The 224,186-nt window shown below is 65.2% G+C and carries 217 protein-coding genes, 1 tRNA gene, 1 other RNA gene, 1 pseudogene and 1 riboswitch (2 of these 221 only partly in view); of the genes and pseudogenes, 94 read left to right on the top strand and 126 right to left on the bottom strand.

The features are described from left to right. Positions 1-1,081, bottom strand: partial view of a BtaA family protein gene (locus tag BIWAKO_RS18150; RefSeq protein WP_069879841.1) — the 5' portion only. 170 nt of this gene lie to the left of the window's left edge; only the first 1,081 of its 1,251 coding nucleotides appear in the window; its start codon is at positions 1,079-1,081; its stop codon lies beyond the left edge, outside the window. Between the two features lie 161 nt (positions 1,082-1,242). On the opposite strand from BIWAKO_RS18150, the gene msrB reads away from it, so the two are divergent. Next, positions 1,243-1,683 (top strand): peptide-methionine (R)-S-oxide reductase MsrB, encoded by a 441-nt coding sequence (gene msrB, locus BIWAKO_RS18145; protein ID WP_084652278.1) that lies wholly within the window; start codon positions 1,243-1,245, stop codon positions 1,681-1,683. Positions 1,684-1,741: 58 nt separating this feature from the next. On the opposite strand, the gene BIWAKO_RS18140 is transcribed toward msrB, so the two are convergent. Beyond that, positions 1,742-3,397, bottom strand: a complete 1,656-nt coding sequence (locus BIWAKO_RS18140) for an acyl-CoA dehydrogenase family protein (RefSeq protein ID WP_069879840.1) — start codon at positions 3,395-3,397, stop codon at positions 1,742-1,744. Positions 3,398-3,515: 118 nt separating this feature from the next. Here BIWAKO_RS18140 and BIWAKO_RS18135 point away from each other — a divergent pair, with 118 nt between their 5' ends. From BIWAKO_RS18135 to BIWAKO_RS18125, 3 genes are all read left to right on the top strand, one after another. Then, positions 3,516-5,891 (top strand): ATP-dependent helicase, encoded by a 2,376-nt coding sequence (locus tag BIWAKO_RS18135; RefSeq protein ID WP_069879839.1) that lies wholly within the window; start codon positions 3,516-3,518, stop codon positions 5,889-5,891. 122 nt (positions 5,892-6,013) lie between these two features. Next, a complete protein-coding gene (locus tag BIWAKO_RS18130) occupies positions 6,014-6,460 on the top strand; it encodes a GNAT family N-acetyltransferase (RefSeq protein WP_069879838.1) in 447 nt (148 codons plus the stop codon). A 31-nt stretch (positions 6,461-6,491) separates the two neighbouring features. Next, a complete protein-coding gene (locus tag BIWAKO_RS18125; RefSeq protein ID WP_069879837.1) occupies positions 6,492-7,439 on the top strand; it encodes a 50S ribosomal protein L11 methyltransferase in 948 nt (315 codons plus the stop codon). A 41-nt stretch (positions 7,440-7,480) separates the two neighbouring features. Here BIWAKO_RS18125 and BIWAKO_RS37120 read toward each other — a convergent pair whose 3' ends face one another. After that, positions 7,481-7,609 (bottom strand): hypothetical protein, encoded by a 129-nt coding sequence (locus BIWAKO_RS37120; protein ID WP_274533590.1) that lies wholly within the window; start codon positions 7,607-7,609, stop codon positions 7,481-7,483. A gap of 53 nt (positions 7,610-7,662) precedes the next feature. After that, positions 7,663-7,893: a hypothetical protein gene (locus BIWAKO_RS18120; protein WP_069879836.1), complete on the bottom strand. Its 231-nt coding sequence runs from the start codon at positions 7,891-7,893 to the stop codon at positions 7,663-7,665. A gap of 304 nt (positions 7,894-8,197) precedes the next feature. Between BIWAKO_RS18120 and BIWAKO_RS18115 the strand changes: the two genes are divergently transcribed. Continuing rightward, a complete protein-coding gene (locus BIWAKO_RS18115) occupies positions 8,198-10,042 on the top strand; it encodes an aminopeptidase P family protein (protein ID WP_069882598.1) in 1,845 nt (614 codons plus the stop codon). Positions 10,043-10,113: 71 nt separating this feature from the next. On the opposite strand, the gene BIWAKO_RS18110 is transcribed toward BIWAKO_RS18115, so the two are convergent. The 4 genes from BIWAKO_RS18110 to BIWAKO_RS18095 form a co-directional block, all read right to left on the bottom strand. Further along, positions 10,114-10,413, bottom strand: a complete 300-nt coding sequence (locus tag BIWAKO_RS18110) for an AzlD family protein (RefSeq protein WP_069879835.1) — start codon at positions 10,411-10,413, stop codon at positions 10,114-10,116. After that, on the bottom strand, positions 10,410-11,120 hold the full coding sequence (locus BIWAKO_RS18105; RefSeq protein WP_069879834.1) for an AzlC family ABC transporter permease: 711 nt from the start codon (positions 11,118-11,120) through the stop codon (positions 10,410-10,412). Before BIWAKO_RS18105 ends, BIWAKO_RS18110 begins: the two co-directional genes overlap by 4 nt. Before the next feature lie 12 nt (positions 11,121-11,132). Beyond that, the gene (locus BIWAKO_RS18100; protein WP_069879833.1) at positions 11,133-11,996 is read right to left on the bottom strand and encodes an AraC family transcriptional regulator; all 864 of its coding nucleotides are present in this window, start codon (positions 11,994-11,996) and stop codon (positions 11,133-11,135) included. A gap of 83 nt (positions 11,997-12,079) precedes the next feature. Beyond that, positions 12,080-13,321 (bottom strand): MFS transporter, encoded by a 1,242-nt coding sequence (locus BIWAKO_RS18095; protein ID WP_069879832.1) that lies wholly within the window; start codon positions 13,319-13,321, stop codon positions 12,080-12,082. Positions 13,322-13,418: 97 nt separating this feature from the next. On the opposite strand from BIWAKO_RS18095, the gene BIWAKO_RS18090 reads away from it, so the two are divergent. Then, on the top strand, positions 13,419-14,408 hold the full coding sequence (locus BIWAKO_RS18090; protein WP_069879831.1) for an AraC family transcriptional regulator: 990 nt from the start codon (positions 13,419-13,421) through the stop codon (positions 14,406-14,408). A gap of 75 nt (positions 14,409-14,483) precedes the next feature. Here the strand turns inward: BIWAKO_RS18090 and ligA are convergent, their stop codons facing one another. Then, entirely contained in the window at positions 14,484-16,631 is a 2,148-nt protein-coding gene (gene ligA / locus BIWAKO_RS18085; RefSeq protein WP_069882597.1) for an NAD-dependent DNA ligase LigA, read from the bottom strand. Between the two features lie 227 nt (positions 16,632-16,858). On the opposite strand from ligA, the gene BIWAKO_RS18080 reads away from it, so the two are divergent. From BIWAKO_RS18080 to BIWAKO_RS18070, 3 genes are all read left to right on the top strand, one after another. Beyond that, positions 16,859-17,659, top strand: coding sequence for a DUF2189 domain-containing protein (locus BIWAKO_RS18080; RefSeq protein WP_069882596.1), 801 nt, complete (start codon positions 16,859-16,861; stop codon positions 17,657-17,659). Positions 17,660-17,808: 149 nt separating this feature from the next. Next, complete coding sequence (locus tag BIWAKO_RS18075; protein WP_069879830.1) at positions 17,809-18,114, top strand: hypothetical protein; 306 nt, start codon at positions 17,809-17,811, stop codon at positions 18,112-18,114. Between the two features lie 25 nt (positions 18,115-18,139). Next, positions 18,140-18,427, top strand: coding sequence for a hypothetical protein (locus BIWAKO_RS18070; protein ID WP_069879829.1), 288 nt, complete (start codon positions 18,140-18,142; stop codon positions 18,425-18,427). Positions 18,428-18,755: 328 nt separating this feature from the next. Here the strand turns inward: BIWAKO_RS18070 and BIWAKO_RS18065 are convergent, their stop codons facing one another. The 9 genes from BIWAKO_RS18065 to BIWAKO_RS18025 form a co-directional block, all read right to left on the bottom strand. Then, on the bottom strand, positions 18,756-20,840 hold the full coding sequence (locus BIWAKO_RS18065; RefSeq protein ID WP_074471572.1) for a DEAD/DEAH box helicase: 2,085 nt from the start codon (positions 20,838-20,840) through the stop codon (positions 18,756-18,758). A 155-nt stretch (positions 20,841-20,995) separates the two neighbouring features. Then, the gene (recN, locus tag BIWAKO_RS18060; RefSeq protein WP_069879828.1) at positions 20,996-22,696 is read right to left on the bottom strand and encodes a DNA repair protein RecN; all 1,701 of its coding nucleotides are present in this window, start codon (positions 22,694-22,696) and stop codon (positions 20,996-20,998) included. Between the two features lie 66 nt (positions 22,697-22,762). Then, complete coding sequence (locus tag BIWAKO_RS18055; protein WP_084652273.1) at positions 22,763-23,665, bottom strand: outer membrane protein assembly factor BamD; 903 nt, start codon at positions 23,663-23,665, stop codon at positions 22,763-22,765. A gap of 175 nt (positions 23,666-23,840) precedes the next feature. Continuing rightward, on the bottom strand, positions 23,841-24,785 hold the full coding sequence (gene lpxC, locus BIWAKO_RS18050) for a UDP-3-O-acyl-N-acetylglucosamine deacetylase (protein WP_069879826.1): 945 nt from the start codon (positions 24,783-24,785) through the stop codon (positions 23,841-23,843). A gap of 310 nt (positions 24,786-25,095) precedes the next feature. Further along, positions 25,096-26,796 carry a cell division protein FtsZ gene (gene ftsZ / locus BIWAKO_RS18045; protein WP_069879825.1) on the bottom strand — a complete coding sequence of 567 codons (1,701 nt, stop codon included), beginning with the start codon at positions 26,794-26,796 and terminating at the stop codon, positions 25,096-25,098. A 105-nt stretch (positions 26,797-26,901) separates the two neighbouring features. Next, complete coding sequence (gene ftsA, locus BIWAKO_RS18040; protein ID WP_069879824.1) at positions 26,902-28,194, bottom strand: cell division protein FtsA; 1,293 nt, start codon at positions 28,192-28,194, stop codon at positions 26,902-26,904. Between the two features lie 29 nt (positions 28,195-28,223). After that, the gene (locus BIWAKO_RS18035; protein WP_244523477.1) at positions 28,224-28,976 is read right to left on the bottom strand and encodes a cell division protein FtsQ/DivIB; all 753 of its coding nucleotides are present in this window, start codon (positions 28,974-28,976) and stop codon (positions 28,224-28,226) included. Positions 28,977-29,152: 176 nt separating this feature from the next. Beyond that, positions 29,153-30,067, bottom strand: a complete 915-nt coding sequence (locus tag BIWAKO_RS18030; RefSeq protein WP_069879822.1) for a D-alanine--D-alanine ligase — start codon at positions 30,065-30,067, stop codon at positions 29,153-29,155. Positions 30,068-30,210: 143 nt separating this feature from the next. Continuing rightward, positions 30,211-30,792: a MarR family winged helix-turn-helix transcriptional regulator gene (locus BIWAKO_RS18025; protein ID WP_244523476.1), complete on the bottom strand. Its 582-nt coding sequence runs from the start codon at positions 30,790-30,792 to the stop codon at positions 30,211-30,213. A 4-nt stretch (positions 30,793-30,796) separates the two neighbouring features. Here BIWAKO_RS18025 and BIWAKO_RS18020 point away from each other — a divergent pair, with 4 nt between their 5' ends. Next, a complete protein-coding gene (locus BIWAKO_RS18020) occupies positions 30,797-31,456 on the top strand; it encodes a nitroreductase family protein (protein ID WP_084651535.1) in 660 nt (219 codons plus the stop codon). Between the two features lie 78 nt (positions 31,457-31,534). Here the strand turns inward: BIWAKO_RS18020 and murB are convergent, their stop codons facing one another. From murB to BIWAKO_RS17955, 13 genes are all read right to left on the bottom strand, one after another. Next, on the bottom strand, positions 31,535-32,461 hold the full coding sequence (gene murB / locus BIWAKO_RS18015) for a UDP-N-acetylmuramate dehydrogenase (protein ID WP_069879821.1): 927 nt from the start codon (positions 32,459-32,461) through the stop codon (positions 31,535-31,537). Next, positions 32,458-33,870 (bottom strand): UDP-N-acetylmuramate--L-alanine ligase, encoded by a 1,413-nt coding sequence (murC, locus tag BIWAKO_RS18010; protein WP_069879820.1) that lies wholly within the window; start codon positions 33,868-33,870, stop codon positions 32,458-32,460. The genes murB and murC overlap by 4 nt, the downstream gene beginning before the upstream one ends. Positions 33,871-33,941: 71 nt before the next feature. Further along, positions 33,942-35,042 carry an undecaprenyldiphospho-muramoylpentapeptide beta-N-acetylglucosaminyltransferase gene (gene murG, locus BIWAKO_RS18005; RefSeq protein ID WP_069879819.1) on the bottom strand — a complete coding sequence of 367 codons (1,101 nt, stop codon included), beginning with the start codon at positions 35,040-35,042 and terminating at the stop codon, positions 33,942-33,944. 5 nt (positions 35,043-35,047) lie between these two features. Continuing rightward, entirely contained in the window at positions 35,048-36,181 is a 1,134-nt protein-coding gene (locus tag BIWAKO_RS18000; protein WP_069879818.1) for an FtsW/RodA/SpoVE family cell cycle protein, read from the bottom strand. A gap of 109 nt (positions 36,182-36,290) precedes the next feature. Then, positions 36,291-37,712, bottom strand: coding sequence for a UDP-N-acetylmuramoyl-L-alanine--D-glutamate ligase (gene murD, locus BIWAKO_RS17995; RefSeq protein WP_069879817.1), 1,422 nt, complete (start codon positions 37,710-37,712; stop codon positions 36,291-36,293). Between the two features lie 2 nt (positions 37,713-37,714). Further along, positions 37,715-38,797 (bottom strand): phospho-N-acetylmuramoyl-pentapeptide-transferase, encoded by a 1,083-nt coding sequence (gene mraY, locus BIWAKO_RS17990; RefSeq protein ID WP_069879816.1) that lies wholly within the window; start codon positions 38,795-38,797, stop codon positions 37,715-37,717. Positions 38,798-38,816: 19 nt separating this feature from the next. Continuing rightward, a complete protein-coding gene (locus tag BIWAKO_RS17985) occupies positions 38,817-40,244 on the bottom strand; it encodes a UDP-N-acetylmuramoylalanyl-D-glutamyl-2,6-diaminopimelate--D-alanyl-D-alanine ligase (protein WP_069879815.1) in 1,428 nt (475 codons plus the stop codon). After that, positions 40,241-41,698, bottom strand: a complete 1,458-nt coding sequence (locus BIWAKO_RS17980) for a UDP-N-acetylmuramoyl-L-alanyl-D-glutamate--2,6-diaminopimelate ligase (protein ID WP_069879814.1) — start codon at positions 41,696-41,698, stop codon at positions 40,241-40,243. Before BIWAKO_RS17980 ends, BIWAKO_RS17985 begins: the two co-directional genes overlap by 4 nt. 25 nt (positions 41,699-41,723) lie before the next feature. Next, complete coding sequence (locus tag BIWAKO_RS17975) at positions 41,724-43,505, bottom strand: peptidoglycan D,D-transpeptidase FtsI family protein (RefSeq protein ID WP_084651532.1); 1,782 nt, start codon at positions 43,503-43,505, stop codon at positions 41,724-41,726. Continuing rightward, on the bottom strand, positions 43,502-43,891 hold the full coding sequence (gene ftsL, locus BIWAKO_RS17970) for a cell division protein FtsL (RefSeq protein WP_069879813.1): 390 nt from the start codon (positions 43,889-43,891) through the stop codon (positions 43,502-43,504). The genes BIWAKO_RS17975 and ftsL overlap by 4 nt, the downstream gene beginning before the upstream one ends. 2 nt (positions 43,892-43,893) lie before the next feature. Continuing rightward, complete coding sequence (rsmH, locus tag BIWAKO_RS17965; RefSeq protein WP_069879812.1) at positions 43,894-44,934, bottom strand: 16S rRNA (cytosine(1402)-N(4))-methyltransferase RsmH; 1,041 nt, start codon at positions 44,932-44,934, stop codon at positions 43,894-43,896. Next, on the bottom strand, positions 44,931-45,410 hold the full coding sequence (locus BIWAKO_RS17960; RefSeq protein ID WP_069879811.1) for a division/cell wall cluster transcriptional repressor MraZ: 480 nt from the start codon (positions 45,408-45,410) through the stop codon (positions 44,931-44,933). Before BIWAKO_RS17960 ends, rsmH begins: the two co-directional genes overlap by 4 nt. Before the next feature lie 353 nt (positions 45,411-45,763). After that, positions 45,764-46,246 (bottom strand): MarR family winged helix-turn-helix transcriptional regulator, encoded by a 483-nt coding sequence (locus BIWAKO_RS17955; protein WP_371331994.1) that lies wholly within the window; start codon positions 46,244-46,246, stop codon positions 45,764-45,766. A gap of 149 nt (positions 46,247-46,395) precedes the next feature. On the opposite strand from BIWAKO_RS17955, the gene BIWAKO_RS17950 reads away from it, so the two are divergent. After that, the gene (locus tag BIWAKO_RS17950) at positions 46,396-46,821 is read left to right on the top strand and encodes an organic hydroperoxide resistance protein (protein ID WP_069879810.1); all 426 of its coding nucleotides are present in this window, start codon (positions 46,396-46,398) and stop codon (positions 46,819-46,821) included. A gap of 129 nt (positions 46,822-46,950) precedes the next feature. Next, entirely contained in the window at positions 46,951-47,904 is a 954-nt protein-coding gene (locus BIWAKO_RS17945) for an MBL fold metallo-hydrolase (RefSeq protein WP_069879809.1), read from the top strand. Positions 47,905-47,950: 46 nt separating this feature from the next. On the opposite strand, the gene rnpB is transcribed toward BIWAKO_RS17945, so the two are convergent. Together rnpB and BIWAKO_RS17935 are read right to left on the bottom strand one after the other, a co-directional pair. After that, an RNA gene (gene rnpB, locus BIWAKO_RS17940) (RNase P RNA component class A) lies at positions 47,951-48,342 on the bottom strand. A gap of 59 nt (positions 48,343-48,401) precedes the next feature. Further along, positions 48,402-49,028 carry a lytic transglycosylase domain-containing protein gene (locus BIWAKO_RS17935; protein WP_069879808.1) on the bottom strand — a complete coding sequence of 209 codons (627 nt, stop codon included), beginning with the start codon at positions 49,026-49,028 and terminating at the stop codon, positions 48,402-48,404. A gap of 465 nt (positions 49,029-49,493) precedes the next feature. Between BIWAKO_RS17935 and BIWAKO_RS17930 the strand changes: the two genes are divergently transcribed. The 6 genes from BIWAKO_RS17930 (at position 49,494) to BIWAKO_RS17905 (ending at position 55,891) form a co-directional block, all read left to right on the top strand. Then, positions 49,494-50,243, top strand: coding sequence for a J domain-containing protein (locus BIWAKO_RS17930; protein WP_069879807.1), 750 nt, complete (start codon positions 49,494-49,496; stop codon positions 50,241-50,243). Then, the gene (locus BIWAKO_RS17925; protein WP_069879806.1) at positions 50,240-51,025 is read left to right on the top strand and encodes an N-acetylmuramoyl-L-alanine amidase; all 786 of its coding nucleotides are present in this window, start codon (positions 50,240-50,242) and stop codon (positions 51,023-51,025) included. Before BIWAKO_RS17930 ends, BIWAKO_RS17925 begins: the two co-directional genes overlap by 4 nt. A 125-nt stretch (positions 51,026-51,150) precedes the next feature. Next, on the top strand, positions 51,151-52,815 hold the full coding sequence (locus BIWAKO_RS17920; protein WP_176733348.1) for an efflux RND transporter periplasmic adaptor subunit: 1,665 nt from the start codon (positions 51,151-51,153) through the stop codon (positions 52,813-52,815). A gap of 10 nt (positions 52,816-52,825) precedes the next feature. Then, positions 52,826-53,575, top strand: coding sequence for an ABC transporter ATP-binding protein (locus tag BIWAKO_RS17915; RefSeq protein WP_069879804.1), 750 nt, complete (start codon positions 52,826-52,828; stop codon positions 53,573-53,575). Next, the gene (locus BIWAKO_RS17910; protein WP_069879803.1) at positions 53,572-54,804 is read left to right on the top strand and encodes an ABC transporter permease; all 1,233 of its coding nucleotides are present in this window, start codon (positions 53,572-53,574) and stop codon (positions 54,802-54,804) included. The genes BIWAKO_RS17915 and BIWAKO_RS17910 overlap by 4 nt, the downstream gene beginning before the upstream one ends. Before the next feature lie 118 nt (positions 54,805-54,922). Further along, entirely contained in the window at positions 54,923-55,891 is a 969-nt protein-coding gene (locus BIWAKO_RS17905) for a diguanylate cyclase domain-containing protein (protein ID WP_069879802.1), read from the top strand. 6 nt (positions 55,892-55,897) lie between these two features. Here the strand turns inward: BIWAKO_RS17905 and BIWAKO_RS17900 are convergent, their stop codons facing one another. After that, a complete protein-coding gene (locus tag BIWAKO_RS17900) occupies positions 55,898-56,197 on the bottom strand; it encodes a winged helix-turn-helix transcriptional regulator (protein ID WP_244523475.1) in 300 nt (99 codons plus the stop codon). Positions 56,198-56,385: 188 nt separating this feature from the next. Here BIWAKO_RS17900 and gstA point away from each other — a divergent pair, with 188 nt between their 5' ends. Then, complete coding sequence (gstA, locus tag BIWAKO_RS17895) at positions 56,386-56,994, top strand: glutathione transferase GstA (protein WP_069879800.1); 609 nt, start codon at positions 56,386-56,388, stop codon at positions 56,992-56,994. Positions 56,995-57,008: 14 nt separating this feature from the next. Beyond that, the gene (locus tag BIWAKO_RS17890) at positions 57,009-57,392 is read left to right on the top strand and encodes a nuclear transport factor 2 family protein (RefSeq protein ID WP_069879799.1); all 384 of its coding nucleotides are present in this window, start codon (positions 57,009-57,011) and stop codon (positions 57,390-57,392) included. A 121-nt stretch (positions 57,393-57,513) separates the two neighbouring features. On the opposite strand, the gene BIWAKO_RS17885 is transcribed toward BIWAKO_RS17890, so the two are convergent. The 5 genes from BIWAKO_RS17885 to BIWAKO_RS17865 all read right to left on the bottom strand — a co-directional run bounded on the left by BIWAKO_RS17885 (position 57,514) and on the right by BIWAKO_RS17865 (position 65,223). Then, positions 57,514-57,936, bottom strand: coding sequence for a GNAT family N-acetyltransferase (locus BIWAKO_RS17885; RefSeq protein ID WP_069879798.1), 423 nt, complete (start codon positions 57,934-57,936; stop codon positions 57,514-57,516). Then, a complete protein-coding gene (metH, locus tag BIWAKO_RS17880; RefSeq protein ID WP_069882591.1) occupies positions 57,936-61,691 on the bottom strand; it encodes a methionine synthase in 3,756 nt (1,251 codons plus the stop codon). The genes BIWAKO_RS17885 and metH overlap by 1 nt, the downstream gene beginning before the upstream one ends. A 129-nt stretch (positions 61,692-61,820) precedes the next feature. Beyond that, positions 61,821-62,732 carry a methylenetetrahydrofolate reductase [NAD(P)H] gene (metF, locus tag BIWAKO_RS17875; protein ID WP_141740143.1) on the bottom strand — a complete coding sequence of 304 codons (912 nt, stop codon included), beginning with the start codon at positions 62,730-62,732 and terminating at the stop codon, positions 61,821-61,823. Next, complete coding sequence (locus BIWAKO_RS17870; RefSeq protein WP_069879796.1) at positions 62,732-63,748, bottom strand: ArsR/SmtB family transcription factor; 1,017 nt, start codon at positions 63,746-63,748, stop codon at positions 62,732-62,734. The genes metF and BIWAKO_RS17870 overlap by 1 nt, the downstream gene beginning before the upstream one ends. Before the next feature lie 125 nt (positions 63,749-63,873). Continuing rightward, a complete protein-coding gene (locus tag BIWAKO_RS17865) occupies positions 63,874-65,223 on the bottom strand; it encodes an aminotransferase-like domain-containing protein (RefSeq protein ID WP_069882590.1) in 1,350 nt (449 codons plus the stop codon). Between the two features lie 159 nt (positions 65,224-65,382). On the opposite strand from BIWAKO_RS17865, the gene BIWAKO_RS17860 reads away from it, so the two are divergent. Continuing rightward, on the top strand, positions 65,383-66,246 hold the full coding sequence (locus tag BIWAKO_RS17860; RefSeq protein ID WP_069882589.1) for a DMT family transporter: 864 nt from the start codon (positions 65,383-65,385) through the stop codon (positions 66,244-66,246). 148 nt (positions 66,247-66,394) lie between these two features. Here BIWAKO_RS17860 and BIWAKO_RS17855 read toward each other — a convergent pair whose 3' ends face one another. Next, entirely contained in the window at positions 66,395-66,598 is a 204-nt protein-coding gene (locus BIWAKO_RS17855) for a cold-shock protein (RefSeq protein ID WP_043233603.1), read from the bottom strand. Between the two features lie 130 nt (positions 66,599-66,728). Beyond that, positions 66,729-68,927, bottom strand: a complete 2,199-nt coding sequence (locus BIWAKO_RS17850) for a glycoside hydrolase family 3 N-terminal domain-containing protein (RefSeq protein WP_069879795.1) — start codon at positions 68,925-68,927, stop codon at positions 66,729-66,731. A 122-nt stretch (positions 68,928-69,049) separates the two neighbouring features. Here BIWAKO_RS17850 and BIWAKO_RS17845 point away from each other — a divergent pair, with 122 nt between their 5' ends. Then, positions 69,050-69,676, top strand: coding sequence for a YitT family protein (locus tag BIWAKO_RS17845; protein WP_069879794.1), 627 nt, complete (start codon positions 69,050-69,052; stop codon positions 69,674-69,676). Between the two features lie 69 nt (positions 69,677-69,745). Then, on the top strand, positions 69,746-70,891 hold the full coding sequence (locus BIWAKO_RS17840; protein WP_069879793.1) for an alpha-hydroxy acid oxidase: 1,146 nt from the start codon (positions 69,746-69,748) through the stop codon (positions 70,889-70,891). A gap of 83 nt (positions 70,892-70,974) precedes the next feature. Here the strand turns inward: BIWAKO_RS17840 and ettA are convergent, their stop codons facing one another. Continuing rightward, positions 70,975-72,627 (bottom strand): energy-dependent translational throttle protein EttA, encoded by a 1,653-nt coding sequence (gene ettA, locus BIWAKO_RS17835; protein WP_069879792.1) that lies wholly within the window; start codon positions 72,625-72,627, stop codon positions 70,975-70,977. Between the two features lie 105 nt (positions 72,628-72,732). After that, a complete protein-coding gene (locus tag BIWAKO_RS17830; protein WP_141740142.1) occupies positions 72,733-73,656 on the bottom strand; it encodes an SDR family NAD(P)-dependent oxidoreductase in 924 nt (307 codons plus the stop codon). Positions 73,657-73,739: 83 nt separating this feature from the next. Here BIWAKO_RS17830 and BIWAKO_RS17825 point away from each other — a divergent pair, with 83 nt between their 5' ends. Beyond that, complete coding sequence (locus tag BIWAKO_RS17825; protein WP_069879790.1) at positions 73,740-74,363, top strand: TetR/AcrR family transcriptional regulator; 624 nt, start codon at positions 73,740-73,742, stop codon at positions 74,361-74,363. Positions 74,364-74,545: 182 nt separating this feature from the next. Here BIWAKO_RS17825 and BIWAKO_RS17820 read toward each other — a convergent pair whose 3' ends face one another. Further along, positions 74,546-75,457, bottom strand: coding sequence for a DMT family transporter (locus BIWAKO_RS17820; RefSeq protein WP_069879789.1), 912 nt, complete (start codon positions 75,455-75,457; stop codon positions 74,546-74,548). A 130-nt stretch (positions 75,458-75,587) separates the two neighbouring features. Here BIWAKO_RS17820 and BIWAKO_RS17815 point away from each other — a divergent pair, with 130 nt between their 5' ends. Next, on the top strand, positions 75,588-76,022 hold the full coding sequence (locus tag BIWAKO_RS17815; RefSeq protein WP_043233394.1) for an Lrp/AsnC family transcriptional regulator: 435 nt from the start codon (positions 75,588-75,590) through the stop codon (positions 76,020-76,022). 25 nt (positions 76,023-76,047) lie between these two features. On the opposite strand, the gene BIWAKO_RS17810 is transcribed toward BIWAKO_RS17815, so the two are convergent. After that, positions 76,048-76,695: a dihydrofolate reductase family protein gene (locus tag BIWAKO_RS17810; RefSeq protein WP_176733347.1), complete on the bottom strand. Its 648-nt coding sequence runs from the start codon at positions 76,693-76,695 to the stop codon at positions 76,048-76,050. Between the two features lie 171 nt (positions 76,696-76,866). On the opposite strand from BIWAKO_RS17810, the gene BIWAKO_RS17805 reads away from it, so the two are divergent. Further along, positions 76,867-77,673, top strand: coding sequence for an MBL fold metallo-hydrolase (locus tag BIWAKO_RS17805; RefSeq protein WP_069879788.1), 807 nt, complete (start codon positions 76,867-76,869; stop codon positions 77,671-77,673). Positions 77,674-78,132: 459 nt separating this feature from the next. On the opposite strand, the gene BIWAKO_RS17795 is transcribed toward BIWAKO_RS17805, so the two are convergent. Beyond that, positions 78,133-78,873, bottom strand: coding sequence for an SDR family NAD(P)-dependent oxidoreductase (locus tag BIWAKO_RS17795; RefSeq protein WP_069879786.1), 741 nt, complete (start codon positions 78,871-78,873; stop codon positions 78,133-78,135). Between the two features lie 103 nt (positions 78,874-78,976). Between BIWAKO_RS17795 and BIWAKO_RS17790 the strand changes: the two genes are divergently transcribed. Then, a complete protein-coding gene (locus tag BIWAKO_RS17790) occupies positions 78,977-79,582 on the top strand; it encodes a TetR/AcrR family transcriptional regulator (protein WP_069882587.1) in 606 nt (201 codons plus the stop codon). A 1-nt stretch (position 79,583) separates the two neighbouring features. Here BIWAKO_RS17790 and BIWAKO_RS17785 read toward each other — a convergent pair whose 3' ends face one another. Both BIWAKO_RS17785 and BIWAKO_RS17780 read right to left on the bottom strand, forming a co-directional pair. Next, entirely contained in the window at positions 79,584-81,401 is a 1,818-nt protein-coding gene (locus BIWAKO_RS17785) for a monovalent cation:proton antiporter-2 (CPA2) family protein (protein ID WP_069879785.1), read from the bottom strand. A 105-nt stretch (positions 81,402-81,506) separates the two neighbouring features. Then, positions 81,507-82,517, bottom strand: a complete 1,011-nt coding sequence (locus BIWAKO_RS17780) for an aldo/keto reductase (RefSeq protein WP_069879784.1) — start codon at positions 82,515-82,517, stop codon at positions 81,507-81,509. 148 nt (positions 82,518-82,665) lie between these two features. Between BIWAKO_RS17780 and fliK the strand changes: the two genes are divergently transcribed. From fliK to BIWAKO_RS17755, 5 genes are all read left to right on the top strand, one after another. Beyond that, positions 82,666-84,222: a flagellar hook-length control protein FliK gene (fliK, locus tag BIWAKO_RS17775; protein ID WP_069879783.1), complete on the top strand. Its 1,557-nt coding sequence runs from the start codon at positions 82,666-82,668 to the stop codon at positions 84,220-84,222. After that, positions 84,219-84,512: an EscU/YscU/HrcU family type III secretion system export apparatus switch protein gene (locus BIWAKO_RS17770; protein WP_069879782.1), complete on the top strand. Its 294-nt coding sequence runs from the start codon at positions 84,219-84,221 to the stop codon at positions 84,510-84,512. Before fliK ends, BIWAKO_RS17770 begins: the two co-directional genes overlap by 4 nt. Before the next feature lie 46 nt (positions 84,513-84,558). After that, on the top strand, positions 84,559-85,701 hold the full coding sequence (locus BIWAKO_RS17765) for a GNAT family N-acetyltransferase (protein WP_069879781.1): 1,143 nt from the start codon (positions 84,559-84,561) through the stop codon (positions 85,699-85,701). A 169-nt stretch (positions 85,702-85,870) separates the two neighbouring features. Continuing rightward, positions 85,871-86,416: a molybdopterin adenylyltransferase gene (gene mog, locus BIWAKO_RS17760; RefSeq protein WP_069879780.1), complete on the top strand. Its 546-nt coding sequence runs from the start codon at positions 85,871-85,873 to the stop codon at positions 86,414-86,416. 82 nt (positions 86,417-86,498) lie between these two features. Next, complete coding sequence (locus BIWAKO_RS17755) at positions 86,499-87,917, top strand: mannose-1-phosphate guanylyltransferase/mannose-6-phosphate isomerase (RefSeq protein WP_069879779.1); 1,419 nt, start codon at positions 86,499-86,501, stop codon at positions 87,915-87,917. An 8-nt stretch (positions 87,918-87,925) separates the two neighbouring features. On the opposite strand, the gene BIWAKO_RS17750 is transcribed toward BIWAKO_RS17755, so the two are convergent. The 19 genes from BIWAKO_RS17750 to BIWAKO_RS17660 all read right to left on the bottom strand — a co-directional run bounded on the left by BIWAKO_RS17750 (position 87,926) and on the right by BIWAKO_RS17660 (position 107,612). Further along, on the bottom strand, positions 87,926-88,495 hold the full coding sequence (locus tag BIWAKO_RS17750) for a glutathione peroxidase (RefSeq protein ID WP_069879778.1): 570 nt from the start codon (positions 88,493-88,495) through the stop codon (positions 87,926-87,928). A 124-nt stretch (positions 88,496-88,619) separates the two neighbouring features. Then, positions 88,620-89,003 carry a response regulator gene (locus BIWAKO_RS17745; RefSeq protein WP_043233413.1) on the bottom strand — a complete coding sequence of 128 codons (384 nt, stop codon included), beginning with the start codon at positions 89,001-89,003 and terminating at the stop codon, positions 88,620-88,622. Positions 89,004-89,013: 10 nt separating this feature from the next. Continuing rightward, positions 89,014-90,129 carry a chemotaxis-specific protein-glutamate methyltransferase CheB gene (gene cheB / locus BIWAKO_RS17740; RefSeq protein WP_069879777.1) on the bottom strand — a complete coding sequence of 372 codons (1,116 nt, stop codon included), beginning with the start codon at positions 90,127-90,129 and terminating at the stop codon, positions 89,014-89,016. After that, the gene (locus BIWAKO_RS17735; protein ID WP_069879776.1) at positions 90,126-90,722 is read right to left on the bottom strand and encodes a hypothetical protein; all 597 of its coding nucleotides are present in this window, start codon (positions 90,720-90,722) and stop codon (positions 90,126-90,128) included. Before BIWAKO_RS17735 ends, cheB begins: the two co-directional genes overlap by 4 nt. Further along, positions 90,719-91,567, bottom strand: a complete 849-nt coding sequence (locus BIWAKO_RS17730) for a CheR family methyltransferase (protein ID WP_069879775.1) — start codon at positions 91,565-91,567, stop codon at positions 90,719-90,721. Before BIWAKO_RS17730 ends, BIWAKO_RS17735 begins: the two co-directional genes overlap by 4 nt. 24 nt (positions 91,568-91,591) lie before the next feature. Then, positions 91,592-93,592: a methyl-accepting chemotaxis protein gene (locus tag BIWAKO_RS17725; RefSeq protein ID WP_084651527.1), complete on the bottom strand. Its 2,001-nt coding sequence runs from the start codon at positions 93,590-93,592 to the stop codon at positions 91,592-91,594. A 76-nt stretch (positions 93,593-93,668) separates the two neighbouring features. Next, positions 93,669-94,178, bottom strand: a complete 510-nt coding sequence (locus tag BIWAKO_RS17720) for a chemotaxis protein CheW (RefSeq protein ID WP_069882586.1) — start codon at positions 94,176-94,178, stop codon at positions 93,669-93,671. 2 nt (positions 94,179-94,180) lie between these two features. Further along, positions 94,181-96,493 carry a chemotaxis protein CheA gene (locus BIWAKO_RS17715; RefSeq protein WP_069879773.1) on the bottom strand — a complete coding sequence of 771 codons (2,313 nt, stop codon included), beginning with the start codon at positions 96,491-96,493 and terminating at the stop codon, positions 94,181-94,183. 9 nt (positions 96,494-96,502) lie between these two features. Next, positions 96,503-96,862: a response regulator gene (locus BIWAKO_RS17710; protein WP_069879772.1), complete on the bottom strand. Its 360-nt coding sequence runs from the start codon at positions 96,860-96,862 to the stop codon at positions 96,503-96,505. A gap of 5 nt (positions 96,863-96,867) precedes the next feature. Then, positions 96,868-97,164, bottom strand: a complete 297-nt coding sequence (locus BIWAKO_RS17705) for an STAS domain-containing protein (protein WP_069879771.1) — start codon at positions 97,162-97,164, stop codon at positions 96,868-96,870. 96 nt (positions 97,165-97,260) lie between these two features. Continuing rightward, on the bottom strand, positions 97,261-97,749 hold the full coding sequence (locus BIWAKO_RS17700) for a response regulator (RefSeq protein WP_141740141.1): 489 nt from the start codon (positions 97,747-97,749) through the stop codon (positions 97,261-97,263). A 76-nt stretch (positions 97,750-97,825) separates the two neighbouring features. Further along, the gene (locus BIWAKO_RS17695; RefSeq protein WP_084651523.1) at positions 97,826-99,280 is read right to left on the bottom strand and encodes a methyl-accepting chemotaxis protein; all 1,455 of its coding nucleotides are present in this window, start codon (positions 99,278-99,280) and stop codon (positions 97,826-97,828) included. 107 nt (positions 99,281-99,387) lie between these two features. Continuing rightward, the gene (locus tag BIWAKO_RS17690) at positions 99,388-100,356 is read right to left on the bottom strand and encodes an ABC transporter ATP-binding protein (RefSeq protein WP_069879770.1); all 969 of its coding nucleotides are present in this window, start codon (positions 100,354-100,356) and stop codon (positions 99,388-99,390) included. Next, a complete protein-coding gene (locus BIWAKO_RS17685) occupies positions 100,349-101,326 on the bottom strand; it encodes an ABC transporter ATP-binding protein (protein WP_201788703.1) in 978 nt (325 codons plus the stop codon). Before BIWAKO_RS17685 ends, BIWAKO_RS17690 begins: the two co-directional genes overlap by 8 nt. 11 nt (positions 101,327-101,337) lie before the next feature. Further along, a complete protein-coding gene (locus BIWAKO_RS17680; protein ID WP_069879768.1) occupies positions 101,338-102,840 on the bottom strand; it encodes an amidohydrolase family protein in 1,503 nt (500 codons plus the stop codon). Next, positions 102,840-104,039 (bottom strand): amidohydrolase family protein, encoded by a 1,200-nt coding sequence (locus BIWAKO_RS17675; protein WP_069879767.1) that lies wholly within the window; start codon positions 104,037-104,039, stop codon positions 102,840-102,842. The genes BIWAKO_RS17680 and BIWAKO_RS17675 overlap by 1 nt, the downstream gene beginning before the upstream one ends. Positions 104,040-104,060: 21 nt before the next feature. Beyond that, positions 104,061-104,996: an ABC transporter permease gene (locus tag BIWAKO_RS17670; RefSeq protein WP_141740140.1), complete on the bottom strand. Its 936-nt coding sequence runs from the start codon at positions 104,994-104,996 to the stop codon at positions 104,061-104,063. Next, entirely contained in the window at positions 104,986-105,978 is a 993-nt protein-coding gene (locus tag BIWAKO_RS17665) for an ABC transporter permease (RefSeq protein ID WP_069879765.1), read from the bottom strand. The genes BIWAKO_RS17670 and BIWAKO_RS17665 overlap by 11 nt, the downstream gene beginning before the upstream one ends. Positions 105,979-106,043: 65 nt before the next feature. After that, positions 106,044-107,612, bottom strand: coding sequence for an ABC transporter substrate-binding protein (locus BIWAKO_RS17660; protein ID WP_069879764.1), 1,569 nt, complete (start codon positions 107,610-107,612; stop codon positions 106,044-106,046). Positions 107,613-107,863: 251 nt separating this feature from the next. Between BIWAKO_RS17660 and BIWAKO_RS17655 the strand changes: the two genes are divergently transcribed. The 3 genes and pseudogenes from BIWAKO_RS17655 (at position 107,864) to BIWAKO_RS17645 (ending at position 111,131) form a co-directional block, all read left to right on the top strand. Then, the gene (locus BIWAKO_RS17655) at positions 107,864-108,574 is read left to right on the top strand and encodes a GntR family transcriptional regulator (RefSeq protein ID WP_052513480.1); all 711 of its coding nucleotides are present in this window, start codon (positions 107,864-107,866) and stop codon (positions 108,572-108,574) included. Then, positions 108,571-109,278: a flavin reductase family protein gene (locus BIWAKO_RS17650; protein WP_201788634.1), complete on the top strand. Its 708-nt coding sequence runs from the start codon at positions 108,571-108,573 to the stop codon at positions 109,276-109,278. The genes BIWAKO_RS17655 and BIWAKO_RS17650 overlap by 4 nt, the downstream gene beginning before the upstream one ends. Before the next feature lie 84 nt (positions 109,279-109,362). Then, positions 109,363-111,131, top strand: a pseudogene (locus BIWAKO_RS17645) (SLC13 family permease). Here the strand turns inward: BIWAKO_RS17645 and BIWAKO_RS17640 are convergent. From BIWAKO_RS17640 to BIWAKO_RS17615, 6 genes are all read right to left on the bottom strand, one after another. Beyond that, positions 111,123-112,022, bottom strand: coding sequence for a DMT family transporter (locus BIWAKO_RS17640; protein WP_069879763.1), 900 nt, complete (start codon positions 112,020-112,022; stop codon positions 111,123-111,125). The pseudogene BIWAKO_RS17645 and the gene BIWAKO_RS17640 sit on opposite strands and share 9 nt — an antisense overlap. A 90-nt stretch (positions 112,023-112,112) precedes the next feature. Then, a complete protein-coding gene (locus BIWAKO_RS17635; protein WP_069879762.1) occupies positions 112,113-113,402 on the bottom strand; it encodes an ArgE/DapE family deacylase in 1,290 nt (429 codons plus the stop codon). 158 nt (positions 113,403-113,560) lie between these two features. Beyond that, positions 113,561-115,168, bottom strand: a complete 1,608-nt coding sequence (locus tag BIWAKO_RS17630; protein WP_069879761.1) for an ABC transporter ATP-binding protein — start codon at positions 115,166-115,168, stop codon at positions 113,561-113,563. After that, positions 115,168-116,004, bottom strand: coding sequence for an ABC transporter permease (locus BIWAKO_RS17625; protein WP_069879760.1), 837 nt, complete (start codon positions 116,002-116,004; stop codon positions 115,168-115,170). Before BIWAKO_RS17625 ends, BIWAKO_RS17630 begins: the two co-directional genes overlap by 1 nt. Further along, positions 116,001-116,978: an ABC transporter permease gene (locus tag BIWAKO_RS17620; protein WP_069879759.1), complete on the bottom strand. Its 978-nt coding sequence runs from the start codon at positions 116,976-116,978 to the stop codon at positions 116,001-116,003. The genes BIWAKO_RS17625 and BIWAKO_RS17620 overlap by 4 nt, the downstream gene beginning before the upstream one ends. Positions 116,979-117,141: 163 nt before the next feature. Then, positions 117,142-118,698, bottom strand: a complete 1,557-nt coding sequence (locus tag BIWAKO_RS17615; protein WP_069879758.1) for an ABC transporter substrate-binding protein — start codon at positions 118,696-118,698, stop codon at positions 117,142-117,144. 229 nt (positions 118,699-118,927) lie between these two features. On the opposite strand from BIWAKO_RS17615, the gene BIWAKO_RS17610 reads away from it, so the two are divergent. Both BIWAKO_RS17610 and BIWAKO_RS17605 read left to right on the top strand, forming a co-directional pair. Further along, the gene (locus BIWAKO_RS17610; RefSeq protein ID WP_069879757.1) at positions 118,928-119,731 is read left to right on the top strand and encodes an IclR family transcriptional regulator; all 804 of its coding nucleotides are present in this window, start codon (positions 118,928-118,930) and stop codon (positions 119,729-119,731) included. Positions 119,732-120,007: 276 nt separating this feature from the next. Beyond that, positions 120,008-120,442 carry an NUDIX hydrolase gene (locus tag BIWAKO_RS17605; RefSeq protein ID WP_069879756.1) on the top strand — a complete coding sequence of 145 codons (435 nt, stop codon included), beginning with the start codon at positions 120,008-120,010 and terminating at the stop codon, positions 120,440-120,442. Between the two features lie 60 nt (positions 120,443-120,502). Here BIWAKO_RS17605 and BIWAKO_RS17600 read toward each other — a convergent pair whose 3' ends face one another. The 6 genes from BIWAKO_RS17600 to BIWAKO_RS17575 form a co-directional block, all read right to left on the bottom strand. Then, a complete protein-coding gene (locus BIWAKO_RS17600; RefSeq protein WP_069879755.1) occupies positions 120,503-121,516 on the bottom strand; it encodes an inorganic phosphate transporter in 1,014 nt (337 codons plus the stop codon). 12 nt (positions 121,517-121,528) lie between these two features. After that, positions 121,529-122,173: a DUF47 domain-containing protein gene (locus BIWAKO_RS17595; protein WP_069879754.1), complete on the bottom strand. Its 645-nt coding sequence runs from the start codon at positions 122,171-122,173 to the stop codon at positions 121,529-121,531. A gap of 129 nt (positions 122,174-122,302) precedes the next feature. Next, positions 122,303-122,378, bottom strand: a tRNA-Ile gene (locus tag BIWAKO_RS17590). Between the two features lie 121 nt (positions 122,379-122,499). Next, positions 122,500-124,905: a methyl-accepting chemotaxis protein gene (locus BIWAKO_RS17585; RefSeq protein ID WP_069879753.1), complete on the bottom strand. Its 2,406-nt coding sequence runs from the start codon at positions 124,903-124,905 to the stop codon at positions 122,500-122,502. Between the two features lie 278 nt (positions 124,906-125,183). Continuing rightward, on the bottom strand, positions 125,184-126,323 hold the full coding sequence (locus BIWAKO_RS17580) for a TadE/TadG family type IV pilus assembly protein (RefSeq protein WP_210185090.1): 1,140 nt from the start codon (positions 126,321-126,323) through the stop codon (positions 125,184-125,186). Between the two features lie 223 nt (positions 126,324-126,546). Next, on the bottom strand, positions 126,547-126,957 hold the full coding sequence (locus BIWAKO_RS17575; RefSeq protein ID WP_069879751.1) for an acyl-CoA thioesterase: 411 nt from the start codon (positions 126,955-126,957) through the stop codon (positions 126,547-126,549). Positions 126,958-127,231: 274 nt separating this feature from the next. On the opposite strand from BIWAKO_RS17575, the gene BIWAKO_RS17570 reads away from it, so the two are divergent. Then, positions 127,232-127,636, top strand: a complete 405-nt coding sequence (locus BIWAKO_RS17570; protein WP_244523473.1) for a VOC family protein — start codon at positions 127,232-127,234, stop codon at positions 127,634-127,636. Here BIWAKO_RS17570 and BIWAKO_RS17565 read toward each other — a convergent pair whose 3' ends face one another. The 3 genes from BIWAKO_RS17565 to BIWAKO_RS17555 all read right to left on the bottom strand — a co-directional run bounded on the left by BIWAKO_RS17565 (position 127,637) and on the right by BIWAKO_RS17555 (position 132,117). Continuing rightward, complete coding sequence (locus BIWAKO_RS17565) at positions 127,637-128,860, bottom strand: MFS transporter (RefSeq protein ID WP_069879749.1); 1,224 nt, start codon at positions 128,858-128,860, stop codon at positions 127,637-127,639. Between the two features lie 205 nt (positions 128,861-129,065). Next, positions 129,066-130,565, bottom strand: a complete 1,500-nt coding sequence (locus BIWAKO_RS17560) for an aldehyde dehydrogenase family protein (protein ID WP_371331991.1) — start codon at positions 130,563-130,565, stop codon at positions 129,066-129,068. Next, entirely contained in the window at positions 130,462-132,117 is a 1,656-nt protein-coding gene (locus BIWAKO_RS17555) for an acetolactate synthase large subunit (RefSeq protein ID WP_069879747.1), read from the bottom strand. The genes BIWAKO_RS17560 and BIWAKO_RS17555 overlap by 104 nt, the downstream gene beginning before the upstream one ends. A gap of 315 nt (positions 132,118-132,432) precedes the next feature. On the opposite strand from BIWAKO_RS17555, the gene BIWAKO_RS17550 reads away from it, so the two are divergent. Both BIWAKO_RS17550 and BIWAKO_RS17545 read left to right on the top strand, forming a co-directional pair. Continuing rightward, the gene (locus BIWAKO_RS17550) at positions 132,433-133,227 is read left to right on the top strand and encodes a hypothetical protein (RefSeq protein ID WP_069879746.1); all 795 of its coding nucleotides are present in this window, start codon (positions 132,433-132,435) and stop codon (positions 133,225-133,227) included. 59 nt (positions 133,228-133,286) lie between these two features. After that, entirely contained in the window at positions 133,287-134,306 is a 1,020-nt protein-coding gene (locus BIWAKO_RS17545; RefSeq protein WP_069879745.1) for a 2-dehydropantoate 2-reductase, read from the top strand. A gap of 51 nt (positions 134,307-134,357) precedes the next feature. On the opposite strand, the gene BIWAKO_RS17540 is transcribed toward BIWAKO_RS17545, so the two are convergent. Both BIWAKO_RS17540 and BIWAKO_RS17535 read right to left on the bottom strand, forming a co-directional pair. Beyond that, on the bottom strand, positions 134,358-136,067 hold the full coding sequence (locus BIWAKO_RS17540; protein ID WP_141740139.1) for a putative bifunctional diguanylate cyclase/phosphodiesterase: 1,710 nt from the start codon (positions 136,065-136,067) through the stop codon (positions 134,358-134,360). A 363-nt stretch (positions 136,068-136,430) separates the two neighbouring features. After that, positions 136,431-136,718: an HlyU family transcriptional regulator gene (locus BIWAKO_RS17535; protein WP_069879743.1), complete on the bottom strand. Its 288-nt coding sequence runs from the start codon at positions 136,716-136,718 to the stop codon at positions 136,431-136,433. A gap of 205 nt (positions 136,719-136,923) precedes the next feature. Here BIWAKO_RS17535 and BIWAKO_RS35995 point away from each other — a divergent pair, with 205 nt between their 5' ends. The 4 genes from BIWAKO_RS35995 to BIWAKO_RS17515 all read left to right on the top strand — a co-directional run bounded on the left by BIWAKO_RS35995 (position 136,924) and on the right by BIWAKO_RS17515 (position 138,778). Beyond that, positions 136,924-137,295, top strand: coding sequence for a hypothetical protein (locus tag BIWAKO_RS35995; RefSeq protein ID WP_069882583.1), 372 nt, complete (start codon positions 136,924-136,926; stop codon positions 137,293-137,295). After that, the gene (locus BIWAKO_RS35990; protein WP_176733346.1) at positions 137,289-137,843 is read left to right on the top strand and encodes a TetR/AcrR family transcriptional regulator; all 555 of its coding nucleotides are present in this window, start codon (positions 137,289-137,291) and stop codon (positions 137,841-137,843) included. Before BIWAKO_RS35995 ends, BIWAKO_RS35990 begins: the two co-directional genes overlap by 7 nt. A gap of 176 nt (positions 137,844-138,019) precedes the next feature. Then, the gene (locus tag BIWAKO_RS17520) at positions 138,020-138,337 is read left to right on the top strand and encodes a hypothetical protein (RefSeq protein WP_069879741.1); all 318 of its coding nucleotides are present in this window, start codon (positions 138,020-138,022) and stop codon (positions 138,335-138,337) included. A gap of 177 nt (positions 138,338-138,514) precedes the next feature. Beyond that, positions 138,515-138,778, top strand: a complete 264-nt coding sequence (locus BIWAKO_RS17515; protein WP_069879740.1) for a DUF2798 domain-containing protein — start codon at positions 138,515-138,517, stop codon at positions 138,776-138,778. A gap of 62 nt (positions 138,779-138,840) precedes the next feature. Here the strand turns inward: BIWAKO_RS17515 and rpoD are convergent, their stop codons facing one another. The 3 genes from rpoD to BIWAKO_RS17500 all read right to left on the bottom strand — a co-directional run bounded on the left by rpoD (position 138,841) and on the right by BIWAKO_RS17500 (position 143,562). Continuing rightward, positions 138,841-140,874, bottom strand: a complete 2,034-nt coding sequence (gene rpoD / locus BIWAKO_RS17510) for an RNA polymerase sigma factor RpoD (protein ID WP_069879739.1) — start codon at positions 140,872-140,874, stop codon at positions 138,841-138,843. Between the two features lie 199 nt (positions 140,875-141,073). After that, positions 141,074-142,984: a DNA primase gene (gene dnaG / locus BIWAKO_RS17505; RefSeq protein WP_069879738.1), complete on the bottom strand. Its 1,911-nt coding sequence runs from the start codon at positions 142,982-142,984 to the stop codon at positions 141,074-141,076. Between the two features lie 107 nt (positions 142,985-143,091). Beyond that, a complete protein-coding gene (locus BIWAKO_RS17500; RefSeq protein ID WP_244523472.1) occupies positions 143,092-143,562 on the bottom strand; it encodes a GatB/YqeY domain-containing protein in 471 nt (156 codons plus the stop codon). Positions 143,563-143,709: 147 nt separating this feature from the next. On the opposite strand from BIWAKO_RS17500, the gene carA reads away from it, so the two are divergent. The 5 genes from carA (at position 143,710) to BIWAKO_RS17475 (ending at position 147,293) form a co-directional block, all read left to right on the top strand. After that, complete coding sequence (gene carA, locus BIWAKO_RS17495) at positions 143,710-144,918, top strand: glutamine-hydrolyzing carbamoyl-phosphate synthase small subunit (protein WP_069879737.1); 1,209 nt, start codon at positions 143,710-143,712, stop codon at positions 144,916-144,918. Between the two features lie 9 nt (positions 144,919-144,927). Then, positions 144,928-145,254: an NIPSNAP family protein gene (locus BIWAKO_RS17490; protein WP_069879736.1), complete on the top strand. Its 327-nt coding sequence runs from the start codon at positions 144,928-144,930 to the stop codon at positions 145,252-145,254. A 175-nt stretch (positions 145,255-145,429) separates the two neighbouring features. After that, on the top strand, positions 145,430-146,242 hold the full coding sequence (locus BIWAKO_RS17485; protein ID WP_069879735.1) for a prephenate dehydrogenase: 813 nt from the start codon (positions 145,430-145,432) through the stop codon (positions 146,240-146,242). Between the two features lie 93 nt (positions 146,243-146,335). After that, positions 146,336-146,761, top strand: a complete 426-nt coding sequence (locus BIWAKO_RS17480) for a group III truncated hemoglobin (RefSeq protein WP_069879734.1) — start codon at positions 146,336-146,338, stop codon at positions 146,759-146,761. Positions 146,762-146,975: 214 nt separating this feature from the next. Further along, positions 146,976-147,293 carry a hypothetical protein gene (locus tag BIWAKO_RS17475; RefSeq protein ID WP_141740137.1) on the top strand — a complete coding sequence of 106 codons (318 nt, stop codon included), beginning with the start codon at positions 146,976-146,978 and terminating at the stop codon, positions 147,291-147,293. Between the two features lie 147 nt (positions 147,294-147,440). Here BIWAKO_RS17475 and BIWAKO_RS17470 read toward each other — a convergent pair whose 3' ends face one another. Next, positions 147,441-148,373, bottom strand: coding sequence for a LysR substrate-binding domain-containing protein (locus BIWAKO_RS17470; protein WP_069879732.1), 933 nt, complete (start codon positions 148,371-148,373; stop codon positions 147,441-147,443). 88 nt (positions 148,374-148,461) lie between these two features. Between BIWAKO_RS17470 and BIWAKO_RS17465 the strand changes: the two genes are divergently transcribed. Together BIWAKO_RS17465 and BIWAKO_RS17460 are read left to right on the top strand one after the other, a co-directional pair. Further along, positions 148,462-149,355 (top strand): DMT family transporter, encoded by an 894-nt coding sequence (locus BIWAKO_RS17465; protein ID WP_069879731.1) that lies wholly within the window; start codon positions 148,462-148,464, stop codon positions 149,353-149,355. Positions 149,356-149,488: 133 nt separating this feature from the next. After that, positions 149,489-149,989 carry a GNAT family N-acetyltransferase gene (locus BIWAKO_RS17460; protein ID WP_176733345.1) on the top strand — a complete coding sequence of 167 codons (501 nt, stop codon included), beginning with the start codon at positions 149,489-149,491 and terminating at the stop codon, positions 149,987-149,989. Between the two features lie 145 nt (positions 149,990-150,134). Here BIWAKO_RS17460 and BIWAKO_RS17455 read toward each other — a convergent pair whose 3' ends face one another. Continuing rightward, positions 150,135-151,391: an SAM-dependent methyltransferase gene (locus BIWAKO_RS17455; RefSeq protein WP_069879729.1), complete on the bottom strand. Its 1,257-nt coding sequence runs from the start codon at positions 151,389-151,391 to the stop codon at positions 150,135-150,137. A gap of 197 nt (positions 151,392-151,588) precedes the next feature. Between BIWAKO_RS17455 and BIWAKO_RS17450 the strand changes: the two genes are divergently transcribed. Continuing rightward, complete coding sequence (locus BIWAKO_RS17450) at positions 151,589-152,281, top strand: methyltransferase domain-containing protein (RefSeq protein WP_069879728.1); 693 nt, start codon at positions 151,589-151,591, stop codon at positions 152,279-152,281. 9 nt (positions 152,282-152,290) lie between these two features. On the opposite strand, the gene BIWAKO_RS17445 is transcribed toward BIWAKO_RS17450, so the two are convergent. The 4 genes from BIWAKO_RS17445 to BIWAKO_RS17430 all read right to left on the bottom strand — a co-directional run bounded on the left by BIWAKO_RS17445 (position 152,291) and on the right by BIWAKO_RS17430 (position 155,879). Beyond that, positions 152,291-152,698: a GtrA family protein gene (locus tag BIWAKO_RS17445; protein ID WP_069879727.1), complete on the bottom strand. Its 408-nt coding sequence runs from the start codon at positions 152,696-152,698 to the stop codon at positions 152,291-152,293. A 187-nt stretch (positions 152,699-152,885) separates the two neighbouring features. Beyond that, on the bottom strand, positions 152,886-154,187 hold the full coding sequence (locus BIWAKO_RS17440) for a hypothetical protein (RefSeq protein WP_069879726.1): 1,302 nt from the start codon (positions 154,185-154,187) through the stop codon (positions 152,886-152,888). A 54-nt stretch (positions 154,188-154,241) separates the two neighbouring features. Continuing rightward, positions 154,242-155,456: a zinc metallochaperone GTPase ZigA gene (gene zigA, locus BIWAKO_RS17435; protein ID WP_069879725.1), complete on the bottom strand. Its 1,215-nt coding sequence runs from the start codon at positions 155,454-155,456 to the stop codon at positions 154,242-154,244. A 90-nt stretch (positions 155,457-155,546) separates the two neighbouring features. Then, positions 155,547-155,879, bottom strand: coding sequence for an ArsR/SmtB family transcription factor (locus BIWAKO_RS17430; RefSeq protein ID WP_141740136.1), 333 nt, complete (start codon positions 155,877-155,879; stop codon positions 155,547-155,549). Positions 155,880-156,025: 146 nt separating this feature from the next. Here BIWAKO_RS17430 and BIWAKO_RS17425 point away from each other — a divergent pair, with 146 nt between their 5' ends. From BIWAKO_RS17425 to BIWAKO_RS17405, 5 genes are all read left to right on the top strand, one after another. Then, on the top strand, positions 156,026-157,237 hold the full coding sequence (locus tag BIWAKO_RS17425) for an MFS transporter (RefSeq protein ID WP_069879723.1): 1,212 nt from the start codon (positions 156,026-156,028) through the stop codon (positions 157,235-157,237). A 147-nt stretch (positions 157,238-157,384) separates the two neighbouring features. Beyond that, positions 157,385-160,717, top strand: a complete 3,333-nt coding sequence (gene carB / locus BIWAKO_RS17420) for a carbamoyl-phosphate synthase large subunit (RefSeq protein ID WP_069879722.1) — start codon at positions 157,385-157,387, stop codon at positions 160,715-160,717. Positions 160,718-160,819: 102 nt separating this feature from the next. After that, complete coding sequence (greA, locus tag BIWAKO_RS17415; protein WP_069879721.1) at positions 160,820-161,293, top strand: transcription elongation factor GreA; 474 nt, start codon at positions 160,820-160,822, stop codon at positions 161,291-161,293. 76 nt (positions 161,294-161,369) lie between these two features. Next, entirely contained in the window at positions 161,370-161,885 is a 516-nt protein-coding gene (locus tag BIWAKO_RS17410) for a hypothetical protein (protein WP_141740135.1), read from the top strand. Between the two features lie 126 nt (positions 161,886-162,011). Further along, positions 162,012-162,473: a hypothetical protein gene (locus BIWAKO_RS17405; protein ID WP_141740134.1), complete on the top strand. Its 462-nt coding sequence runs from the start codon at positions 162,012-162,014 to the stop codon at positions 162,471-162,473. Here BIWAKO_RS17405 and BIWAKO_RS17400 read toward each other — a convergent pair. Beyond that, on the bottom strand, positions 162,458-162,919 hold the full coding sequence (locus BIWAKO_RS17400; protein ID WP_069879718.1) for a GNAT family N-acetyltransferase: 462 nt from the start codon (positions 162,917-162,919) through the stop codon (positions 162,458-162,460). The genes BIWAKO_RS17405 and BIWAKO_RS17400 overlap by 16 nt on opposite strands. 11 nt (positions 162,920-162,930) lie before the next feature. After that, positions 162,931-163,395: an Lrp/AsnC family transcriptional regulator gene (locus tag BIWAKO_RS17395; RefSeq protein ID WP_069879717.1), complete on the bottom strand. Its 465-nt coding sequence runs from the start codon at positions 163,393-163,395 to the stop codon at positions 162,931-162,933. A gap of 86 nt (positions 163,396-163,481) precedes the next feature. Between BIWAKO_RS17395 and BIWAKO_RS17390 the strand changes: the two genes are divergently transcribed. The 3 genes from BIWAKO_RS17390 to BIWAKO_RS17380 all read left to right on the top strand — a co-directional run bounded on the left by BIWAKO_RS17390 (position 163,482) and on the right by BIWAKO_RS17380 (position 166,557). Then, positions 163,482-164,465 carry a mitochondrial fission ELM1 family protein gene (locus tag BIWAKO_RS17390; RefSeq protein WP_069879716.1) on the top strand — a complete coding sequence of 328 codons (984 nt, stop codon included), beginning with the start codon at positions 163,482-163,484 and terminating at the stop codon, positions 164,463-164,465. A 92-nt stretch (positions 164,466-164,557) separates the two neighbouring features. Next, positions 164,558-165,523, top strand: coding sequence for a thioredoxin-disulfide reductase (gene trxB / locus BIWAKO_RS17385; RefSeq protein WP_069879715.1), 966 nt, complete (start codon positions 164,558-164,560; stop codon positions 165,521-165,523). Between the two features lie 143 nt (positions 165,524-165,666). Then, a complete protein-coding gene (locus BIWAKO_RS17380) occupies positions 165,667-166,557 on the top strand; it encodes a LysR family transcriptional regulator (RefSeq protein WP_043233503.1) in 891 nt (296 codons plus the stop codon). 481 nt (positions 166,558-167,038) lie between these two features. On the opposite strand, the gene BIWAKO_RS17375 is transcribed toward BIWAKO_RS17380, so the two are convergent. The 4 genes from BIWAKO_RS17375 to BIWAKO_RS17360 all read right to left on the bottom strand — a co-directional run bounded on the left by BIWAKO_RS17375 (position 167,039) and on the right by BIWAKO_RS17360 (position 171,747). Next, positions 167,039-167,605, bottom strand: a complete 567-nt coding sequence (locus BIWAKO_RS17375; protein WP_069879714.1) for a methylated-DNA--[protein]-cysteine S-methyltransferase — start codon at positions 167,603-167,605, stop codon at positions 167,039-167,041. Positions 167,606-167,631: 26 nt separating this feature from the next. Beyond that, positions 167,632-168,588 (bottom strand): protein-methionine-sulfoxide reductase catalytic subunit MsrP, encoded by a 957-nt coding sequence (gene msrP / locus BIWAKO_RS17370; protein WP_069879713.1) that lies wholly within the window; start codon positions 168,586-168,588, stop codon positions 167,632-167,634. A gap of 170 nt (positions 168,589-168,758) precedes the next feature. After that, positions 168,759-169,868, bottom strand: a complete 1,110-nt coding sequence (gene leuB / locus BIWAKO_RS17365; protein WP_069879712.1) for a 3-isopropylmalate dehydrogenase — start codon at positions 169,866-169,868, stop codon at positions 168,759-168,761. A gap of 289 nt (positions 169,869-170,157) precedes the next feature. Continuing rightward, positions 170,158-171,747: an ABC transporter substrate-binding protein gene (locus BIWAKO_RS17360; RefSeq protein WP_069879711.1), complete on the bottom strand. Its 1,590-nt coding sequence runs from the start codon at positions 171,745-171,747 to the stop codon at positions 170,158-170,160. 156 nt (positions 171,748-171,903) lie between these two features. Continuing rightward, positions 171,904-172,015, top strand: a riboswitch (TPP riboswitch). Positions 172,016-172,081: 66 nt separating this feature from the next. On the opposite strand from BIWAKO_RS17360, the gene thiB reads away from it, so the two are divergent. Genes thiB through BIWAKO_RS17345 form a run of 3 tightly spaced genes read left to right on the top strand, consistent with a single transcriptional unit; the run spans position 172,082 to position 175,338 of the window. Beyond that, entirely contained in the window at positions 172,082-173,101 is a 1,020-nt protein-coding gene (gene thiB, locus BIWAKO_RS17355) for a thiamine ABC transporter substrate binding subunit (RefSeq protein ID WP_069879710.1), read from the top strand. 4 nt (positions 173,102-173,105) lie between these two features. After that, positions 173,106-174,647 carry an ABC transporter permease subunit gene (locus tag BIWAKO_RS17350; protein ID WP_069879709.1) on the top strand — a complete coding sequence of 514 codons (1,542 nt, stop codon included), beginning with the start codon at positions 173,106-173,108 and terminating at the stop codon, positions 174,645-174,647. Further along, complete coding sequence (locus BIWAKO_RS17345; RefSeq protein ID WP_069879708.1) at positions 174,640-175,338, top strand: thiamine ABC transporter ATP-binding protein; 699 nt, start codon at positions 174,640-174,642, stop codon at positions 175,336-175,338. Before BIWAKO_RS17350 ends, BIWAKO_RS17345 begins: the two co-directional genes overlap by 8 nt. An 83-nt stretch (positions 175,339-175,421) precedes the next feature. On the opposite strand, the gene BIWAKO_RS17340 is transcribed toward BIWAKO_RS17345, so the two are convergent. Together BIWAKO_RS17340 and BIWAKO_RS17335 are read right to left on the bottom strand one after the other, a co-directional pair. After that, positions 175,422-175,817 (bottom strand): RidA family protein, encoded by a 396-nt coding sequence (locus tag BIWAKO_RS17340; protein ID WP_069879707.1) that lies wholly within the window; start codon positions 175,815-175,817, stop codon positions 175,422-175,424. A 2-nt stretch (positions 175,818-175,819) separates the two neighbouring features. Beyond that, positions 175,820-176,998, bottom strand: coding sequence for a lytic murein transglycosylase (locus BIWAKO_RS17335; protein WP_069879706.1), 1,179 nt, complete (start codon positions 176,996-176,998; stop codon positions 175,820-175,822). Between the two features lie 137 nt (positions 176,999-177,135). Between BIWAKO_RS17335 and BIWAKO_RS17330 the strand changes: the two genes are divergently transcribed. The 4 genes from BIWAKO_RS17330 to BIWAKO_RS17315 all read left to right on the top strand — a co-directional run bounded on the left by BIWAKO_RS17330 (position 177,136) and on the right by BIWAKO_RS17315 (position 178,891). Then, positions 177,136-177,396 carry a SemiSWEET family sugar transporter gene (locus tag BIWAKO_RS17330; RefSeq protein WP_069879705.1) on the top strand — a complete coding sequence of 87 codons (261 nt, stop codon included), beginning with the start codon at positions 177,136-177,138 and terminating at the stop codon, positions 177,394-177,396. 70 nt (positions 177,397-177,466) lie between these two features. Continuing rightward, positions 177,467-177,667, top strand: a complete 201-nt coding sequence (locus tag BIWAKO_RS17325; RefSeq protein ID WP_069879704.1) for a DMT family protein — start codon at positions 177,467-177,469, stop codon at positions 177,665-177,667. Positions 177,668-177,672: 5 nt separating this feature from the next. Beyond that, on the top strand, positions 177,673-178,434 hold the full coding sequence (locus tag BIWAKO_RS17320) for a class I SAM-dependent methyltransferase (RefSeq protein ID WP_069879703.1): 762 nt from the start codon (positions 177,673-177,675) through the stop codon (positions 178,432-178,434). Positions 178,435-178,588: 154 nt separating this feature from the next. Then, positions 178,589-178,891: a hypothetical protein gene (locus BIWAKO_RS17315; protein ID WP_069879702.1), complete on the top strand. Its 303-nt coding sequence runs from the start codon at positions 178,589-178,591 to the stop codon at positions 178,889-178,891. Positions 178,892-178,908: 17 nt separating this feature from the next. On the opposite strand, the gene BIWAKO_RS17310 is transcribed toward BIWAKO_RS17315, so the two are convergent. The 3 genes from BIWAKO_RS17310 to BIWAKO_RS17300 form a co-directional block, all read right to left on the bottom strand. Beyond that, on the bottom strand, positions 178,909-180,042 hold the full coding sequence (locus BIWAKO_RS17310; RefSeq protein WP_069879701.1) for a PQQ-dependent sugar dehydrogenase: 1,134 nt from the start codon (positions 180,040-180,042) through the stop codon (positions 178,909-178,911). A 49-nt stretch (positions 180,043-180,091) separates the two neighbouring features. Then, complete coding sequence (locus BIWAKO_RS17305) at positions 180,092-181,396, bottom strand: NAD(P)H-dependent oxidoreductase (protein ID WP_069882581.1); 1,305 nt, start codon at positions 181,394-181,396, stop codon at positions 180,092-180,094. Positions 181,397-181,562: 166 nt separating this feature from the next. Then, positions 181,563-182,537 carry a Bug family tripartite tricarboxylate transporter substrate binding protein gene (locus BIWAKO_RS17300; RefSeq protein ID WP_069879700.1) on the bottom strand — a complete coding sequence of 325 codons (975 nt, stop codon included), beginning with the start codon at positions 182,535-182,537 and terminating at the stop codon, positions 181,563-181,565. Between the two features lie 141 nt (positions 182,538-182,678). On the opposite strand from BIWAKO_RS17300, the gene BIWAKO_RS17295 reads away from it, so the two are divergent. Then, a complete protein-coding gene (locus BIWAKO_RS17295; protein ID WP_069879699.1) occupies positions 182,679-183,491 on the top strand; it encodes a crotonase/enoyl-CoA hydratase family protein in 813 nt (270 codons plus the stop codon). Between the two features lie 36 nt (positions 183,492-183,527). On the opposite strand, the gene BIWAKO_RS17290 is transcribed toward BIWAKO_RS17295, so the two are convergent. Further along, positions 183,528-184,007: a YaiI/YqxD family protein gene (locus tag BIWAKO_RS17290; protein ID WP_069879698.1), complete on the bottom strand. Its 480-nt coding sequence runs from the start codon at positions 184,005-184,007 to the stop codon at positions 183,528-183,530. A 133-nt stretch (positions 184,008-184,140) separates the two neighbouring features. Between BIWAKO_RS17290 and BIWAKO_RS17285 the strand changes: the two genes are divergently transcribed. The 4 genes from BIWAKO_RS17285 (at position 184,141) to BIWAKO_RS17270 (ending at position 185,621) form a co-directional block, all read left to right on the top strand. After that, positions 184,141-184,326: a hypothetical protein gene (locus BIWAKO_RS17285; RefSeq protein ID WP_141740132.1), complete on the top strand. Its 186-nt coding sequence runs from the start codon at positions 184,141-184,143 to the stop codon at positions 184,324-184,326. Between the two features lie 10 nt (positions 184,327-184,336). After that, complete coding sequence (locus tag BIWAKO_RS17280) at positions 184,337-184,567, top strand: hypothetical protein (protein ID WP_069879696.1); 231 nt, start codon at positions 184,337-184,339, stop codon at positions 184,565-184,567. A 648-nt stretch (positions 184,568-185,215) separates the two neighbouring features. Beyond that, complete coding sequence (locus tag BIWAKO_RS37115; protein WP_274533589.1) at positions 185,216-185,347, top strand: hypothetical protein; 132 nt, start codon at positions 185,216-185,218, stop codon at positions 185,345-185,347. A 73-nt stretch (positions 185,348-185,420) separates the two neighbouring features. Continuing rightward, complete coding sequence (locus tag BIWAKO_RS17270) at positions 185,421-185,621, top strand: hypothetical protein (RefSeq protein WP_069879694.1); 201 nt, start codon at positions 185,421-185,423, stop codon at positions 185,619-185,621. A gap of 17 nt (positions 185,622-185,638) precedes the next feature. Here the strand turns inward: BIWAKO_RS17270 and BIWAKO_RS17265 are convergent, their stop codons facing one another. Beyond that, positions 185,639-186,451 (bottom strand): transglutaminase-like domain-containing protein, encoded by an 813-nt coding sequence (locus tag BIWAKO_RS17265; RefSeq protein ID WP_069879693.1) that lies wholly within the window; start codon positions 186,449-186,451, stop codon positions 185,639-185,641. Positions 186,452-186,698: 247 nt separating this feature from the next. On the opposite strand from BIWAKO_RS17265, the gene BIWAKO_RS17260 reads away from it, so the two are divergent. Together BIWAKO_RS17260 and BIWAKO_RS17255 are read left to right on the top strand one after the other, a co-directional pair. Next, positions 186,699-187,901 carry a pyridoxal phosphate-dependent aminotransferase gene (locus tag BIWAKO_RS17260; RefSeq protein ID WP_069879692.1) on the top strand — a complete coding sequence of 401 codons (1,203 nt, stop codon included), beginning with the start codon at positions 186,699-186,701 and terminating at the stop codon, positions 187,899-187,901. Positions 187,902-187,952: 51 nt separating this feature from the next. Then, positions 187,953-188,375 (top strand): rhodanese-like domain-containing protein, encoded by a 423-nt coding sequence (locus BIWAKO_RS17255; protein ID WP_069879691.1) that lies wholly within the window; start codon positions 187,953-187,955, stop codon positions 188,373-188,375. On the opposite strand, the gene trmD is transcribed toward BIWAKO_RS17255, so the two are convergent. From trmD to ffh, 6 genes are all read right to left on the bottom strand, one after another. Then, a complete protein-coding gene (gene trmD, locus BIWAKO_RS17250; protein WP_069879690.1) occupies positions 188,372-189,064 on the bottom strand; it encodes a tRNA (guanosine(37)-N1)-methyltransferase TrmD in 693 nt (230 codons plus the stop codon). The genes BIWAKO_RS17255 and trmD overlap by 4 nt on opposite strands. Beyond that, positions 189,061-189,744 carry an HAD family hydrolase gene (locus BIWAKO_RS17245; protein ID WP_201788633.1) on the bottom strand — a complete coding sequence of 228 codons (684 nt, stop codon included), beginning with the start codon at positions 189,742-189,744 and terminating at the stop codon, positions 189,061-189,063. The genes trmD and BIWAKO_RS17245 overlap by 4 nt, the downstream gene beginning before the upstream one ends. Beyond that, on the bottom strand, positions 189,728-190,252 hold the full coding sequence (rimM, locus tag BIWAKO_RS17240; RefSeq protein WP_069879689.1) for a ribosome maturation factor RimM: 525 nt from the start codon (positions 190,250-190,252) through the stop codon (positions 189,728-189,730). Before rimM ends, BIWAKO_RS17245 begins: the two co-directional genes overlap by 17 nt. Before the next feature lie 112 nt (positions 190,253-190,364). Next, the gene (gene rpsP / locus BIWAKO_RS17235) at positions 190,365-190,721 is read right to left on the bottom strand and encodes a 30S ribosomal protein S16 (RefSeq protein ID WP_069879688.1); all 357 of its coding nucleotides are present in this window, start codon (positions 190,719-190,721) and stop codon (positions 190,365-190,367) included. 12 nt (positions 190,722-190,733) lie between these two features. Then, positions 190,734-191,267, bottom strand: coding sequence for a GNAT family N-acetyltransferase (locus tag BIWAKO_RS17230; protein ID WP_201788632.1), 534 nt, complete (start codon positions 191,265-191,267; stop codon positions 190,734-190,736). After that, positions 191,264-192,838 (bottom strand): signal recognition particle protein, encoded by a 1,575-nt coding sequence (gene ffh, locus BIWAKO_RS17225; protein WP_069879687.1) that lies wholly within the window; start codon positions 192,836-192,838, stop codon positions 191,264-191,266. The genes BIWAKO_RS17230 and ffh overlap by 4 nt, the downstream gene beginning before the upstream one ends. A gap of 295 nt (positions 192,839-193,133) precedes the next feature. Between ffh and BIWAKO_RS17220 the strand changes: the two genes are divergently transcribed. The 5 genes from BIWAKO_RS17220 to BIWAKO_RS17200 all read left to right on the top strand — a co-directional run bounded on the left by BIWAKO_RS17220 (position 193,134) and on the right by BIWAKO_RS17200 (position 196,702). Beyond that, positions 193,134-193,733: a CAP domain-containing protein gene (locus tag BIWAKO_RS17220; protein WP_069879686.1), complete on the top strand. Its 600-nt coding sequence runs from the start codon at positions 193,134-193,136 to the stop codon at positions 193,731-193,733. A gap of 33 nt (positions 193,734-193,766) precedes the next feature. Beyond that, positions 193,767-194,201, top strand: a complete 435-nt coding sequence (locus tag BIWAKO_RS17215; protein ID WP_244523471.1) for a hypothetical protein — start codon at positions 193,767-193,769, stop codon at positions 194,199-194,201. 108 nt (positions 194,202-194,309) lie between these two features. Next, positions 194,310-194,936 (top strand): LysE family translocator, encoded by a 627-nt coding sequence (locus tag BIWAKO_RS17210; RefSeq protein ID WP_069879685.1) that lies wholly within the window; start codon positions 194,310-194,312, stop codon positions 194,934-194,936. Between the two features lie 17 nt (positions 194,937-194,953). Then, positions 194,954-195,556 carry a class I SAM-dependent methyltransferase gene (locus tag BIWAKO_RS17205; RefSeq protein ID WP_069882577.1) on the top strand — a complete coding sequence of 201 codons (603 nt, stop codon included), beginning with the start codon at positions 194,954-194,956 and terminating at the stop codon, positions 195,554-195,556. Between the two features lie 87 nt (positions 195,557-195,643). Beyond that, on the top strand, positions 195,644-196,702 hold the full coding sequence (locus BIWAKO_RS17200) for an MBL fold metallo-hydrolase (protein ID WP_069879684.1): 1,059 nt from the start codon (positions 195,644-195,646) through the stop codon (positions 196,700-196,702). 74 nt (positions 196,703-196,776) lie between these two features. Here the strand turns inward: BIWAKO_RS17200 and BIWAKO_RS35985 are convergent, their stop codons facing one another. Further along, on the bottom strand, positions 196,777-197,286 hold the full coding sequence (locus BIWAKO_RS35985; protein WP_176733344.1) for a GyrI-like domain-containing protein: 510 nt from the start codon (positions 197,284-197,286) through the stop codon (positions 196,777-196,779). Between the two features lie 559 nt (positions 197,287-197,845). On the opposite strand from BIWAKO_RS35985, the gene dapF reads away from it, so the two are divergent. Both dapF and mtaB read left to right on the top strand, forming a co-directional pair. Beyond that, complete coding sequence (gene dapF, locus BIWAKO_RS17190; RefSeq protein WP_069879683.1) at positions 197,846-198,730, top strand: diaminopimelate epimerase; 885 nt, start codon at positions 197,846-197,848, stop codon at positions 198,728-198,730. Beyond that, complete coding sequence (gene mtaB / locus BIWAKO_RS17185; protein WP_069879682.1) at positions 198,730-200,004, top strand: tRNA (N(6)-L-threonylcarbamoyladenosine(37)-C(2))-methylthiotransferase MtaB; 1,275 nt, start codon at positions 198,730-198,732, stop codon at positions 200,002-200,004. The genes dapF and mtaB overlap by 1 nt, the downstream gene beginning before the upstream one ends. Before the next feature lie 24 nt (positions 200,005-200,028). Here mtaB and BIWAKO_RS17180 read toward each other — a convergent pair whose 3' ends face one another. The 3 genes from BIWAKO_RS17180 to BIWAKO_RS17170 all read right to left on the bottom strand — a co-directional run bounded on the left by BIWAKO_RS17180 (position 200,029) and on the right by BIWAKO_RS17170 (position 205,195). Beyond that, positions 200,029-201,135, bottom strand: coding sequence for a sulfite oxidase (locus BIWAKO_RS17180; protein ID WP_069879681.1), 1,107 nt, complete (start codon positions 201,133-201,135; stop codon positions 200,029-200,031). Positions 201,136-201,242: 107 nt separating this feature from the next. Continuing rightward, positions 201,243-202,958, bottom strand: a complete 1,716-nt coding sequence (locus BIWAKO_RS17175) for an AMP-binding protein (protein ID WP_069879680.1) — start codon at positions 202,956-202,958, stop codon at positions 201,243-201,245. Positions 202,959-203,116: 158 nt separating this feature from the next. After that, positions 203,117-205,195, bottom strand: a complete 2,079-nt coding sequence (locus tag BIWAKO_RS17170) for an elongation factor G (protein ID WP_069879679.1) — start codon at positions 205,193-205,195, stop codon at positions 203,117-203,119. A 399-nt stretch (positions 205,196-205,594) separates the two neighbouring features. On the opposite strand from BIWAKO_RS17170, the gene BIWAKO_RS17165 reads away from it, so the two are divergent. Beyond that, complete coding sequence (locus BIWAKO_RS17165; protein WP_244523470.1) at positions 205,595-205,897, top strand: putative quinol monooxygenase; 303 nt, start codon at positions 205,595-205,597, stop codon at positions 205,895-205,897. A 164-nt stretch (positions 205,898-206,061) separates the two neighbouring features. Here the strand turns inward: BIWAKO_RS17165 and BIWAKO_RS17160 are convergent, their stop codons facing one another. Then, entirely contained in the window at positions 206,062-206,850 is a 789-nt protein-coding gene (locus tag BIWAKO_RS17160) for an SDR family NAD(P)-dependent oxidoreductase (RefSeq protein ID WP_069879678.1), read from the bottom strand. A 468-nt stretch (positions 206,851-207,318) separates the two neighbouring features. On the opposite strand from BIWAKO_RS17160, the gene BIWAKO_RS17155 reads away from it, so the two are divergent. The 8 genes from BIWAKO_RS17155 (at position 207,319) to leuD (ending at position 212,071) form a co-directional block, all read left to right on the top strand. After that, positions 207,319-207,705 (top strand): hypothetical protein, encoded by a 387-nt coding sequence (locus BIWAKO_RS17155; protein WP_069879677.1) that lies wholly within the window; start codon positions 207,319-207,321, stop codon positions 207,703-207,705. A gap of 127 nt (positions 207,706-207,832) precedes the next feature. Further along, positions 207,833-208,228, top strand: coding sequence for a 50S ribosomal protein L19 (gene rplS / locus BIWAKO_RS17150; RefSeq protein WP_043233560.1), 396 nt, complete (start codon positions 207,833-207,835; stop codon positions 208,226-208,228). 115 nt (positions 208,229-208,343) lie between these two features. After that, complete coding sequence (locus BIWAKO_RS35980; RefSeq protein ID WP_162531536.1) at positions 208,344-208,520, top strand: hypothetical protein; 177 nt, start codon at positions 208,344-208,346, stop codon at positions 208,518-208,520. 93 nt (positions 208,521-208,613) lie between these two features. Beyond that, a complete protein-coding gene (gene leuC / locus BIWAKO_RS17145; protein WP_069879676.1) occupies positions 208,614-210,032 on the top strand; it encodes a 3-isopropylmalate dehydratase large subunit in 1,419 nt (472 codons plus the stop codon). Positions 210,033-210,054: 22 nt separating this feature from the next. Further along, positions 210,055-210,300, top strand: coding sequence for a hypothetical protein (locus BIWAKO_RS17140; RefSeq protein WP_069879675.1), 246 nt, complete (start codon positions 210,055-210,057; stop codon positions 210,298-210,300). Positions 210,301-210,353: 53 nt separating this feature from the next. Next, positions 210,354-210,773 (top strand): metallopeptidase family protein, encoded by a 420-nt coding sequence (locus tag BIWAKO_RS17135; RefSeq protein ID WP_069882574.1) that lies wholly within the window; start codon positions 210,354-210,356, stop codon positions 210,771-210,773. A 3-nt stretch (positions 210,774-210,776) separates the two neighbouring features. Next, complete coding sequence (locus tag BIWAKO_RS17130) at positions 210,777-211,409, top strand: LysE family translocator (protein ID WP_244523469.1); 633 nt, start codon at positions 210,777-210,779, stop codon at positions 211,407-211,409. A 59-nt stretch (positions 211,410-211,468) separates the two neighbouring features. Continuing rightward, on the top strand, positions 211,469-212,071 hold the full coding sequence (leuD, locus tag BIWAKO_RS17125; RefSeq protein WP_043233564.1) for a 3-isopropylmalate dehydratase small subunit: 603 nt from the start codon (positions 211,469-211,471) through the stop codon (positions 212,069-212,071). A 6-nt stretch (positions 212,072-212,077) separates the two neighbouring features. Here leuD and BIWAKO_RS17120 read toward each other — a convergent pair whose 3' ends face one another. The 3 genes from BIWAKO_RS17120 to BIWAKO_RS17110 all read right to left on the bottom strand — a co-directional run bounded on the left by BIWAKO_RS17120 (position 212,078) and on the right by BIWAKO_RS17110 (position 215,730). Then, entirely contained in the window at positions 212,078-213,340 is a 1,263-nt protein-coding gene (locus BIWAKO_RS17120) for a DUF1501 domain-containing protein (protein WP_069879674.1), read from the bottom strand. 5 nt (positions 213,341-213,345) lie between these two features. Beyond that, complete coding sequence (locus tag BIWAKO_RS17115; protein WP_069879673.1) at positions 213,346-214,770, bottom strand: DUF1800 domain-containing protein; 1,425 nt, start codon at positions 214,768-214,770, stop codon at positions 213,346-213,348. Positions 214,771-214,926: 156 nt separating this feature from the next. Further along, entirely contained in the window at positions 214,927-215,730 is an 804-nt protein-coding gene (locus BIWAKO_RS17110) for a DUF4394 domain-containing protein (protein ID WP_069879672.1), read from the bottom strand. 201 nt (positions 215,731-215,931) lie between these two features. Here BIWAKO_RS17110 and BIWAKO_RS17105 point away from each other — a divergent pair, with 201 nt between their 5' ends. Then, positions 215,932-216,495: a sigma-70 family RNA polymerase sigma factor gene (locus BIWAKO_RS17105; protein ID WP_074471571.1), complete on the top strand. Its 564-nt coding sequence runs from the start codon at positions 215,932-215,934 to the stop codon at positions 216,493-216,495. After that, entirely contained in the window at positions 216,492-217,268 is a 777-nt protein-coding gene (locus tag BIWAKO_RS17100) for an anti-sigma factor (protein ID WP_069879671.1), read from the top strand. The genes BIWAKO_RS17105 and BIWAKO_RS17100 overlap by 4 nt, the downstream gene beginning before the upstream one ends. Before the next feature lie 18 nt (positions 217,269-217,286). Here the strand turns inward: BIWAKO_RS17100 and BIWAKO_RS17095 are convergent, their stop codons facing one another. The 3 genes from BIWAKO_RS17095 to BIWAKO_RS17085 form a co-directional block, all read right to left on the bottom strand. Continuing rightward, positions 217,287-218,378 carry an ATP-dependent DNA helicase gene (locus BIWAKO_RS17095; RefSeq protein WP_069879670.1) on the bottom strand — a complete coding sequence of 364 codons (1,092 nt, stop codon included), beginning with the start codon at positions 218,376-218,378 and terminating at the stop codon, positions 217,287-217,289. An 80-nt stretch (positions 218,379-218,458) separates the two neighbouring features. Further along, a complete protein-coding gene (locus tag BIWAKO_RS17090; protein WP_176733343.1) occupies positions 218,459-220,102 on the bottom strand; it encodes a methyl-accepting chemotaxis protein in 1,644 nt (547 codons plus the stop codon). Positions 220,103-220,413: 311 nt separating this feature from the next. Continuing rightward, positions 220,414-221,100: a 4-hydroxy-tetrahydrodipicolinate reductase gene (locus BIWAKO_RS17085; RefSeq protein WP_371331988.1), complete on the bottom strand. Its 687-nt coding sequence runs from the start codon at positions 221,098-221,100 to the stop codon at positions 220,414-220,416. Between the two features lie 93 nt (positions 221,101-221,193). On the opposite strand from BIWAKO_RS17085, the gene BIWAKO_RS17080 reads away from it, so the two are divergent. Further along, positions 221,194-222,054, top strand: coding sequence for an alpha/beta fold hydrolase (locus BIWAKO_RS17080; RefSeq protein ID WP_069882571.1), 861 nt, complete (start codon positions 221,194-221,196; stop codon positions 222,052-222,054). Positions 222,055-222,060: 6 nt separating this feature from the next. On the opposite strand, the gene BIWAKO_RS17075 is transcribed toward BIWAKO_RS17080, so the two are convergent. Continuing rightward, complete coding sequence (locus tag BIWAKO_RS17075; RefSeq protein WP_069879668.1) at positions 222,061-222,645, bottom strand: GNAT family N-acetyltransferase; 585 nt, start codon at positions 222,643-222,645, stop codon at positions 222,061-222,063. A 91-nt stretch (positions 222,646-222,736) separates the two neighbouring features. On the opposite strand from BIWAKO_RS17075, the gene BIWAKO_RS17070 reads away from it, so the two are divergent. Next, positions 222,737-223,351, top strand: a complete 615-nt coding sequence (locus BIWAKO_RS17070) for a LysE family translocator (protein WP_069882570.1) — start codon at positions 222,737-222,739, stop codon at positions 223,349-223,351. Positions 223,352-223,367: 16 nt separating this feature from the next. Here BIWAKO_RS17070 and BIWAKO_RS17065 read toward each other — a convergent pair whose 3' ends face one another. Continuing rightward, on the bottom strand, positions 223,368-224,063 hold the full coding sequence (locus tag BIWAKO_RS17065) for an SDR family oxidoreductase (RefSeq protein WP_069882569.1): 696 nt from the start codon (positions 224,061-224,063) through the stop codon (positions 223,368-223,370). Positions 224,064-224,095: 32 nt separating this feature from the next. Then, on the bottom strand, positions 224,096-224,186 hold the 3' portion of the coding sequence (locus tag BIWAKO_RS17060; protein WP_069879667.1) for a hydantoinase B/oxoprolinase family protein. Its footprint extends 3,509 nt past the window's final position; the window shows 91 of its 3,600 coding nt (coding positions 3,510-3,600); its start codon lies off the right edge, out of view; it ends in the stop codon at positions 224,096-224,098.

Here is a 224,186-nt window from a genome sequence, read left to right as displayed (position 1 = left end):
CGCGGGCGCCGGGTCGCGCCGTGCGCGTGATCTGCGTCCAGAGCGCCGTGAGATCCGCATCATTCATCCAGTCCTGGGCATCGAGCAGCACATAGGCATCGCAGCTCTTGGCAGGCTGGCTCTCGAGGTAGGCCGTGATCGCGCTCTGGTGATAGGCGACGCGGCCCGCCCGCTCTCGAACGGCCGCGAAATTCCGCCTTTCAAGATAGGGCGGCAACGATGCGTCCTCGTCCGTCGCATAGCCTCGTCCAAAGGCTTGCCGGGCAAAATAGTTCGACTTCAGGTCGAAGCCGCAGGCCAGCCTTTCGAGCCGGTGCCGGAGCACGCCGCGTATCCCGGCGTCGCCATCAGCCGCGAGAGCCTTGTACTGGGCCGGCGGGATGCCGAGACCATAGAGCGAGGCCGGCTGGCGCACCAGCCAACGCACCAGGGGCTTGTCGAAGACGGGAGCGATATGCCTGTCGAACAGGGCGCGCTGCTCGGCCATGTCGCGAGCCTGAAGCATCACGCGCGGATCGCAGCCGAGCGTGCGACCAAGGAGATGTCCAGCCCCGATGAAACGGCCGAGCAGGCCGTACCGGTAGAAATTGCGGGCAAAGACCTGGATGCGCCGGCGCCCGCTCAGACTGCGGCCTTCCCAATAGCTGCGAGAGACGCCATCGAGGCGTGGCGCGATCTCCGCGTCATAGAGCGCGACATTCGCCTGCGATTGCGCCTCGCCGAAAAAGCGCAGGAACTCCTCATGGCCTGCCAGGCTGTCGAGTGCGGCGAGCTTGAGCTTGCCGAGCGCGATATGGGCGCCATTCAGATCGACAGCGCTGATCTTCGCCGGGTTGGCCGTGAGATAGGACAGGATGTTGCAGGAGCCGGACGCGATCGCCACGACATGATCATCAGGGCGCAGGTCCAGCGCCTCCATGTCGACGACCGGGTCTTCCCAGATCTGCGGATAGACGAGCCCGGAAAAGGCCAGAGTGAACAGGCGTTCCAACATCCCCGCCCGCGACAGCGGCTTGCTGCGATGCACCGCCGTGGTCAGGCCCAATGTAGTTTCCCGCCGAACCGTACGCGCCGTCTGCATTCTTCGTTCCTCGCGCGGTCCGTTGCGATGGCGAGCCGACTAGAGGAGTCGCGTGACGGTTGGGTGACGCGCTTTGCGGATCAGCTATCCGTGAGGGCGGGCTGACGTGGAGCGCAATCATCCCCATATTCCGCCCGAAGCCTTTGAACGGGAGAATGACGATGGGACTGTCCGAACTGTTCGGCGGCAAGGCCAGGGAAGCCGGTGAGTTCGAATTCCAGCTGACCGACGAGGAGTGGCGCCGCCGCCTGACGCCGGAGCAGTACCACGTGCTGCGCGGGCATGGCACCGAGCGCGCCGGCTCATGCGCCTTGAATTTCGAGAAGCGCGCCGGGCGCTTCACCTGCGCCGGTTGCGGCAACCCGTTGTTCCAGTCCGGCAAGAAATTCGAGAGCGGCACGGGTTGGCCGAGCTTCGACCAGCCACTGGAGGGCGCGGTCGGGATCAGCGAGGACAATAGCTACATGATGCGGCGCACCGAGGTGCATTGCGCCCGCTGCGGCGGCCATCTCGGCCATGTCTTCCCTGACGGCCCGCCACCGACCGGACTGCGCTACTGCATCAACGGCGTCGCGATGGATTTCGCTCCGGCCGAGGCCTGAGCCAGTTGGCCGGCCGCGCTCCCGCTTCGGGAGGACGGCCGCTCTAAACTCGCGAGTGTTATTCCACGGCCGGGGCTGCCCGATGCGCCAGCGCGGCAGCGTCCACGGACGCCGGCAGATCGCCGAAATGGCCCGACCAGCGTCCCTCGAGCCGCGTCGCAATGAAGGCGTCGGCGACCATGTGGGGTGCGTGGCGCAGCAGCAGCGAGGCCTGCAGCGCCAGCGCCAGCCGCTCGACCAGCCGCCGCGCCTGTCCTTCGCTTCGCACCAGAATGGGTATCTCCGACTCCAGCGCGCTCAAATGCGCATCGAAGCGATTATCGGCGCCGGCCGCGCTTCGCATCTCCTCGATCAGCGCCACGAGAGAGCCCGGCTCTCGCTCCAGCGAGCGCAGCACATCGAGACAGATGACGTTGCCCGAGCCCTCCCAGACGCTGTTGAGCGGCGCCTCCCGATAGAGCCGGGCCATGGGGTTTTCCTCGATGAAGCCGTTGCCGCCATGGCATTCCAGGGCCTCGACCACCACCGCCGGCGCGCGCTTCGAGACCCAGTATTTCGCAATCGGCGCGCCGACCCGCGCCAGCAACCGCTCGCTCTCGCTCGCTTCCTGACGGTCGAGCGCCGCAAACAGCCGAAAGGCGAGCCAGGCTGCGGCCTCGGCCTCGATCGCAAGATCGGCCAGCACGTTCTGCATGATCGGCTGATCGATCAGCCCTCTCTGGAAGGCGCGCCGATGGGCCGCGTGATGCGCCGCCAGTGAAACGGCGAGCCGCATCTGCCCGGCCGACGCCGCCGCGATGTCCAGCCGGGAGCCTTGGTTCATGGCCAGGCCGGTGCGCAGGCCCCGGCCTGGCTCTCCGATCATCTGGCCGATTGCACCGCGGAATTCGACCTCGGACGAGGCATTCGAGCGATTGCCACATTTGTCCTTGAGCCGCTGGATCGCCACGCCGTTGCGCGAGCCATCGGGCAGCCAGCCCGGCACGACGAAGCAGGAAATGCCCTCGGCAGTTCGGGCCAAGGTCAGGAACAGGTCGGAATGCGGCACCGAGAAGAACCACTTGTGCCCGGTCAGGGACCATGTCCCGTCGCCATTGTCCTCGGCCACGGTCTGGGTCTGGCGCAGGTCCGAGCCTCCCTGCTTCTCGGTCATGGCCGTGCCGACGGTCGCCCCCGTCTTGGTCGAGGCTGCCGTCTGGCGGCGGTCATAGCGGTTGGAGCTGACCAGGGCGCCCCACTTGCTCCAGAGGTCGGGTTCCTGCCTCAGAACCGGGATCGCGGCATAGGTCATGCTGATCGGGCAGCAGATACCGCTTTCTCCCTGACTCCAGAGATAGGAGAGCGCAGCACGCGCCACCTGTGCGCCCGGGCCCGGCCAGTTCGATGCGAGCGAATGGGTTTCCTGCCCGATCGCGAGCCCCATCAGTTCGTGCCAGGCCGGATGGAACTCGATCTGGTCGATCCGGTTGCCGAACCGGTCATGCGTCCTGAGTTCGGGCGTGAACCTGTTCGCCAGTCGCGCCAGGTCCTGCACCTGCGCCGAACCGACAATGCGTCCTGCTGCATGCAGGCGCTCCGAGGCCCAGCCTGCATCGAAGGCGGTGGCCGCCGCCTGCAACACGGGATCAGCCGCGAAGGCGTCGTAATCGCACAGTATGGGAACCTGGTTCGTCACCTCATGGGTGGAATGGCGGGAGGCGATATCCACATTCATCGGGGCGCGTCCTGACGATCGGGCGAGCATTCAACGCCCAACAGCCTTATCCAGCAATCTGCGGCGCAACAGCCTATATTGCCCCTGGAACGAATCACGATCAAAGCGACCTGAAGCCTTGTCCGATCACACCACGTCCGCCCCTCTGCCCCGCCCCGGCGGCCTCGCCGCCCGCGCCGCCGCACAGCCGGCCGCCGGCTATCTGGCAGGCCTCAACCCGGAGCAGCGGCAAGCGGTCGAGGCCACTGACGGCCCGGTTCTGGTTCTGGCAGGCGCCGGCACCGGCAAGACGCGTGTGCTGACCACCCGTATCGCCCATCTGATCGCCACGAACCGCGCCTACCCGTCCCAGATCCTCTCGGTGACCTTCACCAATAAGGCAGCGCGCGAGATGAAGGAGCGCATCGCAAGCCTCGTTGGCCCCGTGGCCGAAGGCATGCCCTGGCTCGGCACCTTCCACTCGATCTCGGCCAAGATCCTGCGCCGCCATGCCGAGCTCCTCGATCTGCGCTCGGACTTCACCATTCTCGATACCGACGACCAGATCCGCCTGATGAAGCAAGTCATCACGGCGGCCGGGATCGACGAGAAGCGCTGGCCCGGCCGCATGCTGGCGGGCTTCATCGACAGCTGGAAGAACCGCGGGCTTGCCCCCAAGGACGTGCCGCCGGGTGAAGCCGGCGTCTTCGCCGGAGGCAAGGGCGGCGCCCTTTACGCCGCTTATCAGGAGCGGCTGAAGACGCTTAACGCAGTCGATTTCGGCGATCTGCTGCTGCACTGCCTGACGCTGTTCCGGGAGCATGCCGATGTGCTCGCGACCTATCATGAGCGCTTCCGCTACATCCTGGTCGACGAATATCAGGACACCAACACTGCCCAGTATCTCTGGCTGCGCCTGCTGGCGCAGGGCCGGCGCAACATCGCCTGCGTCGGCGACGACGACCAGTCGATCTATGGCTGGCGCGGCGCCGAGGTCGACAACATCCTGCGCTTCGAGCACGATTTTCCCGGCGCGGTCGTGGTCAGACTGGAACGGAACTATCGCTCGACCGGGCACATCCTCGCCACCGCCTCGAAGCTGATTGCCCGCAACGAAGGCCGGCTCGGCAAGACGCTGCGCACCGAGGATGAGGCCGGGGAGAAGGTCACCATTACCGGCGCCTGGGACAGCCAGGAGGAAGCCCGCCTGATCAGCGACGAGATCGAGGCGATGCAGAGCAAGGGCGAGAACCTTGCCGAGGTTGCCATCCTCGTCCGCATCTCCGCCCAGATGCGCGAGATCGAAGAGCGCTTCGTCCATGTCGGCGTGCCCTATCGCGTCATCGGCGGCCCGCGCTTCTATGAGCGGGCCGAAATCCGCGACGCCATGGCCTATCTGCGCTGCGTGGTGAGCCAGACTGACGACCTCGCCTTCGAGCGCATCGTCAATGTGCCGAAGCGCGGGCTCGGCGACGCAACGGTCCAGCTTCTGCACAACCACGCCCGGGCAACCGGCCTGTCGCTGCTGCAATCGGCCCGTGCCGTGGTCGAGACCGAGGAACTGAAGCCGAAGGCCCGCACCGCGCTGCGCGAACTGGTCGAGGCCTTTGCCCGCTGGTCGACCAAGGCCGAACACATGAAGCAGGGCGAGCTTGCCGAGCAGGTGCTGGAGGAATCCGGCTATACCGAGATGTGGCAGAAGGATCGCTCGGCCGACGCCGCCGGCCGCCTCGAGAACCTCAAGGAACTGGTGCGCTCTCTGGACGAGTTCCCCGACCTGCCGGCCTTCCTCGAGCACGTCTCGCTGGTGATGGATGCCGATGGCGGCGAGGCCGGGGCGCGCGTCAGCATCATGACGCTGCATGCAGCCAAGGGGCTCGAATTCGATACCGTCTTCCTGCCCGGCTGGGAGGAAGGCCTGTTCCCGAATCAGCGCGCGCTCGACGAAAGCGGCCGCGCCGGGTTGGAAGAAGAGCGCCGCCTTGCCCATGTCGGTCTGACCCGGGCCCGCAAGCGCCTGAAGCTCCTCTTCGCCTCGAACCGCCGAATTCACGGCCTCTGGCAGTCGAGCCTGCCGAGCCGCTTCATCGACGAGTTGCCGGAAGAGCATGTCGAGGTCGTGCAGGCGCCGTCGACCTACAGCCAGGGCGGCTACGGAGCCTCGCGCTTCGACCGGATGGAAAGCTTCGGCTCCTCCTACCAGACACCTGGCTGGCAGCGCGCTCAGGAGAATCGTGCGCGGAACGGTGGCGGCTCAGGCTTCTCGGACACCAGCGGCCGTGGGTTCGGCCAGGGTGGCTCGGGCTCGGGCCGGCAGCGCGGCCCGCTGCTGATCGAGGGCGAGTTGACCGCGAAATCAACCGGCAGCTCCGCTTTCGATGCCGGCGCCCGTGTCTTCCATATCAAATTCGGCCCGGGCTCCGTCGCGAGCGTCGACGGTAACAAGCTGACCGTCGATTTCGACAAGGCCGGCCGGAAGATGGTGCTGGACTCGTTCGTGCAGAAGGCGGGCTGAGCAAGCGCAGCCGTCATGTCCGGCGCGCCGATGCAGAGCATCGCCGAAGCGGTTATGCAGGCCCGGATTGCCCCGGTCCGGTTCCGCAGGAATGCCGGCTCCAAGCCAGCAGGATCAGCACGATGCCCGACGTCGCGGTCAATCTGACCGACACCGCCAATCCCGATCTCCACTCGGTGATCTCGCAGGGGCTGCGGGACTACAATGTCGAGATGGGCGGCGTCAGCGACCACACGCCACTGACGATCACCATCAAGGACGGCAGGAGTGATGAACTGATTGGCGGGCTGCTCGGTCGCACCTCGCTCGGCCTGCTGTTCATCGACCTGTTCTATGTGCCCAAGACCCAGCGCGGGTCGGGCCTCGGCACGCGCATTCTGCAGATGGCAGAGGCCGAGGGTTTTCGCCGAGGCTGCCGCAAGGCGGTGCTCTACACGCTCAGCTTCCAGGCGCCGGAGTTCTACAAGCGCTTCGGCTGGAGCGTCTTCGGTGAGATCGCGCTCGAACCGCCCGGAGCGACCCGCTATTTCATGACCAAGGACCTCGCCGCCCCTGCCGACGGCGCATGACATCCGCCCCCTGCCCTGCTATCCCGCCCGCATGCGTGAAGGTCTTCTCCCAGCCACGGTCGCGACCGTGCTCGAACTCTCAACCAGCGGCGACAAGGCGCGCGCGCTGACGGAACTGCTCGGCGAGATATTCGATCCGACTGAGACGGCCATTTCCTCCTTCGAGATCGAGGACGGCGTCACCACGCTCTCGCTGAGTGCGCCGTGGAAGGTCGAGATTTATTTCGCGACCCATCCCGATGAAGATGCGGTGCGTGACATGCTGCGCCCGATCGTCGGCGACAGCATCGATTCAACCCCCTTCACTACTGTCAACCAGAAGGATTGGGTCGCCACCAGCCTCGACGGGCTCAAGCCCGTGCGGGCCGGGCGCGTGCTCGTCCATGGCGCGCACGACCGCGGTACGGTGCGGGTGAATGATATTGCGATCGAGATCGAGGCGGCGCTTGCCTTTGGCACCGGCCACCACGGAACCACGGCCGGCTGCCTGCTGGCGCTTGATGCCGAACTCAAGAAGCGCCGCCCGCTGCGCGGCCTGGATGTCGGCACCGGCACCGGGATTCTGGGGCTGGCGCTGGCGATGCAAACGAAGCGCCGCGTCGTTGCCGGCGATATCGATGCCGTCGCAGTCGAGGTCGCAGCGCTCAATGCCCGCGTCAACCACGCGCCAGGGGCGCTCGATCTCTATGTCGCGCCCGGGCTGCTCCACGCCAAGGCAAACCGGCCGGGCCATTTCGATCTGGTCTTCGCCAATATTCTGGCCGGCCCGCTGAAGCGTCTCGCCCCCTCGCTCGCGCGCGTGCTGGCAAGGGACGGAACCCTGATCCTCTCCGGGCTTCTGGCGATGGATGTCGCCGGGATCGTCTCGACCTACCGGCATCAGGGCCTGTTCCTGGCGCGCCAGTCCCTGCGCGAGGGTTGGGCCACCCTGGTCATGAAAAAGGGCGGCGCGGCCCCAAGACCGCGCCGCCCCTACTAGGCCAGCCACCCAAGAAGGGTGTTGTCGCTTCGAGCTCAGGCTCAGAAGGCGATGTGGCCGTACTTCTGTTCCGCCTCGGCCTGCAGGGCGCGAGCGTCATGCCAGACGGCGGCGGTGAACTTGGCCGTATCGACGACCCATTCGAAAGCGTGCTTGATGATGGCGATCATGGTCTTGGTCCTTTTCTGAGCGCGGGCGGCCTCTTCGGGCGCGGCGCTAAAGATCAGCGGTTGAACGGAAGCGCGGCGTCGTTCTTCAGCGCCGTTTGCGGAAAGCCGCCGAGCACGATCTCCGCCTCGTTGACGAGGTAGGAGCGCGCACGCAGTTCGCGGATGGCGGAGCGGCGACGGCTTTCGATCAACGCGACGTAGAGGCGCTGCCAGAAGCTCAGCCCCGCCGTGTTCACGGCTTTGGCGGCGGGCAGGGTGTCGGTCGCATTCAGTACATAGGTCACAGGTCCATCTCCTCATTCCAAACGAAGGACAGTCCCGGTCGCTTCCTCGTTCTCTTATGCAACCAAAGTGGTACTTCTTCGCACTTGCGAGAAGATGATTTCGCAGATGCGAGATATGCATCAAACGCATGCACGCCACTAAATTCCATTAACGATTGACGCTCATCGCATAGCGAAGAGGCAGAACGCCCAAAACAGCGGCCATGAGGGCCTACGGACAAAGCAGGGCAGGATACCGCTTTTGCGCTGGCCTTCCGCCAGTTCTGACGCGACGATGGCGGTTATCGCCATGCTTGGACCCGTCATGACCGAATCGCCCGCGCACCGCCTGCCGACCTGCCGCTTCCAGTCCTTTTCCGAACCGAGCAATCCGGCCGAGGTCGCGCCCCGCGTCGCGGCCCTGCGCAAGGCGCTCGCTGCTCAAGGCCTGGACGGCTTCATCGTGCCCCGCGCCGACGAGCATCAGGGCGAATATGTTCCCGCCCATATGGCACGGCTCGCCTGGCTCACCGGCTTCACCGGCTCGGCCGGCAATGCCGTCGTGCTGGCCGACAAGGCCGTCCTGATCGTCGACGGCCGTTACACCATCCAATCGGCCGAGCAGACCGACACGAAGGTCGTTGCGCCAGTGAAGATGGAAGAGACCCCGCTCGAACGCTGGATCGAAGCAAACCTACCTGCAGGGGCGAGGCTGGGCTACGATCCCTGGCTGCACACCGTCGATGGCGTCGCCAAGCTCGAGAAGGCGGTCGCGGCTGCCGGCGGCACACTGACCGCCGTTGCACGGAACCCGATCGACGCCCTTTGGAGTGATCGCCCGGCCGCCCCAACCGCCGCGGTCAAGGCCCATCGCGGCGACTATGCCGGTGAGACCACCGCCAGCAAACTTGCACGCATCCAGGAAGCGCTGATCAAGGCCAAGGTGGACGCATTGGTCATTTCCGACCCGCATGCCCTCGCCTGGACCTTCAATATCCGCGGCGGTGACGTCGAGCACACGCCCCTGCCGCTGGGCTACGGCATCGTGCCCCGCGAGGGGCGCCCGACCGTCTTCCTTGCACCCGAGAAGATCACGAACGAGGCTGGCGACGCCATCGGCGCGGTCGGTGAGATCGCGGCGCCTGCAGCCCTCGAAAGGCAACTCGTGGCGCTAGGCAAGGCCAGGGCCAAGGTCCGGCTCGATCAGGCGACGGCCGCCTCCGCGCTCGCCGTCCTGATCCGCGATGCCGGTGGCACGCCCGATGCCGGCGCCGACCCGATCGCATTGATGAAGGCAAGGAAGAACGAAGCCGAGCTCAACGGGACACGCGCCGCGCATCTGCGCGATGGCGCAGCCGTGGTGCGCTATCTGTCATGGCTCGCGCGCGAGGCGCCGAAGGGCAACCTCACCGAGATCGACGCGGTTGCCGCACTGGAATCCGAACGCCTGAGAACAGGCCTGCTCAAGGACGTCTCCTTCACCACCATCGCCGGCGCCGGCCCCAACGCCGCCCTGCCCCATTATCGCGTCACGGAATCCAGCAATCGCCGGCTCGAACCCGGCATCTTCCTGGTCGATTCCGGAGCGCAGTACGAGGACGGGACCACCGACATCACCCGCACCATTGCGATCGGCCCCCCCACCGCCGAGATGCGCGATCGCTATACACGCGTGCTCAAGGGCCATCTGGCGATCTCGCGCGTGGTCTTCGTCAAGGGAACGTCGGGTGCGCAGCTCGACGCACTGGCCCGCCTGCCGCTCTGGCAGGCCGGTCTCGACTTCGATCACGGCACCGGCCACGGCGTCGGCAGCTATCTCTCGGTGCATGAAGGGCCGCAGCGGCTCTCCAAGCTCGGCACGACGCCATTAGAGCCGGGCATGATCCTCTCCAACGAACCCGGCTACTACAAGCAGGGCGAGTACGGCATCCGCATCGAGAACCTGATCGTGGTCGAGGAACGGAAGATCCCCGGCGGCGACCGCACGATCTATGGTTTCGAGACCATCACCTGGTGCCCCTATGAGCGGGCGCTGATCGAGCGTTCCCTGCTCGATGCCGGTGAGATCGCCTGGATCGACGCCTATCACGCGCAAGTCTGGGCCAAGCTCGGCCCGCAATTGGAGGGCGAAGCGAGGGCCTGGCTGGAAGCCGCCTGCAGGCAGCTCTAGACGCCGACCACTGCAGTGACGCTGCCGTCATCGCCGGGCCCGTCCCGCCATGACGGCGGCTTCAGGTCATTTCAGATCACCATCCTCAACCCGACCACGGCCAGCACTCCAACGGCAACGACGGCCAGCAGCGGCAGCCGCGTTGCAGCGAGTGCGGCGAGGAGTGCGGCGCCGGTCTCCGGCCAGCCGGTCGCCAGAGCACTCGGCGCGATGACGGCCACCAGCACGGCCGGTGGAATGGCGTCGAAGGCTGCCTGCGCGCGTAGCGACAGATCGAGCCGCCCCGCCAGCGCCAGTCCGGCGATCCGCGTCAGATAGGTGACGGCCGCCATGCCCAGGATGGCGATGAGATTCAGCGTGTCGAGTGTCACGACTTCACGCCCTCCGCAACCACGTCTGGCTCCGTCCCCGCAGCCAGCCAGGCGGCCAGCAGACCGCTCAGTGCCCCCGCTGCGACATGCCAGGGTGGCCCGACGAACTTGTAGGTCAGCGCCGATGCGATACCGGCAGCCGCCACCGTCCAGAACGTCACCCTGCCCTTCCAGAACGAGGCGACCAGCGCGATGAACAGCGCTGTGAAGGCAAAGTCGGCCCCGAGCCTGCGCGGGTCGCCCATTGCCGCACCGACCGTCGCCCCCACAGTCGTCGTCGTCAGCCAGCATGAGACGAAGGGCACGATCATGCCGAACCAGTAGGCCGGCGTGAGCTGCCGCAGCCGGGCCCGCTTCTCCGCCAGGGCCCAGTTCTCGTCGGCCATGTAGTAGAGGCCCGTCAGCTTCTGGGCCGTGCTGAAACGCCCGAGCTTTGGTGCAATCGACGCACTCATCAGCACATGGCGGGCATTGATCAGCAGGGTCGAGAAGATGATGGCGAAGACAGGCGCCGGGCTCGCCCAGAGTTCGACCGCAGCGAACTGGGCCCCGCCGGCGAAGACCAGCGCCCCCATGACGAAGACCTCCAGCGGCGAGAGGCCCTTGCCGGCCGCGAGCGCGCCAAAGAGCAGGCCGATCGGAACCGCAGCCAAGGCAGCCGGCCAGATATCGCTGAAGCCCAGTCGGGCATCGTCGAGGATGGACATGAAAATAGCCCTTCAGGCCAGATGGGCAGCGCGGAAGGCGCCCGGAGTGACGCCCAGCCGCGCCTTGAAGGCGCGGGTCAGATGGGCCTGGTCGCAAAAGCCGGTCGCCGCTGCAACGTCGCCAGGCATTTCCCCCCGGCGCAGGCGATCGCGCGCCCGACGGACGCGGATGTCGACGAGATAGGCATGCGGCGTCAGGCCGGTCTCGCGACGGAAGGCTCGGATCAGATGATGTCGTGGCAACCCGCAACGCCGCGCCATTTCGGCCAGCGAAAGGTCCTCGTCATAGCGTTGCTCGAGCAGCGCACGGGCCTCGGAGATCGGTCCACGCTCGCGTCCGACCGGACGCACAGAAAGATCGGCATGACGCCCCAGGCAGAAGGCGTAAGCGCGCAAAAGCCCTTCTTCACCCGCCAGGGCATCGCCGCTTTCCTCCAGCATCCGATGCGCGTTGCTGAACAGCGCGGCAGCCTCCGGATCGTGAACGCAGGGCTCGGCGAAGAACGGCGTGCCAAACACCTCGTGGCCGGTCAGCGAGGCCGCAACCTCCTGCATCAGCTCGACGGTCGGATAGGTCATGCGATAGCGATAGCCGCCGGCATGCGGCAGGCCGTCATGGACATCGAGCGGATGGTTGAAAACCATGTCGCCGGCATGGGCATAAAGCCGCTGGCCCCGTGCATGCCAGATCTCGCAGCCCGCTTCGATCGTGCCGATTGCATAGGTTTCGTGCGCGTGTGGGGCGTAGGAATGCGTCTGGAACTTCGCCGACAGGCATTCCAACCCCGCGAAACGTGAGGCCGTGAAGATGCGAGCATGCTCCCCCGCCAGCAGCGGAGTCTCCAGCAGTGCTTCGCCTTGGCTGATCAATTCCATGCCGGCAGGATACAGCGAATACCGGCCCTGATGTCTTGAAGAAAAGTGATGGCGACGATCACGCGGACCATCGCCATCCGATCTCAGCCAGCCATGGCTGGCGCCGCGCCGCTGGCGGCCGGTGGCTCGCGGCCCAGACCGAGGACGAGGGCAGCACCGAGCAGCGTCGCGGTGGCGAGATAGCCGACGGCGCCCAACGCCCCGAGATGGTCGACCAGCAATCCGCCGAAGATCGCCCCGCCCGCAATCGCGACCTGGAAGGCAGCGACGAGAAGGCCGCCTGCGGCTTCAGCCTGATCGGCAGCGACGCGCACCGTCCAGGTCTGGATGCCGACCGGCAGGAAGCCGAAGGCGAAGCCCCAGAGCGCAATGGCGAGCCCGGACACAAGGCTCGAAGCGCCGAAGAAGAGTAGCGCGAGCGCCGCCAGGCCAATCGCGAGCGAGCCCAGCACGACGGCGGCCTTGACGCTGCGTGCGACCACGGCACCGCCGGCGAAATTGCCGAAGAAACCGCCGACGCCGTAGGCCAGCAGGACCAGCGAGATTGCCTCGACCTTCAGCAGCGGCACCTGCTCCAGGAAGGGACGGACATAGGTAAATCCGGCGAAGTGGCCGGAGATGATCACCAGCACGGCGAACAGGACGAGCCGGATGCTCGGCCGCGCCAGCAACTCGAAGAGAGTACCGATGCTTGGCGCCGCCAGCGGCGGCAGCTTCGGCAGCGTCAGCACCTGGGCGAGCAGCGTCACCGCGCCGATGCCGGCCGAAATGACAAAGACGGCGCGCCAGCCGATCGCCTCGCCGAGATAGGCGCCGATCGGCGCGGCGCTGACTGTCGCGACCGAGACGCCGGTGAAGATGATCGACATCGCCCGCGGCAACAGCCTTGCCGGGACCAGCCGCATCGCGGTTGCCGCCGCCATCGACCAGAAGCCGCCGAGGCCGATGCCGAGCAGCAGGCGCGCGAAGAGAAGCGTCGTCAGCCCTGTGGCGACCGCAGCCAGCAGGCTCGACACCACCAGCAGCGACGTCAGCGCCCACATCACGATGCGCCTGTCGATACCTCTCGTCATGATCGCAGTCGCGACACCGGCGACCGCGCCGATGACGGCGGTCGCCGTGACAGCCTGCCCGGCCGCCCCGTCGCTGATGCCCAGGTCGGCAGCGATCGGCGTCAGCAGGCTTGCCGGCAGGAACTCGGCCGTGACCAGCCCGAACACGCCCATGGTGAGCGAGAAGATCGCCGGCCACGCCGCTTCGGCGCGTTCCTCGATCTCGGCAGGGATGAATTGCGGATCCGCGGTAGCGGAAAGGGAATCGGACATGGCGGTCTCCAGGACGTCGGACCCGACAAGTAGAGATGACGCTCTGGAGCTTCCATGTTAGGAAATCCGAAATGCTTGACCATTCGTCCAGGATTCCATGACCGATCCGCTGACAGAAATGCTCCGTGGCCTGCGGCTGGAGGGCGTCGACTACGCTCGCTTCCAGATGACCGCCCCTTGGGGCCTGCTCTTTCCGGCGCAGCAGGCGGCGCGCTTCCACTTCGCCGCCGAACGCGGCTGCTGGCTACGGACGCCGGAGAACGAGTGGATCCGCCTCGAGCAAGGCGATGCCGTGCTGTTGCCGCGCGGCGCCGAGCACGCCTTGGCGAGCGCGCCCGGCGCCTGCGCCAAGCCGCTCGGACAATGCCAGCTCCAGACCGTCTGCGGCGACATCGCCGAGGCGCGCGGCGGTGGCGACGGCGAACAGACCATGTTCTTCAGCGGCAGCATGAGCTTCAACGTCGATGGCCAGCACCCGCTGTTGCGGATGATGCCGGAACTGATGCGGCTGCATGAGCTCGCGGCCAACGAACCGGGCATCCCGCCCCTGCTCACGACCATGGCCTGCGAGCTCGCGCTGGACCGGGTCGGTGCCGGCAGCATCCTCACCCGCCTGGCCGACGTCGTCGCCGCTGCGTTGATCCGCTCCTGGGTCGAGCGGGGTTGCGGTGATTCGACCGGCTGGGTCGCCGCGGCGCGCGATCCCGATATCGGGCGGGTCCTGGCCGCGATCCATCTCAATCCTAGTGAGGACTGGACCGTCGAGGCGCTTGCCGGGGTCATGCACGCGTCGCGCTCCGCTTTCGCCGAGCGCTTCGCCAGCGTCGTTGGCGAAACTCCCGCCCGTTATGTCGTGCAGGTCAGGATGCATCAGGCCCGGCAATGGCTCGTCCGCGACCGGATGAAGATCGCCATCGTCGCGCGCCGGCTCGGCTATGAATCGGAGGCTGCCTTCAGCCGTGCCTTCAAGCGCGTCATAGGCGCGCCGCCCAGCCACTTCCGGGTGACGGACGCGGAAGGGGGGCCGGCGTTCAATAGCGATCCGCGGCCAGGCTCTGCACCGCCGCAGCAATTCGGAGGCCCCTGAGCAAGCCACCCGCCAGTCCGAACCCGCACCTGCCGCTCACCCCAATCGGATGGCGCAGCTCCGCTCCCGCTGGCGTTACCTGCCGACCAGCTCGAACCAGCCGGCCTCGTCAATCACCTGGACCCCGTGCTTCGCAGCGTCCTTGAGCTTCGAGCCGGCGCCAGGCCCGGCGACCAGCAGGTCGGTCTTCGACGAGACCGAACCCGCGACCTTGGCGCCGAGCCGTTCCGCCATGGCCTTGGCCTCGTCACGGGTCATCTGCTCCAGCGCGCCGGTAAAGACGACGATCTTGCCGGCGACCGGGCTGGTCGAGGCAACCGCCTCGAGCGGCTGCGGCGTCACCTGCGCCAGTAGGCGGTCGAGCGTTTCCTGATTGTGGGCCTCGGCAAAGAACTCGACCAGTGCCTCGACGACGGTCGGGCCAATGCCGTCGATGGCATCGAGCGCTTGCCGCTCGGGAGATTGCGGGTCAGCGGCGGTCGCCGCTTCGCGCAGGCCCTCGAATGATCCGTAATGCCGCGCCAGCAACCGTGCCGTGGTTTCACCGACATGGCGGATGCCAAGTCCGAAGATGAAGCGGTTGAGCGGTGGCGCGCGCCGGTCCGCGATTGCATCGAAGAGCTTCTTCACGCTTTGCGCGCCGAAGCCTTCCTTGTCCTTCAGCTTCTTGAGGTTGGCAGCATCGCGGACCGCCAATGTATAGATGTCGGCGGGTTCCCGTACCGGCAGGTCGGGATCGGCGTGGAAGAACTCGATCTGCTTGTCGCCGAGCCCGTCGATGTCGAGTGCGTCGCGCGAGACGAAATGCTTCAAACGCTCGACAGCCTGCGCCGAGCAGATGAGCCCTCCGGTGCAGCGGCGGACGGCATCTTCCTTGCCCGTGCGCGGGTTGACTTCGCGCGTCGCATGGCTGCCGCAGACCGGACACAGCGTCGGGAAGACATAGGGCTGCGAATCCGCGGGCCGCTTGCCGAGATCAACGGATTCGACGCGCGGAATCACGTCGCCGGCCCGCTTCACCGTCACCGTGTCGCCGACACGGATATCGGCGCCGTCACGGATCGGCTGGCCCTTGGAATCGAAGCCCCGGATGTAATCCTCGTTGTGCAGGGTCGCGTTGGTGACGACGACACCACCCACTGTGACCGGGCGCAGCCGCGCAACCGGGCTGAGCGCGCCGGTGCGCCCGACCTGGATGTCGATTGCCTCGAGAAGGGTGGTCGCCAGTTCCGCCGGGAATTTATGCGCGATCGCCCAACGCGGCGCACGCGCGACGAAGCCGAGCCGGGTCTGGAGCGCGAGGTCATCGACCTTGTAGACCACGCCATCGATATCGTAACCCAACGTCGCGCGCTGGGCCTCGATTGCGCGGTAATGCGCCAGGAGCTCGCTGACACGCTCGCAGCGGCGCATCAGCGGGTTGGTCTTGAAGCCCCAGCGGCGGAAGGCTTCGACCACGCCGAACTGTGTCGCGGCTGGCAGGTCCGACATCTCGCCCCAGGCATAGGCAAAGAAACGAAGCGGCCGCGCGGCGGTTATCGAGACGTCGAGCTGGCGTAGCGATCCGGCTGCAGCATTGCGCGGATTGGCGAATTCGCGCTCGCCCTTCTCGCGCTGGCGATCATTGATGGCCGCAAAATCAGCATGGCCGAGATAGACCTCGCCGCGGACTTCCGCGACCTCCGGCACCTCGTCCCCGACGAGTACGTGCGGGATCTCCGAGATGGTGCGGGCATTGAGCGTGACATCCTCACCCTCCTCTCCGTCACCGCGCGTGGCCGCGGAGACGAGCTCGCCCTTCTCGTATCGCAGCGACAGCGAGAGCCCGTCGATCTTGGGTTCGGCCGTAATGGCGAGCCCGGCATCGTCCTTGCGCCCGAGGAAGCTTCGGATGCGCACGGCGAAATCCGCGACGTCCTCATCCGAGAACGCATTGGCGAGCGAGAGCATCGGCACGCGGTGACGGATCTTGGCGAATTTCGAGGACGGCCTGGCGCCAACCTTGTCGCTGAGCGCCTCGTTGCCCTTCAGCTCAGCGAACACCTCTTCCAGCGCAACCAGCCGCCGACGCTTCGCGTCATAGACGGCATCGTCGAGGATGGGCGCATCCTCCTGGAAATAGGCGCGGTCGGCCTCGGCGATCTCGGCGGCCAGCAGCTTATGCTCGGCGCGCGCCTGGCGGGGCGTGAGGTCTTCGACGGGTAGGGGTTCGGCTTCGCTCATGTCCGTTGTCTTAGGCGAGTTGCTGGAGTCGAGAAAGACCATCGCCTGCGCGCGTCTCACCATCGTGTTCGCAAGGGCTTGCGACAAATTCCGTCATCAGGCGTATAGTGGTGGTGCTGGAATTGGATGCTCGACGCCTTCGGCGACTTGACCCAAGGATCGCGTCAGGACCGCCATTGCGCACCGGGCCAGAACCGGGAGGACTGCCAATGGCCAATCTCGACAGCATGATCTCCAATGCTGACCGCAAGACGAATGCACCTGCCAAGCCCGTCATTGAGCCGCGCGTGCGCACCATCACCACAGCTGATCTGCGCGACGCGCTCTGGCGCGGTTACGAGGACTTCATGGCCCAGCCGAGCCATCTCGTCTTCATCGCGCTGATCTATCCGATCGCAGGCGTCGTCATCGCTCAGCTCACAGTGAGCTACAACATCTTCCCATTGCTGTTCCCGCTGCTGTCCGGCTTTGCCTTGCTCGGCCCCTTCGCTGCCATCGGCCTCTACGAGATCAGCCGACGCCGGGAACGCGGTATGAACTCCTCATGGGCGCACGCCTTCGCGATCCTGAAATCCCGCTCGATCGGGACGATCCTTGCACTCGGAGGCTTGCTGACCGGGCTCTTCATCGCCTGGCTGCTTTCCGCCTGGCTGATCTATCGCTGGCTTCTTGGCGGCATGCCGGTGACCTCGATCAGCGACTTCCTCGGCGAAGTGCTGACGACACCGAACGGCTGGACCATGATTATCGTCGGTAACGCACTCGGCGCGCTCTTCGCGATTGCCGCCTTTTCAATGACCGTGATCTCCTTCCCGCTGGTGCTCGACAAGCATGTCGATGTGGCAACGGCGATCCGCACCTCAGTTGCCGCGGTCGAAGCCAATCCACGCGTCATGATGATCTGGGGTCTCATGGTCACCGGCCTGCTCATCCTCGGCTGCCTGCCGGTGCTGGTCGGTCTCGTCCTGGTTATGCCGATCCTCGGCCACGCCACCTGGCATCTCTATCGCAAGGTCGTGGAGAGATAGCCCGTCTTCAGCAACCGGGCCGGTTCGGCCCGGTTGCGCCGGGCTCCTCAGAAAATCTCCTGCAACTTTGAACCTGTCTCGCGTCTCGCGCGACCAAAGGTCATGAGGCTGCGTCCCGCGGCCTCGCACAAAGCCAAGGGAGAGATTTCATGACCGCCCGCACGATCCTCACCGGCCTTGCCACCGCCTTCGTTCTCGGTGCCGGTGCCCTCATCGGCAGCTCGCTGGCCATCGCCACCTCCGCGCAGGCCGCGCCTGGCTGGCACGGCCATGGCCATCACGGCCATTTCGGCCACGGTTTTCATCATCCCCGCCCCTGGGGCTGGGGCCGCCCGGGCTGGGGATACCGCCCGGTCTACACCAGCGCCCATTACGGCGGCTGCTACAAGGTGTTCCGTCGTGGTTTCGTTCCGGGCGTCGGCCCGGTGGTCCGCCCGGTCACCATCTGCCGCTGAACGCAGATGAATTCGCCTGAGGAGGGTGTCGGAGCAATCCGGCTCCCTCTCAACGCGGCCCGGCGGCAATATCGCTCGGCAGCCCGGCCAATACGACCTTCGGGATTCCATCGCTCCTGCAGCCGCCAACGCCGTTTGGGAACCTTTGCGCGCCGCACCGGTTCAGTTCTCGTCACAACAGAATGGTGACGCTGAATCATGCGGGCGCCAGCAGCCCGATCAAAGCCGGGGGCTTCTCATGAACAACATCATTTACATCGTCGGCCTCGTGGTCGTGGTCCTCGCTATCCTGTCCTTCCTGGGCCTGCGCTGACCGGCAAGTTGGCGAACATTACGGACGTCATCGGCGCTCGTCTGCGGATGCGCCCTCAGCGTTTGATCGCCACCGGCTCGCCACCATCCTGACTTGCCCTCGCCGGACGCAACCACGTCCTGGCGTCAGCCGCATCCCTTGCCTTCGCATCTCCGCTCGCGAGCGCTGCTTCCGTGCGGTCTCGGCCGCGGAAATGACACGGAGCTCCCTGCCCGCCACTCAGGATGGATTGGTCGCCGAAACGCGAAACGCCCCCTCCCGGCCTGGGAGGGGGCGTTTCTGAATGATCTCGAGCCCTGCTGCCACGGCTGACGAACCACGTTGCGGATCAGCGATCGTCTCGACGCGGCTTCTTGCTCTTGAACGGCTTGCCGGCAGGCTTGCCGCGCTCACCGCCTGCAAATCCAGCGTCCGGCTTGCCATGACCAAAGCTCTTCCCACCATGGCTGGGCTTACCGGAAAACGGCTTGGCGCCGGCAAAGGGCTTGCCCTTGGCAAAGGGCTTGTCCGAGGGACCGGACTTCTTGTCGAAGGGCCGCTCGCTGGGGCGCAGCACAGCGTTCTCGTCATAGACGGGCTCGCGATCGCGCCGGGCAGGATCATAAGGCTTGCCGCCATGCGCCTTGGCGCCGAAGGGCTTGCCCTTGCCTTCGTAAGGCTTCTTCTTGCCGGGGAATGGCGCGCTCGCCCGCTCATCCTCGGCCCGCGGCGCACGCGTATGGGATGCTTTTTCCGCGAAGGGCTTGGCCGGGCGCCGCTCGCCTTCGCCGGTCACGGGCTCGATCACGATCTTGTCCCGGTCGGTCGCGCTCGCCAGCGACGCGAAGCGTTCCGCGACATCGGCATCGATCTCGACCTTGGTTTCCGTGTCGAAGATGCGGATGGCGCCGACCTCGTCACGGGTGATCTTGCCACGACGGCAGAGCATCGGCAGCAGCTGCCGGGGATCGGCGCCGTCGCGGCGACCGATATTCAGGCGGAACCAGACCGTATCGCCACGCGGCCCCGCCTTGTGCGGCCTCTCGCCCTGCTCGCGGTCCCGCTCGCGCGGACGAGCGTAATCCTCGGTGCTGCGCACCGGCCTGCGCTCGTCGCGCCCGAAACCGGGATCACCGACCTCCTCCGCCGCCGGCAGGCGCGAACGATAGACCCTGACCAGGGCGGCCGCGATCTCCTGCGTCGAACGACCGGCAAGCAGGGCCTCGACCATTCCGGCATCATCCTCGCTCGCCTCGCCGGTCAGCAGCGGATCCTGCAGCAGCCGCTCCTGGTCGAGCGCGCGGATTTCCTCCTGCGTCGGAGCACCGGCCCAGACGGCCTCGACCTTGGCTTCGGAGAGCAGCATGTCGGCCTTGCGGCGCCGAGAGGGCGGCACCAGCAGGACGCTGGTCCCCTTCTTGCCCGCGCGGCCCGTCCGGCCGCTGCGGTGCTGCATGACCTCTGGATCGTTCGGCAGCTCGGCATGGATGACCAGTGTCAGGCCCGGCAGGTCGATGCCGCGCGCAGCCACGTCGGTCGCGACGCAGACGCGGGCGCGACCGTCGCGCAGAGCCTGCAGCGCCGAGTTGCGCTCGCTCTGGCTGAGCTCGCCGGAGAGCGCCACCGCCGAAAAGCCGCGCTCCAGCAGGATCGCCTCGAGATGGCGGACCGCATTGCGGGTGTTGCAGAAGACGAGCGCACAGGGCGAATCGTGGAAGCGCAGCAGGTTGACGACCGCGAGCTCGGCTTCCTTCGGGAAGACACGGATCGCGCGATACTCGATATCGGCATGCCCGGTTGCCGAGCCGGCCACCTCGATGCGCAGGGCATCGCGTTGATAGCTCCTCGCCAGCGCGATGATCGCCTTGGGCAAGGTCGCGGAGAAGAGCAGGCTGCGGCGTTCCGCTGGGGTCGTCTTCAGAATGAATTCGAGATCGTCGCGGAAACCGAGATCGAGCATCTCGTCGGCCTCGTCGAGGACGACGGCTCGGAGCGCCGAGACATCGAGCCTGTGCCGCTCGATGTGGTCACGCAGGCGGCCGGGTGTGCCGACGACGATATGCGCGCCCTCGTCCAGCAAGGCGGCCTCTCGGCGCGGATCCATGCCGCCGACACAGGAGATCACCCGGGCGCCGGCATGCTTGTAGAGCCACGCGAGCTCGCGCTGGACCTGCAATGCCAGCTCGCGGGTCGGCGCGATGATCAGCGCCAGAGGTTTCCCGGCGCGGCCCAGGACCTCGGCACCCTCCAGCAGGGTTTCGCCGATGGCGAGCCCATAAGCGACGGTCTTGCCGGAGCCCGTCTGTGACGAGACCAGAAGGTCGCGTCCGGCCGCCGCCTCTTCCAGAACGGCGTTCTGGACGGGCGTCGGATCATTGTAGTTGCGTTCGGCGAGCGCACGCGCGAGCGGCGGGCTCGTGGGAAGGAATGCCATCGTTAATCGGCCTTGAGTTCATGCGCGCGGCGTGATGCGGCGCGGGAGATCGTGAGGCAGGCATCGCGGCGCGTGAAACGCAGCCATAACACCATAAGCCAGTCTCTGCCGCTCTTAGAGCAGAATTCGCAGAAAGGGAATGCAGATCGCTGTGGTCAGGCGCGCGCCGCCGCGCCATGCAGGCCAGCAGCCTCGAGCAGACGGGCGGCGGCAGCCCTCGCCTCCTCGGTGATGCTGGCACCGGCAAGCATGCGAGCGATCTCCTCGCGCCGTGTCCGGTCCTCGAGCGGCGTCACGCGCGTCACCGTGCGAGAGGCCGCATCATTGTCCAGCGCCGATTTGGCGATCAGGAAATGACGTCCAGCCTTGGCCGCGACCTGCGGCGCATGCGTCACCGAGATGACCTGCACCTGTCGCGCCAGACGCGCCAGACGCTCTCCGATCGCATCTGCAACCGCGCCGCCCACTCCGCTATCGATTTCGTCGAAGACAAGCGTCGGCGCCGACCCGCGCTCGGCAAGCACGACCTTCAGGGCGAGCATGAAGCGCGAGAGCTCGCCCCCGGACGCAACCTTCATCATCGGGCCGGGCCGCGTGCCGGGATTGGTTTCGACCCAGAATTCGACGCGGTCGAACCCTTCCGGCCCACGCGCATCCTCGTCGCGATCGATATGGGTGATAAATCGCGCACGCTCGAGCTTCAGCGGCGGCAATTCTGCCTTGACCGCAGTGTCGAGACGCAACGCGGCCTCGCCGCGGGCAGCAGAGAGCGCCCGCGCCCTGGCGAGATAATCGGCTTCCGCCCGAGCGAGCTCCGCTTCGAGCCGGGCCAAGGAGCTCTCGCTCTCGTCGAGCTCGGCAAGGTCGGCACTCATCCTGGCCGCAAGATCGGCAAGCGCCTCGACGGGAACGTCGAACTTTCGGCCCGCTGCCCGCAAGGCGAACAGCCGTTCCTCGACCCGTTCCTGCTCGCGCGGATCATACTCCGCTGCACGCATGGCCGCCGCGAGCGCTTCGCCCGCTTCTTCCAGCGCCATGATCGCGGTGTTGAGCGCAGCCATCGAGGGATCGACGAGTTCTGGTGCCTGCGCAGCACGCCGCTCCAGCCGGCGGAGCACCGCGGCAAGAGAGGGGACAGGGGAAGCCTGGCCACCGACGGCCTCATAGGCATCGGAAAGATCCCGCGCCACCTTTTCCGCCTGCATCATGCCCTGGCGCCGGCTGGCCAGCGCATCTTCCTCGCCCGGTTCCGGCGCAAGCTTGCCAAGTTCGGCCACGGCGTGGCGCAGAAAATCAGCCTCCTTGCGTGCGGCCTCGACACGGATGCGCTGCGTCTGCAGCGCCTGCCGCGCGCGCTTCAGCACATCGCTGGCCGTCGCAGTGATCTCGGCCTGCCCTTCAAGGCCGGCAAAACCGTCAAGTATGGCGCGGTGCTGCGCCGCATCGGTCAGGGCCCGGTCATCATGCTGACCATGGATCTCGACGATGGCGCTGCCGATCAGCCGCAGGATCTGGACGCTGACCGGCTGGTCATTGACGAAGGCGCGTGTCCGCCCGTCCGCATACTGCACGCGTCGCAGGATCAGATCGCCGTCTGTGTCGATCTCCTGGGCCTGCGCCAGCTTGCGAGCCGGATGGGCGAGCGGCAGGTCGAAGACGGCACTGACCTGGCCTTGCGCCTCGCCATGGCGCACGAGCCCGCCGTCGCCGCGACCACCGAGCGCCAGCGCAAAGCCGTCGAGCAGGATCGACTTGCCGGCGCCGGTCTCACCGGTCAACACGCTCAGCCCGGCGCCGAACGCCAGATCGAGCCGGTCGATCAGGACGATGTCACGGATCGAAAGCTGCGCCAGCATGATGCTCAGCGCGTGATTGAAGGGAGTGGCATGCGGTCCGTCACCCGGCCATGCACCTGCCCGGCCTCAGCGGACGAGGCCGACGACCGAACGGGTGAAGCCGTTGAACAACCGGCTGATATAGGAGCCGCGATCCTCGCGGGGCTCGAGGCCGCCACTCTGGAGCAGGGTATAGGCGTCCTTGTACCAGGGGCTGTCGGGGAAGTTATGCCCGAGCACGGCAGCGGCAGTCTGCGCCTCATTGGTGATGCCCATTGCCATATAGGCCTCGGTCAGGCGCATCAGCGCCTCCTCGACATGGCGCGTGGTCTGGTACTTGGTGATGACGTCGCGGAAGCGGTTCACGGCACCGGTATAGTTGCGCTTCTCGAGATAGTAGCGCCCGACATTCATCTCCTTGCCCGCAAGCTGATCGCGCGCAACCAGCATCTTCTCGCGGGTGTCGATCACATATTCGGACTTCGGATAGCGATCGAGCAACTCCTGCATCGCGGCAAGCGCGCGCTCGGTGCGCTCCTGGTCGCGCGTCGCGTCCGGGATCTGGTTATAATAGGACATCGCCATGATGTACTGCGCATAGGCAGCATCAGGGCTGGCGGGGTTCTGCGCCAGAAAGCGCTTGGACGCCGTGATCGCGTCCTCGTACTTGGCTGCCTGGAAATTCGTATAGGCAACCATGATCAAGCCCTTTTTCGCGTAGGGCGAGAACGGCGCCTGCTTGTCGATCTCTTCGAACTTCTTGACCGCGCCTTCGCTGTCGCCGTTCTGAGAGCGAGCCAGCCCCTCGTTATAGAGCTTGTCGGCCGGCACATCCGCGACGATTTCCGGCTTGTAGACCTCAGGCTTGTCGAATGGATTAAGCGACGACATCGTGTCGCAGCCGCCGAGCAGCAAGGCGGCGCCGAGCGTCAGGGCAACGCCCATCCGCATCGGTCGGGCGCTTTGGGAAGTCGGGTTGTTCAGCCGCATGACGCTCACGTCGTCCGTCCTCTTTCGCTCGTCACCGCAAGATGGCGAAGGATGCCTTTACCTCAGACGCAGCGCTCACGCTACCGGGGAAAGGCAGGTTACGAACATGCGGGGCCCATGCTGCATTCGACAAAAAACAGGCGAATGCAAGGCGCGCGCGAAACTGTTCGACTGCTCAGTGCAGATCGGGCGCGAAGGCCGCGGGGGCCGCAACGGCCATCTGCACAGCACGGTGCGCATAGACCGGCTCGGCCTCGACGATCGCGTAATTCGCGCGATCTGCGAACAAGGCTTCCAGAACGGTCACATTCATGCGGTGACCGCCGCAATAGGAGCGAAACTCGCCGAGAATCGGATAGCCGGCCAGCGCGAGATCGCCAACTGCGTCCAGCACCTTGTGGCGCACGAACTCGTCCGCGTAGCGCAGGCCTTCCGGGTTGACCACCTTGTCGTCGCCGATCGCGACCGTGTTGTCGAGCGAGGCGCCGAGCGCGAAACCCGCCTTCCAGAGCTGCTCGACTTCGCGCATGAAACCGAAGGTACGGGCACGCGAAATCTCGCGGGCATAAGCGACCGGCTCGAGGTCGAAGATCTTGCGCTGACGGCCGATCGCCGGGGTGTCGAAATCGATCTCGACATCGAGGCGGAAGCCGCTGTCGAACGGCGCGAGCTCGGCGAAGCCGCGCCCCTTCTCGACGCGGACCGGCTGCAGGACCTTGAGATAACGACGGTTCGCACCAAGCGTGACGATGCCAGCATCTTCGATCGCCGTGACGAATTCAGCCGCGCTGCCGTCCATGATCGGCATTTCGGGGCCGTCGATCTCGATCAGGACATTGTCGAGCCCGAGGCCGGCGCAGGCCGACATCAGGTGTTCGATGGTCGCGACGGAGGCGGCACCGCGATCGCCGATCACGGTGCAGAGCTCAGCGGCGCTCACCTTGTTGTAGCGGGCATGGATCAGGTGCGAGGGGCCGCCCTCGGACTCCTTGCGGAGGAAGACGATGCCGGAGTTCGCGTTGGACGGCTTGAGGCAGATTCCGGCGGGAGCTCCGGAATGAACACCGATTCCCTTCAAGGACACGGGAGCGCGGAGTGTGGTCTGCCGATCAAAATTCATTCCGGTATCCAATCTCGAACGCTAACGATCTCGGCTGCACAACGCTACGGGCTGCCTGACGGTCGTTTGCGGTCCTTCAGTTGGGCGGCGCCTGGCGGTTGCCGGTGCCGTCATCCCCCTTTGGGGCAAGCGCAACATACGCCTTAGGTGGATGCCGACAAAATCACGCTTTCTTTCGCTCTGTAACAAGCGAACTCAAACAGAGAAAAATAACCATCCCATTGAAGTATATGGTTTTTCAAACGTAAACAGAGCCCGGAGCGAGGGTTCGCTCCGGGCTCTGTTACAACTGTCGCAGGCGCTGTGGCGCTCAGTTCGCCTGGCGGCGCAGGAACGCGGGAATCTCCAGCTGATCCTCTTCGCTGCTGCGATTCGGCGCAGCACGGCCCATCTGGTCGAGCTGCCCTTGCGCTGGGCGCGAGGCCGGCAGAGCCGGACGGCGCATATATTCTGCATGGGCCGCGCTGGGCGCCTGAGCGGCAGGCTGCATCGGCGGAGGCGCGTGGCGCACCGGGGCCTGCGGCTGGACCTCGTCCTCGTCCTTGCGACCGAAGCCAACCGAGGCGAGGCGCTGCATCAGCGACATGCGCTTCTGGTCGGCCTGGGCCGGAGGCTGCGGAACGGACTGCGCACCACGGCTCGCCGCGATCTGGTTCTGTGCCGGCATCGGCAGGTCCTCGATCCGCGGCATCCGCGTCGGGCGGACGACCGCACGCTCCGGCGCCGGGGCGATGAAGCTGTCCTCGTGACGCATCATCGGCTCTTCATGCATCATCGGCTGGCTCACCGGGGCGGTCGCGATCACCGGACGCGGCTGCACCGGCTCGATGCGGATGTCTTCCGCAACGCTCGGCTGCACCGGAGCCACCTGGCGCACGGTCTCGACATTCACGGGCGCACGCATCTCCAGCATCGGCTCGGCGTGAACCGGAGCCGCGGCGCGCGGTGCGGCGGCGGTGTTGCGCAGACGCGCTTCGGCCTTCAGACGCTCGGCAACCTGGGCGATACGGGCTTCGGTATCGTCCATTTCAGCCTGGGTGCTGATCGGCTTGTCGATGCCGGTGGCCACGACGGAGACGCGCACGACGCCCTCGAGCGATTCGTCGAATGTCGCGCCGACGATGATGTTGGCCTCGGAATCAACCTCCTCGCGGATGCGGGTGGCGGCTTCGTCGACCTCATAGAGCTTCATGTCGCGCCCGCCGGTGATCGAGATCAGCAGGCCACGCGCGCCCTTCATCGAGACATCATCGAGCAGCGGATTGTTGATCGCAGCCTGGGCCGCGGTCAGCGCACGCTTCTCGCCCTGCGCCTCGCCGGTTCCCATCATCGCCTTGCCCATGCCGCGCATCACGGCGCGAACGTCGGCGAAGTCGAGATTGATCAGGCCGGGGCGGACCATCAGGTCAGTGATGCAGGCGACGCCGGAATAGAGCACCTGGTCGGCCATGCCGAAGGCATCGGCGAAGCCGGTGGTCTCGTTGGCGACGCGGAACAGGTTCTGGTTCGGGATGACGATCAGCGTATCGACCGCCTCGTTCAGCTCAGAGATGCCAGCCTCCGCCATGCGCATGCGGCGATGGCCCTCGAACTGGAACGGCTTCGTGACGACGCCGACGGTCAGTATACCCATGTCGCGGGCGACGCGGGCGATCGCAGGGGCCGCACCCGTGCCGGTGCCGCCGCCCATGCCGGCGGTGATGAAGACCATGTGCGCGCCGGCAAGGTGATCACGGATCTCGTCGATCACCTCTTCCGCCGCCGCACGCCCGACTTCCGGCTGCGAACCGGCGCCGAGGCCTTCAGTGACCTGCAGGCCCATCTGCACGATGCGCGAAGCACGCGAGAGCGCCAGAGCCTGGGCATCGGTATTGGCAACGACGAAATCGACCCCATCGAGGCCGGCTTCGATCATGTTGTTGACCGCGTTGCCGCCGGCTCCGCCGACACCGAACACGGTGATCCGGGGCTTTAGCTCCCGGATGTCAGGGGCTTGCAGATTCATCGCCATGGTTGCCTCTTTCGATTTCTTGTCCGGCGCCTGGCGGGAGCCGTCCCGATTGCTACGATTTTACTCTTGGGTCGGAACGGCGCCGCGCCGCCCGGCCCGATACCCTTAGAAACTGTCTTTCAGCCAACGCCCGACACGCGAGAAATACCCGTCCGTCCCCGTCGCGAAGTAAGCGCCGCTCGCGCGAGGCTCGAAATGTTCGACATGGGCGACCTGCGGGTAGACCAGCAGGCCGACCGCGGTCGCAAAGGCTGGACCCTTGCCAGCCTCCGGCAAGCCCTTGATCCCGAGCGGCCGGCCGGTGCGGACCTGGCCGCCGAGCAGGCGGCGCGCCGTTTCCGGCAGGCCGGTCAACTGGCAGGCGCCGCCTGTCAGCACGACGCGGCGGCCGGCCTGGGCCGAAAAGCCGGCAGCGTTGAGCCGGTCGCGCACGAGCTCGAGGATTTCCTCGACCCGCGGCTTGATGATGCGGATCAGATGCGATTTCGCCAGATGGTTCGGGGTGTCGCGCTCGTCATCGTCGACCTGCGGCACCGAGATCATGTCGCGTTCGTCCGAAGCGCTGGAGATCGCCGATCCGTGCAGCGTCTTCAGCCGCTCGGCAGCCGAGACGCGGGTCGACAATCCACGCGCCACGTCCATGGTGATGTGATTGCCACCGACCGCAATGGCGTCGGCATGGACCAGATGGCCGCCGGAGAAAACACCGAGACTGGTGGTGCCGCCGCCCAGGTCGACGACGACGACGCCCATTTCGGCCTCGTCGTCGACGAGAACCGAGAGACCGGAAGCATAGGGAGACGCGACGACCGCCTCGACCTCGAGATGGCACCGCTCCACCGCCAGCATGACGTTGCGGGCAGCCGCCGCCTCGCTGGCGACGACATGCATGTCGACGGAGAGCTTGCCGCCGACGAGGCCACGCGGATCAAGCACGCCCGGCACGCCGTCGAGCGCGTATCCGGTGGGCAATGCGTGCATCACCGCCTTGCCGGGCTTGATTGCATGCGTCGCGGCGACCGCGAGAACCCGCTTCACGTCGGAATCGCTGACCGAGCCGCTGCGCAGGTCGACGCTGGCGGCATAATGCTGCGAGCCGATGCGCCCACCGGTCAGGTTGACGATGACGGACTGGACCTCGACCTTCGCCATGCGCTCGGCCGCGTCGACCGCGGCCCGGATCGCGCGCTCCGCGTTCTCGAGATCGATGATGGCGCCACCCTTTACGCCAAGCGAACGCTGATGGCCGATGCCGATGATGCGCGCGACATGGGTGCGCCCGCGCAACCGCTCGTTCGCCTCGGCGGGGTTCAGCTCGGCGATCAGGCAGACCACCTTGCTCGTGCCGACGTCCAGAATCGACAAGGTCGCGCTCTTGCGCGACGAAAGCGGACGCATCCGCGGTGTCAGGCCCTGAGAGGTGAAGTTCACGCCTCGCCTCCCTTCTTCTTGGTCTTGCTCTTGAGCTGCTCGGCGCGGGTCGCCGCCCCCTCTTCCGTCAACCGCATCACCACCCGGTCGGGCTGGCGCAGGTCGATGGCGAGCACGTCCTTGTCCAGCAGCCTGAAATCCGTTTCGAGGCCGGCGAGACGCTTGACGGCCTCCCCCGGCGCGATCTCCGGAAGGCGGATATCCATGCCGTTGTCGAGCTTGAGGTTCCAGCGCCGGCCGGCAATCAGGCTGGCCGCGCGGATGCGCGGCGCCAACGGTCCAGCGTCGGCGAGCAGCGCGACGTACTCGCGGGCGCGGGTATTGGCGTCGGGACCGACGACAAGCGGCAGATGGGCGAAGCGGCCATCATCCATCTTGTCGATGACCGTGCCATCGGCTGCGATCAGGAAAAGGTCGCCCTTCACCTGCCAGAGGGCGAAGGGTTCTCGCTCCGTCAGCGTGATCGCGATCTCGCTGGGATAGAGCTTACGAACGGTTGCCTGGCGAATCAGCGGTGTCGCCTCGAGGCGACGGCGCGCCTCGTCGGCATCGAAGAAGGCGACCGAGGTCTTCGAATCGATCCCTGCAGCGATCAGGACCTCGATCTCGGACAGCTCCGAGATTCCAGAGATCGTCACTCTGTCGACGCCGAGCCCGACCAGGCGCGCCAGCATATGGCGCGGCTCGCCGTAGTTCTCCCGCATCGTTTCGACATGTCCGCCCTGCACGAAGCCTGTCCCGATACTCAATCCAAGAAACCCAAGAGCCAGCCAGGTCCCGATCCGCTGCGGCAGGCGCTGCCACAGCGGGAGGGCCACCGCACTACGCCGCGACGACCGGAACCAGCGGCGCGAACGCTCGCCGACCAGAAGTTGCGGCCCTGCGGCCGGCATCGATGAACGTCGGGCGGGCACCGCCGCCGCTTTCATCGATCGAGGGAGGCGTCCTCCACCATCCATTTGACGAGCTCACCGAAGTTCAGGCCCGCGTGGGCAGCCAACTCGGGCACCAGGCTGGTTTCGGTCATCCCGGGCTGCGTATTGACCTCCAGCCAGACGAGAGTGTCGGTCTCGTCGTCGTAGCGGAAGTCAGAACGGCTGACGCCCCGGCACCCGATTGCTTGATGCGCCGTTAACGCACACTCTTCGATCTGCTGGTAAATTTTTGGTAAAATTTGAGCCGGGCAGATGTGGATCGAACCACCTTTCGTGTATTTCGCATCGTAGTCGTAGAACTCACCGGTCGCGGCCCGGATCTCGGTCACACCGAGGGATTTGTCGCCCATGATCGCGCAGGTCAGCTCCCGCCCGGCGACGAAGCTCTCGGCGAGCAACATGTCTCCGCACGGCCAGTCCTCCCGCGCCACTTCCTGCGGAGGATGTTCGCGCCCCTTTTTCACGATGATGACCCCGACAGACGACCCCTCATTGACGGGTTTGAGCACATAGGGCGGCGGCAAGGGGTGCTTCTTGGCGGCCTCGAAGCGCGACAGGGTAACGCCGCGCGCGACCGGAACCCCGGCAGCCGCAACAACCGTCTTCGCCCTGTCCTTGCGCAGTGCGAGCGCTGAAGCGAGCACCCCGGAATGGGTGTAGGGAATGCGCAAAATCTCGAGCAGGCCCTGGATTGTGCCGTCCTCGCCAAAACGGCCATGAAGCGCATTGAAGGCGACGTCCGGGCGCAGCCGATCCAGCACATCGGCGATATCGTGCTGCACATCGATTCGCGTCACGCGGTAGCCGACGCTCTCCAAGGCCCTCGCGCAGCCGTCGCCGGTATTGAGGCTGACCTCCCGCTCGACGGACCATCCGCCCATCAAGACTGCGACGTGTTTGGTCATTGAATCGCTACTCCGCTTCCCCGAGACCCTCGGGGGAGCATGGTTAACGACGCGTTAACGCGACGGCGGCGAGGTGATCGAAACGCCGTATCGCTTCCGACGGCACACCTCGCAGAGCCCCGCCCGGACGAAGGCTGCTCGCGTCAGGCGCTCCGCCCGACCGCAACCCGATTCAGCAGAAGGCGCAGCTGCGCGCATTCCTCGGGGGTGAGAGCAGCCAGCATTCGCGCCTCGGCGGCGACATGGGAGGCCACCAGATCCTCCGCCAGCGCGAACCCCTCCGATGTCAGTCGGATCCTGAGCGCACGCCGGTCCTCCGGATTGGCATGTCGTTCAATCAACCCGCGCCGCTCCAGCCGATCCAGGCGATTGGTCATCGCCGATGTCGACAGCATCATCTCGCCCGCAAGGACCGAGGGCGACAGCGATCCCTCGCGCCCTTGGCGCCGCAAAGTCAGGATGACGTCGAAGCCCGGCATATCGAGATCGCGGCCCGACAGATTGTCCACGACACCCTGTCGCAAGCGCTCGGCCGCCCGCCAGACATCCCCGCACACCGCCATGGGGCTCGGATCGAGATCGGGGCGTTCCCGCCGCCATTGCGTCAGAATGGCGTCCATGGCCGCGCCCTGGAAATCGCCTTCGTGCCGATCGCCCTCGACATCTTGACTCATCGCAAGTCCTGCATCATATAATTTGACATCAAACAATTCGATGTAGAGCAATCAGATGATCAATTATCCGACGCAGACATTCCTGCCTGATCGCCTCGCCCCTGTCCAGCAGGAGCCGATACGGCAGGGCAGCGAACGGCACTCCGAACACCCGGTCGAGCGGTTCTTTCTTGAGCGCTGGTCGCCACGCGCCTTCCGTGACGAGGCGATCCCAAAGGCCGATCTGCTCACAATGGTCGAAGCGGCACGCTGGGCTCCCTCGGCCTATAATCATCAGCCCTGGCGGTTCTTCTATGCCCGGCGCGGCGACGTGCATTGGCAGGGTTTCGTGGACCTGCTCGACACGTTCAACGCGGAGTGGGCCCAGAATGCCTCCGCGTTGATCCTCGTCGCGTCCGACACGCTGATCGGCGCGCCCGACGACGAGGCTCCGGCGCCGTCCCGCAGCCACAGCTTCGACACCGGAGCGGCCTGCTCGCAGCTTGCGATCCAGGCGACGCATCTCGGCTACCACGTCCACGTCATGGCCGGCGTCGATTTCGAGCGCGCGCACCAGCATCTGAAGCTTCCAGCGCGCTTCCGTGTGGAGGTTGCGATTGCGGTCGGGAGGCATGGCGATCCCCGCCAATTGCCGGAGGCGCTCGCCAGCCGGGAGTTGCCGAGCCAGCGCCTTCCGCTCGACCAGATCGCGTTCGCCGGCTCGTTCCCCGGCTGACGCGTCGGCCCGAGCCCGGCCCAGCCGGGGGCGACTGTCGCAACCGCGCCAGGTCGCCAGATAAGTTCGGCATCCGGCCTACGCCGCGACGCCCAGGCGCTTGATCTCCCAGTGCAGGTCGAAGCCCGAGGTCTGCTTGACCCGGCGGCGAACCTCCTCGCCCAGACCTTCGATATCGGCGGCCGTCGCGCCGCCGGCATTGATCAGGAAGTTGCAATGCATCTCGGAGACCTGGGCACCGCCGACCCGCAATCCGCGGCACCCGGCGGCGTCGATCAGTTGCCAGGCCTTGCCGCCGGGCGGGTTCTTGAAGGTCGAGCCGCCGGTGCGCTCCTTGATCGGCTGAGCGGCCTCGCGAGCCGCCGTCACCCGGTCCATCTCCGCAAAGATCGCGGCCTGGTCGCCTGGCCGCCCCTGGAACAGGGCCGACGTGAAGATGGTGTCCATCGTCGCTGCCGCGCTATTGCGATAGGTGAAGCCCATCTCCGCATGGGAGAGCGTGACGATCTCGCCCTCGCGGGTCACGCCACGCGCCGAGACGAGCACATCGGTGGTCTCGCCGCCGTGAGCACCGGCATTCATTCGCAGAGCGCCGCCGATGCAACCGGGGATGCCGCGATAGAAGGCGAGGCCGTCGAGCGAGGCATCGGCGGCCGCCCGCGCCACCTTGACGTCGGGCACCGCCGTGCCACTGCGCAACCGGTTGCCGTCTTCGAGCGAGATCTCGCCGAACGCCTTGCCGCCGAGTCGAATGACGACGCCAGGAATGCCACCGTCGCGCACGATCAGGTTCGAGCCGAGCCCGACGACCGTGACAGGAATCTCGGCCGGGAGCCTGGACAACAGATAGGCCAGGTCCTGCTCGTCAGCCGGCGCGAACAGCACCTGCGCCGGGCCACCGACGCGGAACCAGGTCAGCCCTGCCATCTCCTGGTTGGCCAGGAGCCGGCCGCGCAATTCTGGCGCGGCCGCGCGAAGGTCGGGGGTGATATCGGGGAAGCTCACTGCTTGCCACCCAGCCCGGCGAGTTCGCCCGGCAGCGCATAGGCCCATTGCGTGATGTTGCCGGCTCCCAGCAGCACGACATAGTCGCCCGGCCCCGCGAACTCCGCCACCATGCCCGCGAGCTTCTCGGGAGCCTCCAGGGCCAGCGTATGGCGGTGGCCGCGCGCCTTGATGCCCGAGACGAGGCTATCCCGATCGGCACCGGGAATCGGCGCCTCGCCGGCGGCGTAGGTGTCGGCGACGATCACCGTATCGGCATCGTTGAAGCAGGCCGCAAAATCGTCGAACAGGCTGGAGAGCCGCGTGTAGCGATGCGGCTGCACCACGGCGATGACCTTGCTCTTGGTCGAGGCGCGCGCCGCCTTGAGCACGGCGGCGATCTCCACGGGATGGTGGCCGTAATCGTCGAAAATCAGTGCGCCGTTCCATTCGCCGGTCTTGGTGAAGCGACGCTTGACGCCGCCGAAACCGGCCAGGGCCTCGCGGATCTTCTCGACCGGAATGCCAAGGTCATAGGCGACCGCGATCGCGGCGGTGGCATTGAGCGCATTGTGGTGCCCGGGCATCGGCATCACGAGATCGCGCACAACCTCGTCGCGCCCACGCTTGCGGTCGCGGATCAGCAGCGTGAACCGGGCCTGCCCACCAGAGAGATCGATGTCGATCAACCGGAAATCCGCCTGCGGGTTCTCGCCGTAGGTCACGACGCGCCGGTCTTCGATCTGCCCGACGAGGCCCTGCACCGTGGGATGATCGATGCACATCACCGCGAAGCCGTAGAAGGGCAGGTTCTCGACGAAGGAGCGGAAGGCTTCCTTGATCGCATCGAAGGTCTTGAAGTGGTCGAGATGCTCGGGATCGATATTGGTGACGATCGCCACATCGGCAGGGAGCTTCAGGAAGGTGCCGTCCGACTCGTCGGCCTCGACCACCATCCAGTCGCTTTCGCCCATGCGCGCATTGGTGCCATAGGCGTTGATGATGCCGCCATTGATCACGGTCGGGTCGAGCCCGCCCTTCTCGAGCAGGGTCGCAACCAGCGAAGTCGTCGTCGTCTTGCCATGCGTGCCGGCGACGGCGACGCAGGATTTCAGCCGCATCAATTCGGCCAGCATTTCGGCGCGGCGCACGACCGGCAGACGCTGCTCGCGCGCGGCCGTGAGCTCGGGATTGTCGCGCTTGATCGCCGTGGAGACGACGACGACCTCCGCCCCCTCGATGTTCTCGGCGGCATGGCCGACAAAGGTCCTGATGCCCTTGTCGGCGAGCCGACGGACATTGGCATTGTCGGACGCGTCCGAACCCTGGACCTTGTAGCCGAGATTATGCAGCACCTCAGCGATACCGGACATGCCGATGCCGCCGATGCCGACGAAATGAATGGAGCCGAGCTTGGGCGGCAGCTTCATGGGTCAGGTGTCTCCTGCGGATTACGGCATGTCGCGAAAAGGTGGGAACCAGCTTTCCGTCAAGACATGCCTCAGAACGTGATCCCTGCGACCTGCAGAACCAGGCGGGCAAGCCGGTCGGCCGCATCGGGAATTCCCGCGCTCTTGGCGCTGTCGGCCATGGCAGTCAAGCGCGACGGGTCTGAGATCAGGGCCGAGAGCTCGCTCGCCAAGCGGCGCGGCGTGAATTCAGGCTGCAGGATGCGGATGGTGCCGCCCGCCCGCTCGAGCACCGCGGCATTGGCGGCCTGGTCCTGATCGAGCGAGCCTGGCAGGGGCACCAGCAGCGACGGCCGCCCGATCACGGTGAGCTCGGCGACGGTCGAGGCGCCCGCCCGGCCGATCACGAGATGCGCCGCACCCATGCGCGTCGGCAGGTCCTTGAAGAAGGGCGCGATCTCGGCCGCGACCCCGAGTTCGGAATAGATCCGCCTGACGCGCTCGCCATCCTCCGCGCGGGCCTGCTGCACGATGTGGAGACGCCCTCGTTCCGCGGGCGTCAGCAGTTGAATCGCCGGCGGCACGATATCGGCCATGATCCGGGCGCCCTGGCTGCCCCCGAAAACGAGCAGCCGCAACGGCCCTGTCGACGGATCGGCATAGGGAGAGACGGCGGCAATGACCGCGGGGCGAACGGGATTGCCGACCTGCCTGCATTTTGCGGCGCGAGCGGCATCGAGACCACCGACCTCGGCAAAGCCCGTCGCAATGATGTCGACCCGACCGGACAGGAAGCGATTGGCGCGGCCGATGACGGCGTTCTGCTCATGCACCATCGTTTTCACGCCGGCGAAGGAGGCGGCGAGCACCGGCGGAACGGTCGGATAACCGCCGAAGCCGACAACGACCGCAGGCTGCAATGTCTTGATGACGCGACGTGCGACAAGGACGCCCTTCATCAGCTCGAGCGCCGCGCCCGCCATCTTGAGCGGCGAGCGACCGGACGGCGTCGCCGCCGGGACCGGGTGAACGGACTCGGCCGGGAAGCCACCCGCATATTCGACCGCGCGCGCGTCGGTGACGAGCGCGACACGCACGTCATGGCGGTGCAGCGCGTGGCTCAACGCCTCGGCGGGAAAGAGGTGGCCGCCGGTGCCACCTGCGGCGAGAACAACGAGCGGACGCTGTGTCATATCCGTCAACGCCCGAATTCACCAAAGCCCTCGGCGCGCGGGCGTTTGCGGGTCAGGGCCAGCAGGAAGCCTGTACCCAGCGCCAGCGAGAGCAGCGAGGAGCCACCATAGGAAATGAACGGCAAGGTCATGCCCTTGGCCGGCATCATGTGCAGGTTGACCATCATGTTGATCGCAGCCTGGATGCCGAACAGCAGCGCCAGCCCCGTCACCGCGAGACGGATGAAGGGATCCTCTGCCTTCTGGGCCACGAAGAGTGCGCGCAGCACGATCAGGGCGAACAGCGCCACCAGCAGGATACAGACGACGATGCCGAACTCCTCCGCTGTGACGGCGAAGATGAAATCGGTATGGGCGTCGGGCAGGATACGCTTCACGGTGCCCTCGCCCGGCCCTTTCCCAAGCCAGCCGCCCTGAGCAAAGCTCTCGAGCGCAGTATCGACCTGGAAGGTGTCGCCCGAGCCCTTGTCCATGAAGCGCTCGATGCGGGCGCGCACATGTGGAACGAGCTGATAGGCGATGAGCAGGCCGAACATGCCGGCGCCGCCGAGCCCCGCCACCCAGAACCAGTGCAGGCCGGCAACGAAGAACAACCCGCCCCAGACGAGGCTGACCAGCACCGTCTGGCCGAAATCCGGCTGCAGGACGAGAGGCGTGATCGTCAGCGGCAACAGCGCGAACGCCATCAGCGTACCCGGCAGGTCCGGCCGGCGCATGCCCTCCGAGAAAGCCCAGGCAGCAAGCACGACGAATGCGGGTTTCAGGAATTCAGACGGCTGGACGGAGCCGAGCGGGCCGAGCGTCAGCCAGCGACGCGCGCCCTTCACCTCGACGCCGAAATACAGCGTCGCCACCACCATCGCGAGCGCGACCACATAGATCAGCAGCGCCGAGCGCCGGACCTGTCGGGGCGTCAGGAACGAAGCCGCAAGGAAGATGGCAAAGGCGGCCAGCAGGTAGAACACCTGCCGGTTGACGAAGTGGAAGGTCGAAAGGCCGAGCCGCTCGGCCACCGGCGGTCCGCCCGCCATCAGCAGCACGACACCGGAGACCATCAGCGTCACCAGGGTCGACAGGATGATGCGGTCGATCGACCACCACCAGCGCCCGCTGAGACTGGGTTCCGCGCGTGAGACCATGCTCTGGCTCCATCAACCAGACGGGCGAAATTCAGCCGCCCGTTTCAGCGAATCACATTGGCAACGATTGGTTAACCGATTGATTCCGACTTGATGTGAACGCCCGTTTTCAACCTGCCTTGAAGCCAGGCAGTGCCTTCACGAGTGCGCGGAACGCATCGCCCCGCACCTCGAAATTCGGGTACTGATCGTAGGAAGCGCAGGCCGGCGAGAGCAGAACGGCAATCTCGGCCTCCCCCGGATGCGCCGCCGCGTCACTGGCGGCCGCGGCGACCGCAGCATCGAGCGTGCCGCTGCGGAGATAATCCACTCGACCATCGTCATCGAAGGTCGCGGCGAAGGCATCCGTTGCCGCGCCGATCAGATAGGCCCTAGCGATGTTCGGGAAGTAGCGCCTCAGGCTCTCGATACCGCCCTCCTTGGCCTTGCCGCCAAGGATCCAGAAGATGTCGCGAAACGAGGTCAGCGCCTTCTCGGTGGAATCCGCATTGGTCGCCTTGGAATCGTTGATGAAGACGACGCGACCGACACGGCCGATCTCCTCCATGCGGTGTGCGAGCCCGGGATAGGACTTGAAGCCGGCAGCGACCTCCTCGGCGGAGAGGCCGATCGCCGCGCAGGCGGCAAAGGCAGCCGCCGCGTTCTGCGCATTGTGCGAGCCACGCAACGAGCCGATGCCGGCGAGATTGGCGACAACGCGCGGCTTGCCGTCGCGGACCTCGACGATGCGGGTGTCGAGCTTGCCGGCATTGGCCGTGACGCCGGCGAAGACCCCCTCGTCAAGCGGCTGCTCTCCACTGATCTTCACCAGCGGGCGCCCGGAAGCGGCGCGCCGGCGCGCCATCTGCTTGGAGGCCTCGTCGTCGACGCCAACGATGGCAATATCGGCAGCTTCGACCATGCGTTCCTTGATCGCGGCGTAGGCCTCCAGCGTGCCATGCCGGTCGAGATGGTCCGGCGTCAGGTTCATCTGGATTCCGACGCTTGGCGCCAGCGACGGGGTCAGGTCGATCTGGAAGGTCGAGCACTCGATGACATGGACACGCCCCGCGGCCGGCGGCTCGAGGGCGAGAACCGCAGTGCCGATATTGCCGCCCATCTGCACGTCCCGGCCGGCCTGGTGCAGCACATGGCTGATCAGTGCGGTCGTGGTCGACTTGCCGTTGGTGCCGGTGATGCAGATCACGGGCGCATCGGGAGCGATCGTCGCCCGCTCGCGGAAGAAGAGTTCGATATCGCCGATGATCTCGACGCCAGCGCCTTGCGCCTTTCCGACCGTCCAATGCGGCTGCGGATGGGTGAGAGGCACGCCCGGCGAGAGGATGAAGCTCTCGAAATCCGCCCAGTCGGCGGTTGCGAGATCGACGATGCCGATGCCCTCGCCCGCCGCTTTGTCACGGCTTTCGGTCTTGTCGTCCCAGGCCGCGACCTCGGCACCGCCCGCGATCAAGGCGCGCGCCGTCGCCAGCCCCGAGCCACCAAGGCCGAACAACGCGACCTTGCGGCCAGCAAATACTGTCACCGGCGTCATGATCAGCGGAGCTTCAGCGTAGCGAGGCCGACCAGAGCCAGCACGACGGAAATGATCCAGAAACGGATCACGACCTGCGGCTCGGTCCAGCCGAGTTTCTCGAAATGGTGATGGATCGGCGCCATCAGGAAGACCCGCTTACCCGTGCGCTTGAAGACGAAGACCTGGATGATGACCGAGAGCGCCTCGACCACGAAGAGGCCGCCGACGATCGCCAGCACGATCTCGTGCTTGGTCGCAACCGCGATCACGCCAAGCAGGCCACCGAGGCCGAGCGAGCCGGTATCACCCATGAAGATCTGGGCCGGCGGCGCGTTGAACCAGAGGAAACCCAAGCCGGCGCCGATCACGGCGCCGCAGATCACGGCAAGTTCGCCGGCGCCCGGCACATGGTGAATCTGCAGGTAATTGGCGAAGATCGCGTTGCCGGCGAGATAGGAGATGAAGCCGAACGTCGCCGCTGCGATCATCACCGGCACGATCGCGAGCCCGTCGAGGCCGTCGGTGAGATTCACCGCATTGCCGGCTCCGACCACGACGAAGGCGGTCACGAAGGGGAAGAGCAGGCCGAGCGGAATGACCAGTTCCTTCAGGAACGGCATCGCAAAGCCGGACGAAATCGCCGGCGGACCGAGCCGCATGATGAAGTAGCAGGCGATGAGTGCGATCACGACCTCGATCGAGAGCCGCGCCTTGCCGGAAAAGCCCTTATGCGACTGCTTCGTGACCTTGAGATAGTCGTCATAGAAGCCGATGGCGCCATAGGCGGCGGTCACGGCAAGCACGATCCAGACATAGGAGTTGCGCAGATTGCCCCAGAGCAGGACCGCGGCGAACAGTCCCGAGAGGATCATCAGGCCGCCCATGGTCGGCGTGCCGCGCTTGGCAAGATGCGTCTCCGGACCGTCGGTCCGGATCGGCTGGCCCTTGCCCTGCTTGATCCGCAACCAGGAAATCGCAGCAGGCCCGAAGAAGAAGACGAAAAGCAGCGCCGTCGCGGTGGCGCCACCGGCGCGGAACGTGATGTATCGGAACACGTTCAGAATCGGGAAGGCGCCGGCGAAATCGGCAAGCCAGACGAGCATCGGCTATGTTCCTCTTGTCTCAGTCGTCGGCAGGCACGGCAGGGAACCGGGCGGCAATGGCCTTGACGACCAAGCCCATCTTGGAACCGAGCGACCCCTTGACGGTGACGACGTCGCCGGCCCGGATCGCGTCCAGGACAAGCGGCGCAAGCTCGCTCGACTGCGCCGCATAAGCACCGCGCATGCCCGATGGCAAGATGTCGTAAAGTCCGCGCATCAGCGGCCCACAGGCAAAAACCCGGTCGATCGCATTTCCGGTGATGGGGTCCGCAAGCCCCGCGTGCAACTCCGGAGCGCTCGGGCCGAGTTCCCGCATGTCGCCCAGGACCGCGACGCGGCGGCCTCGTCCCGACACCGGAATGCGCCCCAGGTTCTCGATTGCGGCCCGGACCGAGGCCGGGTTGCCGTTATAGCTCTCGTCGATCAGCGTGAACGGGCCCGATGGCGTGCTCAGCATCTGGCGAGCGCCACGACCGGCAGGCGGCGTAAGGTCGCCGAGTGCGAGGACCGCCAGTGCCAGATCAGCGCCGACAGCCTCGACCGCAGCGAGAACCGCGAGCGAATTCAGCACGATATGCTTGCCGGGGCTGCCGAGCCGGTAGGTCACAGGCTTGCCGAGCACCACCGCATCCACCGTCGAGACATCCGGCTTGAGCGAGCAGGATAGGAGCCTGACATCGGCATCGGCACTCTCGCCGAAGCTGATGATCCGCCCGGCGGGGCTCTCCTCGGCCAGGCGCCTCAACAGCGCGGCCTGAGCGATGTCCGCATTGACGATGGCGGTGCCGCCCGGCTTCAGCCCTGTGAAGATCGCAGCCTTCTCCTCCGCAATCCCCTCGACCGACTCGAAGGCGGCGAGATGGACGGGCTGGACCGTCGTGACGATCGCGACGTCCGGCGAAACCATCCTGGCGAGTGGCAGGATCTCGCCCGGATTGCTCATGCCGATCTCATAGACGCCATAGCGCACCGAAGCCGGCGTGCGGGTCAGCGTCAGCGGCACACCCCAGTGATTGTTGTAGGAGGCGACCGGAGCATGGGTCTCGCCCTGACGGGACAGGACAAGTCTCAATGCCTCCTTGGTGCCGGTCTTGCCGACCGAGCCGGTCACCGCGATGACCGCGGCCGTGAGCTCGGCCCGGCGAGCCATGCCGGCCAGTTCCATCGCGTGCAGCACATCGGAGACAACGGCGTAGGGCCCTGCCCCGGTAAAGCTCGCGTCATGGGCTTCATCGATGACGGCAAGCGCCGCCCCCTTTGCCAGGGCGGCCCCGACGAACTCATGTCCGTCGCGTTCCCCGCCCTTGATCGCGAAGAAGACGTCGCCGGCCTGCAGCGTCCGGGTATCGATCGAAGCGCCGGTCACAGCGGCCGGCATCTCGCCGCGCAGCCTGGCTCCCATGGCGCCGATCAGGCGCTCTCCCGACCACAAAGGCATGCCGCTCATGCTTCGATCTCCGCGATGGCCGTCCGCACCACGTCGTGATCGGAGAAAGGCAGGGTCCGATCGCCTATGATCTGGCCGGTTTCATGGCCTTTTCCCGCCACCACGAGGAGATCCCCGGGAGCGATCAGGCCGACGGCGGTACGAATGGCCTCGGCCCTGTCGCCGATCTCGCGCAGCCCCGGAGCAGCCGCGAGGATCTCGGCGCGGATAGCAGCGGGGCTCTCGCTGCGTGGGTTGTCGTCGGTGACGATCGCGATATCGGATCCCTCGGCCGCGATGCGGCCCATGATCGGACGCTTGCCGCGATCACGATCGCCGCCGCAGCCGAAGACGCAGATCAGCCGGCCCGGTGCATAGGGCCGCAAGGTCGCGAGCACCGCCGCCAGCGCATCCGGCTTATGGGCATAATCGACGACGACGAGACCGCCATTGATCTCGCCGACGCGCTCGAGCCGTCCGGCCACGCCATGCAGCCCAGCGATCGCCTGGAGCGAAGCGTCTTCGTCTTCGCCGGTTGCGATGGCCAGGCCCGCGGCGACCAGCGCATTGCCCGCCATGAAGTCGCCGACCAGGGGCAGCACGACCTCGAGCTCCCGCTGCTTGACCCGAATCCTGAGCCGTTGCGAAAACCCTTCGCGCGCTGCGCCGAGCAGGGTCAGTGATTCACCCGCCTTGCCGATGCCGATTATCGGATGCCCCTTGGCGAGCGCAGCCTGGGCTGCCTCGTCGGCGTAAGGCTCGTCGCGATTGATCACGACCGGCGCTCCGTCGGGCAGAAGCTCCCAGAGCCTGAGCTTGGCTGCGAGGTAGTCCGCCAGGCTCGGATGATAATCGAGATGGTCATGCCCGAGATTGAGGAAGGCGCCAGCCTTCAATCTCACTCCGTCCAGGCGGCGCTGGTCGAGACCATGGGACGACGCTTCCATCGCGAGATGGCTGATGCCCTCCCCGACGAGCTTGTCCAGCGAGGCATGCAGCGAAATCGGGTCCGGCGTGGTGAGTGAGCCGTAATCAGCGCCGCGCGAGGTCACGACGCCGATCGTGCCGAGGCTGGCTGCCTCACGACCCAAGGTCGAGAAGATCTGTCGGGTGAAGTCGGCAACCGAGGATTTGCCGCTGGTCCCGGTCACGGCCACGATCGTACCGGGCTGGCGCGGATGCACCCGTGCAGCCGCCAGCGCCAGAGCCCGACGCGGGTCGTCGACACGCGCGAAGGCCACCGACGGGTCGAGCTCTGCGGGACGCGCATGATCCGTGACGATGGCGGCAGCACCGCGCGCAACGGCATCTGCAATGAAGCGCGCGCCGTCTGTCCTGGCGCCGGCATAGGCGACGAAGACGTCCTCCGGCTTAACCTTGCGGCTGTCCATCGCGACCCCGCCGACACGGCGGGACGCATCGTCGGCGAATGCCCCGGGGAAGAGTTCACCGAGACTGAATTCGCTGCTGCCCATGATCTCGCCTGTCAGTTTCGTTGCTTCAGCGCGTTCCCCAGGCGCCGAGCTTCGCCATCAGCGGGAACGGGGCGACCGGCGGTTCGAAACGCGGCGGCAAGCCGAGGATCGGCGCGGCGCGTTCGATGACCTTGCCGGTCGTGATACCGGCATTCCAGGCGGCGGTCGAATAGCCCCCGCTCTCGGCATAGCCCTTGGGCTCGTCATAGATCGAGAGGAAGAGATAGCGCGGCTTGTCTGCCGGCACGATCGCCATGAAGGTGGTGAAGTTGCGGTTCTTGGCGTAGCGCCCACCGATGACTTTTTCGGCCGTTCCCGTCTTGCCGCCGACGAAATAGCCCGGGACGTCCGCCTTGCGGGCCGAGCCACGCTCGCCATTGATGCGCATGATGTAGCGCATCGCCTCCGAGGTTTCCGGCTTGATAACGCGAACCCCGAGGCGCTTGGCGTCCTCCTCCGAGCGCTTGATGAACGTCGGAACGATCAGGTTGCCGCCATTGACCAGCGCCCCGACAGCAGCCAGGGCCTGGATCGGCGCAACCGCGAGGCCGTGACCGAAGGCGATGGTCGCGGTGTTAAGCTCGCCCCAGCGCGGCGGGATGAGCGGCTCGGCGCTCTCCGGCAATTCGGTCCGCATGCGATCGAGCTGGGCCATCTTGCGCAGGAAGGCCTTGTGGCCCTCCACACCGACGGACAGCGCCATCTTGACCGAGCCCATGTTCGACGAATGCACGAACACCTCCGGCACGGTCAGTGTCCGGCCCGTGCCATGGTACTCGCGAATGACATGGCGGCCGAAGCGCATCATGCCGCCTGCAGTCGAATAAGTGGAGTTGATGTTGGCCTTGCCGGAGTCCAGCGCCATCGCGACCGTCAGCGCCTTGAAGGTCGAGCCCATCTCGTAGACGCCGACATTGATCCGGTTGATACGGTCCTTCTCCTGCGCATCGACCGGGTTGCTCGGGTCATAGTCGGGCAGCGACACCGAGGCGATCATCTCGCCTGTCGTCACATCCATGATCGCACCGGCCGCCGCAATGGCCCGGTACTTCTCCATCCCCTTGACCAGCTCGTCGCGCAGCAGGTGCTGCACGCGCAGGTCGATCGACAGGGCCACGGGCTTGAGATCCGACGCCTGGGTTGCGAGACCGGCACCGTTCAGATCCTGCAGCCCCTGCGAGTCGATATATTTCTCCATCCCCGCAATGCCGACATTGTCGACATTGGCAAAGCCGAGCACATGCGCCGCCGCCGGCCCATTCGGGTAGACGCGCTTGTTCTCGGGCACGAAGCCGACGCCGGGAATGCCGAGGCGATGAACCTCGGCCTGCTGGCGCGGCGTGATCTCGCGCTTGACCCAGATGAAACCGCGCTTGGTGCCGAGCCGGTCGCGCAGATCCTTTGCATCGAGATCAGGCAGGACGGCGGTCAGCAGCTCGGTTGCCTCGTCCTTGTCGAGGATCTTGCGCGGCTCGGCGAAAACGGAGACCGTCCTGATGTCAGTCGCGAGAACGGTTCCGTTGCGGTCGACGATATCGGGCCGTGCGGCCGAGATCGCATTGGAGGTCGCGCGGCGCAGACCGACCTGCTCGTTCGGCAAGGTGGCGAGCATCACCAGACGGCCGGTAATGGCCAGGAACAGGGCCGAGAAACCCAGGATCACGAGACCGACGCGCGGCTGGCTCTTCTCGCCGCTCATCCGGAAGACATCGCGCAGGAAGTGCAGCCGCCCGCGCGGCACCGGCTGCCCTTCCTCGATATCGTCCGGACGCTGGTGGTCGGTCGCAGAGAGCTTCGGCTCGGTCATGGACGGGCTCCCGGCGTGGTGACGCCACTCGTCTTGCGATCCTTCGGCGTTTCGGTCGGCAGACCGAGGCCGAGATCCTCAAGCTTGCGGCCGATGGAATCCACCTTCGGACCGCGGTTCGGGATATCCGCGGCGCGCACGACCTGCGTCACCGAGAATGGCTGGAGGTCGAGATGGCGCTCGCTCAGTGTCTGCAACCGATCGGGCCGGTTCAGGAATTGCCATTCGGCCTTGAGCACGGCGATCGCATCGCGCTCGCGCTGCGCCTTGGCCTTGAGCTTTTGCAACTGCTCGGATTCGAGCGTCGTCTCGTATTTGATCGTGTAGGCATAGAGCGCCGAGGAGACCAGAGCGCAGATCGCAACCACATGCAGGAGCTTGATCATCCCTAGGATCTCCGGCGAGGCTGCGGTGACGGCACGCCTGCAAGCGCAGTGAGCTCGGGTTCCGGCGCGCGAGCCGGAGCGGCGGTGCGCTGCGCTGCACGCAACTTGGCGGAACGAGCCCGCGGGTTGCTCCGCATCTCCTCCTCGGAAGGCGCAACCGCTCCCCTGGTCACCAGCGAGAAGGTTGCCACAGGCGCTGTCGTGGCCGGCGCATGGCGCGACGCCGCCGGTGCGCGCCCGGAGCGGGTCGCCAGGAACTGCTTGACGATGCGGTCCTCGAGCGAATGAAAGGTCACGACGGCCAGGCGTCCGCCCTCGCCCAGCGCCTCTTCGGCGGCGTGCAGGGCCCGCACCAATTCTCCGAGCTCGTCATTGACCGCGATGCGCAAGGCCTGAAATACGCGTGTCGCCGGATGCGCACCGCCGGGCTCGGCCCAGACTATGCTGGCCACGAGCTCGGCCAGTTGCTTCGTCGTCGTCAGCGGCGCCTTGCGCCGAGCCTCGACGATCGCGCGTGCGACGCCTCGCGAACGACGCTCCTCGCCGTAATGATAGAAAATATTGGCGAGCAGTCCCTCCTCCGCCTCATTGACGAGGTCGGCGGCGCTCTGCCCATCCCGGCCCATGCGCATGTCGAGCGGGCCATCGAAGCGAAAGGAGAAACCGCGCTCCGCCTCGTCGATCTGCATCGAGGAAACGCCGATATCGAGCACGACACCGTCCAGCGGGATCATCTTGAACAGCCGCGCTTCCTTGGCGAGATCTCCAAAGCAGGCCTGCGACAAGGTCAGCCGCCCGTTCGCTTCGGCAACCAGCCCTGCCCCACCGGTGATTGCCGTCGGGTCGCGGTCAAGCGCGAGCAGGGTCACATTCGGCTCTCGCGCCAACAACTCGCGAGAATAACCGCCGGCCCCGAAGGTGCCGTCGAGATAGCGTCCGCCCGGCCTGATCGCGAGCGCGTCGAGGGCTTCCGCCATGAGGACCGGAACATGTCGCGTCGACCCGCCAGCGGCCCCGTGATCCCGGCTGCCGTGCCCCCTCATGCCCCTGTCGCTCCCGGTGTCATCGTCATGTGCGAACCCAGGGTGCGCTTGACGTCGCGCAAGCGGCTGCGCGCCGCCTCCAGATGCGCCTGGAAGCGAGCCGGCTCCCAGAGCTGAAACTTGTGGCCGTGGCCCACGAAGGTCACCGCATCGGCGATGCCGGCATGCGCCCTCAGGGTCTCGCTGAGCATGATACGCCCTTCCGGATCGACCTTCAGCACCTCCGAGGTGCCGTTCAGCGCTGTCGAGAGAGATTCCCACTCGTCCGAGAAGGGGGAAAAGCGGGAGAGAATGTCGTCGATCGTCGCTCGCAGCGCGTGTCCGCCGGCATCGAGCGCTTCCAGATCGAGCGAGGGATGGACGTAGAGCCCTTCGTAGCCGTCCTTTGCCAGGACGGCGCGAAAGCTCGCAGGGATCGAAACGCGCCCCTTGGCATCCAGCCGATTGGTGAAATTCGAGACGAAGCGGTCCGTCAATGCCGCCTCCCGGCTCGCTCCCCACCGGCGCGTAGCAGCGCCTCGGCGGCGGGTTCGAGGCCTCCCATCGAAGCAGGCACAGCAGGATCGAGACGCAAGATCCGCGCGGCACACGGACCTTGTTCTGCGTTCTGCCTGCCGGCTTCGACGGGATGATTTGGGATAGCATGGGCATATATGGGCGTCAATGGAATCGCGTTCGCCGACGCAGTGACGCCGGCCCTGGTTCGCATCACAGCCTGTTAAGGTTAAGCATCCGTAAGCGCGGGCGTTTTCTCGGAAATCCGGCACGCACAAGCGCCCGCCTGCGGCATCTCGACCGGGCGATCTCGATGAAAAAATGTCGGACGGCTTTACGCGGGTCCGCCAGCAGCCTTGAGCAGCGCCTGGCGCAGCGCGTGCAGGTCTTCGGTCAGCGCAGCGCCCCTCTCCGCCGCCCCCCCGATCGCGCAGGCCATCCTTTCAGGCACGAGACGAGCCTTCTCGCTGAGCGCCCGGCCTGCTTCGGTCAGGTTCAGCCGGACCTGCCGCTCATCCGCACGGCCGCGCTCGCGGCGGACCAGACCAGCAGCCTCCAGTCGCTTGAGCAGCGGCGTCAGCGTGCCGGAATCGAGCATCAATCGCTCCCCGATCTCCTTCACCGTCACGCCGTCATGATCCCATAGGACAAGCATGACGAGATATTGCGGGTAGGTCAGACCGAGCTCTGCGAGCACCGCACGATAGAGGCGGGTGAAGGCATGCCCCGCGGAATAGATCGCGAAACAGAGCTGCTCCTCCGCCTTCGGAAGGGGCGTGGCCGGAACCTTCGGCGTCGTCATCTCTTCGTTTGGCATGGAGCAACGGGCCCTTCAAACTCCGGGCTTCGCCCGATCACCGATCCGTGATGCACTTATCATCTTGTTGACAATTAAATTGTGCACAATCTAAATCAACACGCAAGTTCCCCGAAATCCCAAATTCCCCGAAGCCAAGGAGTTCGACCATGAAGATCCTCTACACTGCTCATGGCTCCGCCACCGGCGGACGCGAAGGCCAGGCCGCCACCGACACGGGCAACGTCAAGCTGGTGCTGAACACGCCGAAGGAACTGGGCGGCGGCGGCGGCGACGGCACCAATCCCGAGCAGCTCTTCTCGATGGGCTATTCCGCTTGCTTCCTCGGTGCGCTGAAGTTCGTCGCCGGCAAGGAGCAGGTAAGGATCCCACCGGAGGCGCGCGTCAGCGCCGATGTCGGCATCGGCCCGCGGGACGACGGCACCGGCTTCGGCATCGCCGTGAAACTGACCATCTCGGTCCCGGGCGTCGACAAGGCCGTGGTCGAGGACCTCGTCAAGAAGGCCCATATCGTCTGCCCGTATTCCCACGCGACACGCGGAAATATCGATGTCGATCTCCAGGTTGCGGCCTGAGGTCGCGCTGCCCATCTCAACTCTCGTGGTCGGGCACCACCCCGACCACGAGACGATCAAGCCCGGCGCAAGACAGGCGCAGGCATCGTTTCCGGAAGCCCTCGATCCCTCTCGCCTCTGGAACAGACCATGTTCAACCGCCGCAACTTCCTCGCCGGCGCGGCTGCAACCAGCATGCTGCCCGCACTCCCCGCTTTTGCCCGCGCCCCGCAAACGGCGGCGCAGGTTGCAGGCATCTATCGCCGCAAGATCGGCGATATCGAAGTCACTGCCATTCTCGACGGCTATATTCCGTTGAATGCCCAGGCCTTCCTTGGCGCGGATCCTACCCAGCTCAAACAGATCCTGGCCAATGCGGGCCTGGCCGAGAGCCTCCCGACCTCGGTCAACGCCTTTGTCGTCAACACCCGCGAGCGGACCTATCTTGTCGACACCGGTACGGGCTTCAACACGGCCTTCGGGCCGACGATGGGACGCGCCGAAAGCAATCTGCGCGCGGCGGGCATCGATCCGGCTCAGGTCGATGCGGTGATCCTGACCCATGCCCATCCGGATCATGCCGAGGGCCTGCTGACGGCAGAGAAGGCCGCACGCTTCCCCAATGCCGAAGTGATCATCAACGAGACCGAACATGCTTTCTGGCATGACGAGGGGGTGCTCGCCCAGGCGCCGGCCGAAGCCAGGCCCTTCTTCGCCTCGGCCCGCAATGCGCTCGCCCCCTATGCGAGCCGCACCCGCAAGGTGCAGCCCGGCGAGGTCGCGCCCGGCCTCAGCCTCGAGCTTGTGCCGGGCCATACGCCTGGTCACAGCCTGCTCCGGATCAGCTCAGGCCCCGAGCAGCTCATGCTTGTCGGCGATACCATCCACAATGCCGTGCTTCAGACGGCACGTCCCGACATTGCCTTCGTGTTCGATCTCGATGGCAAGCAGGCAGCGGCCTCGCGTAAACGCGTGCTCGACATGGTGGCGAGCGACAGCGTCCTGATCGCCGGCTCGCATATCGCCTTCCCCGGCTTCGGCAAGGTGCTGAAGGACGGCGCGGCCTTCAAGTTCGTGCCGGCCGAGTGGACCTACGCACTGTAGAGACGCAAAGAGCGGCTTAAGCCGCTCTTTGCCCCGCGGGGCTGAAGGTGCCAGCCGGCCTGTAAGCCGGGTTCTGGATGGCCGGCGCATTGCTGCACCGACGTGACGGCCATTCCTCTGGGACGCACATTACTGCGCGCCTCGAGCAACCAACCCGGACGACCAGGCCTGGAAACCGGCCCCCTCCCCCTTGCGGGAGAAGCATCGTCCCTATTCGGTTTTGCTCCCGGTGGGGCTTGCCATGCCGTCCCCGTTGCCGGGTCCGCGGTGCGCTCTTACCGCACCTTTTCACCCTTACCCCGCGCCGAGGCGCGAGGCGGTTCGATCTCTGTGGCGCTTTCCCTGGGGTCGCCCCCGCCGGACGTTATCCGGCACCGTATTTCCGTGGAGCCCGGACTTTCCTCCCCCGCGAACGGGAGCGGCCGTCCGGCCGACTGGCAGCGGCGCTAGTGCGCCCTCCCCCGGCCCGCGTCAAGCGAGGCGGGGGCCGTTGCCCGTCAATTCTGTGCGCTGATCGTGCGGACCTTGGCGCAATAGGTGCGGTTGGCCCCGCTCATGCGCTGGGCCATGTGCCCGCTCTGGTATTTCATCACCGTGCGGCAGGTATCGCCACCAGCCAGGCGGTAGGCTTCCGCCAGATATTTCACCGCGTAGCGGGCATTGGTCTCGGCATCGAGCAGACCGCTGGCGCTGCCGGTATAGCCCATGCCGCGCGCCGTCTGGTGGCGGATCTGCATCAGCCCCAGATTGCCCGCATTCGAGGCGCGGGGGTTGTAGCGACTCTCGATGCGCACGACCGCGTCGGCCAGCGCAAACGGAACACCATTGGCGGCAGCATGGCGCGCAACGATCGCCTTGAGCCCATCGGCTCCAGCCGGAGCAGCCAGTGCCGCTCGACGGTGGGTGCCCGCCTTGGCGCCGTTTCCACGTTCCGCCGGAGCGGAGGTCGCGGTCTTCGACGTCGCCGAACCGGCCTCCTGTGCAGACGCCTCACGCTTGATTTCCGCATCCCGGACGATGAACGCGAGAGCATCGCTCTCGCTATTCGTAGCAGCCTTGGCAGACTGCAAAGAGGCGAGGCAAATCACGAGCGCGGCAGCTGCACCGCTGGAGGTATATTTCATCTTTTGTGGACCCCATCCATCAGAAAGGCGTTTGATGGGGAGACCGAACTGATCGGAGAATGTGTTGATAATCTGACGTTAGGCAGTGCGAATCTAAGCTATACTCGCCTCCGATTTTTATTAATGCCTTTACTACGATAGAGGTATACTCCGTGTATTATCCGATGCCGCGAACACGCCACCAAAGCGTTCGCAACCGGGGCGAGCCGAATCAAACCATTGCCCCATTGCTGACGTATTCCGGGCCGGAAGCCGCATTTATCCTCATTTTCCACCACCCGGAGGATCGCGCGCGCCGGAAGAGCGCGCCCGAGCGGGTGCTGGCACACCCGTCTGCGCGACATCCGCCATGCCCTGGGTCGCTTCGTCTGGCGCATCCCGGTGGTTTTCGTCGGACTGGGCTTGGATGCCCCGGCTGGACGGGGCAAACTGCGCGTGAGGGCTGAATCGGGAGTTGCCTGAACGATGGTTTCGTCTTTTTGGGGCGCGCTCGGTGGCGGCGGTCTTGGACTGGCGCTGGGCGGCCCGCTCGGCGCGCTGGTTGGTGCGCTTGCCGGCCATGTCCTGGTCGATCGCGAGGGAGCGCCCTTCGGCCCCGCACCGCGGGAGTTGATTTTCACGACCGGACTGGTTGCCCTCTCCGCGAAGATGGCCCGCTCCGACGGCGTCGTCACCCGCGACGAGATCGCGGCATTCCGGCGTATCGTGATCGTGCCTCCTGAGCAGGAGGCACGGATCGAGAGCCTGTTCGATCTCGCCAAGCAGACAAGCGCCGGCTTCGAGGCCTACGCTACGCAGATTGCCGAGAGCTTCAAGGATGAGCCCGCGCTGCTGGAAGACGTGCTCGACGGGCTCTTTCTGATTGCGGCCGCCGATGGCGCGATCCACGAGGCCGAGCATGCCTATCTGCGCCATGTGGCCGAGATCTTCTCGATCAGCGCTGCCGGCTTTGCCCGCATCGAAGCGCGCCACATGCGTCGGCCCGACGATCCTTATCTCGTGCTCGGCGCCAGCCGGGAGATGAGCGATGCCCAGCTGAAACAGCATTACCGCCGCCTCGTCGCCGAAAACCACCCCGACCGCGAGATCGCACGCGGGCTGCCCGAGGAAGCGATCGCAATCGCCACGCGCCGCCTCGCTGCCATCAACGCCGCCTGGGATCTGATCGAAAGGGAGCGAGGCCTCGGCACCGCCAGACTTCCGGAGCCCGCATGAGCCTCGTCGTCACTCCTGACAGCCGCTTTGCCGCGAAGGTCTTTCCGTCGCCGAACCACGGCGAGCGCATGGACGCGCACGGTGCCGTCCGACGCCCCGACATGCTGATCCTGCACTATACCGGCATGAGCGACGCAGGCGCAGCGCTGCAATGGCTCTGCAACCCGGTTTCGCAGGTTTCCTCGCATTATTTTGTCTTCGAAAACGGCCATGTGCTGCAGCTCGTCCCCGAAGGCCGCCGTGCCTGGCATGCCGGCGCTTCGCATTGGGCCGGCGAGACCGATATCAATTCCTGTTCGATCGGCATCGAGATCGCCAATCCCGGCCATCCCGGCGGCCTGCCCGATTTCCCGTCGGAACAGGTGATCGCCACACTCAATCTGAGCCGCGACATCTGCAAGCGCTGGAGCATTCCACCCGAGCGAGTCCTTGCCCATTCCGATATCGCACCGGGCCGGAAGATCGACCCCGGTGAGAAATTCCCATGGCGGGAATTCTCGGAGGGCGGCGTCGGCATCTGGTCCGAGCCAGCCCCCATCCGTGGCGGTCGCTTCTTTGCCCGCGGCGAGAGCGGCCAACCGGTCGAGGCGCTGCAGGCGATGTTCGCCATGCTCGGCTATGGCGTCACGGTCGACGGCATCTACGACGAGAAATTCGAAGCCGTCGTCGCAGCCTTTCAACGCCATTGGCGGCCGGAAAAGGTCGACGGGGTCGCCGATGCCTCGACGATCACGACACTGCGCGACCTGGTGGCGATGACGCGGGGCGCGCGGATGGCGTAAGCCCGAGAGCTGGGCGCAGGCATACGCTAACATTGCAGTAAGTTAACTCGCCTGCCTGTTCGCTTTCTGGCATCGTCGCCCCTTGCGAAATGTGTCCGGCTGCGCCGGATGACGGGGACAACGCCTTGCGCAAACTGGTGATCGCTGCCGGCCTTGGTCTGACCGCCGCAGCAGCAGGCTATTGGGCAATCCACCCCACGGGGGGCGCGGCCAGTGACGTCGCCTATCGGACGGCGTCGGTTGATCGGGGCCAGATCACCGCAGCCGTTCGCGCCACCGGCACATTGACCCCGATGACCACCGTCCTGGTCGGCTCGATGCTGTCGGGCCAGATCGTCGAGATCCTTGCGGACTACAATTCGCAGGTGAAGGCCGGCCAGGTGGTCGCCCGGCTCAACAGCGACCAGATCCGGACGCGGCGCGATGCCGCCGCCGCCGATCTCGCCCAAGGCAAGGCCGACCTTATCGTCAAGCGCGCCCAGCTCGACCGCGCCAAGTCGAGCCGTCTCAAGGCCAATTCAACCGTCAAGGATCTTGAAGCACAGCGCGATCGCGTCGCCGCCCAATTGGCCGATGCAAAACGCACGTTCGACCGGCAGAACGAACTCTTCAACCGGAACACCGGCTCGCAGCAGAACCTGGACAGCGCCCGAACCCAGGTCGAGATCCAGACCGCCACGCTCGCCTCGACCGAGGCTCAGATCTCCTCGGCCAAGGCCGAACTCAACGGGCTCGACGCCGACATCCTGCTGGCGGAAGGGCAGCTTCAGTCCGGCGAGGCCCTGATCGCCAGTCGCGAAGCCAAGCTCAAGGACATCCTGATCGATCTCGAGCGAACCGATATCCGTTCGCCGGTCGACGGTGTCGTGGTGCAGCGCCAGGTCGATCTGGGCCAGACCGTCGCCGCCTCGCTCTCCGCACCCGTCCTGTTCCAGATCGCGCAGGACCTGCGCGAGATCGACATCTACGCCAATATCGACGAGGCCGATGTGGGCCGCCTCCAGCCTGGCCAGCCCGTCTCCTTCACGGTCAACGCCTATCCGAACCGCACCTTCGAAGGTCGCGTCAACATGGTGCGACTGGGTGCGCAGACCATCCAGAACGTCGTCACCTATACCGGGGTTGTGCGCGTCGAGAACCGCGACATGGCACTGCTACCCGGAATGACGGCCAATATTCAGGTGGTTACGGAAGACCGTAGTAACGCATTGCGCGTCCCCAACGCAGCCTTGCGCTTCCGCCCGCCCGGTCAGGCGGCGGGGCCTGCAGGAGCCGCAGTGTCCCCATCGGGAAGCCCGCAGGCCGGACGCGGTGGCACCCGCGCCGTCACCGCGCTGCGCGAGCGTCTCGAAACAGAGCTGCAGCCGACGGTCGAACAGAAGCAGGCGATTACCGCCATCCTCGAAGAGCGCCGCGGTCCCGGTCGTGCCGCGATGGCCGGCCTCTCCGAGGACGAGCGTCGCGCCGCCTTCCGCGCCGCTCGCAGCGAAATGCGTACGAAGATCGCGGCCGCCCTCGATCCGGAGCGCCGCGCCAAGTTCGAGGCCATGATGGAGGAAGGCCGCGCGTCCTCGCAAAGGGGAGTTCCCGGACGCGTCTATGTGCTCGATGGCGAGGGCCAGCCCAAAGTGATCCAGCTCATGCTCGGCCCGACCGACGGCGCCTATACCGAGATCGTCTCCAGCGACCTCAAGGAAGGCATGCAGGTCCTCGTCGGCGGCGGCCCGCGCAGCGCTGCTGCAGCTGAACCTGCCAGCCGCCCACCGGTACGCGGACCGCGTCTGTTCTGAAGGCAGCCTCATGGCCCTGATCGAAGTGCATGAACTCAGCCGGATCTACAGCCTCGATTCCGGCAGCGTGATCGCGCTCGACCGGGTGTCGCTTGAGATCGAGGCCGGCGATCTTGTCGCAGTGATGGGCCCCTCGGGCTCGGGAAAATCCACGTTCATGAACCTGATCGGCTGCCTGGACCGGCCGACGGGCGGCCATTACCGGCTCGATGGGGCCGCGGTCGAAACCTTGTCGAGCGATGGCCTGGCCGAGCTGCGCAATCGCAAGCTCGGCTTCGTCTTCCAGCAGTTCAACCTGCTGCCTCGCGTCGACGCCTGTGCCAATGTCGAACTCCCCATGGTCTATGCCGGTCGCGACCGCAAGATACGCCGCGAGAAGGCACTTGCCGCGCTTGGACGCGTCGGGCTGGCGGAGCGCGCTCATCATCGGCCGATGCAGCTGTCCGGCGGCCAGCAGCAGCGCGTCGCCATCGCCCGCGCGCTGGTGAACGAACCGCGCCTTCTGCTCGCCGACGAACCGACGGGCGCGCTCGACAGCCGGACAGCGCTCGAAATCCTGGCCCTGTTCCAGGACCTGAACCACGATGGCGTGACCGTGGTCATTGTCACCCACGACGCCGAGGTCGCGCGCCATGCGCGGCGCGTCATTCGCTTCCGTGACGGGCACATCCTCTCCGATCAGCGGCAGGAGCCCGCCGACGCACGTGCCGCGCTGGCAGCGCTCGACCGCGCGCCGCCGACAGCCGAGGTCGCGGCATGAGCCTTTGGGAAGCCATCCGCTCGGCTCTCTCCGCCATCGGCGCCAACGCACTCCGCTCGGCCCTGACGATGCTCGGCATCATCATTGGCGTAGCCGCCGTCATCGCCATGGTCGCGATCGGCTCCGGCGCGCGTGAACGCGTCACCGGGCAGATCAAGTCGCTCGGCGCCAACCTTGCCATCATCCAGTCCGGCAACGTCACGCAAGGGGGCGTCAGGCTGGGCGCAGGGGCCTCTTCGACCCTGACCGACGAGGATGCCCGTGCCGTCCTTGCCGAGGTCGAGAACGTCACTGCTGCAGCGCCCGTCATCGTCACGCGTGCCCAGGCCGTCTACGCCGGCACCAACTGGTCGACACAGATCACGGCGACCGATCTCGACTTCTTCACCGCGCGCGAATGGAGCGTGGCCGAGGGCCGGCTCTTCGAGCCGGAGGAGCTGCGGCGCGGTGAGATCGTCGCCGTCATCGGCCAGACCGTGGCCAAGAACCTCTTCGGCGAGCAGGATCCACTCGACCAGATGTTCCGCATCCGCAATGTGCCGTTCAAGGTCATCGGCGTGATGGCGCCCAAGGGCCAGTCGGCCCTCGGACAGGATCAGGACGACGTCATCTTTGTACCGCTGGACACCGGTCGGCGGCGGATCATCGGCCGCAACTACGCCCGCGATCGTTCAGTCCAGACCATCATGGTGAAGTTTGCCAGCGAGGACGCCATCGCGCCCGGTATCGCGGACACGACTGCCCTGCTGCGCCAGCGCCACAGGCTTCCCGAAGATCAGGACGACGATTTCATCGTCCGCAACCTGACCGAGATTGCCAACACCGCGACGGCCGCCGCCACCACCCTGTCCTGGCTGCTCGCCGCCGTCGCCGCCGTTTCGCTGCTGGTGGGCGGCATCGGCATCATGAACATCATGCTGGTCTCGGTAACCGAGCGCACCCGCGAGATCGGCTTGCGGCTTGCAGTCGGGGCGCGTCAGCGCGACGTGCTCGCCCAGTTCCTGATCGAGGCCACGACGCTCGCGACCATCGGCGGCGCCGTCGGCATCGCACTTGGCGTCGGCGCGGCTCTCACCATCGCCCGCATCGCCAATTGGCCCTCGGTCATCTCGATCGAGACGATCCTGATCGCGGTCGGCGTCTCCGGGATGATCGGCGTCTTCTTCGGCTTCTACCCGGCGCGGCAGGCGGCACGGCTCGACCCGATCGAAGCTCTGCGACGGGAATAGCGCGAACGCGAATCTCTGCGGCTGCAAGACCCCGTTAATCATCATCGCCTAGCGTCGATCGTATCGCAGCCGAGCGCGCCAAGCGGGCTGCTTGCGCGTAAGCCGAGACCTGAATCCCATGTCGCTGCAAGACGCCGAAGCCAGACGCCTCTACGATCAGGCCATGCAATTGGCCGGGATCGGCGCCTGGGAATGCGAACTCGCCACCCAACAGCTCAGCTGGACACCGGGAGTCTACGATCTCTTCGGCCTGCCGCGCGGCTCGACCTTGCACCGCCCATCCACCGTCGACCTCTACACGCACGACTCGCGCATCGAGATGGAGCGTCTTCGCGCTGCGATGATCCGCTCCGGCAAGGGCTTTGTCCTCGACGCTCGAATCCTGACCGCCGGAGGCATAAGCCGCTGGATGCGCCTGAGCGCCGACATCACGCACAGGCAGGGCCGACCCTGGCGCATTTACGGCGCCAAGCAGGACATCACCGGCGAGAAGCAGATGTGGCAGGGCTTGCGTCAACTCGCCTATAGCGATCCGCTCACCGGCCTCGCCAACCGCCGGGCGTTCGAGGCGCAACTATCCGAGCTGCGGCGCATCCCGGCTGACGGCAGCGCCCTCGGCACGCTCGCCCTCATCGATCTCGACATGTTCAAGCCGATCAATGACCATCTCGGCCACGCCGCTGGCGATGAATGCCTGCGGCAAGTGGCCCTGCGGTTGGAAGCCACACTGAGCGACGCGATGACGATCGCCCGCATCGGCGGAGACGAGTTCGCGCTGCTGATCTGCTCGACTGCCGGCTGGTCCCATATCGTGCACCGACTGAACCAGGCCCTCGCGGCGCTCTCGCTCCCGGTCACCTGGAACGGGCGGTTGATCGAGATGAGTGCCTCGATCGGTGCGACAATGCTGCTCCCGGGCCGACATCATGATCCTGACCGGAGCTTCGCTGAAGCCGATTCTGCGCTCTATGTCGCCAAGGCGTCGGGCCGCAATCGGCTGCATCTTTTCGGCGAGCCATTGCAGGGACAGCCCGGCGACGCGATGCAGGGCGCGCTCGCGGATATGAGAGTGCTTCGCGCCGGCTGAAGCGTTTCAGGCGGCTTCAGCCGCCTGCCCCATGCGCTCCTTGAGACGCTGCCCGACCGCGACGATCGCCTCGATCGCCGGCATCAGTTCCAGCCCGAGACCCGTCAGCCCATATTCGGCCGATGGCGGCGAGCTCGGCAGCACTCGCCGCTCGACGATGCCGCGGCTTTCGAGATCCCGCAGGCGCTCGCTCAGCATCTTGGCGGAGATCAGCGGCATGTCGTGACGCAGCTCTCCGAAGCGACGCGGACCGGCGCTCAGATACCAGATCACATTCGGCGTCCAGGCTTTGCCCAGAACCTGCATGCAAGTGCCGACGGCGCAGGTCGGCGGCGGAGTTTTCGCCCGATTCTTCCGTATCTTCAACGCCATGCGAGGCTGTCTCCGGTTACCGGAATGATACCGGAAAATGCAGTAACGACAAGTTACTGGGTATACAGAAGTTATCGCCGTGCCTACCCCTGTGGCCACCGGCCAACACGGAGACGCACACCATGAAGCTCTACTACGCCCCCGGAGCCTGCTCGCTCTCGCCCCACATCGCGCTGCGCGAAGCCGGCCTGCCATTCACCCTGGAAAAGGTCGACACCAAGACCAGGACGACCGAGACCGGCGCCGATTTCACAACGGTCAATCCGCGCGGTTACGTACCGGCGTTGCAGCTCGACAGCGGCGAGGTGCTGACGGAAGGTGCGGCGATCGTCCAGTATATCGCGGACCTTAAGCCCGAGGCGGAACTCGCGCCAAAGGCCGGAACGCTGGCGCGCGCACGGCTGCAGGAGGAGCTCAATTTCATCGCCTCCGAATTGCACAAGGCCTTCGGCCCGCTGTTCAGCACCACGATTGGCGACGATGCCAGGCGCGAAGCGAAGGAGAAGGTCGCCCGGCGTTTCGGCGACGTCGAGCAGAAGCTCTCGGATGGGCGTCCCTATCTTCTCGGTGAGACCTTCAGCGTCGCCGACGCCTATCTCTTCGTCGTCACGAACTGGGCGAACCATACTGGCGTTGCGCTCGATGCCTGGCCAAAGCTCCAGGCCTTCATGCAGCGTCTGACCGGCCGCAACACCGTGCGCCAGGCGATGCAGGCCGAAGGCCTGATCTGAAGGAGGCGCCTGCGATGGATGCCCGCTTTGCCGAAATCATCGAGGTCCTGACGCGCTATTTCGATGGCCTCTATCACAGCGATGCCGGCAAGCTCGCCGGGATCTTCCATCCGCAGGCGATCTATGCCTGCGCCAGCGAGGGCAGCCTCATCCATCTGACCATGGACGCCTATCTGCCCATGGTCGCAAAGCGCCCCTCCCCGGCCAGCCGGGGCGAGGCGCGGCAGGACCACATCCTCTCCATAGAATTCGCCGGGCCAGTAACCGCGCTCGCCCGCGTCGCATGTGCCATCGGGCCGAAATCCTTCACCGATCTGCTCAGCATCGTCCGGCTCGACGGGCGTTGGCAGATCATCGCCAAGGTTTTTCACGTCGATCTGGCCGCGTCGTCTCCCTGACCGTGCGGTCCGCGAGGGCGCGCCTGCGGGCTCGCGATCGCCAGCGTCCCCGCAACCGAGTTCGGGCGCCTTCAGGCTGAACGGCCCGACGCAATCACGTCAGCGCCGGGGCGACGCGAATCTAGACCGGTCCTAGCGGCTTGACGAAGACGGTCTGGCCGTCGAGCGCAAGGCCCATGTCGCGCCAGCCATGCTGGCGGTAGAAGCGCGCAGCGCGGGTCGTCGCGCCTGTCGTCAGGTATGCTTGCCGGTGCCCCTTCTCCGCAAGCCGCTCCAGCGCCGCATCCAGGAGTGCGCGACCATGGCCGTGCCCTTCGTGATCGGGAGCGATGAAGAGCGCCCAGACGAGAGCCGTCTGGTGGTTGGCGCAGGTGAAGCCGACAACCTCGCCGCCCTCCTCGCTGACGAGGAAGATGGCCTGCTCCATATACCAGGCGACCTCCTCGTCGCTGACCTTGGAAGGGTCGCTGAGCACGTTCTCCTTCACGGCCTGCCGGATCACGCCGATGCGCCGCAGGTCGGCCGGGATAGCAGCCCGCAGCATCACTCGGCGGCCTCGAGCCGATAGGCGCTGGGCTCGTAGTTGAGGATCGGCGCAAGCCAGCGCTCGACCTCGTGGATCGCCATGCCTTTGCGTGCCGCGTAATCCTCGACCTGATCACGCTCGACCTTGGCGACACCGAAGTAATAGGCGTCCGGATGCGACAGATAGAGCCCCGAGACAGAGGAGCCCGGCCACATCGCAAAGCTCTCGGTCAGCTTCACGCCGACCCGCCGCTCGGCCTGCAGCAACTCGAACAGCGTTTCCTTCTCGGTGTGGTCGGGCTGGGCCGGATAGCCTGGCGCCGGCCGAATGCCGCGATATTCCTCGCGGATCAAATCCTCATTGGCGAGGTTCTCGTCGGGGGCATAGCCCCAGAACTGCGTGCGAACGAGCTGGTGCATGCGTTCGGCCATCGCCTCGGCGAAGCGGTCGGCCAGCGCCTTGACCATGATCGAGCGGTAATCGTCGTTGTCGCGGGCGAATTTCTCGGAGATGCGCTCCTCCTCCGCTCCCGCCGTCACCACAAAGGCGCCGATATAGTCAGGCCGCTCGATGCCCTCGGGCGCGACGAAGTCCGAGATGCACATGTTCGGCTTGCCGTCGCGCTTCGAAAGCTGCTGACGCAAGCCGTGGAAGGTCGCGAGCGTGTCCTGGCGGCTCTCCCCGGTATAGAGCCGGATATCATCCCCGACGGCATTGGCCGGCCAGAAGCCGATCACCGCCTTGGGATTAAACCAGCGCTCCTCGACGATGCGCTTCAGCATCGCCTGCGCATCGTCCCAGAGCGCGCGTGCCGCCTCGCCCTGCTTCTCGTCCTGCAAGATCGCAGGGAAGCGTCCCTTCATCTCCCAGGTCTGGAAGAACGGCGTCCAGTCGATCACCGGCACGAGATCGGCGATGTCATAGGTCCGGAACACGCGCGTACCGAGGAAGCTCGGCTTTGGTGGGGTGTAGTTCGCCCAATCCGCCTTGAAGGCATTCGTCCGCGCCTTCGCCAGCGGCAGGCGCTGCTTGTCGGCCTCGGAGCGGCGATGGGCGGCGGCGACCTTGGCATACTCGCCCCTGACGCCCTCGATATAGGCCGGCTTCTGGTCCTGCGAGAGCAGGCTCGAGACGACGCCGACGGCGCGCGACGCGTCGGTGACATAGACCGTCTGCCCCTGGCTATAGACTGGGTGGATCTTCACCGCCGTATGCACGCGGCTGGTCGTTGCGCCGCCGATCAGGAGCGGAATGTCGAAACCCTCGCGCTCCATCTCGGACGCGACGGTGACCATCTCGTCGAGCGAAGGCGTGATCAGGCCCGAGAGGCCGATGATGTCGACCTTCTCCTTGCGCGCGACATCGAGGATCTTCTGCGTCGGCACCATCACACCGAGGTCGATGACCTCGTAGTTATTGCACTGGAGGACGACGCCGACGATGTTCTTACCGATGTCATGGACATCGCCCTTCACCGTCGCCATCAGCACCTTGCCGGCGGCCGAACGCTCGGAACCACCGTTCAGGCGCTTCTCCTCCTCCATATAGGGCATGAGATAGGCCACCGCCTGCTTCATCACGCGGGCTGATTTCACCACCTGCGGCAGGAACATCTTGCCGGCGCCGAACAGGTCACCGACCACGTTCATGCCGGCCATCAGCGGCCCTTCGATGACATGGAGCGGCTTCTCGGCTGCGGCGCGAGCCTCCTCGACATCGATGTCGATGAAGGCGGTGATGCCGTTGACCAGCGCGTATTCCAGCCGCTTCTCGACCGGGTTGTCGCGCCAGGCCATGTCCTTGCCGGAAATCGCAACCGAACCATCGCCCTTGAAGCGCGGGGCGGCATCGAGCAGTCGCTCGGTCGAATCCTTGCGACGGTTGAGGACGACATCCTCGCAGAGCTCGCGCAGTTCGGGATTGAGGTCGTCATAGGAGCCGAGCTGGCCCGCATTGACGATGCCCATGTCCATGCCGGCCTTGATGCAGTGGTACAGGAATACCGAATGCATCGCTTCGCGGACCTTCTCGTTGCCGCGGAACGAGAAGGACAGGTTCGAGACGCCGCCCGAGATATGGGCATGCGGCAGAGTCTCGCGGATCGCCCTGGTCGCCTCGATGAAATCGTTGCCGTAGTTGTCGTGCTCCTCGATGCCGGTCGCGACGGCAAAGATGTTGGGATCGAAGATGATGTCCTCGGGCGGGAAACCGATCTGCTCGGTCAAGAGTTTGTAGGCCCGCGTACAGATCTCGATCTTGCGCTCGAAGGTGTCGGCCTGGCCGGTCTCGTCGAAGGCCATCACCACCACCGCCGCACCGTAGTTGCGGCAGATGCGGGCGTGCTCGAGGAACGCCTCCTCGCCTTCCTTCATCGAGATCGAATTGACGATCGGCTTGCCCTGGATCGTCTTCAGGCCGGCTTCGATAACGTGGAACTTCGACGAGTCGACCATGATCGGCACGCGGGAGATATCCGGCTCCGAGGCGATCAGATTGCAGAACTCGGTCATGGCCTTCTCGGAATCGAGCAGGCCTTCGTCCATGTTGATGTCGATGACCTGCGCGCCATTGGCGACCTGGTCGCGCGCCACATCCAGCGCTGCGGCGAAGTCGCCTTCCTTGACCAGCTTGCGGAAGCGGGCCGAGCCGGTGACGTTGGTGCGCTCGCCGACATTGACGAAGGGAATGGTCTCGTCGAGCGTGAAGGGCTCGAGCCCAGCCAGCCGCAAATAGCGCTTGATCTCCGGCACGGCGCGCGGCGGCTTGCCCGCGACGGCTTCCGCGATCGCACGGATATGGCCGGGCGTCGTGCCGCAGCAGCCGCCGACGACATTGACGAGTCCGGCATCGGCGAATTCGGCCAGCATGCCGGCCGTCGCCTCGGGGCTTTCGTCATACATGCCGAATTCATTGGGCAGGCCGGCATTCGGATAGGCGCAGATCAGCGTATCGGCAACGCGCGACAGATCCTTGATATGCGCCCGCATCTCACGCGCGCCGAGCGCACAGTTGAGGCCAACCGTCAGCGGCGCGGCATGGCGGATCGCATTCCAGAACGCCTCCGTGGTCTGGCCCGAGAGCGTGCGCCCCGAAAGGTCGGTGATCGTGCCGGAGATCATCACCGGCAGGCGCAGGCCCTTCTCGCGATAGACCTCCTCGATCGCAACGATCGCAGCCTTGGCGTTGAGCGTGTCGAAGATGGTTTCGACCAGGATCAGCTCCGAGCCGCCATCGATCAGTCCGCGCACCTGTTCGGCATAGGATTCGCGCACCTGATCGAAGGTCACGGCGCGGAAGCCGGGATTGTTCACATCCGGCGAGATCGAAAGCGTGCGGTTCGTCGGCCCGATCGCGCCGGCAACGAAGCGACGGCGCCCATCGGCTTTCTCAGCGAGAGCCGCCGCTTCGCGCGCGAGCTTCGCCGAGGCGACGTTCAGCTCATAGGCCAGCGCCTCCATGCCGTAATCAGCCTGGGCGATCTGCGTCGACGAGAACGTGTTGGTTTCGACGATATCGGCTCCCGCCTGAAAATAGGCGAGGTGGATTTCGCGAATGGCGTCCGGCTGGGTCAGAACCAGCAGGTCGTTATTGCCCTTGAGATCGTGGTTCCAGCCCTTGAAGCGCTCGCCGCGAAACTCTGCTTCCGAGAGCTTCAGGTTCTGGATCTGCGTTCCCATCGCACCGTCGAGCACGAGGATGCGCTCGGACGCGGACTGGCGAAGCGCGCGCTCGATCTCGATGCCATCGACCTGGCTGGGATTGTAGTCTGACATCGCGAACGCCTTCGTCATGAAACTCTGCTCGTATGGTCTTCCCGTCATTGCGAGGAGCAAAGCGACGAAGCAATCCAGAGGCCACTGAAGACAGGCTGGATCGCTTTGCTCCCGATGACGGCTGGCACGCTACTCCGCGGCCGCCTGCTGCTGCGCGGTCCTGTCGGGCTTCAAGCCGACCAAATGGCAGATCGCATAGACCAGGTCGGCCTTGTTCATCGTATAGAAATGCAGGTCGGAGACGCCACGGTCGATCAGGTCGAGCACCTGCTCGGCGCAAACGGCGGCCGCCACAAGCCGGCGCGTCGCGGCGTCGTCTTCCAGGCCCTCGAACCGATCGGCCAGCCATTGCGGCACGCTCGCGCCGGTCTTGGTGGCGAAGCTCGCCGTCTGCTTGAAATTCAGGACGGGAACGATTCCGGGCAGGATCGGGATGTCGATCCCCCGAGCCCTGACCTTGTCGAGATAGCGGAAATAGACGTCGTTATCGAAGAAGAACTGCGTGATCGCCCGGGTCGCACCGGCATCGACCTTCTTCTTCAAGGCATCGATATCGGCATCGAGCGAGGCCGCTTCCGGATGTTTTTCGGGGTAGGCCGAGACCGTCACCTCGAAATCGGCGACGCGCCGGATCCCGGCGACCAGATCAGAGGTCTGGTGATAGCCCTGCGGGTGCGGCTCGTAGACCGCTCCGAGCCCACCCGCCGGGTCACCGCGCAACGCCACGATATGACGCACGCCGGCCGCCCAATAGGAACGGATGACGTCGTCGACCTCGGCGCAGGTGGCGGAAACGCAGGTCAGGTGCGCCGCCGGCTTCAGCCCGGTCTCGTCCACCATGCGCTTGACGGTGTTGTGGGTGCGTTCGCGCGTCGAACCGCCGGCACCATAGGTCACCGACACGAAGGTCGGTCCAAGCGGCTCGAGACGGCGCACGCTCTCCCAGAGTGTCGTCTCCATCTCCGGAGTCTTGGGAGGAAAGAACTCGAAAGAGACGCTGGGCCGGCGGGTGCCGTGCCGGCTGGGGCGAAACGCATTCATCAAGCCACCTCGAAACTGGAATTCTGGCGCAGCGGGAAATCCCCCTGCACGCGCCGGTCACGTCCACGCCAGAGCATCACGGAGAGTTGGCCGGACGCCCCCTCGGCCGAGGTCACCTCTTCGGAGAGATCACAGCTCAATCCCGCCTCCGCAAACCAGCCGGCGATCTGAGCCCGCGAGAAACCGAGCCGGCGATGCGCGTGCTCGGTCCGCAGGAACTCCATCTCGTGCGGCGCGAAATCGACCACGATCAGCCGGCCGCCGGGGGCGAGCATCGCGGCCGCCTCGCGCAGTGCGCGGCCGGGGTCATCGAGGAAATGCAGAACCTGATGGATGATGACGAGATCGAAGGACCCGCGCGCGAAAGGCAGGGCGTGAATATCGCCCTGTCGCAGCTCAACCCGGGACAGCCCAGCCTTCTCGAGATTGGCGCGCGCCACGGCGAGCATGGCATGACTGGCATCGACGCCGATGGCACGCCCGAATTTTGGGGCGATCCGCTCCAGCATCCGGCCCGTCCCCGTGCCGAGGTCGAGCATCGCGCCGGAAGAGCCCTCCCCGGCAGCCGCCTCGACGGCCGCCTCGACGGCGTCGTCGGGGACATGCAGCGAGCGTAGCCGGTCCCAGTCCCGAGCCACGCTGGCGAAATAGGACTGCGCCGCCTCGGCGCGCGTCGAGCGAACCGCAGCGAGCCTCTCCCGGTCCGCAGCGAGTTCAGGATCCGCCCGGTCGAGCCACGCAGCCAGGGAGGCCGCAAAGGCGCCGCCTGCTCCCGCCTCGTCGAGCCGGAAGAAGGCCCATGCCCCCTCGCGATAGCGACGAACCAGCCCGGCCTCGGCCAGGAGCTTGAGATGGCGGGAAATGCGGGGCTGAGACTGCCCGAGAATATCGGTCAGATCCGAAACGGAGAGCTCGCCCTCCGCCAACAGAGCCAGGATGCGCAGCCGTGTCTCCTCGCCGGCCGCGCGCAGGCCCGCAAGCAAGGATGACGAGGACAACGTCGTGGGTTGGCGCAAAGGGTCAGCCTTCGAAACTCAAAAAAACATATAAAGATATCTTTATGTCAAAAACAGATAAAGAGCAAGCACCTTCCTCTCGCCAGCGAGATCCTGCCCCCCCGCTCAATCAACGTCGGCATCACTCAGCGCCGCATCGCCGCTTCGAGCGCTGTGTAGATGCGCGGGTCAGACGATTGCGCGACGTTGAAGCGCAGGAATCGTCCCGCCGTTAGCGACACGCTGAAGACATTTCCGGGAGCCAGGACGATATTCTGTGCAAGGACACGCTGCGCGATCTCGGCTGCATCCAGCCCGTCCGGCAGGCGACACCAGAGGAACATGCCGGCACGCGGCTCCACCCACGGCTCGATTCCGATGGCCCGCAACCGCGCGCAGGTCTCCGTCATGGCGCGACCCAGCCGCCCGCGCAGGCCGTCCATATGCTTGCGATAGGCTCCATCCTTCAAGGCGCCCAGCACGAATTCCGCCGAGACCCGGCTGGCTCCGAAGGAGGTCGCGATCTTGAGATCGGCCAACCCCTCGATCCAGTCGCGCCGCGCTGCGATGAAGCCACACCGCAATGAGGCTGACAGCGTCTTGGAGAAGCTGCCGATATGCACGACCCGATCGAGGCCATCGAAGGCGGCAAGCCGCGGCGCCGGCTCCAACTCGAAATCGGCGAAGATGTCGTCCTCGATGATCGTCAGCCCGGACTGTTCGGCCAATTTGAGCACCCGATGCGCGATCACGGGAGACAGCACGGCTCCCGTTGGATTGTGCAATGCCGAATTGGTGACATAGAGCCGGGGCCGATGCTCGGCGAGCACCTGCTCGAACTGCGCGATGTCCGGGCCGTTCGGTGTATAGGGGACACTGACGACCCTGGCTCGATGAGCCCGCAGCAGGGCCTGGAAGTTGAAGTAGCAGGGGTCGTCGACCACCACCGTATCCCCTGGCTCGATCAGGAAGCGGCAGAGCAGGTCGATGGCCTGGGTTCCGGACTCGGTCAGCACGATCTGGTCCGGCCCGGCCTCGATGCCATGCTCCGCCATGCGCCGGGCGAGAAGATGGCGCAACGGCAAAAGTCCGAGAGGCGTGCCATAATCGGCCAATGTGGAGGCATCGGCGCGCGAAAGCGATCGCAGCGCTCTGCGCAGGATCTCCTCCGGCAACCATGATGCGGGAAGCCAGCCGCAGCCGGGCTTCAGGAAATCCTCACCCGTCTCCAGCGATTGTCGCGATACCCAGAGTGGATCGACCGCACGGTCGAGCCGCGGGCCGATCTCCGCCAGCGACAAGGGTGGCAGATGGCCCGCGACATAGAAGCCCGAGCCGGGGCGCGAACGGATCGCACCCTCCGCGGCAAGCCGGTCATAGGCCTCGACCACCGTCGACTTCGAGACGCCCATCGTTTCGGCGAAGCCGCGGATCGAAGGCAGCCTGGCCCCCGGAGCCAGCACCCGCCCCGCCATGCGCTGGCGAACAGCCTGCATGACCCGTCCGACAAGCGTGGCGTCATCGTCCAGGAGCGTCACTCAATCACCCAATTGTATTGCCCATAACAGCATGACAGTTTGCACCAACTGTCATGCACCGTCTCTGGCTAAAAACGCATATCCCGGCGAATGCAGGCCGCGAACGGAGTCTTTCTGATGGACAAGAGCATGAGCGGTTGGATCAACGGCTTTCTCGGGGTGCTGATCTTCAGCGCTTCACTGCCTGCCACGCGTGTTGCCGTGGTCGATCTCGACCCTGTCTTCCTGACCGCCGCACGCGCTGCGATCGCCGGCCTGCTGGGCCTGTGCCTGCTCCTCGCCTTCCGGCAGACGCGGCCGCAACGGAGCGACCTTCTCCCGCTCATCGTGGTCGCGCTGAGCGTTGTCGTCGGCTTTCCGTTGCTGACGGCGCTGGCGCTGAAACATGTCAGCTCCGCCCATTCGATCGTCTTCATCGGCCTTCTGCCACTGGCAACGGCGAGCTTCGGCGTCCTGCGCGGCGGCGAACGTCCCCGCCCGGTCTTCTGGCTGTTCTCCTGCCTGGGCAGCTCTCTTGTCGCCGGATTTGCGATGACCCAGGGCTTTGTCGCCTCCCCCGTCGGAGACCTGTTGATGCTCGCCGCGGTCATTATCTGCGGCCTCGGCTACGCCGAGGGAGCGCGATTGTCGCGAAAGCTCGGAGGCTGGCAGGTGATTTCCTGGGCGCTGGTGCTCTCCCTGCCCGTCATGGTCACACTCAGCGCATTGACCTTTCCGGGCTCGCTTGCCGATGTCGGCCGGCCGGCCTGGATCGGCCTGGCCTATGTCTCGGTGTTCAGCATGTTGGTGGGGTTCGTGTTCTGGTATCGTGGCCTGGCACAAGGCGGCATCGCCGCCGTCGGACAGCTGCAATTGCTGCAGCCCTTCTTCGGGCTGATGCTCGCCGCGCTGCTGCTGCATGAGGCCGTGAGCTGGCCCATGGTCGCCGTTAGCGCCGGCGTGGGTCTCTGTGTGGCAGGCGCCAAGCACTTCGCACGGTAGCAAGCGCACGGTCATCCGTGCCGTGAAACCACCCCGGCACCTGCGGGATCTGGAGCCAGCCGACATCCCGTCAGTGAATGGGCCGCGCGCGACCGCCCATCATAGCGGCCGTTTCAAGGGTCGCTATGAGCGCGCGAGGCCCGAGAGGTCAGAGCAGCTGGAGCGAGCCTGCCGCCGTTTTGCCGCGTTCGGTTTTCAGATCGAACGAGACTTTCTGTCCTTCCGTCAGAGTCATCAGGCCCGCTTCTTTCACGGCTGTGATGTGTACGAACACATCCTTGCCGCCATCCGAAGGCTGAATGAATCCGAAGCCCTTCTCAGTATTGAACCATTTCACGGTTCCGGTCGCCATAGCCGCATCCCCTGAAGCCAGCGTCTTGCGGATCTTCGGATGCATGCATCCGAATGCCCGACCAGAGGAGGATTGACCGAAAACACAAAGATGTCGAGGCCAATCGTCAAGCAGGACTGTCTGGCGATGACTATGGCTTAATCACCTCAAACTGTGCCTTCGCCTCCGCCAACGCGGAACCGCCAAGATAAACCTCGAACAAACCCGGCTCGACAACATAGCGTCCCGTGTCGTCGTGATATCCCAGCTTCTGGGCCTCCAGCTTGAAACTGACGGTCCTGGTCTCGCCCGCCTTGATCGCGAGCTTGTTGAAGCCCTTGAGTTCACGGACCGGTCGGGACCGGGTCGCGACCGGCTGGCGGATATAAAGCTGCGTCACTTCCTGGCCGTCGCGCAAGCCGGTATTGGTCACGTCGACCGAGATTTCTGCGATGCCATTCATCGCTATGCGCGAGCGGTCGACGCGCGGATTGGCATAGGTGAAGCGAGAGTAGGAAAGACCGAAGCCGAAGGGATAAAGCGGCTCGTTCTTCTCATCCATGTAGATCGACTCGTAGCGCTGCCGGATCTTCTGCGGCCGCCCCGTCGGGAGATGGTTGTAGTAGATCGGGATCTGTCCGACCGAGCGCGGATAGCTCATCGGCGTGCGGCCTGCCGGATTCGCCGCTCCAGTCAGGACTTCGGCGATCGCGGTCCGCCCCTCGGTGCCACCGTGGAAGGTCTGCACGATCGCAGCGACATGGGTGTCGGCCCAGGTGAGGACCAGCGGGCGGCCAGTGGCCAGCACCAGCACGACCGGCTTGCCCGTCGCGACGAGTGCCTCGAGCAGTTCCTGCTGCACGCCGGGCAGGCCGAGATTCGCGCGCGAGGCGCCCTCCCCGATGAACTCGCAATCCTCGCCGAGCATGGCGATGACGAGATCGCTCGCCGCAGCCGCGCGCAGCGCTGCCTCCTTGTCCGCGAACTCCGTGCCGCAGTTCTTTGTGAAGGCCGGCTCGTAGACGACCTCGACCCCGGCCTGGACACGCTCCTTCAACGCGTCGGGCAAGGACTGGATGGCGCGCCGTCCGAGCCCGGCCGGATCGGTCCAGACCCGTTCGGCCTCCGGCACGGCCATGGCGCCGATCACGGCGAGCCGCTTGACGGAGGACGCGATAGGCAGGGCTTCGTTGGCGTTCTTGAGCAGGATGATGCCTTCGCGCGCGGCGCGCAGCGCGACCTCGCGCGCCTCCTGCGTCTGCATCAGAGCCGGAGCAGCGGCCGGGTCGACATCGGGCCGCTCGAACAGACCCAGGTGGAACTTGACGCGCAACACCCGGCGCACCGCCTCGTCGAGCATCCTCACCGAGACGCGACCAGCCTTCACCTCGGCTGCCAGGTGCTTGTCATAGACGTCACCCATCATGTCCATATCGATGCCGGCCAGCAGCGCCTTGCGCGCAGCCTCGGCATCGTCCTTGGCAATGCCGTGCAGTCTGAGTTCGGTGATTGAGCCGAAATCCGAGACAACGAAACCCTTGAATCCCCAGGTCTGGCGCAGCAGCCCGGTCAGCAGCCCGCCATGGGCGGTGGTCGGGACGCCGTTCAGCGCATTGAACGCCGCCATTGCGGTCATCGAACCAGCCTCGAACGAGGCCTTGAACGGCGGCAGGTAGAGATCGAAGAGCTGGCTGGTCGGGATCCAGGTCGAGTTGTAGTCACGCCCGGCTTCGCCCGCACCATAACCGACGAAATGCTTGACGGTCGTCGCCACCCCGCCGCGCTGATAGCCATGCGTGCGCGCGGCAGCGACGATGGATCCGAAATAGGCGTCCTCCCCCGCCCCTTCGAGGACGCGGCCCCAACGCGGATCACGCGAGATGTCGACCATCGGCGCAAAGGTCCATTGGATGCCGGCGGCGCGCGCTTCACGCCCCGTCCAATAGGCCGCCTCCTCGATCAGCTCCGGATTCCAGGTCGAAGCCTGGCCAAGCGGTAGCGGAAAATAGGTCGAAAAGCCGTGGACGGCATCGAGACCGATGATCAGCGGGATCTTCAGCCGGGATTCGCGCGCCGCCTTCTGGACATCCGCAACCTCCTGCGGCACGACGAAGTTCATCACCCCGCCCATCCGGCCTTCGCGGATGCGGGCGGCGTTGAACCCCTCGCCACGTCCCGAGAGATGCAGCTGACCGACCTTCTCGTCGAGCGTCATCGTCTTGAGCAGCGCCTCGATGCGCGTCTCGATGAGCTTCGCCTCGCGCCCGGTTTTCCAGGCAACGGTGTCCTGTGCCGGCGCGGCATGGGCAAGGAGCGTCAGGCAGAGCGCAGCGGCGAGCCGCAGAATCATGAGGAAATCTCGCAGGGTGGCGGTAGGGATGATCCGGCCCTACAGGATCAACCGGCGTGGCTCAACCGTTGCATCGTCGCGCACGACGACCAAAGCCCCTTCAACCCAGCCGGACATCCATCATGAGCGACGCGGCGACCTCAGCCCCACCGACCGAGCGCCATCGCTTTTACGAAGACGTCTTCGCCATGCTGCTCGGCACATTGCTCGTCAGCATCGGCATCAGCCTCTACACCAAGGCGACCCTGCTCACGAGCGGAGCGGCAGGACTGGCATTGCTGTTCCAGCTTGCCACCGGGATCAATTTCGGCCTGCTCTTCTTCGCCATCAACCTCCCATTCTATTGGCTCGCGGTCCGCCGCATGGGCTGGCGCTTCGCGTTACGGACCTTCATCGCGGTCGGGCTCGTCTCGCTCTTCACCTGGTTCACGCCCGGCTGGATGGTGATCGCAACCGTGGACCCGATCTATGCCGCGGTGGCCGGCGGCAGCCTGATGGGTCTTGGCGTCCTTGCGCTGTTTCGCCATCGCACCGGGCTGGGCGGCGTCAACATCCTCGCACTCTACCTGCAGGAGAAGCACGATATCCGCGCAGGCTGGTTTCAGCTGGGCATCGACGCGCTGATCCTTGTCTGCGCGCTCTTCATGCTGCCACTGGAGAAAGTGCTGATTTCGCTACTGGGAGCTGCGGTGCTCAACCTGATCCTGGCGGTCAATCATAAGCCCGGCCGGTATAGCGGGGTCACGTAGCGGGCGGTTGCCTGCGGCAGGGTTCCATGCGACCGAGCGGTCAGGAGCGAAAATGCGGAGCCGGCCGACATGTCCCAGCCCTTGACCATCGAAGACCTGCGCATCCTGGCCCAGCGCCGGGTGCCGCGCATGTTCTACGACTACGCCGATTCCGGCGCCTGGACCGAGGGCACCTATCGCGCCAACGAGGCCGACTTCGCCGCCATCAAGCTGCGCCAGCGCGTCGCCGTCAACATGACCAACCGCACGCTGGCGACCACGCTGGCAGGCCAGGCCGCGACGATGCCGGTTGCGCTCGCCCCCACCGGTCTCACCGGCATGCAGCACGCCGACGGCGAAATCCTCGCCGCCCGCGCCGCAGCCAAGGCCGGCGTCCCTTTCACGCTCTCGACCATGAGCATCTGCTCGATCGAGGATGTCGCCGAGAACACCGACGCGCCGTTCTGGTTCCAGCTTTACGTGATGAAGGATCGCGACTTCATCAACCGCCTGATCGACCGCGCCAAGGCAGCACGCTGCTCGGCGCTGGTCCTGACGCTCGATCTCCAGATCCTCGGCCAGCGCCACAAGGATATCCGCAACGGGCTCTCCGCCCCGCCGAAGCCGACGATCGCCAATCTGATCAACCTCGCGACCAAGCCGCGCTGGTGCCTTGGCATGCTCGGCACCAAGCGCCGCACCTTTGGAAACATCGTCGGCCACGCCAAGGGTGTCGGCGACCTCTCATCGCTCTCCTCCTGGACGGCCGAACAGTTCGATCCGGCGCTGAGCTGGGACGATGTGAGGTGGATCAAGGATCGCTGGGGCGGCAAACTGATCCTGAAGGGTATTCTCGATCCGGAGGATGCAGAACTCGCCGCCAGGAGCGGTGCGGACGCGCTGATCGTCTCGAACCATGGCGGCCGCCAGCTCGACGGCGCCGTCTCCTCGATCGCGGCGCTGCCGGGCATCGTCGAGCAGGTCGGCGGGCGCATGGAAGTCCTGATGGATGGCGGCATCCGCTCCGGGCAGGATGTGATCAAGGCGGTGGCGCTCGGCGCCCGGGGCGTGATGATCGGCCGCGCCTTCCTTTACGGCCTCGGCGCCATGGGCGAGGAAGGCGTGACGCGCTGCCTCGACATCATCCGCAAGGAGCTCGACGTCACCATGGCGCTCTGCGGCCTGCGCGACATCCAGCAGGTCGACGGGAACATCCTGGTGAAGGGCAAGGCCTGAGCCTCGTCCAGATCGGCAGCCCCGATGGAAAGGCCCGCGCCCCTTTCAGGAGCGCGGGCCTTTTGTCCTCGAGGCTCAGAAGATCAGCGCGAGAACTTCTTGTACTGAATCCGCTTCGGGATCGTGGAATCGATCCCCAGCCGGCGCTTCTTGTCTTCCTCGTAATCGGCAAAATTGCCCTCGAACCATTCGACATGGCTGTCGCCTTCGAAGGCGAGGATATGGGTCGCGATACGGTCGAGGAACCAGCGATCGTGGCTGATGATCACGGCGCAGCCGGCGTAATCCTCCAGCGCCTCTTCGAGCGCGCGCAGCGTGTCGACGTCGAGATCGTTGGTCGGCTCGTCGAGCAGCAGGACGTTGGCGCCCGATTTCAGCATCTTGGCAAGATGGACGCGGTTGCGCTCACCACCCGAGAGCGATCCGACCTTCTTCTGCTGGTCGCCGCCCTTGAAGTTGAAAGTCGAGCAATAGGCGCGCGAATTCACCTCACGCTTGCCGAGATAGAGGATGTCGTTGCCGCCTGAGATTTCCTCCCAGACGTTCTTCTTGTCGTCCAGCGAGTCGCGGCTCTGGTCGACATAGCCGAGCTTGACGCTCTCGCCGATGGTGATCGAGCCGGAATCCGGCTTCTCCTGTCCCGTGATCATCCGGAACAGCGTGGTCTTGCCGGCGCCGTTCGGTCCGATGATGCCGACGATGCCGCCCGGCGGCAGCTTGAAGGACAGCCCGTCGATCAGCAGCTTGTCTTGGAAGCCCTTCGACAGGTTGTCGAAATCGACGACATTGTTGCCGAGGCGCTCGGCGATCGGGATGACGATCTGCGCGGTATCCGGCCCCTTGTTCGAGGCCTTCTGCACCAGTTCGTCATAGCGCTGGATGCGGGCCTTGCTCTTGGCCTGGCGCGCCTTGGGCGAAGCCGAAATCCATTCCTGCTCGCGTTCCAGCGTCTTCTGGCGCGAGACGTCCTCCCGGCCCTCCTGGGCGAGGCGCTTCTGCTTCTGCACCGACCAGGCGGAGTAGTTCCCCTCGTAGGGAATGCCCTGGCCACGATCGAGCTCGAGAATCCAGCTCGTGACATTGTCGAGGAAGTAGCGATCGTGGGTGACGATCAGGATCGCGCCCGGATAGGTCCGCAAATGGCCTTCGAGCCAGGCGGTGGTTTCGGCGTCGAGATGGTTGGTCGGTTCGTCGAGCAGCAGCAGTTCCGGCTGCTCGAGCAGGAGCTTGCAGAGCGCGACACGGCGGCGTTCGCCGCCCGAGAGCTTGGAGACCTCCCAGTCGTCGGGCGGGCAGCGCAACGCATCCATCGCCTGGTCGACCTTGGAATCGAGATCCCACAGGCCCTTGGCCTCGATCTCGTCCTGGAGCTTGGTCATCTCGTCCGCAGTCTCGTCCGAGTAGTTCATCGCGAGCTCGTTGTAGCGGTCGAGGATCGCCTTCTGCGGCGCGACGCCGAGCATCACGTTGTCGCGCACGTTCAGGCTCTCATCGAGCTTGGGCTCCTGCGGCAGGTAGCCGACGCGGGCGCCCTCGGCCACCCAGGCCTCGCCGGTCCATTCCTTGTCGTAGCCTGCCATGATCTTGAGCAAGGTCGACTTACCGGCGCCGTTGACGCCGAGCACACCGATCTTCGCGTCCGGATAGAACGACAGATGGATGTCCTTCAGCACCTGCTTGCCGCCCGGATAGGTCTTCGACAGGCCGCGCATATGGTAGATGAACTGACGGGACATGGATGTGCGGCTCCGCTTCGGACTGATCGCGCCGGGGCTTTCGGGAAGAGTGCCGCGTATGTAGCGAGGCTGGCCGCTTGCTGCAACCGCCCGTCGTCAACTCCCTCATGCCCGCAGCGTCATCGCTCCGTCGACGACGATCGAAGCGCCCGTCAGATAAGGGTGGGTCGCGGCCGCCAGGTCGAGCGCGACAGCGGCCATTTCCCGCGCCGTCGCCATCCGACCAATGGTCGGGATATTGTCCTTGGCCCATTGCGCTCCGCCGATCTGCCAGACGGCGTCGGGCGCAGCCATCATGCCGGCGACGCCGCGGACCAGTTCGGTATCGGTCGTCCCCGGCAGAAGGGCGTTCACTCTGATGCCGTGCTTGACATAGTCGAGCGCCGCAGCGCGCACGAGCCCCGTCAACGCCGCCTTGCTGGCGACATAGGCGGATTGGCTCTCGCGGCATGTCGTGGCCACCGTCGATGAGGTCACGACGATCTGTCCGCCCGCCGACATCATGTGCGGGATCTGGTACTTCATCGCCAGGAACACGCCGCGCAGGTTGGTGCTCAGAATGTCGTCGAACTCCGCCACCTCGTAGCTATGCAGGGGCTTCTGAAGCGTGATCCCGGCATTGTTGAAGGCAACGTGCAAACCGCCGTATCGGGTAACGGCGCTCTCGACGAACCGTCGGACATCGTCCTCCCTGCGGATGTCGGCGCGGATGTAGAACGCCTCTCCGCCGGCCGCCCTGATGCCACGCTCGACCTCTTGGCCAAGCGCCTCGCGCCGACCACAGAAGGCGACCTTTCCGCCTTCGGCAGCGAAGGCCTCCGCGGCCGCGCGGCCAATGCCGGAGGTCCCTCCCGTGACGAGCACGACCTTGTTTTCAAAGCGACGACGACCATCCAGAACGACCGGCGCCGGCGCCGCCGCCGCGGCCCCGAGCATTGCGCCACCCGCAAGGCCGGCCGCCGCCCCGACGGCCATTCCCAATCCGGAGCCAGCAATTGCAAGCCGACGCGTGATGTGTCTGGTTTCCATGGCCTAATCTCCTTCATTCCGCTAATCTGAACAGCGATCAGATGGGTAGGCAATAATTTGAACACCGTCAAGATAGAGGCGATATGAATCCGGCATCGAAGAGCGGCTACCATCATGGCGACCTGCGCGATGCGCTTGTGTCAGCCACCGACCGGATCCTGATCGAGCGCGGCCTTGACGGGTTCAGCCTGCGCGAGGCGGCACGGCGTGCAGGCGTCTCGGCAGGCGCCCCCGCGCATCATTTCGGCAGTGTCTCCGGCCTCCTCACGGAAGTCGCCATTCGCGGTTTCGAGGAGCTGATCGCCTTCCTGAGAGCAGGCGAAGCGGAAGGAGGCATTGATCCGCTCGCCCGGTTGCACGGGCAGGGAACCGGCTATGTCCGGTTCGCCGTCGCTTTCCCAGGTCGGTTTGCTCTGATGTTCCGCAAGGACCGTCTCGACGATGGCAATGAGCATCTGAAGCAGGTTGGTGAGACGGCACGCCATGAACTGGAGCGCGCCATGGCCGTCTGCCTCGGCCGGGATGTCTCCTCGCCGCACGTAGCGCTTGCGGCCATGGGAGCCTGGTCGCTCGTGCACGGCTTCGCCCATCTCGCCCTGGACGGGAAGCTCGGCGGCCCCGCTGCAGTGGCGGCCGCCATCGAGGATATGCTGCCGCAACTGCTGGCTATGTACCGGCCTGATCGGGAACAGCCAGTGGACGCTTAAAGCATCGGCCCGAAAAGTGGATTGCGGTTTCCGGGAAAGCCGATGCCATCACAGATGGTTAGATCATCGCACCGGATACGATATCCGGTCCGATGATCTAGCCTTTCCCGCTCCGTTTTGGTCACCGGACAGACGCTCCATGCGGCTGCCATACTCGCGCTGCGCAGATGCGGTTGCTGCGTCTATTCGGCCGGAAGCCGTACGATCGGGGTCGCATCAGACCGCCGCCACGGCACCCAGCCGAGCGTCATGCCCGCCGCGGCGATCAGGATCGCAGCGGCTCCGATGATCTGGAGAATCTGCGGCTGGTGGCCGAAGGCCGTCAGATCGACGATGATCGCGACGATCGGATAGATGAAGGATAGCGCGCCGGTCAGCGTCGTCGGCAACCGCTGGATCGCCATATAGAGCAGCACGAACATCAGCCCGGTATGGACGACGCCGAGCGTGCCAAGCAGCGCCCAGGTCTCCGCGCCGGCGGGCAACTGCGCCAGGCTGGCGAAGGGAGTGAGCATCGCGATCCCGACCAGGACCTGGACCAGCACGATCAGATAGGGCGCAACGCCCTTCAGCGCCTTCGCCACGATAGCGGCCAGCGCGTAGAAGAAGGCCGCGCCGAGTGCCATGGCGATGCCCGTGAGATAATCGGAACCAACCGCCCCCGCGCCCGGCTTCGCCTGCACGATCAGCACCATGCCGGTAAAGGAGATCGCGAGCCAGAACAGCTTCGTGACGGTCAGTCGTTCGGCAAACAGTAGTGCGCCGAGTCCCACGAGCATGAAGGGCTGGGTGTTGTAGACCACCGTCGCAACCGAGATCGAAGCGCGCGAATAGGCCGAGAACAGCAGCAGCCAGTTCAGGACGACGGCAACGCCGCCTATCACGGCGAGTGCGAGCTGGCGACCGGTCATCGCGCCGCGCCGAAGCAGCCCCAGAGCTCCGCAGACGATCAACAGGGTCGCGGCACCGAAAACGCAGCGCCAGAACACCACATCCATCACCGGCTGGCCGGAGCGAACCACGAACCAGCCGATCGTGCCCGAGATCGTCATGGCGGCCGTCATCTCGGCCACGCCGCGCCTATGGTCCGTCATTATGGCCTCCACCCGGGAATGAAGCCGAATGATAGGATGACGGAATCTCGCGTTCTATGGATTGAATGAGACAAATCAGAGAGAATGCCTCACATTGTAAGGAACCAACCTCAGGAGACCTGATAACCATATGATCGACGAGCTGGACCGGAACATTATCGACATTCTGGCCGGGGATGCCCGCATCTCCCTGAAGGAGCTGGCTCAGCGGGTCAACTTGTCTTCGCCGAGCGTCTCCGAGCGGCTTCGACGGCTGGAAGAGCGCGGCGTGATCCGCGCCTTCACCGTTGACATCGATCCCCATGCGATCGGCTACCAATTGCAGGCGATCGTCCGGATCCGCCCCCTCCCCGGCAAATTGCACGCGGTCCAGCAGCTGATCGAGGAGATCCCGGAATTCTCGGAATGCGACAAGGTCACCGGCGATGACTGCTTCATCGGCCGGCTGCATCTGCGTTCCATCGAACAGCTCGACCAGATCCTCGACCGGATCGCCGACAAGGCCGAGACCAGTTCGGCCATTGTAAAGAGCCAGCCGGTGAAGCGGCGGCTGCCGCCGCTATGAGGTGCAGGCTCCGCGCCGCGATTGATCAGGGTCGCCTGGTCACGACAACATGTGTGGCGGCGGGCGTCGCACTGTGCTGCGTACTGGTATAGCCCAATGCCGGCAGGTCGAGATCAATGAAGAGGTTCTCGCCGGTGCCGAGCAGGATCGGCGAGACCGCGAGATGCATCTCGTCGATGGCCCCCGCGCGCAGATAGTGCCGGATCGTCGCAACGCCACCGCCGAGCCTGATGTCCTTGCCACCCGCGGCTTCCCTGGCGCGTTCGAGTGCCGCCTCCGGCCCATCGGTGACGAAGTGAAACGTCGTGCCGCCCGCCATCTCGATCGGGGCGCGCGCATGATGGGTCAGTACGAAGACCGGAACGTGATAGGGCGGATTGTCCCCCCACCAGCCTTTCCAGGTCTCGTCCGGCCATTGTCCCCGGATCGGCCCGAACATGTTCCGGCCCATGATCCAGGCGCCGATATTGGCAAAGCCGCGCGCGGCAAAATCGTCATCGACGCCGGTTTCGCCACCTTCCTGCCCGAACATCTCCCGGAAAGTGCGCGTGCCGAACGCCCAGCGATGCAGTTTCGCACCGTTCACGCCGAGCGGATTGTCGATATCCTGGCTGGGTCCGGCACCGTAGCCGTCCAGCGAGATCGAAAACCCGCGAACCACCAGCCTCGTCATGGCGATCACTCCAAACCAGTTGCAAAACGATATCGGATTCTTGCCATAACCGATCCTGATATACAACCGGTCGTCCCGGTCGAACGATTGTCACGAAACTGACAGCCTGGCTTTCGCAGCCGGAAATTTTGCCTAAACCTTGGCTGCGGGAACGCAGCGGGAGCGAAGTTCATGAGACTGTCGACGACGCTAGGCCGAGCCGTCTTCGGATTGCTCGCGACGCTGGCGTGCCTGGCGCCGGCGCAAGCCCAATCCGACGAGCCCGGCTGCCGCCCGGAGATGGCAAGCCTCCGCCTGCCGATCCAGCGCGCGGCACTCGCCAAGGACGAGGTCCGGCTGACCTTCGTCGGCCACGCCACCTTCCTGATCGAGACGCCCGGCGGCGTAAAGGCCGCCACCGACTACAACGACTACATCCGGCCGCGCGAAACGCCGGATATCGCGACGATGAACAAGGCGCATTCGACCCACAATTCGCGCAATCCTGATCCCGCCATCAAGCAGGTCCTGCCCGGCTGGGACCCTGCCGGCAAGGGCGCCGCGAAGCACGACGTCACGCTCGGCGACATCCGCGTACGCAACGTGCCGACCAATATCCGCTCCTATTCCGGCTCGACCGATTTCGACGGCAACTCGATGTTCGTGTTCGAGATCGGGGATCTCTGCATCGCCCATCTCGGGCATCTGCACCACCCGCTCGAACCTGGCCATCTGCGCGCGCTCGGCCGCGTCGACGTTGTGCTCTTCCCGGTCGATGGCAGCTATACGCTCGATCAGGAAGGGATGATCGAGGTGCTGAAATCGGTGCAGGCCAAGGTGATGATCCCGATGCATTTCTTCGGCGGCTCGAGCCTCAGTCGTTTTCTCGCGCGCTCCCAGGATCTCTGGCCCGTCGAACGCCGGGCCGAGGCCGAGATCACGATTAGCAAGGCTACGCTGCCGCCCAAGCCGACGATCATCGTCCTGCCCGGAAACTGATTGCCCTCTCCGATTTTCAGCTGCGTCTTAACCCCTCGCTCAGACTGGCGAGAGGCTTTGCTTGCGCTCCCGTTCCGCCGCGGCAATCTGTCCCCGTCTCATGGGAGTGCAGCATGATCCGGGTTCTCGCGATTGCCGTCATGGCCGCCGTGTTGCTGCCAGCGGGGGCCGAAGCCGCGAAATTCCGCGGCGGAAGCCGTTCGTCGCACGGAAGCTCCCAGACCAGCTCCAGCGGAGGAAGCGGAACCTCCATCGGAGTCGCGCCGCGGGTCGGCCGATCCTCCCAGCAGGATGCGGCCAAGGGTGACGCGCCGTCGCGCCCTCCCTTCCCGACAGCCAGCGCGACGGCCCCAGCGATGCTGCGGCTCAGCACCGCCGAGGAACCAAGGACCTGGTGCCGCAGCGAAGTGGTGGTCGGCGGCTTCTGTATGCTGAACTGAGCCGCCGCCAGGCCAGTCTTCAGGTGTTGGCGCCGCCATCGATTGCAAAGCCCGCCCCGGTGACGAAACGCGCTTCTTCGCTCGCCAGATAGGCCACCAGCCCCGCGATATCCTCTGGTTTGCCGTAGCGCGGGATCGCCATGCGGGCGCGCTGCTCATCGGCCTGCGGGCCGATCGCTGGATTCATGTCGGTGTCGGTCGAGCCGGGATGCACGATATTGACCGTGATGCCGCGCGGGCCGAGATCGCGGGCGAGCCCCTTGGTGAAGCCGATCAGCGCCGCCTTGCTCATTGCGTAGAGCGTCGCCCCCTCTTCGACCACGCGATCTGCAAGGCAGGACCCGGTCGAAATAATGCGTCCGCCGGCACAGAGATGTGCCGCGGCCGCCTGGGAGGCGAGCACGACAGCGCGAACATTGACGGCAAGTGTCGCATCGATATCGGCGAGACTCCACTCGGCAACCGCTCCTCCACGCCAGATGCCGGCATTGTTGACCAGAATGTCGAGCCCACCCAGCGAGGCTGCGGCCTTGTCGACCGCCCCCTTGACCGCTTCCGGATCGGCGCTGTCGGCGGCCAGTGCAAATCCCTTGTGGCCAAGCGCCTCGATGGCGCGGACCACCTCGCCTGCCTTGTCGGCAGAGTGCTCATAGGTGATCGCCACATCGGCGCCCTCACGAGCCAATCGCAGGGCGATGGCGGCACCGATGCCGCGGCTGCCGCCCGTGACCAGGGCCTTCTTTCCAGTGAAGCGTGACATCAGGCAGTTCCATTTCTATGATGATTGATACAGAAACAAATGGAGCGCTTGCGTCCCACCGTCAAGGCAATTATCTATCGATCGACACAGAAAAGGAATGACGATGACGGAACGCGGCCGCCCCCGCGCCTTCGATCGGTCTGACGCCCTGAAGAAGGCGATGCTGGTTTTCTGGGCAAAGGGCTATCACGCCACCTCCCTCAGCGATCTGACGGGGGCGATGGGCATTGGCTCGCCGAGCCTCTATGCCGCCTTCGGCAGCAAGGAGGAACTCTATTGCGAAGCCATCGACTTCTTCGAAGCGAGTGAAAGCGATGAGATCGCCGGCCCGTTGGCAGCCGCGCCAACCGCCCGAGAGGCGGTCTCCGCGTTCCTGGCGGCAAGCGCTGCGGTGTTCACGCGGCCCGGGCGCCCGCCCGGCTGCATGATCGTGCTCTCGGCGGTGAATGCCGTTGGCGTCAGCGACGAGACCGCGACCAAACTGCGTGATATGCGCGCCGGAAGCGTCGCGACCATCGCCCGGCGGTTGCGCACCGCGATCAACGCCGGCGAGATTCCATCTGGTATCGATGCCGAAGCCCTCGCGAGCTACTACGTCACCGTTCAACAGGGTATGTCGATCCAGGCGCGCGACGGTGCGTCCCGCCAGCAGCTGGACGCGGTTGTCCGCGGCGCCATGGCGGGCTGGGAACAGCTGACGGCCGGCTGATCTAGGGGCCGCCGACATCGCCATAATCGTCCGGGGCGGAGCCCAGAATCTTACCGGGCGCCTTGGGTGCGGTCAGCGGGGTCGGTATCGGTGTATTGCCGTGGAGCAGATCGTTACCCGCATAGATATCGCTCGCGACCTGGAGATCCAGCCGTTCATCGTCGCGACGGCGCACATCCTCGGCAATCTCCGCGACCTCCTCCTCCGACACGCCCATGCTGCGCAGTGCGGCAGCGCCGAAAAGCATGGCGGATTCGAAGGTCTCACGAATTTGGTATTCGACATCGCTGCGGATCAGGTCCATCGCGTGGCCGCGATCATAGGCTCGCACGAACAGCTTCGCGTGCGGGAATTCAGCCTGCGCCATGGCGACGATCCTGTCGGCGGTCACGCGATTATCGACACAGACCAGGATCACCTGCGCCCGCTCGGCACCGGCCGCATGCAGGATCTCGCGCCGCGTGCCGTCCCCGTAATAGACTTTGAAGCCGAAATTCGACGCGGCGCGGATCAGTTCGACATCCACTTCGATGATCGAGACGCTGCAGCCCCGCGCCAGCAATGTCTGGCTGGCAACCTGTCCGAAACGCCCAAAGCCGATCATCAGCGCGCGGCCATGCAGGCCGGAGGCAATCTCGACGCCGTCCAGCGAGGTCTGCTCCGGTGGCAGCAGGCGATCGAGAGCCAATACGAGCAGGGGGGTAAGCGCCATAGACAGGATGACCGTGGCGCTGGCCACCGCGTTAGCCTGAGCGTCGAAGATGCCCGCCGCTGCCGCAGCAGCATAGAGCACGAAGGCGAACTCACCGCCCTGTGAGAACAGTGCCACCCGCGTGATGGCGTCGCGGGTCCTGGAGCCGAACAGCTTGGCGACGATGAAGATACCACTGGCCTTCACCGCCATGAACGCCACCACGGCCAATGCGACCAGGCGCCATTCGCGGGCGATCAGGTCGAGTTCGAGCGACATGCCGACGGCAAGGAAGAACAGGCCGAGCAGGATCCCGCGGAACGGCTCGATATCGGCTTCGAGCTGGTGCCGGAAACTCGACTCCGACAACAACACGCCGGCGAGAAAGGCCCCCATCGCCATGGAGAGCCCACTCAACTGCATGGCGAGCGCTGCTCCCAGCACGACCAGCAAGGCAGCCGCGGTCATGACTTCGCGGGCTTGCGCAGCCGCAAGCAGTCGGAACATCGGGTTGAGCAACCAGCGCCCCGCCACCACAAGACCAATAACGGAGCCGATGGCAATCACGAGCGGGAGCCAGTCGCCGGTATCCCCCGGCTTCGCCGGCGCAAGGAGCGCAACGATCGCCAGCAGCGGCACGATCGCGAGGTCCTCGAGCAAGAGGATCGACACCGCCTGCTGCCCATGCAGTGTCGAGGTCTCGCCACGCTCGTTCAGCATCTGCATGACGACGGCGGTCGAGGACAGGACGAAGCCCATTCCGGCCACGAAGGCAGCGGGAAGGCTCAGGCCCGCGAGCAGGCCGACACCGGTCAGCAGCGCGCCGCACAAGCAGACCTGCGCGGCACCCAGCCCAAAGATCTCACCCTTCAGCTTCCAGAGCCGGGAGGGCTGCATCTCCAGGCCGATGATGAACAGGAACATGACGACGCCGAACTCGGCGACGTGGAGCACGGCCTCCGGGTTGGCGAAGAGACCCAGCCCCGATGGCCCGATGGCGACACCGGCGGTGAAGTAACCGAGCACGGAACCAAGGCCGAGACGGCGAAAGATCGGCACCGCGACGACACCAGCACCCAGCAGCGCCACGACCTTGACGAGATCACCGGTAAGGCCTTCGACCGCCATGCGCCCTCCTGCTCCTGCCAGGCACCGGCCCGGTTGCGGCACTCGCAAGCGCCTATTGGCGCAGCCCATCGGGAAAGAGCAAGCTCCACTCCGGCGAGGCCGGCCTCAGGCCTTGCGCGTGATCCGTCCCTCCAGCGGGTAGGCTGGATCGCTGTATCCCGGCGTCGACGGATGGCCGGCAGGCACGAGCCGATTGACCAGGGCCTCATCCTCCGCGTCGAAACGGGCATCGAGCGCCGCGAGATAGGCCTGCCATTGTTCGAGGGTGCGCGGACCGGCGATCGCCGCCGTCACCAGCGCATTGTTCAGCACCCACTGCACCGCGAACTGGATCGGGGTCAGCCCCTTCGCGGCCGCATGGTCGCGGATCGTGCGGGCGATGATCAGCGATTCCTCGCGCCATTCGGTCTGCATGATCCGCTTGTCGGCGCGGCCGGCCCGCGTGCCCTCCGGCGGTGCCTGACCCGGTTCGTATTTCGCCGTCAGAATGCCGCGGGCGAGTGGCGAATAGGACGCGACACCCAGGCCATAGAAATCGCAGGCCGGCAAATGCTCGACCTCTGGCATGCGGTTCATCGCGTTGTAATAGGGCTGGCTGGCCACGGGCCGGTCGATGCCGAGTTCATCGCAGAGACGGCAGATTTCGGCGACGCGCCACGAGCGGTAGTTCGAAACGCCGAAATGCCGGATCTTGCCCTGGCGCACGAGATCAGCGAGGGCACGCACCGTCTCGCTAAGCGGCACGGTGTGATCTTCCTTGTGGAGATAGTAGACATCGATGAAATCCGTCCCGAGCCGCCGAAGGCTGTCCTCGCAGGCCTGCATCACCCATTTCCGGGAGAGGCCACTCTGATAGGGCCCCGGCCCCATGACGCTCGCGACCTTGGTGGCCAGAACCCAGTCATGCCGGTTCGCGGCAATGGCCCGTCCGGTCACTTCTTCGGAGCGGCCCTCGTTATAGACGTCGGCCGTGTCGATGAAATTGATCCCGGCCGCGCGCGCGTGATCGACGATGACTCGTGCGTCGCCTTCCTCCGTCGCACCTCCGAACATCATCGTCCCCAGGCATAGAGGCGATACCTTCAGGCCGGAACGGCCGAGCCGACGATAGTTCATCTGCGTTGTCCCTGATGCATTGGCGCGCAAACCTGCCTCATCACAGGGGCCCGCACCAGAGCGAGGCATGCAGAGATGCCTTGCAAGGGCAAGAGATTCCTTAAGATTTCATGGGAAGCTGCGACAGTCAGTCAATGGTCGCTCCCCCATGAATCTCGCCGCTCTCGTCCAGAGCCAGACCCTCGCCACCTTGCTTGCAGCCTTGGCTCCCGGAGCCGGCCTCGAGCCCGGCAAGACGGTCGAAGCGCGCTTGCTCTCCCTGGGCAAGGACGGTACCGCGACAGCATTGATCGATGGCGTGAAGATCGACCTTGTTCTCGCCGGCCCGGAAGTCCGACAGGCTGCGCTGCAGCCCGGCACAATGCTCACACTCAAGATCGAGGCCCCGGAAGACGGTGGAACGGGGGTGCGGGCGACGCTGCTTGCGGCTCGTCAGCCTGGCGAAGCTCTCGCTCCTCCGGCTCAGTTGGTGCCCATCGACGGTCCGCGGCGCGAGCCGGCGCTCGCACCGCTTGCGCCGGAGACGGGCCGCAGCGCCAAGCCGCCGGTTCCGCAAGCCGCCCCCCCCGGCCTGCCCGCTTCGTCGCCGCGTCTTATCGGCGCAAGCTCTTCAGCACTTTTGCCAATCCCCGCTACCATTGCGGCGGCCCCTGCGTCGGCCCAACTGCTGCAATCGGAAGCGGCGCCCTCGCCGCGCGCACTTGCGGGCCCGCTGATGGGCGAGGCTCTCGCTCGGCAGGACAGTCTCGCGCCGCTCTTCGCCAATCTGCAGGTGCTTGCCAACGGTACGATCTCCCTCGTCCTGCCCAAGCCCCTGATGGGCCTGATCGACCAGATCCTGGCTCAGGCCATGCCGGCTGAGCGTAGACCCGTAACCGGCAAGAGCTTGAAGCAGGCCGTCGCACGCTCCGGACTTTTCCTGGATGCGCAGGAGGCAAGACTGCCTTCGCGAGCAAGCGACCGCGCGGAAGCAGCCGCACCCGGCGTCTCTCCTCACAGCGATCTGAAGGCTGGGTTACGCGCGCTCGGCGACATGCTGCGGCCGCTTGTCGCCCCGGACGCCACCGCTCCAGGGCTCAAACCGGCGCGAGCAGAACCAAGGACGGCAGAGCAGGCCGCGAGCGAGCCGGAAGCGCATATCCGCCCGTCCCCGCCACGGCGCGACGGCGCGCTCGCCCCTCAATCGATTGCCGAACCCAGCCTGTCGGCCGGAGAGAAGCCGCTCGTCATCGCACGCACCCTGCTCGACCAGACTGAAGCCGCGCTCGACCGCGTCAAGCTCGCCCAGTTCGCATCTCTGCCGCCAGAGCCTAACCGTCCCGAGGTCGCGCAAGGCCAACGCTGGGTGACGGAGATCCCTCTCGCCTTCCAAGCGGGCGCCGCGATCCTGCCGTTGCATATAGAGAAGGACCCGCCGCGCCGCGGCCCCTCCGGTGTCGAAGCGCCCCTCTGGCGCGTGCGCTTTGCCCTCGACGCCGAGCCGATGGGTCCGCTGCAAGGTGTCGTAACGCTCCAGGGACGCGCAGTGAGCGTCTCGCTTTGGGCCGAACGCGAGGGAACGAGCCAGTTCCTGCGCGGCGCTGCGCCTGATCTCCAGGCAGCGCTGGCCAATGCACAATTTGAGGACGGAACCGTCGACATTCATACCGGCCAGCCGCAAGCTAGGCGAGCGACCGCCGGCCAGTTCCTGGATCGTCTGTCATGACCCCTCCCTCTCCCGATCCGCTCGCAGTCGCGCTCGAGTATGACGGCCATGGCGCTCCGCGCGTCACGGCAAAGGGCCGCGGAGAGCTTGCTCAACGCATCATCGAGACGGCCCGCGAACATGATGTCGACATCGAGCGGAACGCCGTGCTCGCGCAGGCTCTCTCCACGGTCGAGCTGGACGATCAGATTCCCGAGGAACTCTACCGGGCCGCGGCGCAGGTCATCGCCTTTGTGCTATCGTTGCGTGGCGAGATGCGCCTCGGCAGGCAGGGCGGCGGCCAGTCTTGATCCAGTCCTGCTCAGAGCCGGCTTGCCGCCTCCGCATGAGGGTCGGATGAGCGCCGAGATCGTCATCAGGCGCACGCGGCTTGGCGACTATGTCGGCTATGGCGCAGCCTTCGCCGAACTCGCGGAACGAGCGGTCGAGCCCAACCCCGCCATGTCGCCAGCCACTGTCGCGGCTGCGCGGGTCCTGGTTCCAGATGACCGCATCGTCATCCTGACGGCCTGGCGCAGTGAAGCGCTCGGGTCCGAGAGCCTCGTCGGGATCTGGGCGTTGCGTCGGCAGCGCGACTGGCGCAGCGGCTTTACCCCCATCCTCGCCGCTCCGCTCGTGCCGGTCTACGAGGTTTCATCGGCCCCCGTGCTGGATCGCGACAATGCCGAGGATATCGCGCTCGCTCTGCTGCGCCACCTCGCCGCATCGCGCGACCTGCCGAAAACCCTGGCTCTGCCGCTCCTGTCCGTGGAGGGGCCAGGTTTTCGTGCGCTCCAGGAGGCTTGCCGCGTCACCGGCAGCGGGCTGACGACATTCGAAACCTGGCAGCGTCCCGTGATGATCGCTCAGCCCGGCGACGGTGCCGAGCGCTATCTCCGTCGCGCGCTTGGCTCAAGCTACAAGAAGCGCATGCAGCAGTTCCGGGCGATCGCACGGAACGGCGTGGTCTCCTTCCAGCGCAAGCGTCGCCAGGCCGCAGGCGAGGCATTCGAGACCTTCCTTGCGCTCGAAGCGGCTGGCTGGAAGGGGGAAGGCGCAACCGCAATCGCCTGCCTGCCTGATGACGCAGCCTATTTCCACCGGCTCGTCGAACTCTTCGCCGAACAGGACGCGCTCCAGCTCGACACGCTGCTCCTCGATGGCAAACCCATGGCGATGGGACTGCTCGTCGAGAGCGGAAATACCCGCCAGTTTCTGAAGATCGCCTATGACGAGACCCAGGCGCGCCATTCGCCAGGGCGAGCGCTGACCATTGCGATGCTCCAAGCCGATTTCATGGAGACGCCGCCGGCCTTCTTCGACAGCGGCGCGGGCGACGGCGTCGATCCCGGTACCTATGTCTGGGGCGAACGCAGGACCATGGCGAATGTGATCATCGCGATCGGCAGCGCGATACCGGGACCGGCACAGGTCGCCGCCCTTGCCCGCATGTGGCTGCGGCGCCTGCGCAATCGGCATCAATCGGCAAAGCGCCGATAGAGATCTCGCGGCTCGGCTGGCGACCTCGTACGCATCAGCTGAGAACAGCTCCGCGACGCCGCTCTGTCGAGCCGACGTCCGGCTTGGAAGGCGACGGCTCGTGACGAGATTGACCGGGCCCTCCGCCTGCCCGATACCGGCCAGGATCATCCTGCAACGGTGCGACGGCATGACCAGCGATATCAAGATCGGAATCGTCACGGTATCCGACCGGGCCTCAGCCGGCATCTACGCCGATGAGGGCGGCCCCGCCATTCGCGACTACCTGAAGAATGCGCTCGCCTCGCCCTGGACGGCCGTTGCACGGGTTATCCCGGATGACCGCAAGGCGATTGCCGACACCCTGATCGAACTTGCCGACCGCGAGGGCTGCTGTCTCATCGTCACGACGGGAGGCACCGGTCCCGCTCCTCGCGACGTCACGCCCGAGGCCACAGACGACGTTGTCGAGAAACCGATGCCCGGCTTCGGCGAACTGATGCGCCAGGTCAGCCTCACCAAGGTGCCGACCGCGATACTCTCGCGCCAGACCGCCGGCATCCGTGGTCGCTCCCTCATCGTGAACCTGCCGGGGCGACCCCGCGCGATCGCCGAATGCCTCGACGCCGTGATGCCCGCCATACCCTACTGCATCGACCTGATCGGGGGGCCCTATCTGGACACCGATCCGGCCATCATCGTCGCCTTCCGTCCCGCCCAGAAAACCAAGCCCTGAACCGTCCCCCCCGAGTTTAACCAATGGTAGTGACGTTGCTGTAAGGAAGGCGGTCACGACCTGCCCGAAAAGAGCGCGCCCGATGTCAGCCCCCAAAATCGTTCCGCTCGTCATGGCCGGAGGAGCCGGCACCCGGCTCTGGCCGTTGTCGCGCGATACCTTGCCCAAGCAGTTCATTCCACTGCTCGGAGACGGAATATCGACCTTCCAGGCGACCCTGCAGCGGCTCCACGACCCACGTTTCGATGCGCCGATCGTCATCACCAACAATGACTTTCGCTTTATCGTCGCCGAACAAATGCTCGCGATGGGCATCAAGGGCGACATCGTCCTTGAACCGGAACGACGCGATTCCGCCGCCGCGGTCGCGATCGGCGCTCTGTTGGCGGAGCAACGCGGAGCCGGCGCGATCTGCGCGGCCTTTGCAGCTGATCACGTCGTCCACGCCACTGCTGCATTCCGCGAGGATTGTGCGATCGCCGCCGAACTCGCTGCGTCCGGCCTGATCATGACGCTCGGCATTCCCCCGACGCATCCCTCGACGGCCTATGGCTATCTCGCCCTCGGCGAGCCCCTGCCCGGCGAGCGCGCAAATCGTTTGCAGCGTTTCGTCGAGAAGCCCGATCTCGATCGCGCCACGCGCTATCTGGAAGAAGGCTATCTCTGGAACAGCGGCAATTTCGTCTTTGCCGCCGCGACGATGTGCGACGAGATGGAACGCCACGTTCCGGACGTGCTGAATGCGGCGCGTGACGCGATTGCCAAGGCGACCCGCGACCTCGACTTCCTGCGCCTCGATCCGCAAGCCTTCGCCCAGGCAACCAAGATTTCGATCGACTATGCCGTAATGGAGCGGACCCAGGCAGCGGGCGTCGTGCAGGCAAGCTTCGACTGGTCTGATATCGGTGCCTGGGACTCGATCCACGAGGTCAAGCCGAAGGACGCCGATCGCAACGTCCTCGAAGGCGAGGTCGTCGCGCTCGACAGCCACGGCATCTATGTCCGCAGCGACGATATGCTGACGACGGTGCTTGGCCTCGACGACGTCATCGTCGTTGCGACGCGCGATGCCGTGCTCGTTTCATCGATGGCCGCCGCCGGCAAGGTCAAGAACCTGGTCGAGCTGATGAAGGCCGATGGCCGGCCGCAGGCGAGCGAGCACCTGAGGGTCTACCGGCCATGGGGGTGGTATCAGCGTATCGATATCGGCCAGCGCTTCCAGGTTAAGCGTATCAACGTCAAACCAGGCGGACTGCTCAGCCTGCAGAAGCATTTTCATCGCGCCGAGCATTGGGTCGTGGTTTCGGGAACGGCCGAGGTCACGGTCGATGCCAAGATCACGCACGTGCATGAGAATGAATCAGTGTACTTGCCCATCGGCTGCGTCCACCGCTTGCACAATCCCGGCCGTATCGACCTCGAACTGATCGAAGTTCAGGTCGGCTCATATACCGGAGAGGACGACATCATTCGTATCGAGGACGTCTACGCGCGCAGCTGAAAGCGGGCTCAGGCCGAGTGCAGTTCCTGACCGATAGCCCGGATCAGCTGTGAGCCGACAGGATCCGAACTCGCGGGAAAGCCTCCAACGAGGCTGCCATCGCGTCCGACCAGATATTTATGGAAGTTCCAGGTCGGAACCTCGGCCGGCCGCCGGCTGGCCGCCCAGCGATAGAATGGATGGGCGTCGGGGCCGCGCACGCTCGATTTCGCAGCGAACGGGTAAGTCGCGCCATAGGTCTGGCGCGCTGCCTCCGCGATCGCCATGCCTTCGAGCGGCTCCTGCCCACCGAAGTCATTGCTCGGAACCGCCAGCAACATCAGGCCACGGCCGGAATAGCGTTGCCACAGCTGCTCAAGTGTTGCGAACTGCCCTGCGTAGCCGCAATTGGTAGCCGTGTTGACGATCAGGATCGGCTTGCCGCGATAGGCCGCCAGCGGAATATGCCCGCCCTCGAGCCGGACGAACGCAAACTGGTAGGCGTCGGGTGCGCTCTGCGTATCGGGCGATATGGCAAATGATGGGCTCGCAGCGAGCCCGCCGATCAGGCCCAACACGTCACGACGAAGCAGCGGCATGGCCTGCCCTCCCGCGAAATCTCATGATCCGGCACAGATACTGGCGCAAACGAGAGCGCCCCGCAGCCATGAAGGCCCGGGGCGCTGGATCACAATGGTGAGATTGGCCTCGAACCGCCTGCGCTCAGCAGGCGAGAACCTTCTTCACCCGTACTTCGAGATCGCGGAGCTCATAGGGTTTCACGACATAGTGGTCGGCGCCGTTGCTGGTCGCCTCATCCATCTTGTCCACCGAGCGCTCGGAGGTCGCCATGATGATCTTGATCTGGTTGAGCTCCGGCACGGAACGAATCGCCCGCAGCAGATCGATGCCGCTCATTCCGTCCATGTTCCAGTCGAGCAGAAGCAGGTCATAGCGCTTGGTCTGCATCTTCATCAGCGCTTCGCGTGCATTCTCCGCCTCATCGATGTCCTGGAACTCGATCTGCTTCAGGAAATAGGTGGCAAGACCGCGCATGCTCTTCTGGTCGTCGACCACGAGGATCCGGTAGTCACTTCTGGCTTTCATCACGCTCTCCTCACGCGGTGCGCTGATGCGGACGTTCTGCGATCAGGTGGCCGATAGCGGCGCCAATCTGGTCGAGTGCCACAACGCGATCAGCGGCCCCGATCTCGAATGCTGCTTTCGGCATCCCGTTTACCACACAGGTTTCGCCACTTTGAATTAACGTCTCGGCGCCGGCTTTGCGCATGGCTAACAAACCGTCTGCCCCGTCCCGGCCCATCCCGGTCAGCAGGACGCCTACCGCATGGGCACCCAGGCTACGCGCCACCGAGTGGAACATGACATCGACCGATGGCGAATGACCGCTGACCAGCGGCCCTTCCTTCAGGACGCAGACCAGTTCCCCGCGGCGCTCCTCGATCTCGAGATGGCGCAGGCCACCTGGCGCGACGACCGCCATGCCAGGCTTCAACTTGTCCCCGTCGGCCGCCTCACGGACGTCAAGCCCGGTGGCCGCCGCCAGGCGTGCCGCGAACTTTGCCGTGTAGCCTGCGGGCATGTGCTGGACCACGACCATGGGGATGCGCAGATTGGCGAGGTCCCGCATCACCACCTGCACGGCCGGCACCCCGCCGGTCGAGGCGCCGATCGCGATCAACGACGTACGCCCGCCGGGCGAGGCGGAAGCGCGCGCCGGCTCACGAACGGGAGTTGGCCTTGCCGGCGCGGCTTCGCGCGCCAGAGCGCGCGCGGCTGCAAGCATCTTTCGACTCGCCGAGGCGCGGTGAAGCGCAGCCACCAGATGCTTCATGAAGCCTTCGAGCGTATGCGTCGTGCCGTCCGGCTTCTCGATGAAGTCGATCGCGCCCAGTTCGAGCGCCTGGATGGTGTTGTCGGCGCCTGGGCCGCCGAAGGCTGAGACGATCAGCACCGGCAACGGGTCCTGCTTGAGCACGCGCGCCAGCAACTTCAGGCCGTGCCGTCCCGGCAGTTCAAGATCGAGCGTCAGCAGGTCTGGCCGCAGCTCCTGGATCGCGTCCCAACCCTCCTCCGCGCTGCCGGCGACGCCGATCACCTTGAAGCCGGGGGCAGAGTCGATGATCTGCGTCATGAGCTTCTGCATCAGGACGGAATCGTCGACGACGAGGACAGTGACGGGTTTGGCCGATGGTGTTTGGTTCAGGGTCATGTGAAGATCTCGACATCACCTGCGACAGGCTGGGTCTTAAGTCGGTTGAGATAGGCCACTTCCTGCTCGTGCTCGCTGCTGCGGACGCTCGGCTGCACATGCTGCACCCAGGCCCGTCCTGTGGAAGGCTGGTAGTGGATTCGCCGCGAGCGTGTGCCGCCGACATCCTTGGAGACGATGGGAATGCCTTCCCGGTTGAGGAAGTCGAGCACGAAGGCAATGTTGCCGTCGCCTATGGCGAGCATGGTTGCTCCCGACAGGACCCGTGCCCCGCCAAAAACCTTGGCTTCAAGATGATTTCGTTTGCCACCGCGCTTGAGCAGGCCGTTGATGAGAACTTCCATCGCGGTGTCGCCATAACGCTCGCCGGCGCTGGCATCGTTGCCACCGTTGTTCTTCGGCAACAGGAAATGATTCAGCCCGCCGACCCCTGCCTGCGGATCGCGCATGCAGACCGAGATGCAGGACCCCAGCACAGTCGCGACGATCTCGTCCTTCGCCGAGGTGATCTCGTGCTCGCCTGGCGCGACGGTGATGATCGTCGCCTCGAAACGGGGGTCGAAATAGCGCCGAGAGGACCGCGTGATACTCATGGAGTTCTCTCGTAGATCGTGCGGCCGATCAGCCTGAGCTGCGGGTGAGGTTGCGGTAGCGACTCGGAGTGACCGAGATAGAGGAAGCCTCCCGGCGCGAGCAGATCGACGAAGCGGTCGAGGATCGTGGCCTTGGTCCGGGTATCGAAATAGATGAAGACGTTTCGGCAGAAGATCGCGTCGAATGGGCCACGCATCGGCCAGTTTTCGATGAGATTGAGCCGCTTGAAGGCGATCAGCCGGCGCAGGTCATCGCTGATCCGCGCCTCTCCTCGCGCTGCCTGCCCGTCCAGGCGCAGCAGCGGCCTGACATCAGCCGGCAGACGCTCGAACAGCTCCGCTGGATAGATGCCGGCTTCCGCCCGGTTGAGGATGTCGGTGTCGATATCAGTCGCCAGAATGCGGAAATCGAGATCGCTGCGTGAGCCGATGACATCGCGCGAGACAGCCGCGATGCTGTAGGGCTCCTCGCCGGAGGAGCAGGCAGAGGACCAGATCCGGATACGTCCGCGCCGGCCACCGCGTTCCTGAACCAGCCGCGGCAGCACATCGCGGCGCAGATGGTCGAAATGATGCCGCTCACGGAAGAAGGCGGTGTGATTGGTGGTAACCGCGTTGATCAGCTCGGGGATCTCGTCCTGCGCGCCGGGCGTCTTCAGGAAGGAGCAGTACTCCGCAACCGAGCCCATTCCCAGCGCCTTGACGCGCCGGGAGAGGCGGCCACGCGTCATCGCTTCCTTGTGTTCGCGGATGACGATGCCGGCATGCTCGTAGACGAGCTTCGAGATGAAGCCCATGTCCTCACGTGTCAGTGTGGCTTCGGGAAGACCTTGAGGCGCGAGCATTACTGTGAACCTGACAACATCGAACTAGAACTCGGCCCAATCATCGACGCGACCATTGGCGATGCGGCGCGGCGCGGGACGGACCGCCGGGGCTTTCGTCGGATCCGGCCGACGCGGCTCCGGGCGGCGGACCGCCGGCGCGACACGCGCCTGCTCGACGAGCGCGGCAGCCGCAAGTCGCTGCAATCGGGCTGGCTCGGTCTGCGCAGCATGAACCGACGGCGCAGCAAACCCTTCCTCGATGCGGAAGACGGCAACAAGCTGTTTCAGCCTGTCGATTTCCGCCATCAGTTCATGTGCAGATGACGCACTCTGCTCCGCCAGAGCCGAGTTCTGCTGGGTCATCTCGTCCATATGGGCGACGGTCTGGCTCATTTCCTCGATGCCATGCGCCTGCTCGGCGGTCGCGGAAGAGATCTCCGCGACGGTCGCAGAGACCTTGCTCGCAGCCGCCACGATCCGCTCCAGGGCTTCACCGGTGCTGCGCACGAAGCGCACGCCCTCGCCGACCTGCTCGTTGGAGGTCGCGATGAGACCCTTGATATCCCGCGCAGCCTGAGCCGAACGCTGTGCCAGGGCGCGCACTTCGGAGGCCACGACGGCAAACCCCTTGCCGGCATCACCGGCCCGCGCAGCCTCGACCGCCGCGTTGAGCGCCAGCAGATTGGTCTGGAACGCAATACCGTCGATCACGGAGACGATCTCCGAGATGCGAACGGAGGACGTCTCGATCCGTTCGATGGCGCCAACAGCCTGCGACACGACAACCCTGCCGTCATTGGCCACATTCATGGCCTCTCCGGCCAGTTGGGTCGCCTCGCGGGAGCGGGCCGCGCTCTGCTTGACGGAGGCTGCCAGTTCCTCGGTTGTCGCAGCCGTCTCCTCGAGATTGCCGGCTGTCGCTTCAGTCCGCCTGGCAAGGTCGCCTGCGCCGGAATTGATCTCGATCGCGGCTCGCGAAACATTGCCCGCCGTCAGTTGGATGGTCGAGACGGTCTGGCCGAGATGGGTTAGTGCTCCGTTCAGGCTGCGCTTCAGCTCTGCGAGGCCGCCGCGATAGTCCCCCTCCATGCGGTGGCTCAGGTCGCCCTCAGCCAGTCCACCGAGCACGCTCGAAAATTCGCCGACCGCTCCTTCCACCAGCGTATTGATCTGATTCAGGCCCTCGGCAATGCGAGCCATCGCCTCCGGCTTGCCCGCGAGTGGAATACGGCGGGAGAAGTCACCCTCGACAGCCGCCGAGACGACATCCGCAACCTCGTTGGCGGCGGCAAGTTCGTCGGTCAGTTCCAGCCATTCGACGGCGGTGCCGAGACGCTCGCCATTGGCATGCAGGACAGGGCTCAGCGACAGCGAAATGGTCCGCCGGCCGAGCGCGTAGCGGACCGCGCGGACCCCGCCGACATCATGCCGCCCGAACACCGGATCGCCGTATACGGCATCCATGACCCGGCCAAGCATGTCCTTGGCCGAGCAGCCGGGGAAGGCCGTGCGAAAATCCTCCTGGGCCTCGGCAAAGAACTTCAGCAGCGACTTGTTGACGTAGACGACGCGGTTCTGCCGATCGCAAACCATGACATTGGTGCGGCAGTCATCGAGCGCGGCACGGATACGCGCGGCTTCGACCCCGGTCTCGTGAATACTCTTCAGGGCGCGGGCGAGGTCGCCGATCTCGTCGCCACGGGCGAGGCCCGGAATCGCGGCGTTCTCGCCCTGGGCCAACAGGCCAACCGCGTCGCGCATCTCGACGATGGGACGGTAGATCGAGCGCGCCGCAAACCAGCCGACGGCCGCGATCGCGGCCAGCGAAACGGCGCTGATCCCCAGCATCTGCGGAATGGCCGATCGCACGGCACCGTCGATATCGGCGGCGCTCAGCCCGAGCTGCGCAAGGTCATTCAGCCGCCCCCAGGCGACATGGTAGGCGGCAGCGCCGATGGCGCCGCCCGAAACGAAGGCCGCGCCGAGAAACATCAGCGGCAACCGTACCGAGAGTCTCGAAAGGGAACCGGCGAAGCTGCCCATGTTCTTGTCGTGTCTTTCTTGGCACGTTGGCCTTCCCCGGCTCAGTCATCTGGCGCGTTGCCGCGTCAGATGATGATCAAGCCGCCCGGGTCGTCCGAGCGAGAGGGGTTTCGGCCCCGCCTTCGCGGATCACGGCCGCGAGGTCGAGCAGGGCGACGATCTCGGTGTCGAGCAGCACGAGGCCTTCGATCAGACCATGCTCGTCACGCTCCAGATCCGGCGCCGGGCGAACCGCGCTGACCGGAACATCGACGATGTCGGAGACCGAGTCGACCAGCAGGCCGGCGGTCTTGTCCTCGACATCGACGACGACGATGACATGGGTTGCCGTGGCATCGGTGACACCGAGACCGATCGAGGTGCGCAGGTCGTAGACCGCGAGAATGACGCCGCGCAGATTGAGTACGCCGCGCACATGCGGAGCCGCATGCGGCAGGGGCGTGGTCACCTGCCAGCCCTTGATTTCGCGAACCATGCCGACATCGATGCCGAAGGTCCGATCACCGACGCGGAAGGTAACGATACGGCGCACGGCTGATTCAGGCTGCGCCGACGAGAAGTGCTTTTCGCCGAGTTGAAGGGTCATGATCATCCAGCCATTTTCAGTTCGGGAACGGGTTGCCGGCCGCCGGTCGCGGCCAGTCTCAGCATCGAATCGACATCGAGGATCAGGGCGACGAGGCCGTCGCCAAGGATGGTCGCGGCGGATGCGCCGTTGACCGCGCCGTAATTCGCCTCGAGGCTCTTCACGACGACCTGCTGCTGGCCGACGATCTCGTCGACCGCAATTCCGACGTTACCGCCGCGCTCGGTTTCGGCGATGATGATGATGTTCTCGTCGCGCTGCCCGGACGAGCCCATCACGGCGCCGAGCCGGTAGAGCGGCGTGACCTCACCGCGCCAGCGCAGGACTTCCTGGCCGAAGGTGAGATGCTCGATCGGCGTATTGGCGAGATGCTGGGTCTCGATCACGCTCGCGATCGGGATGACGTAGCGATCGTCGCCGCAGCGGATCACCATGCCCTCGAGCACCGCGAGCGTCAGCGGCAATGCCAGGGTGAACTTGCAACCGCGGCCGGGCTCGGAATCGACGCTGATGCGCCCGCCGAGCGACTCGACATTGCGCCGCACCACATCCATGCCGACGCCTCGGCCCGAGATGTCGCTGACGGCCTCCGCGGTCGAAAGCCCAGCGGCGAAGATCAACTGGTCGATCTCCTCGGGCGCGAGTTTTTCATCGGGGCCGACGAGGCCACGCGAACGGGCCTTGCCGAGCAGCTTCTCGCGATTGATGCCGCGCCCATCATCGGTGACGGAAATCACGATGCGCCCGGCCCGATGCTCAGCGGTGAGCTGGATCGTCCCCTCCGGCCCCTTGCCCGCTGCCCCGCGTTCTTCCGGCGTCTCCAGGCCATGATCCATCGAATTGCGGATCATATGGGTCAGCGGATCGGCGAGCTCTTCGATGATCGTCTTGTCGACCTCGGTGTTCTCGCCTTCGAGCACCAGGCGCACTTCCTTGCCGAGCGTCTGTGCAAGCTCGCGGACGAGGCGCGGCATGCGCTGGAACACGGCCTTCACCGGCTGCGCGCGCACCGCCATGACATGATCCTGCAGCTCGCGCGTCTGGCGCGACAGCGTCAGGATGCCCTCGGCGGTCTTGGCATAGACGTCGTAGGGCAGCGAGCGTACGCATTCGACCAGCATGGACTGGGTAATGACGATCTCGCCGACGAGATTCATCAGTTTGTCGATGCGGTCGAGGTCGACACGAACGCTGACGGCCTGGCGTTGGCGGGCCGCAGGAGCATCATTGGCAGGCGCACGCAGCGCAGGACGCGGCGCGGGCGGAGCCACGGCGTCGACTGGGGTGGGGGTCGGTGCAGGAGCCTGGACCGGAGCAGGTTCCGGCGCAGCGACCGGAGCAGGCCCGAGCTTCGCCAGGATTGCCGAGAGATCGGCAGCAACCGACTGCGGCACCTCCGCATCGACGGCAGCGACTGGCGCGAACGAAGCCACATCGTCATTGGCCGGCTCGGGCATTGCCTCGATCTCGAACTCCTCGGTCGCGAGGGTGAAATCGAACTTGCCGTGCAGCTCTTCGACCGACATCTGCGTGCGCAGGTTCACGGCAAAGCGCATCCAGCAATCGGTGACGTCGAGTTCCTCCAGCGACGGCACGTGGCTCAGGTCGCAGGAGACGGAAACGATGTCCTCTGACGGCAGGGCCGCCAGCACGACGCGAGGTTCGATCACGCGGCGGAAGAGGTCGCGGTCCGGCGTGATCCGCAGGCAGATCTCGCTACCGGCCTTCACCGGCTCGGCCGGAGCAAGCGCAGCGACCGGCTCGTCGTCCCAGCCGTCATCGACCGGCTTCACTGGCGCGGCGGACTTCGCCTCGACCATCGCAAGCAGGTTGCCGAGCGCGGCGATGCCGGGCGGGGCGTCATCGCTCGCAGGCGCCGGAACCGAGGGCACTGGAGGTGCGGATACGGCAGCGGCTGGAGCTGCCGCGACGGGTTCAGCCTGTCCGACACGTTCCAGTGCTTCGAGCAGATCCGGACGCGGGCGGGCCGGCTCGTCATTGCGCGCGGCCGAGACCAGATCGGCAACGGCATCCGAGCAGCGCAGAAACAGTCCGAAAGGAGCGTCCTCGATCGCGACACGCCCCGAACGCAAATGATCGAGCGACGCCTCGAAGACATGGGCGAAGGCGACGAGCTCCGTGCAACCGAAGGCCCCTGCCCCGCCCTTGATCGAATGGATCGCGCGAAATGCGGCGTTGACGTCCTCGGGCTCGCGTGAGCCCTCATCAAGCGCCTGAAGCTTTTGCTCCAGAGCGCCGAGAAGCTCTTCGCATTCCTGGAAGAACGTTTGTTTGAGTTCCGCTAACGGATCCATCAGCCAGCCTTAGTTCTGATAGCGAGCAACGAGGCCGAGCAGCGTGTTGGGCTCGAACGGCTTGACCATCCAGGCGCTGGCGCCGGCACGCCGGCCCTCCGCCTTGATCTCGGCGCCGTTTTCCGTCGTCAGCACGATGATCGGCGTATTCTGGCCGGCCGGCCGGGCACGGCAGGCGCGCGTAAACTCGATTCCGTCCATCAACGGCATGTTGAGGTCGGTGATCACCAGATCGGGCTGGAACTGCTCGAACTTGACGAGGCCGTCCTCGCCGTTCTCCGCTTCCGCCACCTCATGTCCGGCATTGCGAAGCGTCAGGCTGAGCAGACTGAGCAGGGTCTTTGTATCGTCGATGGCCAGGATTCGCATCGATATCACTCCAGGACGAGAGCGCTTTGGGCAGGATCGAAGCCGATCGCCTGCAGGGACTTGCGGCACTCTTCCGAGGCCGCCTTGAGAGTGACGCTGAGCCCCTTTGCCTGCGCGCTGGTCGCGGCGGCATGGAGCAGCTGAATCCAGAGGCTGGGCAGGGGGCCAGCTCCAGCGCATTCGACGGCGATGCTCTCCTTCTGCTCCAGCGCGACGAGCAGCTGATTGCGGAAGGCTGCCGCCTCGGAACGACCGAGAAAGGCTGGAAGCGAGACGGTGATGACCACGGCGGCGGGACCCATTATTGGCGGATGGAAGATCACGCCAGATTGGTAAAAATTTCGCTAATCGGCGGCACCCCGGCGTCAACGCTTTGGGCGTTTCCGAGGCAGATGCGTTCAGAACATGGCATTGCTGATGGCGCGAGGAACGAGCGAGATGCTGCCGTTCTGCTCCTTGTACTTGCGCGGGATGTTGATGATCCCGGACAGGTGCAGCCAGAGCGCGTTGGGCGAAATCGGCTTGGTGATGATCTCGTGCGCCCCGAGCTTGGCCGCCTGCACGACCGAGCGGCGGTCGGGGCGTTCCATCATCACCAGAACCGGAGCCTTGGCGAAGGGCGAAGTCTTGAACGAACGGATCGATGCCAGGCATTTGACGCTGCCGGAATCGGGCAGGTCCCAGTCCAGGACCACGATGTTCGGCTGCTTTTGAATGAACATCGTTGCGGCCGAGGACAAATCCGCTGCCTCGAAGATGCGGTGGAGCGACGCCTGATAGAGCATGGTCCGGACGATGCGCCGGTAATGCGCGCTGCTATCGATCAGCAGGACCGAGAGATTGGGAAAAGACGGCGCGATATGCATGACGCTGGACCGGACACTCACTCAACCCGACGCGCCATCCTGGCGCTACGCGTAGTCTTGCCTGCAGGAACGCTCACAGGCCGTTAATGCGGTCGCCTCAAACGCTGAGACCGAAACGGAATCCGCCCCAATGGCGCCCCTTGACCCAGATCGGCGCGGAGAGGTCCTCCATGACGAGAAACTGGCCGCCGCCCATGTCGCGCCGATAGGTCTGCAGCAGGAAAGGTTTCTGGTTGCGGGCAGCCGCCAACCCGGTGCGATCCGCGAAGAGGCGGCGGTTCCGGCAATTCGCATTGTTCCAGATCGGATCCCGTCCCTGCGCCTGCGAGTATTTGCGGTTATGGGTCGGCAGAAAGCCGTTCCGATCGACGGCCGCGCAGAAAACGACGCGCCTGTTTGCGGCCAGCAGCCTTTCCTGGAGCGGCGGCAGCAGACGATCGGTCAACGCGACGAAACGCGTCATATGCTGCAGAGGATCCGAGCCGCCGATCGGACGATAGGTCTCGTCGAAGAGATCGACCATCGTGACTTCGCCTTGTGCCACGGCGTCCTCGAAGAGCCCGGAAATGGCTTGCGCCGCCTCCATGGCGGTGGCGATCAGTTCCGACTGCGCGGTGCGCACGCCGGAAGCCGCAATCGAGCCGAGGATCGCCTCGCTGATCGAGACGAGCGAAGCCGCCCGGCCCGACGCGAGATCGAGGTTGCCGCTCGACTGGTCGACACCGGCGACGAGTGCCTTGAGATCCTCGCCTACCTTGGCGAAGGCGATGGCATTCTCACGCGTCGGATTCGAGATCGCATCGATATCGCCGATCAGCCCGACGACCGAGCGACCGAAAATGTCGAGTTCGCCGACTTGCCGGGATATTCCCCTGCTCTCCTCGCTCGCGCGGCGGGCTACCGCTGCATTCTCGACGCTGCGGCGGGCAAGCTGATTGACCGTTTCCACAAGCGCGTCGAGCTGTCGGGTGCTGAGCGCGGTCGCCTCACGCGTCTGCTCGGAGAGTTGCTTCACCGCCGCAGCGATGACGGCAAACCCGCGCCCCGCCGAACCACTCCGCGCCGCCTCGACACCGGCATTGATCGAGAGCAGTTGGATCTCGCGCGTGATCGTCTGGATGGCGTCACTCGCCTCACGAACCTTGTGGGCATTGGCGACCGCCTCGGCAAGCGCAGCCGAAATCGATTCGGCCCCCTGGCTCAGCGTCTCGATATCGCTCTGGGCAGCCTTCAGCCCATGCCGAACCGCTCCAGTGACACGTTCCAGGCCACTCTTGACGACAGAAGCCGCCTTCTGAGCGTCTTCCGCCGAACTCTGGATCGAGCGATTGGAACGCGAAACCTGCTCGACGGACGCAACGACGCGGTGCAGCCCTTCGGCCTGGCCTTCGAGCTGGCGTGTGACATCGCCGATGCGGCCGGAAATATCCGTGATCTCGATCCCGAGCTTGCCGAAGCGCTCCGCGATCTCGCCAATGGCGCGGGCGGCCGCAGTCCCATTGAGCACATCCTCATTGGCCGTCTCCGGCAGCTTGAGCGCCTGTGCTTGCATGGCGAGATGTATCCGCGACCAGAGGAAGCCTCGCTTACCCTAGGCAAAACACGGTAAATCGCGCGTTAACGGCCAGTTCGGCCGTTAACCTTCCCTCCGCGTACCGATCACGCCCTGTCACAGGCGAGGCGGACATCGCCGAAATCGCGCAGCGGAGGGCGTTGCTGCGAACAGCGCTCCACGGCACTTGCACAGCGCGGGTGAAACGCGCAGCCGCTCGGCGGTGCAATCGGGCTCGGCACCTCGCCCGACATCGGCTTGCGCTCCCGGTTCGGCCTCTCGACATCGGGAATCGTGTCGAGCAGCAGCCGCGTATAGGGATGGCGCGGCAGGTTGAAGACCTCATCGGCGGGGCCGGCCTCGACGAAGCGGCCGAGATACATGATCGCCAGATGGTCGGACATGTGCCGAACCACCGAGAGATTATGGCTGATGAAGAGATAGGTCAGGCCGAACTCGGCCTGCAGCCTCACCATGAGATTGAGGATCTGTGCCTGCACGGAGACGTCGAGTGCCGAGGTCGGCTCGTCGCAGACCAGGAAGTCGGCCTCGGTCGCCAGTGCACGGGCGATCGAGATGCGCTGCCGCTGGCCGCCGGAGAATTCATGCGGGAAACGCCGGGCGTCGGCGCGAGACAGCCCGACGATCTCGAGCAGATCGCCGACGCGTTCCGTCACCTGGGCGTCATCGCTCCGCAGCTTCAGCTCGCGGATCGGCTCGGCAATGATGTCGCCGACGCGCCAGCGCGGATTCAGGCTGGCATAGGGATCCTGGAAAATCATCTGAACGCGTGGCGGACCGAAGCTGCCATCGAGGCGGCGGATATCGGCAAAGCGCAAGCTGCCCTCGGTCGGGCGCTGCAGCCCGACGATCATGCGTGCCAGCGTCGATTTCCCGCAACCGGACTCGCCGACGATGCTGAAAGTGGTGCCACGCTGGACCGTGAACGAGATATCCTCGACCGCCCTCAACACACGGCGCGGCTCATGCGAAGCCAGACGGGACAGCCAGGGCGCCGAGACGTCGAAGCGGCAGGACGCCGCCTTCACCTCGAGAATGGTTTCGGTTTCAGCCATGAACCAGCTCACGCAAGGGGAAGTGGCAGGCGGCGATATGGAGCCCCGCGCCCAGCGAAGGCCGCTCGTCGCGGCAGCGGTCGCGGCAAGAACCGCACCGCGGATTGAAGGCGCAGCCCTTCGGAATGGCGTTCAGCCGCGGCATCGCGCCGTCGATCTGGTTGAGATGGCGATGGCGCTCATGCACGCTCGGGATCGAAGCCATCAGCCCGGCCGTATAGGGATGGCTGGGGTGGCGTGTCACATCCTTCACAGGACCGACCTCGACGACCCGTCCGGCATACATCACCGCGACCCTGTCTGCAGTCTCGGCGATCACGCCCATGTCGTGTGTCACCAGCATGATCGCTGTGCCATGCTCGCGGCAGAGCCGCTTGAGCAGGCTCATGATCTGCGCCTGGATCGAAACGTCGAGCGCCGTCGTTGGCTCGTCCGCGATGATCAGCTTGGGTTCGGCGCAGAGAGCCAGCGCGATCACCACGCGCTGGCGCATGCCGCCTGAGAACTGATGCGGATAATGGTCGATCCGCGTTTCGGCGGCGGGAATGCCGACCTCCTTGAGAAGATGGAGCGCCCGTGCCCGCGCTTCGCCACGGCTGACCGGCAGATGCGCCAGGATCGTCTCGACAATCTGATCCCCGACCCGGAGCAGTGGATGGAGCGAGGTCAGCGGATCCTGGAAGATCGCGCCGATCTCCTTGCCCCGCACCAGGCGCATCGCCTCGGCTGGGAGATTGTCGATGCGCCGGCCGTTGAGATGGATGCTGCCACCTGCAACCCGGCCGGGCGGATCGAGCAGGCCGATCACCGCCGTGCCGGTCAGGGATTTGCCCGCCCCCGACTCGCCGACAACGCCAAGGATCTCGCCTGGCGCGATCTCGAGCGAGACGCCGTCGAGCGCCGTCAGCGGGCCATGTCGGCCGTCGAAGACGACCTTGAGGTCCCGCACCGAGAGTAGCGACTGGGGCACGGCCATGGCGGTCATGTTCTCTCCTCCCCACGTTCGACCGGATAGCTTGACGAGAAGATCTCTGAAGCTGGAGGATGGCCATGTGTCCGGCGCGGGTACTGCGCCATCACGCCCTCGAACTGTTCCTGCGCGCGCCGCTTGTCGGCGGCTTCATCGACGCCCGGGATCTCGCGGTCCTCCATGACGAAACGGCCGTCGATGATCACCGTCGCGAAATCGCGACCGTGTCCGGCGAGCAGCATGGTCTGGATCGGATCGATGACCTGGCCGAGATGTGGCCGGTCGAGATCGAAGACCGTGATATCGGCCCGCGCGCCAGATTGGAGCCTGCCGAGATCGGGACGGCCAAGCGCATCGGCACCGCCAATCGTCGCCGCATCGTAATAGTCTTCACTGCGCACGCCGGCCGCACTGCCGGCCATGGTGCGGGCGAGGATCATGCCGACCTGCATGTTCATGATCATGTCCGGCGGGCTTGTATCGGTGCCAAGACCGAGGTTCAGGCCCATCTCGCGATAGCGCCCGAAATGATCGATGGCATTGCCATGGCGTCCGGAAACCAGAGGACAATGCACGATCGTCGAGCCGGCATCGCGGATGATCTCGAGATCGCGGCCGGGCCGGGAGATGAACCTGCTGCCGGAGACATAGGTTCCGTGAGGCAACAGCGTCCGCTCGGTCAGAAAGCCGAGCTTCTCCAGCCATTCCGGCGGGCTCATGCCGTGCTGCGCCAGCACGAGATCGTATTCGATCTTCGACTGGCAGCAATGCAGCCGCACCGGCACGCCGAGCGCCCGGCCGGCTTCCGCCGTGCGCCAGAGCAGTTCGGCGGTCGAGGTCTCGATCCGATCCGGTGCGAGCATGGTGCGGATGAGTCCGCCGGCAGCGCCTTCGAAGCGCTCGCAAAAGGCGATTGCCGCGGCAAGTTCGGCCAGGCCGCGCGGCTCGTCATAGGCCGTCGTGATCCTGCCATCGGCCTCGACCACCTGGTTCCCGGTGCGGTAGGCCGGGCCGAGATAGGCGCGCAGGCCGAGTTTCGCCGCAGCTTCGGCCGCGTCGGAGAACTCTTCCGGCGTCTCGCCCCATTGACGGTAGAACAGCGAGGCGATCGGCAGCGCCGTGGTGATGCCGTTGCGGATCAACGTCGCGAAGGCATGGTGCTTCTGGAAGGCAAGCTCTTCGCGCGAATACATCTCGACCGGGCCGGCCTCGATGTAGGAACGCGGCCAGACACGCCCCTTCTTCCAGGCCGGTTGGTTGTCATAGGCCAGGATGGTGGTGTCGAGATCGGAAAGCGCGTCGAGATCGACGAACCCGGGTCCAATCAGTGCGTTGCCGTAATCGATCCGGCGCACGACCTCGCCGGGGAAGCGGTGGCCAATGAAGACCACCTCGCCATTCTCGAAGACGATCTCGCCATTCTCGATCAGCCGGTGCCGCCCGTCGCGGTGGCCGACGAGCCAGCGCGCGGTCAGCAGGATCCTGCCCTTGGGGTGCGGCGCGGTTTGCAGCATCAGGGTGCGCTCTTGATCGAGACGCCGTCGCGCGCGACGATCTTGCCGCTCTTGACGACACGACGCTTCGGCGAGCGGGTCACGATCGCCTCGGCCAGCGTCGCGCCGGGCACGAGCACGAGATCGGCCCGGCAGCCCTGGTTCAGCCCGTAACCGTCGAGCTCCATCACCTTCGCCCCCTCGATGGTGCAGACATCGAGCGCGATCCGGAGTTCATCGTCCCGCCGGAAGTTGTTGCGCAGGCCGACGAACATGGCGCGCTCCAGCATGTCGGCATTGCCGTACGGGCCCCAGGTGTCGCGGATGCCGTCGGAGCCGGAGCAGACCCGGATGCCGGCATCGATCAGCCGCTTCACCGGAGGGGCCGGCCGGCTCGCCGGCGCCGTCGTCATGATGGCAATATCGAGCTCGGCGAGCTGGGCGATCAGCGGATCGATGAGCGCCGGGTCCGGCGTGCCGAGGCAGAAGGCATGGCTGATCGTGACCTTGCCCTTCATGCCGAGCGCCCGCGTACGCTCTATGATCATGTCCATCGAGAAGGCGCCGACCTCACCCGGCTCGTGCAGGTGGATGTCGAGCGGCTTGCCATAGCGCTCGCAGAGCGCAAACACGGCGTCGAGATGGCCCTTGGGATCACGGTCGATGGTACAGGGGTCGAGGCCGCCGACCACTTCCGCACCGAGCTTCATGGCCTCGTCCATCAGCTCCAGCGTGCCCGGCCGGCGCAGCATGCCGGACTGCGGGAAGGCGACGATCTCGACGTCGATGATGTCGCGATAATCGTCGCGCATCTTCATCACGCCCTCGACGCCCCACATGCCGTGGTCGGTATCGATGTCGATATGGCTGCGGATATGGGTCGAACCCATCAGCGAGGACTGGATGCTCTGGCGGGCCGATTGCTGATAGGGATCGATGCCGAGCCGACGCTTGTTCAGGCGCTCATTGTCGATCTTGTCGAGAAGCCTCGGACCAACCTCGTTCTTGTACCAGGGCAGGCCCCAGAGGCTCTTGTCGAGATGAGTGTGAGCCTCGACCAGACCCGGCAGCAGGATCTCGTTGCGGCCATCCTCGACCGCGACGCCGGCCGGAGCGGCAAGCTCGGGCCCGAGGCGGACAATCCGCCCCTTCTCGATCAGGATATCGGTCGCCTCGCCGCCAAACGGGCGGACATTGCGCAGCAGGAGATCGGTAGCCATCGTTTCCTCGTCTGTTTCTTGTCAGCGGAGTTTCGGATTCAGCGCATCGCGCAGCCAGTCGCCGAGCAGGTTGACCGAGAGCACGATCAGCCCGAGCTGCAGTGACGGGAAGACGACCAGCCACCAGGAGCCGGAGAAGAGGTACTGGTTGCCGATGCGGATCAGCGTGCCGAGCGAAGGCTGGGTGATCGGCATCCCGACGCCCAGGAAGGACAGGGTCGCTTCCGACAGGATTGCCAGACCGAGATTGAGCGTCGCGGCGACCATCACCGGCGTCAGGGTGTTCGGCAGGATGTGGCGGCGCATGATACGCGCCGGCGCGACCTTGATGATGCGCGCGGCGAGCACGTATTCCTTGCGCCGTTCGACCATGGTGGAGGCGCGCACGGTGCGCGCGTACTGCACCCAGTTGGTCAGCGAGATCGAGACCACCAGCACCACCGCAGCGAAAGGCTCACGCAGGCCGGGTGGCAGCAACTCGCGGAAGATAGCGCTGACGAGGATCGCCATCAGCAGCGTCGGGATCGAGAGAACGGTATCGCCGAGGCGCATCAGGAGGTTGTCGATGCGACCGCCATAGAAGCCCGAGACCAGCCCGACCGTGACGCCGAGCCCCATCGAGACGATCACCGCTGCGATGCCGATCAGCAGCGAGACCCGCGTACCGTAAAGAATGGCCGACAGCACATCGCGTCCCTGCGGGTCCGTGCCGAGCAGGAACGGCCACTCCCCGCCGGCCTGCCAGATCGGTGGGATCTCGGCCTTGTCGATGAAGACCTGAGCGAGATCATGCGGGTTCTGCGGCGCGATCAGGGGCGCGAGAAACGCGGTCGCGATCAGCAGCACCAGCACCAGCGTCGAAAGCCAGGCGGCGGGAGTGCGGCAGAAGCTCCAGCCGATATCGCTGTCGAGGAAGCGGCGCAGGCGGCTGGGCTTGGCAGTGGCATCAGCGGGCATTGGCGGCTCCCGAAATCGCATCTTCGCGCAGCCTTGGATCGACATAGGCATAGAGCAGGTCGACCAGCGCGTTCAGTGACACGAAGATGAAGGAGACGACGATCAGATAGGCCGCCATCACCGGGATATCGACGAAGGTCACGGCCTGGACGAAGAGCATGCCCATGCCCGGCCATTGGAAGACAGTTTCGGTCACCAGCGCGAAGGCGATCAGGTTGCCGATCTGCAGGCCGGTCACCGTGATCACCGGCATCAGGCAGTTGCGCAGCGCATGGCGGAAATTCACCGCGCGAGCCGGCAGGCCCCTCGCCCGGGCGAAGCGGATGAAGTCGGTGCGCATCGTCTCCAGCATCTCGGCCCGCACCAGCCGCATCACCAGCGTGATCTGGAAGAGCGAGAGCGTGATGCCCGGCAGGATCAGCGCGCGCCTGCCGGACGGCGTCAGGAAACCTGTGCTCCACCAGCCGATCTGCACCACCTCGCCGCGGCCGAAGGCCGGCAGCCATTGCAGCGTCACCGAGAAGAGCAGGATGAACAGGATGCCGAGCGCAAAGCTTGGCAGGGAGACGCCGAGCACAGAGACGAATTGCAGCGACTTGGCGAGCAGGCTGTCACGCCTGATCGCCGTGTAGACGCCGAGCGGAATCCCGACTGCGAGCGACAGGAAGGTCGCCACCAGCACCAGTTCGAAAGTGGCCGGGAAGCGCTCCGTGATCAGCGTGAAGACATCCTGCTGATTGCGATAGGAGATGCCGAAATCGCCGCGCGCGGCGTTGCCGACAAAGGTCGCAAATTGCAAGACGAAGCCCCGGTCGAGACCGAGCCGCACGCGCAACTCGTCACGCTGCGCCTGGCTCGCCTGTTCATTCAGCATCAACTCCACGGGGTCGCCGACGAAGCGGAAGATCAGGAAGGCGAGGAAGGCGACGGCGAGCATCACGCCAGCCGCGTTCAGCAGTCGTTTCAGCAGGAAAGCCGGCATCGTCCCCTCCGGTCACAATGGGCCGGGCGCGCCTGAACGCTCCCGGCCGGTCGATGCGGTTCAGCTCACTTCAGCGTGGTCAGCCACAGGCGCGGCTTGTTGTCGGAGGCCTGCACGGTCGAGGCCACTGTGTTGCGCATCGCCCAGGCCATCGGCTGCTGATGCAGCGGGATGAAGAGATGTTCGGCCTTGGCGATCTTGAGCGCCTCCATCATCATCGGGATGCGCTTGCTGTTGTCGAGTTCGACGCCGGCCTTGTCGATCAGCGCATCGATGCGCGGATCGCCCCAGTTGCCCCAGTTGAACACGCCGCCCGTGCCGCTCTTCGAGCGCAGCACCTGCACCAGCAACGAGTAGGCGTCGATCATCGGCTCATTGGCCCAGCCGAAGGAGATCACGTCGAAATCGCCCTTGACGCGTTTCGGTGTCTGCTGGCTGCGCGGGGCGAGGCTGAGATTGGGCTTCAGGCCAGCGCGCGACCACATCGAAGCGACCGCCTGGCAGAACTCCTCCTCGTTGACCAGGCTGTCGGACTGGCAATTGAACTGGAAGGAGAAGCCGTTGGGATAACCGGCGGCCGCCAGCAGCTTCTTGGCCCCCTCGAGATCGAAGGGCAGGCGCACATCCTGGGACGACTCGTAGCCGGGGATCGCCGGAGCGACCAGCGCGCCGGTATTGCGCGAGAGGCCGCGCATGGCCCGCTTCTGGACGGCATCGATGTCGATCGCGCGATAGAGCGCCTCACGGACCCGGATATCCTTGAGGGGGTTCTTGTCCTTCACATCGCTCTCGAACAGCGCATCCTTGAGATTAAGGGCGAAGAAGACCGAGCGCAGTTCGTTGGTCTGCAGAACCTTGACGTCGGGCGAAGCCGCGAGCCGCGGCAGATCCTGCAGGGGCGCGACATTGGTGAAGTCGATCTCGCCGGAGAGCAGCGCGGCGACACGGGTCGAGGCCGAGGTGATCGGCGTGAACTCGATGACGTCGATATTGTGCTGCGGCTTGTCCCACCAGGTCGGGTTCTTGACGAAGATCGTCTTGGCGTCGGCGCGGCGACTCTCGACCTTGAACGGGCCGGTGCCGTTGGTGTTATCGGTTGCGTAGCCCTTGATGCCCTTGCCGGAATCGGTCGGGAGCGAGGTGTTGTTCGCCTCCATCCACTCCTTGTCGAAGATGAAGATGTTGGTGAGATCGTTCAGCAGCAGCGGGTACGGGCCATTGACCTCGATCTCGACGGTATAGTCGTCGATCTTCTTGGCGCTCTTGTAGGCCGGCAGATTGCCCTTGAGCGGCGAGGTGTCATGCGTGACGCGGTCGAGCGAGGCGATCACGTCATCGGCGGTGAAGGGATTGCCATTGTGGAACTTCACACCCTGACGCAGCTTGAAGCGCCAGACCGTGGGGGAGACCGTCTCCCATGTTTCCGCCAGGGCCGGCTCGATCTTGAGGTCGCCGGTGTAGCGCACCAGCCCCTCATAGACATGATTGAGCACGGAGAGCGTGAACGTCTCGCCGTAGGAATAGGGGTCGAGCGAGGCGATCTCGCGCGACGCGCCCCATTTCAGGGTCTTCGCCTCGGCGGCGCCATTCAGCGCCAGAGCCGCGACGGCCGCCAACAACCAGTGCTTCTTCATCGATCTCTCCTCTCGATGAACCTGCGGCGCATCTTTGGCGCTCGGTCAGGCTCGCTGCCCCTCGTGAATGCCCAATCCCGCGCCACCCTGGCACTTTGTGCGGCATCTCGTGCGCAATCAACAATCAATATTGCATACGATAGAGATATCGTATTGTATACGATTATCGCAGACAAGGGGAAACTGGAGTGGAGCGAGAACCCGTGACATGGAGTGAGGCTGAGACGGCCGAGCCAGAGCGGAGACGCACCATGCCGACGGAACCCCGCCCTCATGGATTGCGTGCGCAATCCGTGTACAAGGCGCTGCGACGCGCGATCATCGAGCAGGCCCTGCGGCCTGGCATGAAGCTTCCCGAAGACTCGATCGGCGAACAGCTCGGCGTCAGCCGCACCCTGGTGCGCGAGGCCTTCGGGCGGCTCGCCGTCGAAGGCCTGGTCGAGCTCAAGCCCAATCGCGGCGCCTCGGTCGCCTATCCGACCCTGGAAGAAGCCCGCGACGTCTTCGACGTCCGCCGCAGCCTCGAACGGTTGGTCGCCGAGACCCTTGCCGGCCGGCTGACCCCGGCACAGATCACCGAACTGGAGCACCACGTCCGGCAGGAGGAAGCCGCGCACGGCCAGGACGGTCCGGAATCGATCCGGCTCTCCGGCGATTTCCACATCCGGCTCGCCGAGATGACGGGCAACGTCCTGCTGCTGCGCTATATTCAGGAGCTGAGCTCGCGCTGCTCGCTGGTTCTGGCGATCTATGGTCGTCCGCATTCATCGGAATGCGCCGTCTCCGAGCACCGGCAGTTGATCGAGGCGCTGAAGCGCGGCGATGCGAAGCAGGCCGCCGAACTGATGGATCATCACCTGCAGGCCGTCGTCACGCGCGCCCTGCTCACTCCCCGGGCGGAGCGCGACATCCGCGACCTGCTCGCCCCCTACGCATTGAGCGAAGGACTGACTCCCCCATGACCGCTCAGCCGCGCGTCCAGCCCAAGTCCGACACCCAACCCTCGATCGTCACCTTCGATTTCGCGTCGCTCACGCCGCGCGAGCGCTACAAACTCCTGATCGGCGCGGTCGTGCCACGCCCGATCGCGCTGGTGACGACGGTCGATGCGCAGGGCGTCGTCAACGCCGCTCCGTTCAGCTTCTTCAACTGCCTCTCGGCCGATCCTGCGATCCTGGCCCTTGGCGTCGAGTATCGCCCGACAGGCGGCCAGAAGGATACCGGTCGCAATGTCCGCGATACCCTCGCCTTCACCGTGAACATCGTCTCTGACGCGCTCATTGCCGGCATGAATGTCTGCGCGGTGCCTTTCGCGCCCGGCATCGACGAATTGCGCGAAGCGGGGCTCGACGCCCTTCCGGGCGTCAAGGTGCCCTGCCCCTGGATCGGCCAGGCGCCCGCCGCCTTCGAATGTCGCCACCACACCACGCTTGGCATCGGCAACTCCCGCGAGATCATCCTGGGCGAAGTCGTTTACGCCCATTTCCGGGCCGACATCGTCGACGAACGGCTCCATGTCGACCCGGTCGGGCTCGACGCCATCGGCCGCATGGGCGGTCACGGCTACGCCACCACACGCGACTATTTCGACCTGCCCACGATGTCGGTCGACACCTGGACCCAGCGCCCGGAAGAGGCGAATCGGCGCACGTCGCTGAAGGACTGAACATCCGATTGCAGGCTTGCGGAACGATCCGCTGACGTGGAGGTTGAACAAGGCGCCGGCCCGGGCGCGGCCTCCAGGCGTTGCATGACTCTCGATCAATCGCTCTCCATCGCCGTCATCACCATGATGATGGCGCTCTTCGTCTGGGGCCGCCTCCGTTATGATGTCGTCGCAGCGCTGGCACTACTCGCCGCGCTGGCCGTCGGCCTCGTACCGGCCAAGGATGCCTTCAAGGGCTTTTCCGACGATATCGTCATCATTGTCGGCAGCGCGCTCGTGGTCAGCGCGGCGGTCGCGCGCTCCGGCATCATCGAGCGCGCGCTCAGCCATGTCGCGCCCTATGTCCGCTCGACACAGATGCAGATCTCGCTGCTCGTGTTCTCCGTCGCGGTGATGTCGGCGATCATCAAGAATATCGGTGCACTCGCGATGATGTTGCCGATCGCCTACCAGCTCGCCCGGAAGGGTGGAAAATCGCCATCCATCTTCCTGATGCCGATGGCCTTCGCCTCGCTGCTCGGCGGCATTGTCACGCTGGTCGGCACCTCGCCGAACATCATCGTCGCCCGCGTCCGCGAGGAACTGACCGGCCGCCCCTTCGAGATGTTCGACTTTGCGCCGGTCGGCCTCGGCCTGGCGCTCGCCGGCTGCCTGTTTCTCTGCGTGGGCTACCGCCTGCTGCCGCGCGACCGGCAAGGCGCAGCCTCGCTCGAACAGGCGCTCGACATCTCCGACTATGTCACCGAGGTTCAAGTCCCCCAGCGGCCGGCAAGACCATCTCCGAGCTCAAGGCCATTGCGGAGGGCGAGGTCGATGTCGTCGCCATCCTGCGCTCCAAGACGCGGCTGTCCGCCCCCTTCCCGGATGCAGGCCTGCGTCCCGGCGATATCCTGTTGCTACGCGGCGAGCCCAAGGCGCTCGAGCGCGTGGTCGCGCAGGGCGGCCTCCAACTCGATGCCGACCAGCGCCCGACCCATAGCACGGGCGCGCTCGATCAGATCACGGTGAGCGAGGCGATCGTCGGCCCCGTCTCGTTGCTGACGGGACGCTCCGTTGGCGAAATCGAGCTTCACGAGCGCTATCGCGTCAATCTGCTCGCGGTGAGCCGATCCGGCGAGCGCTTCCGGGAACGCCTGCGCAACATCACCCTGCGCACCGGCGATGTCGTCGTCCTCCAGGGAGACGAGAAAATCCTGCCGGAGCGAATGCGCGAACTGGGACTGATGCCGCTCGCAGAACGCGCGCTGACGCTCGGCAGCGCCCGCAGGGGCTGGGTTACCGGCGCGATCCTGCTTGCGACCGTGATCGCGATCGCCTTCAGCCTCGTCCCGGTTTCGGTCGCGTTCTTCGCGGCAGCCGCGCTGCTCGTCACCTTCCGGGCGATCTCACCGCGCGACGCTTATGATTCGATCGAGTGGCCCATCCTCGTCATGCTGGCGGCCCTGATCCCGGTAAGCGACACCTTGCGCTCGACCGGAACCACGGATCTGCTCGCCGGCTGGCTCGCGAGTGTCGGCATACATCTTCCCGGCTGGGGTGCGGTGGCGCTGATTCTCGTCTCCGCTATGGCGGTCACGCCCTTCCTGAACAACGCTGCGACAGTGCTGGTCATGGCCCCGATCGGCGCGAGCTTTGCGAAGAGCCTCGGTTACAGCCCCGATGCCTTCCTGATGGCGGTGGCGATCGGTGCGGCCTGCGACTTCCTCACGCCGATCGGCCACCAGTGCAACACGCTGGTGATGGGGCCGGGAGGGTATCGTTTCGGCGACTACGCCCGGCTTGGCGCGCCGCTGTCGCTGCTGGTGATCCTGCTCGGCGTGCCGCTGATCATGCTGGTCTGGCCGCTACGATAGGGCCTTGGCCTCGCGCCGCCGCTGCGGCAGCATGATCGTCCCGGATGCGGCGACCACCAGCACGAGGCCGAGCCAGTCGCTCGGCGTCGGTCGCTCGCCGAGCAGCAGCACGGAACCCAGCACGCCGACGGCCGGCACCATCAGCGTGCCAAGGCTGGCAATGCCCGCGGGCAGCCGCGCGATCACCGTGAACCACAGGAAATAGGCCAGCGCCTGTGCTCCCAGGATATGGAAGGTCAGCGCGGCGAAGGTCCGCGCCTCCAGCATCTTGGGAACGGGCAAGCCCTCGAAGACCAGCATGCCGATGCCGGCGACGACACCGCCGATCAGCAGTTGCCAGGCGGCGATGGTCAGTGCCGGTGCCGAAACCGGCCAGCGCTTGGTGACGATCGTGCCCAGGGCCCAGCTCACGCTGGCGATCAGCGCGTAAAGCAGGCCGATGGAGAACGAGCCGCTGGCGAGCAATGGCAGGCCGAGGCACAGCAATCCCGCGGCGCCGAGGCCGAGGCCGAGCAGGCGCCTTTCGTCAAAGGGCTCGGCAAGGACGAACCGTGCGAGCAAAGTCGCCCAGATCGGCATGGTGAAGGTCAGGATCGCCGCCCGCGAAGTCGGCGCGGCGAGCTGTGCGAAGGCAAGCAATACGTTGAAGGCGGCAATCGAAAGGAAACCGGCAATCGCCAGCCTCAACCATTGGCCTCTGGGCACTGACAGAGAGTGCCCGCGTGCGAGTCCGATGGCGACCAGAGCCAGCCCCGCAAAGCTCATGCCGCCGGCCCGGAGCGTCCAGGGCGCGATCTCGGTCAGCGAGATGCGGACAGCCGGCCAGTTGAAGCCCCAGAGCAGGCCGAGCAGCGGAACGAGCAGAAGCGAACGACCAGGGCTTTGCGACATGGTGTGACTATGGCCGAACCGGCGGCGCCATCGTCATGCCAAATCGCGCAGGAGCGGATGCACGTTTATCGCCCCGGCCGCCGCGCGGCGTCACTCCGGGACGCTCTCGACGCCGCACCATTCGGCCACGAACAGGGCCATGGTTCCGGTGATGCGCTTCAGCGAGGCTAGGCTGACGCGCTCGTCAAAAGCGTGGATGTTCTCCGAAATCGGGCCGTAGCACAGCGCCGGAATCTTGTCGTAGAGCGCATAGACGCGGGTATCGAGATAGCCCGCCGTCATGAAGCTCTTCAGTGGTTTGCCGGTCGCGCCCTGATGCGCCCGGCCGAGCACCGCCTCCGCCTCGCTGCCGGGCTCGAGCACATAGCCTTCCGAATAGAAGCCGTTGAAGGTCACGCTCGGCGGATTGTTGGCGAGGAACGAATCGCCCCGCGCATGCGTCAGCACGCAAGCCTCGATCCGCTTCGCCAACTCCTCGGCGCTGACACCGGGATAGAGGCCTATGCGGCAGTCGATCCTGCACCAGCACGGTACGGAGGAGGCCCAGTCGCCACCCTCGATCTTGCCGATATTCAGGTTGATCGGATGGGCGACGTCCTCGAAATGCTCGCGTCCGGCCTTCTCCGCGTTCAGCTCTTCCTCCAGCTTCCGCAACGCCCCGATCACGCGATAGGCCCCGTCGATCGCGTTCGCGCCTGCGCCCATTTCGCGCACATGCATCGGCACGCCGCGCACCTCGATCTGGAACCAGAGCACACCGGTATTGGCGCGCACCAGCATCTCCTCCTCAGGCTCCGGGATCAGCACCGCGTCGGCCTTGTAGCCGCGCAGATGCGTCATCAACGCGCCGTTACCGGTCGATTCCTCCTCGACCACCGACTGCACATAGACAGTCGCTGCCGGCTGCAGGCCGATGCGCCGGAGCGCGTCGAGGCAGAACAGGTTCGCGGCATGCCCAGCCTTCATGTCCGCGCCACCGCGGCCATAGAGCCAGTCGCCCTCGATCACCGGGTCGAAGGGCCGATGCGTCCAGAGCGTGCCCGGCCCGGTCGGCACGACATCGACATGCGCCTGCAGAATCAGGGAGCGCCCCTTTTCCTCGCGCGGGTGATGGATGCCGACGACGATCGGCGCATCCGAATGCTCATCGGAGAACGGCGCGCCACCGGGATGGGCCGCAATCGCCTCCCGGTCCATTCCGAAGCGGTCCATCGTGAAGCCGCGCCCCTTGAGCGCCCGGAAGACGAAATCCTGCACCGCGTGTTCCTGCCCGCGCAGCGAGCCGAAGCGGATCATCTCCTGCGTGAAGGCGATTTGCTCGGCAAAGCCGGCCTCCACTGAAGCAAGGATGCGGTCGCGAAGCGCGGGATCGAGAGGCATGGGCAGATCTCCGGTCGGTTAGGCGGTAAGCAGGTGCTCGCCGTCATGCTCGGCCGTGTGCCGAGCATCCGCGTCTCGCGACGCGGATGGCAGGTGAGGACATGGATGGCCGGGACAGGCCCGGCCATGACGACGAGGCGATGGCAGGCAAGGCGGTTTCACAGCGCGAAGCGGCGGCCGCCGGGCACGGCGGCGAGCAGTTGGCGCGTGTACTCATGCTGCGGATTGGCGAAGAGCGCAGCCGTCGGGCCGGTTTCGACGATACGCCCACGCTGCATCACGGCGATGCGGTCGCAGATCTGAGCAGCCACACGCAGGTCATGCGTGACGAACAGGATCGCGAGGCCGAGTCGCTGCTGGATATCCTTGATCAGCGTCAGGATCTGCGCCTGGACCGAGACGTCGAGCGCCGAGACAGCCTCGTCCGCAACCAGCACGTCGGGCTCGAGTGCGAGCGCACGGGCGATGCCGATGCGCTGGCGCTGCCCGCCCGAGAATTCGTGCGGATAGCGGTCGATCGCATTGGCCGAGAGCCCGACGAGCTCGAGCAGTTCCTTTGCCCGCCCGAGCGCCTGCGCGCGCGGCGTGCCATGGGCGACCGGCCCGTCCGAGATGATCCGCCCAACCGTCTGGCGCGGATTGAGCGAGGCGAACGGATCCTGGAAGACCATCTGGATGCGCTTGCGATGCTCGCGCAGCGCAGCCGGACCGAGATCACTCAGGACGAGGTCTCCCAGTGCGATTCGCCCGCCATCGGGCTCGATCAGCCTGAGGCAGCAGCGCCCGACCGTCGACTTGCCCGACCCGGATTCGCCAACCAGCCCGAGCGTTTCGCCGCGAGCCAGGGTGAAGCTGATATCGTCGGCAGCCTTCACCTCGCGCCCGGGCCGGAAGAAGCTGCGCTTGCGATAGACCTTGCCGAGTTTCTCGACACTCAGCACAGGCACAGTCTCGGCGATCGGCGGGCGCTCCGGTGGCGTCATCGACGGCACGGCCGCGAGCAGCCGCTTCGTGTAGTCGTGCCTCGGGTGCGACAGCACGGCGTCGGCCGTGCCCTCTTCGACGAGTTTGCCCTGCTTTAGCACGGCGATGCGATCGGCGATCTCGGCAACGACGCCGAAATCATGGGTGATGAAGAGCACCGCCGTTCCATGCTTGCGGCGCAGATTGTCGATCAGCTTCAGGATCTGCGCCTGCGTGGTCACATCGAGCGCCGTGGTGGGTTCATCGGCGATCAGCAGCTTGGGTTCGAGTGCCAGCGCCATCGCGATCATCACGCGCTGGCGCTGGCCACCGGAGAGCTCATGCGGATAGGCCTTGGCCAGGCGCTCGGGGTCGGGCAGGCCGACCTCCGTCAGCAACGCCAGCGCACGGGCATGGCGCTCGGCATTGCTGTGCAGGCCATGCGCCTCGAACGTCTCGATGATCTGGTCGGCCACCCGCATCACGGGGTTGAGCGAGGTCATCGGCTCCTGGAAGATCATGCCGACCTCACGGCCGCGCACGTCCTGCATCGCAGCCTCGTCGAGCGCCAGCAAATCACGCCCCGCAAGGCGGATCGCGCCCGCAGCGGGCTTCACGGCCTTCGGCAGCAGCCCCATCACCGCATGCGCGATCATTGACTTGCCGGAGCCGGATTCGCCGACGACGCAGAGCGTTTCACCGGGAGCGATGGTCAAGGAGACATCCTCGACCGCGAAGGCGCGGTCGGCGAGTGCCGGGAGAGCTAGCTTCAATCCCTCGATGGCGAGAACGGGCGTCGTCATCACTCCCTCCCCCGCGCCAGGCGCGGGTTCAGCGCGTCGTTCAGCCCCTCGCCCGCAAGATTGAGCGCAAGAACCGTGAGGAAGATCGCAAGGCCGGGGAAGAAGCTGATCCACCACGCGTCGATCAGGCGTGTGCGCCCGGCACCGACCATGTAGCCCCAGCTCATCAGGTTCGGGTCGCCCAGCCCGAGGAAGGAGAGCGAGGATTCCAGCAGGATCGCCGAGCCGATCATCAGCGAGCCCATCACGATGATCGGCGCGATGGTGTTGGGCAGCACCTGGCTGAAGATGATGCGGGGCGTCGACTGGCCGATCGTCACGGCAGCCTGCACATATTCGCGCGTCTTCAGCGACAGGACCTCCCCACGCACCAGCCGCGCCACGGGCGGCCAGCTGACCACCCCGATCGCGAGCACGATCGAACCGAGCTGCGGCTGCAGGATCGCGACCATGACGATGGCGAGTGCGAAGCTCGGGATCGTCTGGAAGAACTCGGTGAAGCGCATCAGAGCATCATCGACGAAACCGCCCGCATACCCTGCGACTGCGCCGAGCGGCACACCGATCAGCAACGCGACCAGCGTCGAGACCACGCCGATCATCAACGAGACCCGCGCCCCATGCACCAGCCCTGAAGCGATGTTGCGCCCTAGCGTATCTGTGCCGAGCGGGAAGCGCTCCATGACGAAGGGAGCAAGGAACGGCCGGCCGACTGTGCGCCACGGCGATTGCGGAAAGAGCGACGGCGCCAGCAATGCGAAGACGATGACGACAAGCAGGATGATCAACCCGACCACCGCGCCGCGATTGCGCGCGAAACGCTTGAGGAAGCTCATGATGTCGCCTCGATGCGCGGATCGGCCAGCCGGTAGACCAGGTCCGTAAGGATATTGAAGCCGACGACCATGGCCGACGAGACGAAGAAGACACCAAGAAGCACCGAGTAATCGCGCTGCACCAGGGCGTCGAACATCAAGCGGCCGATGCCGGGCCAGGCGAAGACCGTCTCGGTCAGTACCGCGCCGCCGACGAGCTGACCGGCCTGCAGGCCAGCCAGCGTCACGACCGGCAGGATCGCGTTCCTCGCCACATGCCGGCGCGAGACGACCCCCGGTGAAAGCCCCTTCGCGCGGGCCGTCTTGACGAAATCGGCGCCGGCAATCTCGAGCATCGAGGCCCGCATCATCCGCGCGTAGAGCGCCGTGAAGAACAATCCGAGCGTCAGCGCCGGCAGGAAGAGATGCTGCGCGATATCGAGCGCCCGAGCGAGGCCGGTATAGTTCGCGCCGATCGTCTCGAAGCCGACATTCGGCACGAGGCCGAGCTTCAGCGAGAAGACGATCTGGCTCATCAGCGCGATCCAGAAGAGCGGCGTCGCGTAGAAGACGAGTGCAAGCGTGGTGATGACGCTGTCCTGCCAGCGCCCGGCCCGTCGCGCCGCAAGCGCGCCCATCAGAACACCCAGACCCAGCGACACGAGAAATGCCGCGCCGGTCAGCAGCAGAGTCGCGGGCAGCCGGTCCAGGATCAGCTCGAGCACGGGCCTCTGCTGGCGATAGCTGAAACCGAGATCGAGCGAGGCATAGCCTTTGAGATAGATCCAGAGCTGTTGGATCAGCGGCTGATCGAGGCCAAAGCGCGCCCGCAACTGCTCGAGCAACACTGCATCGGCCGCACCGGCCTCTCCCGCCAGAACCTGCGCGGGATCGCCCGGGGCGGCGCGGATCAGGAAGAAATTCAGGATCGCGATGGCGAAGAGGACGACGATCCCCTTCACCAGCCGGCCCGCGAGAAATTGAGCGAGGTTCATCACATGCCTTCGGCGCTACGGACAGGCAATATGGCCCGCCTGCGTCATCCCGAACGGAGCGTGGCTCGAACTCGGGATCGTCTTCAGGAAGAGGCGCGTTGCGAAGTGCAGGCGTCATGCCGTCCCGGATCGCCGCTGCGCGACGTCCGGGACGGCAATGGCCTCACTCCTTCCAGGCGTCGCGGAAGCCGTCATCCACGCCAATGCCGGTGGTGACGAGGTTCTTGACGTTGCAGCGATAGATCGTCGGGAAATCCATCTCTAGCAGCCAGAGTACCGGCAACTCGTCTGCCAGCAGCTTCTGCACCTTGGTGTACAGCTCCTGGCGCTGCGCATCCGTCGGCGCGATGGCCGCCTCGGCGAAGAGCTTGTCGACTTCCGGGTTCGAATAGCCGCCGACATTGGCGAAGGGATTGCCCTTGGCGATGTTGCTCGAGATGTAGCTGCGCGCCACACCCATCGCCGGATCGCCGAGCTGGTAGAGGAAGTTGAAATTCAGGTCGAAGTCCCAGTTGCTGGCCTTCTGGGTCCAGCCGGGCACGTCGGTGTTCTCGATCTGAATCTTGACCCCGACATCCTCGAGATTCTGCTTGATCGCCTCGGACCAGCGGCTCCAGGTCTCGCCGTAGGGCAGGTTGAGCAGCTTGATCGTCTCGCCCTTGTAGCCGGACGCCTTGATCAGCTCCTTCGCCTTCGCCGGATCGAAAGCATATGTCGGCACGTCAGACGAGTAGAAGCGCGTCTTCGACGAAATCGGCCCTGTCGGCAGCTTGCCGAGCCCGCCCCAGACCACATCCTTCCCGAATTCGCGATCGATCGCGTACATCAGGCCCTGGCGGAATTGCTTGTTGCCGAGGATGCCGTTGCGCACGTTCGGCGTCAGCCAGGCATGCGGGGCGAACATCTCCCAGCCCTTGGTCGTCACGCAGGTATTAGGCAGCTTCGAGAGCCGCGCCACGTCGTAGACATCGACGGAGCCCCCGGTCAGCACGTCGACCTTGCCGGTCTCATAGGCGACCGCGCGCGCCGCCGCATCCGGGATGATCTGCCAGTAGATCTCGTCGAGGTTCGGCTTGCCCTTCAGCCAATAGTTCTCGTTCTTGACCAGGTGGATATAGGAGCCCTTCTTCCACTCCTTCAGCTTGAACGGGCCAGTGCCGATTGGCGTGTTGTTCGCCGGATTCGCCCGATAATCGGTGCCGTCATAGATGTGCTTCGGGATCATCGGCGCCGAGGCGACTTCCTGGGTCATGATCAACGGGCCGAAGGGCTGCTTCAGCGTGATCTTGACCGTGAGATCGTCAACCTTCTCGATCTTCTCAACCTGAGCGTTCACGATCGGCCGCCAGCGCGGATGGACCTCGCGCAGGAACTTGTCGAGCGTGAACACGACGTCGTCCGCCGTGAAGGGCTTGCCGTCATGCCAGGTCACGCCCTCCTGAAGCTTGAAGGTGTAGACCTTCGCGTCAGGAGAAATCTCCCAGCTTTTGGCGAGCGATGGCTGCGGATTGAGCTTCTCATCGTAACGAAGCAGCGACTCGTAGATATTGCCGGCGACCATGTTGGTCGGGCCGTTCTGGTTCAGCCCCTGCATCAGCATTGGAGGCTCGGGCTGCACCACGACATGCACGGTGCCCCCCTTCTTCGGCTCCTGCGCGGTGGCTGCGCCGAGCGCGAGCACTGAGGCGGCAAGCGCCAGGCCAAGTCTCAATCCGGTCATTGTTGTTCTCCCGTTCCCCTGTGCCGGTTCCGGCAGCTGCATGAGCACACCGGGTACGGCCTCTCTTTTCGACTGGCATCGCGGCCTGGCGGGATCGCACCCGAACATGTGCCGATTAGCAAGCTCCACGCCATTGAAAGCCAGAGTCAAAATTCGTGTCAATGGCTGACATGACGTGTTATTAGACGACACGATGAAAGTTCAGGCGATTGGCGCTGCGAGAGGGCCGATGGACAGCGCAGGCGACAGCCGGACCGCGAAACTTCCGCCGGGCGTCCCGATCGTCAGGGCGCTCGACCGTGCCATTGCCCTGCTCCGTGCCTTCCGCCCCGAGCAACCGCGCCTTGGGCTGAGCGAGCTCGCGCGCCAGGTCGGACTCGACAAGGGCACCACGCGGCGGCTGCTGCAGACCTTGCAGCTCAACGAACTGGTCGAGCATGACGATCGCTCGCAGACCTACGCATTGGCGGTCGGGCTGATCGAACTCGGCAGCGCCGTCACGACCGGGCGCGAGCTTCGGGACGTGGCCGGCCCCTATCTGACCGAGATCGCCGAGAAGACCGGTGCGACCTCGTTCCTATGGGTCCATATCTCGGGCAGGGCTTTGTGCGTGGATCGGGTCCGCGCCTCGCTGCCGCATGTCGACGCGACATGGTTCGCGGTCGGCGCTCAGGCGCCGCTGAACTGCGGCGGCGGCCCGCGGGTGATCCTGGCCTATCTCGACGAGGCGCAGCGGCGACAGGCACTGGCCCTGGAACTGCCAAAGCGCGCACCGGCAAGTCAGACGGACCCTGAGCTGCTCTGGCGCGAGGCGGATCGTATTCGCACGCAAGGCTGGGAGCTGGCCGCCGACGACTTCTTCATCGGCTTGACGGGTGTCGGCGTGCCGATCTTCGATCGCGGCGGCGCGCTCGCCGGCGCACTCAGCATCTCGTCGCTGACCTCGATCGTCGCACCAGAAGGGCGCCCGGCCCATCTCGATGCCTTGCAGGATGCTGCCATGCGCATCGGGGCACGCCTTCTCCCCGCCTGATCGACGCCTGCCGAAGCAGCAGGCTAGGGAAAGGCAGCGGATTCCTGTATTGGACGCTGGCGCGCGAAGCACCCGCCAATCGGGGAGAGCGCTTGCCGACTGGAGCCGACGCTCGGGCTCTCAAGGGCTTCGAGCGTTCATTTCGCTGCACTGAAGCGCATCGCCATCGCCGCTGAGGCGGTCAATCCACGGCCTTGTAGGCATTGGACGGCTATTCGATATTGATTTGCCGGCTTTCTAACATAGGTTCTGTTTTTGGGGAGGACTCAGGTTTCGATGAAGAAGGCGAAGTCAGGATTGGGAAAGCCGCGATCGCAGATCGCCGCGCTCCCCATCCGCCGATCGCCGACAGGGGAGCCGGAGCTCCTCCTTGTCACGACACGCACGACACGACGATGGATCGTTCCCAAGGGCTGGCCCATCAAGGGCAAGAAGAACCATGAGGCTGCGGCGATCGAAGCGCGCGAAGAGGCCGGCGTGATCGGCAAGGCCCACAAGAAACCCGCCGGGCGCTATATCTACTGGAAGCGGATGAACGACCACTTCGTGCTCTGCAAGGTGGCGCTCTATATTCTTGACGTCGAGCGTCGGCTTGAAAAATGGGCCGAGCACAATCAACGGCTTTCGCATTGGTTCACGCTTGAAGATGCCGCCGATATTGTCGAGGAGCCCGGCCTGAAGGCCGCAATCCGTTCGCTGGAGCTGAACTGATCAGCGCGGCGGAGTGCGCAGGCGCGGCGCCGTACCCTCAGCCGCGCCTCCTGATCCCCGTCACCGCCCGGTCAGGAACAGACCAGAGACAAGATAGGCGATAGCCGAGATCAGCCCCGCCATCGGCATCGTCACGATCCAGGCGAAGACGATGCCACGAGCGACCCCCCATCGCACGGCCGTCACGCGCCGCGCCGCACCGACACCGATGATCGCGCCCGTGATCGTATGCGTCGTCGAGACCGGGATGCCGAGATAGGTCGCCATGAACAGCGTGATCGCGCCGCCCGTCTCCGCGCAGAAACCCTGCTGAGGTGAAAGCCGGGTGATCTTCGAGCCCATGGTGTGAACGATCCGCCAGCCACCACAGAGCGTGCCGAATGCCATGGCCGCCTGGCAGGAGATGACGACCCAGAACGGCACCGAGAACGTCTCGCCCATCATGCCATGCGAGAACAGCAGCACTGCAATGATGCCCATCGTCTTCTGCGCGTCATTCGCCCCGTGTCCGAGCGAGTAGAGCGAAGCCGAAACGAACTGCAGCACCCGGAAGGTACTGTCGACCTTGATCGGGGCCACGCGCAGGAACACCCAGGAGACGATCAGGACGAGGAGCAGCGCCAGGGCGAAGCCGATGGCCGGAGACATGAAAATCGCGACGAAGGTCTTGCCGAGCCCCCACCAGACGATCGACGAGAAGCCGGCCTTGCTCAGCCCGGCCCCGACCAGTCCACCGATCAGTGCATGCGACGAACTCGACGGAATGCCTGCGATCCAGGTGACGACATTCCAGACGATGGCGCCCGTCAGGGCACCGAAGATGACACGGTCATCGACGATCGCGGTCTGGACGATGCCGGACCCGACGGTCTCGGCGACATGCAGGCCGAAGAACAGGAACGCGATGAAATTGAAGAAGGCAGCCCAGAACACCGCCCAACGCGGCGCCAGAACCCTGGTCGAGACGATGGTCGCGATCGAATTGGCCGCATCGTGAAGTCCGTTCAGGAAATCGAACAGAAGCGCGACCGCGATCAGGAAGACCAGGGCAAAGGCGACGCTTGAGAAATCCACCGGGCCAACCGCCTAGAGATGTTCGAGGACGATACGGCTGACGCGCTTGGCGACATCCTCGAAACGGTCCACCACCTTCTCGAGATGATCGTAGATCTCTGCGCCGACGATGAAACCCATCGTGTCCGAGGTCTGGTGCGCCTTGAACAACGCCTTCAGGCCCTGGTCGTACAGTTCGTCGGATCGCTCCTCGATGGCCCGGATGTCCTTGGCCAGTGCGCCGATCGAAATCGCATGTTTCTTGATATCGCGCAGCATCGGCAGCAGCACGACGACGCGCTCGGACGCCTGGACGATGACCGCCCCGAGTTCCTTCATGCAGGGCTCGAAGCTCGTAACCTCGAACAGCGTGATCGCCTTTGCAGTCTTCTGCATCTGGTCGATGGCATCGTCCATCGAACCGATCAGTTCCTCGATATCGCCCCGGTCGAAGGGCGTGATGAAGGTGCGGCCGACTTCCAGCATCACCTCCGCGGCGATCTCGTCGGCACGATTTTCCTGGAACAGCACCTCGGCGCAACCTGCCTCCACCGGGGTTTCGCCCTTGAGCAGGCTGTTCAGGGCCGCGGCACCTGCCACCAATGTCCTGGAATGGCTCTCGAACAGGTCGAAGAACTTGGGCTCCTTGGGCAGGAGCTTCTGAAACCAGCCGAGCATCGGCGCCTCGTCATGTCATCGATCCGTCACAATCGCGATAAGCGGTTGGTATATCGCTGTAAAGCGGCATGCGCGATCGCACGGGGCGTAATCCCGAGGGCGGCCGTCGCCAGGCGATTGAGAGGGAAATGGTGGGCCGGGCCGGATTCGAACCGGCACCGGCGCTGTTATGAGCAGCGAGCTCTAACCGTTGAGCTACCGGCCCACTCTTCGCCTAACACCCTCGCCTTCTGTCCCGCAAGACCCCAGCACGGCCCGCAAACTGAAACGGCCCCACTGCGTCTCGCAAGCGGGGCCGTTGTCACGATGGATGAAGGGGGAAGCGCTCAGGCGGCCCGGGCGACCGACATCCCGCCGTGCCCGGCGACGTGCCCCTCACGGAACTGGAAGCGCCCGATATGCTCGGTCAGCGCGCGGGTCTGCTCATCCGTCAGCGCGAGCGCGGCATTCGTCTCCTCGACCAGCGCAGCATTCTGGTGCGCCATCGTACCGATGCCATCGATCTCGTTGTTGATGGCAGATACGTCGCTCGCCTGGCTCCGCGCCGTTTGCGAGATGCCGTTCATCAGTCCGGAGAGATCATTGACCGAGGACACGATGCTTTCGAACATCGCCGACGTCTCCTCGACGAGGCCGACTCCGACCGCGACATCGCCATGCGCGGCCTCGACCAGGCGCTTGACGTCGTTCGAGGCATCCGCCGAGCGCTTCGCGAGACTGCGCACCTCGGCCGCGACGACCGCGAAACCGCGGCCGCTATCGCCGGCGCGCGCCGCCTCAACCGCCGCATTGAGCGCCAGCAGGTTGGTCTGGAAGGCGATCTCGTCGATCATCGAGATGACTTCCGAGATCTTGTCGGACGAGGCGCGGATGCGACGCATCGCGTCCAGCGCCGAGGCGACGACCTTTTCGCCCTGCTGGGCACGCTGCTCGGCACTCTCGGCCATGCCCATGGCCTGCGAGGCTTCGTCAGCCGTCTTCTTCACGGTGCCCGCGAAGGCGCCGAGCTGATTGGTCGCCATCGAGACAGCGTTGCTTTCCTCCGTCGTACGCTCGGCGAGGTCTGTGACACCATCGAGGATCTCGCTGGTCGCACTGCGCACGGCCGAAACCGTATCCGAAAGACGCGCCAGCGTGCTTTCGAATTCGTCGGCGAGGCCGTTGGCACCGTCCTTGAGCTCGGCGAAAGCGCCGTGATAGCTGCCCTCGACCCGGGTCGAGAGCTGGCCGGCCGACAGTTCGGCCAGCACTTCGCAGGTCTCCGAGAGCCCGGCCTGGACGGTTTCGAGCAGGGCATTGACGGAACCCGCAAGCGCATTGAGTTCGGCATCGGCGAAGCTTGCCGAGACGCGGCGGCTGAAGTCGCCGGCGGCCGCGGCCTCGACCACCTGGCCGAAGGCTTCGCCCAGCTCCTGCATCATCTCACGACGGCGCTGCTGCGCCAGGGCCTCGTCCTCGATCTTCGCCGCTTCGGCGGCTCGCAGCGCCAAGGCATTGTCGCGGAACAGCAGCACGCTGCGCGCAATGTCCGAGATCTCGTCATTGCCCTTGGTCTCTACGGTTGCGTCCAGCTGCCCATCGGCAATGGCCCGTGTCGCCGTCCACAGCTTGTTGAGACGGCCGACGATCATCGGGCGGACATAGAAGAGCGAGAGCGCCAGCGCGACGAGCAGCGAGCCGAGCCCGATTGCGCCGAGCCACCACTTGCTGTCCTCGATCAGGTTGCCGGTCGACGTGCCCGCGGAATGCGCCTCGTCGCGGGCCGCCTTGACCAGCGTCTCGACCTCGCGGCGCACAACTTCAGCCGCACGATTGAGGTCCGACAGGCCGGCGCGAATAGCCCCCTGAGTCACGATGTCGCGGTCGCGCACGTCGAACAGGCCGCTGCTGCCTTCGGCGACGTTGAGGATCGCATTGACCGAGCGCACACGGCCCTGGTTCGGCACGATCTTCTCGGCATCGGCAAGGCCGGTGCGGACGAGCTTGGCAATCGCCTGGAAGCGTTCGCGCGCGGTTCCGAGCTGCGAGCTGTCGCTGATCTGGGCGATTTCGCGCAGGATGCCGCTGAGCTCGCTAACATCGGCTTGCAGGCTCCTGGCCAGGTCGAAGGCCGTGAAGTCGCGGCCGGCAAGGGATTTCAGCGCTGAGGTCAGTTCGTCGCCCGACAGATTGGCCGCATTCTCGATGCCATAGGCGAGATTGAATTTCGCCTCCTCAGCTTCGGTGCCGACGGCCTTGACGAAGTCCTCCCGAGCCTTGCCAAGAGTCTCGACCGCGATCTGCGCCTCGCTGGCGTTACGGAGCCTCTGCCCCGTCAGGTCGTTGAGATCGTTGATCTGCCGCGAGAGTTCATCGATCGCCTTCTGGGCCTTTGCCTTGTCCTGCCCGCGATCGGAGACCTTGCGCAGCAGCTCGAACTGCTTGGCTTCAATGAGATCGAGCTCCCCCGTCAGTTCGGACCGCTCCTTGGCATTCTGGACTTCGCTGAAGCGTGCGGCGAGTGCCGTGGATTTCGTTGCTGCCTGCGAGAGCTCGAGCGCCAGCTCGACCACCGGCATCTTGTTCTCGATCATGTCGTTGACCGTCTGGTTCACCCGGCCATAGGAAAACCAGGCGACCGCGGATGCGACGATCGTCAATACGGTCAGAATGCCGAGCGCGGCATAGATGCGCGCGGCAATGCCGACGCGCAGCGGCGTGCGCTGCCGCGTGGGCTTCTTGACCTTCTTCATAGTCGTTCTCCGGGATGCATGCAGCGCGCGACGGCGGGGCCTCAGGAAGGAAACCGCGACGCAGACAGCGGGGCTCGGCAGGAGCCTCGTTGATCAGGCATGAACAGTTCCCCAGCTCTCTTTAGGTCAGCCCTTAGAGTTAGGCTTCTTGAACCCTAAGATCGGGGACATGCGCTTAAAAAACGCTTAAGTGAGCGCCCTGTTCTGAATCGCCCGATGGAGCGGCCGATTCAGCTTCCGTTAACCTCTTCGAAAGGCTGGCTCGCACCGGTGCCGGCTCAGTGCGTCAGCGTCGGTATCTTTGTCTTGGTTGCGATGGCTTCCGCGAGCTTCTTGACGAGCTGCGTATTGCCTTCGGTCAGCGTTCCCCCCTGAAAGAAACCGGCCCATTTCCTCACTGGCAACCAGTTTGTCGTGCCTGAATCGCCGAAGAAGACCAGCATCCTGTTTTCCTGATCCATCTTGACGCTGGAACTCCATTTGTAATTGAGGCCGGGGGCAGCTGGCGGCGTACCGGTCCAGGTCCGTGGCATGATGTCAGCGGCAGGATAATCGGGATTCTTCAGGGATTGGCTGTGGGATGGCTGATGCGCATCAGCGTCGGTCCAGACGGCAATGACGTTGAACGACGCCGTGATCAGCTGGCCTGCGCTCGCTCCACCGACCACGGCCGCGCCCTTCTTGATCCAGGTCGAATTCATGCCCTCATTGACGCATTCAAGGCCCGATTCAGGCAGGTCGCCCCCACCGCTGGCCTTTTCGGGCGAGACGAAACTCGAGAAGAGTGTCGCTTGATCGGGCAGCCTCCAGAACTCGCCAATTTCCATGGGAGGCCGGTCACCATAGTCCCGAGGGTCCTTCTTGGTGCCGCTATTGCCCCCGAAATCACGGTAGAAGATGGGCTTCACCCGCATCGACTCGAAGGGATCGATCTTCTTCGCCTTCAGCTCATCGTTCAGGTTCTTCTCGAAGTTCAGGGCAGCGTTCTTCACCGCGTTGAGCGTGTTCTGCATGGACCCGGTCGCATCGATGCACATCACCAGATCGAGGTGACGCACCTGCGGCTTTGCGATGAGTGCCTTCGCCGTGGTCGCGACCTTGGTCGTGGATCCTCCGATGAAGTTGCCGAACATCGTCTTGACGTTCGCGCTCGCATCCCCCTTCACCGCCGCCGCGCCGTCGACGATGGCAAAGCTCGAGATGACGGCCGTGCCGGGAAAGCCCGGCGGCAGGGCTGCCGTAAGGTAGCGGTTCGCGGCGGCAAGCCGCTCGCTGTCGCTTTCGTTCAGCTTGGCCGCGGCCAGAACCGCCGAGTCGAGTGCGCTTTGCAGATCGATGCGGGCATTCTGGGCCTGCGAGGTATCGACGAGAACGCCGATGAGCGCGATCAGCGGTACCAGCAGGATCGCGAAGATCATCGCAACGGCACCCCGTTCGTCACTGTGCAGGTGTGACGACAGAACGGTCAGTTTGCGGAGACGAAGAACGACCGAGCGATGCATGGCGATGGTTGTCCAATGGAATTTGACCCATGGAAGGAACCATCTGGCCCTGTCACAATCGTTAATGCGCTGCCTCAACCTCTTGGCGCAGTGAAGAAACCTTTAGCGAGATCGCAGAAATCTGGCAGCAGCCTGGCGCCTATGCGCCGGGAAGCGGCGGCACCGGCCGCGGACGGCCCTCTTCGTCGATCGCAACGAAGGTGAAGGTCGCATCGGTGACCTTCTCGTGCAGGGTCGTCCGAAAGCGCTTCGCCCAGGCCTCGACATGGATCTTCATCGAGGTCCGGCCAACGGATTCGACATGGGTGTAGACGCTGAGCACATCGCCGACCTTGACCGGGCGGATGAAAGTCATGGCTTCGACCGCGATCGTCACCACCCTGCCCTGTGCCCGATCGACGCCCGCGATTCCGCCCGCCGAATCCATTCGAGACATCACCCAGCCGCCGAAGATGTCGCCATTGGCATTCGTATCGGCCGGCATGGCGATGGTGCGAACCGTCAAATCGCCCAACGGCTCCTCGTCCGGCTTTAAGCCTGGCTCAATCATTTCCGCTCCTGTCCTCTCCGACATGGAAGGAATGGAGCACACGATGCAGCATCGGCGCCAGCGCGAAGCCTGTGGCAATCCCCACGAACAGCCTCGAGACAATTGCGCAGGAGCCGGCGAAGATCCTTCCGGCATCATCCTTGCGGGGAAAGACCAACCGCTGCTGGAGAGGCTCTCAGTGTGGCGCTGACGATCCATGGATCGCAGAGACACCGGTCCTGGCTCCTGCGCTATGATCAGTCGTTCAGGAGGACGTCATGACGAGGCACCGACCATGATTTGCATCTCGTTGCGCTATGCCGACGCTCCGCGCATGTATGACTGGCTGATCGAGGCCTTCGGCTTCGAGAAGCACGCTGCCTATTACTCGGACGACGGCAAGACCCTGCTCCATGGCGAGCTTCGCATGGGCGAGAGTTTCGTGATGCTCGGCTCTGCCGACAACAATCCCTTCGGCAAGCTGGTCTCACGCCCGGCTGAGCTCGGTGGCACCACAGCCTCGCCCTATGTCGCAACCGACGATATCGATGCCCGCTGTGAGCGCGCCCGCAGGGCCGGTGCCGACATCTGCATGGAGCCGACCGACCAGCCCTATGGCAGCCGCGACTTCATCTGCAAGGATCCGGAGGGCCATGTCTGGTGCTTCGGCACCTATCGGCCGGGACCGATGGCGGGGTGATCAGGCTGCCTGCAGCCGTGGCCTTGCCCGCAGCATCAGCCAGGAGACCACGGCGAGATTGATCAGGTTCCAGGCCAGCCCGTTCAGGAAGGCCACCCTATAGGAGGCAAAGAGGTCGTAGATCAGCCCGGAGATATAGCCGCCGAAGGCCATTCCGAGAATCGTCGCCGACATCACGATGCCGATCCGCACCCCGGCCTCCTTGGCCGGCAGGTACTCGCGGATGATCACCGCATACATCGGCACGATCCCGCCCTGGAACAGGCCAAAGATGCCGGTGACGATGTAGAGCGAGGTCAGCCCGTCGAAGAAGAGATAGAGGAAGAGCGCAACACCCTGCATCACCGAGCCAAGCGCCAGGGTTGCCGCTCCGCCGATCCTGTCAGAGACGAAGCCGGAACCGATGCGGCTGACGATGCCGAGCAGCAGCATCAACGAGAGCATTTCGGCGCCGCGCGCGACGCCATAGCCGAGGTCGCCGCAATAGGCGACGATATGGACCTGCGGCATCGCCATTGCGACGCAGCAGGCGAAGCCGGCGACCGAAAGCAGCAATTGCAGCTGGTTCGCGGAAAGACCGAGATCGCCGCGAGCCCCGGCACTCGAAGCCTCGGCCGCTGCCAGCGCTTCCGCGGCCGGGCGCCTGCGGAAGAACAGGGAAAGCGGCACCAGCACGACCAGCGCCGTCAGACCAATTCCGATATGCGTGGCGCGCCAACCATGGTTCTGCAATCCCCAGGTGATCACCTGCGGCCAGATCACACCCGCGAGATAGCTGCCAGATGCGCCGAAGACCACGGCGAGCCCGCGATGCTTGCGGAACCAGTGCGAGAGATCGGCGATCAGAGGCGAGAACCCCGCAGCGCCGCCGATCCCGATCAGCAGGCCGTGGGCGAGCGCGAATTGCCAGAGCGTGCCGGCAAGACCCGCAAGCACATAGCCCGCACCGAGAAAGATCCCGCCCATCACGATCGGAACGACGATGCCGTAACGATCGGCGATCCGGCCCATCAGGATATTGCCGAGGCCGAAACCGAGCATGACGGCGGTATAGGGCAGCGAAGCACCCGCCCGCGCAGTGCCGAACTCAGCCTGAACGGAGGGAAGCACGACGACCACCGACCAGGTGCCGACGCAGGCGACGGTGCCGACAAGTAGCGCCATCGCCAGCCGCAGCCAGGCATAGGAGGAATCAGGCGCGTAGCGCTCGTGCTGGAGAGACATGTTTCCTCGCCGGCCGATTTCGGAGAACGGCTCTCTTATGACGCGGCGATGATTAGGCACCGCGAACCCAGGCGGCAAGCGCGCCGGCCGCAGTGGGGCACGGCGTCCGCAGCGCGACGCGGCAGTTCCGGCATACCAAAGGGAGGCGGCGCGCGGGGTGCCTACCCCTTTAGCCCGCGAGACCTCGGTTCGCCCGCGGACCAGGCTACGGACGCCGCATCATGATCATCTTCTCCTGCGCCATCTCGCGCATGGTGAAGGGAATGCCGCCAATTCCGTAGCCGGACTCGCGTCGTCCCGCGAAAGGCATCCAGTCGGTCCGGAATGCGGTCGGGTCGTTGATCATCACCGCGGAAGCATCGAGACGGTCGGCGGCCCGCATCGCGACATCGATATCCTGCGCGAAGACGCTGGCCTGGAACGCGACCGGGAGCGAATTCGCCTGTGCGATCGCGTCATCGAGCCGCCGGTAGCGATAGACGCAGGTCACAGGCCCGAAGACCTCTTCGCGCGAGACCTTTGCCTCTGTGGACGGGTCAAGCAGCACGGTCGGTTGCAGGGTCGTTTCCGAGATGCGGCCGCCGCCGATCGCGAGCTTCGCCCCACCGCTCACGGCCTCCTCGACCCAGGAGGCGATCCGGTCGGCCTCGCGGGGATGGATCAGCGGCCCGACTTCGGTATCGGCAAGCGTCGGATCTCCGACGCGCAGCTTCGCGACCCGCGCGACCAGGCGTTCGGTGAACGCCGCAGCGATGTCCTCATGTACGAAGATGCGCTGCGTCGACACGCAGACCTGCCCCGCATGATAATAGCCGCCCTTGACGATCGGCTCGATGATCCGATCGAGATCGGCGCCGCGATCGACGATCGCGGGTGCCGCCCCGCCATGTTCCAGCGCCGAGCGTGCGCCATGGGCAAGCTTGCTGTGCAGATACCAGCCGACCTTCGCCGAGCCGATGAAGCTCAGGAAACCGATGCGCCGGTCTGTCGCCAACTTCTCGGCGAGCGCATTGCTCTCAGGAATGAAGCTCTGGCACCAGTCCTCCGGCAAGCCGGCTTCGTGAACGAGGGCCACGAAATCGCGGCAGGAAAGCGGCGTCGGGCCGGCCGGCTTGATGATCACCGGACAGCCGACGGCGATCGCCGGAGCGACCTGATGCACGATCAGGTTCAGCGGATGGTTGAAGGCCGAGATCGCGGCGACGATCCCGATCGGCTCCTTGGTGGTGAAGGCCCAGCGGCCCGCTCCCGCCGCCGAGAGGCCCATCGGAATCTCGCGCCCGGCAAAATTCCGCAATTCGTCTGCAGCATTGTGCACGCCGTCGATTGCGCGGGTGGTTTCAACGATAGCGTCCGGCAGTGGCTTGCCGCCCTCGCGCGCGATCTGCATGGCAAAATGATGGCGTCGGGCGTCCATGAGACCGGCCAGTCGCCGCAGAATGGCGATGCGCTCATGGGGCTTCAGCCAGCCATCCCGATCCCGGAACACATGTTCGGCCGCCCGCAGCTTGGCTTCAAGCGCAGCAGCGTCATCGGTCTCGATTTCGGCGATAGGAGCGCGGTCAAAGGCTTGAACAACCTGCAGCATCGTCCCCCTCCCGTCAGGCCAGCTCGATATCGGGCGTGCGGTTGCGCAACTCGTCCACCAGAACGCGCGTGTTCTCGGAATAGTCGATCGGCACCTCGACGAGATGAACCCCGCCACCTGCAAACGCGGCTTCCAGCGTTGGAGCAAGATCCTCCGCCGCGACGACGCGTGACCCCTTGGCGCCATAGGCCTCGGCGTAGCGGACGAAATCCGGATTGCCGAATGTCAGGCCGAAATCCGGGAAATTATCGACCGCCTGCTTCCAGCGGATCATGCCATAGGCATTGTCGTTCAGGATGACGACAACGAGATTGAGGCCGAGTCGGACCGCGGTTTCCATCTCCTGCGAGTTCATCATGAAGCCGCCATCGCCACAGACGGCCATGACGCGGCGCTCGGGATACAGCATCGCCGCCATCATCGCCGAGGGCAGCCCTGCCCCCATCGTAGCGAGCGCATTGTCGAGCAGCAGCGTATTGGCGACATGGGTGCGGTAGTTTCGGGCGAACCAGATCTTGTACATGCCATTGTCGAGGCAGACGATACCATCCTCCGGCATCACCTGGCGCACATCATGGACGATGCGCTGGGGCGTGATCGGAAAGCGGTCCTCGTCGGCACGATCATTGATCCGTGCCAGGATCCTTTGGCGCAGGTCGAGCAGCGACACATCGGGTTCAAGCTTGCCGCCAAGCCGTTCCGCGAGCTGCGTCACGGTCGCCCCGATATCGCCGATCACCTCGGCGTCGGGGTGGTAGACCTGCTCCACATTGGCGGATTGATAGCCGATGTGGATCACCTTCGGACCGCCGGCGCTCTGCATCAGGAAGGGCGGCTTCTCGACCGTGTCGTGACCGATCGAGATGATCAGGTCCGCTCGGTTCACGGCTTCATGGACATAGTCGCGTTCGGAGAGGGCAGCGGTCCCCATATAGAGGTTCGAGCCGCCGGTAACCGCGCCCTTGCCCATCTGGGTGTTGAAGAAGGGCAGCCTTGTACGCCGCACAAAGGCCGAGAGTGCCTCAACGAGGCGCGGCCGGTTGCCGGCAGCACCGATCATGACCAGCGGCCTCTTTGCCGCCAGGATCATCTCGGCCGCACGGTCGAGCGCCCCGGTCTGCGCAACCGGTCGCTCGAGCGGATGAACCGGGATGACGGGAATGTCGTCGATCTCCTCGGCGGCGACATCCTCGGGCAACTCGAGATGCACCGGCCCCGGCCGTTCTTCCATCGCAACGCGGAAAGCGTCGCGCACAGCAGCCGGAATGCTGGCGGCGCTGACGATCTGCCGTGTCATCTTGGTCAGCGGCTTCATCGAGGCGACGACATCCACGATCTGGAAACGCGCCTGCTTGGCGGTCATGATCGCCTTCTGGCCGGTGATCATGATCATCGGCATGGCACCGAGATGGGCATAGGCCGCGCCGGTCGAAAAATTCAGGGCGCCCGGTCCGAGCGTCGCGATGCAGACCCCCGGTCGGCCCGTCAGCCTACCATGCGTCGCCGCCATGAAGGCCGCAGCCTGCTCATGCCGCGTCAGGACGAGCTTGATGCCGGAATTGCGGAGGGACTCGACGACATCGAGATTCTCCTCGCCCGGGACGCCGAAGATGCAGTCGACGCCCTCATTCTCGAGCGCCGCGACCAGGAGATCGGACCCCTTCTTCATCACTTGCTGCCTTTCACAAGAGCACTGCCCCAGGGGCAGAGGCTAGAGCGCCGCAGCGCGAAGGGAAAGCATCATCGGCCAGGTTGCCTCGGTATTCGTCGCGCGGGCATTCCTTGCCAGGGGAGCCGACCAGCGCGCCGGCAGTCGCCTCTCATGGCTAAAGGTCAGATGCCGAATAGCATCGGCGGCGAGCAATTCCGGTGCACGGAAACTATCGGGCAAACGTGCAGGCTTGGCAGCGGTTGACGCAGCGTCTCTAGGTTAGCCACGCCCACTTTCCGATTCGCTGGCCTGGCCGACCCCGGAGAACTGACGATGAACCGGGGACTTTTGCTCGCCCTGATGGCCGCGAGCGCGCCGATCGCGATCGCCACCACAAGCGCGCAGGATGCCGAGGAGCTCTCGAAAAAGCTGCAGAACCCGGTCGCGAGCATGATCAGCGTACCGATCCAAAGCAATTTCCAGTTCCGTGGCGGGCCCGATCGTGATGGCTTTTCGTCGACCAGCAACATCCAGCCGGTCATCCCGGTGTCGTTGAATCAGGACTGGAACCTGATCGTCAGGACAATCCTGCCCGTCATACACCGTGAAAGTTACGGCCCGGCCGATGGTGTTGGCCTTGGCGACACCACCCAGAGCTTCTTCTTCACGCCGAAGACCCCGAAGAACGGTTTCGTCTGGGGTATCGGGCCGGCCTTCATGTGGCCGACCGCAACAAGTGACCGCTTCGGCTCGGGCAAATGGGGAGCGGGGCCGACCGCCCTGATGCTGGTTCAGGACGGAGCATGGACGGTAGGCGGGCTGGCCAATCACATCTGGTCCTATGCCGGCCCCGAAGGACGCAAGGATGTCAGCGCGACCTTCCTGCAGCCCTTCCTGTCGTACAGCCTTGGCAAGGGCCTCAGCCTCTCCCTCAATACGGAGGCAAGTTACGACTGGATCGCCAGGCAATGGACGGTTCCGATCAATGTCGGCGTCGGCCAGGTGTTCAAGCTCGGCAATCAGGCGATGAGTGCCGGACTAGGCTTCCAGTACTATGCGGTAAGACCGACCGAAGGGCCGCGCTGGGGCGTTCGTGCCACGCTGACCTTCCTCCTCCCGGAGAAATAGGAGCGAAGCGCGCTGGCGTCCGGCTTGCTGCGGATGGGGGCGTTGGGCATCCTTTCCCGATGGCAGGGATCTGCATACACGGCGCCGGTTTGGTCGGCTGCTATATCGGCGGGCGACTGCTTGCGGCCGGCGCCGATGTCGGATTCGTTGGGCGTGAGCGCATCGCCTCCGAGATTCGCCGGCATGGCCTTGCACTGTCGCATTACCAGGGTGGACGCTGGCAGCTCCCGCCATCGGCCATCGACTTCTCGACCGATGCCGGGGCTGCAAGGGCAGCTGGACTGGTACTGGTGACCGTGAAATCGGCCGCGACACATGCTGCCGCTGCCGAACTCGCAACGATTCTCCGCCCCAAGACCGTCGTCATCAGCTTCCAGAACGGCCTGGGCCATGCCGACCGTCTGCGTAACGCCTTGCCAGGCCGAACCGTGCTGGAGGGCATGGTCCCGTTCAATGTGGTGGCGTCGGGGCCAGGCACCTTTCATCAGGCGTCGCAAGGCGCGCTTGCGGTCAAGGCGCATGCGGAGCTTGCTCCCTATCTCGCAGCCTTCACAGCCGCCGGGCTGCCGCTCAGCCAGTACCCGGACATCGTGCCGGTTCAATGGGCAAAACTGCTGTTCAACCTCAACAATGCGATCAACGCACTCGCCAACGTCCCTCTGAAGGAGGAACTGTCACAACGCCCCTACCGGCGTTGCCTTGCGCTGGCACAAGCGGAGGCACTCGCCCTGCTGGACCGCTCAGGCATTCGTCCGGCACGGCTGACGCCATTGCCGGCCAACTGGCTTCCCCAGCTGCTCGATACGCCTGACTGGCTGTTTGCGAGGCTGGCAAGCAAGATGCTGGCGATCGACCCCGTCGCGCGCTCCTCGATGGCCGATGACCTTGCTGCCGGCCGCCCGACCGAGATCGATTGGATCAATGGCGAGGTGCTGCGCCTGGCCGAGCAGCACGGAACACACGCGCCAGTGAACGAGCGGCTGCATGCATTGGTGCAGGCGGCCGAGAGCAGCGCCGCGCGCCGGCATTGGTCCGGAGAATCCCTGCTCGCGGAACTGCTGCAGGCGGCAGGCCCGTAGGAGAAGCGGGCCCTTCGGCAATAGCTGGTCGGAATGAGCGTGCGCCGCTGCTCAGGCGCTACCAGTCAGCGGGGCGTAGGCTGCGGCATCCAGTGGCCGGCCGAGCAAATAGCCCTGCGTCGAGTCACAACCCTCGCAGATCAGGAAGTCGAGCTGTTCGGGTGTTTCGACGCCTTCCGCCACCACCTCGATGCCCAGGGCATGCCCAAGCTGGATGATGGCGCGGGTGATCGCAACGGCTTCGAGCGTGACGCCGAGCGTTGCGACGAAGCTGCGGTCGATCTTCAGCGTCGTCAAAGGAAAGCGGTGAAGATAGGACAGCGACGAATAGCCCGTGCCGAAATCATCGAGCGCGATCCGCACGCCAAGTGCGCGCAGGCGCGACAGGGTTGCCATGGCGCGGACGGCATCGGTGACCATCACCCCTTCGGTGATCTCGAGTTCCAGCCGTTCCGGATCGAGGCCGGTCTCCCTCAGCACCTCCTCTACGAGGCCGGGCAGCGCGTCAGCGGCGAATTCGAGCGGCGAGATGTTGACGGAGATCCTGAGAGGCTCTTTCCAACGCACCGCTTCGCGGCAGGCCGCGCGAAGGACGTGAGCTCCGAGCGCGGCGATAAGCCCGCCCTCTTCCGCTGCTGGGATGAACAACGAGGGTGAGACGACACCACGCGAAGGATGGCGCCAGCGCGCCAATGCCTCGAATCCGACGACGCTGCCATCCGCCCGGAACTGCGGCTGATAATGCAACAGGATCGCCCCGGTCTCGATGGCCTGGCGCAGATGAGCGCGCAGGTCGAGACGTTCGCGCTCGCGCTCCTGCTCGGCAAAGTCAAACATCCGGATGCGGCTGCGCCCTTCGGTCTTGGCGAGACGCAAGGCCGCATTGGCGGCGTCGAGCAATCCAGTTTCGCTGTCGCTGTCCTCGGGGAAGCGGGCGCAGCCCATGCTGACGCTCACCGCGTGACGGGCCGTTCCGTTAATGAAATCCGCTTCCAGGGCAAGTCGCACCTGTTCGGCCTGCAAGAGACCATGCTCTCCACCAGGGGAGTGTCGCGACACCAGGACGAATTCGTCGCTGCCCATTCGCGCCGCGAAGCTGCCCTCGATCGATCCCAGACGCCTGGCGAGTTCGATCAGGAGGCCGTCTCCAGCCGCCTGGCCATACTCCTCGTTGAAGCACTTGAAGCGGTCGGGATCGATCCGCATCACAAGGAAGCTCTCGCCTTCATGCTTCGCGCGCTCCATGCGCTCGGCCAGATATGTGCGAAGGGCGAAACGGTTCGGGAGCCCCGTCAGGGCATCATTGCGGGATAGATGGGCGATCTTCTTCTCGGCATGCTTTCGCTCGCTGATGTCGACCAGCAGATTGAAGCCCCCGACGAGCCTGCCGCTGGCATCGAAGAGCGGCGTCGGAAATGGCATGAAAGGGATGCAGCTCCCATCCGGCCGCTCGGCCTGCGCCTCGACGCCCCGGATGGGTCGGCCTTCGCGCAGCGCAATCGCCATTGGGCACTGGTCATGCGGCAGATGCTCACCGTCCTTGGTCAGCAAGCGGTGCGAGATGCACCAGAAATCCCCGCCAATGCGCGGTTCGCGGCCGGCGAACTCGGCAGCAGCGCGATTGAAGTAGCTCAGGCGCCCATCGGCATCCGTGATATAGACGGCAGCAGGAAGCTGATCGAGGACGCTCGCAAGCCAGGCGTCATCCGCGGCGCGAGAGCCTAGCAGCGGCATTGCAGCAACAAGGGGCGCGAGATCCACGTCGCTCCCGGCGAAGGTCGCAAGCCCGGATATCACGGCGCCCGCTGTGTTTGCGAGGCGTGTTCAGGAGCTTCTGGGTCGGCAGCAGCTCGATGCATCGAGAATTCCGTGTCGCCTCATTCTGTGGTCACTGAGCGATGACAGCACGGAGTTGCCAATAAAAGATTAAACCCCCGATCAAATGGGACGGAGAAAAACCGACAGACAGAACTAATTCGAACAAAATACCTAGATTTGCAAACATACTACGGCGGAATACATCGCATAATATCAAATATATACGAAACGACAGAGGAATAAATTCAGATAAAAAGCAATAATATCGTAGAGTAAGGAACAATAACCATCGAGATAGCAGTCATTCTATTTGAAAATGGCTTCGCCCTGCTCATCGATGAGCTGCTGCCCCTTCAACAAGGTAAAGTCGGCGGCCTCCGCCACACCAGGGAAACGATCCGCCCGCACGAAGCGATGCGTCTTCAGGTCACCACCGACATCCTTCTCGATGACGCCGCAAAGCTGATACTGCCCGCCCTCCTGGTAAGGCGTGGCGTGAATCGTGAAGCCTCTGTGCTCCAAAGTCTTGAGCGGCCCAGGGGCCGGTTTCTCGGCCTTCTCACCAAGACCGAACAGGGATTTCAGGAATGACATGGGGCCTCCATCGCGATCTCGATCTCTATAGGGCACAAACAGCCCGAGAGGGAGCCAGCCTCCCGCATCTTCACACATATTGAGCGACGCGGGCGCTCCTCAGCCATCGTACAACTCCCCATCGCGTGTGTCCTCTTGCCTCCTTGCCACACATCGCATTTAATACCATACTGTATGGTATTAAATGCACATCGAGAGCACTCGGATGAATGGTTGGTTCCTGGCCGCTGCAGCGATCGCAGTCTTGACCTGCGTGATCCATGTCTGGCTCGGTGGGCGCGAGGTTGCCCAGCCGCTCCTTGCCTCCGGCGGGTTGGGCAAAGTGCCCAAATTCACCAATTACTATTGCTGGCACCTGGTAACGATCGTGCTGGCGGGGCTCGCACTCGCCTTCAGTCTCGTTGCCTGGCACGCAGGCAGCCGCGACCTTGGGGCGTTTGCGACAGGGTGCGCTGGGCTCTTCGCCCTCTGGAGCCTGGCCATGATCCGCCGCTTCCGGCTGAGGCCCGCTCATTTCCCGCAATGGGCCCTGTTCATTCCCATGGCCGCCTGTGGCGCACTGGGCCTGTGGTGGTAAAGGCGGCCGCCCGTCGCTTCTCACTGAAGGATTGGCTCGACCTCGGCCTCGAGGCGCTTGCGGAAGCCGGCCCAGCCGGCGTGACCATCGAAGCGCTCTGCCGACGCGGCGGCAAGACCAAGGGCTCATTCTACGCGCATTTCGTGACGAGCGAGGCCTATCTCACCGCACTCGCGGAGCATTGGCGCGAGAGCTACACCCGCCAGCTCGTCGAAGCCGCCGATACCGGCGAACAGCCCGACGCGAGGCTCTCCCTCCTCGACCAGATGGCGCTGCGCCTCGACAGCCGCGTCGAGCAAGGCATGCGCCGGCTTGGCGCCAACGACACCGCCGTGATGCGCGTTTGCACCGAGGTGGACCGTGAGCGCATCGCCTATCTCGCCGGGCTGCACCGAGCCTCCGGGCGCTTCGATGACAAGAATGCGCTCGCTCTCGCTCGTCTCGAATACGCAGCCTTCATTGGCTTTCAGCAGATCGACACAGGCGCCGGCAGCGCCGGCGCGGCCGAAAGCTATCAGTTGCTCCTGAAGCTGACCGGCAGAACCTGACCACCGCATGGTGAAGGGCTGGACCTTGACCTCACCGTTCAGTGATCCCCCCATCGACTTTCGGCGTTTCTTGAAAGCAGGCAGCCCGGATCCCACGTTTTAAGGGTTCAGGGCGACCGTTGTGCCCCTTGACGCCAGGTTCTTCTCTCGCGGCGCCTCTGAATAGGGAGGTGGCCATGAGACGGATGAGGACGCTGTCGTCCCTGCTGCTCGCACTCGCCACACTGAGTTACACGGGTCCTGCGCAAGCACAGGCGCCGCGAGGGCCGCCTTGCGCAGCGCGAAGCGAGGTCGTCGGACATTTGCGCGAGATCTACGGTGAACATCTTGTCGGCAACGGTCTCGCCGAGGGCGGCTATATACTTGAGCTCTTTACGGGTCCGGCCGGCAGCTGGACCATTTTTGCGACCACGCCCGAAGGCAAGAGCTGCCTGATTTCGGCAGGCAACTCATGGGAGCCGCTGCCAAGGCCCGACATCTTTGCCGGCCGCTGAATCGGGGAAGGAATGTGGTGCTTGGCAGGAGGCCAGGCAGCGGTTAGAAGGCCCGCATCGCTCCAGGGAGTGGTCGTAAGCGTCTCACGTCAGGCAACGCATCCACCGCGGCGCTGCGCCGATGGATGCCTAAAGCGCCTCCCAAGCGACGCCGCCTGTCCTGAGAGCTTGTTCTCCATGTCTCCGACTGACCTCTCACGCCCGCGCCGCAAGCTGCCGGCACGAAATGCCGGCATCGTCATGCCCTTCATCCTGTCGATCGTAATGACCTTCGTCGTCTCGGGCATCTCGACCTTGAAGGCGCTCGGTCCTTCCATGACCGCGCTCCGTACCTGGCCCGCCTCCTGGGGAGTGTCCTGGCGGGTCGCCTTCCCGACTCTGCTTGTCGTGCTACCCCGACGGCTGGTGGCACGTGTCGTCGCCGCGCCCAGCCAAGGCTGAATGTTCCGCTCAAAAGAAAAGGGCGGCTTGCGCCGCCCTTATGTTGATCCCGAGTGCCGGGTTCAGTTGTCGAGGAAGCTGCGCAGCTTCCGCGACCGGCTCGGGTGCTTGAGCTTGCGCAGCGCCTTGGCCTCGATCTGACGGATACGCTCGCGCGTCACCGAGAACTGCTGGCCGACCTCTTCGAGGGTGTGGTCGGTGTTCATGCCAATGCCGAAGCGCATGCGCAGCACGCGCTCCTCGCGCGGCGTGAGCGAGGCCAGCACCCGCGTCGTCGTCTCGCGCAGATTCGACTGGATCGCCGCATCGATCGGCAGGATCGCGTTCTTGTCTTCGATGAAGTCGCCGAGATGCGAATCTTCCTCGTCGCCGATCGGCGTTTCCAGCGAGATCGGCTCCTTGGCGATCTTCAGCACCTTGCGCACTTTTTCGAGCGGCATGGCGAGCTTCTCGGCCAGCTCCTCAGGGGTCGGCTCGCGGCCGATCTCGTGCAGCATCTGGCGCGAGGTCCGGACGATCTTGTTGATCGTCTCGATCATGTGCACCGGGATGCGGATGGTGCGGGCCTGATCGGCGATCGAACGGGTGATCGCCTGCCGGATCCACCACGTAGCGTAGGTCGAGAACTTGTAGCCCCGGCGATACTCGAATTTGTCGACCGCCTTCATCAGACCGATATTCCCCTCCTGGATCAGGTCGAGGAATTGCAGGCCGCGGTTCGTGTACTTCTTGGCGATCGAGATCACGAGACGCAGATTGGCCTCGATCATCTCCTTCTTCGCCTGCCGGGCTTCGCGCTCGCCCTTCTGGACCATCAGCACGATCTTGCGGAATTCCTGGATCTCCAGGCCGGTCTCGGAGGCGAGCGTGTGGATGTCCTCGCGCAGCTCCTTGATCCGGTCCTTCTCGGACCCGACGAATTCGCGCCAGCCGCGCGAACCGAGCTTGGAGACGCGCAGGACCCATTTGGGGTCGAGTTCGCCGCCGACATGCTGCTTGAGGAAATCGTCGCGCGCGACGCCATAGGTTTCGGCCAGACGGAGCAGGCGCGTCTCATGCGAGATCAGGCGCTTGTTGATGTCGTAAAGCTGCTCGACAAGCGCTTCGATGCGGTTGTTGTTGAGCGAGAGCGACTTCACCGCGGTGATGATGTCGTCCTTGAGCTTCTTGTACTTGCGATCCTGCGACGGCGAGAGCTTGGTGTTCTCCAGCCGGTTGGCAATATCCTGGTCCTGCAGGCGCCGCAGCTTCTTGTAGTTGTCGGCGATCGAATCGAAGGTCTCGAGCACGCGCGGCTTCAGCTCGGCTTCCATTGCCGAAAGTGAAACATTGTTCTCGATGTCGTCGTCGTCCATCTCGGGCGGCGGTTCGCCACCCTCGCCACCGAAGGCCGGGGGGGCGCCTGCCGGCTGGCCTTCGCCTTCTTCGCCCTCTTCACCCGGCAACTGCACCGGATTCTTGCCGTCGGGACCGGCATAAGTGGCTTCGAGATCGATGATGTCGCGCAGCAGAACCTTGCCATCGACGAGTTCGTCCCGCCAGATGATGATGGCCTGGAAGGTCAGCGGGCTTTCGCAGAGCCCGGCGATCATCGCCTCGCGGCCGGCCTCGATGCGCTTGGCAATCGCGATTTCGCCTTCGCGCGACAGGAGCTCGACCGAACCCATCTCGCGCAGATACATGCGGACCGGATCGTCCGTGCGCTCGGTCGGCTCGAGATTGCGCTTGACCTCGACCGGCAGCGCCGAACGGGAGGTCTCGACGAGATCGCCCTCGCCTTCCTCGTCGTCGCCGCCGCCGTCCTTGCCGCGCTGGGCGCGTTCCTCGCCGGCGGCCTCGGGATCTTCGTTGTCGACGACGTTGATGCCCTGCTCGCTGAGCTGGCCAAGCACGTCCTCGATCTGCTCCGAGGAGAATTCCTCGGAAGGCAGGACTTCATTCAGTTCGTCATAGGTGACATAGCCGCGCTTCTTGGCGAGCTTGATCATCCGGCGTACGGCCTGATCCGTCAGATCCAGCAGCGGCCCATCAGTGGTCGGGGGGGCTTCCGGTGCGACCTGATCGGTCTTTTCCCGTTCGCTCGCTTTAGTCGCCATCAATCAGCGCTCCGCACTCTCGCGTGGCAGGAGGCGCGAAGTGCCCCATGTCGACGCATAAAAGGGCGGCGCGGCCGCTGGTCCGGCGCGCTCACCCCACCCAAATCATCTCAACCAGATGGACCCGATCCTCCTTAGGAATCGTGAACCATCCATGCCCCGTTCGACAGTGACGACGACAGCGAAAGCTATGTTCCGATCAATCACCTGCCATGGCCTCGGTGCCCTCGAGGTTCTCGAGCCGGGCCTTGACGTCTTTGATCCAGGCGAAATTTGCTTCAGTCGCTTCGTCAGCCAGTGCGCGCTCGGCTGCCTTCAACTCGCTATGTAACGTTCGCGCCCGATGATGCAAGACGATTGCCTGACGAATCGATTCAAAAACTGATTCCGGATCAGCCGCTTGGGCGAGTTTAAGCCGCTCGGCCGGACCGGTGACAGCCATCAGCGCCGCCCTCGCGTCCTGGACCTTCGGCTGGTCGAGCCGATTCGCCAGGGCATCCTGATCCAGCCCATCGCCGAAGGCGGCATCGAGCAGCACCTGCCTGAAACGCTCGGCCGCCATGCCGTCGAGCGAAAGCTCCGACAATTCATCGGCGCAGCGCAGGATCAATCCGGAATGGCTCGCCAATGCGAGCAGGATGAAGGCCTCGCGCTTATCCTCGCCGCGCCCTTGCGACACGATGCGCGAGCGCGAAAGCTGCGAGCTGGCCCTCAGCGGCAGGGCCTGGCGGTTCGCGCCGGCCCCTCCCTGCCCGCGAGCACCGCCTCGTCCGCGCGACTGCCCGCCTCCACCAAAATTCCTTTCGCCGCCAAAACTCCTTTCGGCGCGGGCAGGAGCGGCACTGGTGAAGAGCTGCGACAGCCGCTCTTCCATCTCGATGCGATAATGGCGCCGCGTCACCTCGTCGCGGATATGTCCGAGCGCCTCCTTCAGACGACGCTCGAAGGCCGCCCGGCGCTCGGGCGTATCGAGCGACCCGGCTTCGACCTCGCGGTTCCAGAGCATGTCGACCAGCGGCCGCGCCGCCTTGAGCACCTCGGCAATCGCGACCTTGCCGCCGGAGCGCGCCAGGTCATCCGGGTCCTGCCCGTCCGGCAACAGGGCGAAGGCGAGCGACTTCCCGGGCTCGAGCAGCGGCAAGCCGATATCGATCGCCCGGCTCGCCGCCTTGCGCCCGGCCTTGTCGCCGTCCAGGCAGATCACAGGCTCGTCGGCCATGCGCCAGAGCAGGCCGATCTGGTCCTCGGTCAGCGCCGTGCCAAGCGGAGCAACGACCTGCGGGAAGCCCGCCATCGTCATGGCGATGACGTCGACATAGCCTTCGACCACGATGACCTGCCCGACATCATGAGCGGCCTTGCGGGCATTGTGGTGGTTGAACAGCAGCCGGCCCTTGTGGAATAGCGGCGTCTCCGGCGAGTTCAGATACTTGGCGGAAACCTCGGCACTCATCGCCCGGCCGCCGAAGGCGATCACGCGCCCGCGCGCATCGTGGATCGGGAACATGATCCGGTCGCGGAAGCGGTCATAGGGCACGGCGATTTCATCGCCATGGATCAGCAACCCCGCCTCCATCATCAAGGCGGCATCGACCCCCTTGCCGGCGAGATGGTCGCGCAGCGCGAAACGGTCGGGCGGCGCGTAGCCGATGCGAAACTGCCTCCTCGGCTCGCCGTCGAGGCCGCGACCCGACAGATAGCGCCGCGCCGCGGCGCCGCGCTCGGCCGCCAACTCGGCTTCGAAGAAGCACGCCGCAAGCTCCACGACCTCGTGGAGCCCCTTGCGCCTCTCCTCCTGGACCTGCGCCTCATGCGTCACGGTCGGCAGGATCACGCCGGCCTGGGAGGCCAGTTTCTCGACTGCCTCAGGGAAGGAGAGCCCTTCGGTCTCCATCACGAATTTGAAGATGTCGCCGTTCTTGCCGGAGGAGAAATCGAAGAAGGAGCCCTTCTGGTCGTTGACGAAGAAGGACGGTGTCTTCTCGGCATTGAAGGGCGAAAGCCCCTTCCATTCCCGCCCGGCCTTGGCGAGGCGCACGCGTTTGCCCACGACCGCCGAGACCGGCAGCCGCGCCTTGATCTCCTCAAGGACGGATGGGGGGAACTTCATGGCTTCCTATGTGGGGCCTGGCGCACAGGAAGCCAATCGCCGATCCGCAAGCGGACCGGCTTATCGGCTCTATCCACAGCACCGGCGGCCCCGGCGCTCGCTTGCGATCAACCGCCGAGCGCAGCCTTCACCAGACCGCTCGCCTTCGCGAAGTCCATCTGGCCCGCGTAATTCGCGCGCAGGATCGCAATGACCTTGCCCATGTCCTTGACCGAGGCCGCGCCGCTCTCGGTCACCGCAGCCGCAATCGCCGCCTTCACCTCGCCCTCATCCATCTGCTTCGGCAGATAGGCGGAGATGACGTCGACCTCGGCACGCTCGCCGGCAGCAAGTTCCGGGCGGCCATTGGCGTCGTAGATCGCGATCGATTCCTGGCGCTGCTTGATCATCTTCTGCAGCAGAGCGAGGATTTCGTCGGCAGAGGCCTCGCCCTTGCCGGCGCCGCGCGCCTCGATGTCCTTGTCCTTCAAGGCAGCCTGGATCAGGCGGATCGCGCCGACCTTGCCCTTCTCGCCGGCCTTCATCGCTTCTTTCAGCTCGCTGGTGAAGCGCTCGCGCAGGCTCGTCATGTTCGTCATTCCCTTTTCTTGTATCAGGCCGGCGCAGGCCTCGATTGACGACGTGGACCGGCGTCTTTAAGGCTCGCGTTCCAGATCGGCGGAGCGCGAAGCCGCTGCCCCGCCCCACACATTGCCGCCTCGTCGCGGCCTGGACGAGACATAGACATGACCGCTCCCGAAGGAAACCCCGCCACCGGCGGCTGGACAGAACCGCGCGCGACCGCTCTCCTCGTGCTAGCCGACGGCACCGTGCTGGAAGGCTTCGGCCTCGGCGCCGTCGCTGAAGCGCCGGGTGAGGTCTGCTTCAACACGGCGATGACCGGTTATCAGGAAATCCTGACCGACCCGTCCTATGCCGGGCAGATCATCACCTTCACCTTCCCCCATATCGGGAATGTCGGCGTCAACGACGAGGATACCGAGACGGTGAACGCCGCGGCGTCCTCAGGCGTGCGCGGCATCGTGATCCATGCCGACATCACCGAACCCTCGAACTGGCGCGCCACGCGGCATCTCGATGCCTGGCTGAAGGCTCGCAACATCGTCGGCATCGCCGGCGTCGATACGCGGGCCCTGACCGCCTTGATCCGCGACAACGGCATGCCGAACGCGATCCTCGCCCACAATCCCGACGGCGTCTTCGATCTTCCCCGTCTCAAGCTGCAGGCAGCCGCCCTGCCCGACATGGCCGGGCTCGATCTCGTGCCGCTGGTCACCGCCGCCCAGCGTTACGACTGGAGCGAGACGCCGTGGCAATGGCCCGCCGGATACGGCAAGCGCGAGAGCGTGGCACACAGGGTCGTCGCAATCGATTATGGCGTTAAGCGCAATATCCTGCGCCTGCTCGCAAAGGCCGGATGCGAGGTGACCGTGGTGCCTTCGACGACCAGCGCCGCCGACATCCTGGCGCTGAGCCCCGACGGCGTTTTCCTCTCCAACGGCCCGGGCGACCCGGCCGCGACCGGCGAATATGCCGTGCCGGTCATTCGCGAACTTCTCGACCGGAAGATTCCGACTTTCGGCATCTGCCTCGGCCACCAGATGCTTGCGCTCGCCATTGGCGGGCAAACCATGAAGATGAAGCAGGGGCACCACGGCGCCAACCATCCGGTGCAGGACAAGACCACCGGCAAGGTCGAGATCGTCTCGATGAACCACGGCTTTGCGGTCGACCCCACCACGCTTCCGGCCAATGCGAAGGAGACGCATGTCTCGCTCTTCGACGGCTCGAACTGCGGCATCGCCCTCGACGATCGCCCGGCGTTCAGCGTCCAGCACCATCCAGAAGCGTCCCCCGGTCCGCAGGACAGCCATTATCTCTTCGCCCGCTTCGTGGAGTTGATGGAAACCGAAAAGGCCAAGGCCGCAGCCTGAGGCGACACGATGCTCCACCAGTTGCGCATCTACGAGATATTCGAACGCAACAAGGCGGCTTTCCATGTGCGCTTCCGCGATCACGCGGCGCGCATCATGGCGCGCCACGGCTTCGAGATCGTGGGGATGTGGGAAACCAGGAGCGCAACGCGAACGGAATTCGCCTATATCCTTGCCTGGCCCGATGCCGAGACCAAGGCGGCGCGCTGGGCGAGCTTCATGGCCGATCCGGAATGGACCGAGATCAAACGCGTCACCGCGATCGAGCATGGCGACCTCGTCGGCGCCATCGAGGATCGCCTGATGGTGCTGACCGACTATTCCCCCAGGCTCTGAGTTGACAGACCGACCGGCCCGCGGTTTAAGCGCGCCATGACCATGTCCTGCCTCCTCGCGCGGAACTATTACGCCCCGTCCTCATAAGGCGGTGGCATTCCCATGTTCAACCGCCGCGCTGGCGGTTGAATTCAGGCAGTCACCCGGCATCGCGGCCTCCTTTAGGAAAAACGCGATGCATTCCTCCCGCAAAACCGTCTCGTCTATCGGCATCATGGGCTTTGGCGCCTTCGGCCGTCTCATGGCTCGTCATCTCCAGCCACATTTCCCGCTCTTGGTCTGCGATTCCGAACAGCCGCCCGCGGTCGACGGATCGGGCAAGGGTCTCGCTCCATCGGATGTGAAGGCAGTCGGTGCCTGCGATGTCGTGATCCTCGCCGTGCCGGTCGATCGGATCCCGACCGCGATTGTGGCCCTGCGACCGCATCTGCGGGCGGGTACGCTGGTGCTCGATGTCGGTTCGGTCAAGATTGGCCCGGCGCGCGCCATGCAGGTCGAGCTTCCGGAAGACGTCGACATCCTCGGCACTCACCCGCTGTTTGGTCCGCAAAGCGCGCGTCATGGCATCAGGGGGCTGAAGATTGCGCTGTGCCCGGTTCGCGGGCGCAGTAGTCCGCGCGTCGCAGCCTTCCTGCGCAAGGTGCTCGGCTTGAAGGTGGTCATGACCACGCCCGACGCACATGACCGCGAAACAGCCATGGTTCAGGGCCTGACGCATCTGATTGCCAAGATATTGGTGCGGATGGAGCCACTGCCGCACCGCATGACGACGGCCAGCTTCGATCTCCTGATGCAGGCGACCGAGATGGTCCGGCACGATGCGCCGAACGTCTTCATGGCGATCGAACGCGCCAATCCCCATGCCAGGGCAGTCCGCGACAGGTTCTTTGCCATTGCCGAGGAGATGCGGCAGTTGTTGGAAGACGATCACCTCGCCCAGCCCACGCTGCCCCCGTCTCGGAAATCCCCAGCCGAAGCCAGTGCCTAGACAGAGCTTGAACAATCAACCACGCCGCATAGATCACGCCGCAAGTCGCCAGCACGCCCTGGCGCGGAGTAGCGGCTGGAACGCAGGACGACAATGACCGACAATCCGCTGGCCGATCCGGCCATCGCCCATCCCGATCTCGACGAAGCGACAATCGGCCTGCTCGTGCGCACATTCTACAGTCGGGCGCGGCTGGACGACGTGATCGGACCGGTCTTCGAGGCCGCCGTCGATGATTGGGATGACCATATCGGCAAGATCAGCGACTTCTGGAGCAGCGTGATGCTGCGCACCGGCCGCTATGGCGGCCGGCCGATGCGACCGCACCTGATCCTGCCGCTGGAAGGCAGGCATTTCGACCGCTGGCTCGAACTTTTCGAGGCGACTGCGCAGGAACTCTGTCCGCCTGCCATCGCCCAGGCCTTCATCGTGCGGGCGCGCCGGATTGCCGACAGCTTCGAAATGGCGCGGGCGTCGCAGCGCGGCGAAATCGGAAAACCACGCCATAGCGCGAGGTGATCACTGAAGCCGAGGGTTTGCTGCAAACCGATCCGGCTATACGCTCTCAGTCGGTGCCGCAGTTCCCTTATGATATCGCGGCGGAAATGCGCCCAGTTCAAATAGTAACTTGCTCTTTTTGCATTGCTCCTATCTCAATATCCGACTATCCAACACAACTCACGGCTGAAAATCTCCAAGCTGCTGTCGTGAGAGAACGATCCGGAGCATTGCGATGGAACGTAGAGGAAGCGAACGCACGCGATCATGGGCACATCAAGTGCTGATCGCTGTTGAGGGCGACGATTTCCTGTCGAGGCTCCATGCGATGGATGCGTGGCTCAGCCAATGGGAAATTCCCTATCGTGCCGTCTCGGTGCCACGCGACAACGGGGCGATCCGGATCTGCTTTTCCGATGAGAGGTTCGCCCGGGCTTTTCACGTCAATCTGGGCGGCCTGCGCGTCCCTTCCGACCCGTTGGCCACGGAACTGGCTGCGGATCCCGCCAAGGATGACTTCTATCAATTGGTCGAACGCAAGATCGCCAACTGAACCGAGTCCGGTTTCGGTCCCGCATCAAGCGTAGGATGTGCCGAAGCAGGCATGGGTCAAGACGGGATCCCGACCCCTCCGCCGAATGGCCCATCGCTGGAATGGCCGCGGCCCCCTCCCCAGCATGCAGATACGTCACGCCGTGCGCTACGCTGCCTTTGCTTCCGTTTTCAGGAACGCAGTGAGCCGTGCCGCAGGCAAGCCCGCCTCTTGCGCGATCCGCGTCGCCAGCGCAGCGGCTGCCGGGCGCGGCTGTCCGATCGGACGGTCGAGCCAATAGGAAACCGGATTGAGCGCGGTGCGCGGATCAACGGCCGCCACGCGCCCTGCCGCGATCTGCGCCTGCGCCAGCGGTGGACGGGCGAGCGCCACTCCCAGCCCGCAGGCAGCGGCATCGAGCACGAGATTGTAATCCTCGAAACGTCGATCCTGCGGACGGGGCCGGTAATCCAGCCCCTGCGCGGCAAACCAGGCGCGCCAGCCGGATGCATCGGAATCATGGATCAGCGGCTGGTCGAGCAGCCGCGCGGCCTTGCCGGCACCAATTTCCCGCGCAAGCTCCGGCGAAGCGATCGGAAAACACCATTCCTCGAAAAGCTGGACCGAGACCCGCCCCGGCGCTCCGCCGCGCCCACAGCGAATGGCGAGGTCGATGCCCTCGCTCTCCAGATCAACCCGGCGATGGTCGACCTGAAGCACAATGCGCAAATCCGGATCGCCACTCTCGAGCCATTTCATGCGCGGCATCAGCCACAGGCTGCACACCGACGGGATCGCGCTGAAGCGCACGACCGCGGCACCGCGCGGTTCGGTCCAGCGGTCCGATGTGTCCGCGATCAGCGCGAAAGCCTCCTGCGTGCGCTGCATCAGTCGCTGGCCCTCTGGCGTCAGCGCGACGCCACGCGCCTGCCGGGCGAAGAGCCGGGTGCCGAGCCAGTGCTCAAGCTTGGCCACCTGCCGACTGATCGCGCCATGGGTCAGGTTGAGCGTCTCGGCCGCCGCCGAGAAGCTTCCCGAGCGGGCCGCCGCCTCGAAGGCACGCAGGGTGTCGAGCGGGGGCAATCCTGAGCTGTGATCCATGCTCACAGATCATGCTCGAATTACTCGTTTGTCAATCAGCTCGTCCGGGTATCTATCACCTGTCGACCCCTGACCACCGAGGCTCGACATGAACTCGCTCAATCCAGCCGTCTCCACGCCGCGCAGCCTCGATCCGGCCACCGTCGCCGTCGTGACCTTTACCGTTATCGCCTGGGCCTCCGCCTTTCCCGCGATCCGGGCCGGGCTCACGGCGCTGGGGCCGATCGAGCTCGGCGCCGCTCGTTTCGCGATTGCGGCCGTCCCGAGCGCGATCTTCCTCGCCATCATGCGCCCGGCCTTGCCCGGCTGGTCCGATGGCTGGCGCTTCCTTCTTGGCGGGTTGGTTCATGTCGCGCTCTACACGACCCTGCTGAATTTCGGCGAGAAGACCGTCTCTGCCGGCGCCGCGAGCTTCATCATCAACATCAATCCGATCATCACGGCCGGATTGGCGATGTTGATCCTCGGCGAGCGCTTCGGGCCGCTCGCCTGGCTTGGCACTGCGATTTCCTTCGCCGGCATCGGCCTGATCGCATTGGGCGAAGGCCAGGGCATCGAGCTCAGCACCGGTGTCCTCTTCATCCTTGGCGCCGCACTCTGCCAATCGGTCACCGCCATCGTCCAGAAGCCGCTTTTCGCCCGCCACAGGGCGCTCACCGTCTCGGCCTGGAACATGGTCGTGGGCGCGCTGGCCCTCTCCCCGTTCCTGCCCAATGCCGTCAGCCAGTCGGCCTCTGCGTCGAGCGAAGCTCTCTTTGCCGTCATCTATCTCGGGATTGTGCCAAGCCTGCTCGCCTATGCGACCTGGACGATGATGCTCGCACGGCTGCCTGCGGGCCGCGCCTCGAACTTCATGTATTGCGTACCACCGGTCGCCACTTTGATGGGCTTTCTCTGGCTCGGCGAGGCTCCGACTGCACTCGGCGTCCTCGGTGGGGTCATGGCGCTGGGCGGTGTCGTGATCGTCAATCTGAAGCGCTGACAGCACCAGCTTCCCCCCACGGGCGCCCGCTGCAATACTGTTCCTCGCCTGCCCCGCGAGGATGCGTATGACCAGTGATCAGCCCGGTGTCGTTCAATCATCTCCGTCGGCCGCTGGCGTTCGCATACGAGCATTGGTGGCGGAAGACTGGGTCGCATTCCGCGCGCTGCGCCTGGTTGCGTTGTCCGACACGCCGGAGGCCTTCGGCGCAAGCCACGCCGAAGAGGCCGCCCAGCCGGACAGCTTCTTCCGCTCGCGCCTCGCCGCCGAGGAACCCAACAGGGTCTTCGGGGCCTTCTCCGACAGCGGTGACCTGATCGGGATCGCAGGCTTCCGCGCAACCTTCTCTGCCAAGTCGCGCCACAAGGGCGTGCTCTGGGGCGTCTACGTTGTGGCTGGCTGGCGCGGGGATGGGGTCGGCCGCGCGCTCGTCGATGCCCTCATCGGGCACGCCGCGCGGCACGTCCTGGTGCTTCAGGCCCACGTCGTGACGACGAACCGCGCCGCACATTCGCTCTACACCCGACTCGGCTTTGCCCCCTATGGCATCGAATCCAAAGCGTTGTACGTCGACGGCCAGTTCTATGACGAAGCGCTTCTGGCGCTGGATTTCACGCAAGCCGCCGAGCCTTGAGGCGATGACCCAAAGAGCGCCGGCCGAGGCGTGATACGAGCTCATCCCGTTCAGGCCCCGGCAAAGAGCCGGTATCCATGCCTGAGTGCGGGCGGGAGATCTTCCCACCCGCATTCGAGGCCTACGGGACGGCATGTCGCCCGCCTCAGAAGCCTTGCGCCTCCAGAGCTCTCTCATTCTCGGTGATGTAGTCGCGGATCACCGGCACGGCGCTCTTGTGCGGGCCGAGCAGGAGCTGGAAAACCATGTCCCCCCCGATATCGAACGAGATCTCGCAGGCCGAGAGGTAGAACTCCCACATCCGCGCGAAACGCTCGCCCATCATGCCAACGACCTCCTCGCGCTTGGCGAGAAACCGCTGGCGCCAGGCAGCCAGCGTCCAGTGGTAATGCCGGCGCCAGAACTCGCAGTCCGACGACCAGAGCCCTGTCTGCTCGACCGCCGCGAACACCTCCGACATCGCCGGTGCGTACCCGCCCGGGAAGATGTATTTGTCGAAGAACGGTCCAGTGAAGCCCGGAGGGCCGACCCGGCCGATGCAGTGCACCAACGCAATCCCGTCCGGCGTCAGCAGATCGCGGATCTTCTCGAAATATTCGAGGTAATGCGCAACGCCGACATGCTCCATCATGCCGACCGAGACGACGCGGTCGAAGCTGCCGGTCAGTTCGCGATAGTCCTTGTTGATGAAAGTGACGCTGCCGCCGACCCCGGCCGCTTCGGCCCGCTTCTGCGCCGCCGCCATCTGGTCGGGCGAGACATTCAGCCCGGTCACCTTGGCTCCACAGGCCTTGGCGAGATAGATCGCGAGCTCGCCCCATCCCGAACCGATATCCAGAACCGTCATGCCGGGTTCGATCTTCAGCTTGGCCGCGATATGGCGGAGTTTTGCCTTCTGCGCAGCTTCGAGCCCCACCTCCGGACTATGCCAATAGGCGCAGGAATAGGTCATCGTCTCGTCGAGCCAGAGACGGTAGAAATCGGTCGGGATGTCGTAGTGGTGCTTGACCTTCTTGCCGGCCACGCCGAGCGGGTTGTGCATCCGGAAGCGCCGGATGCGGAAACGGATGTTGCGGATCGCCTTTTGCAGCGGATGCTTGCGCATCTCCTTGCGCTGCAGCCAGAACAGACTGAGCAGGTCGTGGATCGTCGAGCCGTCCTCGAAATTCACCCGCCCGTCCATGTAGCCTTCGGCCAGGGCCAGCTCGGGATTCAGAAAGATCTCGCGCTCGATCTTGTCGTCAGAGAAGCGCACGGTGACAGCCGGCGCGGTCTTGTTCTGACCAGCGAACAGGATTGGCCCCGGGCCGGGCCCGAAGACATGGCGCTTGTTGTCCGGGGTGATCACCGTCAGGCGCCCTTGCCTGACGAAGCGTTTCAGAAGTCGCGGCAACAGCAGCATGCAAGCCTCCCAGCCTTGGTGCGACCTTAAGCCGAGCGATCGGCGCAGGGAAATGCCGAGCCGGCAGAAGAACGCGGAACTGGCGAGGTGTTGCGCGAACTCCATATCGGCGGTTGCCGATACACGCAGCGACAGCGTAGTCCTGAGGCCGAAACGGGCGCGCGTGCGCCCGTCACTGAGCGGATGACGGCGAGACGATGTCCTGGCGCGATTTCTGGAACAGCGAGCACGCGATCTATGTCTCGCCCCGTCACAAGCTGCTGCACTACCGCCAGATCGCCACCGACCTGATTCGCCATATCCCCTCGCCCGAGGCGGTCGTGCTGGATCACGGTTGCGGCGAAGCGCTGGCCGCCGATCGCGTCGCCGCAGCCTGCGCCAGGCTCTATCTCTGCGAGGCGGCCCCGAGCGTGCGTGAAAAGCTGCGTGCGACCTTTGGCGCGATCCCGGCGATCACCGTCGTCTCGCCGGAGGAGGTCGAGGCACTTGACGACGGCGCGCTCGATCTCGTCGTCGCCAACTCGCTGATCCAGTATCTCGGCCGTGAGGAGCTGGCGCAGTTGCTCCTGCTCTGGCGACGCAAGCTGAAGCCCGGCGGACATCTCGTCATCGCCGATGTGATTCCACCCGATGTCAGCGCGCTGACCGACGCCACGCAACTGCTCTCCTTCGCCTGGCGCGGCGGCTTCCTGATTGCCGCGCTCGGCGGGCTCGTCCGCACCGCGTTCTCCGATTATCGGAAGCTGCGCGCCGAGTACGGGCTCTCGACCTATAGCGCTGCCGCCATCGTCACTCTGATCCGAGAGGGCGGGTTCGACGAAATCGAGCGCCAGCCGAACTTCGGCCATAACCCGCACCGCATGACCTTCCGCGCCCGCAATCCGGGCTGAGCCGCCGCTTTAGACGCCTTCGCGATCCGCGAAGGAAAAGAACTTGTGGCCGAGGAAGGAGAACACCATCACGATCAGCGTGGTGACGATCTGCATCGGCAGATAGGGCAGACCGGCCCGCGCCACGAAAAGATGCATCAGGATACCGGTCAGCACGAAACCGCCCGCCGCGATCAGCGCAAAGCGCCAGGTCGCCTGGGCATGGCTATGCGTGGCGTCAAAGGTCAGCCAGCGGTTCAGCGTATAGGACACGACCGCGCCGAGCGTGAAACCGGCAAGCGTAGCCGGCACCGGCGCGACCCCGCCAAGCTCGACCAGTCCGATCAGCAGCGCGTAATGCGCCACCGCCGTCACGCCACCGGAGAAAACATAGGCCACGATCTGGCGCGACTGACGGGGAAGGCGGGAGAGAGACATCCCCGCCCTCTACAGCATTTTCCTGCTGGCCAGTACCGGCTCGCGTGAAAGCTCGCGCAAGCCCCGCCTCGCCCCCCAATCAAGGCAGTCCGGACAAGGCGCGAGACCGCGCAGGTCCGGACGTCATCAGAGCGCGGGGTGCCGTGATGGCTCCCGGAATTCCGTCCGGAACGCGCCGCGCAGCCCCTCAGCCGGCATCGCCACCGCCGGCGAGATTGGCGGGCATCCCGCCGACCGGCATGTCGAGCCCTTGCTTCAGCGTATCCAAATGAAACTCCCGGATGCGACCGCTCGTGGGATCGCTGACGAAGGCGCTGTTCCCGACGATACCCAGGTTCGGTGTCGGCGATTTCGCGCCGTATTGGCAATCGAAGGCGGGTACCGCGTCGAACGTTGCGAGTTCCCGCCAGGTCGGCGCGATCTCATAGACGCGGAGTTTGCCGTCCGGCGTGAGGTTCGCCATGCGGTTGCCGCTGGCATCAAGATCGAACTGGCAGGCCGGCTGGCCGCCGGGCACCGTCAGGACATCCTGGGCCGAGAGCAAGGCTGCGGCAGGGTCGATCCGCAGAAGCGCATTGTATGGCCCCTTCAGTCCGTAATTGGCGACGGCATAGCGGGCGCCCGTGCGCGCCTTGATCGCACTGACGCGCCGCTCGTCGGGATAGCCGATCTTGCGCGCAGTCCAGCGCCCGGACGTATCCCGGGCAAGGACGAGAACGCCGCCATCCACCCCGTCATTGCAGCCGAAGACGTGGCGCCCCTTGCTCTCGGCATAACCGTGGAAGAGCTTGCAGGAGGCATCGGCGCGCGCCAGATCGTTGAAGCTTGCGAGCCGCTTCCAGCCCTTGTTGCGCTCGAGGATTTCAAAGCCGTCCGGCCGAGACGAGGCGCTGCGGTCCTCGCCCTTGGCGTAGACCGCGTTCGGCACCGACATCAGCCACTGCCGGCGCCCGAGCGGAATGGCAATGCCGTGCTGCGGCGCCGGGCTGGGCCATGTCTCGCTGGCGGGAGACTTGCCATCCAGGCTCTTGAGATCGACCAGCACCGCCTTCGGCTCGCTCTTGCGCTCCCAGGGCCTGTCTCCGTCGAAGAACAGCGCAATCTGTCCATGCCTGGAAACCACATGGGCCGGGCGGTCGCCCTTCACGGCGAAGTCGAGCAGCCTGACCGGCCCCTTGTCGACATCGACGTGATCCCCATGGGATTCGTAGCGCAGTCCGCTATCGAGGAAGCGGATGGTGCCAGCCTCGTCGCCTGTCTTGATGACGATGAAACGCCCCCCCTCGGCGCTGGCGAAGGACGGGTTGGGTTTTGGCACATCGAAGCTATGCGTCACCTCGCCGGAGTCGAGGTCGAGCACACGCACGACCGGTTTCTCGTGGTCGGCAAGGACGAGCCGGCCACGCAAGGTGGCATGATCATGGGCAGCGGCCGTTGCTGCGGCCAGAACAAGGGTAAGCGCAGCTCCCGCTGCGAACTGAAAGCGCATCGTTGTCTCCTGTGAACGAAGGGCAGAGGTCCGCCGGTGCGCGGACCGGATCTCTCAGACCGCAGCGGCGCGGCGCCAGACCGGAAATGGGTCAGGCAGGTCGCGGTAGCGTTCCGGTTTGAAGCTGATGGTCGGCGTCTCGCCGAGCAGGCAGGCGTCGAGCGCGCTGGTGATGGCCTGCTGGTCCATGCCCGAGCCAATGAAGACCAGTTCCTGCCGCCTGTCGCCCCAGACCGAGTGCCAGTGCCGGTTCAGGATTGCTTTCCACTCGGGATGGTCGGGCCAACGGCTACGCGGCACGGACGCCCACCAGAAGCCCATCGCCTCGGTCCGGCAGACGCTGCCAGCAAGGCTCATCTCGCCAACCCATTCCGGCCGGGTCGCCAGCCAGAAATGGCCCTTGGCACGGATCAGGCCGCCCCAGTCGCGCCCCAGGAAGGCGCTGAACCGCTCCGGTTGGAATGGGCGCCGGGCGCGGTAGACGAAGGAGGAGATGCCGTACTCCTCGGTTTCCGGAACATGATCCCTGTGGCCATAGAGCTCCTTGTACCAGAGCGGATGTTGTTCGGCCTTCTCGTGATCGAACAACCCCGTATCAAGGATCGCTGCGAGCGGAGCGCGGCCGAAATCGGTTTCGACCAACCTTGCATCGGGATTGAGCGCCCGGATGATCTTGCGCACCAGATCGCGCTCTTCCGGCGTGACCTCCGACACCTTGTTCAGGACGACGACATCGGCGAACTCGATCTGCTCGACCAGGAGATCGACCAGGGTGCGCTCGTCGTCCTCGCCTGCCGTCTCGCCGCGCTCACGCAGGAAGTCGCGCGAGCCATAATCCTTCATCAGATTGATGGCATCGACGACGGTCACCATCGTATCGAGCCGCGCGAGATCGGAAAGGCTGGCGCCATCCTCGTCGCGAAACGCGAAGGTCGCGGCGACCGGCAAAGGCTCGGCGATGCCGGTGCCTTCGATCAGCAGGTAGTCGAAGCGCCCTTCCCCGGCGAGGCGACGCACTTCGGCGAGCAGGTCATCGCGCAAGGTGCAGCAGATGCAGCCATTGCTCATCTCGACCAGCCTCTCGTCGGTCCGCGAGAGATTGCCCCCGCCCTCCCGCACCAGATCGGCGTCGATATTCACCTCGCTCATGTCATTGACGATGACCGCAACCTTGCGGCCTTCGCGATTGCTGAGGACGTGATTGAGGAGCGTGGTCTTGCCGGCCCCGAGGAAGCCTGAGAGCACGGTGACGGGAAGGCGGGAATCCATTCGGCATCCATTATGTTATGTTACAACATAACATAGACAGCGATGCGAAAGGTTGGCAAGCCGGTTTCGACCGGAATGGGCTGATGCCCCCTACGGAGCGAGCAGTTTGTCTTCGGAAAAGCGGGGAAGCGACGAATCGCGCCGCGCCGTGGCAATGATGCTGTCGAGCAGCCCGGGGAAGCGACCGTCGAGTTCGCCACGCCGCAGGCTGATGAAGCGGGACGTGCCCTCCGCCCGGGCCCGGGTGATGCCGGCCTCGCGCAGCTTCGCAAAATGATAGGCCAGCAGCGAGGGTGAGGCGAAATCCGTGAAGCTTCCGCAGCGCGCCTCGAACTCCTCGGAATCGGCCAGCGCCAGGACGATGGCGAGTCGCGTCGGATCGGCGAGCGCGCCAAAAACCGTCGCGGCGTCAATGTCGTCCATGTCGGGATGAAAGATCGGCTTCATCCCCCGGACATAGGAGATTGCGGTACTCCTGACAATATTCAACGTTCATTGAAATTAAGGTTGACGGAAGTTCGCACGCGACCTTAAATTCAACGATCATTGAAATTTTGAAGGAATGTCCAATGGACACGCGTCTCGTCTGGCTCGCCGGCGGCGCCTTCGTCATCGGCACGGGAAGCCTGATGATCACTGGCATCCTGCCGAATCTGGCGGCCGCCTTCGGCACCTCGATCGATACTGCCGGCTTGCTGATCTCGATCTTCGCCGTCGCCTATGCGTTGGGCTCGCCAGTCCTTTCCACCCTGCTGGGCGACATCGACCGCCGGATGATCCTCGCCGGGTCGCTCAGCGTCTTCGCCGTTGCCAATCTGTTTGCCGCCTTCGCCACAGGCTTCGCCTGGCTGATGGTCGCGCGCATCGTCATGGCGCTTGCGGCCGGCGTCTTCATGCCGTCGGCCAACGCGGTGGCGGTCGCGCTGGTCTCGGCGGAGCGGCGCGGCCGGGCTATTGCGCTTGTCACCGGCGGCATGACGGTTTCACTGATTCTCGGCGTCCCGCTCGGCACCGCCATCACCTCCTATGGCGGCTGGCATCTCGCCTTCCTTTTGGTCGCGTTCATTGGCGCCTTCGCCGTGGCCGGGCTGCTCCTGAACCTGCCGGACAACTTGCCCCGCGGCACCAACTCGCTCAGCGAGCGCCTGCAGGTCGCACGCCGCACCGATGTGCTGCTGGCGCTCGGCACCACTGCGCTTTGGACCACCGGCGCCTTCACACTCTACACCTATGTCGCGCCCTTCCTCGCCACCCATGCCGGCATCAGCGGCCCCTGGCTCAGCGCCGCCCTCATCGTCTCCGGCATCGGTTCGGCCATCGGCAACCAGGCAGGCGGAATGGCGAGCGACCGCTTCGGCCCGGAGCGCACCCTCGCCCTCGTCCTCACGGTGCTCGCACTGGCGCTCGCCTCCGCCTCGCTCATGGCGATCACGCTGCCCCCCGCGGCGGCCATCTTCGTCGCTCCGGCGATCCTCTTCGTTTGGAGCATGGCCGGCTGGGCCGGCCACCCCTCGCAGATGTCGCGGCTCGCGGCGATGGCGCCAGACGCGACCGTCGTCGCGCTCTCGCTCAATGCGTCCGCGCTCTATATCGGCATCGCCGCCGGCTCGGCATTGGGCCAGCAGACGCTGCGCCACGGCGCCTCATGGCAACTCGGTTTCGTCGGCGCGATTTGCGAGATCGGTGCACTTACCCTGCTTTGGATCTCCATCCGGCGACGCCGGACCACGCGCCGCGAACTGGAAATCGGCAGGGCCCCCGTGGCGACGTCTGTGCGTTGAAGAGGGGTAAGCGCGCTTTTCCCTTCCTTCCGCGGCAACCTCCCTCTATAGCGAGCGCCTAGCATTCATTCAGGCGCTCGCTGACTCCCCTTTCCTCGCGGACGGGGATCCGTCAGGCGCGCGCCCGCACAAGCACTGGCCGGACCCATGCCCAAGCGCACAGACATCAAGACGATCCTCATCATCGGCGCCGGCCCGATCATTATCGGCCAGGCCTGCGAGTTCGACTATTCCGGAACCCAGGCCTGCAAGACACTGAAGGCCGAGGGCTACCGCATCGTCCTGGTCAATTCGAATCCGGCCACGATCATGACGGACCCGGATCTCGCGGATGCGACCTATGTCGAGCCGATCACGCCCGAGATCGTCGCCAAGATCATCGAGAAGGAGCGCAACGTCCTGCCCGGCGGCTTTGCGCTGCTGCCGACCATGGGCGGCCAGACGGCGCTGAACTGCGCGCTTTCGCTGAAGAAAATGGGCGTGCTCGAGAAATTCGACGTCGAGATGATCGGTGCCACCGCCGAAGCCATCGACAAGGCCGAGGATCGCGAGCTGTTTCGCGAGGCGATGACCAAGATCGGTCTCGATACGCCGCGCTCGCACCATGTCAGAACGCTCGGCCAGGCCCTCGAGGCGCTTGAGGACATCGGTCTGCCGGCGATCATCCGCCCCTCCTTCACTATGGGCGGAACAGGCGGCGGCATCGCCTACAACAAGGGCGAATTCATCGAGATCTGCGAGCGCGGCATGGACGCTTCGCCGACCAGCGAAGTGCTGATCGAAGAGAGCGTGCTCGGCTGGAAGGAGTACGAGATGGAGGTCGTCCGCGACAAGGCGGACAACTGCATCATCGTCTGCTCGATCGAGAACATCGATCCGATGGGCGTCCATACCGGTGATTCGATCACCATCGCCCCGGCGCTCACGCTGACGGACAAGGAATACCAGATCATGCGCGACGCCTCGCTGGCGGTGCTGCGCGAGATCGGCGTCGAGACTGGTGGCTCGAACGTGCAGTTCGCGGTCGATCCTGCCACTGGCCGGATGATCGTCATTGAGATGAATCCGCGCGTTTCGCGCTCCTCAGCGCTGGCGTCGAAGGCCACCGGCTTCCCGATCGCCAAGGTCGCCGCGCGGCTTGCCGTCGGCTACACGCTCGACGAAATCGAGAACGACATCACCGGCGGCGCGACCCCGGCCTCGTTCGAGCCGACGATCGACTATGTCGTCACCAAGATCCCGCGGTTCGCCTTCGAGAAATTCCCCGGCGCCGAACCGACCCTGACGACCGCGATGAAGTCGGTCGGCGAGGCCATGGCGATCGGCCGCACCTTCCAGGAATCGCTGCAGAAGGCGCTGCGCTCGCTGGAGACCGGGCTCGACGGCCTCGATGAGATCGAGATCGAGGGTCTGGGCCAGGGCGACGACAAGAACGCGATCAAGGCTGCGCTCTCCTCGCCGACGCCCGACCGCCTGCTGCAGGTGGCTCAGGCGATGCGCTTCGGCTTCACCGACGAGCAGATCCACGAAAGCTGCAAGATCGATCCCTGGTTCCTCGCGCAGATGCGTGGGTTGGTCGAGACCGAGGACAAGGTGCGCAAGCACGGCCTGCCGACGACGCCCGGCGCCTTCCGCCAGATCAAGGCGATGGGCTTCTCGGACAAGCGCCTCGCCGCGCTCGCGAACCTGACCGAGGCCGAGGTGACCCAGCGCCGGCATGCGCTCGAAGTGCGTCCGGTCTTCAAGCGGATCGACACCTGCGCCGCCGAGTTCGCCTCGCCGACCGCCTATATGTACTCGACCTATGCCATGCCCTTCGCCGGCACGCTGGCTGACGAGGCCAACCCCTCCGACCGCAAGAAGGTGGTCATCCTCGGCGGCGGCCCGAACCGCATCGGCCAGGGCATCGAGTTCGACTATTGCTGCTGCCATGCCTGCTACGCGCTGCGTGATGCCGGCTATGAGACCATCATGGTCAACTGCAACCCGGAGACGGTTTCGACCGACTACGACACCTCCGACCGGCTCTATTTCGAACCATTGACCGCAGAGGACGTGCTCGAGATCCTCGAGACCGAGAAGCGCAGCGGCACTCTGCATGGCGTCATCGTCCAGTTCGGCGGCCAGACCCCGTTGAAGCTGGCGAATGCGCTCGAAGAGGCCGGCATCCCGATCCTCGGCACCTCGCCCGACATGATCGACCTCGCCGAGGACCGCGACCGCTTCAAGCGCCTGCTCGACAAGCTGCATCTTAAGCAGCCCAAGAACGGCATCGCCTATTCCGTCGAACAGGCACGCATGATCGCGGGCGAACTCGGCCTGCCCTTCGTCGTGCGTCCGTCCTATGTGCTCGGCGGTCGTGCCATGGCGATCATCCGCGACGAGCCGCAGTTCGAGGACTATCTGCTCGGCACGCTTCCGAGCCTGATCCCGTCCGAGGTGAAGGCGAAATACCCGAACGACAAGACCGGCCAGATCAACACGGTGCTCGGCAAGAACCCACTGCTGTTCGACCGCTACCTCTCGGACGCGATCGAGGTCGATGTCGACTGCCTCAGCGACGGCAAGGACGCCTTCATCGCCGGCATCATGGAGCATATCGAAGAGGCTGGGATCCACTCGGGCGATTCGGCCTGCTCTCTTCCGCCCCGTTCGCTCTCGCTGGCGACCCTCGCGGAACTCGAGCGTCAGACCAAGGCCATGGCGCTGGCGCTCGATGTCGGTGGGCTGATGAACGTGCAATACGCCATCAAGGACGGCGTCATCTACGTCCTCGAGGTCAACCCGCGCGCCTCGCGCACCGTGCCCTTCGTCGCCAAGGTCATCGGCGAGCCGATCGCCAAGATTGCCGCGCGCATCATGGCGGGCGAGAGCCTCGCGAGCTTCGGGCTGAAGCCCGCTGCTCTGACCCATGTCGGCGTCAAGGAAGCGGTCTTCCCCTTCGCGCGCTTCCCCGGCGTCGACGTGCTGCTCGGTCCGGAGATGCGCTCGACCGGCGAGGTCATCGGCCTCGACCGTTCCTTCGACATCGCCTTCGCCAAGAGCCAGCTCGGTGCCGGCTCCAAGGTGCCGATCAAGGGGACTGTGTTCGTCTCGGTGCGCGACGCGGACAAGCCGCGCATCGTGCCCTCCATGCGCATCCTGTCCGATCTCGGCTTCCGCATCCTTGCCACCGGTGGAACGCTGCGCCTGCTGCAGGAGGAAGGCATTCCGGCCGCCAAGATCAACAAGGTTCTGGAGGGCCGGCCGCACGTCGTCGACGCCATCAAGAACGGCGAGATCCAGCTCGTCTTCAACACGACTGACGGCCCACAGGCACTCGCGGATTCACGCTCGCTGCGCCGCACGGCCCTCTTGCACAAGGTGCCCTATTATACCACCTTGGCCGGAGCGATCGCGGCTGCCGAGGGCATCAAGGCCTATTGCAGCGGCGATCTCGAAGTACGATCGCTGCAATCCTACTTCGTCCGCGCCGCCTGAACGGCCGCGCGGCCGAAGCAGTTCTGAAAACGATCGGAAGCTGAACGCAGGCCGCGGGGGACGCGGCCGGCGGGTTCTGGCTTTCGGAATTGGGACGAGAAGATGGATAAGGTTCCTATGACGGTGGGCGGATTTGCCGCCCTCGAGGTCGAGCTGAAGCAACGCCAGCAGGTCGAACGTCAACGCATCATCGCTGCGATATCGGAAGCGCGCGCACTTGGCGACCTCTCCGAGAATGCCGAGTATCATGCGGCCAAGGAGGCACAGTCCCTCAATGAAGGCAGAATCCTGGAGCTCGAATCGCTGATCGGGCGGGCAGACATCATCGATGTCACCAAGCTCGGTGGCGACACGATCAAATTCGGCGCGACCGTCCAACTGATCGACGACGACACCGAGGAAGCCAAGATCTATCAGATCGTCGGCGAGCCGGAATCCGATGTCCGTTCCGGCAAGGTCTCGATCGGCTCGCCGATCGCGCGCGCTCTGATCGGCAAGAAGGTCGGCGATTCCGTGCAGGTCAATACGCCGGGCGGCGGCAAGTCCTACGAAGTCGTGAGCGTCAGCTTCCGCTGAGGCTTCCGGGGGCATAGAATTGTCGTCCCCGGACGATTATCTCGTCGGTGATGCATCGGCATCGGGAGATACTGTCATGACCAGTCGTCGCGCGTTTCTCATGTCATCATTGGCGGCCACTGCGCTCGCGTTGTCGCCGCTCGGAGCTGCATCTGCCCTTGCCCAGCCGCAAGGGCCGATCGGCGGCATCCGTGTCGATGTCTCCCGCCTCGTCGAGCAAGGCTGGGGGCCCAATGCCGATGCGATCAAGGCCGGGATGGAACGGGAACTTCGGACCGCCTTTGCCGGCGCCATCCAGCGCGGCGCCCCGGTTCTCGTCGTCAGGGTCCGCGGCATTTTCCTGACGAGTTACGCTGGCGGCGGCGGCGGCGGTGGCCGCTGGGGCGGCGGCGGCGGCTCGAGCAATGACAATCTCGACAGCGAGGCGTTTCTGGTTGGTGCAGGCAATCGCGTGCTTGCATCCTATCCGGTGCTCTCGACGATTTCCGCCAGCTATTCCGGCCCTTGGTATCTGCAGGATATCGATCAGCGCCGCATTGTCAGCCTGATCCAGAACAACGTGGCCTGGATCCGGCGCTACGTCGCCGGTTGAGACCGTTCACAAGGTCGGCATTGTCGTTGCCGCATATGGCGCCAAGTCAGGCGGCGGCGTAGTTCTCAGCCTCAGTTGCGTCGCTGCGGAATGCAGCGCAGCACCCCTGTCTGACAGGAGAGAGCCATGCTGGATCGTCGCGCCCTATTGGCCGCCGCGCTCGGCGGGACCGCTGCTGTGTTCACCGATGTTCCGATCCAGGCCGCGACGGGCGGTGTGCGCGTCGATGTTTCCCGTCTCGTTCAACAGGGCTGGGGCCCCAACGCCACCCTTGTGAAGGCAGAGCTGGAGCGCGAGCTTGCCGGCACTGGCCGGGCGGGCTCCACCCTCGTCGTCTCGGTGCTTCGCATCAACATGCCGAGCTATTCAGGCGGCGACGCGGAAGAAACCGGCGGCACCACGGACGGGATGGAATCCGAAGCCCGGGTGATCGGCGCCGACGGCCGGGTCCTGGCGAGCTACCCGATCGTTTCGTCTTCGCCCGCCTCATCCGGCGGCGCCTGGTTCCAACCGGGCTTCGATGCCCGCCGGCTCGCCGCCTTGGTCCGGACCAACGCCGCGTGGATCAGACGCTATATCGGGGAATGAGCCGCGGGCGGCCTGATCTCGAAGGCGGCCTTGCCGCGCGAGAAACCGCAGGATTCGTAGAAGCCGTGCACCGCCGCATCCTTGCGGCCGGTCTGAAGCATGACCTTGTAGCATCCTGCCGACCAGGCCTGTTCGATGGCCGCGCCGATCACCCGCTTTCCAAGCCCCTGGCCCCGAAACCGCGCATCGGCGACGACATTTTCGATCAGCGCGAAGGGCCTGAGATTCCGAGTGAGATTGGGCACGATCACGACCACGCAACTCGCGATGGCAGCGCCGTCCAGCTCGGCGATGTGCACTGTGATCAGGCTGCTGCCCAGGATTCTGTGCCAGGCCGCAACCGCCATTTCGGCATCCGGGATCGGATCATCAGGATTCAACTGCGCATGGAGTGTCAGAATGGAAGGCAGATGTTCGATGCCCGCCTTGCGGATCACGACCGGCATCCCGGCACTCGCTAGCTGAACGGTACGATCGGCTCATCCTTGACGCGATCAAGCGCCAGGGCCGTGCGCACATTGCGGACATTCGGCAGAGCTGTCAGTTCCCCGACGAAATCCTGAAAGGCCTTCAGGTCAGGCGCCACACATTTCAGGATGAAATCGATATCGCCCGAGAGCGTCCAGCACTCGCGCACGGCACCCCAATTTCGGATGCGCTCCTGAAATGTCGCGAGATCGGCCTCGGCCTGGCTGGCGAGATGCACGAAGGCGAAACAGACAACCTCGATCCCGAGCTTGCGCTCATCGAGCTGCGCCCGATAGCCGGTGATCAGCCCCGCCTCCTCGAGAGCCCGGACACGCCGGAGGCAGGGCGGCGGCGAGATGCCGACCCGGCTCGCCAACTCGACATTGGTCATGCGCCCGTCGGCCTGTAATTCGCGCAGGATACGCTGATCGATTTCGTCGAGTTTGGAACGCACAAAGATCCCCAGGGCAAAGTCGCGCTGGTGTAGACGCAGCTCCCACGCGATACAAGGCATCCCGACCACTGCCGCGGAGCCTGCGTTTGTCAGTTGAACCGATCCCGACGATCTGGGTCCTCACCGACGGCAAGGCTGGCGACGAGATACAGTGCCTTGGCGTCGCCGAACGGCTCGGCATCACCCCAGAGATCCGGCACGTCGCCCCGGGTCGCCCCTGGAGCTGGCTGATGCCCCGCGGGCCGATCGATCCGCGCGAGGCCCCTCACAGGGCTCAAAGCCCGATCCGCCCGCCCTTCCCCGATATCGTCGTCGCTTCGGGCCGGCGCGCCGCCGCCTATTTGCGAGCGGTCAAGAAGGCCTCGAAGGGCAAGACCTTCACCGTCTTTCTCAAGGATCCGAGGATCGGAGCTGGAGCAGCCGATCTGATCTGGGTCTCCGAGCATGATCGCCTGCGTGGCCCCAACGTGCTCGTCACCGTGACATCGCCGCACCGGCTTTCCCCGGGCCGGCTCGCCCAGGCCAGGCAGAGCCCGCCGCCAGCCATCGCCGCCCTGCCCCGACCGCGCGCTGCGGTCATGGTCGGTGGCGACAGCCGGCATCACACCTTCCAGCCCGATGACATCGTCCGATTTGCGAACGCACTCGATGCGCTCGCGGGCTCGGGCGTGGCACTGATGGGCTCGCGCTCGCGACGTACGCCGGATGCCCTCGACAAGGCCATTGCCGAGGTCTTCGCACGCCACGGCGGCTGGTGGTGGGATGGCACGGGCGCCAATCCCTATGTGCCGCTGCTCGCCAATGCCGATACCGTGGTCGTCACCGCCGACTCGACCAATATCGTCGGCGAGGCTGCAGCGACCGGCGCCCCCCTCCTCGTCTTCGAGCCGCATGGCGGCCACAGCAAGTTCGCTCGCTTCATCGAGGCGCTGAAGCGGCAAGGCGTTGTGCATCATTTCGAGGGACGGCTTGATGGCACCCGCTATGACCCCATAGACTCCACCGGCGTCATCGCGGAAGCGGTGCGCCAGGGCTGGTTGCGGCACCGCGCCGAACTCGGCCTCGCCTGAGCGTGAGCGGGCCTGGGCTTGCGTCCGCCGCGCGAGACCGTATCTGACGGAACGAGGACGCAGCGCCACGCTGCGCGAAAAGGACCGAAACCATGGCTCATACCCATGCCCGCGTAATGATCATCGGCTCGGGCCCCGCCGGCTATACCGCCGCGATCTATGCGGCCCGCGCGCTGCTTGAACCGGTGATGATCTCGGGCTTCCAGCCTGGCGGCCAGCTGATGATCACCACCGATGTCGAGAACTATCCGGGTTTTGCCGATGTGGTTCAGGGACCGTGGCTGATGGAGCAGATGCGCGCCCAGGCCGAGCACATGGGCACCAAGATGGTTTCCGACCATATCTCGAAGGTCGATCTGTCACAGCGCCCGTTCCGGCTCTGGGGTGATGGCGGCGCGACCTATAGCTGCGATGCTCTGATCGTGGCCACCGGCGCCCAGGCGAAGTGGCTCGGTATCCCCTCGGAGCAGACGTTCCAGGGCTTTGGCGTCTCGGCCTGCGCCACCTGCGACGGCTTTTTCTTCCGCGGCAAGGAAGTGGTCGTCGTCGGCGGCGGCAATACCGCAGTCGAGGAAGCGCTCTATCTCGCCAACCTTGCTGCGAAGGTCACGCTGGTGCATCGCCGCGATTCGCTGCGGGCCGAGAAGGTGTTGCAGGATCGCCTTTTCAAGCATCCCAAGGTCGAAGTCGTCTGGGACAGCGAGATCGCTGAGATCTGCGGCGGTACGCAACCGCCGTCAGTCACGCATCTGCAGCTCCGCAACCTGAAGACGGGCGCTGAGAGCGAATTGAAGACCGACGGTGTCTTCATCGCCATCGGCCACAAGCCGTCGACCGAACTCTTCACCGGGCAGCTCGCCATGCGTGAATCGGGGTATCTCGACGTGACGCCCGGCACGACGCAAACCAACATCCCCGGCGTTTTTGCCGCAGGTGACGTCACCGATGAGCATTACCGCCAGGCTGTGACGGCTGCGGGCCTGGGCTGCATGGCCGCGCTCGATGCCGAAAGATGGCTTGCCGCCAACGTCACGGAACAGCGTGAAGCGGCCGAATAGGCCGAAAAAGACAACCCATCACGATTGTTGATGGGTTGTCTCACGAGATTCAGTGTGAAAAGAGGCCCCGTCGGCAAAGCAATCGTTGACGTTCCTGCGTTTTACCCCCCAACATGCACGAAACGCATAACGGGGGAAACGCGGTGGATTGGGACCGCATCAGGATTTTTTATACCGTCGCAGAATCCGGCAGCTTTACCAAGGCTGGCGACGTACTTGGTTTGAGTCAATCCGCCGTTAGTCGGCAGATTGGTGCGCTCGAGCGTGAGCTACGTGCACCGCTGTTTCACCGACATACACGGGGGCTCATTCTCACCGAGCAGGGCGAATTGCTCTGGCGCGCGGCTCGCGAGATGACGCAGCGCCTGGAGCGTACGCGCGCCCAGCTTTCGGAGACGCGCGAGCATCCATCGGGCGAGTTGAAGGTCACCGCGACGCGCGGTCTCGGCGGCCATTGGCTGACGCCGAGGCTGGCGGAGTTCCTCGATCTCTACCCGGACATCAAGGTCGACCTCATCCTCACCGATGAGGAACTCGACCTCTCGATGCGCGAGGCCGATATCGCAATTCGCCTGCGCCAGCCGCAGCAGCCGGACCTGATCCAGCGCAAGCTCTTCACCGTGCATTTCCACGTCTATGGCTCGCCGGCCTATATCAAGCGCTTCGGTGAGCCGAAGAGCTACGAGGATCTCGACAATCACCGGCTCCTGTCCTTCGGCAGCACCTCGCCGTCCTATCTGACGGCCGTGCACTGGCTCGGAACCCTGGGCCGCGAACAGCGCAACCCGCGCCCGATCCATCTCACCGTGAACAACATCACGGCGATGAAGCGGGCAGTCGACAGCGGCGCAGGCATCGCGGTGCTACCGGACTATCTGATCGAGACCGGCTCGCCCCTCGTCCAGCTCATGCGCGAGACCGAGATGCCGCAGCTCGAAAGCTACCTGGTCTATCCAGAGGAGATGAAGTCGGTGGCCAGGGTGCAGGCATTCCGCGACTTCCTGATCCAGAAGGCCCAGCGCTGGACCTACTAAACGGCCGGATATCCCGGCTATGCGCGCAGCGCGGGTATCCCGCGCTGCGGCGAACGCATGCTTTCAGCCATTTAGGCTAAAATTTGTCGCACATGATTATAGGTCATGCAGTTTCCGCATAGCGGCCCCAAGCTATGCTGCATTGCAAAACGGCACGTGCTGCCCGATATAGCAATCACGGTTGTTCGGAACGGGCTCCGCATTCTCCTCCCGGCGTTGAGTTCGTTCCAGCCGTTCCCCTCTGAGATGTTTGGCGGTAACGCCGGATGTTTCAAACTTCAAAGGCCAGCTCCCTCGGGACGCTGGCCTTTTTTTCGTCTTGCGCCGGACTGCTCCGTGCATGCGCAGTCATCCCGGCGAAGGTGCGGCGCAGGGCCATGGGCCATGCTGGAGCATCGCCGCTTGCAATCCGGTATGAGGCTCCGATTATCCGGCGCCCGCCCGATCGGGATGGCAGGGCACATCTGGCAGCCGCAGGTCGTCAGCGCCGCCGCGCTTCCAGCGGCAGCGACTCGAACAGGCTTGGCACATCGCTGGTGCGCGCCTTCTCGATCGTCAGCATGCGCAGCTTGGTCTCCACCCCGCCATCGGCTGAGAAGCCGCCCGTCTTGCCATTGGCAGCCAGCACGCGGTGACAGGGCACGATGATGGGGAAGGGATTCTCTCCCAACGCGACACCAACAGCGCGCGCTGCACCCGGCTCGCCAATCCGCGCCGCTACTTCGCCATAGGTCAACGTTTCACCTGGCGGGATACTCAGCGCGACGGCATAAACCTTTCGGTTGAAGGCCGAGAGACCGTCCATCTCGATCGGCAGGTGAGCAAGATCCCTCTTCTCTCCCCGCAGCAATGCCATGATCGCGCCGATCGCATCCTGCACGAACGGCGGAGGAGAGCTTTCGACAGCCTCCGGATAGCGCCGGGCCAGCCGCTGGCGGGCGCGCGCCTCATCCTGCTCCGGCAATTGCGCACCAATCAGGCGTTCGGCATTCCAGACCAGCGCGCAGGCGCCGATTGCCGTATCGAACAGGCAGAAACCCTGGCTCATCACGCCTCCCGACGGAAGCGGCGGCCTCAGACGTAGAGCCGCTCGCCTTCAAGCCCTTTGTACATCGCTGCGACCTGCTCGCCATAGCCGTTGAACAGCAGGGTCGGCCGACGCTCGCGCGAGCCGAGAACCTGCTCGCTCGCCTGGCTCCAGCGCGGATGCGGCACCTCCGGGTTCACATTGGCCCAGAAGCCGTATTCCGACGATTGCAGAGCCTCCCAGAAGGTCTTGGGCCGCTCGGCGACGAAGCTGATGCGCGCAATCGACTTCACCGATTTGAAGCCGTACTTCCACGGCGTGATCAGGCGAACCGGCGCACCATGCTGATTCGGCAGCGGCTTGCCGTAGATCCCCGTCACCATCAGCGCCAGGTCGTTATTCGCCTCCGCCATGGTCAGCCCCTCGGTATAGGGCCAGGGATACCAGCGTTGCGTCTGCCCGGAGGCGACGCGCGGGTTAAGGAAGGTTTCGAACTTGACGTATTTGGCACTCGAAAGCGGCTTCGCCAGCGCCACCAGGGCCTTTAGCGGAAAACCGGTCCAGGGCACGGCCATTGCCCAGCTCTCGACGCAGCGGAAGCGATAGAGCCGCTCCTCGAGCGGCATCTTGCGGACCAGATCGTCGAAACCGATCTCGAACGGCTTCTCGACCATGCCGTCGATCGCGATGTTCCAGGGCCGCGTCGGCAGCTTCTTCGCTGCACTGACGACATCCTTGGACATGCCGAATTCGTAGAAATTATTGTAATTCGCCGCCAGTTCCTCGTCGGTCACCGGCCGGTCGAGCGTGTAGCTCGCATTGCGCTTGGCGGGATAGAGATCGAGCGTCGGATCCGCGCCTTGCGCGGCTGCGATCTGGGGCAATGCACTACCTGCGATCAGCCCCGCGCTCCCGCCGAGAAAGGCACGGCGGTTCATGGCGATATGCTCGGGAGTGGCCTGGCTTTCGGGCAGTTCCCAGCCAGGGCGGCGTTTGATCAGCATCGACGGACATGCTCCGTTTCAGAGAGCGAAGCTTAGTCCACAGATGAGCATCAAGTGCAATTCACGAGCGGGAGAGGCATAGGTCCCTCGCCGCGCTGATCCATGTACGTCATCCCGGCTGAAGCGAAGCGCAGGACCGGGATGACGTCGGAGTGCTGGGCGTGAACGCGTCAGCCGCGCGCTTCCAGCGCCTTGACGATCGCATCGCCCATCTCGGTAGTCGAGACGGCATTGGCGCCCGGCGCAGCGATGTCCTTGGTGCGGGTGCCGGCGCCAAGCACGTCGGCGATCGCACCTTCGAGCCGGTCGGCCGCCTCGATGGCGCCGAAGGAGTAACGCAGCGCCATGGCAAAGGAGCCGATCATCGCGATCGGATTCGCCAGGCCCTTGCCGGCGATGTCGGGAGCAGAGCCATGCACAGGCTCATAAAGCGCCTTGCGCTTGCCGGTGGCCGGATCTTCGGCACCGAGCGAAGCGGAGGGCAGCATTCCGAGCGAGCCGGTCAGCATCGCCGCGACGTCGGAGAGAATATCGCCGAACAGGTTGTCGCAGACGATGACGTCGTACTGCTTCGGCCAGCGCACGAGCTGCATGGCGCAATTGTCGGCGAGCACATGCTCGAGCTCGACATCCCGGTAGTCCTTGGCGTGCAGGGCCGTGACCGTCTGCTTCCAGAGCACGCCCGTCTTCATGACATTGTGCTTCTCGGCCGAGGAGACCTTGTTGCGGCGGGTGCGCGCCAGCTCGAAGGCGACGCGCGCGATGCGTTCGATTTCGGGCGTGGTGTAGAGCTGGGTATCGACGCCGCGCTTGGAACCGTCCTCCAGCGTGACGATCTCCTTGGGCTCGCCGAAATAGACGCCGCCGGTGAGCTCACGCACGATCAGGATGTCGAGCCCCTCGACCACCTCGGGCTTGAGCGAGGAGGCGGAAGCCAGCGCCGGATAGCAGATCGCAGGCCGCAGATTCGCAAACAGGCCAAGATCCTTGCGCAAGCGCAGCAGGCCGGCTTCAGGGCGATGCTGATAGGGCACATCCGCCCATTTCGGGCCGCCGACCGCGCCGAACAGCACCGCATCGGCATCCTGGGCGAGCTTCATGTCGCCTTCCGAGATCGCCGCCTTGTGCGCGTCATAGGCAGCGCCGCCGACAAGTCCGCGCTCGATGGCGAAGGAGGCGAGGCCCTGCTTCTCGATCCAGCCGACGATCTTCTCGACCTGGCCGGTCACTTCGGGGCCGATGCCGTCGCCCGGCAGGAGGAGGAGCTTGTGGGTCGCCATGGTCGCCTCACGCGTTTGTCGGACGTTGCTGGGGCCAGAGCGGCCTTGCCGGGCTGATTAGGCGGGGAACGGGAGTGACGCAAGCGCAGCCGCGGGGCAGCGCGCCTGCGCGGCAAGCAGAAGCTGTGCCGATCGGCATCGGCATCGGCACGGCTCCGCTTCACTCCGGCCGGAGTGAAGCGGAGATCTGGAAGCCGTTGCAGAGCGTGGCGATGGTTTCCCGATCGGAGCCGCTGGCGCAGGGCCTTTGGCATCAGCCGGTATCTCGACGGCAATGGCTGCTCCGCCCTCAGGCCTTCTTCTCCATGTTCCAGAAGAACTGGACGGGCGAGAGCACCATGCCGGTCAGGCTCTTGCGATAGGCCATTGGCTGCTGCACCAGCCCCGCCGGCGCATAGGGCACCGTCTCGAAGGCGCGCTTCTCGATCGAGGCGGCCAGCTCCTTCTGCTTGGCCACGTCAGGCGTTGCTATCCACTGATCGCGCAGACCTTCCAGCGTGGCATCCTCCGGCCAGCCGAACCAGGCGGCAGGGCCATTGCTGCGCAGCAGCGGATGCAGCGCGGGATTGAGCACGTCGGCGCCCGACCAGAGCGTATGGAAGACCGACCAGCCGCCCTGGTCCGGCAATCCGCGGTTGGAGCGCCTGCCGATGAAGCTGGCCCAATCGGTCGCGACCAGATCGACAGTCATGCCGAGCTTCTTCAGCAATTCCTGTGTCACCAGGCACTGGTTATAGGCGATCGGCTGGTCGGCGGGCGCCAGCAGCAGCACCTTCTCGTTCTTGTAGCCGGCCTCCTGCAGCATGGCCTTGGCCCGCTCCAGATTGTTGCCGAGTGCAGCCTGTCCGCCCGCCCCGGTCGACATCGGCGAGCCCGGCGTGAAGAAGGTCTTGCACTCCTTGTAGTAATCCTTGCTGCCGACGACCGCCTCCATGTAGTCGGTCTGATCGATTGCCATCATCACCGCCCGGCGGATGCCGGGATTGTTGAAGGGCGGCTGCAGATGGTTGAAACGCATCAGCAGGATCAGCCCGAGCGGCACATTCTCGATCGCGATCTCGGGATTGCTCTTGAGCAGGGGCAGGAGATCGACCGGCGGCTGTTCGTACCAGTCGACCTCGCCCTGCATCAGCGCGCCGACTGCGGCCGAAACCTCGGTCAGCGGCAACCATTCGATACGGTCGATCTTGGCGACCTTGCCGCCAGCGGCCCAGGACGGGGCCTCCTCTCGCGGCCTGTATTTGGCGAAGCGCTCATAGATCGCGTTCTGGCCCGGCACCCATTGCTTGTCCATGAAGCGCCAGGGTCCGGAACCGATCGCCTCCGTGATGTTCTTGGTTGGCTCCATCATGGCCACGCGCTCGGGCATGATGAAGGGCACGTTCGAGGAGAGCTTGCCGAGCGCGTCCGGCAGCATCGGGAAGGGCTTCTTCAAGCGGATGACGAAGGTGCGCTGATCGACGACATCGTAACCCTCGACGAATGTCGCGAAAGTCTGCCCGAAGGCATCGCGCGCCGACCAGCGCTTGATCGAGGCGATGCAGTCCTGCGCCCTGACCGGCTGCTCGTCATGGAACATCAGTCCGTCGCGCAGATGGAAGGTCCAGCGCAGCCCGTCCGGCGCAGTCTCCCAGCTCTGGACCATTTGCGGCTGGATGCGGAACTGCGCGTCCGTCGCAAACAAGGTATCATATATCAGATAGCCGTGATTACGGATGACATAGCTCGTGGCGACGATCGGATCGAGCGAAGGCAACGGCGTCGACGGAATGAAGCGCAGCGTATTGGCGCGCGATTGCGCGCGCGACGGAAATCCAACGAGGCTGGAAGCGGATAAAGCGGAACTTCCGGCCAGAATCTGACGGCGATTGAGTCGCATGCGGCATCCCCTTGCTCTTGAGCTTTCGCGCCAGGCGCGTCTGCCTTCTGTTAAGCAAGAGATATACCAGCACGATCATGCTGCCGGACGCAATGCTCCTTGCGATGGCCAGGCGGCATCAACTGGACTCGCCCCGGCCTGCTCGCTATTCCCTTGACCGTCTCAACGGGGTGCCCGGCGGTTTCGGGCTGAGAGGGAAGCGCAAGGCTTTCAACCCGTCGAACCTGATCCGGATCGTGCCGGCGGAGGGATTGAGCACTGGCGTCTCGCAACCGGAGATGGCCTTCCCTCTCGACCGTCATGGCCCGCCGTCGAACGCATGCGGGGTGACGCCATGACCTTTCTGAACAGCCGGGTGACCCGGATCGCCGCTGCGCTCTTAGCGCTCCTGTTTGCGACGCCGTCCATGGCCCAGGAGAAGCCGGCACTGACGGTCTACACTTATTCCTCCTTCACCGGGAAATACGGTCCCGGCGCGAAGGTGAAGGCGGCGTTCGAGGCGCAATGCAGTTGCACGCTGAACTGGGTCGCAAGCGATGATGCCGGCTCCCTTGTCGCGCGCCTGAAGCTGGAGGGTGAGGCGACCAAGGCCGATGCCGTGCTCGGCCTCGACATGAACCTTGCTGCAGAAGCCAAGGCGACGGGGCTGTTCCAGCCCCATGGCCAGTATCCGGCCGAGCTCACTTTGCCCATCGCCTGGACCGACGATACCTTCCTGCCCTTCGATTGGGGGCACCTCGCCTTCGTCTATGATTCAACCAAACTTGCCGCGCCGCCCACCAGCCTGAAGCAGCTTGTCGACGACCCCAATGGGCCAAAGCTGGTGCTGCAGGATCCGCGCACCAGCGCACCCGGGCTTGGCTTCCTGCTCTGGATGCGATCCGTCTATGGTGACGGCGCAGACGCCGCCTGGACCAGGCTCAAGCCGCGCATCGTCACCTTCACCAAGGGCTGGTCGGAGGCCTACGGACTGTTCCTCAAGGGCGAGGCCGACATGGTGCTCTCCTACGCGACATCGCCGGCCTATCACATCGGCGCCGAGAAGAAGACGCAGTACAAGGCCGCCCGCTTCAGCGAAGGCCATTATCTGCATGTCGAACTCGCCGGCATGACGCGCACGACGCGGCAGCCGGAACTCGCCAAACGCTTCCTCGCCTTCACGCTGTCGGACGCCTTCCAATCGCTGATCCCGGAAGGCAACTGGATGATGCCGGCGAAACAGGCGGCAGGTGGACTGCCGGCTTCGTTCGCCGATGTCATCAAGCCGGAGCGGAGCCTGTTATTCACGCCGGACGAGGTGCGTACGCAGCGCCGAGCCTTCATCGACGCCTGGCTCGCCGCAGCGAGCCGCTAAGGCCTTGTTCCGCCCGGCCACGCTCACCGCGCTTGCCATCCTAGCGCTCGCCGGCGCCTCGCTCGCCGGACTGGCGCGAGCCGGAGGCGACCTTGCCGCCCTGTCGTCGCTCGGCCCCTATCTCGCTCGTCTGGTCGCAGGCGCGGCCGCGCAGGCGGGCCTGTCGATGCTGCTCTCACTCCTGCTCGGCACGGCAGTGGCGCTTGCCTTGCTGCGCCGCCGCTTCCCCGGTCGCGACCTCCTCCTTGCCGTGCTGACCGCCGCCGCCGTCGCCCCAACGATCGTGATCATCTTCGGCGTCATCGCGATCTATGGCCGTTCCGGGCTGCTCGGCAGCCTGGCGCGTGTCGCCGGTACCGAACCGCCGGCGATCTACGGACTCCAGGGCATCCTGATCGCGCATGTGCTGATGAATACGCCACTCGTAACACGCGCTCTGCTTCAGGCCTTCGGGCGCGAACCTGGCGAACGGCGGCGCCTGGCCTCGGCGCTCGGCTTTTCCGCCACCGATTGTTTCCGGCATCTCGACTGGCCGGTGATCCGGCGCGAGGCCCCGGCGCTTGCCACCTTCGTCTTCCTGCTCTGCTTCACCAGCTTTGCCGTCGTGCTCTCGCTCGGCGGCGGCCCCGCCAATGCGACACTGGAAGTCGCGATCTACGAAGCGGTCCGGTTCGAGGCGGATTTTGCCCGGGCTGCCGCTCTGAGCGGCATCCAGCTTGTACTTTGCCTAGGGCTTGCGACCGCGCTTGCCGTACTCACACCGGCAGCGCGCGACGAGGCAAGCGCCGAGCGCCATGCCCCCCGCCCCGATATTTTCGTCCCCCGCCTGCGGCGGTTCGACTGCCTTATCCTCATTCTGGCAACGGCCTGGATCGCAACGCCTCTCCTGAGCATCGCAAGTGGCGTCACCGCCTTGCCGACGCTGGCGACTGCTGAATTCGCATGGGCCGCCGCAACGAGTGCCGCCATTGCGCTTGGCGCAGGTCTCCTCGCCTGCCTGTTTGCCGTACTGCTCTCCAGCGCCGCGCGCGGACGCCGGCCGCGCCCGGGGCTCCCCGATCTTGCCGCCTTCACCATGCTTGGCCTGCCGCCCTTCGCCTTCGTGGCAGGGCTCTACGTCCTGACCCGCAACCTCGCCGATCCCGCAACGCTCGGGCTGCTGCTCGTGCCGCTCGTCAACGCCCTGATGGCGCTGCCCTATGCCTACCGGCTGCTGGCGCCGCCACTCGCGACCAGCGCCGAACGCCATGGAAAGCTCGCAGAGAGTCTCGGCATTGCCGGTTGGGCCCGGCTGCGTCTCGTCGAATGGCCGGCCCTGCGCGCGCCGCTGGCGGCCGCCTTCGCCTTTGCCACGGCGCTCTCGCTTGGCGATTTCGGCGTCATTGCTTTGTTCGGCGGCGGCGAGCTCACCACCTTGCCCTATCTGCTGGCGAACCGCCTCGGCGCCTATCGCATGGATGAAGCGGGAGCGCTGGCGCTCGTGCTGGTACTTTCGGCGGGGTGTCTCGCCTACCTGACCGAGCGTTGGAGCGCGCGTCATGCTTGAGCTGGCGGGCCTGTCCCTCGACTATCCCGGATTTGCAGCGCGCTACGACCTCGTCATTCCAGCGGGCGCGCTCTGCGCCGTCATCGGCCCGTCAGGCGGTGGCAAGACCACCCTGCTCCATGCCATCGCCGGCTTCGAACAGCCCACGACCGGAACCCTCCGCTTCGCCGGCGCAGATTTGCTACCGCTCGCACCAGCCAGACGACCAGTCTCGATCCTGTTCCAGGATCACAATCTCTTCCCGCATCTGACGGCAGCCGAAAACGTCGGGCTTGGACTGAAACCGTCACTGCGGCTCGACGCCTCCGAGCGCGAGCGTGTGGCAGCTGCGCTGGCCGCGGTCGATCTCGCCGGCTTCGCAGCCCGCCGACCGGCGGAACTCTCGGGCGGTCAACGTCAGCGCGTCGCCCTCGCCCGCGCCCTCCTGCGCGGCAAACCGCTGATGTTGCTCGACGAACCGTTCGGCGCACTCGACCCCGGGCTACGCCGCGAGATGATCGAGCGCGTCGATGCCCTGCGCCGTGAACACGGCCTCACCGTGCTGATGACACTGCACACGCCGGAAGAGGCGGCCAGCCATGCCGACCTCTTTGCCTTCGTTAGGAATGGCCGCGTCGAAGCATCCGGCCCGTGGACGCGCCTGACGGCGTCGGACGGACCAGAGCCTGTCAGGCGCTTCCTGGGCATTTGAAATGCCGGTCCGGCTCAAGCATCGGCCGGAAAGGCGGATTGCGGTTTTCGGGGAGAGCCGATGCAATTATCCGGTCAGATGATCTAGCCGCGAAGTCGGGCCGTGATCTCGATCTCGATCTTCATCTCGGGCTTTAGCAGCCCGGATACGACATAGATGCCGGCCGCTGGCCGGATCTGCCCGAAGACCTCGCCGCAGACGGTGAGAACCGGTTCGCAATAGCTGCGATCCGTGACGAAATACTGAGCGCGCACGACGTTGGCGAGTGCAGAGCCCGCTTCGGTCAGGACTGCGCCCACCGTCCTGAAGATGTTGCGCGCCTGTTCCGCCGGATCCTCCGGCATCGTCATGGTGACGTAGTCATAGCCCGTCGTGCCCGAGACGAAGACCAAGTCGCCATCGACCACCGCCCGCGAATAGCCGAAGGCGAGCTCGAACGGCGAACCGGTGGAGATCAGGCGTCGCACCGGGTCCAGCATCGTCATCCCCGTCCCCCCTTGAGCGCGCGCAGCACCTTGGCGCCCGGCCGGCCGGTCTGCGGCATGCCGATCTGAGATTCGATTTCCTTGATGGCAGCCCTGGTCAGCGAACCGACGGCTCCGTCCGGCTCGCCGACATTGTAACCCCGCGCGATCAGCAGGCGCTGCAGTTCGCGGCGCTGCTCGCGCGACAGCGGCGGATCGTCGGTCGGCCAGTCGGCCTGGATGCCGGGCCTGCCACGAATGCGGTCCGAGAGCAGCGAGATGGCGAGCGCATAGGAATCTGCGCCGTTATAGCTGTAGGCCGCGTCATAGTTCTTGAAGACCAGGAAGGCCGGACCATCACGGCCGGCCGGCATCAGCAGCCCGGCATTGCCCGAACCGGACAGTGCCGAGCCGTCATATTTGACAACCCCGCGCGCAGCCCAGGATGAGAGCGGCTGCTTCGGATTGCGCCCGGTCGGACCCGAATAGCCGTTGGGGACACGGACCTCGTAGCCCCAGGGAGCCCCGGTCACCCAGCCCGCCTTGGCCATGAAATTGGCGGTTGAATGCAGCGCGTCGGGAATCGAGTCGACGAGATCGCGCCGTCCATCGCCATCGCCATCGACAGCAAGACGCATATAGGTCGAAGGGATGAACTGGGTGTGGCCGAAGGCGCCGGCCCAGGAACCCATCAGGCGGTCGGCCCGGACATCGCCGCGCTGGATGATCTGCAGCGTCGCGATCAGCTCGCCCTTGAAGAACGCGTTGCGACGCGGTGCGAGACAGGCGCCGGTCGAGAGCGCCTGGACGAGGGGCATCTTTCCGCGAGCCTTGCCGAAATCGCTCTCGACACCCCAGACAGCGACAATGGTATGGCGGTCGACGCCAAAGCGCTGCTCGGCCGCAGCGAGGGTCGAGGCGTGCTGGCGCAGCATGTTGCGCCCCTCCGCCACCTTCTCGTCATCGACCAGCGTGCCGAGATAATCCCAGATCGGAGTCTTGAACTCCGGCTGGTTGTTCATCGCCTCGATCACCTTCATGTCGGGCGTGACGCCCGCCATGGCCCGATCGAAGGTGGCGCCTGACACGCCTTTCGCTGCAGCCTCCGAGCGCAGGCCAGCAAGGCAGGACTGGAAGTCCGCCTGGGCGCCGGACGCGAAGAGGATGAGCGGAAAAGCCAGTTTAAGTGCGCGCATGAACCCACCGAAAGCCGAGGAATGACGCAAAACTAGGGCCGAATGGTTAAGGGAGATTAACCATGCGCGAACTGCGCGCAAAAGTCGCAAAAGACGGCTATGGCAGGGGCATAATCTGATTCGAGGCGCTTCCGCCCATGCCTGTCGCCACAACCGAACTCCTTGGCTTCACCGCAGCCACGCTGACGACCCTGTGCTGGCTGCCCCAGGCCTGGCACACGGTCCGCACTCGCGACACACGTGCGATTTCGCTCTGGACGCAGATATTCTTCGCGCTCGGCATCATTCTGTGGCTGGTCTATGGGCTCCTGCTGATGTCCTGGCCTCTGATCGGCGCCAATGCCGTCACATTGGTGCCGGTCCTCGTCATCCTGACCATGAAGCTGCGCCACGGCTGAGCCGGCCCTATCGGGAACCTCGCGCGCTGGTTAGGCTTTCTGTAGACACAGTCCCGGACCGCCAATCCCTATGCCAAGCCTCTCCCCCGCCCATTTCCTGCCGATCGCCATGCTGGTCGGCTCGAATGTCTTCATGACCTTCGCCTGGTATGGCCATCTCAGCGACAAGAGCACCGTGGTCTGGCTCAAGGAACCGCTCGGCTGGAACCATGCCATCGGTTTCGTGCTGATCGCCGCCGGCGCCTTCTTCATCTTTCAGGGTAAGGCGTGATCAGGATGGCCAATCTCCCCTCGCCCGGACATCCCGCTGTCTCCGCCTATCTCGCCAATGGCTATGACAGTGTCGTCGGCATGTCGTCGCGCTTTGCCGCAGCGATCTGCGCACGGCTGCTGCGCCTGCAAACCGAGGAGGGGCTCCGTGGACCGATCGCCGAGATCGGCGCCTTCGAAGGGCGCTTCTTCATCGCGCTCGCGCATGCGCTTGAACCGGGCGAGATCGCTCTCGGCATCGATATCTTCGAGTGGCCGAATCCGGAGGTTGAGCAACGCTTCGAGGCGAATTGCCTGAGGCACGGCATCGCCCCGGAGCAACGGGTCACGATCAAGGGCGATGCGGGAGCGATGACCCCGGCCGATCTGCTGAAGCAGACCGGCGGCGCAAAGCTGCGTCTCATCCATATCGACGGCGAGCATTCCCGCGCGGCGCTGACCAAGGATCTCGCGCTCGCCACAGCCTGCCTCGCCGATGGCGGGCTGATCGTTCTCGATGACATGCTCCATCCCGGCTACCCTACCCTGATGGTCGCGGTGCAGGCCTATCTCGATGCACACCCTCAGATTGTGCCGCTCTGCATCATCGACCGTGAGACGATTGTCGGCGCGACCAAATTCGTGCTCTGCGAGCAGCACTGGTTCGAGCGCTATCAGGCTCGGATGCTCGATATCTTCAAGGAGCAGATCTGGCCGCTGGGCGCCGACTTCGAACCGCATTGGTGCCTGGTGCTGTCGCTCGACACCCGGCTGGCGGACATCACCTGAGCTGCCGGCGCACAGCCTGCCGTATGTCATTCCCGATACGCCGCGATAGCGCTGCCGCCCGGCACGTCGGCGCCGGGCTCAAGAATTTCTTCCCGCCTTCAGCTTCGCTGCGCCGGGATGACCGTATCACTCCCGACCACCTAGGAAGACCGCCGTGAAGAAAGCGATCCTCGTCGCCCTATCCATCTTGAGCCTCTCGACGCCGGCTCTCGCCGGCCCGACCTGCAGCCCGAGCGACGACCGCGCCAGGATCCTCGCCTCCGCCAGCACAGGCGACGTCCACCCAACCTGGCGCGGCGGAAAACATGTCGGTTACGGCTGGTCGCTGCAGGTCAAGCGCAACGCCCGCGACGACGCCGGTACCTCATATTATGTCGGGGATCTCTATGACACGCGCGGTCAGCTCTCGACGCGCAATGCCTTCGTGATCGAGAACGAATGGGATTGCGGTCCCTGACGCGCCCGCTCCGGCGCTTACCGCGCCGGCCTGACCCGCAGGATCTTGCCGTTGGCATCATCGCTCAGCAGGTAGAGATAACCGTCGGGGCCTTGCCTGACGTCACGAATGCGCTCGCTGAGCGTGGTCAGCAGCCTCTCCTCGCCGGTGACGGTCTCGCCCTGCGTCGAGAGGCGGATCAGCATCTGCCCGGCAAGGGCGCCAACGAAGAGCGAGTTCTTCCAGGCCGGCCAGATTTGCCCGGTATAGAAAGTCGCGCCGGACGGCGCGATCGACGGGTCCCAGTAGAACAGCGGCTGCTCCATACCGGGTTTCGATGTGCCCTCACCGATCTTCGCTCCGGAATAATCGATCCCGTAGGTGATCACCGGCCAGCCATAGTTGAGCCCGGCCTTGGGCGTGTTGATCTCGTCGCCGCCGCGCGCGCCGTGTTCGGCCGTCCAGAGCTGCCCGGTCTCCGGATGCAGCGCCGCGCCCTGCACGTTGCGGTGGCCGAGCGACCAGATCTCCGGTTGCCAGCCCTCCTTCTTCGGATTGCCCGCCGCCGCCTTGCCCTCCGGGCTGATCCGCAGGACCTTGCCAAGGTGATTGCCCGGGTTCTGCGCCTGATCGCGCTGGCTGAAGCGGTCGCCCACCGTGACGAACAGCGCGCCCGTCCGGTCGAAGACCAATCGTGAGCCGAAATGCATATTGCTGTTGATCGTCGGCATCTGCCGGAAAATCACGCTCATCCCTTCCAGCGCCGTGCCACCGGCGTTGAGGCGCCCGCGCGCGACGCTGGTGCCATTTCCATTGGCACGCGGTTCGGCGAAGGCGAGATAGATCAGCCGGTTCTGGGCAAATTGCGGATCGAGAGCGACATCGAGCAGCCCACCCTGACCGCGTGCCACGACGCCCGGCACGCCGGCGATCGGCCGCGAAATCTCACCCGCGGCGGAAACCAGTCGTAGCCGCCCTGGCCGTTCAGTCACGAGCATGCGCCCATCAGGCAGGAATGCGAGGCCCCAGGGATGCTCCAGACCGCTCGCCACCGTCTCGACGGTCAGCTCGCCCGCGCTCGAGGGAAAGCGCTGCTGGGCTTCAGCCGCCGCTGGCAGGACCAGAACTGAAAGCGTTGCGCCGAAGCAGGCGGCAAGAACGGTGTGGCGCATGGAAATCTCCCTGTCGTTGCGGAACGTCAGTGAGGCAAAACGCGCGGAATCACCACTCGGTTGCTTCGAGCTCACGCCGAAGTGAAACGATGGCCTGGGTCTCGTCGAGGGCGACATCGTCGCTGGTGACAACCTGCCCGGCAGCGACGTCCCGCTTGAGCTTGACGTGGTGCGCAAGCCCGATCGGCAAGGCGCGAACCTCGCGGCTCGCTCGCGCCGGCATCAAGCGGCCATAGACCGTGTAGCCGCCCTCCCCATCCAGCATCTCGCCGGCCTTGAGATCGCGCTTGGCCACTGCGGCAGCGTCTCCGCGCCACTCGCGGGTGCTGCCGGTCGGCTCGCCGCGCAGGGCCGCGTTGAGGACCGACATCGAAAGCTCCAACCCGATCAGGTGGAACGGCTTATACATCGCCGCATACTGGCCGGTGGAATCGGTCGGCAGGCCGTATTGCTTGAAGCAGGCCGCAGCGTAGTCATTCGGCGCCTTCAACACGACATAGACGCCCCAGCGCAGGTCGCGAAACACAGGCCGCCCGTCCCGTTCCAGCGAAGACACCACTTCGACCATGCCGTCGTGATCGAGTTGCCCCCCGACCGCCTTCGGTCGCAGCACATGGGCGAGGTCGTCGACGCCGACGGGCGGGAATGCGAGGCCGGCCTCCGGCACATCGAGCCCGCAGGCATTGGCGATCGCCGCCATCTCAATCGCCGACTTCGTCCCATCGAGGAAGGAATTGAACATTTGCGGGTTCATGCCCGCCGCCTTGGCCGCCTCGGGCGTCAGCCCGTAATGGGTCCAGACATCGTCCGGCGTGACCTGATGGTAGGCCGGCAGATATTTCGTGCCCTTGCCGGCCGCGGCAACCGTGAATCCGGTCGCACGCGCCCAGTCGACCATCTCCGAGACAAGCGCCGGCTGGTCGCCATAGGCCATGGAATAGACCACGCCCGCAGCCCTAGCCCGGGTCGCGAGCACCGGGCCGACAAGCACGTCAGCCTCGACATTGACCATCACCACATGCTTGCCGGCCGCAATCGCCGCCAGGGCATGGTGTGCGCCGGCGGCCGGATGGCCGGTTGCCTCGATGACGACCTCGATACCGTCCATCGCAGCCGCCTCAGTGCCATCAGCGACATAGCGGGTCGCCTCGATGCGGGCCTCGTCCCAGCCGACCTGCCGGCACGCGCGCTTCGCCCGCTCAGGATCGAGATCGGCAATGACAGCGACCTCCAGCCCCGCAATATGGGGCACCTGCGACAGGAACATCGAACCGAATTTTCCAGCCCCGATCAGTGCGACACGTACGGGCTTTCCTGCGTCGCGGCGGGTGGCGAGAAGTGGCATCAGGTTCACGACGACGCTCCGGTGTTCAATGATCGCGGGCAGTGTCACCCGCGTCGATCCGGCAACAGCGAAGCCGCCAGCCCCGAAGCCGTCATGGGATGCACGACGGATTCAGGGCAAGAGCAGCCAAGTCACATGCCCGGAATGACGGAGACGGACCGAACGATAACGCCAGCTATTCCGGCTTCACGCCGGCATCGGCGATGATCTGCTTCCAGGTAGCAATCTCCTGGAGGTGATAGGGCTTGAACGCGGCAGGATCGCGCACCTTCAGCGTGAAGCCGAGCTTGAGGATCGCCTCGGTTACGGCAGGCTTGGCGATCGAGGCCATGATTGCTTTCGAGAGCGTGTCCAGGATCGGCTGCGGAACCGCGGCAGGCGCGAAGAAGGCCGCCCAGGAATCGGCGTCGGCGTTGCTGACACCCTGTTCGCGCAGGGTCGGAATATCCTTGGCCCGCGGATTGCGCTCCGGGCTCGCCAGGGCCAGCGCGCGCATGCTGCCGGCATTGATCTGCTCCAACACGCTCGGCAGGGTCGAATTCGCGATGTCAATGCGCCCTCCGATGATCTCCTGCACCAGCGGCGCAGCGCCACGGAAGGGCACATGTGTCATCTTGATGCCGGTGCGCTGCATGAACAGCTCCATCGCCAGATGCGAGCCTGAGCCGACACCGGTCGAACCATAGTTCAGCTTGTCGGGATCAGCCTTGGCCAGCGCGATCAGTTCGGCAATGGACTTGGCCGGCAGGTCGTTGCGAACGACGAAGGCGTGCTCGAAGGCGCCGACGCCGCAGAGCGGCGCAAAATCCTTCACCGCATCGTAGCCGGGCTCCTTCAGCAGGAACATGTTGTTCCCATGCGTCTGGTTGTTGCCGAAGATGAAGGTGTGGCCGTCCGGGTCCGCCTTCGCCACAGCGCGCGTACCCACCGCCCCCGAAGCGCCGGCACGGTTGTCGACCAGCACGTTCTGACCGATCGAGGTCGAGAGATCCTGCGCGACGAAGCGGGCGATGGCGTCGGTCGGTCCACCCGCCGGATAGGGAACGACCAGCGTGATCGGCTTCGACGGAAACGTCTGTGCGCGGACAATGGTCGGCGCAAAGGCGGCGCCGGCAATGATGCCGAGCGTGGTGCGGCGGGTAAACGACATGACGGTCCTCCGGGGTGCCCGATTTGGAGACAGGGCTTGCCGCGAGAATTACGGGCAAAGGCGCCATGCGTCCAGCGGCAGGTGCCGGCGCCGCGGGAGGCTGTAGCCTGCGCTCAGCGAGCAACGGGGAGCGAGCAGCCCATGACCATCCGCATCGAACGCGACGGCAAGGTCGCGACCGTCATCCACAGCCGCATCGAGGCCCGCAACGCGATGGATCCCGACAGCGCCGAAGCGCTGACGGCTGCCTTCCGCGAACTCGACGCCGATCCTGAAACCGGCGCCATCGTGTTCTGGGGCGAAGGCGGCGCCTTCTGCGCGGGCTGGGATCTGAAATATGCGCAAGCCTTCACCGATGCGGAACGTTTCCGCACGGAGATCGTCGAGGGACTGGCTTTTCCCAATGGCGACGGTCCAGCCCCACGCGGCCCGATGGGCCCGTCGCGGCTGGAGATGGGCAAGCCCGTGATTGCCGCTATCGAGGGCCCGGCCGTGGCTGGCGGGATGGAGCTCGCACTCTGGTGCGATGTCCGGATCATGGCGGAGGATGCCTATTTCGGCGTCTACTGTCGGCGCTGGGGCATCCCGTTGATCGACGGCGGCACAGTGCGTCTGCCCCGCCTTGTCGGCCAGGGCCGTGCGCTCGAGATCATCATGACCGGGCGCAAGGTCGCAGCCGACGAAGCCCTGCGGATCGGGCTCTGCGAGACAGTAGTTCCGCGCGGAGAAGCCCGCGCCGCCGCCGAGGCAATGGCGCAGCAGATCGTCCGCTTTCCACAGGGCGCCATGCTGGCCGACCGTCGCAACGCGATTGCCGGGCACGGCCTTGCCGTCCGCGAGGCGCTGGCGCGGGAATGGGCTGGAGCCGTCGAGACCATCGCCCGGGAAGGTGCGGCCGGGGCCGGACGCTTCGCCGGCGGCAAAGGGCGTGGCGGCGACTTCGAGGATATCTGAAGGCTGCCTCCTTCTCGTCGGCTCGGCCGCCAGGCCCTACCCGCCGAACCCCGCCCGCTTCAGGCGTTGCACCGCAACGTCGAGTGCCTGCAGAAAGGCCGAGCGGTCCTTCTGCGAGAAGGGTTTCGGCCCGCCGGTCACCGCCCCGGCGGCACGGAGATCCTCCATCATGTCGCGCGTCGCCAGCGCCATGCCGATCGAGGCTTCGGTGAAGGGCTTGCCTGTCGGCCCGATGGCATCGGCCCCGGCCTTGATGCAGCGGTCGGCAAGCGGGATGTCGGAGGTGATGACGATCGCACCGCGCGCCACCCTTTCGGCGATCCAGTTATCGGCGGCATCGAACCCGTCGGATACGATCACCCGTTCGATCCAGCTCTCCCGCGGCACCATCATGAAGCTGTTGGCGACGACGAAGACCTTGAGCCCATGCCGCTCGGCCACGCGATACACCTCCGGCTTCACCGGACAGGCGTCGGCATCGACATAGATCGCGATGGTGCTGGGGCTTGGTTCCATGGGGGTCAGCGCATCGCAGGGAACGGCAGGGCATGCAAGGACGGCTTTATGCCGGCCTTATGCGGCGGCGCGTCTTCCACATCGCAAGCTTAGCGGGAGCGGACCTACATCTCGACCATCGATGGAGGTCGAGATGACGACTGATACCGCCTATGCCCATACCTCTCACCAGCGCCGCGCCCGTACGGTCTATCGCACCGTAGCGAAGAAGCGGCCGGCGACTGGCCTGCTCGCGGCAGAGCTTGCCGCACTGGCCTGCTTTGCGCTCGCGGCCGCCGGCTTCATCAGCCTGCGCGCCTGGCTGTTCCTGCCGAATTGAGCGCTGTGACATGGGACAATCCACGCCGATCCATCCGCAGGACGGAGCAAGCCATCTCTTCCTCGTCGGCCAGTCGAAGCACGGCTTCTGGGTCGCCCGCGACCTCGAAGGCCAGTCCGAAGGCATTTTTCGCGAGAAGAAGGATGCAGTCCGGTTCGCCATGTTCGAGGGCGGCCATCCCAACGCGGTGATGCTTTCGCCCAACGCGGTCGAGCCCAGCTTCGGCATGGGAGTACGCTGATCCTGATCCAGTCTGACGATGCCGTATCTGCTTCGGCCGGGCGCAAGCCCGGCCGTTTGCTTCATGACACCGGCCGCTCCCTCTGGGAGCACATCTCAACCGTTGAAGCAGCCGCCCGAAAGAACCTGCCACGGCCGAGGGACCGACGGCTTGAAAGGGAACTTTACGCCATTTTTCTCGCAGCAGCCGGGGCGCTGATCGATCAACTCGTCGAGGTCGGCATCGACGATCCCGGCGATATCGCCCGGCGGCTGAATCGTCGCGGCTTTCCCTGCTGGGGCCGCCCGCGCTGGAGCATGGGAAGCGTCGCAACAATCACGCGGCGCCGGCGCATGGCGGCGGCGGATGACGAGGTCGCGCAGGCAGCAACCGGGCTGCGCAGCATATCCCGAGAAACCGCGTGCACTTCGCCTGGCTCTGGCCTAGGCTCGAACTCTGCTTCGATGTGACAGAGTCCGGCTACCGCCCGGGCCGACCGCGGCAGCCGAAAGCCGGCCGCAAGATGACAGAAGACAGCACGAGCTTCACGACACAGCGCCGCCTTCGCGCAACACCACGAGTATGCCGGTGTCCGAACAGGACTGCCGATCTGCCCGTATGACCTGAGAAGGGGCGCAACCCGCGCCCCTCGAAGCGAGGAATGAGACGATGGCAAAGGGTGAACAACGCGGCAACCGCGAAGCCAAGAAGCCGAAGAAGGACAAGCCGAAGGTCTCGGCAGCGGCCCCTTCGACCTTCGCTGCCGTGGTCGCGAAAGCAGCCGCTCCGAAGAAGAAGTGAGGCGGCGGCAGCCGCTGCCCTGCCTCGCAGGGCCGGCTTTTCCCTATCGCAGCGCACCGCCGACAGGACACAGATGATACGCTTCAGGACGATCGAACCGGAGGCGGCGGCGAAACTCGCTGCGCCGTCGGCAGCCGCCGCCCAGCCAGCACCAGCCAAGGCCGGGGCATTGGCGGCTGGCGCCAGCAGTGCTGAGACAGCGGCACAGGAGCTGCCCCCTCAGAAGCCCGTCCGGGCGAAGAAACAGGGCGCGGCCCGGCTCTTCGACGAATAGATCCGGGGAGCTGCTCGTCAGGCCTCGATGACCTCGTCGGTCCAGACCCTGAAACCGACCAGCGTGTTCGGACCGAACGTGGTCGTGATGGCGACATCAGCTGCATCGCGACCGCGCGCGATCAGCACGCGGCCGACCCGCGGAACGTTGTTGCGCGGGTCGAACATCTCCCAGCCCCCGCTCAGATAAGCCTCGAACGACGCCGCGAAATCGCCCGGCGGAAACGGCGGAGGCGTGCCGACATCGCCGAGATAGCACGTGCAATAGCGCGCCGGGATGTTCATCGCCCGGCAGAACGCGATCGCGAGATGGGCATAGTCGCGGCAGACACCGCGCCCCTCGCGATAGGCCTCCGATGCAGTTCGCGTCACGCTCGCATCATTGTAGTCGAAGGCGATCCGCTGGTGCACGAAGTCGCAGATCGCCTGCACACGCGGCGCGCCTGGCAGCACATGGCCGAAGAGCTGCCAGGCCAGATCGAGCAGGCGGTCGCTGTCGCAGAAGCGGCTGGCGAGCAGGAAGACCAGGCACTCCTCCGGCAACAGCTCGACCGGGACCTGCCCTGCGTCATGACGGATCGTTTCAGGCAGTCCACTGTCGTTGATCACGGCATCGGCCGAGATTCGCACGCGCCCTTGCGGCGCCACCAACCGGCTGCACCAGTTGCCGAAGCCGTCGCGATAAGCGCTGACGCGGACCGGTGGATCGAGGCGCATGTGGTCTGGCTCGTCCAGCTCGGACACCCGGCTGAAATGCACATGCAGCATGAGGATCATGGGGGTCGGCTGCGGAAAGTCGTAATCGAGCTCGTAGCCGATCCTGAGTTTCACGTGATGCCTTCTGCGCGACGCTCCGCGCTGGTCACTGGTTGGCCCCCAAGGGGCGTCCGGCACCATGCACCTTTCGGACCCGGATGGCACTGATGGGCTTGGCCCTCCCTCGCAAGCCTATGACAGGCGCATCATTCACATTGCTGCTGCCAGCCATGACGCACTCTTGCTTGCGGTGCCGGCTCGCGCGCCCTAAACCACGCGCGCGCCATGTGGCGCTATCCGAAAGCTCCGCCGGAGATCGATCATGGCCTTTCTTGCTGATGCCCTGAAGCGCGTGAAGCCGTCCGCGACCATCACCATCACGCAGAAGGCGCGCGATCTGAAAGCCCAGGGCAAGGACGTGATCTCGCTCTCGGTCGGCGAGCCGGACTTCGACACGCCCGATAATATCAAGGAAGCCGCCATCGCCGCGATCAGGCGCGGCGAGACGAAGTACACGCCGGTCTCCGGCATTCCGCAGCTGCGCGAGGCGATCACCCGCAAGCTCAAGCGCGAGAACGGCCTCGACTACAAGCCGAGCCAGACGATCGTCTCCACCGGCGGCAAGCATGTCATCTACAACGCGCTCCTCGCCACCCTGAACCCCGGCGACGAGGTCGTCTGCATCTCGCCCTACTGGGTCAGCTATCCCGAGATGGTTGCGCTCTGCGGCGGCACGCCGACCTTCGCCGAGACCCGCATCGAGAACGAGTTCAAGCTCCAGCCGGAGGATCTCGAGAAGGCGATCACCCCCAGGACCAAATGGGTCATCCTGAATTCGCCGTCGAACCCGTCGGGCGCCGCCTATAGCCACGCCGAGATGAAGAAGCTCACGGATGTGCTGATGCGCCATCCCCATGTCTGGGTGCTGACCGACGACATGTACGAGCACCTGGTCTATGGCGACTTCCAGTTCGTCACGCCCGCCCAGGTCGAGCCCGGTCTATACGAGCGCACGCTGACCATGAACGGCGTCTCGAAGTCTTACGCGATGACCGGCTGGCGCATCGGCTACGCTGCCGGCCCGCAGCACCTGATGAACGCCATGGACCTCGTCCAGGGCCAGCAGACCTCCGGCACCTCGGCGATTTCGCAATGGGCGGCGGTCGAGGCGCTCGACGGTACGCAGGAGCATATTCCGGTGTTCCGGAAGGCCTTCGAGCGTCGCCGCGATCTCGTGGTCTCGATGCTGAACCAGACGCGCGGCCTCAAGTGCCCGACGCCGGAAGGCGCGTTCTACGTCTATCCCGATTGCTCGGCGCTGATCGGCAAGAAGCTGCCGAACGGCAAGGTGATCGAGACCGACGAAGATCTCGTCATGGGCCTGCTCGAGACGGAAGCCGTCGCGGCCGTCCACGGCTCCTCCTTCGGCCTTGGGCCCAATTTCCGCATCTCCTACGCCACCTCGGACGAGAAGCTGGAAGAAGCCTGCCGCCGCATTCAGCGCTTCTGCGCCGAGTTGCGTTGAGCCAGCGATCGTGAATTGCCGCGGGCGCGCCACTCGGCTAGCGCTTGCGGCATGAACCGGCGCTCCTTTCTGATCCTGACAGCCGCCCCGCTCCTCGCGGGGGCGGCCGTTGCGCAATCTGGCCCTCCGTCGCTCTCCGTCCGTCAGGCCTATGACGGAGCCAAGGCCGGCACGCTCATTCTCGTCGATATCCGGACACCAGAGGAATGGGCCGATACCGGCGTGCCGGTCGGCGCTACCAGACTGGATATGGAGGCCAGCGCCTTCGAGCCGCGGCTTGCTGCGCTACGGCTCGAGAACCCCGGCAAGACCATCGCGCTGATCTGCCGGACTGGAAACCGCAGCGGCTCGCTGCAGCGCAAGCTCGCCGGCCGCGGCTGGCGTGACATTGTCGATGTCCGCGGCGGCCTGCTCGGCAATCCCGGCGACAAGGGCTGGCTGGCCGAGCAGTTGCCGGTGACGGCCTACCCTTAAGATTTACGGGCCGAGAGCAGATCCGGCCGCCTTTCGCGCGTGAGCGCCTCAGCCTGCTCCCGCCGCCAGCGGGCGATCCGTGCGTGGTCTCCCGACAGCAGCGCCTCGGGCAGCCCCCTGCCCTCCCACTCGCGCGGGCGCGTATAGTGCGGATATTCGAGCAGGCCGTTCTCGAAACTCTCCTCCGAGCCGGAGGCTTCCTTGCCCATCACGCCGGGAATCAGGCGCACGCAGGCATCCAGCAGCACCATCGCCGCCATCTCGCCCCCGGAGAGGATGTAGTCGCCGATCGAGACCTCGGTCAGGCCGCGCCCCTCGATCACCCGTTCATCCACGCCCTCGAAACGCCCGCAGACGATGACGACACCATCGCCGGCCACCCAGTCGCGGACCTGACGCTGATTCAGTCTGCGCCCGCGCGGGGACATCAGCAGGCGTGGCCTTGGATCGTCGACCGGAACCGCCGCATCGATCGCAGCCGCCAGAACGTCGCAGCGGAGCACCATGCCGGCACCGCCGCCAGCCGGATTGTCGTCGACATTGCGATGACGACCAATGCCGTGGTCGCGGATCTGGTGGGTATCGAGCTGCCACAATCCCTTGCGCAATCCCTCCCCCGCCAGGGAAGCACCGAGCGGGCCGGGAAACATCTCGGGATAAAGGGTCAGGATCGAGGCGCGAAAGCTCATGCCGAAGCAAAGCGCAGCGACGGATGCCCGTCCAGCGCTGCGAAATCCCTGGCACTGCCGATGACATTATCGAAGCCGGAGAAGGCCCCCGCCTCGAGCATCGTCAGGATCGCGACAGCCCGCATGCCGGCACGCTTCGCGGCCTCGACGCCGAGCGGCGCGTCCTCGAAGACGAGGCAGCTTTCGGGAGCCACGCCCATGCGCTCGGCGGCCGCCAGGAACATGTCGGGATGCGGCTTGCCCCGAAACCCCTGCGATGGGGAGACGATCGTGGCGAAGCGCGAGCGCAGACCAAGCGTATCGAGCACAAGGTCGATATTGGCCGGCGGCGCAGCGGAAGCGACCGCCATCGGAATCCCGGCAGTCTCGGCGCGCGCCATCAGATCGAGCAGACCGGCGAGCGCCGTGACATGGGGACGATAGGCCGCGCGATAGAGTTCTTCCTTGCGCAGGCCGCGCGCTTCGAGCTCAGCGTCCTCGGCCTCCGGAAAATAGGCAGAAAGGATTTCGAGATTGGCCTTGCCGGCGGTGCGGCTGAAGAAGCTTGCCCGGTCGAAGGCGAGGTTCTCGGTCTTGTGCCACGCCTCCCAGGCATCATCGTGGAAGCGCATGTTATCGACGATGGTGCCATCCATGTCGAAGATTAGGGCGCGGATCGAGGTCTCACTTGTCATCGACATCCTCGAACAATCCGGCCGGAGGATCCGCTTCGATCCGTCGCGCTGCAATATCGATTCGGGGTGTAAACGCCTTGGTGAACGGCATCAGCACGGAGCGGCCATCCGGAGTGCGGATGTCAAGCAGGTCGCCAGCGCCATAATTGTCGACGGACGTGACCTCGCCGAGAGGCTCGCCTTGCGGCCCGAACACGGCGCAGCCGACGAGGTCGGCCTGGAGGAACTCGTCCTCATCATCGGCCGGTGGCAGGTTTGCTCGCTCGGTATGGAGCTTGAGCCCGTTCAGGGTCTCGGCCGCCTCGCGGCTGGTCACGCCCTTCAGGCGGGCGATGACCACTTCCTTGGCGGGCCTGATCTCCGCGATCTCGAACCGGCGGCCGTGATCGTCGATCAGCGCACCATAGGCCGCGATATCGAGCGGATCGGCCGTGAAGGCCTTGATCCGCACCTCGCCTTTGACGCCATGCGGCGCCCCGACGATGCCGAGCAGGACGAGTTCGTTATCAGCCATCAAACGCCATTCCGGGGCACCGCGAAGCGAGCAGCCCGGAACCCATATTCACCAAGGGGTAAAGGAAGAAAGAGGCGCGGCTGCCTCGAAAGGCGGCCGCGCCTCGAAAGGATCACTCAGCAGCAGCCGGAGCAGCGGCCTTCTCAGCCTTCTTCTCGGCGCGCTCCTTGGCCTTCTCGCCGGGAACGGCCTTCGCCGGGTTGTTGCGGGCCGGACGCTTCAGCAGGCCAGCAGCGTCGAGGAAACGCAGGACGCGATCGGTCGGCTGGGCGCCCTTGGCGAGCCAGGCCTTGGCCTTCTCGAGGTCGAGCACGACGCGCTCCGGCGAATCCTTCGCCTTCATCGGATCATAGGCGCCGATCTTCTCGATGAAGCGGCCATCGCGCGGCGAACGGGCGTCGGCGACGACGATGCGGTAATAGGGGCGCTTCTTGGCGCCGCCGCGGGTGAGGCGGATCTTCAGGGACATGATATTCTCCAGTCAGTTCAGGTTTGCAGGCTTCAGTTTCGCAGGCTCGGCAGCCGGGTGGCGGTAGATGCCAACCTCCCAGCCACGGATCACGAAGGGTTTCTCGAATCTGGCACCGAGGCGCTCGGCGACCCGGATCGAGGGTCGATTGTCGGGGTGGATGAAGCTCATCAGCGTCGTCCAACCCAAGTCACGATAGGCATAGTCACGGGCGCGCAGGGCAGCTTCGGTCGCGTAACCGCGCCCATGCTCACCTGCGAAAAGGCTCCAGCCGATCTCCGGCTCGGGCCAGCCCTCCGGCGAGAGCAGCCCGCACCAGCCGACGAGCCGGCGGTCTTCCTTGGCCTCGAGGGCCCAGAGACCGAAGCCCAGCAGGGACCAATGGCCGGCCATGCTGGCAAAGCGACGCCACGCATCGTCGCGCCCGCTGGCGCCACCGACGAAACGGGTCAGTTGCTCGTCGCCGAGGAACGCGGCCACCCGATCGAAATCGCCCTTGGCCCAGCCGCGCATCACCAGGCGCTCGGTCTCGAGGACGGGGATCACTTCTTCTTCCCGCCAAACGGATTGCCGCCGAGACCGGGCAAGCCGCCCAATCCGGGCAGTTTCGGCATCATGCCGGCAGGCGGCGTCACGCCCTTGGGCAGGCCGGGGAAACCGCCCGGCGGCAGCGAAGGCAGGCCGCCGCCAGCGCCGAGCTGCTTCTGCAGCTCGGCGAGCTGGGCCGGGTCCATCTTGGACGGATCCGGCATGCCCGGCGGCAATCCGCCGCCGCCCATGCCGAACATCTGGCCAAGCTTGCCGAGCATGCCGCCCTTCTGCTTCGCCATCGCCTTCATTGCGTCGGCCATACCGCGGTGCATCTTGAGCAACTTGTTGATCGACTCTGCCGAGGTACCTGACCCCGCCGCGATGCGCTTCTTGCGGCTGTTCTTGAGAAGGTCGGGGTTCTTGCGTTCGGCCGGCGTCATCGAGTCGATCGCCGCGATCATGCGCTTGAACATCTGGTCGCCCACGCCAGAACTGGCGAGCTGGCTCTGAGCCTGCTTCATCCCGGGCAGCATACCCATGATGCCGCCGATCCCGCCCATCTTCTCCATCTGCTGCAACTGCGTGCGCATGTCGGAGAGATCGAAATTGCCCTTTGCCATGCGCTGGGCGACAGCCTGCGCCTGCTCGGCATCGATCGTCTCAGCCGCCTTCTCGACGAGCGAAACGATGTCGCCCATGCCGAGGATACGATTGGCGACCCGCGAGGGATGGAAATCCTCGAGGGCATCGGTCTTTTCACCCGTGCCGACCAGTTTGATCGGCTTGCCGGTGACGGCGCGCATCGAGAGCGCCGCGCCACCGCGCGAATCGCCATCCATGCGGGTCAGCACGATGCCGGTGAGCCCAACGCGCGCGTCGAAGGCGCGCGCCGTATTGACCGCGTCCTGGCCGGTCAGCGCGTCGGCGACGAGCAGCACCTCATGCGGGTTCGTCGCAGCCTTCACATCGGCGACTTCCGCCATCAGCGCCTCGTCGAGCGTGACGCGACCGGCGGTGTCGAGCATCACGACATCGAAACCGCCGAGCTTGCCGGCCTCGATCGCGCGGCGCGCGATCTGGACGGCAGACTGGCCGGCGATGATCGGCAGCGTATCGACGCCGACCTGCTGGCCGAGAATGGCCAACTGCTCCATGGCGGCGGGGCGGCGCGTGTCGAGCGAGGCCATCAGCACACGCTTCTTGTTGCGATCGCTAAGGCGCTTGGCGATCTTGGCAGTCGAGGTCGTCTTGCCGGAGCCCTGCAGGCCGACCATCAGGATCGGCACCGGCGGCACCGAATCGAGCGTGATGCCCTCGCCCTCGCCGCCAAGGGTGTCGATCAGGACGTCGTTGACGATCTTGATGACCTGCTGGCCGGGCGTGACCGATTTCAGAACCTCGGCGCCGACCGCGCGCTCACGTACCTTGTCGGTGAAACTGCGCACGACCTCGAGCGCGACATCCGCCTCCAGCAGCGCCCGGCGAACCTCGCGCAGAGCTGCGTTGACGTCGTCCTCGGTCAGCGAACCCCTGCGGGTCAGGCCCGAGAGGATGCCGGAGAGTCTGTCGCTCAATGTGCCGAACATGCGGCCCCTTGTCGGTTTTGTACGGCTCTTTCATCCGACAGAACAGACATCACCCCCCAAGCGGTTTCGCGCCCGAGGGCGCAGACGCGCTGTCGGGCGTTGACCTCCGGGCTCTCATGGCTCAAGCGAGCGGCTCGGTCGGCGGATGCGGTCTCGTCGGTGTCGGCGAAACGAATGCTGGGGTTAAAGCGTCAAAATGTGGCGAAAGTCAAGATTGCGGACGCATGGTGGCAATCTCGCCGCGATTGACCACTAGCTGATCTGATCCGATCAACAACAGAATCGTCCTGATCGCATGACCCGAACCGCCGCTGCCGCCCTTCTCGCCACCGCCCTCCTGGCCGCTGGCTGCGCCACCGAACCACTGCGCACGGGCCCCATCAATCCGAAATCCGCCGAGAAGCTGGCCGCGGTGCAGGTCGACCGCGCCGCAGCAACGCGAATCCTGAACAACTACCGCGCCAGTCTCGGCCTCGGCCCCGTACGGCTCGACCCGGCGTTGACGGCGATGGCCCAGCGCCAGGCCGACGCGATGGTCGCCGGCAACACGCTCTCGCATGATGTCGGCGGCAATTTCACGGCCCGCGTGCATGCGGCCGGGCTGAATACGGGCCGTGCAGCCGAAAATTTGGGTGGCGGTTACTATTCCACCGAGGAGGCTTTTGCGGGCTGGCGCCAATCGTCGGGACATGACGCAAATCTGCGCATGCCCGAGGCGACGCGCTTCGGCATCGCGCTGGCAAAGGACCCACGCACTCAGTACCGCGCCTATTGGGCCCTGGTTGTCGCAGCTGACCCGCAACCTCGCAGGACAGTGGATGCCGGGCCGCTCGTTCCGGTGGAGAGTTTACTCAGGGTTCGCGCTGAAGGTGACAGGCAGATTGCAGGGCGGTAGTTGTCGCGTCCCCCTTTTGGATACGGATGTGAGATGCCTTACGCTGCGCCGAAATCGATCGCCCTTGCGGCAGCCTCCCTGTTTATCGGCCTGTCCCAGGCTCAAGCTCAGGCCCAGCCCTGCGCCAGCAACTTCAAGTCGGCCGGCGTTCCGATGCTCACCGCCCTCACCTATCGGACCTGGGACCTCATCCCCAACCGGGCGCCGGCAGCGGTGTTGCCTGCGCTTGCCAAGGGCGTGGCGGCCGACGGTTTCGACAGCATCCAGGTCGACAAATCCCTCGGTACGATTTCCGCCCTCCAGGAAGTGACCGGATCCGGCCGCCCGCAAACGCTTCGCGTGACGGCGCGCGCAAGCGGCAAGGGCACGCGGGTCGACATCGTCTTCACCGTGCAGCCGGGGCAGATCGCGGAGGAAAACGGCACGCGCGCGGCGATGTGCAAGATCATCTCGAGCGCCCGTCGCTGAGGCCGCATTGCGCGCTTCGTAGCGGCCGCGGCGGCTGAGGATGCGGCGGCCTCTTTACAAACTTTCGCGCCTCGGGATTGCTCGGGCTGCAATCTCGGGAGCCTCGCCATGACCTTCGAAGCCTGGGCCGCCTTTGCGGCCGCAACTGCCGTCCTGCTCGTTATCCCGGGCCCCACGATCCTGCTCGTGATGTCCTATGCCCTCGGCCAGGGCTGGCGCACCGCCTTCCCGATGGCAGTCGGCGTCGCGCTCGGCGACTTCACCGCAATGACGCTCTCGATGCTCGGGGTCGGCGCTTTGCTGGCAGCCTCGGCGACTGTGTTCACCGCGCTGAAATGGGTTGGCGCAGCCTATCTCGTCTATCTCGGCGTAAAACTCTTCCGCGCCGGCGGCAGCCTGAATGCCGAGCCCCGCAAGGATGCTACCTCGGCCTTGAAGATGCTCGGCCATGCCTGGCTGGTGACAGCTCTCAACCCGAAGAGCATCACTTTCTTCGTCGCCTTCCTGCCGCAGTTCCTCGACGCCAAGGCCGATTTCTGGACACAGATGCTGATCTTCGAGGCAACCTTCATCACGCTCGCCTTCGCCAATGCGTTGGGCTACGCGCTGATCGCCTCGCGTGCCCGTTCGTTGGTCAGCAATCCGCGCGCGATCGGCCTGTTCAACAAGGCCGGCGGAACGCTCCTGATCGGTGCTGGCATCGCGACCGTGGCGATGCGCTCGGGCAACCACTGACAATGGGCAGAGCCGGCATGCGCGACGGCAAGGACAGCCACACGCTCGATTTCTACGCGAGCGAGGCCGAAGCCTATGCTTCGCGCGGCCAGGAGGCGAGCCGCGCGAAGCTTCAGGGCTTCATGTCGCTGCTGCCGCCCGGCGGACGCGTGCTCGAGCTTGGATGCGGCGCCGGACAGGACAGTGAGGCGCTGCTGGCGCAGGGCTTCGACGTCGTGCCGACCGACGGCTCTCCAGAACTCGCGGCGCAGGCCGAGCGCCGCCTCGGTCGCCCGGTCGCCGTCCTCCTGTTCGAGGACCTCGCCGAGCATGAGGCCTTCGACGGAATCTGGGCCAATGCCTGCCTGCTCCACGTCCCCCGCGCGTTCCTGCCTGCCGTAATCGCACGCGTGCATGCGGCGCTGAAATCTGGCGGCGTCTTCTATGCCAGCTTCAAGGCTGGAGAGCAGGACGGCCGCGACCGCTTCGGCCGCTATTTCAACTATCCGTCGCCCGAATGGCTGCGCGGCGCCTACGGCAGCGGACGCTGGTCCAGGCTCGACATCGTCGAGGAAACCGGGAGCGGCTATGACCGCGAGCCGACCGATTGGCTGCATGTCACAGCGTTCAAGATGCCGTGACGATGCGGTTTCCTGTGGGCGGGGCCCTCTTTCCCAGGCAGGATCGCAGGGCTTGACCCCGCCGCAACAGGCCCCACTTCTCCCGCCATGAACCGCCGCAAACTCCTCTCGCTTCTCGGCGTCTCCGCCTTGCTCAGCTCGACTGGCATGGCCTGGGCCGCATTCTCACGCTCGCGCAACCCCTATTACCAAGGGCCGGTCAGCGAGAATTTCGACGGACTGCGCTTCACCGACGGCCGGCCGGTTAACAAGGGCCTGCTCGACGTCCTGAGATGGCAGACCTCGAAGCGCGAGCGCGAGGCCTTTCCGGCGCATTACCCGGCCCCGACGCAGGACAAGCCACCTGCGCGCGTCGAGGGCCTGCGCATCGTCCATCTCGGCCACGCCTCGTTCCTCTACCAGGTCGCCGGGCTCAATGTGCTGGTCGACCCGGTCTATTCCGAGCGCGCCAGCCCCTTCTCCTTCGCTGGCCCACGACGCGTGAACGCTCCGGGCGTCGCCTTCGACGACCTGCCGAAGATCGATGTCGTGCTGATCACGCATAATCATTACGACCATCTCGACCTCGCGGCACTCGATGCGCTCCACCGGCGCGACAAGCCGCGCATGATCATGCCGCTCGGCAACGACACGATCATCCGCGCCCGCAATCCCGCCATCCACGCCGAGGCCTATGACTGGACAGCGAAGGTCGCCCTGTCCGACGCCGTCTCCGCGACATTGGTTCCGACCTATCACTGGTCCGCGCGCGGCGCGCTCGACCGCCGCATGGCGCTCTGGTGCTCCTTCGTCATCGAAACCCCAGCGGGCAAGGTCTTCCATATCGGCGACACCGGCTATCACGACGGCTCGCTCTACGAGCGGCTCGGTGCCGAGCATGGCCCCTTCCGCCTGGCCGTGCTGCCGATCGGCGCTTATGAACCGCGCTGGTTCATGGGCGAGAACCACATGAATCCGGAAGAAGCCGTCAGGGTCATGCTCTCGCTACGCGCCGAGCAGGCGCTCGGCCACCACTGGGGCACATTCCAACTGACCGACGAAGGCATCGAGCGCCCACCCGAGGCCCTGAAACTCGCCCTTGTGCAAGCGAACCTGCCCGAGGAGCGCTTTCGGCCGATGCGCCCCGGACTCAGCTGGAACGCCTGAGAACGATCTGCTGGCGGCACACCGCGGCCGGCTGAGAGCTGCCGGCCGAAGCAAGTGCTCGCTAAAGCCAAGGCTTATTGCGGCTGCACGTAGACGTTGATCTCGAGGTTGGGATCGCCCGGGTCCTTGAGATCGGTGACATATTCCTCGAGGAAAGCGTCCTTCACCTTGATGTTCTTGGCCTCGAGATAGGCCGTGATCGTCTCATAGGTGGAATCGATGTCGTCATAGGGCGCCGTATGCACGAAGCGCAGCGAGAGCCCGGCCGGGCTCGTGCTCGACCGCACGCCGTTGGCGAGCGGTACCGCGCCGTCGGGCGCCCGGTCTACAGGCAGCATCGCCTCGAAGCGGAAGCCGTTATCGTCCGTCTCGATGAAGAGCGTCAGCGGCCGGCCCGCGACCGAAAGCGCCGATCGTGAGGCCTGCTCGCGCAGGATACGGAAACTCTCGACCAAACGCTGGAAGCCCTGATCCCAGCTCGACTGGCCGGAGATCGCGAGCACCGGCTTGGGCACCAGTTGCACCTCGTCGACATCGCTCGGATCGCCCGGTTTGCCCGCGAGCGTCGCGTTCGGGTCGGGCACAACGGTCGACTGCCGCTGCTGCGGCGCGACCGGAGGAGCAGGAAGCGGCGGAGCAGGCGGAGCCCCCGGCGTGGCCGGGGCTGGGACCAGAGGCGGAGGCCGCGCGGGGGGTGGCGGCGCAGCGCCCTGCGGTATCGGCCCACTCGGCACCGGCTGGCCCGCCGACGGCGGCGGCGTGACTGGCGGCGCCGGCAGCGGCACGGGCGGGGGTGTCAGACTGTCTGCCGGGGCCTGTGTCGGCGCCTGCACGGGCACGGCCTGGACTGGAGCCGGGCTAGGCGACGCAGCGCCCGGCGGCGGCGCAAGGGGAGCAGCCTCCACCGGCGTGGGCGGAGCCACCCGGGTTTGTGCGATTGCGAAGGAGCCGGCGGCGAACACGCCTGCGACAGCCAGAATTCCAACCCGGAAATGCCGCATCATCTTAGCCCTGACAGAGAGGAGCGATTCGCGCCCTTGCGCCGCAGCATAGAATGTCCATGAGCGCGCAGGAACGGCTGGAAGGGTGGCTTTTTCGCGTCAGCTCCCTCATATAGCCGCTCTTTGTTGGACCTGTGACCAAATGAACGCATTGGCGCATCGCCGGTTCCTGAAAATGAACGGGCTCGGCAACCAGATCACCGTGCTCGACCTGCGCGGCACAAAGCTGAAAGTCAGCGAAGCGGAGGCGCGTGCCATCGCCGCGGAGCCGCGCGCGCACTTCGACCAATTGATGGTGCTGCACGATGCGCGCACGCCCGGCACGGATGCCTTCATCCGTATCTACAACACGGACGGCTCGGAAGCCGGTGCTTGCGGCAATGGCACTCGCTGCGTCGCCTGGGCCATGCTGGCCGATCCCCGGATGAGTGACAGCGACCGGAGCGAGCTGCTGCTGGAAACCAAGTCGGGACTGCTCCCCGCCTCGCGCATCAGCGATCTCGTCTTCACTGTCGACATGGGCCGGCCGAAGCTGGCCTGGGACGAGATCCCGCTGGCGGACCCGTTCCACGATACCAGCCGTTTCGAGCTGCAGATCGGGCCGATCGACGAGCCGATCCTGCACACGCCTTGCGCGGTCAATATGGGCAACCCCCACGCCGTCTTTTTCGTGGACGATCCCTACGCCTTCAACCTGGAGCAGATCGGCCCGCTGCTCGAAAACCACCCGATATTCCCCGATCGGGCCAATATCGAGTTGGCCGCGGTGAAGGCTCCCGACCATATCGTGCTGCGCGTCTGGGAACGCGGGGCCGGCATCACCCAGGCTTGCGGCTCGGGCGCGTGCGCCGCGCTCGTCGCCGCCGTGCGGCGCGAACTGTCGGAGCGCAAGGCGGTGGTCAGCTTGCCGGGCGGCGATCTCATCATCGAATGGCGCGCAAGCGACGACCATGTCCTGATGACCGGCCCGGTCGCATTCGAGTGGGAGGGCGTGCTCGAGCCGGCGCTATTCGAAAGCGCGGCCTGATGGCGCTCGAAGTTGTCACTTTCGGCTGTCGCCTCAATATCGTCGAGAGCGAGGCGATCAGGACGCAAGCGGAAGCTGCGGGCCTTGGCAACGTCGCGATCGTCAACTCCTGTGCCGTGACGACGGAGGCCATGCGGCAAGCACGCCAGGCCATCCGGCGTCTCAAACACGAACAGCCTGACAGGCCCGTCATCGTGACCGGATGTGGCGCGCAGGTCGAGGCCGGCGTCTTCGCGGCGATGCCGGAGACCGCGCGCGTCCTCGGCAACGCCGAAAAGATGCGGGCCGAGACCTGGATATCGCTCGCCCGTTCGAACAGCCTGGTCTCGGACGCCGACGTCAATCCCGAGGACAAGACGACCGTCTCCGACATCATGCGCGAGTCCACGCTGCAAACGCTGTCGCCCAACGCCTTTGCAGCCCATACCCGCGGCTTCGTTCAGGTCCAGAACGGCTGCGACCATCGCTGCACCTTCTGTGTCATTCCCTACGGCCGGGGCAACTCACGCTCGCTCGGCGTCGCGGCGGTCCTCGGCCAGTGCCGCAAGCTGGTTGAGAATGGCGCCCGCGAAATCGTGCTGACCGGCGTCGACCTGACGAGCTATGGCCGGGATCTGCCGGAGCTCCCGACACTCGGCGAACTCGTGCAGACCATCTTGCGCGCCCTGCCCGCCCTGCCGCGCCTGCGTCTCTCCTCGATCGACGCGGTGGAGGTCGATGATGCGTTGCGCCAGGCCATCGCGACCGAACCACGGCTGATGCCGCATCTGCATCTCTCGCTCCAGGCCGGCGACGACCTCATCCTGAAGCGGATGAAGCGGCGCCATTGCCGCGAAGACGCCGTCCGGTTTTGCGCGGAGATGCGGGAGCTGCGCCCCGACATCGTCTTCGGCGCCGATCTCATTGCCGGATTTCCGACCGAGGATGAGGCGATGTTCGCCCGCTCACTCTCGCTGATCGACGAGTGCGGCCTGAGCTATGTTCACGCCTTCCCCTATTCGGCCCGGCCCGGCACCCCGGCCGCCCGAATGCCGCAACTGCCCGGCGAGATCGTCAGCGACCGGGCCGCACGCCTGCGCGCCGCGGCACAGGCCGCCCATACGCGCCATCTGCAGGCCCGCATCGGCCGGCCGCTCAGCGTGCTGACGGAACGCGGCAATACCGGCCGCGCCGAGGATTTCACACTGCTCCGTTTCGCGCGCGATGTGGCGGCTGGGGAGATCGTCGAAGCCCGGGCCACCGGCGCCAATGGCAACGCCCTGCTGGCAGCCTGACGGCGAAGGCGCAAAATGGCGCGATCAGTGCACCATTCCGGCCACGCGGTGGACCTGATTATTGCAGTACCCGCGCGGATTCCAGGGCGCCTCGAGTGGCTGAACCCGGCCTTCGACATCCCGCGCGCGCGCCATGATCGTCACCGGCCCCGCCACCGCAATGGTCAACATCGTCTGGAAACGGCGCCAGGCGAATGCGCCCTCCGCCGGCTCGAGTGCGACGTCGCACCAGGTTTTGCCGCCATCGGACGATAGTTCCATCGCCGCAATCGCGACCGCTCCGCTCCAGGCAAAGCCGCGAACCGCGAATGGCGTTCCCGCTGCAACCGTGAAGCTCTCGAGGGGCGCCGTGACCAGAGACTTCACCGGCATGTCGGTGAGCACGGCGAACAGGCCTTCGTCGATCGCTTCACCCGGGCGCATCGGCACGACCGGCATGCGATAATCGGTGCCCCGCATTTTCTCGCCATCATGCTCGCAAGAGCGGATGGTGATCCGGTCCAGCCATTTCTGCCAGGCAGAGCCCGGAAAGCCGGGCGCGACAATGCGCAGCGGTCCGCCATGCAGACGCGGCAACGGCTCGTCATTCATGGCGAAGGCGACAAGCGTCTCATCGCTCATCGCCTTGGCGATCGGCAGGCCACGCGAGAGCGCATCCTTGGTTTCGTCCTTGATCGACCGGTCGGGACTGTAATGCGCCGTATAGACAGCCCTGGGCAGCAAGCCCGCGTGAGCCAGAAGGTCCTTGAGCCGAACCCCGGTCCAGCGCGCGCAGCCCACCGCGCCGAGCCGCCATTGCAGTCCGTCGGTCACGGGCGAGAACTGCACGCGTCCGTTGCCGGCGCATTCGAGCACGGCGGTGACGGTAACGGTCTCGAACTCCTGCTGAAGCTCCGGAAGCGTCCAGGTCGTCGGCCGCTCGACCTCCCCATTGAGCGTCAGCGTCCATGCTTCAGGGGCCGCAATCTCCGGCAAGGCGCCATTGTTACGAATGAAGAAGGCGTCGACCGGCGTGATCGGAGTATCGAGCAGCCCGATCGCCGGCTCGGCATTCAGCGCCTCCTCGTCATGGACATAGAGCCCGGGCTTGAGGCGGCGCAGCAGCGGCAGTTCGATGAGTCGACGGGGCAAACAGCTACCTTGTTCCGAGCGGCGGGAAGGTCGGCGCTGCACGATCACGGCAACCGGATTCGATGCAAACGCTAGTCAAGCCCGCCGGCTCGATCAAGTCGTGCCGTTCAGACCTTGGCTGTGATCTCCTCGCGCAGGGCGCGGCGCAGCACCTTGCCGACATTGGTCTTCGGCAGGCTGTCACGGAAGATGATCTGCTTCGGCACCTTGTAGCCGGTGAGATTATCCTTGCAGAAGCTGCGCAATTCCTCGGCTGTCAGGCTGGCGTCCCTCTTGACCACGAAAGCCGTCACCGCCTCACCGGAATGCTCGTCGGGAAGTCCGATGACGGCAGATTCGAGCACGCCCGGATGGCCGGCTAGCACGTCCTCGACCTCATTAGGATAGACGTTGAAGCCGGAGACCAGCACCATGTCCTTCATCCGGTCGACGATCTTGATCTGCCCGTCAGGCAGCAGAACACCAATGTCGCCTGAGCGGAAATAGCCGTCCGGGGTCATCACCTTCGCGGTCTCGTCCGGTCGTTGCCAATAGCCGCGCATGACCTGCGGACCGCGGATGCAGACCTCGCCTGGACCGCCCATCGGCACGTCATTGCCGTCGGCATCCCGGATCGCGAAATCGGTCGAGGGCAGCGGATACCCGATCGTGCCGGTGAACTCGGCAATGTCGGGCCGGTTGGCCGAGGCGACTGGCGAGGTCTCGGACAAACCGTAGCCCTCGACGATCGGCCGCCCGGTGACCTCCCGCCAGCGCTTGGCGACCACCGCTTGCGTCGCCATGCCGCCCGCCACCGCAAAACGCAATTCCGAGAAATCGACATTCTCGATCTCTGGATGGTTGGCCAACGCATTGTAGAGTGTGTTGACACCGGAAAAGAGCGTGAAGCGGCTCGTTTTCAGGATCTTGATGAAGCCCGCGATATCGCGTGGATTGGCGATCAGGAGCCCCTTGGCGCCGATCCGCAGCATGAACATGCAGCAGCAGGTCAGCGCGAAGATATGGTAGAGCGGCAGGGCCGTGACCATGACATGCTGGTAGTCGCTGCGGCCGAGCGGCGGCTCGAGTCCCCAGCCCAGCCAGAGCGCGCATTGTTCGACATTGGATGCGACGTTGTGATGGGTCAGGGTCGCGCCCTTGGCGACGCCGGTCGTACCGCCGGTGTACTGCAGGAAGGCAACATCCTCGGGCAGGACGACGACCGGTGCCATCGTCGATGGGCCGGCGAGAATAGTCTTCAGCGGGACCGCGCCCGGCAGGTTGAACGGCTTGACGACCTTCTTGATCCTGCGGGCCACGAAATTGACGATGGCCCCCTTGAAGCCCATCAGGTCGCCGGCCGTCGCCAGGACAATCTGGTCGAGCTTGAGATTCGGTCGGGCCTCCTCGACGACATGGGCAAAATTCTCGATCACCACGAGCACGCGGGCGCCCGAGTCGTTGAGCTGATGGGTCAGTTCGCGGGCCGTATAGAGCGGGTTGACGTTCACCACCGTGTAGCCGCCGAGCAGGGTTCCGAAGATCGCGGCCGGATTGGCCAGGATGTTGGGCATCATCAACGCGATGCGGTCGCCCTTCTTGAAGCCGCGGGCCTGCAGCCAGGCAGTGAAGGCGCGGGCGGCTTTCCCGACCTCGGCGAAACTGATCGCCTTGCCGAAGCTCTCGAAGGCCGGGCGCGCGGCATAGGTCGTGACGGCATGGCTGATCAGATCGGCGAGCGTTCCGACCTTGGCCTGATCGATCACCGGCGGAACCGCCGGCGGATAATGCGCCAGCCAGGGCCGCGGATCCGCTGCTGCCTGTGCGGCGCTCGTCACCTTCATCGTCGCTCCTCCCGTCTCGCAGGCATTTTCCCACTCATGCGAGCGTTTCTGCCTTGTTGTAACCATACAGTGCGGAACGAAAGCGGCGGGCGCAAGCGCCCGCCGCTTTGTCATTACCACAAGGTTTATATATGAACCTTTTAGGTCACACCTGGGTTTCAGCGCCCATGCGCGAGGGCCTGCGCGGCCACGACGGCATCGGCCGATTTGCCGGCGAGTTCTGCAAGATGGTCGAACCTGACGCTGAAGGAACCGACGCCTGAGGTCGCCGAGCGCAGCTCGACGATCAGACCACCCATTTCCGCTTCCGGGATCAGGGCGTTGATCTGATCCCAGCCACGCCATCCCGGCCGGGCGTCATAGCCCAGGATCTGGCCGCGCCTTGCAGAAACGATGGCCGAGGCTCGCGACATCGCGTCCGATGGGATGACGACCTCGACTGCGAGGATCGGCTCGAGCAGCACGGATCTGGCCTGCGGGATTGCGTCCGCCATGGCCAGCCGCGCTGCCTGCCTGAACGCCATGTCGGAGGAATCGACGGTATGGTAGGAGCCGTCGGTCAACGTCACCTCGATATCGACAAGCGGGAAGCCAAGCGGCCCGTTCTGGCAGAAATCCCGCACACCGGCCTCGACGGAAGAGATGTACTGTCTCGGCACGACGCCGCCCGTGATGCGGTCGACGAACCGAATGCCCTCGCCACGCTCGACCGGCGCCACCTCGAGCACCACATCGCCATACTGGCCATGCCCCCCGCTCTGCTTGCGATGCCGCCCACGCGCGCTGGCCTTGCCGCGAATGGTCTCGCGATAACCGATCTCAGGCGGATGATTCTGAGCCGAAACGCCGTAACGCCCTGACAACCGCTCCATCGTCACGCGCAAATGCATCTCGCCCTGCCCCGAGAGCCGCACCTCGCCGAACTCCGGCAGATGCGACACGGTCAGCGCAGGATCCTCCTCTGCGATGCGCCCGAGCGCAGCCGTGAGCCGGACATCATCCTTGCGATCCTTGACGCTGATCCCGAGCGCGTGGACCGGCTCGGGCGGAGCAACCGACGTCACGACGCCTGGACGGACCTTGCCAGCCGCCAGCGCATCCCCTGTGCGCACGCCTTCCAGCCGGGAAAAGGCGGCAACCTGTCCCTCTTCTGCGGCCGGCTTGCGCGTCTGCTCGGCTCCCTTCAGCTCGATGACACCGCCGATGCGCGTCTCGACGCCACTGGACGAGGTCACGACGTCGCCCTCGGCGAGCCGCCCGCGCAACACGCGGGCCAGTGAGATCTTGCCACCCTGGCTCGAATGCCAGGTCTTCATCACCTGCGCCAACGGCGCGCCGTCCTCGACGACGCCGATGCGCCCGCGGGTTTCCGGAAGCGAAGGCGCTTCATGCCGCAGGGCCTTGAGCAGCCGCGTGACGCCGTTGCCCCGCTCGGCCGCGCCAATCAGCACCGGCACGACGTGGCGGTGCTGCAGCTCCCGCGCGAGATCATCGAAGATCCGATCCTGCGGCGGCTCCATATCGCCAAGCAGATCCTCCATCAGCTCATCATCATAGTCTGCAAGCTTCTCCAGCATCGAGAAGCGCGCCTCCTTCTCGCGGCCGACCTCCTCCGACCCGAGGGGCACGATCTCGCTCGGCGCATGCTCGCGGTAGATGAAGGCCCGCTCGAGGGCGAGGTCGATGAAACCAACGGCGATGCCCTTCTGCCAGATCGGGATCTGACGCAGCAGCAGCGGCGTACGCGAGGCGCGCTGCAGGATGCCAAGTGTCTCGCGCACCCGGCGCGTCGCCGTGTCGATCTTATTGAGGAACAGGAAACGCGGAATATCCGCCTCCTCGAGCTCGCGCAGGACGAGTTCGAGCGCCGGCGCCTTGCGGTCGTCAGCCTCACACACCACCACCGCGGCATCGACCACAGGCAGGACGTGACGCATTTCGTGCAGGAACTCGACCGAGCCGGGACAATCGATGAAGCTGTAGCTCTCCCCGAGGAAATCGACGGTCGCGACATTCGGCTCCGTGCTCATCTGGTGAGCCCGTGCCTCCGCGGACGCATCGCCGGCACTGTTCTTCGCCTTGACGGAGCCGGCCCGTGAAACCGCGCCGCAGCGCTCCAGAATGCTCTCGAGCAAGGTCGTCTTGCCGCTTTGAAAGGGACCAACGATGGCGATGCATCGCGGCCCCGAAGCTCTCTTGCCGGCGGCCGAACCTCCATTGCCTGATGTCGCAGCCATAGCGTCCTCCTTCGGGTTGTGGCCGCGCACCAGCGCCAGAGCTGACGCCCGGCGCAACGCGGCGAAGAACCGACGAGAACGATGTCACAGCGCCCACGCCGGAAAGGCGGCGGTCGCTCAGGCCCCGACTGGGTCGGGCGGCCGTCGAAGAGGGATGTCGAGGCAAAGGTTCGCGCCGTTGGCCGCGCAGCGCAAGCAGAATGTTCCAGGCACGATCTCTCTGCTGGCCCGGAGGCCAGCGCTGCCGGACAGTCTTGAATGGTGTCGGAGGCCGCTCGATATCCCTCCGGCATCCTGCGAATGGCCCACCTTTCAGACAGGCGGCCGGTGCAGGATAGGACGCCCGCCGGTGATGGTTGCAAACTGCTGCCGATCGGCGGCGCTCATGACGGAAGAGGAATGCTCGTGCTGAAGGTGATCGCCCAGGATTTCATCAAGACCGAGGCCATCGGGCTTGTCATGCCTCTCTATGCAGAGCTCGTCGAAAAGACCCGGCTTGAAGAGCGTTGCATTTCCTATGATCTCTTCATCGACCAGAAGCACCCTGGGCACTTCATCTTCATCGAGGAGTGGCCGGATCGCGCTGCCCTCGATGCGCATTGCCGCGCCGAGCATTTCGTGCGGCTCGTCCCCCTGATCGACAAGCATCAACGGGCGGACGGCACCTACATCCTGATGGAGCCATTTGCAGCGCGAGGTTAGGGCTGAGGAGCGAACCGACGGATCGAGCCCGGAGCGCTGAGGCTCCGTTCATTGAAAGCGCGGGAACCCCTCTCCCTCCGAGGGGGTACTTCCCCGCCCCCTCAGCCGCTTGCCCGTGTTCCTGAGCTTCCCCAAGCGTGCCCTCGGCGCAGCCCGTCACGACATCAGCGATTGCGCCTTTCGCCACGCAAGGTCGTCAGACCGATCCCGACCGCATCAAAGCCGCCATCCACCGCAAGAATCTGTCCGGTGATGTAACTGGCCTTCTCGCAGCACAGGAAGAAGATCGCCTCGGCGAGTTCGTCCTCCCGCCCGTAGCGGTTGAGCGGGATGACGTCATGGTAGTCGGCCCGGATTTCCGGGCTATGCACCGCCTTGGCCATTGCGGTGTCGACCGGGCCCGGCGCCACCGCGTTGACCCTGATTCCGAGGCTGGCGAGTTCGGCGGCCTGCTGCTTGGTGAGATGGGCGAGAGCCGCCTTGCTGGTGCCGTAGGCGACACGCAAGGTCGAGGCGCGCAGCCCGGAGATCGAGGTGATGTTGACGATCGCGCCGCCGCCCGTATCCGCCATCAGCGGAGCCGCAACCTGCGTACAGAGAAAGGGTCCGGTGAGGTTGACCGCAAGCACACGCTGCCATTCCGCAAGCGTTGTCTCCAGGATCGGCTTGAACACGGCGGTGCCCGCATTATTCACCAGGGCATCGAGCCGGCCAAAGCGCTGCATCAACGCCTTGAAGGCGGCTTCGACCGCGGCGGCCTCGGCAACGTCGCAGGTCAGCGCCAAGGTCGTGTCCGGTGCATCGAGTTCCGCCATCGCCAATGCCAGCGTCGCCCCGTCGATATCCAGCAAGGCGACCTGCCAGCCCTCGGCCAGGAAGCGTTTCGTGGTCGCCAACCCGATGCCGCGCGCGGCGCCGGTGACGAGAGCGACTTTGGCGATGTCCTGAGGCATTGAAGCGATCCGAAACAGAGACGAACAGGGTCCGTCTACGCTATGCGCCCTGGGAGCGCCCCAGCAAAGCGCGTGAATGCGGGCACGGTATTCCGAATGCGATTGGAAATCGCGAACGGAGTGACCTGCGATCAGGCGCTGCGCCCCTCGCGCACCCATGGAGCCGTGCTCGCCCTCGCAAACAGCCCACATGTCTGCGCTCCCCCTGAGATCTTCGGTTTTCCCCCTGAGATCTGTCGCATAGAACCGGCTTTCGTCAGACGTCACAATACGAAGTAAGCAGACCTTGTGTTGTTGCCTCGATCGGGACATCCTCACTCTAGGCTGCTCGCTATTTCATTGAGTTTGCATTGAATTGGCGCGACCCACCTGCCCGCTTTCTATCCTGACCAGAAAACCCTTGCCCCAATAGACCGAAGACGGCCCGGCCGACTGCATTCTGATCCCTGACCTCCGAGGGAGATTGCCTTGAAAGCATCGACTCTGAGCTTCCGCGCCGCCGTCCTCATCGCCCTCGCTGGCATGATATGGGGCATCGTCATGGCAATCTCGCGCGATCATTCGGCGTTGCCGGCGCATGCCCATCTCAATCTCTTGGGATGGGTCTCCTTGTTTCTGTTCGGCATCTTCTATCGGCTGCATCCATCCCTGGACCTCGCCAGTAGCGCGCGGATCCAGGTCTGGATCTGGATCGTCGGAACGCTCGTCCTGACTGTTGGCGTGGCGCTGGTTCATTCCGGAAACGCGATCGGCGATCCGATTGCCGGCGTGGGCGCCTTGACGGTGCTGGTCGACATGGCTTTGTTCGGCTGGCTGGTCTTTAGGCAGGGGCAAGCTGGCATGGCAGCGAAATAGCGCGCTACACCAGCGCCTCATTCCGCTCGACAAGGCCCTACCTCTCCTGTATGGCCAGCCACTCAACTGAAAACAGCGAGCCGTAACGCCCGCGTGAACACACGCGACAACGGCCATGGAGAGACCCATGAACATCATCGAGCAGATCGACCAGGAACAGATCGCCAAGCTGAGCGCAGGCAAGGAAATCCCGCATTTCCAGCCCGGCGACACCGTGCAGGTCAACGTCAAGGTCAAGGAAGGCGAGCGCAGCCGCGTTCAGGCCTATGAAGGCGTCGTGATCGCCCGCAACGGCGGCGGCCTGAACGAAGCCTTCACCGTCCGCAAGATTTCCTATGGCGAAGGTGTCGAGCGCGTTTTCCCGCTCTATTCGCCGAACATCGATTCCATCAAGGTTGTGCGCAAGGGCAAGGTCCGTCGCGCCAAGCTGTATTACCTGCGTGATCGTCGCGGCAAGTCGGCCCGTATCGCCGAGCGCGTCGAAGCCCGGCCTGCCAAGGGCGACAAGTCGGCTGCCAAGTAAGCGCCACTGCGCTGTTGTGAATACCGGAACGCGGTCTCTCGGGGCCGCGTTTTGCGTTGGGCGGCCCGGCGTCGGCTTCGTTGCCGGCACAGTTTGGAACTGCTAGAACATCGTCATGAACACTGTCCTGCCCAGTGAGGATGACTGCTGCCGCATCGTGCGCCGCGAGGCGAACCTGCGCCGCATCCCGACGACGCAGGATTTTGCGGCGCTGCATGACCATGCGCGCCTGCCCTGGCGCTTCTTTGGTCGTTTCACGACCTCGGCGGCAGCGGGCCTTAGGCGCGCCTGAGACCGGCCCCCTGGCCGGCGACAGGCTGTTTGCGTTGCGCCAGCCGGCCTTGAGCGCCGGCATCACAGATTTCCACGACCGAGGCTTATCGACATGACGTCGTCCACCGCCCCCCGCACGCTTTATGACAAGATTTTCGACGACCACATCGTCGACCGCCAGGAAGACGGCACCTGCCTGCTCTATATCGACCGGCATCTGGTGCATGAGGTCACGAGCCCGCAGGCCTTTGAGGGCTTGCGCATGACCGGCCGCAAGGTGCGCGCGCCTGAAAAGACGCTGGCCGTCGTCGACCACAATATCCCGACGACCGACCGCAAGGCCGGCATCGCCGAGGAGGAGAGCCGCATCCAGGTCGAGGCTCTGGCCAGAAACGCCAAGGACTTTGGCGTCGAGTATTTCAACGAACTCGATATCCGCCAGGGCATCGTCCACATCGTCGGCCCCGAACAGGGCTTCACCTTGCCCGGCACCACGATCGTCTGTGGCGACAGCCACACCTCGACCCATGGCGCCTTCGGCGCGCTGGCGCATGGCATCGGCACCTCGGAGGTCGAGCATGTGCTCGCGACCCAGACGCTGATCCAGAAGAAGGCCAAGAACATGCTCGTCCAGGTGGACGGCACTCTGGCCAAAGGCGTCACCGCCAAGGACGTCACCCTCGCCATCATCGGCGAGATCGGGACGGCGGGCGGCACCGGCTCGGTCATCGAATATGCCGGCGAGGCGATTCGCTCCCTGTCGATGGAAGGCCGCATGACGGTCTGCAACATGTCGATCGAAGGCGGCGCACGTGCCGGCATGATCGCGCCGGACGAGAAGGCCTTCGCCTATCTCAACGGCCGGCCAAAGGCCCCGAAGGGTGCGGCCTGGGATGCGGCCATGCGCTACTGGGAGACGTTGCGCACCGACGAGGGCGCGCATTTCGACCGTATCGTGAAGCTCGATGCCGCCAACCTGCCGCCGATCGTCTCCTGGGGCACCAGCCCCGAGGACGTGATCTCGGTCGCGGGAAGCGTGCCGAACCCGGATGACATCGCCGATGAGACCAAGCGTTCGTCGAAATGGCGCGCGCTCGACTATATGGGCCTGAAGCCCGGCACCAGGATGACCGATATCCCGCTCGACGTGATCTGGATCGGTTCCTGCACCAATGGCCGCATCGAGGATCTCCGCGCCGTCGCCAAGATCGTCGAAGGCAAGACGATCGCCGGCTCGCTCGACTATGCGATGATCGTCCCCGGCTCCGGCCTGGTGAAGCAGCAAGCAGAGGAGGAAGGTCTCGACAAGATCTTCCTCGCCGCCGGCTTCGAATGGCGCGAGCCCGGCTGCTCGATGTGCCTCGGCATGAACCCCGACCAGCTCAAGCCCGGCCAGCGCGCCGCCTCGACCTCGAACCGCAATTTCGAGGGTCGTCAGGGCTTCAAGGGCCGTACTCATCTGGTCTCGCCGCAAATGGCCGCAGCCGCTGCGCTCGTCGGTCATTTCGTCGATGTGAGGCAGATGGGCTGATGCGCGAGCGGGGACACAGGTCATGACCGGCGATCCCCGCGAAGCCGCCCGGGCTGCCGAAGCCAAGGCAGTGCTGGAGCGCGTCAAGCGCGACGAGGAGGGGCTGCTGAGCTCCTCCATGGGCCGCGCCGCCGATCACTTCTCCGGCCGGGACGCACCTGAGGGCGACGCTGTCGAACTCTGGGGCAGACGCATCGGTCGCGCGCTGTCGCTCGTCGGTGTCGTGCTGCTCGCCTGGTGGCTGGGGCATCAGCTCAAGATCTGGTGATGGGAACCGTGCCTTCGATCAAAGCATCCGCCAGCGCCTCGGCATCTGCCGAGGTGTCGTCCACTGTTGCCTGGGACGAGGTCAGGGCGCCCAGCGCCGCTGATTTCGAAAGCCTCGCACAGACCGCCTATGATCGCCTGCCCGACGAGTTCCGCGCGCTCTGCGCGGACCTGATCATCAACGTCACCGAGTTCCCCGAGGATGATGTGCTGAAGGAGCTCGAGATCGAGAGCCCCTTCGACATCCTCGGCCTCTTCACCGGTGTCGGCCTGCCACAGCAGGGCTCGGGCCCGCAAACGGGCCAGATGCCCAACATGATCCATCTCTATCGTCGTCCGATCCTCGACTACTGGTCCGAACATGACGAGAGCCTGGGCGCCATCGTCACCCATGTCCTGGTCCATGAGATCGGCCATCATTTCGGCTTTTCTGACGAAGACATGGAAGCGATCGAGGCCGGGGCGGAGCGATAGACCATGATGGACGATCTGATCCGGCATCTGCCGAGCCTGGCCCTGGTCTACTCCGCGTTCTTCCTCGCAGTTGCCAGCCCGGGCCCGAGCAATCTTGCGGTGATGGCGACCTCGATGGAGCGCGGTCGGCGCGCCGGAATGACGCTCGCACTCGGCGTCACGACCGGCTCCCTGACCTGGGGCATCCTGGCCGCCATTGGCGTCTCGGCCTTGATCGTGGCCCGTCCCGGTGCGCTCTATGCCATCAAGATCGTCGGCGGCGTCTATCTGCTCTATCTGGCCTGGCGCTCGGCGCGTTCAGCGATGCAAGTGGACATGCCCCCGCCGAAAGCCACGGTTTCGGGGCATCGCATCTATTTGCGCGGCTATCTCATGCACCTGACCAACCCGAAGGCGATCTTGAGCTGGACCGCGATCATCGCGCTCGGCCTGCGCCCGGAAACACCCGTGGTTGTGGTGCATGCCATCATCATCGGCTGCATGCTGATCTCGCTTCTGATCAATCAGGGATATGCCCTGCTGTTTTCGACCGCCTCCATGATCGCGGGCTATCGCAAGATCCGCCGTCGTGCAGAGGCCTGCCTTGCCGCCTTCTTCACCTTCGCCAGCTTCAAACTCCTGACGGCGCAGCTGTGAAGCGCGTTGTTGGCCACCTCACGATATCCTAGCCAGAAAGACCTGTTGGAGCCCTCGCCATGCAGCCCTTCACCACCCTGACCTCCACCCCGGCGCCGCTGAAGGTGATCAATGTCGACACCGATATGATCATCCCCAAGCAGTACCTGAAGACGATCAAGCGCACCGGGCTGGGCACCGCGCTGTTCGCCGAGATGCGCTACAACGAGGATGGCGCTGAGAACCCCGATTTCGTGCTGAACCAGCCGGCCTACCGCAAATCGGAGATCCTGGTCGCAGGGGACAATTTCGGCTGCGGCTCGTCGCGCGAGCATGCTCCCTGGGCGCTGCTCGATTTCGGCATCCGCTGCGTGATCTCGACCTCGTTTGCCGACATCTTCTACAATAACTGCTTCAAGAACGGCATCCTGCCGATCGTGGTTTCGCCCGAAGACCTCGAGAAGCTCTTCGACGACGCCGATCGCGGCTCGAACGCGACGCTGACGGTCGATCTCGCAAAGCAGGAAATCAAGGGCCCAGACGGGGGCACGGTGACGTTCGACATCGACCCCTTCCGCAAGCACTGCCTGCTGAACGGGCTCGACGATATCGGCCTGACCATGGAGAAGGCGCCGAAGATCGACGCCTTCGAGGCCAAGCTCGCCAAGCGCGCCTGGGCCTGATCGGGATCAGACGACCAAGCCCGGCATCGGCGCAATATCGCCGGTGCCGGGAAATACCTTCTCGGCCAGAACCGGTCCCGACAGGCCGAACAGATCGGTCACGACACCCTTTGCGACCGCCCGGATATCCGTGGTCGGCCTCAGGTCGCGCTGCTCCCAGAGCTGTTCCGGTTTCAGCCCCGGCCAGTCCGCGATCACACGACCGCCCCTGACAGCGCCGCCGACCAGGAACGCGACGGTACCGGTACCGTGATCGGTTCCGACCGTGCCGTTGATCCTGGCGGTTCGACCGAACTCCGTGACGACCATCACGACCGTGTCCTTCCAGACCCGCTTCAGCCCGGTCTCGAACGCATTGAACGCACCATCGAGCCCGCCGAGCAGCCCGGCAAGCCGCCCCTTGGCGCCGCCCTCATTGGCGTGGGTATCCCAGCCCTCGAAGGCCAGCGCCGCAATACGGGGACCGTCATCGGCACCAACGAGCCGTGCCGCTCCCTCCGCGATCTGGAACATGCCCTGGGGATTGCCCGGGCCGCCACGTGATCGCATCCTGTCGCCGCCCATGCCCTGGCCGAGCACGATCGTCTCGGTCTCGATCGCCCGAGCAAGCACGTTTGCCAGCATGGGGTCACGCTGTCCGTAAAGGTCGCCCAGCCGCTGGATCAGATCATCTCCGGCGCGCGGCATCACCGGCGGCGCCCAGCCCAGCACCGGGGCCTGGCCCCTGACGATCAATGGTGGCACCACACCGACCCCGAGCACACCGTGACGCGCGATCGCCTCACCAGCCGGCAGCGCCGCAATCATGCGATTGAGCCAGCCGCTATCGACGCGCCCCGGCCCCTGCTGGCCGCTTTCCAGCACATCCTGCCCATCGAAATGCGAGCGCTCGCGGTACCCCGTCGCTGCCGCGTGCACGATCGCGGCATGCCCCTGGCCGTAGAGCCGGGCGAGGTTGGGCATGGCGGGGTGGAGGTGGAAAAAGCCATCGAGCGGCAAGGCCGCATCCGCTCCGTCGCGCTGCAGGGCGATATCCTGACGCAGATCGGCATAGTTGGGATCGCCGATCGGCGGAACGGCGGCGAGGCCGTCGAGCGCACCACGCAGCACCACGGTGATGAAGCGCACATCCCGACTGCCGGCCGCCGCATGGGCGAATTTCGGCATGAATGACCAGGCGAAGAGCGCGCTCGCCGCCCCCAGCACGGACCGGCGCGATGGTGTCATCGCCTCGCAATCGTCGTCATGGTCGCGGATTGCGTCTGACATCTGGCTCACCTCCGCTGGAATTCGGGCGACATCAGCAGGAGCGCGATCGCCTGCGGCTTGCTCTCGGCGCGGGCCACCGCCTGTCTGGTCTCGGCTGAAGCGAGCGGGCCCAGCACGGCCTCGAGCAGGGCCCGCGGGTCGCTGGCGGCTCCAGCCGCCTGACGTCCCCACGCGGCCGCCACGTCGATCCGTGTCTTGATGCCTTCTGGTGTCGCCCATGCATCGTTGTTTCCGGGAAAGCCATTCGGTCCCGAGGGCTGCCAGAGTGGTTGGCCCATCGTCGCGAGCGCTCCTGCGATGGGACCGAACTCCGGCTTGCGTCCAAGCGCCCGCAGCATCGCCAGCAAGAACTCCTGCGGCTGGCGCAGCTTCGCGGCCTCCGCACCCCATGCTTCGTTCGACTGAATGAGCGCGGCCGATACCGCGGCGAGATCGCCCTCCGTACGGCGCCAGGTTTCCACCAGCTGGGAAACGAGCGCCGACGGCGGATCATCCGCCACGAAATGCCGCGCAAGCTTCAACGCGACATGCCGGGCTGTCGCGGGATGACGCGCGAGGTCGAGCAGCGCGAGCCTCCCCTGCTCCGCCCCGGCCTCTTCGTAATCCTTGCCGAGCAGCGGGTGCATGCCAGGCTCATGTACGCCGGCATTGAAGGCAAAGACGCCGGGAAAACCGAGCCGGCCGTCGCGGCCGGCAATTGTCCAGCCCGTGATGATGCGGGCCAGACTGGTCACATCGCTTTGCGAATAGCCGCCGGAGACACCCAGCGTATGCAGTTCCATGATCTCGCGGGCGAGGTTCTCGTTGAGCCCGCGGCCACGGCGCTTGCCCGCCGGAGAGTTCGGCCCGATCGATTGCTGATTATCGAGATAGATCAGCATGGCCGGATGGCTCTCGACGGCCAGGAGCATGTCTTCGAACCGGCCAAACACATAGGGGCGTATCGCCTCACGCTCATAAGCCCCGGCCAGCACCCGCACGAAGTTGCCTTGCGAGACGGAGACGCAGAAATGGTTCGACCAGAACTGCGCCAGCCGTTCGCCAAAACCGGCGAGTGGTTCCAGGCCGGCACGCATCCGCGCGGCCACTTCGTCGCGGTAGATCCTTTGCGGCAAGGGAGGCTCGGGCGGCGGCGCCGACGCCCCCTGCCCTTCGTTCATCCCGCCCGGGGCAGGCATCATCGCCGCCTGCATGGCCGGGCGCGGGCCCTCTCGCTCGGCCTTCTCCTTATCCTGGAAGGCATAGAACGCCGATCCGATCTGCGCCTGCCCGACGAGATCGAGGCCGATCGGAACGGGAACGCTCCTGCGCTTGACCTCATCGAGAAACAGGTCCCGGGCGTCGCCGCCGATCGCCGCCAGATCGCCGGGACGGAGCCCCAGGCCAAAGCGCTGCAACCCGAGAATATTCAACCGCGAATCGCGCGCCATCGACGACTCCCTCGCCTTGAGCAGGCAAAGCCGAGCATCTGGGTCAACTATGGCAAAAATCGCATGCCCCGACGCGGCGCGCCGAGATAGAGCATCGAAAGGCCGCCACACCCTGCGGCGTGGCGGCCCCTCCGAGGCGGTTTTGGTCCCGCTTGCCTACATCGCCGGCAGCGCCGCGACGTCGCGCACCGGCCCGTTCAGCCCGGTGACCTTGCCCACCATCGAAGCCTTGCCCGTTGCGAGATCGACCTTATGCAGGGTGCCATCCGCCAGCAGCCAGCCGGTATTGGCGCCTGACGCATCGGTCTCGATATCGAAGGCGATCGCTTTCGCGGTGACGCCGAGCTTGCCGACAGCGCCCAGCACGCCGTCATTCGGCGGTGCCTGTTTCAGCAACCCGCCGATCTTGCCGTCGATATCGTAGAGCGCCGTCTCCTTGGTGCCCTTCACAGAGTTGGAATAGGCGCCGGCAACGACCATCGGCGTCTCGCCCTTGTGCATGTCGGTCTCGGCGAATTTCAACTTGCCGTCGACCGTGGTCTTGCCGTCCTCGACATTGACGCGAAGGTTGGTGCCGTCGGCGCCAATGACGCGCAACCGGTCGGCGGCCGGGTTGAAATCGACCGTCGCCATGGTGCCGGCGGCAAGCGTGGTATCCATCTTCGACTTCATCGTCGCTTTCCCGCTCGCCGTATCGACCGTGAAGATCGTGCCGTCGGTCGACAGCGCGTAGAGAGTTCCGTCAGCGGGGCGGACATCGATGCCGGCGATCTTGCCGGTCATGCCGGTGACCTTGATGGACTTGCCCGCCTTCTGCGTCGCCGTATCGATTATTGTCAGCGTGTCGTCGCCCGTCAGGGCGGCGAGGGTTCCCGCGGGGGCTGCCAAGGTCGCGGCGAAGGAAGCCCCCAGAATCGTGGAAGCAATCAGCGCGAGGCGTGTGGCGCGTGCAATCTGCATGTTATCCTCCGAATCGTCTGTCGCATTGTTTCGAGGGCTGTTCGCCGCCTGATCTGGCGCGGCACCCAATCTGGGTAAGCTTGCGGCACAGGGGCGGATGCGAAGGAAAAAACAAAAAGCTGAGACGCATCCGAAGCTGGCCGAGCCGCGTATTCATCTATTCGCGCACGCCTTGGGCGCTGCGCCGAGGAGGAGACAGGGATGGCGATGAACGCCGTAGTGCCGCCAAAGGCTACGGACATCGAAACCGCGCTGCGTGACTGTGCCTCCGGAGATAAACTTGCGCTCAAGCGCATCTACGACGCCGAGGCCGCGCGTATGATCGGTGTGGCCCAGCGTCTGCTCAAGCGGCGCGCGCTGGCCGAGGAGGCAGTGCAGGATGCCTTCGTCCTGATCTGGCGACATGCGACGCGGTTCGATCCGCAGCGCGGTGCCGGCCTGACCTGGATCTACGCGATCCTGCGCAACCGCTCGCTCTCGATCCTGCGGGATGAGAAGCGCACGGAAACCACCGATATGCCTGTCGCCGAGGAAACCGCGAGCGAAGAGGACGATCCTGAGACGGTCATGTCGAAACTGTCCGATGCCAAGGCACTCCGCGCCTGCCTGGAGACGCTGCCACCGCAGCGGCGCGGCATCGTGCTGCTCGCCTTCGTGCAGGGGTTGACCCATGGCGAGATCGCCGGCCGCCTCAAAATGCCGATCGGCACCGTCAAGTCCTGGATTCGCCGCTCCCTGATCTCGCTCAAGGAGTGCCTCGGATGAGCCCCTCCTCCACCAGATCTCTCGGCCCGGAGGAGCGCACCGCGCTGGCGGGCGAATATGTGCTTGGCCTGATCGAGGGGGCCGACCTCACAGCCTTCGACCAGCAGCTCGCGATCGATCCCGATCTCGCTGCAGCGGTCGAGCGCTGGCGCGTTCACTTCGCGGCCATCGATGCCACTGCCGCGCCCATCGAGCCGCCAGCTGCGCTATGGAGCCGGATCGAGACCGAGCTGGCGACCGTCGCGCAGCAGGCGGCTCCCGCAAGCATGAGCAGCGCAGCACCAGTTCAGGCGTCCCGCCCCGCCGCGGCGGCGACCAGCCGCCTGTCCGATTGGTGGAACAGCCTCTTCGTCTGGCGCGGGGCTGCACTCGCCGGCGCGCTGGCGACAATCGTTCTTGCTGCAGGCCTCTTGAACGCCCTCGATCGGGCGAGGCGCCAGCCCGTGATGGTCGCAGTGTTGATGACCGAGGCCAGCGTCGCGGCAGCAGTCGTCAACACCTTTGCCGACGGCAGGGTCGAGATGGTGCCGCTGCAGGCGATCCATGTTCCCGAAGGCAAGGCCCTCGAAATCTGGACACTGTGGGACCGCGCCGTGGGTCCGCGCTCGGTGGGGCTGATCGAACGCGCCCGCTCGACCCATCTCAGGCTGGACCAACTGCCGCTCGGCAAGGATCAGCTCTTCGAGATCACGCTGGAGCCGGCGACAGGCTCGCCGACAGGGAGGCCTACCGGCCCCATCATTGCCAAGGGGACCACGGCGCAGGCCCTGTGAACCCTGCGGTGTCTGCCGCTACACCACCACCGTGATCGTCTCGGCCGCACGGGTCAGGCCGGTATAGAGCCAGCGCGCCCGGTGCTCGCGAAAGGCGAAGGCCTCGTCGAAGAGGACGATGTCATCCCATTGCGAGCCCTGCGCCTTGTGGACCGTCAGGGCGTAGCCAAAGGTGAATTCATCGGTGTGCTTGCGCAGCTCCCACGGCACCTCTTCCTCGGTGCCGTCGAAGAAATTCGGCATCACGGAGACTTTGACCGGCTTGCCCCCGGTATCGTCCTCCGGCGTGACCCGCATCGTGATCAGGCCCTTCTTCGAGGTCTTGAGTTCCTGCACGATCCAGGAGCCGCCATTGAGCAGGCCCTTGCTCTTGTCGTTGCGCAGGCAGACGAGCTTCTCGCCCGCAACCGGCACGGTGGAATCCCGCCCCATGAGCTGCCGGATGCGCGCATTGTAAAGCCGGCGCGTCTTGTTCATGCCGACCAGGACCTGATCGGCGCCGAGCACCAGCTCGGAATTGACCGCATCGCGGCGAATGACCCGGCTCTGGCCATAGTCGCCGACATCGAGCCGCCCTCCTTCGCGGACGATCATCGACATCCTGACGATGGGATTGTCCGCAGCCTGGCGATGCACCTCGGTCAGCATCACGTCCGGCTCGGTCTCGGTGAAATACCCGCCGCCCTTGACGGGGGGCAATTGCGCCGGGTCCCCCAGCACGAGGACCGGCGTGCCGAAGGAGAGCAGATCCTTGCCCAGCTCCTCGTCGACCATCGAGCACTCGTCGATGATGATCAGCCCGGCCTTGGCCGCGTTGCTCTCGCGGTTGAGCACGAAGGTCGGGCTTTCCTCATCGACGCCACGCGAGCGGTAGATCAATGAGTGGATGGTCTGGGCGCCATCGCAGCCCTTGTTGCGCAGCACCAGCGCCGCCTTGCCGGTGAAGGCGGCGAAGACGACCGTGCCATCGACGCCCTCGGCAATATGGCGCGCGAGCGTCGTCTTGCCCGTGCCGGCATAGCCGAACAGCCGAAAGACCTGAGGTTCGCCAGCCTGCAGCCAGCGTGCGACCGCGCTCAGCGCGGCATCCTGTTGCGGCGACCAGCTCATCGCGGAGGAATCCGATATGCGACCATGCCGCACAAAGGCGCGAGTCGCTCGCGCAATGCAAGCGCAAGAACAGAACGGGATCAGGCGGCGCGCAGGCGCCTGACGAATTCTTCCGCCTCGCCCTGCAGCGCCGCGATGCGCTCGTCGAGGTCGCGGGCCCCGAACGCGCCCCGGCCGGCCTGCTCGACAGTCTGCGCATTCGCCTCTGCGATCTCCGCCATTGCGCCCGCAGCCGTTTCCGTCACGCCCGAAATGCGCGCAACCGTGTCCCCGAGCGAGCCCATCAGTTCGGAATGCGAGGCGACCATGGTCGAGATCTCGGTGCTGGCCTGTTCGACGGCACCGACGCTGGCGACGATCCCCGAAACCGCCTGCGCGGCCTGCGACAGGGCCGCGTTGACCGCTGCAATGCGCCGCACGATCTGCGCGGTGGCGTCGGCAGTCTGGCCCGCGAGCGCCTTGACCTCGCTCGCGATGACGGCAAAACCGCGGCCATGCACGCCGGCGCGCGCCGCCTCGATCGTTGCGTTCAGCGCGAGCAGATTGGTCTGCCGGGCGATCGTCTCGATGATATCGACGACATCGCGGATTTGCCCCGCATTCTCGGTCAGACGCCGGACAAGGCCCGAGGTGCCAGCCGCATCCTGCGTCGCCACCGTCGCCGTTTGTGAGACCCGGTGCACCTCTGCATTGATCTGGCCGATCACCTGCTCCAGGTGCAGGGCCGCCTCGGTGATGCGCCGCGCCTCCAACCCCGCCCCGTCGACGGCGGAAGCGGCAGTGCCCGTGCTCTGCGAGACCTGCTGTGCCCGCACCGCAGAATCCTGTTGTGCGGTGCGCAGCGCTTCGCTCAACACGGCGATGTCGTGAAGCAGGGCACCGATCCGGCGTTCGAATTCCTCTGCGATGCGGCCGAGTTCCTCGGTTCGCTGGTTCTGGTGGAACAGAGCCCGGTCGGCTTCGGCATCGCGCGTGACCAGGGTCGCCCGCACTTCGCTCAGCGCCCGCACGGTGCGGGCAAGCTGCCCAATCTCGTCGCGACGCCGGACATGCGGCACCGCGATGACGGCAGAGGTCGCCGTCGCAGTGGCGATAGCGGCCATCAGATCGCGCAGGGGGCGGGTGAGCTGGGTCCTGAGCAGGTACATCGCCAGCAGCGCACAGGCGAGCGGCAGGCCAACTGCCGTTGCGATCACCCGCAGGCGCAGCGCGTGGGCTAGCCCCGCAGCCTCTGCAGCGCCGAGCTGAGCGCGCCTGTCGAGGCCATCGGCGAGCTTCGACGTGACAAGGATGATCTGGCGGACATTCTCGCGCGCCGCCTCGGCCGAGGCCTCGATGAGTGCGGCCTTTGCCGAGACCTCACGCCCCATCGTGACGATGTCGCGCTGGAACGAAATGAAAGTCCTGATCCGGGCATCCAAGGTCGGATTGGCGTCGCGCAGCTCGCCCGGCAACGAAGAGATCAGGCTGGCTCGCGCCGCATCGACCAGCTCGACAGCTCCATCAAGGGAATCGAGCGCCGTCTCGATCTCACGCGGCGTGACTGCGTCATCGAAACGGCTGAGCAGCGAGGCCTGCGCCACGCGACTCGAGAGCAGCGCTGCGCGGTTGACCAAGGCCATGCTCGAGAAGGCGTCGCGATCGATTTCACGGACCGCATCAAAGCCCCGAACCGCGCTGAACAGCCCGAGGCCTGCGGCAATCCCCATGAGCGCAAACAGCATGGTGATCTTCGCAGTCAGCCCCAATTGCCGCATCGCGTTCCCCCTCGTCGTAGCGCGCCCTTCCCTTCGCAGATGCGAACGAACGTTAGGTTAACACGAGCAGAGGAACCCAATAAAAATCAATAAGTTAGCCGGATATGGATCGAACTGCCGAAGCCGCCTCGCTTGCGAAAAGCAACCTGCAACGCCAACGGATCAGGCCATCAGGCTGTCCAGGCCGCGCCGAAGCCCGGCCTGATCCGCAACCCGCCGCGCCGCCAGCAAGGTGCCGCCCACATAAGGCGCGGCCGACGTGCCGGCATCATGCCGGATCACCAGCCGCTCGTCGGGAGGCCGAAGACCGCCTCGCAGGAGAGGACGAAGCCCGGCATCCGCAGCGAATGGACCTGCACCGGGTGCGGCGCACCGATTGCAGCGCCACGTGTCTCGCGGGCACCGCCGAGTTCCGCGACCGGCTTCGAGGTTCCCGCCATACGTTCGGCACCGAGCGTTTCGGCGAGTTCGCGCCCGGTTCCCGACGGTGTATCCGGCTTCGACGCGGAGGCGTAGTCGATGATCTCGACATCCGGCACATATTTCACCGCCTCGCGGGCAAAGCGGCGCAGCAGCGTCGCGGTGATCGAGAAATTGCCCGCGGCAAGCACGCCGACGCCGGCCTCGAGCGCAGCGGCCTCGATCTCGGCATAGTCCTCGCCGGTCATTCCCGATGCGCCGACGACGACATGACGCCCCGCCGCGACCGCTGCCAGCACATTGCCCTTCACGCTGTCGGGCTTGGTATAGTCGATCAGGACATCCGACGGCACCGCGAGCGCCTCCGCCACGGTCGCAAAGATCGGCTTGCCATTCGCAGGCTGCCCGGCCGCCTCGCCGAGATCGCTGCCCGCCGCCTTGCGCGAGACGCCCGCCACCAACTCGAGATCGGACGCGGCCTCGATTGCGGCGACGAGCGCCTTGCCGACCCAGCCGGTGCAACCGGCAAGCGTGATGCGGATCATGGGAAACTCCCAACATGAGGCTGGAAACAATTGAGTTCGATCAACCGCCCCTTACTGTTCAAGGCCTCGATGAGGCTGGGGGGAATCGAACCGATGCGTGTCACTGTCAACGGAGTGCGCCTCTATGTCGACATCGAAGGTGCGGGGCTCGCGCCCGATGGCCCGGCCATGCGGGAAAAGCCAACCCTGATCCTGCTCCATGGCGGTCCAGGCGCCGACCACAGCATGTACAAACCCGGGTTCTCCGGGCTGAGCGATATCGTCCAGATCGTCTATTACGACCATCGCGGCTGCGGCCGCAGCGAAGACGGCCCGCGTGCGAGCTGGACATTGGACCAGTGGGCCGATGACTTGAAGGTGCTCTGCGACACGCTCGGCATCGAACGACCGATCATTCTCGGCACGTCTTTCGGTGGCTTCGTGGCGCAGGCCTATGCGACGCGCCATCCCGGGCATGCCGCCAAGCTGATCCTGATTTCCACGGCCGCCAAGTTCGATTTCCCGGCGGTCTACGCAGCCTTCGAGCGTCTGGGTGGTCCAAGAGCCAGTCAGGCCGCCCGGAACTACTGGTCGGCGCCCGCGCCGGAGACACGTGCGCCCTATACCGAGATTTGCTTTCCGCTCTACAAAGCGCAGCCGCAAACCGGCTCGAGTGATTGGATCCAAAGGCTCATCTCGCGCAACGAGACAGGCGTCTGGTTCAATGGCCCGCACAACGAACAGGGTCGCTTTGATTTTCGCGCTGCGCTGGAAACGGTGAATTGCCCTGTCCTCGTAATGGGGGGCGAGGAAGATCCCATCACACCGATTGCCTTCAGCGAGACGATTGCAGCAAGCCTTCCGCCCGAATGGGTTCGCTTCGAGCGTTTCGCCGGTTGCGGCCACGGCATCGTCGGCGACAATCCAGAGGCCGCTTTCGCAACGATCCGGAATTTCATCCTCGACGAATCGTGAAATCGCTCACAATGCGAGCCGCATCAGCGGCCGGCCTTCCTTCTGCCGCGCGACCTCGACGAAACCGGCCCGCAGGAAGACCCGCTCGGGGCCAACATAGAGGCCCTCGATGCTCCGCTTGAATTCATGGTCCATGGGGGCAGCCTCGAGCAGGCGGGCGCCGCTCTCGCGAGCAAACGCGGCGGCGCCGTCGAGCAGCGCCGCCGTGACACCCCTGCCCCGCCACGTTTTGCGGACGAAGAAACAGGACGCCGCCCAGACCCGCTCATCTTCGGCCGGCGCATCCGGAAGCGGCGTCGAGGCGCGGCGCGGATTGTTCCATTCGGGAATGTCGCGCCGAGGACCGACCTGGAGCCAGCCGACACAGGCCTCTTGATCATAGGCCAGGACGCCAGGCGGCGGCCCCCGGCGAACCCGTTCCTCGAACAATTGCCGGGCCCCCTCGCCCAAGAGCGGCAGGCGCTGCTTCTGGGGCATGCGGAAATGGTTGCACCAGCAGCCATAGCAGGCTCCCTTGGGACCGAAGAGATCCTCGAGATCCGGCCAGTGCTCGAATGCCAGCGGCAAAACTCTGAAGTCGGAGGTCGACATTCTCCCTGTCCCCTTCGGTGGCGGAACAAGGGGGCTCGACTCATCTGCGCCGGACTGAGATGACTCAGCATTCGAGATGGAGACTGCCGCCATGTCCTTCGAGCTCTTTGCCGCTTATCTCGTTGCCTGCTTCGTCATCGTCATCGTGCCGGGCCCGACGGTAACACTGATCATCGCCAACAGCCTGAAGCATGGTGCCCGCGCCGGGCTCCTGAATGCGGCAGGAACCCAGCTCGGCCTCGCGATCATGATAGCGATCGTCGGCATCGGCCTGAGCTCTGTCATCGCGGCGATGGGCCACTGGTTCGACTGGGTGCGGCTCGCCGGCGCCGCCTATCTGATCTGGCTAGGCTGGAAGATGTTCCGGGCCGGCGGCGTCGAGGATGGCGCCATACAGGCCCGAGCACCGCGCGGCGGGTTCTTCCTGCAAGGCGTCCTGGTCGCACTCAGCAATCCGAAGACACTGCTCTTCTTCGGTGCCTTCTTCCCGCAATTTCTCGACCCGGCCCGCGATCACGTCACGCAGATCGCGATCATGGGTGTGACCGCGATGCTCTTCGCCGCGCTCAGCGACAGCGGCTATGCGCTGCTGTCGGGGCGGGCCGGACGGTTCCTGTCGCAGAAGCGCGTGCGGCTCATCTCGCGGGTCAGCGGCGGCTTCCTGATCGGCGGCGGCCTCTGGCTCGCCTCGTCGCGCGCCAGTTGATCCGCCGCCTCGGGCCTCACCAGGCAATCGCTTCGCCCGTCCAGGTTCGGAAGCTGTTGGTTTCGGCGATGCCGGAGCGATCGATCGTTCCGATCAGGCCGGCGGCGCTTTCCGTTGGCGGGATATCGGCTCCACCACCGCCCATATCGGTCTGCACCCAGCCAGGATGGAACAGCAGGACACTGACGCCGCGCTCGCGCACGGCGTTGCCGAACACGACCATGGCCATGTTCACGGCCGATTTCGACGAGCGATAGGCGAGCGCGCCCGACGGGTTGCCAGCGATTGAGCCCATGCGGCTGCTGATCGTCGCGATCTTGCGCCCTTGCGAGGCCTCGACATTGGGCAGGAATGCATGCGCCACGCGCAGCGGCGCATAGACATTGACCTCGAACACGTCGCGCCAGGCGTCGAAATCCATATCGAGCGCGCCCTGCTTGTCGCGCGGGCCGTAGACGCCGGCATTGTTGACCAGGACATCGATCGGTCGGTCGGCGAGCGCTGCCTTGGCAGCGGCGACGCTCGCATCGGACGTCACATCCAGCGCGGTCGGTGTAACGAGCCCGCTATGCTTGGCGACGAGCTCCGCAAGGCCAGGGCTTGCCGGATCGCGCGCGGCAGCGATGACATGGTCGCCGCGCGCCACCAGGGCGGTAGCAAGAGCAAGGCCGATGCCGCGATTGGCGCCGGTGATCATCCAGGTCTGAGGCATATCCATCTCCCGTGTGGAACAGGACCTAAGCGTCAGCTCTTCGCTTTTCCATAACCACCTGCCGTCGGCGTGATCACGGTCACAGCTTCACCCGCCTCAAGCAACGTCTGGTCGCTTGGCTTC

Source organism: Bosea sp. BIWAKO-01, from assembly GCF_001748145.1.
GTDB lineage: Bacteria > Pseudomonadota > Alphaproteobacteria > Rhizobiales > Beijerinckiaceae > Allobosea.
This window is presented reverse-complemented; position numbering and strand designations above follow the sequence as displayed.

Coding starts and splice junctions, on each gene's coding strand:
- msrB (WP_084652278.1), top strand. CDS start 1,243: ATGGGACTGTCCGAACTGTTCGGCGGCAAGGCCAGGGAAGCCGGTGAG.
- BIWAKO_RS18140 (WP_069879840.1), bottom strand. CDS start 3,397: ATGAATGTGGATATCGCCTCCCGCCATTCCACCCATGAGGTGACGAAC.
- BIWAKO_RS18130 (WP_069879838.1), top strand. CDS start 6,014: ATGCCCGACGTCGCGGTCAATCTGACCGACACCGCCAATCCCGATCTC.
- BIWAKO_RS18125 (WP_069879837.1), top strand. CDS start 6,492: ATGCGTGAAGGTCTTCTCCCAGCCACGGTCGCGACCGTGCTCGAACTC.
- BIWAKO_RS37120 (WP_274533590.1), bottom strand. CDS start 7,609: ATGATCGCCATCATCAAGCACGCTTTCGAATGGGTCGTCGATACGGCC.
- BIWAKO_RS18115 (WP_069882598.1), top strand. CDS start 8,198: ATGACCGAATCGCCCGCGCACCGCCTGCCGACCTGCCGCTTCCAGTCC.
- BIWAKO_RS18105 (WP_069879834.1), bottom strand. CDS start 11,120: ATGTCCATCCTCGACGATGCCCGACTGGGCTTCAGCGATATCTGGCCG.
- BIWAKO_RS18100 (WP_069879833.1), bottom strand. CDS start 11,996: ATGGAATTGATCAGCCAAGGCGAAGCACTGCTGGAGACTCCGCTGCTG.
- BIWAKO_RS18095 (WP_069879832.1), bottom strand. CDS start 13,321: ATGTCCGATTCCCTTTCCGCTACCGCGGATCCGCAATTCATCCCTGCC.
- BIWAKO_RS18090 (WP_069879831.1), top strand. CDS start 13,419: ATGACCGATCCGCTGACAGAAATGCTCCGTGGCCTGCGGCTGGAGGGC.
- ligA (WP_069882597.1), bottom strand. CDS start 16,631: ATGAGCGAAGCCGAACCCCTACCCGTCGAAGACCTCACGCCCCGCCAG.
- BIWAKO_RS18080 (WP_069882596.1), top strand. CDS start 16,859: ATGATCTCCAATGCTGACCGCAAGACGAATGCACCTGCCAAGCCCGTC.
- BIWAKO_RS18075 (WP_069879830.1), top strand. CDS start 17,809: ATGACCGCCCGCACGATCCTCACCGGCCTTGCCACCGCCTTCGTTCTC.
- BIWAKO_RS18065 (WP_074471572.1), bottom strand. CDS start 20,840: ATGGCATTCCTTCCCACGAGCCCGCCGCTCGCGCGTGCGCTCGCCGAA.
- recN (WP_069879828.1), bottom strand. CDS start 22,696: ATGCTGGCGCAGCTTTCGATCCGTGACATCGTCCTGATCGACCGGCTC.
- BIWAKO_RS18055 (WP_084652273.1), bottom strand. CDS start 23,665: ATGCGGCTGAACAACCCGACTTCCCAAAGCGCCCGACCGATGCGGATG.
- lpxC (WP_069879826.1), bottom strand. CDS start 24,785: ATGAATTTTGATCGGCAGACCACACTCCGCGCTCCCGTGTCCTTGAAG.
- ftsZ (WP_069879825.1), bottom strand. CDS start 26,796: ATGGCGATGAATCTGCAAGCCCCTGACATCCGGGAGCTAAAGCCCCGG.
- ftsA (WP_069879824.1), bottom strand. CDS start 28,194: ATGCGTCCGCTTTCGTCGCGCAAGAGCGCGACCTTGTCGATTCTGGAC.
- BIWAKO_RS18030 (WP_069879822.1), bottom strand. CDS start 30,067: ATGACCAAACACGTCGCAGTCTTGATGGGCGGATGGTCCGTCGAGCGG.
- BIWAKO_RS18020 (WP_084651535.1), top strand. CDS start 30,797: ATGATCAATTATCCGACGCAGACATTCCTGCCTGATCGCCTCGCCCCT.
- murC (WP_069879820.1), bottom strand. CDS start 33,870: ATGAAGCTGCCGCCCAAGCTCGGCTCCATTCATTTCGTCGGCATCGGC.
- murG (WP_069879819.1), bottom strand. CDS start 35,042: ATGACACAGCGTCCGCTCGTTGTTCTCGCCGCAGGTGGCACCGGCGGC.
- BIWAKO_RS18000 (WP_069879818.1), bottom strand. CDS start 36,181: ATGGTCTCACGCGCGGAACCCAGTCTCAGCGGGCGCTGGTGGTGGTCG.
- murD (WP_069879817.1), bottom strand. CDS start 37,712: ATGACGCCGGTGACAGTATTTGCTGGCCGCAAGGTCGCGTTGTTCGGC.
- mraY (WP_069879816.1), bottom strand. CDS start 38,797: ATGCTCGTCTGGCTTGCCGATTTCGCCGGCGCCTTCCCGATTCTGAAC.
- BIWAKO_RS17985 (WP_069879815.1), bottom strand. CDS start 40,244: ATGAGCGGCATGCCTTTGTGGTCGGGAGAGCGCCTGATCGGCGCCATG.
- BIWAKO_RS17980 (WP_069879814.1), bottom strand. CDS start 41,698: ATGGGCAGCAGCGAATTCAGTCTCGGTGAACTCTTCCCCGGGGCATTC.
- BIWAKO_RS17975 (WP_084651532.1), bottom strand. CDS start 43,505: ATGACCGAGCCGAAGCTCTCTGCGACCGACCACCAGCGTCCGGACGAT.
- ftsL (WP_069879813.1), bottom strand. CDS start 43,891: ATGATCAAGCTCCTGCATGTGGTTGCGATCTGCGCTCTGGTCTCCTCG.
- rsmH (WP_069879812.1), bottom strand. CDS start 44,934: ATGAGGGGGCACGGCAGCCGGGATCACGGGGCCGCTGGCGGGTCGACG.
- BIWAKO_RS17955 (WP_371331994.1), bottom strand. CDS start 46,246: ATGCCAAACGAAGAGATGACGACGCCGAAGGTTCCGGCCACGCCCCTT.
- BIWAKO_RS17950 (WP_069879810.1), top strand. CDS start 46,396: ATGAAGATCCTCTACACTGCTCATGGCTCCGCCACCGGCGGACGCGAA.
- BIWAKO_RS17945 (WP_069879809.1), top strand. CDS start 46,951: ATGTTCAACCGCCGCAACTTCCTCGCCGGCGCGGCTGCAACCAGCATG.
- BIWAKO_RS17935 (WP_069879808.1), bottom strand. CDS start 49,028: ATGAAATATACCTCCAGCGGTGCAGCTGCCGCGCTCGTGATTTGCCTC.
- BIWAKO_RS17930 (WP_069879807.1), top strand. CDS start 49,494: ATGGTTTCGTCTTTTTGGGGCGCGCTCGGTGGCGGCGGTCTTGGACTG.
- BIWAKO_RS17925 (WP_069879806.1), top strand. CDS start 50,240: ATGAGCCTCGTCGTCACTCCTGACAGCCGCTTTGCCGCGAAGGTCTTT.
- BIWAKO_RS17915 (WP_069879804.1), top strand. CDS start 52,826: ATGGCCCTGATCGAAGTGCATGAACTCAGCCGGATCTACAGCCTCGAT.
- BIWAKO_RS17910 (WP_069879803.1), top strand. CDS start 53,572: ATGAGCCTTTGGGAAGCCATCCGCTCGGCTCTCTCCGCCATCGGCGCC.
- BIWAKO_RS17905 (WP_069879802.1), top strand. CDS start 54,923: ATGTCGCTGCAAGACGCCGAAGCCAGACGCCTCTACGATCAGGCCATG.
- BIWAKO_RS17900 (WP_244523475.1), bottom strand. CDS start 56,197: ATGCAGGTTCTGGGCAAAGCCTGGACGCCGAATGTGATCTGGTATCTG.
- gstA (WP_069879800.1), top strand. CDS start 56,386: ATGAAGCTCTACTACGCCCCCGGAGCCTGCTCGCTCTCGCCCCACATC.
- BIWAKO_RS17890 (WP_069879799.1), top strand. CDS start 57,009: ATGGATGCCCGCTTTGCCGAAATCATCGAGGTCCTGACGCGCTATTTC.
- BIWAKO_RS17885 (WP_069879798.1), bottom strand. CDS start 57,936: ATGCTGCGGGCTGCTATCCCGGCCGACCTGCGGCGCATCGGCGTGATC.
- metH (WP_069882591.1), bottom strand. CDS start 61,691: ATGTCAGACTACAATCCCAGCCAGGTCGATGGCATCGAGATCGAGCGC.
- metF (WP_141740143.1), bottom strand. CDS start 62,732: ATGAATGCGTTTCGCCCCAGCCGGCACGGCACCCGCCGGCCCAGCGTC.
- BIWAKO_RS17865 (WP_069882590.1), bottom strand. CDS start 65,223: ATGCAGGCTGTTCGCCAGCGCATGGCGGGGCGGGTGCTGGCTCCGGGG.
- BIWAKO_RS17860 (WP_069882589.1), top strand. CDS start 65,383: ATGGACAAGAGCATGAGCGGTTGGATCAACGGCTTTCTCGGGGTGCTG.
- BIWAKO_RS17855 (WP_043233603.1), bottom strand. CDS start 66,598: ATGGCGACCGGAACCGTGAAATGGTTCAATACTGAGAAGGGCTTCGGA.
- BIWAKO_RS17850 (WP_069879795.1), bottom strand. CDS start 68,927: ATGATTCTGCGGCTCGCCGCTGCGCTCTGCCTGACGCTCCTTGCCCAT.
- BIWAKO_RS17845 (WP_069879794.1), top strand. CDS start 69,050: ATGAGCGACGCGGCGACCTCAGCCCCACCGACCGAGCGCCATCGCTTT.
- BIWAKO_RS17840 (WP_069879793.1), top strand. CDS start 69,746: ATGTCCCAGCCCTTGACCATCGAAGACCTGCGCATCCTGGCCCAGCGC.
- ettA (WP_069879792.1), bottom strand. CDS start 72,627: ATGTCCCGTCAGTTCATCTACCATATGCGCGGCCTGTCGAAGACCTAT.
- BIWAKO_RS17830 (WP_141740142.1), bottom strand. CDS start 73,656: ATGGAAACCAGACACATCACGCGTCGGCTTGCAATTGCTGGCTCCGGA.
- BIWAKO_RS17825 (WP_069879790.1), top strand. CDS start 73,740: ATGAATCCGGCATCGAAGAGCGGCTACCATCATGGCGACCTGCGCGAT.
- BIWAKO_RS17820 (WP_069879789.1), bottom strand. CDS start 75,457: ATGACGGACCATAGGCGCGGCGTGGCCGAGATGACGGCCGCCATGACG.
- BIWAKO_RS17815 (WP_043233394.1), top strand. CDS start 75,588: ATGATCGACGAGCTGGACCGGAACATTATCGACATTCTGGCCGGGGAT.
- BIWAKO_RS17810 (WP_176733347.1), bottom strand. CDS start 76,695: ATGACGAGGCTGGTGGTTCGCGGGTTTTCGATCTCGCTGGACGGCTAC.
- BIWAKO_RS17805 (WP_069879788.1), top strand. CDS start 76,867: ATGAGACTGTCGACGACGCTAGGCCGAGCCGTCTTCGGATTGCTCGCG.
- BIWAKO_RS17795 (WP_069879786.1), bottom strand. CDS start 78,873: ATGTCACGCTTCACTGGAAAGAAGGCCCTGGTCACGGGCGGCAGCCGC.
- BIWAKO_RS17790 (WP_069882587.1), top strand. CDS start 78,977: ATGACGGAACGCGGCCGCCCCCGCGCCTTCGATCGGTCTGACGCCCTG.
- BIWAKO_RS17785 (WP_069879785.1), bottom strand. CDS start 81,401: ATGGCGGTCGAAGGCCTTACCGGTGATCTCGTCAAGGTCGTGGCGCTG.
- BIWAKO_RS17780 (WP_069879784.1), bottom strand. CDS start 82,517: ATGAACTATCGTCGGCTCGGCCGTTCCGGCCTGAAGGTATCGCCTCTA.
- fliK (WP_069879783.1), top strand. CDS start 82,666: ATGAATCTCGCCGCTCTCGTCCAGAGCCAGACCCTCGCCACCTTGCTT.
- BIWAKO_RS17770 (WP_069879782.1), top strand. CDS start 84,219: ATGACCCCTCCCTCTCCCGATCCGCTCGCAGTCGCGCTCGAGTATGAC.
- BIWAKO_RS17765 (WP_069879781.1), top strand. CDS start 84,559: ATGAGCGCCGAGATCGTCATCAGGCGCACGCGGCTTGGCGACTATGTC.
- mog (WP_069879780.1), top strand. CDS start 85,871: ATGACCAGCGATATCAAGATCGGAATCGTCACGGTATCCGACCGGGCC.
- BIWAKO_RS17755 (WP_069879779.1), top strand. CDS start 86,499: ATGTCAGCCCCCAAAATCGTTCCGCTCGTCATGGCCGGAGGAGCCGGC.
- BIWAKO_RS17750 (WP_069879778.1), bottom strand. CDS start 88,495: ATGCCGCTGCTTCGTCGTGACGTGTTGGGCCTGATCGGCGGGCTCGCT.
- BIWAKO_RS17745 (WP_043233413.1), bottom strand. CDS start 89,003: ATGAAAGCCAGAAGTGACTACCGGATCCTCGTGGTCGACGACCAGAAG.
- cheB (WP_069879777.1), bottom strand. CDS start 90,129: ATGACCCTGAACCAAACACCATCGGCCAAACCCGTCACTGTCCTCGTC.
- BIWAKO_RS17735 (WP_069879776.1), bottom strand. CDS start 90,722: ATGAGTATCACGCGGTCCTCTCGGCGCTATTTCGACCCCCGTTTCGAG.
- BIWAKO_RS17730 (WP_069879775.1), bottom strand. CDS start 91,567: ATGCTCGCGCCTCAAGGTCTTCCCGAAGCCACACTGACACGTGAGGAC.
- BIWAKO_RS17725 (WP_084651527.1), bottom strand. CDS start 93,592: ATGGGCAGCTTCGCCGGTTCCCTTTCGAGACTCTCGGTACGGTTGCCG.
- BIWAKO_RS17720 (WP_069882586.1), bottom strand. CDS start 94,178: ATGACCCTTCAACTCGGCGAAAAGCACTTCTCGTCGGCGCAGCCTGAA.
- BIWAKO_RS17715 (WP_069879773.1), bottom strand. CDS start 96,493: ATGGATCCGTTAGCGGAACTCAAACAAACGTTCTTCCAGGAATGCGAA.
- BIWAKO_RS17710 (WP_069879772.1), bottom strand. CDS start 96,862: ATGCGAATCCTGGCCATCGACGATACAAAGACCCTGCTCAGTCTGCTC.
- BIWAKO_RS17705 (WP_069879771.1), bottom strand. CDS start 97,164: ATGGGTCCCGCCGCCGTGGTCATCACCGTCTCGCTTCCAGCCTTTCTC.
- BIWAKO_RS17695 (WP_084651523.1), bottom strand. CDS start 99,280: ATGCAAGCACAGGCGCTCAAGCTGCCGGAGACGGCCAATGAGGATGTG.
- BIWAKO_RS17690 (WP_069879770.1), bottom strand. CDS start 100,356: ATGGCTGAAACCGAAACCATTCTCGAGGTGAAGGCGGCGTCCTGCCGC.
- BIWAKO_RS17680 (WP_069879768.1), bottom strand. CDS start 102,840: ATGCTGCAAACCGCGCCGCACCCCAAGGGCAGGATCCTGCTGACCGCG.
- BIWAKO_RS17675 (WP_069879767.1), bottom strand. CDS start 104,039: ATGGCTACCGATCTCCTGCTGCGCAATGTCCGCCCGTTTGGCGGCGAG.
- BIWAKO_RS17670 (WP_141740140.1), bottom strand. CDS start 104,996: ATGCCCGCTGATGCCACTGCCAAGCCCAGCCGCCTGCGCCGCTTCCTC.
- BIWAKO_RS17665 (WP_069879765.1), bottom strand. CDS start 105,978: ATGCCGGCTTTCCTGCTGAAACGACTGCTGAACGCGGCTGGCGTGATG.
- BIWAKO_RS17660 (WP_069879764.1), bottom strand. CDS start 107,612: ATGAAGAAGCACTGGTTGTTGGCGGCCGTCGCGGCTCTGGCGCTGAAT.
- BIWAKO_RS17655 (WP_052513480.1), top strand. CDS start 107,864: ATGCCGACGGAACCCCGCCCTCATGGATTGCGTGCGCAATCCGTGTAC.
- BIWAKO_RS17650 (WP_201788634.1), top strand. CDS start 108,571: ATGACCGCTCAGCCGCGCGTCCAGCCCAAGTCCGACACCCAACCCTCG.
- BIWAKO_RS17640 (WP_069879763.1), bottom strand. CDS start 112,022: ATGTCGCAAAGCCCTGGTCGTTCGCTTCTGCTCGTTCCGCTGCTCGGC.
- BIWAKO_RS17635 (WP_069879762.1), bottom strand. CDS start 113,402: ATGCCTCTCGATCCCGCGCTTCGCGACCGCATCCTTGCTTCAGTGGAG.
- BIWAKO_RS17630 (WP_069879761.1), bottom strand. CDS start 115,168: ATGACGACGCCCGTTCTCGCCATCGAGGGATTGAAGCTAGCTCTCCCG.
- BIWAKO_RS17625 (WP_069879760.1), bottom strand. CDS start 116,004: ATGAGCTTCCTCAAGCGTTTCGCGCGCAATCGCGGCGCGGTGGTCGGG.
- BIWAKO_RS17620 (WP_069879759.1), bottom strand. CDS start 116,978: ATGAACCTCGCTCAATTTCTCGCGGGCCGGCTGGTGAAGGGGATCGTC.
- BIWAKO_RS17615 (WP_069879758.1), bottom strand. CDS start 118,698: ATGACCGGATTGAGACTTGGCCTGGCGCTTGCCGCCTCAGTGCTCGCG.
- BIWAKO_RS17610 (WP_069879757.1), top strand. CDS start 118,928: ATGGACAGCGCAGGCGACAGCCGGACCGCGAAACTTCCGCCGGGCGTC.
- BIWAKO_RS17605 (WP_069879756.1), top strand. CDS start 120,008: ATGAAGAAGGCGAAGTCAGGATTGGGAAAGCCGCGATCGCAGATCGCC.
- BIWAKO_RS17595 (WP_069879754.1), bottom strand. CDS start 122,173: ATGCTCGGCTGGTTTCAGAAGCTCCTGCCCAAGGAGCCCAAGTTCTTC.
- BIWAKO_RS17585 (WP_069879753.1), bottom strand. CDS start 124,905: ATGAAGAAGGTCAAGAAGCCCACGCGGCAGCGCACGCCGCTGCGCGTC.
- BIWAKO_RS17580 (WP_210185090.1), bottom strand. CDS start 126,323: ATGATCTTCGCGATCCTGCTGGTACCGCTGATCGCGCTCATCGGCGTT.
- BIWAKO_RS17575 (WP_069879751.1), bottom strand. CDS start 126,957: ATGATTGAGCCAGGCTTAAAGCCGGACGAGGAGCCGTTGGGCGATTTG.
- BIWAKO_RS17570 (WP_244523473.1), top strand. CDS start 127,232: ATGATTTGCATCTCGTTGCGCTATGCCGACGCTCCGCGCATGTATGAC.
- BIWAKO_RS17565 (WP_069879749.1), bottom strand. CDS start 128,860: ATGTCTCTCCAGCACGAGCGCTACGCGCCTGATTCCTCCTATGCCTGG.
- BIWAKO_RS17555 (WP_069879747.1), bottom strand. CDS start 132,117: ATGAAGAAGGGGTCCGATCTCCTGGTCGCGGCGCTCGAGAATGAGGGC.
- BIWAKO_RS17550 (WP_069879746.1), top strand. CDS start 132,433: ATGAACCGGGGACTTTTGCTCGCCCTGATGGCCGCGAGCGCGCCGATC.
- BIWAKO_RS17545 (WP_069879745.1), top strand. CDS start 133,287: ATGGCAGGGATCTGCATACACGGCGCCGGTTTGGTCGGCTGCTATATC.
- BIWAKO_RS17535 (WP_069879743.1), bottom strand. CDS start 136,718: ATGTCATTCCTGAAATCCCTGTTCGGTCTTGGTGAGAAGGCCGAGAAA.
- BIWAKO_RS35995 (WP_069882583.1), top strand. CDS start 136,924: ATGAATGGTTGGTTCCTGGCCGCTGCAGCGATCGCAGTCTTGACCTGC.
- BIWAKO_RS17520 (WP_069879741.1), top strand. CDS start 138,020: ATGAGACGGATGAGGACGCTGTCGTCCCTGCTGCTCGCACTCGCCACA.
- BIWAKO_RS17515 (WP_069879740.1), top strand. CDS start 138,515: ATGTCTCCGACTGACCTCTCACGCCCGCGCCGCAAGCTGCCGGCACGA.
- rpoD (WP_069879739.1), bottom strand. CDS start 140,874: ATGGCGACTAAAGCGAGCGAACGGGAAAAGACCGATCAGGTCGCACCG.
- dnaG (WP_069879738.1), bottom strand. CDS start 142,984: ATGAAGTTCCCCCCATCCGTCCTTGAGGAGATCAAGGCGCGGCTGCCG.
- BIWAKO_RS17500 (WP_244523472.1), bottom strand. CDS start 143,562: ATGACGAACATGACGAGCCTGCGCGAGCGCTTCACCAGCGAGCTGAAA.
- carA (WP_069879737.1), top strand. CDS start 143,710: ATGACCGCTCCCGAAGGAAACCCCGCCACCGGCGGCTGGACAGAACCG.
- BIWAKO_RS17490 (WP_069879736.1), top strand. CDS start 144,928: ATGCTCCACCAGTTGCGCATCTACGAGATATTCGAACGCAACAAGGCG.
- BIWAKO_RS17485 (WP_069879735.1), top strand. CDS start 145,430: ATGCATTCCTCCCGCAAAACCGTCTCGTCTATCGGCATCATGGGCTTT.
- BIWAKO_RS17480 (WP_069879734.1), top strand. CDS start 146,336: ATGACCGACAATCCGCTGGCCGATCCGGCCATCGCCCATCCCGATCTC.
- BIWAKO_RS17475 (WP_141740137.1), top strand. CDS start 146,976: ATGGAACGTAGAGGAAGCGAACGCACGCGATCATGGGCACATCAAGTG.
- BIWAKO_RS17470 (WP_069879732.1), bottom strand. CDS start 148,373: ATGGATCACAGCTCAGGATTGCCCCCGCTCGACACCCTGCGTGCCTTC.
- BIWAKO_RS17465 (WP_069879731.1), top strand. CDS start 148,462: ATGAACTCGCTCAATCCAGCCGTCTCCACGCCGCGCAGCCTCGATCCG.
- BIWAKO_RS17455 (WP_069879729.1), bottom strand. CDS start 151,391: ATGCTGCTGTTGCCGCGACTTCTGAAACGCTTCGTCAGGCAAGGGCGC.
- BIWAKO_RS17450 (WP_069879728.1), top strand. CDS start 151,589: ATGTCCTGGCGCGATTTCTGGAACAGCGAGCACGCGATCTATGTCTCG.
- BIWAKO_RS17445 (WP_069879727.1), bottom strand. CDS start 152,698: ATGTCTCTCTCCCGCCTTCCCCGTCAGTCGCGCCAGATCGTGGCCTAT.
- BIWAKO_RS17440 (WP_069879726.1), bottom strand. CDS start 154,187: ATGCGCTTTCAGTTCGCAGCGGGAGCTGCGCTTACCCTTGTTCTGGCC.
- zigA (WP_069879725.1), bottom strand. CDS start 155,456: ATGGATTCCCGCCTTCCCGTCACCGTGCTCTCAGGCTTCCTCGGGGCC.
- BIWAKO_RS17430 (WP_141740136.1), bottom strand. CDS start 155,879: ATGGACGACATTGACGCCGCGACGGTTTTTGGCGCGCTCGCCGATCCG.
- BIWAKO_RS17425 (WP_069879723.1), top strand. CDS start 156,026: ATGGACACGCGTCTCGTCTGGCTCGCCGGCGGCGCCTTCGTCATCGGC.
- carB (WP_069879722.1), top strand. CDS start 157,385: ATGCCCAAGCGCACAGACATCAAGACGATCCTCATCATCGGCGCCGGC.
- greA (WP_069879721.1), top strand. CDS start 160,820: ATGGATAAGGTTCCTATGACGGTGGGCGGATTTGCCGCCCTCGAGGTC.
- BIWAKO_RS17410 (WP_141740135.1), top strand. CDS start 161,370: ATGACCAGTCGTCGCGCGTTTCTCATGTCATCATTGGCGGCCACTGCG.
- BIWAKO_RS17405 (WP_141740134.1), top strand. CDS start 162,012: ATGCTGGATCGTCGCGCCCTATTGGCCGCCGCGCTCGGCGGGACCGCT.
- BIWAKO_RS17400 (WP_069879718.1), bottom strand. CDS start 162,919: ATGCCGGTCGTGATCCGCAAGGCGGGCATCGAACATCTGCCTTCCATT.
- trxB (WP_069879715.1), top strand. CDS start 164,558: ATGGCTCATACCCATGCCCGCGTAATGATCATCGGCTCGGGCCCCGCC.
- BIWAKO_RS17375 (WP_069879714.1), bottom strand. CDS start 167,605: ATGAGCCAGGGTTTCTGCCTGTTCGATACGGCAATCGGCGCCTGCGCG.
- msrP (WP_069879713.1), bottom strand. CDS start 168,588: ATGCTGATCAAACGCCGCCCTGGCTGGGAACTGCCCGAAAGCCAGGCC.
- leuB (WP_069879712.1), bottom strand. CDS start 169,868: ATGGCGACCCACAAGCTCCTCCTCCTGCCGGGCGACGGCATCGGCCCC.
- BIWAKO_RS17360 (WP_069879711.1), bottom strand. CDS start 171,747: ATGCGACTCAATCGCCGTCAGATTCTGGCCGGAAGTTCCGCTTTATCC.
- thiB (WP_069879710.1), top strand. CDS start 172,082: ATGACCTTTCTGAACAGCCGGGTGACCCGGATCGCCGCTGCGCTCTTA.
- BIWAKO_RS17345 (WP_069879708.1), top strand. CDS start 174,640: ATGCTTGAGCTGGCGGGCCTGTCCCTCGACTATCCCGGATTTGCAGCG.
- BIWAKO_RS17340 (WP_069879707.1), bottom strand. CDS start 175,817: ATGCTGGACCCGGTGCGACGCCTGATCTCCACCGGTTCGCCGTTCGAG.
- BIWAKO_RS17335 (WP_069879706.1), bottom strand. CDS start 176,998: ATGCGCGCACTTAAACTGGCTTTTCCGCTCATCCTCTTCGCGTCCGGC.
- BIWAKO_RS17330 (WP_069879705.1), top strand. CDS start 177,136: ATGCCTGTCGCCACAACCGAACTCCTTGGCTTCACCGCAGCCACGCTG.
- BIWAKO_RS17325 (WP_069879704.1), top strand. CDS start 177,467: ATGCCAAGCCTCTCCCCCGCCCATTTCCTGCCGATCGCCATGCTGGTC.
- BIWAKO_RS17320 (WP_069879703.1), top strand. CDS start 177,673: ATGGCCAATCTCCCCTCGCCCGGACATCCCGCTGTCTCCGCCTATCTC.
- BIWAKO_RS17310 (WP_069879701.1), bottom strand. CDS start 180,042: ATGCGCCACACCGTTCTTGCCGCCTGCTTCGGCGCAACGCTTTCAGTT.
- BIWAKO_RS17300 (WP_069879700.1), bottom strand. CDS start 182,537: ATGTCGTTTACCCGCCGCACCACGCTCGGCATCATTGCCGGCGCCGCC.
- BIWAKO_RS17295 (WP_069879699.1), top strand. CDS start 182,679: ATGACCATCCGCATCGAACGCGACGGCAAGGTCGCGACCGTCATCCAC.
- BIWAKO_RS17290 (WP_069879698.1), bottom strand. CDS start 184,007: ATGGAACCAAGCCCCAGCACCATCGCGATCTATGTCGATGCCGACGCC.
- BIWAKO_RS17285 (WP_141740132.1), top strand. CDS start 184,141: ATGACGACTGATACCGCCTATGCCCATACCTCTCACCAGCGCCGCGCC.
- BIWAKO_RS17280 (WP_069879696.1), top strand. CDS start 184,337: ATGGGACAATCCACGCCGATCCATCCGCAGGACGGAGCAAGCCATCTC.
- BIWAKO_RS37115 (WP_274533589.1), top strand. CDS start 185,216: ATGGCAAAGGGTGAACAACGCGGCAACCGCGAAGCCAAGAAGCCGAAG.
- BIWAKO_RS17270 (WP_069879694.1), top strand. CDS start 185,421: ATGATACGCTTCAGGACGATCGAACCGGAGGCGGCGGCGAAACTCGCT.
- BIWAKO_RS17260 (WP_069879692.1), top strand. CDS start 186,699: ATGGCCTTTCTTGCTGATGCCCTGAAGCGCGTGAAGCCGTCCGCGACC.
- BIWAKO_RS17255 (WP_069879691.1), top strand. CDS start 187,953: ATGAACCGGCGCTCCTTTCTGATCCTGACAGCCGCCCCGCTCCTCGCG.
- trmD (WP_069879690.1), bottom strand. CDS start 189,064: ATGAGCTTTCGCGCCTCGATCCTGACCCTTTATCCCGAGATGTTTCCC.
- BIWAKO_RS17245 (WP_201788633.1), bottom strand. CDS start 189,744: ATGTCGATGACAAGTGAGACCTCGATCCGCGCCCTAATCTTCGACATG.
- rimM (WP_069879689.1), bottom strand. CDS start 190,252: ATGGCTGATAACGAACTCGTCCTGCTCGGCATCGTCGGGGCGCCGCAT.
- rpsP (WP_069879688.1), bottom strand. CDS start 190,721: ATGTCCCTGAAGATCCGCCTCACCCGCGGCGGCGCCAAGAAGCGCCCC.
- ffh (WP_069879687.1), bottom strand. CDS start 192,838: ATGTTCGGCACATTGAGCGACAGACTCTCCGGCATCCTCTCGGGCCTG.
- BIWAKO_RS17220 (WP_069879686.1), top strand. CDS start 193,134: ATGACCCGAACCGCCGCTGCCGCCCTTCTCGCCACCGCCCTCCTGGCC.
- BIWAKO_RS17215 (WP_244523471.1), top strand. CDS start 193,767: ATGCCTTACGCTGCGCCGAAATCGATCGCCCTTGCGGCAGCCTCCCTG.
- BIWAKO_RS17210 (WP_069879685.1), top strand. CDS start 194,310: ATGACCTTCGAAGCCTGGGCCGCCTTTGCGGCCGCAACTGCCGTCCTG.
- BIWAKO_RS17205 (WP_069882577.1), top strand. CDS start 194,954: ATGCGCGACGGCAAGGACAGCCACACGCTCGATTTCTACGCGAGCGAG.
- BIWAKO_RS17200 (WP_069879684.1), top strand. CDS start 195,644: ATGAACCGCCGCAAACTCCTCTCGCTTCTCGGCGTCTCCGCCTTGCTC.
- dapF (WP_069879683.1), top strand. CDS start 197,846: ATGAACGCATTGGCGCATCGCCGGTTCCTGAAAATGAACGGGCTCGGC.
- mtaB (WP_069879682.1), top strand. CDS start 198,730: ATGGCGCTCGAAGTTGTCACTTTCGGCTGTCGCCTCAATATCGTCGAG.
- BIWAKO_RS17175 (WP_069879680.1), bottom strand. CDS start 202,958: ATGAAGGTGACGAGCGCCGCACAGGCAGCAGCGGATCCGCGGCCCTGG.
- BIWAKO_RS17170 (WP_069879679.1), bottom strand. CDS start 205,195: ATGGCTGCGACATCAGGCAATGGAGGTTCGGCCGCCGGCAAGAGAGCT.
- BIWAKO_RS17165 (WP_244523470.1), top strand. CDS start 205,595: ATGCTCGTGCTGAAGGTGATCGCCCAGGATTTCATCAAGACCGAGGCC.
- BIWAKO_RS17160 (WP_069879678.1), bottom strand. CDS start 206,850: ATGCCTCAGGACATCGCCAAAGTCGCTCTCGTCACCGGCGCCGCGCGC.
- rplS (WP_043233560.1), top strand. CDS start 207,833: ATGAACATCATCGAGCAGATCGACCAGGAACAGATCGCCAAGCTGAGC.
- BIWAKO_RS35980 (WP_162531536.1), top strand. CDS start 208,344: ATGAACACTGTCCTGCCCAGTGAGGATGACTGCTGCCGCATCGTGCGC.
- leuC (WP_069879676.1), top strand. CDS start 208,614: ATGACGTCGTCCACCGCCCCCCGCACGCTTTATGACAAGATTTTCGAC.
- BIWAKO_RS17140 (WP_069879675.1), top strand. CDS start 210,055: ATGACCGGCGATCCCCGCGAAGCCGCCCGGGCTGCCGAAGCCAAGGCA.
- BIWAKO_RS17130 (WP_244523469.1), top strand. CDS start 210,777: ATGATGGACGATCTGATCCGGCATCTGCCGAGCCTGGCCCTGGTCTAC.
- leuD (WP_043233564.1), top strand. CDS start 211,469: ATGCAGCCCTTCACCACCCTGACCTCCACCCCGGCGCCGCTGAAGGTG.
- BIWAKO_RS17120 (WP_069879674.1), bottom strand. CDS start 213,340: ATGTCAGACGCAATCCGCGACCATGACGACGATTGCGAGGCGATGACA.
- BIWAKO_RS17115 (WP_069879673.1), bottom strand. CDS start 214,770: ATGGCGCGCGATTCGCGGTTGAATATTCTCGGGTTGCAGCGCTTTGGC.
- BIWAKO_RS17110 (WP_069879672.1), bottom strand. CDS start 215,730: ATGCAGATTGCACGCGCCACACGCCTCGCGCTGATTGCTTCCACGATT.
- BIWAKO_RS17105 (WP_074471571.1), top strand. CDS start 215,932: ATGGCGATGAACGCCGTAGTGCCGCCAAAGGCTACGGACATCGAAACC.
- BIWAKO_RS17100 (WP_069879671.1), top strand. CDS start 216,492: ATGAGCCCCTCCTCCACCAGATCTCTCGGCCCGGAGGAGCGCACCGCG.
- BIWAKO_RS17095 (WP_069879670.1), bottom strand. CDS start 218,378: ATGAGCTGGTCGCCGCAACAGGATGCCGCGCTGAGCGCGGTCGCACGC.
- BIWAKO_RS17090 (WP_176733343.1), bottom strand. CDS start 220,102: ATGCTGTTTGCGCTCATGGGGATTGCCGCAGGCCTCGGGCTGTTCAGC.
- BIWAKO_RS17085 (WP_371331988.1), bottom strand. CDS start 221,100: ATGATCCGCATCACGCTTGCCGGTTGCACCGGCTGGGTCGGCAAGGCG.
- BIWAKO_RS17080 (WP_069882571.1), top strand. CDS start 221,194: ATGCGTGTCACTGTCAACGGAGTGCGCCTCTATGTCGACATCGAAGGT.
- BIWAKO_RS17075 (WP_069879668.1), bottom strand. CDS start 222,645: ATGTCGACCTCCGACTTCAGAGTTTTGCCGCTGGCATTCGAGCACTGG.
- BIWAKO_RS17070 (WP_069882570.1), top strand. CDS start 222,737: ATGTCCTTCGAGCTCTTTGCCGCTTATCTCGTTGCCTGCTTCGTCATC.
- BIWAKO_RS17065 (WP_069882569.1), bottom strand. CDS start 224,063: ATGCCTCAGACCTGGATGATCACCGGCGCCAATCGCGGCATCGGCCTT.